136 protein-coding genes and 2 pseudogenes (1 of these 138 running past the window's edge) are annotated in these 230,686 nt (G+C 69.6%); 70 read left to right on the forward strand and 68 right to left on the reverse strand.

Going from position 1 to position 230,686, the window contains the following annotated elements; translation table 11 throughout:
• Nucleotides 1-155: 155 nt before the first annotated feature.
• Nucleotides 156-776 (reverse strand): DUF6801 domain-containing protein, encoded by a 621-nt coding sequence (locus ACZ6YV_RS00600; RefSeq protein WP_465507637.1) that lies wholly within the window; start codon nucleotides 774-776, stop codon nucleotides 156-158.
• A 185-nt stretch (nucleotides 777-961) separates the two neighbouring features.
• Nucleotides 962-1,270, reverse strand: a complete 309-nt coding sequence (locus ACZ6YV_RS00605) for a hypothetical protein (RefSeq protein WP_465507638.1) — start codon at nucleotides 1,268-1,270, stop codon at nucleotides 962-964.
• Nucleotides 1,271-1,577: 307 nt separating this feature from the next.
• Between ACZ6YV_RS00605 and ACZ6YV_RS00610 the strand changes: the two genes are divergently transcribed.
• A complete protein-coding gene (locus ACZ6YV_RS00610; protein ID WP_465507639.1) occupies nucleotides 1,578-2,702 on the forward strand; it encodes a S1 family peptidase in 1,125 nt (374 codons plus the stop codon).
• Between the two features lie 97 nt (nucleotides 2,703-2,799).
• On the opposite strand, the gene ACZ6YV_RS00615 is transcribed toward ACZ6YV_RS00610, so the two are convergent.
• On the reverse strand, nucleotides 2,800-3,915 hold the full coding sequence (locus tag ACZ6YV_RS00615; protein ID WP_465507640.1) for an FAD-dependent oxidoreductase: 1,116 nt from the start codon (nucleotides 3,913-3,915) through the stop codon (nucleotides 2,800-2,802).
• An 89-nt stretch (nucleotides 3,916-4,004) separates the two neighbouring features.
• On the opposite strand from ACZ6YV_RS00615, the gene ACZ6YV_RS00620 reads away from it, so the two are divergent.
• Both ACZ6YV_RS00620 and ACZ6YV_RS00625 read left to right on the forward strand, forming a co-directional pair.
• The gene (locus tag ACZ6YV_RS00620) at nucleotides 4,005-4,772 is read left to right on the forward strand and encodes a TetR/AcrR family transcriptional regulator (RefSeq protein ID WP_465507641.1); all 768 of its coding nucleotides are present in this window, start codon (nucleotides 4,005-4,007) and stop codon (nucleotides 4,770-4,772) included.
• Nucleotides 4,773-4,854: 82 nt separating this feature from the next.
• Entirely contained in the window at nucleotides 4,855-6,024 is a 1,170-nt protein-coding gene (locus tag ACZ6YV_RS00625; protein ID WP_465507642.1) for a site-2 protease family protein, read from the forward strand.
• Between the two features lie 6 nt (nucleotides 6,025-6,030).
• Here the strand turns inward: ACZ6YV_RS00625 and ACZ6YV_RS00630 are convergent, their stop codons facing one another.
• From ACZ6YV_RS00630 to ACZ6YV_RS00645, 4 genes are all read right to left on the reverse strand, one after another.
• Nucleotides 6,031-6,786, reverse strand: coding sequence for a hypothetical protein (locus ACZ6YV_RS00630; RefSeq protein ID WP_465507643.1), 756 nt, complete (start codon nucleotides 6,784-6,786; stop codon nucleotides 6,031-6,033).
• 46 nt (nucleotides 6,787-6,832) lie between these two features.
• A complete protein-coding gene (locus ACZ6YV_RS00635; RefSeq protein WP_465507644.1) occupies nucleotides 6,833-7,204 on the reverse strand; it encodes a hypothetical protein in 372 nt (123 codons plus the stop codon).
• Nucleotides 7,205-7,234: 30 nt separating this feature from the next.
• Nucleotides 7,235-7,603 carry a roadblock/LC7 domain-containing protein gene (locus tag ACZ6YV_RS00640; protein WP_378241619.1) on the reverse strand — a complete coding sequence of 123 codons (369 nt, stop codon included), beginning with the start codon at nucleotides 7,601-7,603 and terminating at the stop codon, nucleotides 7,235-7,237.
• A 363-nt stretch (nucleotides 7,604-7,966) separates the two neighbouring features.
• Complete coding sequence (locus ACZ6YV_RS00645) at nucleotides 7,967-9,352, reverse strand: carbon-nitrogen hydrolase family protein (protein WP_465507645.1); 1,386 nt, start codon at nucleotides 9,350-9,352, stop codon at nucleotides 7,967-7,969.
• Nucleotides 9,353-9,397: 45 nt separating this feature from the next.
• Between ACZ6YV_RS00645 and ACZ6YV_RS00650 the strand changes: the two genes are divergently transcribed.
• Nucleotides 9,398-10,015, forward strand: coding sequence for a MarR family transcriptional regulator (locus ACZ6YV_RS00650; protein WP_465507646.1), 618 nt, complete (start codon nucleotides 9,398-9,400; stop codon nucleotides 10,013-10,015).
• Between the two features lie 159 nt (nucleotides 10,016-10,174).
• On the opposite strand, the gene ACZ6YV_RS00655 is transcribed toward ACZ6YV_RS00650, so the two are convergent.
• On the reverse strand, nucleotides 10,175-10,450 hold the full coding sequence (locus ACZ6YV_RS00655) for a hypothetical protein (RefSeq protein ID WP_465507647.1): 276 nt from the start codon (nucleotides 10,448-10,450) through the stop codon (nucleotides 10,175-10,177).
• 436 nt (nucleotides 10,451-10,886) lie between these two features.
• On the opposite strand from ACZ6YV_RS00655, the gene ACZ6YV_RS00660 reads away from it, so the two are divergent.
• Genes ACZ6YV_RS00660 through ACZ6YV_RS00675 form a run of 4 tightly spaced genes read left to right on the forward strand, consistent with a single transcriptional unit; the run spans nucleotide 10,887 to nucleotide 15,961 of the window.
• Complete coding sequence (locus tag ACZ6YV_RS00660) at nucleotides 10,887-12,146, forward strand: MFS transporter (RefSeq protein WP_465507648.1); 1,260 nt, start codon at nucleotides 10,887-10,889, stop codon at nucleotides 12,144-12,146.
• Nucleotides 12,143-13,459 (forward strand): ATP-grasp domain-containing protein, encoded by a 1,317-nt coding sequence (locus tag ACZ6YV_RS00665; protein ID WP_465507649.1) that lies wholly within the window; start codon nucleotides 12,143-12,145, stop codon nucleotides 13,457-13,459. Before ACZ6YV_RS00660 ends, ACZ6YV_RS00665 begins: the two co-directional genes overlap by 4 nt.
• Entirely contained in the window at nucleotides 13,456-14,715 is a 1,260-nt protein-coding gene (locus ACZ6YV_RS00670) for an acyl-CoA dehydrogenase family protein (protein WP_465507650.1), read from the forward strand. Before ACZ6YV_RS00665 ends, ACZ6YV_RS00670 begins: the two co-directional genes overlap by 4 nt.
• The gene (locus ACZ6YV_RS00675; protein ID WP_465507651.1) at nucleotides 14,708-15,961 is read left to right on the forward strand and encodes an ATP-grasp domain-containing protein; all 1,254 of its coding nucleotides are present in this window, start codon (nucleotides 14,708-14,710) and stop codon (nucleotides 15,959-15,961) included. Before ACZ6YV_RS00670 ends, ACZ6YV_RS00675 begins: the two co-directional genes overlap by 8 nt.
• 62 nt (nucleotides 15,962-16,023) lie before the next feature.
• Here the strand turns inward: ACZ6YV_RS00675 and ACZ6YV_RS00680 are convergent, their stop codons facing one another.
• From ACZ6YV_RS00680 to ACZ6YV_RS00695, 4 genes are read right to left on the reverse strand one after another with little or no spacing between them, the layout of a single operon-like run.
• Nucleotides 16,024-17,334: an FAD-dependent oxidoreductase gene (locus ACZ6YV_RS00680; protein WP_465507652.1), complete on the reverse strand. Its 1,311-nt coding sequence runs from the start codon at nucleotides 17,332-17,334 to the stop codon at nucleotides 16,024-16,026.
• 16 nt (nucleotides 17,335-17,350) lie between these two features.
• Nucleotides 17,351-18,385 carry an NAD(P)/FAD-dependent oxidoreductase gene (locus ACZ6YV_RS00685; protein WP_465507653.1) on the reverse strand — a complete coding sequence of 345 codons (1,035 nt, stop codon included), beginning with the start codon at nucleotides 18,383-18,385 and terminating at the stop codon, nucleotides 17,351-17,353.
• On the reverse strand, nucleotides 18,385-19,911 hold the full coding sequence (locus ACZ6YV_RS00690; protein WP_465507654.1) for a class I tRNA ligase family protein: 1,527 nt from the start codon (nucleotides 19,909-19,911) through the stop codon (nucleotides 18,385-18,387). The genes ACZ6YV_RS00685 and ACZ6YV_RS00690 overlap by 1 nt, the downstream gene beginning before the upstream one ends.
• Nucleotides 19,911-21,191: a SidA/IucD/PvdA family monooxygenase gene (locus ACZ6YV_RS00695; RefSeq protein WP_465507655.1), complete on the reverse strand. Its 1,281-nt coding sequence runs from the start codon at nucleotides 21,189-21,191 to the stop codon at nucleotides 19,911-19,913. Before ACZ6YV_RS00695 ends, ACZ6YV_RS00690 begins: the two co-directional genes overlap by 1 nt.
• 536 nt (nucleotides 21,192-21,727) lie before the next feature.
• Between ACZ6YV_RS00695 and ACZ6YV_RS00700 the strand changes: the two genes are divergently transcribed.
• The 6 genes from ACZ6YV_RS00700 to ddaH all read left to right on the forward strand — a co-directional run bounded on the left by ACZ6YV_RS00700 (nucleotide 21,728) and on the right by ddaH (nucleotide 26,170).
• Nucleotides 21,728-22,492, forward strand: a complete 765-nt coding sequence (locus ACZ6YV_RS00700) for a LuxR C-terminal-related transcriptional regulator (RefSeq protein WP_465507656.1) — start codon at nucleotides 21,728-21,730, stop codon at nucleotides 22,490-22,492.
• Between the two features lie 106 nt (nucleotides 22,493-22,598).
• The gene (locus ACZ6YV_RS00705) at nucleotides 22,599-23,000 is read left to right on the forward strand and encodes a cupin domain-containing protein (protein ID WP_465507657.1); all 402 of its coding nucleotides are present in this window, start codon (nucleotides 22,599-22,601) and stop codon (nucleotides 22,998-23,000) included.
• Complete coding sequence (locus ACZ6YV_RS00710; RefSeq protein WP_465507658.1) at nucleotides 22,993-23,316, forward strand: avidin-fold protein; 324 nt, start codon at nucleotides 22,993-22,995, stop codon at nucleotides 23,314-23,316. Before ACZ6YV_RS00705 ends, ACZ6YV_RS00710 begins: the two co-directional genes overlap by 8 nt.
• Nucleotides 23,316-24,695, forward strand: a complete 1,380-nt coding sequence (locus tag ACZ6YV_RS00715; protein WP_465507659.1) for an FAD-binding oxidoreductase — start codon at nucleotides 23,316-23,318, stop codon at nucleotides 24,693-24,695. Before ACZ6YV_RS00710 ends, ACZ6YV_RS00715 begins: the two co-directional genes overlap by 1 nt.
• Nucleotides 24,692-25,354 (forward strand): DUF6875 domain-containing protein, encoded by a 663-nt coding sequence (locus ACZ6YV_RS00720; protein ID WP_465507660.1) that lies wholly within the window; start codon nucleotides 24,692-24,694, stop codon nucleotides 25,352-25,354. The genes ACZ6YV_RS00715 and ACZ6YV_RS00720 overlap by 4 nt, the downstream gene beginning before the upstream one ends.
• Nucleotides 25,355-25,372: 18 nt before the next feature.
• Nucleotides 25,373-26,170, forward strand: a complete 798-nt coding sequence (ddaH, locus tag ACZ6YV_RS00725; protein WP_465507661.1) for a dimethylargininase — start codon at nucleotides 25,373-25,375, stop codon at nucleotides 26,168-26,170.
• Between the two features lie 21 nt (nucleotides 26,171-26,191).
• Here ddaH and ACZ6YV_RS00730 read toward each other — a convergent pair whose 3' ends face one another.
• Nucleotides 26,192-27,067 (reverse strand): alpha/beta fold hydrolase, encoded by an 876-nt coding sequence (locus ACZ6YV_RS00730; protein WP_465507662.1) that lies wholly within the window; start codon nucleotides 27,065-27,067, stop codon nucleotides 26,192-26,194.
• Nucleotides 27,068-27,317: 250 nt separating this feature from the next.
• Between ACZ6YV_RS00730 and ACZ6YV_RS00735 the strand changes: the two genes are divergently transcribed.
• Nucleotides 27,318-28,151: an SAM-dependent methyltransferase gene (locus tag ACZ6YV_RS00735; RefSeq protein WP_465507663.1), complete on the forward strand. Its 834-nt coding sequence runs from the start codon at nucleotides 27,318-27,320 to the stop codon at nucleotides 28,149-28,151.
• A 15-nt stretch (nucleotides 28,152-28,166) separates the two neighbouring features.
• Here the strand turns inward: ACZ6YV_RS00735 and ACZ6YV_RS00740 are convergent, their stop codons facing one another.
• Both ACZ6YV_RS00740 and ACZ6YV_RS00745 read right to left on the reverse strand, forming a co-directional pair.
• Nucleotides 28,167-28,793 carry a response regulator gene (locus ACZ6YV_RS00740; RefSeq protein WP_465507664.1) on the reverse strand — a complete coding sequence of 209 codons (627 nt, stop codon included), beginning with the start codon at nucleotides 28,791-28,793 and terminating at the stop codon, nucleotides 28,167-28,169.
• Nucleotides 28,790-29,959: a sensor histidine kinase gene (locus tag ACZ6YV_RS00745; RefSeq protein WP_465507665.1), complete on the reverse strand. Its 1,170-nt coding sequence runs from the start codon at nucleotides 29,957-29,959 to the stop codon at nucleotides 28,790-28,792. Before ACZ6YV_RS00745 ends, ACZ6YV_RS00740 begins: the two co-directional genes overlap by 4 nt.
• Before the next feature lie 186 nt (nucleotides 29,960-30,145).
• Between ACZ6YV_RS00745 and ACZ6YV_RS00750 the strand changes: the two genes are divergently transcribed.
• The 4 genes from ACZ6YV_RS00750 to sigJ all read left to right on the forward strand — a co-directional run bounded on the left by ACZ6YV_RS00750 (nucleotide 30,146) and on the right by sigJ (nucleotide 33,331).
• On the forward strand, nucleotides 30,146-30,691 hold the full coding sequence (locus ACZ6YV_RS00750) for a GlcG/HbpS family heme-binding protein (RefSeq protein WP_378241628.1): 546 nt from the start codon (nucleotides 30,146-30,148) through the stop codon (nucleotides 30,689-30,691).
• Between the two features lie 146 nt (nucleotides 30,692-30,837).
• Nucleotides 30,838-31,413 carry an ankyrin repeat domain-containing protein gene (locus ACZ6YV_RS00755; RefSeq protein ID WP_465507666.1) on the forward strand — a complete coding sequence of 192 codons (576 nt, stop codon included), beginning with the start codon at nucleotides 30,838-30,840 and terminating at the stop codon, nucleotides 31,411-31,413.
• A gap of 60 nt (nucleotides 31,414-31,473) precedes the next feature.
• Nucleotides 31,474-32,292 (forward strand): DNA ligase-like domain-containing protein, encoded by an 819-nt coding sequence (locus tag ACZ6YV_RS00760; protein WP_465507667.1) that lies wholly within the window; start codon nucleotides 31,474-31,476, stop codon nucleotides 32,290-32,292.
• 109 nt (nucleotides 32,293-32,401) lie between these two features.
• The gene (gene sigJ / locus ACZ6YV_RS00765) at nucleotides 32,402-33,331 is read left to right on the forward strand and encodes an RNA polymerase sigma factor SigJ (protein ID WP_465507668.1); all 930 of its coding nucleotides are present in this window, start codon (nucleotides 32,402-32,404) and stop codon (nucleotides 33,329-33,331) included.
• 3 nt (nucleotides 33,332-33,334) lie between these two features.
• Here sigJ and ACZ6YV_RS00770 read toward each other — a convergent pair whose 3' ends face one another.
• The 5 genes from ACZ6YV_RS00770 to ACZ6YV_RS00790 all read right to left on the reverse strand — a co-directional run bounded on the left by ACZ6YV_RS00770 (nucleotide 33,335) and on the right by ACZ6YV_RS00790 (nucleotide 38,105).
• Nucleotides 33,335-33,769: an ester cyclase gene (locus tag ACZ6YV_RS00770; RefSeq protein ID WP_465507669.1), complete on the reverse strand. Its 435-nt coding sequence runs from the start codon at nucleotides 33,767-33,769 to the stop codon at nucleotides 33,335-33,337.
• Between the two features lie 122 nt (nucleotides 33,770-33,891).
• Nucleotides 33,892-34,362, reverse strand: a complete 471-nt coding sequence (locus tag ACZ6YV_RS00775) for a carboxymuconolactone decarboxylase family protein (protein WP_465507670.1) — start codon at nucleotides 34,360-34,362, stop codon at nucleotides 33,892-33,894.
• 82 nt (nucleotides 34,363-34,444) lie between these two features.
• Nucleotides 34,445-34,969: a hypothetical protein gene (locus tag ACZ6YV_RS00780; RefSeq protein ID WP_465507671.1), complete on the reverse strand. Its 525-nt coding sequence runs from the start codon at nucleotides 34,967-34,969 to the stop codon at nucleotides 34,445-34,447.
• Nucleotides 34,970-35,168: 199 nt separating this feature from the next.
• Nucleotides 35,169-35,408 (reverse strand): hypothetical protein, encoded by a 240-nt coding sequence (locus ACZ6YV_RS00785; RefSeq protein WP_465507672.1) that lies wholly within the window; start codon nucleotides 35,406-35,408, stop codon nucleotides 35,169-35,171.
• A 267-nt stretch (nucleotides 35,409-35,675) separates the two neighbouring features.
• Nucleotides 35,676-38,105 (reverse strand): NHL domain-containing protein, encoded by a 2,430-nt coding sequence (locus ACZ6YV_RS00790; protein ID WP_465507673.1) that lies wholly within the window; start codon nucleotides 38,103-38,105, stop codon nucleotides 35,676-35,678.
• 383 nt (nucleotides 38,106-38,488) lie between these two features.
• Here ACZ6YV_RS00790 and ACZ6YV_RS00795 point away from each other — a divergent pair, with 383 nt between their 5' ends.
• Both ACZ6YV_RS00795 and ACZ6YV_RS00800 read left to right on the forward strand, forming a co-directional pair.
• The gene (locus ACZ6YV_RS00795; protein ID WP_465507674.1) at nucleotides 38,489-39,046 is read left to right on the forward strand and encodes a hypothetical protein; all 558 of its coding nucleotides are present in this window, start codon (nucleotides 38,489-38,491) and stop codon (nucleotides 39,044-39,046) included.
• A gap of 115 nt (nucleotides 39,047-39,161) precedes the next feature.
• Nucleotides 39,162-40,013, forward strand: a complete 852-nt coding sequence (locus tag ACZ6YV_RS00800; protein ID WP_465507675.1) for a class I SAM-dependent methyltransferase — start codon at nucleotides 39,162-39,164, stop codon at nucleotides 40,011-40,013.
• A 145-nt stretch (nucleotides 40,014-40,158) separates the two neighbouring features.
• On the opposite strand, the gene ACZ6YV_RS00805 is transcribed toward ACZ6YV_RS00800, so the two are convergent.
• Genes ACZ6YV_RS00805 through ACZ6YV_RS00820 form a run of 4 tightly spaced genes read right to left on the reverse strand, consistent with a single transcriptional unit; the run spans nucleotide 40,159 to nucleotide 44,195 of the window.
• Nucleotides 40,159-41,478, reverse strand: a complete 1,320-nt coding sequence (locus ACZ6YV_RS00805) for an MFS transporter (protein ID WP_465507676.1) — start codon at nucleotides 41,476-41,478, stop codon at nucleotides 40,159-40,161.
• Between the two features lie 5 nt (nucleotides 41,479-41,483).
• Nucleotides 41,484-42,632, reverse strand: coding sequence for a galactonate dehydratase (dgoD, locus tag ACZ6YV_RS00810; protein ID WP_465507677.1), 1,149 nt, complete (start codon nucleotides 42,630-42,632; stop codon nucleotides 41,484-41,486).
• A gap of 10 nt (nucleotides 42,633-42,642) precedes the next feature.
• Nucleotides 42,643-43,239, reverse strand: a complete 597-nt coding sequence (locus tag ACZ6YV_RS00815) for a 2-dehydro-3-deoxy-6-phosphogalactonate aldolase (RefSeq protein WP_465507678.1) — start codon at nucleotides 43,237-43,239, stop codon at nucleotides 42,643-42,645.
• Nucleotides 43,236-44,195, reverse strand: coding sequence for a 2-dehydro-3-deoxygalactonokinase (locus ACZ6YV_RS00820; protein WP_465507679.1), 960 nt, complete (start codon nucleotides 44,193-44,195; stop codon nucleotides 43,236-43,238). Before ACZ6YV_RS00820 ends, ACZ6YV_RS00815 begins: the two co-directional genes overlap by 4 nt.
• A 55-nt stretch (nucleotides 44,196-44,250) precedes the next feature.
• On the opposite strand from ACZ6YV_RS00820, the gene ACZ6YV_RS00825 reads away from it, so the two are divergent.
• Together ACZ6YV_RS00825 and ACZ6YV_RS00830 are read left to right on the forward strand one after the other, a co-directional pair.
• The gene (locus tag ACZ6YV_RS00825; protein ID WP_465507680.1) at nucleotides 44,251-45,012 is read left to right on the forward strand and encodes an IclR family transcriptional regulator; all 762 of its coding nucleotides are present in this window, start codon (nucleotides 44,251-44,253) and stop codon (nucleotides 45,010-45,012) included.
• A 16-nt stretch (nucleotides 45,013-45,028) separates the two neighbouring features.
• Nucleotides 45,029-45,940, forward strand: a complete 912-nt coding sequence (locus ACZ6YV_RS00830) for a LysR substrate-binding domain-containing protein (RefSeq protein WP_465507681.1) — start codon at nucleotides 45,029-45,031, stop codon at nucleotides 45,938-45,940.
• A 3-nt stretch (nucleotides 45,941-45,943) separates the two neighbouring features.
• On the opposite strand, the gene ACZ6YV_RS00835 is transcribed toward ACZ6YV_RS00830, so the two are convergent.
• Nucleotides 45,944-47,188, reverse strand: coding sequence for a flavin-containing monooxygenase (locus ACZ6YV_RS00835; protein ID WP_465507682.1), 1,245 nt, complete (start codon nucleotides 47,186-47,188; stop codon nucleotides 45,944-45,946).
• 266 nt (nucleotides 47,189-47,454) lie between these two features.
• Between ACZ6YV_RS00835 and ACZ6YV_RS00840 the strand changes: the two genes are divergently transcribed.
• From ACZ6YV_RS00840 to ACZ6YV_RS00855, 4 genes are read left to right on the forward strand one after another with little or no spacing between them, the layout of a single operon-like run.
• Nucleotides 47,455-47,877 carry a RidA family protein gene (locus tag ACZ6YV_RS00840; RefSeq protein WP_378241647.1) on the forward strand — a complete coding sequence of 141 codons (423 nt, stop codon included), beginning with the start codon at nucleotides 47,455-47,457 and terminating at the stop codon, nucleotides 47,875-47,877.
• Complete coding sequence (locus ACZ6YV_RS00845) at nucleotides 47,874-48,554, forward strand: DUF1028 domain-containing protein (protein WP_465507683.1); 681 nt, start codon at nucleotides 47,874-47,876, stop codon at nucleotides 48,552-48,554. Before ACZ6YV_RS00840 ends, ACZ6YV_RS00845 begins: the two co-directional genes overlap by 4 nt.
• Nucleotides 48,551-49,675 carry a M20 family metallopeptidase gene (locus tag ACZ6YV_RS00850; protein ID WP_465507684.1) on the forward strand — a complete coding sequence of 375 codons (1,125 nt, stop codon included), beginning with the start codon at nucleotides 48,551-48,553 and terminating at the stop codon, nucleotides 49,673-49,675. Before ACZ6YV_RS00845 ends, ACZ6YV_RS00850 begins: the two co-directional genes overlap by 4 nt.
• Nucleotides 49,676-49,708: 33 nt before the next feature.
• A complete protein-coding gene (locus tag ACZ6YV_RS00855; RefSeq protein ID WP_465507685.1) occupies nucleotides 49,709-51,037 on the forward strand; it encodes an MFS transporter in 1,329 nt (442 codons plus the stop codon).
• A gap of 12 nt (nucleotides 51,038-51,049) precedes the next feature.
• On the opposite strand, the gene ACZ6YV_RS00860 is transcribed toward ACZ6YV_RS00855, so the two are convergent.
• Together ACZ6YV_RS00860 and bioB are read right to left on the reverse strand one after the other, a co-directional pair.
• Nucleotides 51,050-52,195, reverse strand: a complete 1,146-nt coding sequence (locus tag ACZ6YV_RS00860) for an 8-amino-7-oxononanoate synthase (RefSeq protein ID WP_465507686.1) — start codon at nucleotides 52,193-52,195, stop codon at nucleotides 51,050-51,052.
• On the reverse strand, nucleotides 52,192-53,244 hold the full coding sequence (bioB, locus tag ACZ6YV_RS00865; RefSeq protein WP_465507687.1) for a biotin synthase BioB: 1,053 nt from the start codon (nucleotides 53,242-53,244) through the stop codon (nucleotides 52,192-52,194). Before bioB ends, ACZ6YV_RS00860 begins: the two co-directional genes overlap by 4 nt.
• Nucleotides 53,245-53,313: 69 nt before the next feature.
• On the opposite strand from bioB, the gene ACZ6YV_RS00870 reads away from it, so the two are divergent.
• Both ACZ6YV_RS00870 and ACZ6YV_RS00875 read left to right on the forward strand, forming a co-directional pair.
• Entirely contained in the window at nucleotides 53,314-53,856 is a 543-nt protein-coding gene (locus ACZ6YV_RS00870) for a TetR family transcriptional regulator (RefSeq protein ID WP_465507688.1), read from the forward strand.
• Between the two features lie 98 nt (nucleotides 53,857-53,954).
• Nucleotides 53,955-54,713 carry a hypothetical protein gene (locus ACZ6YV_RS00875; RefSeq protein ID WP_465507689.1) on the forward strand — a complete coding sequence of 253 codons (759 nt, stop codon included), beginning with the start codon at nucleotides 53,955-53,957 and terminating at the stop codon, nucleotides 54,711-54,713.
• Nucleotides 54,714-54,724: 11 nt separating this feature from the next.
• Here the strand turns inward: ACZ6YV_RS00875 and ACZ6YV_RS00880 are convergent, their stop codons facing one another.
• Nucleotides 54,725-55,357 carry an MBL fold metallo-hydrolase gene (locus ACZ6YV_RS00880; protein WP_465507690.1) on the reverse strand — a complete coding sequence of 211 codons (633 nt, stop codon included), beginning with the start codon at nucleotides 55,355-55,357 and terminating at the stop codon, nucleotides 54,725-54,727.
• On the reverse strand, nucleotides 55,354-56,439 hold the full coding sequence (locus ACZ6YV_RS00885) for an S-(hydroxymethyl)mycothiol dehydrogenase (RefSeq protein WP_465507691.1): 1,086 nt from the start codon (nucleotides 56,437-56,439) through the stop codon (nucleotides 55,354-55,356). Before ACZ6YV_RS00885 ends, ACZ6YV_RS00880 begins: the two co-directional genes overlap by 4 nt.
• Nucleotides 56,440-56,589: 150 nt before the next feature.
• On the opposite strand from ACZ6YV_RS00885, the gene ACZ6YV_RS00890 reads away from it, so the two are divergent.
• The 3 genes from ACZ6YV_RS00890 (at nucleotide 56,590) to ACZ6YV_RS00900 (ending at nucleotide 59,660) form a co-directional block, all read left to right on the forward strand.
• Nucleotides 56,590-57,846, forward strand: a complete 1,257-nt coding sequence (locus ACZ6YV_RS00890) for a helix-turn-helix transcriptional regulator (protein WP_465507692.1) — start codon at nucleotides 56,590-56,592, stop codon at nucleotides 57,844-57,846.
• Between the two features lie 276 nt (nucleotides 57,847-58,122).
• A complete protein-coding gene (locus tag ACZ6YV_RS00895) occupies nucleotides 58,123-58,947 on the forward strand; it encodes a L,D-transpeptidase family protein (protein WP_465507693.1) in 825 nt (274 codons plus the stop codon).
• 26 nt (nucleotides 58,948-58,973) lie between these two features.
• Entirely contained in the window at nucleotides 58,974-59,660 is a 687-nt protein-coding gene (locus tag ACZ6YV_RS00900; RefSeq protein ID WP_465507694.1) for a choice-of-anchor P family protein, read from the forward strand.
• Between the two features lie 263 nt (nucleotides 59,661-59,923).
• Here the strand turns inward: ACZ6YV_RS00900 and ACZ6YV_RS00905 are convergent, their stop codons facing one another.
• The 3 genes from ACZ6YV_RS00905 to ACZ6YV_RS00915 form a co-directional block, all read right to left on the reverse strand.
• A complete protein-coding gene (locus tag ACZ6YV_RS00905; protein ID WP_465507695.1) occupies nucleotides 59,924-61,957 on the reverse strand; it encodes a hypothetical protein in 2,034 nt (677 codons plus the stop codon).
• A gap of 37 nt (nucleotides 61,958-61,994) precedes the next feature.
• Nucleotides 61,995-63,236 (reverse strand): ATP-grasp domain-containing protein, encoded by a 1,242-nt coding sequence (locus ACZ6YV_RS00910; protein WP_465507696.1) that lies wholly within the window; start codon nucleotides 63,234-63,236, stop codon nucleotides 61,995-61,997.
• Between the two features lie 223 nt (nucleotides 63,237-63,459).
• On the reverse strand, nucleotides 63,460-64,386 hold the full coding sequence (locus tag ACZ6YV_RS00915) for an EamA family transporter (protein WP_465507697.1): 927 nt from the start codon (nucleotides 64,384-64,386) through the stop codon (nucleotides 63,460-63,462).
• 58 nt (nucleotides 64,387-64,444) lie between these two features.
• Here ACZ6YV_RS00915 and ACZ6YV_RS00920 point away from each other — a divergent pair, with 58 nt between their 5' ends.
• Nucleotides 64,445-64,915: a MarR family winged helix-turn-helix transcriptional regulator gene (locus tag ACZ6YV_RS00920; protein ID WP_465507698.1), complete on the forward strand. Its 471-nt coding sequence runs from the start codon at nucleotides 64,445-64,447 to the stop codon at nucleotides 64,913-64,915.
• 19 nt (nucleotides 64,916-64,934) lie between these two features.
• On the opposite strand, the gene ACZ6YV_RS00925 is transcribed toward ACZ6YV_RS00920, so the two are convergent.
• From ACZ6YV_RS00925 to ACZ6YV_RS00935, 3 genes are all read right to left on the reverse strand, one after another.
• Nucleotides 64,935-65,759: an SAM-dependent methyltransferase gene (locus tag ACZ6YV_RS00925; protein WP_465508496.1), complete on the reverse strand. Its 825-nt coding sequence runs from the start codon at nucleotides 65,757-65,759 to the stop codon at nucleotides 64,935-64,937.
• A 140-nt stretch (nucleotides 65,760-65,899) separates the two neighbouring features.
• Nucleotides 65,900-66,358 (reverse strand): GbsR/MarR family transcriptional regulator, encoded by a 459-nt coding sequence (locus ACZ6YV_RS00930; protein ID WP_465507699.1) that lies wholly within the window; start codon nucleotides 66,356-66,358, stop codon nucleotides 65,900-65,902.
• Nucleotides 66,355-67,179, reverse strand: coding sequence for an alpha/beta fold hydrolase (locus tag ACZ6YV_RS00935; protein ID WP_465507700.1), 825 nt, complete (start codon nucleotides 67,177-67,179; stop codon nucleotides 66,355-66,357). Before ACZ6YV_RS00935 ends, ACZ6YV_RS00930 begins: the two co-directional genes overlap by 4 nt.
• A gap of 107 nt (nucleotides 67,180-67,286) precedes the next feature.
• On the opposite strand from ACZ6YV_RS00935, the gene ACZ6YV_RS00940 reads away from it, so the two are divergent.
• The 6 genes from ACZ6YV_RS00940 to ACZ6YV_RS00965 all read left to right on the forward strand — a co-directional run bounded on the left by ACZ6YV_RS00940 (nucleotide 67,287) and on the right by ACZ6YV_RS00965 (nucleotide 72,202).
• Nucleotides 67,287-67,748: an STAS domain-containing protein gene (locus ACZ6YV_RS00940; RefSeq protein WP_465507701.1), complete on the forward strand. Its 462-nt coding sequence runs from the start codon at nucleotides 67,287-67,289 to the stop codon at nucleotides 67,746-67,748.
• Nucleotides 67,749-67,760: 12 nt separating this feature from the next.
• Entirely contained in the window at nucleotides 67,761-67,925 is a 165-nt protein-coding gene (locus ACZ6YV_RS00945) for a hypothetical protein (RefSeq protein ID WP_465507702.1), read from the forward strand.
• A 10-nt stretch (nucleotides 67,926-67,935) separates the two neighbouring features.
• Nucleotides 67,936-68,664, forward strand: coding sequence for a nucleotidyltransferase domain-containing protein (locus ACZ6YV_RS00950; RefSeq protein ID WP_465507703.1), 729 nt, complete (start codon nucleotides 67,936-67,938; stop codon nucleotides 68,662-68,664).
• Between the two features lie 713 nt (nucleotides 68,665-69,377).
• The gene (locus ACZ6YV_RS00955) at nucleotides 69,378-70,556 is read left to right on the forward strand and encodes a DUF418 domain-containing protein (protein WP_465507704.1); all 1,179 of its coding nucleotides are present in this window, start codon (nucleotides 69,378-69,380) and stop codon (nucleotides 70,554-70,556) included.
• Between the two features lie 255 nt (nucleotides 70,557-70,811).
• The gene (locus tag ACZ6YV_RS00960; protein WP_465507705.1) at nucleotides 70,812-71,759 is read left to right on the forward strand and encodes a hypothetical protein; all 948 of its coding nucleotides are present in this window, start codon (nucleotides 70,812-70,814) and stop codon (nucleotides 71,757-71,759) included.
• Nucleotides 71,760-71,860: 101 nt separating this feature from the next.
• Complete coding sequence (locus ACZ6YV_RS00965; RefSeq protein ID WP_465507706.1) at nucleotides 71,861-72,202, forward strand: hypothetical protein; 342 nt, start codon at nucleotides 71,861-71,863, stop codon at nucleotides 72,200-72,202.
• Between the two features lie 47 nt (nucleotides 72,203-72,249).
• On the opposite strand, the gene ACZ6YV_RS00970 is transcribed toward ACZ6YV_RS00965, so the two are convergent.
• The gene (locus tag ACZ6YV_RS00970) at nucleotides 72,250-72,381 is read right to left on the reverse strand and encodes a hypothetical protein (protein WP_465507707.1); all 132 of its coding nucleotides are present in this window, start codon (nucleotides 72,379-72,381) and stop codon (nucleotides 72,250-72,252) included.
• Nucleotides 72,382-72,784: 403 nt separating this feature from the next.
• On the opposite strand from ACZ6YV_RS00970, the gene ACZ6YV_RS00975 reads away from it, so the two are divergent.
• Nucleotides 72,785-74,386, forward strand: coding sequence for a flavin monoamine oxidase family protein (locus ACZ6YV_RS00975; RefSeq protein ID WP_465507708.1), 1,602 nt, complete (start codon nucleotides 72,785-72,787; stop codon nucleotides 74,384-74,386).
• Here ACZ6YV_RS00975 and ACZ6YV_RS00980 read toward each other — a convergent pair.
• Entirely contained in the window at nucleotides 74,356-74,784 is a 429-nt protein-coding gene (locus ACZ6YV_RS00980; RefSeq protein ID WP_465507709.1) for a hypothetical protein, read from the reverse strand. The genes ACZ6YV_RS00975 and ACZ6YV_RS00980 overlap by 31 nt on opposite strands.
• Before the next feature lie 249 nt (nucleotides 74,785-75,033).
• On the opposite strand from ACZ6YV_RS00980, the gene ACZ6YV_RS00985 reads away from it, so the two are divergent.
• On the forward strand, nucleotides 75,034-76,023 hold the full coding sequence (locus ACZ6YV_RS00985) for a tetratricopeptide repeat protein (RefSeq protein WP_465507710.1): 990 nt from the start codon (nucleotides 75,034-75,036) through the stop codon (nucleotides 76,021-76,023).
• A gap of 15 nt (nucleotides 76,024-76,038) precedes the next feature.
• Here ACZ6YV_RS00985 and ACZ6YV_RS00990 read toward each other — a convergent pair whose 3' ends face one another.
• The 3 genes from ACZ6YV_RS00990 to ACZ6YV_RS01000 all read right to left on the reverse strand — a co-directional run bounded on the left by ACZ6YV_RS00990 (nucleotide 76,039) and on the right by ACZ6YV_RS01000 (nucleotide 77,511).
• Nucleotides 76,039-76,449 (reverse strand): hypothetical protein, encoded by a 411-nt coding sequence (locus tag ACZ6YV_RS00990; RefSeq protein ID WP_465507711.1) that lies wholly within the window; start codon nucleotides 76,447-76,449, stop codon nucleotides 76,039-76,041.
• Nucleotides 76,450-76,472: 23 nt separating this feature from the next.
• A complete protein-coding gene (locus ACZ6YV_RS00995) occupies nucleotides 76,473-77,030 on the reverse strand; it encodes an RDD family protein (protein WP_465507712.1) in 558 nt (185 codons plus the stop codon).
• 61 nt (nucleotides 77,031-77,091) lie between these two features.
• A complete protein-coding gene (locus tag ACZ6YV_RS01000) occupies nucleotides 77,092-77,511 on the reverse strand; it encodes a MarR family winged helix-turn-helix transcriptional regulator (protein ID WP_465507713.1) in 420 nt (139 codons plus the stop codon).
• 57 nt (nucleotides 77,512-77,568) lie between these two features.
• Here ACZ6YV_RS01000 and ACZ6YV_RS01005 point away from each other — a divergent pair, with 57 nt between their 5' ends.
• From ACZ6YV_RS01005 to ACZ6YV_RS01020, 4 genes are all read left to right on the forward strand, one after another.
• Nucleotides 77,569-78,093: a DUF6790 family protein gene (locus ACZ6YV_RS01005; RefSeq protein ID WP_465507714.1), complete on the forward strand. Its 525-nt coding sequence runs from the start codon at nucleotides 77,569-77,571 to the stop codon at nucleotides 78,091-78,093.
• A gap of 23 nt (nucleotides 78,094-78,116) precedes the next feature.
• Nucleotides 78,117-78,761: a TMEM175 family protein gene (locus ACZ6YV_RS01010; RefSeq protein WP_465507715.1), complete on the forward strand. Its 645-nt coding sequence runs from the start codon at nucleotides 78,117-78,119 to the stop codon at nucleotides 78,759-78,761.
• 229 nt (nucleotides 78,762-78,990) lie between these two features.
• Entirely contained in the window at nucleotides 78,991-79,563 is a 573-nt protein-coding gene (locus tag ACZ6YV_RS01015; RefSeq protein ID WP_465507716.1) for a hypothetical protein, read from the forward strand.
• Nucleotides 79,564-79,865: 302 nt separating this feature from the next.
• The gene (locus ACZ6YV_RS01020) at nucleotides 79,866-81,449 is read left to right on the forward strand and encodes an MFS transporter (RefSeq protein WP_465507717.1); all 1,584 of its coding nucleotides are present in this window, start codon (nucleotides 79,866-79,868) and stop codon (nucleotides 81,447-81,449) included.
• A gap of 169 nt (nucleotides 81,450-81,618) precedes the next feature.
• Here ACZ6YV_RS01020 and ACZ6YV_RS01025 read toward each other — a convergent pair whose 3' ends face one another.
• Nucleotides 81,619-82,014, reverse strand: coding sequence for an HPF/RaiA family ribosome-associated protein (locus ACZ6YV_RS01025; RefSeq protein WP_465507718.1), 396 nt, complete (start codon nucleotides 82,012-82,014; stop codon nucleotides 81,619-81,621).
• Between the two features lie 255 nt (nucleotides 82,015-82,269).
• Between ACZ6YV_RS01025 and ACZ6YV_RS01030 the strand changes: the two genes are divergently transcribed.
• A complete protein-coding gene (locus ACZ6YV_RS01030; protein WP_465507719.1) occupies nucleotides 82,270-82,689 on the forward strand; it encodes a histone-like nucleoid-structuring protein Lsr2 in 420 nt (139 codons plus the stop codon).
• Between the two features lie 279 nt (nucleotides 82,690-82,968).
• Here the strand turns inward: ACZ6YV_RS01030 and ACZ6YV_RS01035 are convergent, their stop codons facing one another.
• Entirely contained in the window at nucleotides 82,969-83,433 is a 465-nt protein-coding gene (locus ACZ6YV_RS01035) for a MarR family winged helix-turn-helix transcriptional regulator (RefSeq protein ID WP_465507720.1), read from the reverse strand.
• 281 nt (nucleotides 83,434-83,714) lie between these two features.
• On the opposite strand from ACZ6YV_RS01035, the gene ACZ6YV_RS01040 reads away from it, so the two are divergent.
• The 6 genes and pseudogenes from ACZ6YV_RS01040 (at nucleotide 83,715) to ACZ6YV_RS01065 (ending at nucleotide 88,307) form a co-directional block, all read left to right on the forward strand.
• The gene (locus ACZ6YV_RS01040) at nucleotides 83,715-84,368 is read left to right on the forward strand and encodes a hydrolase (RefSeq protein WP_465507721.1); all 654 of its coding nucleotides are present in this window, start codon (nucleotides 83,715-83,717) and stop codon (nucleotides 84,366-84,368) included.
• Nucleotides 84,369-84,421: 53 nt separating this feature from the next.
• Nucleotides 84,422-84,817: pseudogene (locus ACZ6YV_RS01045) on the forward strand (LLM class flavin-dependent oxidoreductase); the annotation flags it as partial.
• Between the two features lie 3 nt (nucleotides 84,818-84,820).
• Nucleotides 84,821-85,237: a YkvA family protein gene (locus ACZ6YV_RS01050; RefSeq protein WP_465508497.1), complete on the forward strand. Its 417-nt coding sequence runs from the start codon at nucleotides 84,821-84,823 to the stop codon at nucleotides 85,235-85,237.
• A 250-nt stretch (nucleotides 85,238-85,487) separates the two neighbouring features.
• Nucleotides 85,488-86,912, forward strand: coding sequence for an AbfB domain-containing protein (locus ACZ6YV_RS01055; RefSeq protein ID WP_465507722.1), 1,425 nt, complete (start codon nucleotides 85,488-85,490; stop codon nucleotides 86,910-86,912).
• A gap of 82 nt (nucleotides 86,913-86,994) precedes the next feature.
• On the forward strand, nucleotides 86,995-87,783 hold the full coding sequence (locus tag ACZ6YV_RS01060; RefSeq protein ID WP_465507723.1) for a hypothetical protein: 789 nt from the start codon (nucleotides 86,995-86,997) through the stop codon (nucleotides 87,781-87,783).
• Nucleotides 87,780-88,307 (forward strand): hypothetical protein, encoded by a 528-nt coding sequence (locus ACZ6YV_RS01065; RefSeq protein WP_465507724.1) that lies wholly within the window; start codon nucleotides 87,780-87,782, stop codon nucleotides 88,305-88,307. The genes ACZ6YV_RS01060 and ACZ6YV_RS01065 overlap by 4 nt, the downstream gene beginning before the upstream one ends.
• A 290-nt stretch (nucleotides 88,308-88,597) precedes the next feature.
• On the opposite strand, the gene ACZ6YV_RS01070 is transcribed toward ACZ6YV_RS01065, so the two are convergent.
• From ACZ6YV_RS01070 to ACZ6YV_RS01100, 7 genes are all read right to left on the reverse strand, one after another.
• Nucleotides 88,598-89,347, reverse strand: a complete 750-nt coding sequence (locus ACZ6YV_RS01070) for a thioesterase II family protein (protein WP_465507725.1) — start codon at nucleotides 89,345-89,347, stop codon at nucleotides 88,598-88,600.
• 240 nt (nucleotides 89,348-89,587) lie between these two features.
• A complete protein-coding gene (locus tag ACZ6YV_RS01075; protein ID WP_465507726.1) occupies nucleotides 89,588-92,548 on the reverse strand; it encodes an ATP-binding protein in 2,961 nt (986 codons plus the stop codon).
• 4 nt (nucleotides 92,549-92,552) lie between these two features.
• Entirely contained in the window at nucleotides 92,553-93,191 is a 639-nt protein-coding gene (locus ACZ6YV_RS01080; protein WP_378245962.1) for a response regulator, read from the reverse strand.
• A gap of 134 nt (nucleotides 93,192-93,325) precedes the next feature.
• Nucleotides 93,326-94,492 (reverse strand): sensor histidine kinase, encoded by a 1,167-nt coding sequence (locus tag ACZ6YV_RS01085; protein ID WP_465508498.1) that lies wholly within the window; start codon nucleotides 94,490-94,492, stop codon nucleotides 93,326-93,328.
• 91 nt (nucleotides 94,493-94,583) lie between these two features.
• Nucleotides 94,584-96,242, reverse strand: a complete 1,659-nt coding sequence (locus ACZ6YV_RS01090) for a flavin monoamine oxidase family protein (protein ID WP_465507727.1) — start codon at nucleotides 96,240-96,242, stop codon at nucleotides 94,584-94,586.
• A gap of 304 nt (nucleotides 96,243-96,546) precedes the next feature.
• The gene (locus tag ACZ6YV_RS01095; RefSeq protein ID WP_378245958.1) at nucleotides 96,547-97,353 is read right to left on the reverse strand and encodes an ABC transporter permease; all 807 of its coding nucleotides are present in this window, start codon (nucleotides 97,351-97,353) and stop codon (nucleotides 96,547-96,549) included.
• Complete coding sequence (locus ACZ6YV_RS01100; protein ID WP_465507728.1) at nucleotides 97,350-98,360, reverse strand: ATP-binding cassette domain-containing protein; 1,011 nt, start codon at nucleotides 98,358-98,360, stop codon at nucleotides 97,350-97,352. Before ACZ6YV_RS01100 ends, ACZ6YV_RS01095 begins: the two co-directional genes overlap by 4 nt.
• A gap of 183 nt (nucleotides 98,361-98,543) precedes the next feature.
• Between ACZ6YV_RS01100 and ACZ6YV_RS01105 the strand changes: the two genes are divergently transcribed.
• Entirely contained in the window at nucleotides 98,544-98,774 is a 231-nt protein-coding gene (locus tag ACZ6YV_RS01105) for a hypothetical protein (protein ID WP_378245954.1), read from the forward strand.
• A gap of 43 nt (nucleotides 98,775-98,817) precedes the next feature.
• A complete protein-coding gene (locus ACZ6YV_RS01110; protein WP_465507729.1) occupies nucleotides 98,818-99,942 on the forward strand; it encodes an agmatinase family protein in 1,125 nt (374 codons plus the stop codon).
• Nucleotides 99,943-100,163: 221 nt separating this feature from the next.
• On the opposite strand, the gene ACZ6YV_RS01115 is transcribed toward ACZ6YV_RS01110, so the two are convergent.
• The 10 genes from ACZ6YV_RS01115 to ACZ6YV_RS01160 all read right to left on the reverse strand — a co-directional run bounded on the left by ACZ6YV_RS01115 (nucleotide 100,164) and on the right by ACZ6YV_RS01160 (nucleotide 199,462).
• Nucleotides 100,164-105,566 carry a type I polyketide synthase gene (locus ACZ6YV_RS01115; RefSeq protein WP_465507730.1) on the reverse strand — a complete coding sequence of 1,801 codons (5,403 nt, stop codon included), beginning with the start codon at nucleotides 105,564-105,566 and terminating at the stop codon, nucleotides 100,164-100,166.
• A 28-nt stretch (nucleotides 105,567-105,594) separates the two neighbouring features.
• The gene (locus ACZ6YV_RS01120; RefSeq protein WP_465507731.1) at nucleotides 105,595-126,516 is read right to left on the reverse strand and encodes a type I polyketide synthase; all 20,922 of its coding nucleotides are present in this window, start codon (nucleotides 126,514-126,516) and stop codon (nucleotides 105,595-105,597) included.
• A gap of 47 nt (nucleotides 126,517-126,563) precedes the next feature.
• Entirely contained in the window at nucleotides 126,564-142,244 is a 15,681-nt protein-coding gene (locus ACZ6YV_RS01125; RefSeq protein WP_465507732.1) for a type I polyketide synthase, read from the reverse strand.
• Between the two features lie 270 nt (nucleotides 142,245-142,514).
• Complete coding sequence (locus ACZ6YV_RS01130; RefSeq protein WP_465507733.1) at nucleotides 142,515-160,493, reverse strand: type I polyketide synthase; 17,979 nt, start codon at nucleotides 160,491-160,493, stop codon at nucleotides 142,515-142,517.
• A gap of 25 nt (nucleotides 160,494-160,518) precedes the next feature.
• Nucleotides 160,519-177,309 (reverse strand): type I polyketide synthase, encoded by a 16,791-nt coding sequence (locus ACZ6YV_RS01135; RefSeq protein ID WP_465507734.1) that lies wholly within the window; start codon nucleotides 177,307-177,309, stop codon nucleotides 160,519-160,521.
• A 378-nt stretch (nucleotides 177,310-177,687) separates the two neighbouring features.
• The gene (locus ACZ6YV_RS01140; RefSeq protein ID WP_465507735.1) at nucleotides 177,688-180,036 is read right to left on the reverse strand and encodes a PQQ-dependent sugar dehydrogenase; all 2,349 of its coding nucleotides are present in this window, start codon (nucleotides 180,034-180,036) and stop codon (nucleotides 177,688-177,690) included.
• A gap of 33 nt (nucleotides 180,037-180,069) precedes the next feature.
• The gene (locus ACZ6YV_RS01145) at nucleotides 180,070-195,384 is read right to left on the reverse strand and encodes a type I polyketide synthase (RefSeq protein ID WP_465507736.1); all 15,315 of its coding nucleotides are present in this window, start codon (nucleotides 195,382-195,384) and stop codon (nucleotides 180,070-180,072) included.
• Between the two features lie 56 nt (nucleotides 195,385-195,440).
• The gene (locus ACZ6YV_RS01150) at nucleotides 195,441-196,367 is read right to left on the reverse strand and encodes an ACP S-malonyltransferase (RefSeq protein ID WP_465507737.1); all 927 of its coding nucleotides are present in this window, start codon (nucleotides 196,365-196,367) and stop codon (nucleotides 195,441-195,443) included.
• Complete coding sequence (locus ACZ6YV_RS01155) at nucleotides 196,364-197,776, reverse strand: class I adenylate-forming enzyme family protein (protein WP_465507738.1); 1,413 nt, start codon at nucleotides 197,774-197,776, stop codon at nucleotides 196,364-196,366. Before ACZ6YV_RS01155 ends, ACZ6YV_RS01150 begins: the two co-directional genes overlap by 4 nt.
• Nucleotides 197,777-197,950: 174 nt before the next feature.
• Complete coding sequence (locus ACZ6YV_RS01160) at nucleotides 197,951-199,462, reverse strand: ArnT family glycosyltransferase (protein WP_465507739.1); 1,512 nt, start codon at nucleotides 199,460-199,462, stop codon at nucleotides 197,951-197,953.
• Between the two features lie 239 nt (nucleotides 199,463-199,701).
• Between ACZ6YV_RS01160 and ACZ6YV_RS01165 the strand changes: the two genes are divergently transcribed.
• Complete coding sequence (locus tag ACZ6YV_RS01165) at nucleotides 199,702-200,967, forward strand: cytochrome P450 (RefSeq protein ID WP_465507740.1); 1,266 nt, start codon at nucleotides 199,702-199,704, stop codon at nucleotides 200,965-200,967.
• Between the two features lie 17 nt (nucleotides 200,968-200,984).
• Here the strand turns inward: ACZ6YV_RS01165 and ACZ6YV_RS01170 are convergent, their stop codons facing one another.
• Entirely contained in the window at nucleotides 200,985-202,541 is a 1,557-nt protein-coding gene (locus ACZ6YV_RS01170) for a hypothetical protein (protein WP_465507741.1), read from the reverse strand.
• Nucleotides 202,526-203,299, reverse strand: coding sequence for an ABC transporter ATP-binding protein (locus tag ACZ6YV_RS01175; protein ID WP_378245928.1), 774 nt, complete (start codon nucleotides 203,297-203,299; stop codon nucleotides 202,526-202,528). Before ACZ6YV_RS01175 ends, ACZ6YV_RS01170 begins: the two co-directional genes overlap by 16 nt.
• 211 nt (nucleotides 203,300-203,510) lie before the next feature.
• Between ACZ6YV_RS01175 and ACZ6YV_RS01180 the strand changes: the two genes are divergently transcribed.
• The 3 genes from ACZ6YV_RS01180 (at nucleotide 203,511) to ACZ6YV_RS01190 (ending at nucleotide 208,212) form a co-directional block, all read left to right on the forward strand.
• Nucleotides 203,511-203,891 carry a hypothetical protein gene (locus ACZ6YV_RS01180; protein WP_465507742.1) on the forward strand — a complete coding sequence of 127 codons (381 nt, stop codon included), beginning with the start codon at nucleotides 203,511-203,513 and terminating at the stop codon, nucleotides 203,889-203,891.
• Nucleotides 203,888-205,078 carry a DUF418 domain-containing protein gene (locus tag ACZ6YV_RS01185; RefSeq protein ID WP_465507743.1) on the forward strand — a complete coding sequence of 397 codons (1,191 nt, stop codon included), beginning with the start codon at nucleotides 203,888-203,890 and terminating at the stop codon, nucleotides 205,076-205,078. The genes ACZ6YV_RS01180 and ACZ6YV_RS01185 overlap by 4 nt, the downstream gene beginning before the upstream one ends.
• 386 nt (nucleotides 205,079-205,464) lie before the next feature.
• Nucleotides 205,465-208,212: a helix-turn-helix transcriptional regulator gene (locus ACZ6YV_RS01190; protein ID WP_465507744.1), complete on the forward strand. Its 2,748-nt coding sequence runs from the start codon at nucleotides 205,465-205,467 to the stop codon at nucleotides 208,210-208,212.
• Nucleotides 208,213-208,287: 75 nt separating this feature from the next.
• Here ACZ6YV_RS01190 and ACZ6YV_RS01195 read toward each other — a convergent pair whose 3' ends face one another.
• Nucleotides 208,288-210,654, reverse strand: coding sequence for a penicillin acylase family protein (locus ACZ6YV_RS01195; protein WP_465507745.1), 2,367 nt, complete (start codon nucleotides 210,652-210,654; stop codon nucleotides 208,288-208,290).
• 401 nt (nucleotides 210,655-211,055) lie between these two features.
• On the opposite strand from ACZ6YV_RS01195, the gene ccrA reads away from it, so the two are divergent.
• Genes ccrA through ACZ6YV_RS01210 form a run of 3 tightly spaced genes read left to right on the forward strand, consistent with a single transcriptional unit; the run spans nucleotide 211,056 to nucleotide 215,689 of the window.
• Nucleotides 211,056-212,279, forward strand: coding sequence for a crotonyl-CoA carboxylase/reductase (ccrA, locus tag ACZ6YV_RS01200; RefSeq protein WP_465507746.1), 1,224 nt, complete (start codon nucleotides 211,056-211,058; stop codon nucleotides 212,277-212,279).
• A gap of 33 nt (nucleotides 212,280-212,312) precedes the next feature.
• A complete protein-coding gene (locus ACZ6YV_RS01205; RefSeq protein WP_465507747.1) occupies nucleotides 212,313-213,905 on the forward strand; it encodes an HAL/PAL/TAL family ammonia-lyase in 1,593 nt (530 codons plus the stop codon).
• Complete coding sequence (locus tag ACZ6YV_RS01210) at nucleotides 213,902-215,689, forward strand: feruloyl-CoA synthase (RefSeq protein ID WP_465507748.1); 1,788 nt, start codon at nucleotides 213,902-213,904, stop codon at nucleotides 215,687-215,689. Before ACZ6YV_RS01205 ends, ACZ6YV_RS01210 begins: the two co-directional genes overlap by 4 nt.
• Before the next feature lie 884 nt (nucleotides 215,690-216,573).
• Here ACZ6YV_RS01210 and ACZ6YV_RS01215 read toward each other — a convergent pair.
• The 4 genes from ACZ6YV_RS01215 to ACZ6YV_RS01230 form a co-directional block, all read right to left on the reverse strand.
• On the reverse strand, nucleotides 216,574-216,837 hold the full coding sequence (locus tag ACZ6YV_RS01215; RefSeq protein WP_465508499.1) for a response regulator transcription factor: 264 nt from the start codon (nucleotides 216,835-216,837) through the stop codon (nucleotides 216,574-216,576).
• A gap of 325 nt (nucleotides 216,838-217,162) precedes the next feature.
• Nucleotides 217,163-217,504, reverse strand: a complete 342-nt coding sequence (locus ACZ6YV_RS01220; protein ID WP_465507749.1) for a hypothetical protein — start codon at nucleotides 217,502-217,504, stop codon at nucleotides 217,163-217,165.
• Nucleotides 217,505-217,678: 174 nt separating this feature from the next.
• Nucleotides 217,679-218,626, reverse strand: a complete 948-nt coding sequence (locus ACZ6YV_RS01225) for a cold-shock protein (RefSeq protein WP_465507750.1) — start codon at nucleotides 218,624-218,626, stop codon at nucleotides 217,679-217,681.
• A gap of 181 nt (nucleotides 218,627-218,807) precedes the next feature.
• Nucleotides 218,808-221,714: a BTAD domain-containing putative transcriptional regulator gene (locus ACZ6YV_RS01230; protein ID WP_465507751.1), complete on the reverse strand. Its 2,907-nt coding sequence runs from the start codon at nucleotides 221,712-221,714 to the stop codon at nucleotides 218,808-218,810.
• Between the two features lie 147 nt (nucleotides 221,715-221,861).
• Here ACZ6YV_RS01230 and ACZ6YV_RS01235 point away from each other — a divergent pair, with 147 nt between their 5' ends.
• The 3 genes and pseudogenes from ACZ6YV_RS01235 to ACZ6YV_RS01245 all read left to right on the forward strand — a co-directional run.
• Entirely contained in the window at nucleotides 221,862-223,487 is a 1,626-nt protein-coding gene (locus ACZ6YV_RS01235) for an FAD-binding oxidoreductase (protein ID WP_465507752.1), read from the forward strand.
• A gap of 749 nt (nucleotides 223,488-224,236) precedes the next feature.
• Entirely contained in the window at nucleotides 224,237-224,680 is a 444-nt protein-coding gene (locus ACZ6YV_RS01240) for a hypothetical protein (RefSeq protein WP_465507753.1), read from the forward strand.
• Between the two features lie 262 nt (nucleotides 224,681-224,942).
• A pseudogene (locus ACZ6YV_RS01245) lies at nucleotides 224,943-225,307 on the forward strand (hypothetical protein); the annotation flags it as partial.
• A 24-nt stretch (nucleotides 225,308-225,331) separates the two neighbouring features.
• Here ACZ6YV_RS01245 and ACZ6YV_RS01250 read toward each other — a convergent pair.
• Nucleotides 225,332-225,844, reverse strand: a complete 513-nt coding sequence (locus ACZ6YV_RS01250; RefSeq protein WP_465507754.1) for a MarR family winged helix-turn-helix transcriptional regulator — start codon at nucleotides 225,842-225,844, stop codon at nucleotides 225,332-225,334.
• Between the two features lie 68 nt (nucleotides 225,845-225,912).
• Between ACZ6YV_RS01250 and ACZ6YV_RS01255 the strand changes: the two genes are divergently transcribed.
• Entirely contained in the window at nucleotides 225,913-227,115 is a 1,203-nt protein-coding gene (locus ACZ6YV_RS01255; RefSeq protein ID WP_465507755.1) for an FAD-dependent oxidoreductase, read from the forward strand.
• A 266-nt stretch (nucleotides 227,116-227,381) separates the two neighbouring features.
• On the opposite strand, the gene ACZ6YV_RS01260 is transcribed toward ACZ6YV_RS01255, so the two are convergent.
• Complete coding sequence (locus ACZ6YV_RS01260) at nucleotides 227,382-227,993, reverse strand: HSP18 transcriptional regulator (RefSeq protein WP_465507756.1); 612 nt, start codon at nucleotides 227,991-227,993, stop codon at nucleotides 227,382-227,384.
• A 100-nt stretch (nucleotides 227,994-228,093) separates the two neighbouring features.
• On the opposite strand from ACZ6YV_RS01260, the gene ACZ6YV_RS01265 reads away from it, so the two are divergent.
• The 5 genes from ACZ6YV_RS01265 to ACZ6YV_RS01285 all read left to right on the forward strand — a co-directional run.
• Nucleotides 228,094-228,534, forward strand: a complete 441-nt coding sequence (locus ACZ6YV_RS01265; protein ID WP_465507757.1) for an Hsp20/alpha crystallin family protein — start codon at nucleotides 228,094-228,096, stop codon at nucleotides 228,532-228,534.
• Nucleotides 228,535-228,606: 72 nt separating this feature from the next.
• A complete protein-coding gene (locus ACZ6YV_RS01270; RefSeq protein ID WP_465507758.1) occupies nucleotides 228,607-229,107 on the forward strand; it encodes a DUF6292 family protein in 501 nt (166 codons plus the stop codon).
• Between the two features lie 28 nt (nucleotides 229,108-229,135).
• Nucleotides 229,136-229,603, forward strand: coding sequence for an SRPBCC family protein (locus tag ACZ6YV_RS01275; RefSeq protein WP_465507759.1), 468 nt, complete (start codon nucleotides 229,136-229,138; stop codon nucleotides 229,601-229,603).
• Between the two features lie 215 nt (nucleotides 229,604-229,818).
• On the forward strand, nucleotides 229,819-230,214 hold the full coding sequence (locus ACZ6YV_RS01280) for a DUF4383 domain-containing protein (protein WP_465507760.1): 396 nt from the start codon (nucleotides 229,819-229,821) through the stop codon (nucleotides 230,212-230,214).
• Nucleotides 230,215-230,379: 165 nt separating this feature from the next.
• Nucleotides 230,380-230,686 carry the 5' portion of a hypothetical protein gene (locus ACZ6YV_RS01285; RefSeq protein WP_465507761.1) on the forward strand. The gene runs 167 nt beyond the window's last position, so 307 of the gene's 474 nt are visible here — the first part of the coding sequence; it begins with the start codon at nucleotides 230,380-230,382; its stop codon lies off the right edge, out of view.

Consider the following 230,686-nt stretch of genomic DNA (forward strand, 5'->3'; position numbering starts at 1 on the left):
CACCACCTGCAACCCCCGCAGGCGCGCCGGCCCGGCCCCCCGCCGGGACACCTTGTCCTTGCTTTTTTTTGGATTTTACAACCAAAAAAAAAACACACGACCACCTCGACCCACGCTTTGCGGAACCTCGCCCTTCTAAGCCGCGTGAGGCGAGGTCAGTTCACGGTCACGGTCGCGAGTGAGGCGTCCTGGCCGGGGTCCATGGCGCACGGCAGGTCGAAGGTGCCGAGATCCGTCGGCGTCCCGTCCGCCCGCTTCGGCGTGACCTTCCCGGTGAAGGTGCCGCCCACGGTGAAGGCGATCGAACCGGGCTTCTTCACGGTGAGGCCGGGGATCGGACCGGTGATGACGATTCCCAGCGGGCCGTCCTGCGGCACGGCGGCGACCGGGAAACCCAGGCCGTTGAGCGTGACACCGAGTTCGGTGCCGTTGTAGTCGACGCCGACGTTCGCCGACGCGGTTCCCTCGATCGTCGCCGCGCCGATCAGGTTCAGCGCGGAGACGATGTCCCCGTCGAGGGAGACGGCCACCGAGAAGCCGGTGACGTCGATCGGAGAGCCGACGGCGACCGCGTCAGGGAAGGACGCCGTCACCGTGGCGGCGACTTGACGCGCTCCGATGAGCGGCATTTCGCAGGTGAAGGTCAGGTTCTTGGTCACCGGTCCGGGCAGCGGAGCGGCGGAGGCGGCGCCGGCGGGCAAGGTGACCGCGGCTCCGGCGAAGACGAGTGCGGTGGCGATCCGGGCGAGGGGTCTCAGGGACGAAAAGCGCGTCATGGAAATCCTCCGGTCGGGAATTCGGGAGAAAGAGCGGCGAAAGCCGGAAAGCGTGTGCAGGAAACGTTACGACGCGGTGAACCCGTCAACAACACACCACCGTGCTCGTATCGATTCAGGCGGACCGGCCGCGATTGTTCTTGTCATTCGGCGACGATTTCCCCGCCTGATTATTGCCAGGTCGGTCACCCATTCTCAGGGGATCGCCGCCGCAACGCGTCCAGTCCCTCTTGCCAGCGTCGCCGCCGTTCGGCGGAATCCTGTTCCCACCAGGGAGTGCCACGTTCGCCCAAGGCGACCTTGGCGAGGTGCACGCGCGACCGGGCGTCTCGTTCCGCCTCGCTGTCCTGAGCGCGGAGCGACGCGCCGACGTCCCGCCTGGCACGCATCAACAGCCTGCGCAGGTGCGCCGCCGCCTCCTCCGGAATCTCCGGATCGGTCGCCCGCCAGCGCCGTCCGTCGATCACGACGAAGTGCCCGTCCGACTCGGCCATCTCATCAGGGTCGCACCGTTCGCATCGTCCTGCCGGTCACGAGACCAGCGTGGCGGTGAACAGCCCCTCGACCCGCAGGTGTCGCGCACATCGCCACGCGGCGGCCAGGGCTTATACCTCTGACCACGTAGTCGCCGCGAGGGCCGAACAGACCTACCGGGCGCCGCCGACCCACCCGAAATCCGTTCGAAGTCGTTTACTCTTGTTAATTTCGGACAGAAGACCGGACAATTATCGCCATTTCCCGAACTCGGCCGCACACTCGGCGAGCAGTGTGTTTCTTTCCCCCGCCCTTGGAGGAGTCACCATGCGTCGAAGAATCGCCCTGGCACTCGGCGGCGCCGCCGTCCTGACCGCGAGTCTCGCTTCCGCCGCCCTCGCCCCCGTCGCGCAGGCCTCCCCCGGACTGATCGCCGCCATGCAGCGAGACCTCGGGCTCACCGCCGCGCAGGCCTCGACCCGGCTCACGCAGGAAATGATCGCCTCGCGCGTGATGCCCGCCGCGCAGCAGGCCGCCGGTGCCGCGTTCGGCGGTGCCTGGTTCGACCCGGCGCGCGGCGAACTCGTCGTCGGGGTGACCGATCCCGCGGCGGCGTCCGCCGTCCGGCAGGCCGGCGCCGAACCCGTCGCCGTCGCGACCAGCGCCGCCAAGCTCGACGCCGCGAAGGCCGAAATCGACCAGTCGGTCAAGAGCCTCCCCGCTCCCGCCGCCGTCAGCGGCTGGCGCACCGACCCGCGCGGTGGCAGCGTCGTGATCACCGTCCAGCCCGGCACGCACGGCTCCGACGTCGAAGACTTCCTTGCCAGGGCGAGGAAATCCGGTCCGGTCACCGTGGTCACCGCCCCCAAGGCCGAACCGTTCGCGGCGGGCACCGTCGGCGGCGACCCGTACTACATCAACGGGAACACCCGCTGCTCGATCGGGTTCTCCGTCCAAGGCGGGTTCGTCAGCGCCGGTCATTGCGGCGGTTCGGGGAGTTCCGTCGTCGGCTGGGACAACTCGGCGATGGGCAACTTCGCCGGTTCTTCCTTCCCCGGCAACGACTACGCGTTCATCCGGATCGGCAACGGCTGGTGGACAGCGCCGGTCGTCCTCGGCTGGGGCACGGTGAGCGACGCGCTCGTCCGGGGCTCGTGGGTCGCGCCCGTCGGCACGTCGGTGTGCCGGTCCGGTTCGACGACGCACTGGCACTGCGGCACCGTGCTGGGGCACAACGAGACGGTCAACTACTCACAGGGCGCCGTCCACCAGATGACCCGCACCAACGTCTGCGCGGAACCCGGTGACTCCGGTGGCTCCTTCATCACCGGCGACCAGGCGCAGGGAGTCACCTCCGGCGGCTGGGGGAACTGCGGTTCCGGTGGTGAGACCTGGTTCCAGCCGGTGAACGAGATCCTGCAGACCTACGGCCTGGCACTCGTCACCGCGTAAGAACCACGCGTCGCGAAAGCCACTTTCGGGACATCTGACGTCCCGAAAGTGGCTTTCGCGACACAACCCTCCACAGTGGACTCCGGCACCAGGACGGCTACGGTTTCGGCACGTAGGAGGGCAACGCGTCGAGACTGTGCCGCACGGCCTCGGCACCGTATTCGAGCATCTGACGCTCGTACTCGCCGACGGCACCGACGAGGTCCCGGCGTCCCTCGGCGGCCTCGATCAGGCAGCGGCGCAGCAGATCCGCGTCGCGCAGGGCGGTGTTCGCGCCGTTGCCACCGGTCGGAGAGGTGGCGTGGATCGCGTCGCCGAGCAGCGTGACCGGCCCGGGAGCCCAGCGCTCGCGGGGCTCGACCACGCGGATGGAGAGCAGAGTGCTGTTGTCCGGATCGGACTGCTCGATGAGCGCCCGCAGTTCCGGATGCCATCCGTCCATTCTGGACAGGGCGGCTTCCTGCGGTGTCGAATCACCGAGCGAGCCGTTCGGCGGCAGGATCATCGCCCATCGCACGTAGTCACGGACGTCGGGAAGGGTCACCTCGGGCGCCAACCGCTCGGCCGCCTCCTTCGGCGGGGTGCGGAACCGCATCGCCCCGAGCAGCAGGCTCACCCCGTCCCCGGCGATCTTCGAACCGAAAGCCTTCGACAGTCCGGAAAAGCGCTCGGTCAACGTCGTGCGGCCGATGACGAACCGGACGCCCGTGTCGGTCGGAGTGGTCCGCGGCGAAAGCGTGGCTCGAACGGCGGAGTTGACCCCGTCCGCCCCGACGAGCAGGTCGGAGGTGACCGGGTCACCGTGGGCGAAGCGGGCGTCGACCTTGCCCTCGGCCAGGGTTTCGTAACCGGTCAGCGCGGCACCGGTGTGCACGGTGAGACCGGTCAGCAGCAGGTGCCGGAGCACGTGCCTGTCGACCACCGTCCCGGTCCGGCCGGGGCCGAGTTCGCCGATCGTGTTCAGCCGCGGGTCGAGGATCAGGCGCTCACCGTAGGCGTCACCGACGATCGCGTCCAGCAGTGGATGCCAGCGTGACGGCAGGCAGCCGCGCACCGCTTCGAAACCCGCCGGGTTCAGCACGAGCCGGTAGCCCTGGAACCGCGCGGTGATCGCCGGATCCCGCTCGTACACGGCGGCTTCGACCCCGGCGCCACGCAGGCCCTGCGCCAAGGCGAGGCCTCCCAGCCCGGCTCCGGCAATCGAAACTCGCATCACAAACCTCCCGAACACGACGTAACGAACTTAGTTCGCTCTGTACGAACTAAGTACTACTCGGCGAACTAAGTTCGTGTCAAGCTAGAGTGACCGGCATGCCCTCCGATCCCCGGCAACGCCGAGCAGCCCGTCACGCCCAGCCCGCCGGAGAACCCGGGACACCACCACGCAAGAAACCCATCACGGTCGACCGGATCACCGACGCCGCCCTGCAGGTCGTGGCCACCGAGGGCTACGACGCGCTGACCATCCGCCGGGTCGCCGCGGTGCTGGGCGCCGGGCCGTCGTCCCTGTACGCGCATATCGTCAACAAGGACGACATCGACGATCTGCTGGTCGGGCGGCTCTACGCCGAGGTCGTGCTCCCCGAACCCGACCCGGCCGAATGGCGGCGACAACTCCGCGACGTCTACACCCAGATCCGCGACCAGTACCTGAAATACCCCGGGGTCTCCCGCGCCGTACTGGGCACGGTCCCCACCAACCTGCACACCCTGAAGGTGCGCGAAGGACTTCTGACGATCCTGCTCGCCGCCGGGATCGAACCGCGGACAGCCGCCTGGGCGCTGGACGCCTTGTCCCTCTACGTCAGCGCCTACGCCCTGGAACAGTCGCTGGTCCAGCAGCGGCGGAAGGACCCGGAGCAGGAATGGGTCGTCAGCCGCGAGGAGCTGCTGAGCCGTTTCGCCGCCCTGCCGGCCGACGCGTTCCCGCAGACCCGGCGCCACGCCGCCGAGCTGACGTCGGGCAGCGGCCACGACCGGTTCGCCTTCACCCTCGGCCTGATCATGGACAACCTCGCCCCAGGCGCGGTTCCATCGGACGGTCCCGCGATCGAGGCTGTTCGGCCCTAGCCACTCGTCCGCTCCCCGAGAACCGTGGAACCGGTCCATTCCCGCGAAACACCGGTCAACGGCGCCCGGGGAAAGGGATCCGATGTTCCGCACCGCCATCCCGGTCGGCCGGTGGGCCGGAATCGCCGTACGAGTCCACTGGTCGGTTCTCCTCGTGCTCTTCCTGATCACCGATCTCCTCGCCTCGGCGGTCCTCCCCCGGGCCGCGCCCGGAGCGAGCGCCGGGTGGTACTGGGGGACCGGCGGGCTCACCGCCGTGGGTTTCCTCGCCTCGCTGCTGCTTCACGAGCTGTCCCACGCCGCGGTGGCGCGGCGGCACGGTGTCGGGGTCAAGAAGATCACGCTGTGGATGCTCGGTGGCGCCGCGGAACTCAAAGACGAACCCTCGACGCCGAAGGCCGACTTCCAGATCGCGGTGGCGGGCCCGATCGCCAGCGTGCTGATCGGCGCCGCCGGGCTCGGCTCCGCCGTCCTGGTGGCGGACGTCGTGCATCCGCTGCCGGTCAGCGGCCTGGCGTGGCTCGGTGCCGGCAATCTCCTGCTCGCGGTGTTCAATCTGCTGCCCGGTGCGCCGCTGGACGGCGGCCGGATCCTGCGCGCGGCGGTCTGGTCACGGCGCGGCGACCGGGCCCGCGCCGGAGCCGTCGCCGGCCGGTTCGGTCAGGCCCTCGGCGCGACCATCGGGATCACGGGACTCGCGCAGCTGCTCCTGTTCGGCCGGTTCGCCGGACTGTGGCTCGTCCTGCTCGGCTGGTTCCTGATCTTCGCCGCGCAGGCCGACTTCGCCGCGGGCCCGCTGCGTGAACGGCTCGGCGGGATCCGGGTCGGCGAGATCATGAACTCCTCCCCGACCGTCGCGCCCGGCTGGTGGACGGTGGACGCCTTCGCCGAACACGCGGCGGGCGCCGGCCATGATCGGGTTTTCCCGGTGCTGTCGTTCGACGGTGTTCCCGTCGGCGTCGTCAGTCTCGGGGACCTGACCCGGGTTCCGGCCGGCGCCCGCCGCGCGACGAGGGTCGCGGACGTGGCGCGCGAGGTCCAGGCGGTCACCGTCGTCGGCGTCGACACCAAGGTGACCGAACTGATGAATCGCGTCTTCCTCCGGCACGGCCGGGATCTCGTCCTGGTCACCGAGTCCAGCACGCTCGCCGGCGTGGTGGGCGCCGGCGACCTGGCCAGGGCCGTCGAGCTCGCCACGCTGGGCCACCGTCCACGGGCCTCGGCCCCGCACTCGCCAGGGGACCCGCGGTGAGCCCTCTCATTTCGCCGCGCCAGGGCCTGTGCGCGGCCGCAGCAAGAGCCCAGGTGGCAATTCCACCTCGAGCCCCATGATCGTCGCGGTCGGCCGGCGGCGGGGCCACCACCCCGTCGTCGTGACGTCGATCAGGTCGTCGGTGAACGCCTTGCGTTGCGCCGGTGTCACCGCGTGCCAGCGCATCTTGAACGCGGGCCTCACCGGCGCGATGAACGGCCGCACCGGCTCGTGGGCACGGGCGAACACGGCTTCGAAGTTCCGGTCCGGCACGTAGCCCAGCTCCAGGTCGATCAACGGCTCCGGTCCTCCTGCCCGGTGATGACACCGTGCGAGGATCCGGGCGATCTCGTCGACCGCCAGCCGCACGGAACCGGGGATCTGGTCCTGCCACCAGCCGAGGAAGGGCGCGTTCAGCGACTGCGCGGTGAGTTCGTCCGGCAGCACGATCACCGCCCGGACCGCGGTACCGGTGAGCTCCACGTGGAGCCGCGTCCATCGGCTGTCGGTGTCGAGGAAGAACCGCGGCAGCGGCACCGAGGTGTCGGCGCCGAGCCGGATCCGCTCCTTCACCGCGACGAACGGGTGGTCCGACGGTTCGGGATCCGTCGCGTGACGGCCGCTCCGGCCGTCCGGCAGGACGAACACGAATTCGAGGCGATCTCCGGCAAGCTTCAACCCGGCAGGGAACAGCGAACCGAGACCACCCATGAGCGCCGAGCCGGTGACGAGTGCGTTATGGCTGGACGCGCCTGCGGTCATCGTCGGCTCCCTCCGATCCGGGTGGTCGCCGCCGTACCCGCTGCCTTCAGACCTGCAGTTCCGTCTCGATGCGCTTGAGATAGTGCCGGGCCAGCGCGAGATTCGACTGGTCCCGGTCCAGCACCAGGTACAGGAACAGGGAACTCCTGGCGCTCACCGAATCCAGCAGGCGGATCAGGTGGTACTGGCGGTGCAAAGTGATGAGGATGTCCTCGATGCTGTCGTTGAGCGCGAGCGCGGACATGACGCGGAGCTTCGACCTGACGACATCGGTGTTACCCGCCGCCGCGACCTCCAGGTTGAGCCAGTCACCGCCCCCGCTGGTGCCGAGCGACATCCCGCTCTCGTAGTCGACCAAGGCGACGCCGACGGCCCCGGCGATCGACATGGATTCCTTCATGGCGTTTTCGATGTTCATCAAACTCCACTTCTTCGTTTCGATCGACGCCTAAGCGGCCAGGATCGAGCTGATCCGGTCGATGACCGGACGGCATTCGAAAAGAAGGCGGCCGACATTCAGCTGCCGGTCTCCCATGATGACCATGAGTGCCATCCGGTCGATGGCGTACACGGCCATGTATCCCTCACTGCTGAACACCACTGTCTGCCTGAGCGTGCCCTTGCCGGTCACCTCGGCCGCCTGGCGCGCGATCCCGAGATTCGCGGCGGCGAGCGCGGAGACCTCCGCGGGATCGATACTCTTCGCCGCGTCAGCGACGATGGGTATTCCGTCGACCGCGGCTATCACCGTGTCGGTCACTCCGGCGACGTTGTCCCGCAGGGTCCGCAGTTCGGCGATCAGTGCATCGAAATCCACTACTCATACTTCCTGTTTCAGAGGGCCCATCAGGAGATTCCACGACGAACAGCACTCTGACGACCGATCCGAAAGAATCTTCGGAACGGCACGGCATTCACATCTCAGGGCCACTCCGCGTGAACTCGATTCATTGAAGCCGGTACGGGGCAATGATCACTCGATGGGGTTTCTCGACCGCGAAGGACCGTACCACCGGCGTTAGCCCCTATCTATGCGTTTCCCGCACTCGGCATGGGTATCACGCGATCGGGTCAAACACTTTCCGTGTACGCACCAGGTCGCCAGATCATCCGCCACGGCACCACCCGAAACCGGGGCGGTACGCGAATTCCCGACGATCCGGGAAAGACAGCGGAACGTCTACCAAACGGCCACTCGCGGAGTCAGGGCGTCGTCGAGCGCGTTCTGCCGGCCGGCTTCCGGATTCTGGTACTCCTTGACCATGCCGTCGGTCGTCAGATACTCCTCGGGCCGGTCCGGCGGGCCGGCCGCGGTCAGCAAAGTGGTCGCCGGATTCTCGATCTCGTAAGGGCCGTTCTCGCCGTCTTTCTTCTCCCGGTAGAAGCGGGTGATCGCCAGTCCGTTGCTCACCGCCGCTTTCGCCCCGAGATGCACGATCAGCCTCTGGCCCGCGTCCGCCTGCCATCCTTTCTTCCACATCGGGGCCGCGAGAACCGGGACGAGAAGATGAGTGGCCCCCACCGCGATGAGATGGTGCTGACGCTCCGGGCGGGTGAAGTCCTCGCACACCTGGACGGCGAATCGCCCGGCCCGGGACTCGAGCACGGTTATCAGGGAATCGTGGGAGATGCGTTCGTCGCGTTTGACCCCGCCGAGCTCGATCTCGTACTCCTTCTGCTTCTCCACCGTGAAGCAGAATCCCGACATCTTGTCCTGGGTGAGCATCGGCTCGACCCAGCCGTTGCGGTGCACGAGGACGGCGCGGTTCGGCGGCCGGTTACCGGCCGGGGGCGGCCCCGCCTTCGTCACCGGGCCGGTTCCCAGGAGAAGCCACGTGAGCGAGCTTTCCTCGGGCCGCGGCGTGGCCCTGAGCCGCTCGCGCCATCGCTCGAGAACGCTGTCGTCCAAACAACCCTCGGGGAGGATGGCCAAGACCGCCCCGCTTTTGTCGAGAGCGTTCAGCGCCTTCGCAATCCGGTCGCCGAGCCGCTCGCTGTCGGGTCCGACGGTGTAGAACCCGCCTTCGGGATGATCCGGTTCCCAGCGCAGGTCGGCCGGTTCGGCCAGCAGCGGCAGTTGCGCGATCTTGAGCGGCGACCTCGGGAGGTCACGGACGGCGGCGACCCGGGAAAGCTGCAGGTTGACGCTGACGTACGACGGAATCCGCAGCAGATGGACGAAGTCGTCGAGACCTTCCGGGTCCACGTTCGGCCGGAGCGGGAAGGTGCGGCGAGGCAGGAGGATGCCCCCGGTCTCGTCGTTGAGCCTGCCGTTCATCTCCAGCCGCACCTGAAGGTAGTCAAGCGCCCTGAAGGCCAGATGCGACGTGTCGGCGTTGGCGTCGAGGAGCGCGAGATCCAGGCCGAGCAGGACGCCGAAACCCTTCTGGTCGTCCGGGAAGCCGGAGATCCACTCTTCGGAGAGAAAGCCGGTCGTTCGCACCTCGACCCGAACAGCTTCCTCGATGTCCAGCACTCTCTCGAGCACCGACCAGTCGCTGAGGGTGTCCCCGGGAACGTTCCTGAGCCCGTCGTACAGGTTGACGAACGCGTCGGCAGGATCCATACTTAACACTTCCTTGATTCTGGAGGTGGGGAGCCCATGCCCTCGATGACGACAGCCGCACTGGACACGACGTCGGCGGGCGTGGCGCCCGCACCCGGCAAGACGGCCGAGGACGCGGACGGGCTTTCCCGGGGCTTCGAAACCTGGGCGACCAAGCTGAAAGAGGAGACCGGCGAGGGAAAGGTGCTCGGCGACCACGCGGCTGTCGACCGCTGGGCCGCGGCTGTCGGCAGATGGCTGGTCGATGCCACCCTGCTGGCGGACATCCCGTCGCTGCGGTCCGCGTTGCAAGCCTTCCAGGACTCGGGGATGCGGTTGCAACCCGGCGGCCACACGATGCGCCTCGAAGCCGTCGTGATGGGGTTGGCCGAGGTGGCACAAGCCGCGCTGGACAGGGCGGAGCAGGCGGCACTCGCCGACGACCTGGACCCGAAGTCGTGGGCGGCCACGATGCTGCTGCTGGTGCACCGCGAACCGCACATCACCAGCTCCGACGTCTGTACCCGGCTCGGCGTCCACGAGGCGCAGATCAGCCGCAGCGGGAAGACGCTGATGGAGCGCGGGCTGGTCGTCAAGACCCGGCTCGGCCGGTCGAAAGGCTGGTACGCCACCCCTCGAGGCGAAGCCGTGGCCACCCAGCTCGCAGAACGTGAGAACGGATAACCACGATTCGAGAATCGCGGGGAATGTTCCTTGACGGTGTCGAGAATCGCGCTTTCACCACCCTCCGGGCCGCCGTACCTGCACTAGTCGTCGGCGCCCGGTGGATGGTTACGCGCAGCAACGCCTACGAGACACTTTTTGCTTCAGGTTGTGACCACTTCATGACACTCGCCGCGTGGACAACCGGTTCAGCGCAGACTGGCTTTCGTCGTCCTGAAGTGGCGTGAGCGCTTCGAAAGGCAGTTCGAGCACTCCGGCCTCGGGATGTTTGAGGCATAACCACATCGAATTGCGCCGCGACGGCGGCAAAGTGTCGAAATCCACCAGCGGCCTCGCCATTTCGTCGTTCCGGGCCAGGATGTCGATGCTCGCCCCGGCCAGTTCGGCGACCTCTTCACGGCGCAGCCCGGGAGTCCGCCGGGACCTGCGGGACACCACCGCAGCCCCAGGAGCACCAGTAGTCACAGCAGGGGCGCGTGAAGGACTCCTTCACGTATTTCAAGCGACCAAGGCGGCGGTGACACGTCGGTCAGGGTGGTCGTGAGTGTGTGGATTTTGGTGCGTTGGATGACCAAAATCCACAGTCACGACGTCCTGAGTGACACCTCAAGCTCTCACCCGCGCCCGCTTCCGCCCGGCGCGAGATTCCCGAGCCGACGGGAACAGTTCCCCTACCTACCGGGAAAGATCCGAACCTAGCCTTGGCGGCACCGGTCGGCCATGTCGGCAACATTCCTTGTCTCCCAACGGACTGGACCCGCGCCGGTATGTCTCGTGAACCACCGCGGGTATCCGACCATGGAGGATGTGTGACTGAACGAGAAATCGACGGCACGGGACTGATCGGCCGGGCGATGACGAGCGTGGCGGCATGACCGGCGCCACGAAGACAGGCGTTTTCGCCGTACTGCGATCGACCCCCGCTCCCGTCCGGTATCTGCTCGGCGGCGTGCTGGTCAACCAGCTGGGCGCTTTCGTCCAGACGTTCCTGATCCTGTACCTGACTTTTCGGGGCACCTCGGTCGGCTTCGCCGGGATCTGCCTCGCCGCGTACAGCGTCGGGGCGATCTTCGGTGCCATGCTCGGTGGCGAGCTGACCCACCGGTTCGGCGGCCGGGCGACGATCGTGGCGGCGATGACGTGCGCGGCGCCGCTCGTCGCGTCGATCCCGCTGGTCCGGGGAACACCTTTGGTGCTGCTCGCGGTGGTCGCGCTGTGCGGGCTGGCGATCCAGGCGTACCGGCCGGCGGCGGCGGTGCTGCTCGCCGAGTTCATGCCGGACGAGCACAAGGTCATGGGCTTCTCGATGATGCGCATCGCGCTGAACATCGGGGCCGCTGTGGCGCCGCTGATCGCCGCCTTGGTCATCCAGGTGAACTGGGACCTGTTGTTCTGGCTGGACGGTACGACGGCGGCGCTGTGGGCGTTGCTGGCGTTCGTGTTGCTGCCCAAGCAAAGCACGGCCCCGCACGAAGACGGGTCCGGTGGCGGGCCCGTGCCCGTCCTGAGCGCCCGCGCGGTGTACGGGACGCTGGTCCGGGACACCCGTTTCCTCTGTTACCTGGCGGCGGGCATGTTCGGCGTGATGATCTACGCCGGCTGGGTCGCGGTGCTGCCGTTGAACATCGTCGACGCCGGCTATCCGGTGGGCCTGTACAGCACGGTGCTGGTGATCTCCTCGGTCGTGCTGATCACTTGCGAACTGAAGATCACCACGTACATCGTCCGGATCCCCAAGTATCTCGCCGGGTTGTTCGGAAATCTGGTCAGCGCGCTGGGATTCACGCTCTACGGGCTGATGGCGCACCATCCGTTCTTCGTGATCGCCGGCGCGGTGCTGGCGGTGTCCGGCTTGATGATCCACGGACCGAGCACAGCTTCCCATCCGGCCACTTTCCCTGTCGAGCTGAGAAGCCGCTACATCGCGACGAAGGAAACGTTGTCCGGGGTGGCCGCGACGATCGGCCCGGTTTTGGGGCTGTACCTCTGGAGCACCTTCGGCGGCCCGGGGTTCTGGGGCTTCTGCGCGTTGTTGTCCGTCATCGCCGGGTCGATGCACATCTACGGCCTCAAACAGCCACCCGTGGCGAAAGAAGTACCCGAGCCGGAAGTCGTGGGAGAGCGACCATGAACGAATCCAACGGGGTCCTGCTGGTCATCGGCAGCGGACTGAAACTGTATCGCGAATACCTGGTCTCGTCGATCCACCGGTGCGCCCGCGCGGCCGGAATCGGCCTGGTGTTGCTGAACAATCTCAAACCCACCTGGCAGCGCGCCTACTTCGACGAGATCGTCCACACCGACGTGTTCGACGCCGACGAGATGCTCGCCTCCGCCCGCGAAGTCGCCCGGCGGCACCGGATCGTCGGGCTGATGTGCTGGGACGAACCGGTCGTGCTCGCCGCGGGCGAACTCGCCGCCGAACTCGGGGTCCCCGGACTCAGCGTGGACGGTGTCCGCGGTTGCCGCGACAAGAACCGCACGCGCACCGTGCTGACCGCCGAAGGGTTGCCGCAACCGGGCTACGCCTTGACCACCGGTCTCGACGAGGCACGGGCCGAGGCCGCTCGGATCGGGTATCCGGTGGTGCTCAAGCCGAGGGCCATGGGCGCGAGCATCGGCGTGGTGTACGCCGCCGACGAGTCCGAAGTGGACGCCGCGTTCGGTGTCGCGATGGGCGCGGCCACCGTCGACCAGAGCCGCTACGGCGGCGGCGCGATCGTGGAGGGCTACGTTTCCGGGCCCGAGATCAGCATCGACGCCGCCGTGTACAAGGGCGAGTACCTGCCGATGTTCGTGGCCCGCAAGGAAACCGGCGATCAGCCGTACTTCGAGGAGGTCGGGCACGTCGTCGACGCAGCCGATCCGCTGCTGCACGACGCCGGGCTGATGGACGTCCTGGCGCGGGCGCACCGCGCGCTCGGCGTGGAGGACGGCATCACCCACTCCGAGGTCCGGCTGACCGACCGCGGCCCGCTGATCATCGAGATCAACGGGCGACTCGGCGGCGACCTGATCCCGTTCCTCGGCAGGACGGCCACCGGTCTCGACCCCGGCGAGATCCTGTTCTCCGTCGCGACCGGGCAGCGGCCGGTCATCGCCCCGTCGCGGCACGCCGTCGCCGGGATCCGGTTCGGCTACCCGAAACACGACTGTCTTGTCCACGAGGTCAAGGTCCCGGCCGACGCGCCGGGACTGGTCGTCGCGTCACCGATGATCGACCCGGGGACCACCCTGCGGCTGCCGCCCGGCGGCTACATCGCCCGCCATTCGTTCGTGGTGTGCGAGGCCGATGACCGTGAGACCTGCGGCCGACGGCTGGACGCCGCCGCCGCCCTGGTGCGGATCGACGCCGATCCGGTGGACACGCCAGAACCCGGTACCGCGTTCGAGATGCCTGCCGGGCTGCTCGACGTCGACGAACACGAGGGAGTTTCCGCATGACCATGACCGAACCCGTCCGCACCGATGCGCCGCTGACCGGCGCTCAGATCCTCGCGAACGCGAAGGCGCTCGCGCCGATCCTGCGCGAGCGGGCGGCGGAGATCGAGAAGAACCGGAGCCTGCCCGCGGACGTGGTCGAGTTGCTGCGCGACGCCGGCGTCTTCCGGATCGGCTTCAGCCGCGACTGGGGCGGCCCCGAGATGACCTCGATGGAACAGACCGAGGTGATCGAAGCGCTTTCCCACGGTGACGCCTCCGTCGGCTGGTGCGCCAAACTCGGCTCGGACATCGGGTTGCACGCCAACTTCCTCGACCAGGACGAGGCTCGCCGGATGTTCACCAGCATCGACATGCACTCCGCGGGGGTGCTTCCGGTGACGGGGCACGCGGAGCGGGTTCCTGGCGGCTACCGGCTCACCGGCCGGTGGGGTTTCGGCAGCGGCTCGACCCACGCCGACTGGGTGGCCTCCGGGGCCATGGTGTTCGAGAACGGCGAACCTTACGCCAGCCCGGACGGTAGCAACCCGCACGAGTCGCGCCTGTTCATGGTGCCCGGTGAGGAAATCGAGTCGGTCGACAACTGGTACACCCTCGGCCTGTGCGGCTCCGGCAGCAGCGACTACACGATCACGGACGTGTTCGTCCCGGAGAACCACACCTTGACCTTCGACAACCCGAGGGTCCCCAATGGACCGCTGGTGCAGCCGGACGTGATCCAGCGCAGCATGTGCGGCGTCCCGCTCGGCACGGCGAGGGCCGCGCTGGACTACGTTCGCGGCCTCACCATGGAACGGGTCGACATGCTGAAGGGCTCGCCCTGGCGGATGAGCGGCGTCGCCTGGAAGGACAACGAGCACATCCAGATCACGCTGGCCGAATGCGAAGCCGACTACAGCACCACCCGGGCCGGGGTGTACCGGGCGCTGGAGCGCCAGTGGGAGGTCACCGCCGACGGCACCGGCACGCTGGACGATCTCACGCCGGACGAGCGGGTGGCGCCAGCCTTGACCGGCTGGCAGGCGTTCCAGATGTCCAAGCGGGTCGTGCAGCGGCTCTGCGACCTGCTCGGTACCGCGGCCATCAGGTCGGGCGACCCGATGAACCGGTGGCTCCGGGACTCGATGACCATGGCCATGCACCCGACCGCGAGGGACCGGGTCACCCAGACGGTCGGCGCGCATCTGGTCGGTGCCAAGCCGTCCATGCGGTTCATGCTCGGCATCGTGGACAAGCCCAAGACCGAGTCCGATGCGTGAGCGGCCCCTCCTGATCGTCGGGTTCGTGACGCCGGTGCTGATGGCCCTCACCGGCGCCGAACCCGACGGTTCGGTCGTCCTCGTCGAAGAGCCGGACGTGATCCGCAAGCGCGACCTGCTCACGAAGCTGGCCGGGTCTCCCCTGGTCCGCGAACTGATCGGGTGGGAGCACGCACGGCCCGGCTCGGCCGACGAGTTCCACGCCGCGCACCCCGACCTCGACCCGGTCGCGGTGATCCCGCTGATCGAGTACGCCACCCCGTTCGCCGCCCGGCTCGCCGAACGCTACGGCCTGCCGGGCGCGAGCCTGGGCGCCGCGCAGATCTTGCGGGACAAGGCTTTGCTGCGGAAGGTCAGCGCGGCCGCCGGGCTGGCCAACCCGGAGAGCGCCACGGTGACCAGTCCGGCGGACGTGCTGGCATTCATGCGTGACCGTCCTGGTCCGGTGGTGCTCAAACCGGCGAACCGGCAGGCCGCCGTCGGCACGCAGATCATCCAGGACCCCGCCGAGGTCGAGAGGGCTTGGGCGAGCTGCGTCGAGCAGGACGAGGGCATCTTCGTCCCCGACCGGCCGATGGAGCTGTCCATGCTGGTCGAGCGCTATGTGCCAGGTCCCGAGTACAGCGTCGAGATGCTCGTCCGCGGCGGGCGGCAGCTGTTCGCCAACGTCACCGGCAAACAGCTCTACCCCGGGCCGCGGCCGGTGGAACTGGCGCATATCGTGCCCGCCGACATCCCCGGCGACCTCACCGCGGAGCTGGCCGGACTGACCCGTCAGGTCGTCGCGGCCGTCGGGTTCGCCGACGGCATCCTGCACTGCGAATGGATCGTCTCCGACGGAGTGCCGTACCTGGTGGAATGCGCCGGCCGGATCGCCGGTGACGGCATCATGGAGATCATCGACCGCGCTTACTCGATGAAGCTGCTGCGCTCCTACGTCGCGATGATGCGCGGTGAATCGCTTCCCGAGCTGCCTCGCCGCGCCACGGGCGGCGCCGCCGTCCGGTTCGTCCCGATGGAGCCGGGGGTGATCGACGCCGTCCTGGGGCTCGATCAGGCCAGGCAGGTGGAAGGCGTGTTCCTGGTGGACATCCAGGTCGCACCCGGCCACCGGTTCACCGGGCTGCGCAGTTCGTGGGACCGGACGGGCCTGGTGATGGCCGTCGCGGACAGCCCGGCCGAAGCCTTGCAGCGCGCCGAAAAGGCCGCGGGCCTGGTGCGGATCGAGGTCACCCCGGAGCCCTGAATCCGTTGTACGTGAAGGCCCCCTTCATTGCGTCTAGCGCAATGAAGGGGGCCTTCACGTACTTACCCCCGGCGCCGCAGCCGACGGAACAGGGCGGCGGCACCCACCACGACAGCCGCGGCGCCCGAGTACTTCAGGATCCGGTGCTGCCGCGTCGCCCGCTCAAGAGCCTGGGCATAGGGCACGGTCGTGTTGGTGACCAGGGCGTGCAGCGGCATCCAGCGGTGCCGCAGAAGCTTCTCCAGCACGGAATCGCAAGCCCGTTCCAGCCGGACGGCCGGCGAGCGCACGGTGTCGCGGAGTTCGGCGAAGTTGCGATGGGACATGGTGGCCAGCGCGTCGGTGTTCGGTTTGCGGCGCGTGTAGTACCTCGTCAGCGCCGCCGAAGTACTGGCCGGATGGTGGGCGAGGCTGTCCGTCAGCTCCAGCGCGTCCTCGAAGGCCGAGTTCATGCCTTGGGCCAGGAAGGGATAGACGGCGTGGCAGGCGTCCCCGATCAGCGCCACCTTGCCCTCGTAGGTCCACGGGGCGGTGCTGACGGTGACGAGGTTGAACGTGGGTCGCTGCAGGAACGCCTCGCCGAGGTCGGGGACCAGCGAAAGGACGTCGGGGAAATGGGTGCGGAACAAGGACTCCACGTCCGCCGCCGTCCTCAGCGAGTCGAAACCGTGGGTTCCGTGGAACGGGAGGACGCAGGAGCAGGTGAAGGAGCCGTCGCGGTTGGGGTGGGCGAACATCATGATGTCGCCGCGGGGCCAGAGGTGGAAGACGTCGTCGGCCATGCGGTACGAACCGTCGGCGGCCGCCGGGATGTGGAGTTCGCGCCAGCCCCACTCGAGATAGCTCTGCGAGAACTCCGCGCGCTGTTCGTGGTGCATGGACCGGCGGACGGCCGAGAACGCGCCGTCCGCGCCCACCACGACGTCCGGCTTCACCACGAGTGCCCGCCCATCTGAGTCCACAAAGGACACCGAAGGCAGGTCGCGGTCCACGCCCGTGCACCGCATGTCGAACACGAACCGCACGCCGAGTTCCCGGCTCGCCGCGTCCACCAGCAGGGCGCTCAGGTCCTGGCGCTGGATCGCCAGGATGCCGCCCTCGCCGTACGCCGAGAACCGCAGTCCGCCCTCGGTGTTGTGCAGCATCCGCCCGCGCATCGGCACGACGAGGCGCCGCACCTCCTCGGACAGTCCCAGCCGGTCCAGCGCCGCCAGACCACGCCGGGACAGCCCGAGGTTCATGGACGTCACCGCGCTGGCGGTCTCACGGGGGTCCGGCCTGCGGTCGTACACCGTCACCGCATGCCCTTGCCTGCCCAGCGAAAGCGCCAGGAACGCGCCCGCCATACCGGCGCCCACGATCGTGAACTCCACTATGCACTCCCCTTGTTCACGCCTTGACCTCCATGACAGCGCCGAGGATCTCCTCGGCGACGAGCGGTGCGGCGGCGAATCCGGAGCCTCCGCAGGCGGGGCGGGACCACACCGACGGGCGGATCCGGGTGAGCATCGGGCCACCGCCGACGGGATCGGCCGCGTAGTGGCAATCCCGCACGGCGACGACGGCGTAGTCCGTGGCGCCGGTGAGGATCGCCTCGGCGAGCAGCCGATCGGTCCACGGTTCGAGGTCCGGGTCCGCCGTGGTCGCGACCTCCCGGCAGACCGCGTCCGAGCTGATCTTGAGCAGGGTGCCCGCGCCCGGTGGCAGCAGCCAGGCTGTCCGGCAGGCGCCGATCCGGCCGACACCGGGCGCCGACGCCCACCAGCGGGCCAGATTCCGTGGCGGGCGAAGGTAGATCATGGTCTGGCGGTACAGCGTGACAGGCTGCTCGACCAGCTCGGTGTTCCCCGGCCCCGCCGCGACCAGCACGAGATCCGCGTCCACCGCGGTCCCGTCGGCCAGGGTCACCCGCTGGTCGCCGACTTCGCCGACAGTGTGGTGTGGCCGTAATCCCACCGCGGGATGCGCGGCGAGCCATTCGGCGGCCGCGCGCAGGAACCGTTCGGCCAGCAGCACTCCGGCACCGGAGTCGAGCAAGCCGTCGGTCCCGGCGGGGAACGCCACCGGGGGCAGGGATTCCGGCGAGACGGCGATCGCCGGGATCCCTGCCCTGTCCGCGGTGTCGAGCGCCAGTGCGAGCTCGTCCGGGGTGCCCGCGGCGACCACGCCGACCCGGCGGAAGATTTCCGTCCGCAGCAACGATTCCAGCTCCAGCCACCGGCGGCGGGCCTCGGCCGCCCGCAGGGTGCCGTCGACGTCGTCCGGGCGCAGCACCCGCAGGGCCCGGTGCTGGTCGGACGACGTCGACGCGGGATTCGGGATGGGACCGCGATCGAACACGGTGACACGGTGCCCCGCCCGCGCACAGCCGATCGCGGTCACCAAGCCGGTCACGCCGGCACCGACGACGGCGACCGACGCCATCAGCCGGCCAGCCGGGGCAGCTTCTTGGGGATGACCGCGTCCGCGTCCACCTGCCCGGGCAGGGTCGTGTCGGACAGCGCCGCCGCGGCGAGGTCGATCAGGATCGGGGCGGCACAACGCAGGAAGACGTCCACCTGGTGGCAGAGGTCGCCCGCGGTCCCGGCGGTGGTCGAGGCCGCCAGCCTGTCGAGCCGTCCCAGTTGCTCGGCGAGCGTGGACGCCACCGACGTCAGGCTGAACCGCCGGAGCCCGTACCCGTCGGCGAACCGTTCGGCCATCCGCAGCGCCGTCCGCCTCGCGTCGTCGGAAACCGGCAACGGACCGCGGTCCACCCACTCGTCGACAGCCGCCGCGACCCGGTTCCACGGTCCGGTCAGCCGCGTCTCGCTGACCCGCGTCAAGGCCTCATGGGTGAAGTCGGTGCGCTGATATTCGGGGCTGGTGGCGCAGAGGTGGAACCGGATGAGGTCGCGCGGCACCTCGGCGGCCAGCTCGCGGCCGGACACGACGTGCCCGCGGCTGGTGGAGAACTTCTCGTTGGCCAGCTCGTAGAACTCGTTGGTGACGTACTGCGCCGGGAGCACGTGCCCGCCGAGCGCGGTGAGCATCGCCGTGCCCACGATCGCGAACGGGTAAGTCGCGTCCAGGCCGAGGAAGTACACCACCGTCGACCCGGAGTCCGTCCGCCACAACTCGTCGTCGGCGGTCAGGACCGCGCCCCTCTTCTCCGCGGCCAGGGCGGTGGTGAACATGCTCCACGGCATGCCCTCCATATGCGGGTAGATCACCTGCCCCGGCACCTCCGGGAACGGCGCGGGGATACCCCACGACGTCGGCTGGGTGATCGGGAAGTCCGGCAGCGGCCCCGCCAGCGCGGACTCGACGAGCTGGGCCATGCCCGGCCGCATCGGGATCCGGGCGAAGTACGCCTCCAGTTCGGCGCGATAGCGCTCCACCGGGAAGACGAGGATGTCCGCCTCGCGGTACTCCAGCGGCTCGTCCGGGCGCAGCGTCGAGCGCGGCCGGATCAGCTCGCCGGGAGCGACCGGCAGCCCGCAGCTCTCGCAGATCCCGGCGTACCCGTCGGCCAGGCAGAACGGGCATCCGCCGGAGACATAGGCGTCCATCAGGTACTCGCCGGTGCTCGGCAGATAGGGAAAACGTACGGTCTTCAGCTCCAGCCTGCCCATGCTGTGCAGACGGTCGTAGAAAGCCAGGACCAGCTTGGTGAACCGGTCGCCGATACAGCCGAACCCGTCGACCTCGATGCCCATCACGGCCAAGGTCTGCCGCACCTGCTCGGCGGAACGTTCCCGCAGTTCCTCCGGGGCCACGCCGAGCCGCGCGGCCGCCGTGACGATGTAGTTCTGGGTGAAGTGCATGCCGGTGCCGTAGAGGGCTTCCCTGCCTGTCGCGCGGGCGTACCGGGCACAGACGTCGGCGGCGAGGAACGGGCCGGCGAGATGGCCGAGGTGCAGGTCGCCGTTCGCCGTCGGTGCCGGCGAGATCACCACCAGCCGATTCATCAGGCTGTCCTCGACTCGGCGGCGCCGCGGCGGGCGAGCAGATCGCCGACGATGTCACGGGAACGGTGGGCGAGCACGCTGATCAGCGAGTCGGCGATACCGTGCGTGGCCTCGTTGACCCCCTGCAGATACACCGCGCCCCAAGCGGAATCGCCGAGATCGACCCGGTAGCAGCGGCTGACAGCGATCTCCGACAGACCAACGCGGTCGGCCAGATCCCGCACCATCGCAGGCATCCGCTGGTCGAAGCCGGTGCCGAGGAGCACCAGATCGCAGTGCAACGGCTCCACCTTGCCGCTGGTCCGGTCACGCAGATCGAGCACGACCTCGTCCTCTTCGACCCTGGCGCCGACCACCTCGGTCAAGGTCCGCACCTGCGAACGCTGCCCGCCGAGGCCGCGCTGCTGGTAGAGCGTGGTGTACAGGTGGTCGAGGAACGGCGGGGCCGCCCCGGCGTAGTTGGTCAGGCGCATCTCGTCCAGCATCTGTTCCCGGACCTCGGCCGGGCTGTCGTAGAAGCGGTCGACGAACGACGGGAAGAACAGCTCGTTGACGAACTTGCTGGTCTGGTAGTTCTGCGGGCCCACCGACCGCACGATCATCGTGCGGGTGCTGTTGGGCAGATTGTCGTGCAGTGCCATGAACATCTCGGCCGCGCTCTGCGCACCGCCCACCACGACGGCGCGCAGCGGCGCGTCCGACGGCAGCTGCGAGATCCGGCGCCGGTACTGGGCGCTGTGGATGATCCGGTCCGCCGGGAGACCGGCGAAGACGTCCGGCACGTTCACGTCCCGGCCGCCACCCACGACGAGGTCGCGGCAGCGGATCGTGTCCCCGCCGTCGAGGGTGGCGATCCAGCCGGTGATCGATCCGTCGGCGTCGCGCGCGGGCTCGATGCGCTGAACCCTGGCGTCGTAACGGATGCGGACCTTGTCCAGCGATCGCGCGACCCACTGCAGGTAGTCGGAGAACTCCCAGCGGAACGGGTGGAACGTGCCCAGGTTGACGAACTCGTCGAGCCGGTTCTCCTCGTACAGGAAGTTGAGGAACGAGAACTTGCTGCGCGGGTTGCGCAAGGTCACCAGATCCTTGAGGAAGGACACCTGGCTGCGCGCCCACGGCATCAGCAGATCCCGCTGCCACTTGATGTCCGGACTCTGCTCCAGCAGCAGCGTCTGCTCGGCCAGCTCCGGATTCCCGGACTCCTCGATGGCCACCGCGAGCGCCAGGTTCGCCGGTCCGGCGCCGATCGCCAGCAAACCCACCTGTATTTCAGTCACAGATACACCCCGTTCGTCCAGAATAGAGTGCCGACACTAAGGACCGGCTTTGCCCCGGCGATAGGGACGCTTTTCCCGCCCTCCGGGGAATCTCGCCATGGTCATCCGGCAGGCAGCCGAGATCTCCCCGGGAAGGGGAAGATCTCCCCTATTCCGGGGAAATCCCGGTGACTAGTCTCCGCGGCGGCCGAACGGGCTTGTCCGGCTGCCCCTTGGCGCCTAACTCCTGAGTACTAACCCGAATGCCAGGTACACTGCTCCCGGCCGCGATACAGTGCGGTCCGACGATGTCACCACCCCTCCGCCACGATGCAGGACCTGACCTTCCCCATTGATCGGACACTTCCCCCTGCGCGAAAAATTGATTGCGATCAATTGTGCATAACGGTCGTATGGATCCGTTCGACACCTTCTACATAGACTGTTATCGCGGCCGGCCAGTCCCATCCCCGCCACGGTCGAGCGCGCACCTTCAGCACACTTCACCGAACGGAGCCGATCAGGCAGGCTCAGTAGCGGCAGGCATAAGGGGAAGAATGAATCATCACGCAAGTATCGGTAACACCGCCCGTATTTGGCCGGCCGAACGTCGTGATCAGCGGCGGACCGCGAGCCTGCTACCCGACCACCACAGAGGCGACGAGAACGCCGACCCCGCCTGGGTCACCGTTCTGCTCGCCGACAGCCAGCCCTCGGTCCGCTACCGGGTCCGGTCGGCACTCGAAAACGTCACCGGCATCGCCGTCATCGGCGAAGCGGCAACGGCGAACGCGACGATCGCGGAAACTTTCCGGCACCGGCCCGACGTACTGGTCATCGACCCGCAACTCGGCGAGTCCGTGACCGTCGACGTGATCGGCCGGGTGTCCCGTGTCGCACCGGAAACCAGGGTCCTGGTCCTGAGCGCGGTCGACGACGACACCGCCATCAGATCGGCGATCCAGGCCGGCGCGCGCGGTTATCTGATCAAAGGCGCCGATCTGGAGCAGGTGATCCGCGGCGTCCAGGTCGTGGCCGCGGGTGAAGCGATCGTCGGCAAGGCGATCGCCGGCCGGTTCAGCGCTTTGCTGCGTTCGGCACTCGGCCCGGAGCCCTATCCCTTTCCCCAGCTGACCACCAGGGAACGGGAAGTGCTCGACCGCATCGCCGCCGGCAAGTCGAACGGGGCGATCGCGCGTGATCTCGGACTCGCGCAGAAGACCATCAGCAACCGCGTTTCCGCCGTCTTCGGAAAACTCGGGGTGGCCGATCGCGCACAGGCGATCGTGCTGGCACGGGACGCGGGTCTCGGCCGCGGCTGATTGACCGGCAATCGGGAATAGTTCCCCTATCGCCGGGAAGTCGGCCGAACATAGCCTCGATCAGCACCGGACGCCGGACGGAAAAGCACGCTGATCGGAGTGGGATGTGACTGACCAAGACCTTGCTGTCGTGGACATCCGCAGGCTGGAGCACGAGAACCTGACGCGGGCCTACGGATTGGACATGAAGCTGCTCTATCCGTGGAACGGTTTGACAGCACCGTTTCGAGGGGCCTGGTGTGTACTGCGCCCCGGCGACGTATCGGTGGCCCATGCCCATCACGAACACGAGATCTTCATCGGAATGGCCGGAAGCGCGGCGGTGGTCACCGGTGAAAAGCGGCACGATTTCGTGGCCGGGGATCTCGTATTCCTGAAACCGGGGATCGAACACCACCTCGTCAATGACCGGGACGAGGACTTCTCCTACTACGCGATCTGGTGGGACCGGGCGATGTCGGACGAGTTCGTCGCCCACGAGATCGGCCGGGCCGAGTCCCATGATTGATTACGACGGGCGGAAATTCCGCAAGGCGGGCGGCGACGCCACCGCGATAGCCGTGTACCGGCAAGAAGGTGACGTCGTCTGGGCCGAGTTCGCCGGGGGCGAGGTGCGGCGAGGGTCGATCACCGGTGCTCAGCGGGAGAACGGGGCCCTGCATCTGGGGTACACGATGGTGCTCGCCACCGGTGAGGTGATCTGCGGGCACACGGTGAACACCCCGGAGGTGGCCGAAGACGGTCACCTCCGGTTGCGCGAGGTGTGGGAACGCTACGGCCCGCACGCCGCGACCGGCGTCTCCTACCTCGACGAGGTGAGCTAGTGTCCCGCAGCCTCTCCGACGCGGACTGGCGACGCCTCGACCGAGCCGTGGACGGCCGCGTGCGGCGCCCCGGGGAAGTCGGTTTCGGCGAGGCCAGCAGGCCGTTCAACAAACGGTTCGCCGGAATCACCCCCCGCGGCGTCGTTTCCGTGGCGAACACCGAAGACGTGCGGCGCGCCATCGAATGGGCGCGTGACGCCGGCGTCGATGTCGTCGCGCGCTGTGGCGGGCACAGCTACGCGGGCCATTCGGTCAACACCGGCCTGGTGATCGACCTCGGCGCGATGAACACCGTGTCCGCCGACGGTGCGAACGGGCTCGTGACGGTCGCGGGCGGCGCGCGCATGGCGGAGGTCTACGCCGCCATCCAGCCCCACGAAATGGCGTTCGCGCTGGGCAACGGCGCCTCGGTCGGCATCGCGGGCCTCACCCTCGGCGGCGGCTGCGGGGCCACCTCACGCGTGCTCGGGCTCACCGCGGACGCGCTGGTGGAGACCACGCTGGTGACCGCGGACGGCCAGGTGCTGCACTGCGACGCGGACACCAACGCCGACCTGTTCTGGGCGTGCCGCGGTGGTGGCGGCGGAAACTTCGGCGTCAACGTGTCCTTCACCTTCCAGGCGAGGCCGGTCACCGACTGCGCCAGCTACCTGCTGCTGTGGGATCGCGCGGACGCGCCGAAGGTCTTCTCGTCGCTGCAGGAGATCGCGCGGGAGGCACCGGACGAGTTCGCGGTCAGGATCGGCGTCAGCAAGGCGGGCGATTCGGAAGGCGTCGTCTCGGCGATCGGGCAGCATCTCGGCCCCGCCAAGGAGTTGCGCGAGATCCTCGACCCCGTCCTGTCCCTCGCCCAGCCGATCCGCATGGACCTCGCGGACCGGACCTTCTGGGAGGCCAAGGACGATCTGCTGCACGAGACCGCGGAGGGCGCGTTCGCGGCGCGGACCCGCATCGTCACCGAACCGCTGCCCGAAGAGGCGATCGCCTCGATGCTCTCGTTCGTCGACCGCCTTCCCGGCAGCGGAAACCCGGACGGTGGTGGTGCGGCCCTGTTCTCGTGGGGTGGCGCGATCAACCGGGTGGGCGCGACCGAGACCGCGTTCGCCCACCGGAACGCGCTTTTCCTGCTGTCCATGGACACTTCGTGGGCCGAGAGCGACGAGCCCTCCGTGGCCGAAGCCAACCTCCGCTGGCTGGCGGACTTGGGGGAAGCGATGTCGCCGTATGTGTCCGACGGCGCTTTCCAGAATTTCATCGACCCGGATCTCGTGGACTGGCGCGAGGCGTACTACGGCGTCAACTACCCACGACTGAAGGAGATCAAGGAACGGCACGACCCCGACGGCGTCTTCACCTTCGCGCAAAGCATCGGATCATGATCGGCGACGACAAGGTTCTCATCTGGACGGCGGCCGAGGTCGAGAACGGCTCCGTACCATCGGAACATCTACCGTATACCAGGGAAATCCTGGCCTGGGCGGGACGCTATCTGGTGTCCCCGCATCCGGAACTCGGCCGGAACGGCCCGGTGTGCCCCTACACCCAACCATCGCTCCACAAAGGACTCTTTCACCTGGCGGCCTTGACGGCCACGAACGCCGGGACGGACGTCCGCGACGCGATCGAGAGCCTGCGCTCGTGGTACGAACGGCTGTCGGCCCGGATCTCGCCCGCGGACCGGGAACTGCTGACGATCCTTCTCGTGCTGCCGCAGCTGGACTATCAGGACTCGACCGGACTGGACGGCCTGCAGCGCGAGGCGAAGGACAAGTTCGTCGACGACGGCCTGATGATCGGGCAGTTCCACCCGACCTGCGACCAGCCGGGCCTGTGGAACGAGAAGTTCAAGGCGCTGCGCGCGCCGGTACCGTTGCTGGCCATCCGCAAACTGGTCGTCTTCGACCTGCCGTTCCTGATGGACGACGCCGTGCACGCCGAAAGCTATCTCCGGCGGTTTGCCCCGGACATCCCGCCCCGCATCCGCGACCAGCTGGTCAAACGGTTGGTGGGCAACGAAAAATCCTTGCAGACCGCCTGAACACCCGGGGGAGGACAGATGCGGCACTATCTCATGGTCCGGCCGGCGTACTTCGACGTCGAGTACTCGATCAATCCGTGGATGGATCCCGGCAAACCCACCGACACCCAGCTCGCGATCACCCAGTGGGAGTGGCTGCGTGACCTTTACGTCGAACTGGGGCACCGAGTGGACCTGCTCGATCCGGTGCCTGGCCTGCCGGACATGGTGTACGCGGCCAACGGCGCCACCGTGGTGAACGGGCGGGCGCTGGTCGCGCGCTTCCACCACCGGTACCGCCGCCGGGAGTCGGCGGCGTACCTGAAATGGTTCGCCGAGCACGGTTTCCCCGACGTCCGGCAGGCCCGGTGGGACAACGAGGGCGAAGGCGACTTCCTGGTCGCGGGCTCCCGGATCCTGGCGGGTTCGGGCTTCCGCACCGATCCCCTGGCCCACGACGAGGCCGCGGAGTTCTTCGGTCTGCCGGTGGTGGGACTGACCTTGACCGACCCGCGCTACTACCACCTGGACACCGCACTCACCGTCCTGGACGACGACCTGATCATGTACCTCCCGGAAGCCTTCGCCGAAGACGGCCGTCGGCTGCTCAAGGAGCTGTACCCGGACGCCGTCATCGCCTCGGCCGCCGACGCCGCGGCGTTCGGACTGAACGCGGTCTCCGACGGGCGGCACGTCGTCCTGCCGCAGGCCGCGACCGGACTGATCGCACAACTACGGGAGCGCGGCTTCGAGCCGATCGGCGCCGACCTGTCGGAACTGCTCAAGGGCGGCGGGAGCGTCAAATGCTGCACGCTGGAACTCCGTCCCGCCGCCTGAGGACGCCACCGGCAGGTTCGGCTAGGCGCGGTCGTCGTGCCGCGCGAACCAGGTTTCGAGCAACTCGGTGACCCGCTGAGGCTCTTCGCGATGCGGCCAGTGCCGCGTGTCGAGCCAATGCAGTTCGGCCTCCTCGCACCGGGCGGCGCTGGGTTCGGCGAGCTGCCTGCCCAGCGCGCCGTCCCGGCGTCCCCAGATGACCTGGGTCGGTACGCGGACCGGCCGGTCCAGTTCGGCACGCGCGGCGCGGTCGAACGGCGACATCGTCCGGAACATCGCTCGGTACCAGAACAGCGGCCGGGCGATCGCGCCCGAATTGCGCCAGGCGGCGCGGTGCCGGTCCACGTCGGCCTCGCTCAGCCCGGCACCGTGTTTGAGCATCTTCGCGAGGACAGCGCCACCACGGGCACCGAGGATCGTCTCGGCGAGGCCGGGGATCTGGAACGCCACCATGTACCAGCTCCTCAGCAGCTGGACGGGGTTGCGGGCGAGTGCGTCGGCGAACACCCGCGGATGCGGGCAGTTGACGATGGTCAGCGACCGGACCAGATCGGGCCGCTCGATCGCCACCATCCAGGCCACCGCGCCGCCCCAGTCGTGCCCGACCAAGTGCACCGGCGCCGCCTCCTGACGTTCGATGAGGAGCACGATGTCCTTGACCAGCTCGGGCATCCGGTAGTCGGCGACCGTGGCGGGTTTGGACGACAGGCCGTAACCCCGCTGATCCGGCGCGAGCACCCGATACCCGCGCTCGGCGAGCGCGGTCATCTGCGGCTCGAACGTGAACCAGAGATCAGGCCAGCCATGGAGGAACAGCGCGGCCGGACCGGCTCCGGGACCGTCGGTCTGGACGTGGAGCAGGACGTCGTCGACATCCACGAACTGCGGCTGGAACATGGGGCTCCTCGCTCGGGCAGGTTCAGGTGACTCCGGCGAACACGCCCTGCGCCTGGGAGCGGCGGAGCGCTTTGCCTTCCGGCTGAAGGACAGCGTTCCACGCGCGACGGCGAACAGCACCACAACACCCGGGAGCACAACAGCCGGGACCACGACATTCGCGCCCAAAGTCCTCGCCATGGGGTGGACCCGACTCGCTGGTAGCATCCTTTCGACGTTGAGTGACCGCCTGATTACCTGTGGGGTTTGCGTGGGCCAGGACCGTGGGAACGTCGATCTTCCTTCGAACCGGATCGACACGACCGTGCCCAGCGTGGCGCGCGCCTACGACGCGGCCCTCGGCGGCAAGGACAACTACGAGGTCGACAGGCAGCTGCTCGCACAGCTGAACCAGGCCGTGCCCGAGGTCAACGTCATCGCCGTCAGCAACCGCGCGTTCCTGACCCGCGCTGTCCGCTTCCTCGCCGGCAAGGCCGGGATCGACCAGTTCCTCGACTGCGGCTCCGGCCTGCCCACGGCGGAGAACACCCACCAGGTCGCGCAACGGATCAACCCCGACGCGCAGGTCGTGTACGTCGACAACGATCCCGTGGTGCTCGCGCACGGCCGCGCGCTGCTCGAAGAGAACGACCGGACACGCCTCATCGGCGCCAACATCTTCGAGCCCGACGAGGTCCTGAAGAACGACGTCGTCACCACCACTCTCGACTTCAACCGCCCGCTGGCCCTGATGCACGTCGCCACGCTTCACCACCACAGCGCGACCGAAGGGATGCCACCGGCGCAGGTCCTGCAGACCTACATCGACGCGATCCCCTCCGGGTCCTACGTGGTGTTCTCGCATTTCTTCGACCCGGAGAACGAGCACAGCCCCATCGCCCACCGTGTGCAGGCGATCCTGAACCAGAGCATCAGCCGGGGCTTCTTCCGCACCCGGAGCGAGCTCGAAGAAATGCTCGACGGCCTCGAACTCATGGAGCCCGGCATCGTGGTCAACGATCAGTGGTGGCCCACCGGCCCCCGCTCGGAACCGATGCCGGCGGCGGGCAATTGCATCGTGGCCGCCGTGGGCCGCAAACCCTGACCCGGACACGCCTTTTCAGTTACGGATGATCCTCCGTTCCGTGGCGACGGCCACCGCACCGGCACGGCTGTCGACGCTGAGTTTGTCGTAGATGTGGACCAGGTGTGTCTTCACGGTCGCTTCGGAAATGAACAGGCGTGTGGCGATCTGACGGTTGATCAGGCCTTCCGCCAGTAGCTGCACGATCTCGGTCTCACGAGGGCTCAGCGCGGGTGCCGGTGCGCGCATGTGCCCGAAAAGCCGGGCCGCGACCTGGGGTGCCATGGCTGTCTCGCCACGCGCGGCCGCGCGGATGCCGCGGAAGAGGTCCTCGGGCGGTCCCGCCTTGAGCAGATAGCCGGTAGCACCGGCGGCGACCGATCTGGTGATGTCCAGTTCGGCGTCGTAGGTGGTGAGCACCAGCACCTTCGGGGCGTCCGGCAGGGCGGTCAGGCGCTCGGTGGCGTTCACGCCGTCGGGGCCGTCGCCGAGCTGCAGGTCCATCAGCACGACGTCCGGTTTCCGGGCCTCGGCGAACAGCACGGCTTCGTCGGCGCCGGTGCATTCGCCGATCACCTCGAAGTCGGGCTCCCCGGCGAGCAGCGCGGCGATTCCCGCTCGCACCACCGGATGGTCGTCGACGATCAGCACGCGGACGGTCATCGCACCTCCCTGGTGGGCACGGTGACGGCGAGCGCGGTGCCCTCTCCCGGTGCGCTCTCGACGACCATCTCACCACCGAGCTCGGCGAGCCGCTCGCTGATCATCCGCAGCCCGTTCCCCCTGTCGCCGCTCGTGCGCGCCGAAGCCGGATCGAAGCCGACACCGTCGTCGCGGATGTCGAGGACGATCTTGTCGGCCAGGTAAGTCAGCGTGATAGCGGCTTTTTCCGCCCCGGCGTGTTCACTCACGTTCGCCAGCGCGCCCTGCGCGACCCGGAGCAGGCCTGCCTCCAGCCGGGGCGCCAGTGGATACGGATCTCCGCTGGTCTGGAAGCGCACCTCGTGCATGGCGGCGAAACCGATCTGCTCGGCGAGGTCCTTCAAGGATTCGGCGAGATCGGTGGCGTCGAGCCTCGGCGAACCCAGGTCTTGGACGAACCGGCGCGCTTCGGCAAGCGTGTCGCCTGCCGCGTCGACCGCGCGGGACACGTGCCCCTTGGCCAGTTCCGGGTCCGTGTCCCACGACCTCTGCGCCGCCTGCAGCAGCATCCGCATACTCGAGAGCCCCTGCGCGAGGGCATCGTGGATCTCCCGTGCCAGGCGCTCCCGTTCGTTCATCATCCCGGCCAGGCGCTGGCTCTGCGCGAGATCGACCCTCGCCCCGAGCAGATCCTTGACGAGGTTGCCCAGCTTCTTCCTGTCCCGGTCGAGTTGCAGGAACGTCATCGTGGCCATCAGCGCGACGGCGATCGGCGCGAGCACGATGCTCGGATCGAACTCGTTCGCGATCCTCAACTGGGCGAGGATGGTCGCGACGGTCAGCAGGACGACCACCACGATCACGGTCCGCGGGCGCAGCACCTGCAGGCAGACGAAGAACAACGGTACGGCGCACCAGGCGAAACTCGGCGCGGCCACGACGAGCGCGAGCCAGACCCCGATCACCGCGGCCAGCCACACCTGATGCCACCGGCCGAGCACGGCCCAGCTCAGCACCCCCGCCACGTAGACCAGCGCGAGCGCGCCGGTGAGCGAGAGGATCAGCGGGGTGGCGCCGCTCGATCCGTGTGCCGCGACGAACCGGGCCACCGACGCGGCCAGCAGGAGGAAGAACCCGGCGTGCATGGCGGCGTTCAGCCGGGTGACCACCCCGGTGTACGGCTTCATCTCGGTCCTCCCTTCGTCGCAGATGATCGTAAGCGGGCAGGAGGGCTGTCCCACATCAATCGTTCGGTTGATGCCCGCACCGATCGCACGGCGTCCGATCAAGGTCCACACGCCCGATTCGCCGAGCCCGGCCAGGCAGGAGAGTCGTAGGAGAACGAACACCCCCTCCACGGCAAAGGAAATCCGATGAACGCCAAGCTCCCCCGCACTCGCCTCGTCCTGGGTATGACCGCCGGTCTCGCGACCGTCGCACTCGCCACCGGGCTGGGTGCGGCGCAGGCGCAGGACCGCAAGCCGCAGCCGCCCGCCCAGCCGGCGATCGTGCAGACCAGTGTTCTCGGCGTCGACGCCGCCACCCGTGCCGCGCAGGCCGCGCTGGACGCCGCCGAGAAGGAGGGCCAGCGGGTCACCGTGGCCGTGCTGGACCGGTCGGGCGACGTGCGGGTCCTGCTCAAGGGTGATGGCGCCGGGCCGCAGACGGAGGAGTCCGCCAAGCGCAAGGCCTTCACCGCCGTCTCCTTCGGGCAGGCGACGTCCGCGCTGAACAAGAACGCCCAGGGCACCGGCCCGACCGTCCGCGACATCCCCGGCACGCTCTTCCTCGCCGGTGGTGTTCCGGTCGCCGCGAACGGCGGCCCGATCGCCGGGATCGGGGTCGGCGGCGCGCCCAGCGGCGACCTCGACGAGAAGTTCGCCGCGGCGGGCCTGCGCGCCATCGGGGAACTTCGCTGATGATCGGGGAAAGGGCGATCGTGGCGCTGCTCGCCGCCCTCGTGCTCGGTGCCTGCTCCCCGCAGGCACCGGGCGCTCCACCCCCATCCGCGCCGAGCGCTCCGACCTCGCCGGTCGAGTCGCGGCCGCACCGCCAAGGAGTCCCCGTGAATCAACTCTTCGAAGCCGACGTGAATCTCGTCAGGCAGGCCGTCGACGCCGGCGCCGACCTGGAGACGCGGGACGATCACGGCCGGACCCCGCTACTCGTCGCCGTCACCGAAGACCGTGTCGAAATCGCCGAAATCCTCGTCAAAGCGGGCGCCGACCCGAACGCGCTCGACGGACGGCACGACACGCCGTGGCTGGTCACCGGTGTCACCGGCAGTGTGCCGATGGCGAAGCTACTGCTCGAGGCGAAGCCGGATCTGACCATCACCAACCGGTTCGGCGGCGTCTCACTGATCCCCGCCTCCGAACGCGGGCACGTCGAGCACGTGCGACTGGTGGCAGGCAGCGGGATCGACGTCGACCACGTGAACGACCTGGGCTGGACCGCCCTGCTGGAGGCGGTCATCCTCGGCGACGGCGGGCCACGCCATCAGGAGGTGGTCCGAGCGCTCACCGCCGCCGGCGCGGACGTCGGCCTCGCCGACAAGAAGGGCGTCTCCCCGCTCGCCCATGCCCGGGCCAAGGGCCAGACGACCGTCGCCCGGATCCTCGGAGAGGCGGGCGCCCGCTGACTCGACTATTTTCTGTTATGCCAATTGACACAAGTCATCGAGGATGGCTACCGTTCAGCCGTGGATCAAGCACGAGGACGGGGCAGGCCGCGGAAGGACCCCGCGACGCTGGCCCGATGGACACCTCCCGAGGGCTGGTCACGGCTGGTCGCCTGGATCTCCCCGGAGGAGAAGAAGGCCCTGAAGCACGTGGCTGTCGAAGCCGACGTCCCCGTGGCGGAGTTGATACGGGCGCTCGCCGGCGGGCTGGCACGCGGCGTCATCACCCCTGAGGAACTCGTCGGGCATGTTGTGAAAGGGAAGACCGTCATGGAGAAGATCCCCACGCTTTTCGAGCGCGACGAGCGCTTCCACGTCATCGACAGACCTCGCGCCGAATGCGCGTGGGTCTTCGACGGCGCCGGGGTGGGGACCGAGAAACTAGACGGCACCAACATCCGGTTGACCGTCCGGGCAGGTCAGCTGGTCCGGGTCGAGAAGCGACGTAACCCGAGCAAGGAACAGAAAGCCCAGGGCATCGTGGACGGTTGGTACGTCGACACCGACAGCGGATCCGCCGACGACAAGTGGATCCTCGCGGCGGCCGGGAACACCGACCTGTCCGGGTGGCCGGACGGTGAGCACCCGAGCGAGGCGCTCGGCCCTCGCATCCAAGGCAACCCGCTCGGGCTGGACGACCACCGGTGCATCCCCTTCAACTTCCAGGCACCGGCCTTGCCCGAGGCTCCGCGCAGCTACAGCGAACTCCGTGACTTCCTCGCCACACTGGACAGCCAGTTCTCCCCCGGGCACCCCGCCGAGGGCATCGTCTTCCACCACCCGGACGGGCGCCGGGCCAAGATCAAGCGCAAGGACTTTCCCCGCGCGGTGACCGCCTAGGGCGTGTCCTTGACGGCCTTCACCGGATGTGAGGGGTGGGGTGACCTCACATCCGGCGGCGCTCTCTCGTCGTATCCGGGACAGCGCACGCGACCGGGGGGCGAATCCCATGAACGATCCATCCGAGCAGACACCTGGCCCGCTCGACCCGGGCTTGAAGGCGATCGTGAGCGAACGGCGTCAGCTGATCGGGCTCGCGTACCGCCTGATCGGTTCCCTGTCCGAGGCCGAGGACGTGGTACAGGAGACCTACACCCGCTGGTACGCCTTGTCCTCCGCCCAGCGGGAAGCGATCGCCTCCCCCGGTGCCTGGCTGACGACGGTCGCCGGCCGTATCTGCCTGGACCTCCTCGGTTCGGCACGCGCACGACGGGAACGCTATGTCGGCGAATGGATCCCCGAACCGCTGCCGGGACAGTTCGAATGGACGACCGGCCGTCCGCCCGCCGTCGACCCGGCCGACCGGGTCACCCTCGACGAGTCGATCAACATGGCGTTTCTCGTCGTGCTCGAATCACTGACCCCGGCCGAGCGAGTCGCGTTCGTCCTGCACGACGTCTTCCGCTTCGCCTTCGCCGAGGTGGCGGAGATCGTCGGACGCAGCCCGGCGGCCTGCCGCCAGCTGGCCTCCTCCGCACGCCGCCGCATCCGTGCGACGAGCCTCACCCCGGCCCCGATCGCCCGGCAAGCCGACCTCGTCAAGGAATTCAAGAAAGCGTGGGAAGCCAAGGACATCGGAGCGCTCATCGGTCTCCTCGACCCCGATGTCAAAGCCGTCGGCGACGGCGGAGGACTCGTCAGCGCCGCGCTTCACCCCTTCGAAGGCCGCGAACAGGTCGCGTCCTATCTCATGGCGTTGGCGCACAAGGCGACCGGTTTCGAGCTTCTGGAACGGACCGTCAACGGCCGGCCCGGCCTTGTCCTCCAGCAAGCCGGGCTGACCGTCGCGGTGTTCGCGTTCCACGTCGCCGACGACCACATCCGGCACATCTGGGGAGTCCGGAACCCCGAGAAACTTCGGCCGTGGACAGAGGCGTGACCGCTACGCCGCGAGGGCGCCCAATTGCCGCAGCTGGGTGAGGACGTCGACGACACCCCAAATCTCGGTGATCCGCCCTCCGGCGAACCGGAGAATGAAGATCTCGCTGTAGTGGACGGCCTTTCCGGTGGCCGGGAGCCCCCTGAACTCGCCCCGATGGGTACCGGTGACGGTGTTCCGGCAGACGACCTTGTCCCCGTCGGCGAGCACGTCCTCGGCCGTGACCTTCAGGTCGGGGAACGCGCGGAGCAGCACCGTCCACACTTGTTTCAGCGCCTGTGCCCCCGTCGTTTCCATCGGCACCGGCGCGTGGAACACCACGTCCGGCTCGACGATCTCGTCGATCGTCGTCTCGATGATCTGGAAGCTGCCGGTGTTGGTCGCGTCGTGGAAGCGGGTGAACGTCGCCAGATTGTGCGCTGTACCGGTGGTGGTCATGGTCTCTCCAAACTTGTCGGTCGGTGGATCGCACGGTGCGGGAGCCGGGCTCCGCGCCCTGGGGACACGGAGCCCGGCCCGTCGAACAGCTGCCCGTCGAACAGTGATCAGCCGAACAGTGGTCAGCCGAACTGCCCGGCCCGGTAGTCACCGGCAGGGTTCTGGACGATGGCGTTCACGCGGTTGAAGGCGTTGATCAGCGAGATCACCGCCACCAGCGCGGCGAGCTGGTCATCGTCGAAGTGTTCGGCGAGATTCGCCCAAGCCTCGTCGGTGACGCCGCCGCCGTCGGCCATCCGGCAGGCCTGCTCGGTCACCTCCAGCGCGGCGCGCTCGGCGGCGGTGAAGACCGTCGCCTCCCGCCACGCCGCGACCAGATTGATCCGCACGTCCGATTCGCCCGCGGCGGCGGCCTCCTTGGTGTGGATGTCGAGGCATACCGCGCAGCCGTTGATCTGGCTCGCACGCATCCGCACCAGCTCCTGGATCGTCAGCGGCAGAGATGAGCCGGCCAGCGCCTTTCCCGCCGAAATGATGGTCTTCAGGAACTTTCCCCCGACCGGGTTGCCGAAGTAGTCGAGCCGGGCTTCCATCGCGATCTCCTTTGTCGTTGGGGTGTTCTGCCCAATCGACGACGCAGCCCCGCGAGATGTGAGCCCGGTCTGAAACACGCGACTAGCACCGGAAGGTGTAAGCACCACTGCCGGAACGCCCCTTGGCGGGCACGTAACCGGCCTTCGCCGCCGTGTGGTTGCCGATCGCCAGGTAGGTCCGCACCGCTCCGGCCGGGCAGTCCGCCACCGCCTGGGAACTCTGCTGGAAACCCGGTCCGTTGCCGAAGTTGCCGATCCCGGCGATGGCGAGCGAGCCGTTGCGCACTTCGTAGAGCTCCACCTGCGCGGTGAGATTGTCCATCGGTACCGGGCAGGTCGTCGCCGACTTGGCGGTGACGACCGAAGGCAGCTGCATCCCGGGAACCGAAACCAGAACCAGATCGATCGTGGTCTGGACGGTGCAGACGATATCCGGGAGGACCGCCGCGGTGCGCGCCGTCTTCGCCGCGACCGACAGGTGACTCACACCGTCCGGCCCCTGCGGCACAGCGGCCGAAGCGCTGGAAGGCGCGGCCGAAACCGCCATGAAAGCCATCGCGACCGCACCGACGGACAACCCCTGGAAAATACGTTTCAACCGAACCATCGGAATCTCCTGTCTTACCCGCCGCTCACGGCAGGAACAATCGAAACGGAATCAGCGTCGCCCATGCCTGCGACCGCCGTATTGAGCATTCCAAGCCGATGACAGGAATTACCAGGTGATTCCGCGTGAATACCCAGGCGAAACCCAAGATCGAATCACCACATCGGTGATTCACGCCGGAGCCCCGGCGTGCCAGGCTTCAGTCCGGTGGCCGAAGACGTCGTTCCGCGTCCTTCACACGCACCGTGACCAGGAAGTACACGGCCGTCGCGCAATTCGTGTTCTTGCCCCCGGTGAGCTCGACGTCGAGCACGTCACCCCGCACCACCGGTTCGGCACCGGTCTCGGCGCAACCGGCCTCGACGAAGGCGAACGTCCTGATGCCGTCCTCGCCGCGCGGGGCTGTGAGCGCCGCCCTCGCCTGTTCGTCGTCTTTCACGGTCCTCTCTCGCACCTGGCGGTACAGCACCTCACCCGCGTCGCCGGACAGCTCGACCGGCGCGGGCGGCCACCTCCGGTGCGGGGCCTGATGTGCCGCACGCGGCAACCCCGACCACGAACAGCAAGGACACCACCACGGCACGGGCCGAGCACAAAACGCGAAACGCTCGGCGGCCGCCGTTCGAATTCGGTCCCTTCACGATGACTCCTTCCCCCAGGGATATTCCCGCATTTGCTCTCGCCCGGTTCGCGATTTCGTCTTTTCCTATGCGATCACGGTGGTGTCCTCGCGGCGGGTGGACCGGCGGCGTCGCCACCGCCCGCCGATCACCAGGCCGCCCGACGCGAGCAGGCCGAGACCACCGAAGAAGTACGTCGTCGGCCGCAGCACAAGGCCAGTGGGGATCGACACGGTGCCGATCGCGCGGATCCGGTTGTTGCCGGAGTCCGCGACGTAGATCGCCCCGCCCGGACTGACCGTGAGCCCGCGTGGCGCGTTGAGGGTCGCTTGACCGGCGACGCCGTCGTCGCCGGTGTACGAACCGCCCGCGTAGACGGCTTTCTCCGGGATCAACTCGCCCGCGAAGGAGGTGGTTCCGGCGACCGCGTGGATCTTTCCGGTGGCCGGGTCGATCGCGCGGATCCGGTGATTCGCGAAGTCCGCGAAATAGAGCGTGCCGTCGGCGCCGACCGCGAGCCCGGCCGGTTGGCCGATCTCCGCGGAGGTGGCCGTCAGCCCGTCACCGGTGGCGCCCTGGTACCCCGTGACCCCCGCGACGGTCCAGACCCGCCGGGTCTTCGGATCGATCGCGACGATTCGGGCGTTCAGGCTCGCCGCGGCGTACACGGTCCCGTCCCGGCCGACCGCCACCGCGTCGGCGGGGACACCCCCTTTTCGCCCGGGTACCGCCTCCGCGATCGTTTCGCACTCCCCCTTGCCGGGCCGGATCGCGCAAACGCCGGTGTCATCCCCGTTGGCGACGTACAGCGTGCCGTCCGGCGCGGCGGCGATGTCCTGCGGGCCGGTCCCGTTCCGGAGCGGCGAAAGCACCGTGTGCAGCTGATTGGTGGACCGGTTCACGGCGAGAATCCGGGCGGTGGACCCGACTCCGTCGATGACGTAAAGGAGTCCGTCGCGGCCGAGGGCGAGCGCGGCCGGACCCCGCAGTGGGGTTTCGTCGGCAGGCGCACCGTCGGGCGGGACTTCGCCGGAGCCACGCTGCCTGGTCGTACCCGCGATGGTGCGAACCGTCCCGTCGTCCGGGTCCACCGAGCGGATCCGGTGGTTACCGGTGTCCGCGATGAAGATCGTGCCGTCCGTGTCCACGGCGATGTCCCGGGGCACGTCCAGGTCGACCTCGTCCCGTTCGTGCACGTCCCGGTAGAACGAGCCGTCCTCGGTTTCGGTGAGTTCGCTGTCCGCCTCAGGGGTCAGGTCCTTTCCACTGCCCGCGACCGTGACGATCCGCTCGGTCGTCATGGGGTGCCCTAGCCGCCGGTCAGGCGATTCCCTCCTGATCGAGCGCACCCGGTTGTGCCGCAGGTCGGTGACGTACACGGTGCCGTCCGGCCCGGAGGCGACCCCGGCGATGGCCGAAAGACTCGCCTCCATCGGGTCGCCACCATCGCCGAAGGGCCCTTTCCGCTGGTCCGGCGAGTACGGCCCACCGGACTTCCCGCCGGTGAGTGGTGTCAGCCGAGCGGTCACCGGGTCCAGGCTGTACACCACCTTGCTCATCCCGCCTGCCGCGACGACAAGCAGCCTCCCTTCCGGGGTGACCGAAAGGTCCACCGGATCCCGGACCTCGGCGCTGCCGACCGGGGTGAAGGTGTTCTTGGCGACGTCGACCGCGACCACGCGGTCGTTGCCGCCCTCCGCCACATAAAGGATCCCGTCCTTGCCGACGGCGATCGCGTCCGGCTCGACGAAGGTTCCTGTCGCCGGTTTACCGTGGTCGTCCGGTTTCGGGAAGAAATCCGACCCCGAATCGCCCGCGTGAGGGCGGCCCGCCACGGTGCGCATCGTCTTGGTCTTCGGGTCGACCGCACGGACGCGGTAGTTCAGCAGGTCGGCGATGTAGAGCGTGCCATCCGGGCCGACCGCGACGTCTTTCGGGCGATACAGGCTCGCGGCGGTCGCCGGGCCGCCGTCGCCGGTGAACCGCCGTCCGGGTCCGCCGCCGGCGACGGTACGAACCACGCGGGTCGCCGGGTCGACCGCGCGAACGCGATCGTTGCCGGAGTCGGCGATGTACAGCGTGCCGTCCGGGCCGACGGCGATGCCGAACCCTCCGAATCCGCCCTCGGAGAACGTGGCCTTCGCCGCCTCCCCACCGTCACCGCCGAAACCCGTCTCCCCGGTGCCCGCGAAGGTGCGAATCGTTCCCGCGCGCTGATCGATCGCCAGAATTCGCGTCCCGGTGGCGACATAGACAGTGCCGTCCGGTGCGGTGGCCACGGCTCCGGGACGGGTGAGCCCGGCCGCGCGCGGCGAGCCGCCCTCCTCCCACGTCGACATGTCGCCACCGCCTGCCACCGTGTCGACGGTCGCCCGATCCGGCTCCCGGACCGGAGGCGGCCGGTCGCTCATCGGCTCCACATACCCTGGTGATGCCGACAGCAGCGTCGCCAGGACCACCACGAACATCGCGAGGTGCGGCCGGGCCCAAGGTCGTGCCGGACAGTCCTTGCTCATTCGTCTCCCCCTCGCTCCGGAACAACGGAATACTGAGCCACGGCGCTTTCAACTCGCTTGCACTGCTCACGCACGCGTCCGGACAGGGCCCGCCGCGGAGTCTGCGGCAGTGGTTCCGGCCAGGCCGGGAAACCGGCTTTCACGCCGCTTTCGTCACGTATTCCGCGGTCCGTCCGGGTCTCGGCGCCGGAGACGACGTCGCGAAACCCCGTTCCGGTCCGGGGCGTGTTCCCCCTTCCTCGTTTCTCCGGTCCGCGAACAAGGCCGGGGAAATGCGACGTCGGCCATGGACGGCGTGCCCGCGCGATTCCGCCCAACTCCGCCCGTTCCATGGCAACCATTTGCATGTCCACCCGCGCCCGAGAAACACGTAAGCTGGCTTTGTGGCACGGGATTCCGAGAGCCTTCCGACGGTGGTCCAGACCGCCCGCACTGTTGTGCCCGCCATCGCGGCGGCGGCGCTCGGGATCACGGCTCACGTTCTCGGCGGAGGGGTGATTCCCCACCTCGGCATGGCCCTGGCCATCGTCGGCCTGGTCGGCTGGGCGGGCACCATTGTCGTCGGCCGTTTCCGAGGACTGATCGCCGCGATCGGCGCTGTCGCGGCGGCACAGACGATCCTGCACGACGTGCTGCTTCTTCCCACGCATCTGACCCGCCATCGGATCGCCCCGGTTCCGGACGGAGCCGATCCGTGGTTCGCGCTCGGCGTGAACGCGCTCGCCATAGTGCTTCTGGGTCTTCTGCTCACGCACGCGGATTCCGCGCTGCTCACCCTCCATGGCTTTGTCCGACAGGCTCTCGGCAGGGTCCCGGCGACGGCCGACTCGGCCCATTCGCCGCTGCGGTCACCGCTTTCCCGTTGGGACGGAACGAATAGCGCGACAGAGGTCCTGTTGCGGCGCGCCCGGCCACGACGCGGGCCTCCTCTCTTTCACTGAGGTTTCTTAATCACCCGTTGCACCGCAGAACTGTGACGAACCACAGCACCGCACAGATCGCCTTCATCCAGTCGACGGCGATCCGTGTCCGCGACCTTCAGCGAAGGGTTTTCCCATGCCAGAAAGACCCGACTCGACCGTCACGATCAAAAAGCCTTGGGAAATCGCCATCACCCATGGCAAACGCCTCGCCGTCACCATGGAAGACCTCCTGCAACGCGCCTTGGCGACCGCGGGTCTCCGGCAGCCCGACTCGACGATCGCCGCCGACGCGCAGGACTACTGGCGACGGCCGAGCGGATCGCATTGGGCCGCAGACTCCCATTGGCGGGACGCCCCGGCCTTCCAGGACAACGACCTGTGGGACCGGATCGGCGCGGACCACCTCGCCCTGTTCGAAGCCGGAACACGCCTGACGTCGTTCACCCGGCCTTGGGACCGGGTGATCGAGTGGGGCTGCGGCGGGGGTGCCAACGCGGTGCATTTCGCACCCCGTGCCAAGGAGTTCATCGGAGTCGACATCTCCCGTGACTCGCTCGAGGAGTGCGGCACGCAGATCGCGAAGGTCTGCGACACGGCCTTCCAGCCGGTGGCCGTCGAGGTCGCCACCCCGGAATCCGTACTCGGGGACGTCGATGGCGTCTGCGACGTTTTCCTGTCCTTCTACGTATTCGAGCTGATCCCGTCGCCGGAATACGGCGAACGACTGCTGCGCATCGCCCACGACCTCCTCGCCCCCGGCGGTCTCGCCCTGATCCAGATCAAATACGACACCGGCGACTGGCTCACCAAACCACGGCGACGCTCGTACCGGCGCGGCCTGGCGAACATGACGACCTACCCGATCCACGGGTTCTGGGAACTCTCCGAACGCTGCGGCCTCACTCCGCGAGCGGTCCGGCTGGTGCCGCGGAACGAACTCGACGAACGCTACGCGTACTTCTTCCTCACCAAGGAATCCGCGTGACGGTGTGGCGGGTGGGGCAGCGGCCGGGCTGCGTCGACGGCGCCTGAACCGCCACACTCGGTTTGGTCGTGAGTGGCAAGTGGTGTTCTAACGACATTTGCCACTCACGACCACCCCGACCGGCGACCGGCAGCCCAGGCGGGTGCTACGCCGTGGTGACGCCGGTCCGTTCGGCGACGCGTTCGACCTTGCCGACCAGGAAGACGTAGGAAAGGATCCCGGCGATCGTGATCACGGTCATGTAGGCGAAGCCGGGCGCGAAGCTGTCGTCGGTGACGATCAGGCCGATGACGATCGGGGTGGCGATCGACGACAGGTTCCCGATGAAGTTGAACATCCCCCCGGTCAGCCCGAGCAGCCGTCGCGGCGCCAGTGCGGAGACCAGTGACCAGGTGATCGACGCGAGACCGTTCCCGAAGAAGGCGACCGAAAGGATCACGATGACGAGCGTGGTCGAGTCGGTGAACCCGGCTCCGACCATCACGGTGCTCAGCACCAGCCCGGCGATGATCGGGCCTTTGCGTGCCACGCTGAGCGACGCGCCACGCCGGACCAGGAAGTCCGACAGCACACCGGAAGTCAGCACTCCGACGAGTGCCGCGATGAACGGCAGCGAAGCCAGGAAGCCGGATTTGATGTAGTCCATGTCCCGGTACTCGACGAGGTACGTCGGGAACCAGGTGAGGAAGAACCAGAGCGTCGAGGTCAGACAGAACTGGCCGAAGTAGATGCCCCACAGCTTTCGGCTGCCCAGCACGGTCGCCAGGTCCGCCCGCGTGATCCGCGCCCGCTCGGGCCGCTCACGCGCCAGCTCCACCAGGCCGCCGCCGGAGCGGATCAGTTCCACCTCGGCCTCGTTGGCCGGCGAGTCGCGCGGCTCCCGGTATTTCGCGTACCAGAGCACCGCCCAGAGAATGCCGACCAGGCCGGTGGCGATGAACACCCAGTGCCACGAAAGCATCGCCTGCAGCCAGGAAAGCACGGGCGTCAGCAGAGCCAGGCCGATGAACTGGCCCGAGGTGTAGAAACCGATCGCCGTGGCGCGTTCGCGTTCCGGGAACCAGACGGTCGCGATCTTGCTGTTGATCGGGTAGGCGGGCGCCTCGAAGGCACCGACCATCAGCCGCAGCGCGATCAGCGCGACGAATCCGCCGATCACGCCCATGAACAGCGTCGCGAGTGACCACAGGATCAGGCAGGCCGGATAGAGCAGCCGCGGCGGGATCTTGTCGACCAGCCAGCCGCCGGGAAGCTGCAACGCGGCATAGGTCCAGCCGAAAGCGGACAGGAGCAGGCCCTGTTCCGCTTTGGACAGCTCGAGTTCGCCGGCGATGGCGGGCATCGCGATCGACAGGTTCGAGCGGTCCAGGTAGTTGATGACGACGGTGACGAACAGCATCACCGCGATCAGCACGCGGTACCGGGACGGGCGCGCGGCGAGTCCTGTGTGGACTGACATCGTCATCGCGCTCACCATTCCGCGAACGAGCCGTCGGCGTGCCGCCACACCGGGTTCCGCCAGCGATGTCCTTCGGCCGCGCGTTCGGCGACGTACTCCTCGTTGATCTCGATCCCGAGCCCCGGCCCGTCGGGGATGACGACCTGCCCGTCGTCGTAGGCGAACACCGACGGATCCGTGACGTAGTCGAGCAGATCGTTGCTCGTGTTGTAGTGGATGCCGAGGCTCTGTTCCTGGATCGTCGCGTTGTAGCAGCCCGCGTCGATCTGCAGGCACGCCGCCAGCGCGATCGGCCCGAGCGGGCAGTGCAGGGCCAGGCCGACGTCGTAGGCCTCGGCCATGTGCGCGATCTTGCGCGCTTCGGTGATGCCGCCGCAGTGCGACGGATCCGGCTGGATGATGTCGACAGCGCCCGAGGCCAGCACCGCCTTGAAGTCCCACCTCGAAAACAGCCGTTCGCCGAGCGCGATCGGGATAGGCGAGTTGCGCAGGACGTCCGCGAAGCCGTCGATGTGTTCGGACAGCACCGGTTCCTCGACGAACATCAGCCGGTACGGCTCCAGTTCGCGCAGCAGGACCTTGGCCATCGGCTTGTGCACGCGACCGTGGAAGTCCACCCCGATGCCGACGTTCGGGCCCACCGCCTGGCGGACGGCGTCCACGTTGGCCACACAGCGGTCCACCTTGTCCCAGGTGTCCAGATAGGACAGTTCCTCGGTCCCGTTCATCTTCACCGCGCTGAACCCGCGGTCCACCACCTCACGCGCGGCGCGGGCGGTCTCGGCGGGACGGTCACCGCCGATCCACGAGTACACCTTGATCCGGTCGCGGACCCGCCCGCCGAGCAGTTCGTGGACCGGCACGCCGAGCGCCTTGCCCTTGATGTCCCACAGGGCCTGGTCGATCCCGGCCAGCGCGCTCATGTGGATACCGCCGCCGCGATAGAACCCGCCGCGGTAGAGGACCGTCCACAGATCCTCGATGCGAGAAGGGTCTTTGCCGATCAGGTAGTCGGAAAGCTCCTCGACGGTCGCGGCCACCGAGGCGGCGCGGCCCTCCAGGACCGGCTCACCCCAGCCGGTGATGCCCGCGTCGGTTTCGATCTTCAGGAACGACCAGCGCGGTGGCACCTGATATGTCGTCATTGACGTGATCTTCAAGGCTTCTTCCTTAATCCCGGTGCCAGACCCGGCACAGTTCGCGAGCCCGGACGGCGACCGCGTCCGCGCTGTCACCCGGCCGGTAGAGGCAGGAACCCAGTCCCGCTCCGGCCGCCCCCGCGGCGGCCCAGGCCGCCAGATTCGTTTCGTCGACTCCGCCGACAGGCAGCAGTTCGACCTCGCGTGGCAGCACAGCACGCCACGCCTTCATCCCTCCGATCCCGACCGCGTCGGCGGGAAACAGCTTGAGGTGCCGGGCACCCGCGGCCAAGGCGGCGAAGGCCTCGGTCGGCGTGGCCACGCCCGGATACGGCGTCATGCCCTCGGCCAAAGCGGCGGAGATGACGGCGGGATCGCAGTTGGGCGCCACGATCATCCGCGCCCCCGCCGCCCGCGCCCGCGCGATGTCTTCGGTGGAGAGCACGGTCCCCGCGCCGATCTCGCACCACTCGCCGAACGCGTCGGCGAGCAGACGGACGCTCTCGAACGGCTCCGGCGAGTTCAGCGGCACTTCGATGGCGGGGAATCCCGCGTCGACGAGCGCCCGGCCGACGCCGACGACCTCGGCCGGGGTCACTCCGCGCAGGATCGCGATCAAACCGGTCACGGCTTCAGTGTCCTTTCGAGACGGTCTTCGAGCAGTCCGGCGGCGGTCGCGATACGCCACAGCCCCCGGGCGGTGACCTCTTCCGGCAGCACAGTCGCCGCCACTCCCCGCTCGGCAAGGGCGAGGGCGTAGCGGCGGCAGAGTTCGACGGCGCCGCACAGCACCAGCGGGGAATCCGGGTCACGCAGCAGGTGCGCGACCTCGTCGGCGATGAGCACGCCCGAGAGGTAGTCGGGAAGTGCTTCGGGAGCCAGCACGCCGTCGAGCACGAGCGGGCGAGCACCGAACGCCTCGGTGGCGAGCCCTCGCGAGCGCCGTCCCGCCGCCAAACCTCGCGAGAAGGCCACGTCGTCGGACACCGGGCCGGCGGCCGTGCGGGCGAGGATGCCGCGCGCGATCAGCAATCCGTACAGTTCGCCGGTCATCGCCGTGGCGAAGTCCGTCACGAGCCCGTTCTCGACACGGACCCATTTGCTGTGCGTGCCGGGGAGTACCACCGTGACCGGCCCGTCGACGTCGCCGAGCGCGTCGAGGACACCGACCAGCTGCGTTTCCTCACCGCGGATGACGTCGCCGGGGCTCTCGCCGGACGGGATCCGCAGTCCGGGCACGATGTGGAGCGCGCCGTCGCGGTGGGACACGGGCACGAGCGAGGTGGAGTCCGGCCTCGCCGGGACGGTGCGATAGCCCGCGTCGGCCCAGCCCTGCGCGCTGCCCACCATTCCGCACGCGATGGCCGGGAGCGCGGGCCAAGCACCGCGGATCTCCCGGAAGGCCGACTCGTAGACGGCCGCCCTGTCACTCGGATCGACATCTTCGGTGATCGCGAGCAGTCCACGCGAGGTCCGGCGGGCGTCGAGGATCTCCCCCTCGGTGTCGAGCAGCCAGGCGCGCTGACCGGAGGTTCCCCAGTCGAGCGCGATCAGGCCGGGTTCGGTGTCCGTCACGAGCGACATCGTGCGGTCGCGTTCCCGATAATGCGATCAGCGTCCCTATATGTAGGATTTCGGCATGTCCGACACAGCGCCGCCCGGCACCCAGACCCTCGCGCGCGGCCTCGCGGTGATCCGCGCGGTCGCGGGCGGCGCGACCGACCTCCGCACCCTGGTCGAGCGCACCGGGCTGGGCCGCAGCACCGCACATCGGCTGGTCCAGCTGCTGGTGAGCGAGGGCTACCTGCGCAGCGGACGGGACGGCTACACGCTCGGACCCACCCTCATCGAGCTGGGTTTCCAGGCCTTGCACGGCAGTCCGCTGCCGGTGGTCGCCCGGCCGGTGCTGGAGGAGCTGGCCGCCCAGTTGCGCGACACGGTGCACCTGGCCGTCCGCGACGGCGATTCGGTGCTGTACCTGGACAAGCTGCCGGGTTCACGGGGCGCGGAGATGCGCTCCCGGATCGGGCACCGGATGCCCTTGACCCGCACCGGCGTCGGGATGGCGCTCCTGCTGGATTCCGGGCCGGAATGGCGGGATCTGTATCTGGCCGAAACGCCGGTGGAGCCGGGCCGGGTGCACCCGGAAGACGTCGACGCTTTCCTGGCCCGCATGCACGAGTACGCGGAATCCGGGGTGGCGATGGACCTGGAGGACAACGAACCGGGCATCCGCTGTGTCGCGGCGCCGATCCGGGACGCCACCGGTGCGATCGCCGGGGCCATCAGCGTTTCGGCGACGCGGCCGTACATGCCCGCCGCCCGGATGCGCGGCCTGAACCGCGTCATCGGCGGTGCGGCGCGGCAGGTGTCCGCCGGCCTCGGCCACCGCGAACGATGAAGGGCAGGATGTCTCCATGAACGAACCGTCCTTCACCCTCGTGCAACTGCGCTATTTCGAGGCGGCGGCCCGGCATCTGAGCATGACGGCCGCGTCGAAGGAGCTGGTGGTCTCGCAGTCGGCCGTGTCGACCGCGATCGCGCAGCTGGAGAAGGAGATGGGCGTGCAGTTCCTGCTGCGCCACCACGCCCGCGGGCTCAGCCTGACCACGGCGGGCGAAGCGTTCTACAAGCGGGTGCTGAATTTCCTCGCCCACGGGGCCGAGCTGGTCGAGACGGCACGGCAGTCCGGCACCGAGCTGGTGGGAACGCTGACGATCGGCTGTTTCGCCACCCTCGCGCCGTTCCGGTTGCCCAGTCTGCTGGCGAAGTTCGAGGCCCGGCATCCCCAAGTCCACGTGTCCCTGCGCGAAGGGGAACACCAAGCGCTGAAGACGGCCCTTCGTTCGGGCGGTACCGAACTCGCCCTGCTCTACGGCTACGACCTCGACGACGACATCGACCGCGAGGTCGTGGGCAGCGCGGCCCCGTACGCGCTGGTGCCCGAGGGCCACCGGCTCGCGCGGCGGAAGAGCCGCAAGGTGTCGCTGCTGGAGCTGGCCGAGGAGCCCATGGTGCTCCTCGACCTGCCCCACAGCCGCGAATACCTGCAGTCCGTCCTGCGCGACGTCGGGGTGGAACCGCGGATCCGGCACCGCAGCACCGGTTACGAGACCGTCCGCTCGCTCGTCGCGTCCGGCCACGGCTTCGCCCTGCTCAACCAGCGCCCGCCGGACGACACCACGTACTCGGGCGCGAAGGCCGTGCCGCTCACGCTCACCGACGCCGTCCCGGCGCTGGAGATCGTCGTCGCCTCGATGCGCGGGGCCCGGCTCACCCGGCGGGCGCAGGAGTTCCGGGAGCTGTGCCGCACCCAGTACACCCGCTGAAGATCACCGGTACCGCAGATAGGCGCGATGGGTCGCGATGTGGTCCGCCACGAGTTTGGCGTCGTGCCACACCCCCCAGATGAAACTCGAGCCGCGGCGCGCCTGCCAGGGCAGGCCCAGGAAGTACACGCCGGGTTCGGCGGACACCCCTCGCCGGTGGTCCGGCTTGCCGTTCTCGTCGAACGCGTCCACCCGCAGCCAGCCGTAGTCGACGGCGAAGCCGGTCGCCCAGACGATCGAGCGGACTCCGGCGGCGTCGAGGTCGAGCTCCAGGATCGGGTCGGCGGCGCGGTCCGGATCCGGTCCCAGCACCCGGGCTTCCGGTTCCTCGGGCAGGTCCAGGCCGTTGCGGGTGGCGTAGGCGTCGGCTTCGTCGAGCACCGCGAGGTAGCCCGCGTCGCCCCGGGCGAGGTTGGCCGCGAGGTCCGGCGCGAAGCGGAGAACGCCGTCGTCGTAGGAAGAGGTCAGGCCGACGAGTTCGATCCCCATCGCGGCGAGGGCCCGGAAGTCCACCGTGTGCCCGCCGCGCGCGCCGCTGACCGCGATGGTGACGTGCTCCGCCCCCCTCGGCGGGGTGTCGGCGTCCCACTTGCCGAGAACGCCGAGCCACCAGCAGAAGTCACGTCCGCGGTACCTGCGTGGCGGTCGCTCGTGCGGGCCGACGGAGAGGTACACGCGCCGCCCCGACCGGCGGAGTTCTTCGGCGATCTGCACGCCTGAGGACCCGGCTCCGACCACCAGAACCGCGCCTTCCGGCAACTGCCCCGGATTGCGGTAGCCGCTGGAATGGACCTGGGAGATCCCGGCGTCCTCCGGCACGATCGGCGGGATCACGGGCCGCTGGAACGGCCCCGTCGCCGCGATGACGTACCGCGTCTCGATGGTCCCGTCCGAAGTCTCCACATGGAACCCCGGGCGCCCCTCGTTCTTCCGGACGGAGGTCACCTCGACCCCGGTCCGGATCGGCGCCGCGATCTTTTCCGCGTAGGCCTCGAAATACTCGGCGACCCGCTCCTTCGTGGGGAAGTCCTCGGGGCCTAGGCCATCGAACTCCAGGCCGGGAAAGCGGTCGTGCCACGCGGGACCGTTCGCGACCAGCGAGTCCCACCGCTCCGAACGCCAGCGCTCCGCGATCCTGTTCCGCTCGACGACGAGGTGCGCGACCCCGTGACCGCTCAGGTGTTCGCTCATCGCCAGACCGGCCTGGCCCCCGCCCACGACGAGAGCCTCCACCTCTTGGCTCGGCATCCAGACCTCCACTCCGGGACTTCCCGGTTCGTCTTCGCGGCTCGTATGTCTTCTTGGATCGTGGCGGTGAAGCATTGCCTGTGTCCAACAGATGTTTTCGTCCTTCAAGATCTGATTCACAGATCCAAGGGCGACGAGACCTGCATCTGAATTATCGATGCATTGCTCCTGAAACATCTTCTGTACAGAACACCGGCCCGCCGTCACGCTGTGGCGACGGGGCCCGTGACCGGCGGGCCGCACCCCCCTCCAGGGAAGGCTGAGTAGTGACCGTCCACCGGCGCATCCGCCCGTTCAACACGCGCGACACCTATCCCGAGCAGAACCTCGACAACGACCTCTGCCAGGCCGTCGTCGCCAACGGCACGGTCTACGTCCGCGGCCAGATCGGCCAGGACCTCGACACCAGCGAGTCCGTCGGGATCGGCGACGCGGCCGCGCAGGCCGAGCGGGCGATGGCCAACATCGCGCTGTTGCTCGAAGAAGCGGGCAGCCGGATGGAGCACCTGGTCAAGCTCACGATCTACTTGATCGACCCGCGCTACCGCGAAGACGTCTATCGCGTCGTCGGCCGCTGGACCAAGGGCGTGTACCCGATCTCGACCGGTGTCGTGGTGTCCGCGCTCGCCCGCCCGGAATGGCTGTGCGAGATCGACGCCGTCGCGGTGATTCCGGAGGAGGGGAAATGACCTTCTCGATCGTGGCCCGCGAGCACTCCGGCGGCATCGTGCGCTTCGGGATCGCGGCCAGTTCGTCCAGTCCCGCCGTCGCCGCCCGCGTCGCGCATCTGGTCCCTGGCGTCGGCGCGGCCGCTTCCCAGAACGTGACGGACCCCCGGCTCGGCGGGCGCCTGCTCGACCGGCTGGCCGAGCACGGGGACGCCGAGCGGGCGTTGTCCGAGGTGACCGCGGCGGCGTCCGGCGTCGAGTACCGGCAGCTGACCGTGCTCGGCCCGGCCGGACCCGGTTTCGCCTACAGTGGCGACCGGACGCTCGGCACCCACGCGACAGCGACCGCCGACGGTGTCGTGGCGGCGGGGAACATGCTGGCGGGCGACCACATCCCGCAGTCCATTGTGGACGCGTTCCTGTCCTCGGCCGGCGAGCTGGAGCAACGGCTCGTTTCGGCGCTACAGGCAGGTCTCGACGCGGGCGGGGAAGAAGGCCCCGTCCGCTCGGCTGGTTTGGCCGTGGTGTCCGATGTGGACTGGCGGATCACCGACCTCCGCGTGGACTGGGCCGACGACCCGGTCGACAAGCTGGCGGAGCTGCTCGACGTGTGGCTCCCCCAGCGCGACGACTACGTGACCCGCGCGCTCGACCCCGGCACGGCGCCGTCCTACGGCGTTCCGGGGGACGAAGGATGACGACGCCGAAGGCCGCGGCCCGCGCCGAGGTCGATCGCCACGCCGACGCGCTGATCCGGCTTTCGGAACGGCTGCACGCCGACCCCGAGACCGCTTGGGAGGAGCATCGCGCCGCCGCGATGGTGCCGGAACTGCTCGACCAGGCCGGTTTCGCCGTCACCTCGGGCTATCAGGGCCTCGCAACGGCGTTCCACGCGAGCTTCGGTGACGGCCCGACCCGGATCGCGCTGTGCGCCGAGTACGACGCGCTGCCCGGTCTCGGCCACGCCTGCGGCCACAACCTCATCGCGGCGAGCTCGGTCGGCGCCGCCCTCGGCCTGGCCGCTGTCGCCGACGACGCCGGGCTGACCGTCGAGGTCTACGGGACGCCCGCCGAGGAGGGCGGCGGCGGGAAGATCGAGCTGCTCGACCGGGGCGCGTTCGCCGACGTCGACCTGGCGATGATGGTCCACCCCGCGCCCGTGGACGTCGCCGAGGCACGCCCGTTCGCCGTCAGTCACTCGAAGGTCTCCTATCGCGGCCGATCGGCGCACGCCGCCGCGTATCCCGAAGCGGGGATCAACGCGGCCGACGCGTTCACCGTCGCGCAGGTCGCGATCGGGTTGCTCCGGCAGCATCTTCCGGCGTCGGCACGCGTGCACGGAGTCGTCACCCACGCCGGCGACGCGCCGAACGCGATCCCCGAGCACGCGACCGGCCGCTGGTACGTACGCGCCGGGACGCTCGCGGAGCTCGCCGAGCTGGAGCCGCGCGTGACGCGCGCCTTCGAAGCCGGCGCGCTGGCGACAGGCTGCGAACTGACCATCGAGCCGGAAAGCAAGCCGTACGCGGAATTCCGCGCCGACGAGACCGCGCTGGCGGCCTATCGCGCCAACGCGCTCGACCTCGGCCGCGTGTTCGCGCCGGACGGGACGGCGTCCCGGATGAACCGGGCGTCGACCGACATGGGCAACGTCTCCCAGGTCGTGCCCGCCATCCATCCCTACATCGGCATCGGCTCGCTGCCCGCGCTCAACCACCAGCGCGAGTTCGCCGCGCACTGCGTCGGCGGCGAGGCCGAACGCGCCCTGCTCGACGGCGCGATCGCCCTGGCCTGGACCGGAGTTGACCGGACGGCCTGATCGTCATCGCGTGACATGGTTCAAGGAGGCATCATGACCACACAGGACTCTCCCCCGGGCGAAGTCGTCGCCACCACCGAAGACCCCGCGGCGCTTCGCCGCAGCATCGCCGCCGGAGCCGTCGGAGTGTTCGTGCACTGGTTCGACTGGGCCGCCTACGCCTATCTCGCGAGCACCATCGCGGCGGTGTTCTTCCCCGCAGGCGACGCCACCGCCGGTCTGCTCGCCGTTTTCGGCGTCTTCGCGGTCTCCTTCGGGATCCGGCCGATCGGGGCGCTGGTGTTCGGGCCGCTCGGCGATCGGATCGGGCGCAAGCGAACCCTCTCCATCGTCATCTTCGTGATGTCGGGCGCCACCCTGGTGATCGGCCTGCTGCCCGGGTACTCGACGATCGGGATCGCCGCTCCCGTCCTTCTGGTCTTCCTGCGCCTCCTGCAGGGTTTCGCCGCGGGCGGCGAATTCGGCAGCGCGGCGAGCTTCCTCGCCGAATACGCGCCGCGCCGCCGCCGCGGTTTCGGCGTCAGCTGGCTCGAAGTCGGTTCCCTGCTGGGATTCCTCGCCGGTTCGCTGGTGTTCCTGCTGCTGTCGATCGGTCTCTCGGAAGCCCAGCTGGCGTCCTGGGGCTGGCGGATCCCGTTCCTGCTCGCGGCGCCGCTCGGGGTCATCGGCTTCGTCATCCGCACCAAGATCGAGGACACCCCGGAGTACCGCGCGCTGGAGGCGACCGGCGAGGTGCCCCGCAGCCCGGTGCGGGAACTGTTCCGCACCAACAAGAAGCAGCTGCTCCAGGCGGCGGGCCTGATGACCATGATGCATGTGCCGTTCTACGCGGTGCTCACCTATCTGGTCACCTACCAGACCGACTACCTCGGCCATTCCTCCGGCAGCGCCGCCTTACTGTCCACCGTGATCTCGCTCTTCGCGCTGGTCCTCGTGCCCACCTTCGGCCGTCTCTCCGACCGGATCGGGCGACGGCCCGTACTGCTCGGAGCGGGCGTCGCGCTCTTCGTCCTCGCGACCCCGGCGTACCTCCTGATGCGCACCGGGCTCACCGGGACGTGGATCGGCGGGCTCACGCTCGGCGTCGTGCTCGCCGCGATCCTCGGCACCTACGCGGTGTGGTCCGCGGAGATCTTCCCGACCCGCACCCGCCAGGGCGGGCTGTCGATCGCCTACAACCTCACCGCCGCCCTCTTCGCCGGCACCGTGCCCTACCTGATGACCGTCCTGATCTCCACGACCGGCAGTACCCTCGTGCCCGGCCCGTATCTCATGGTCGCCGCCGCGATCGGGCTCGTCGCGGCCTTCTCGATGCAGGAGACAGCCGGGAAGCCGTTGCCGCAGACGGAAACCCTCGGCTGAAACGCCGGTCGCTCAGGCGCTGACGGATTCCGCGTGTGACAAGCGAGCCGCGAGCCGCGCCGCCCGCTCGGCCTGCTCGGGATCGACGCCCGCCCTGGCGACGAGCCGCAGCCGGGAGACACCGTCGGGGACGCTCGGCGGGCGGAAGCAACCGACCACGACGCCTTCGTGGAACAAGGCGTCGGCGGCGGCCACCGCACGGTCGGCGGAGTCCGCGGGAATCGACTGGACCGCGCCGGGCGCGTGCGGAACCCCGGCGGCGTCGGCGATCACCGACGCGATCCGGTGCAGTTCGCCTGCCCGTTCCGGTTCCGCCGCGATGATCCGGCAGGCCTCCGCGGCTCCGACGGCCGCCGCGGGGGCGAGCCCGGTGTCGAAGATGAACGTCCGGGCGGTGTTGACCAGATGCTCACGCACCAGCGGCGGGCCGAGCACGGCGCCGCCCTGGGTGCCGAGCGCCTTGGACAGGGTCGCCGTCACGACGACGTGCGGCGCGCCGGACAGTCCGGCGGCGTGGACAGCGCCTCTCCCCTGGCCCGCCACCCCGATCCCGTGTGCCTCGTCCACGACCAGGAGTGCGTCGTAGGTGGCACACAGCGCCGCGACGCGCGCCAGATCGGTCGCGTCCCCGAGTACGGAGTAGATCGACTCGACGACGACCACCGCCCGGGTCTGCTCGCGATCCCGGAGCAGCGTCTCGAGCGCGGCGAGATCGTTGTGCGGGCAGATCCGCACGGGTGACCGGGACAGCCGGGCACCGTCGATCAGCGAGGCGTGCACGTGCTCGTCGGAAACGATCACCGTGTCCGGGGAACCCAAGGCGGCGAGCAGACCGACGTTGGCCGCGTAGCCACTGGAGAACGCCAGACACGACGGCTGCCCGGTGAGGCCGGCCAGTTCCCGTTCCAGTTCCACATGGCCCGCCGTCGTTCCGGTCACGACCCTCGACGCGCCCGCACCGGCGCCGTACGTCTCGATGGCCCGTATCGCGGCCGCGCGGACCCGAGGGTCGGCGCCGAGTCCGAGGTAGTCGTTCGACGCCAGATCCAGCAGGCCGCCCCGGGATCCCGGGTTGCGCCGGACGTCGGTCCTGCGCACCAGGCCTGCCCGCCGCCTGTCCTCATCGGCGCGGACGAGCCACTCCAGCAGAGCGCTCATGCGTTGGGGGCGACAGCGGTGCCGGCACCGCGTGACCGGACCAGGACGTCTGTCCGATGTGGACTTTCGTCGGCACCGAGGATCTTGAATCCGGCGTCGGCGATCATGTCGAGGTCGGCCTTCGCGGCCTGCCCCTCGCTGGTGAGATAGTCCCCGAGGAACAGGGAATTGGCCACCTGCAACGCGAGCGGCTGCAGCGAGCGCAGATGCATCTCGCGGCCGCCCGCCATGCGGATCTCCTTCGCAGGACAGGCCAAGCGCGCCAGCGCGAGGATCCGCAGCGAGCGCAACGGCGTCAGCTCCCAAGTGCCCGCCAGCGGTGTGCCTTCGAAGGGCATCAGGAAGTTGACGGGAATCGAGTCGCTGTCGAGGTCACGCAGGGCGAAGATCGCGTCGATCAGTTCGTCGTCGCTCTCCCCCATGCCCACGATCAGCCCGGAACACGGGGAAAGTCCCGCTTCCTTGGCCTTCTCGACGGTGGCCACGCGGTCTTCGTAGTCGTGCGTCGAGCAGATCTCCGAGTACCGGGACTCGCTCGTGTTGAGATTGTGGTTGTAGGCGTCGACACCGGCGTCCCGAAGCCGCTCTGCCTGGCCGTCCTTCAGAATTCCCAGGCAGGCACAGACTTCCACGCCGGAGTGGGCGGATTTGACGGCCTCGACGACGCCGGCGACCCGGTCCACGTCGCGATCGCTCGGCCCGCGCCCGCTCGCGACCAGGCAGACCCGGGACGCGCCGCCCTCGATACCCGCCGTCGCCTGCTTGACCGTCTCGTCGGCCGAAAGCCACGAGTACTTGAGGATCTGCGCCGACGAACCGAGCCGCTGCGAGCAGTACGTGCAGTCCTCCGGGCACAGTCCGGACTTGAGGTTCACCAGGTAGTTGACCTTGACCCGATCCCCGAAGTACGCGCGCCGGAGCCGTCCGGCCGCGACGACCAGGCCGAACACCTCGTCGTCGGGGGTATTCAGGACCGCGCGGGCGTCGTCGCGATCGAGGGCACCACCTGCCAGCTGACGCGAGGCCAGGTCATCCACTGTTTTGAACACCTTTCAAATCGTAGATGGACGCCGAGGGTCGCGCAAGGTGGCCCCGACGGCGGCGGGCACAATGGCCCGGTGAAGGTGACGCGAACGCAGATCGTCGACGGCGCGTACGAGCTGCTCCGCGAGCGTGGGCTGAGCAGCCTGTCCATGCGGCGGCTGGCCCTCGATCTGGGTGTGCAGCCCGGCGCGCTGTACTACCACGTCGCCAACAAACAGGAACTGCTCGCCGTGGTCGCCGCCCGGGTCCTCGCCGACTTCCCGGCGTCACCCGCCGATCCCCGCAAGGCCGCGCAAGACCTGCGCGCGGCACTGCTCCGGGTCCGCGACGGCGCCGAGGTCGTGTCCTTCGTGCAGGCGTACCGACCCGACGTCCTGGCACCGACACAAGCGCTGAACCGGTTGTTCGCCGAACAGTTCGCCGCCCGCCAAGCCGAATGGGCCGCCCGCACGATCGTCCACTATGTACTCGGCTTCGTCGCGGAAGAACAGAACCGGGCCGAACTCGTGCGCGCCCGCATCGTCGACGACGAACCCGCCCACGAACGGGAATCCGCGGAGGCCTTCTTGTTCGGCGTCGACGCGATCCTCACCGGCCTCACCGCTCGCGCCCGATGAAAAGCGTCGTGAGTGGTAAAGACGGTTAGAACCGTCCGTACCACTCACGAGGATAATCCGTCGCGGGCGCTTCCCGTCCTGTGGAACCATCCACGGCCATGGCGAAGCCTCTCGAGGATCTGTGCGCGGTGCTGCGCGAAGTCGAAGACCCGGACCGGTTCATCCGGCCGCAGGACTTCGACGAGCACGTCGCGCGCGAACGATTCGACGCGCTGGCCCGGCGGCTGGGCGACGACTTCGGGCCGGTGGCCGAGGCACGGGCACCGGACGGGGAGGTCCAAGGGCGGCTGTCGCTCGCCGACCCCGCCGTCGAAATCGTGATCGGCAAGTTCGGCGACATACTCTGGACGTCCGACACCATCCCCCGAGCGGTCCGGGACGTACTCATCTGGGACTTCGGCTTCGGCGTCATCGCACCGTTGAGCGCTCTCGACAAACCGGCGCCGGGCGCCGAGGCCCACCGGCCACTCGACGCCCGGACACCGGCCGCGCTCCAGGAGCAGATCCTGGACCTGCCTTCTTCTCCTCCGGAACTCACCGCTCTGAGGGATTGGCTCTGCCGCGAGCTCGAACTCCCGCGGCGGGAGGGTCCTGGGACCTCCGAGACCCACCCTGAGCACCAGCTCCTCACGGAAGCCGAACGCCTCCGGGCGGTCGTGCTCGCCGGACGCGAAGGGCACGAAGCGAAGCGCTGGCTGATGATCGACGACGCCATCCTCGCGGCGCCGAACATCATCGGCCCGCTTCCCGCGATCATCCGCCTGTTCGGCGTGCGCTTGACCGCGGCTCAGGACCTGCTCTTCGAACGGCGTGCGCTGCTCCCCGAACTCCGGCCGTACGCAGGCGCCTTTCTCTGAGCCGGCGAGACTCAGTGGCCCCGGGCGATCCATTCGGCCAGGTGCGGCGCCTCGATCCCGATGGTGGTCCCGTCGCCGTGGCCGGTGTGGACGCGGGTGTCGTCCGGCAACGCGAACAGCCGCTCCTTGATCGACGAAATGATCGTCGGGAAGCTGGAGAACGAACGCCCGGTCGCCCCCGGCCCGCCCGAGAACAGCGTGTCGCCGGAGAACAGGGCTTTCGCTTCGGGCAGGTGCAGACAGACCGAACCGGGAGAGTGCCCCGGGGTGTGGAGCACTTCGAGATCCGTGCCCGCGACGGCGATCCGTTCGCCGTCCTCCACGCTCCGGAACGCACGCCCGGGGTGGGTCATCTCCCACAGTTCCCGGTCGGCGGGGTGCAGCAGGACCGGCGCGTCGAGACGCTCGCCGAGCTGCGGAGCGACGGTGACATGGTCGTTGTGCCCGTGCGTGCACACGACGGCGACCACGCGACGGCCGCCGACGGCCTCGGTGATCGCGTGCTCGTCGTGCGCGGCGTCCACGATCACGACCTCGGCGTCGTTCCCGATGAGCCAGATGTTGTTGTCGACCTCCCACGAGCCGCCGTCGAGTTCGAAGACGCCGCTCGTGACGACACGTTCGATCCGCAGGTCCCCGCTCACAGGATCACCACCGAGCGCAGCACTTCACCCGCGTGCATGGTGTGGAACGCCTTCTCGACGTCGCCGAGGGCGATCCGCTCGGTCACGAACCGGTCGAGCGGCAGCCTGCCCTGCAGATGCAGGTCGATCAGCATCGGGAAGTCCCGCTCCGGCAGGCAATCGCCGTACCAGGACGACTTCAGCGCGCCGCCCCGCGAGAAGAAGTCCAGCAGCGGCATCTCCAGCCGCATGTCCGGCGTCGGCACGCCGACCAGCACCACGGTGCCCGCCAGGTCGCGCGCGTAGAAGGCCTGCTTCCAGGTCTCGGGACGGCCGACCGCGTCGATGACGACGTCGGCGCCGAAACCGCCGGTCAGCTCCTGGACAGCGGCGACGACGTCGGTCTCCGTGGCGTTGACCGTATGCGTCGCGCCCAGACCTCGCGCCCACTCCAGTTTCCGCTCGTCGCGGTCGACGGCGATGATCGTCGCCGCGCCGGCCAGGCGAGCCCCGGCGATCGCGGCGTCACCCACTCCCCCGCAGCCGATGACGGCCACCGAATCGCCCCGGCCGACACCGCCGGTGTTGACCGCGGCGCCGAGACCGGCCATCACCCCGCAGCCGAGCAGGCCCGCGACCGCGGGATCCACGGCCGGGTCGACCTTCGTGCACTGTCCGGCGTGGACGAGCGTCTTGTCCGCGAACGCGCCGATGCCGAGCGCGGGCGTCAGCTCCGTGCCGTCGGTCAGCGTCATCTTCTGTGCCGCGTTGAAAGTGTCGAAGCAGTACTGCGGCCGTCCCCGCTTGCAAGCGCGGCACTGCCCGCACACCGCGCGCCAGTTGAGGACGACGAAGTCCCCGGGCCGCACGGAATCGACGCCGTCACCGACGCTTTCCACGGTGCCCGCCGCTTCGTGCCCGAGCAGGAAGGGGAATTCGTCGTTGATGCCACCGTCGCGATAGGTCAGATCGGTGTGGCAGACCCCGCAGGACGCGATCGACACGACGACCTCGCCGGGTCCCGGGTCGGGGATCACGATGTCCGTCAGCTCGACCGGCGCCCCCTTCGACCGGGCGATCACCCCGCGCACCTGTTGTGGCATTCCCTGATTCCTCCGCTCGGCGACGAAGACATGCGCGGCAGCGCATGCCTGACGCGAGGCTAAACCGGGACGGAAGCGGCCGCGACCTGACCGTCGGTCGAGGAAACCTGGTCTTTCGGCCAGGTCAGGGGAAGAGCTAGGCTGACCACGATGCCCGAATCCGTCGACCTGCCCGCGCTGCGCGACGTCGTCGAGGGCCCGCTGGCCGAGATCGCCGGCCGGTTCTCCCGGCTGCTCGCCGAGGACTGGCCGCACCAGGCCCTCGTCATCTTCACCTTGGAATGTACCGGCAGGCCGCGCAAGGTCACCGGCGCGAAAGAGATCACCGACAAGGTGGCCATCCGCGAACTCGAGGCGCTCAAGTCGCTCGTCGAACCCGGCGGGCACCTGACCACGACGGCCACTCTCGGCGGCGCCCCGCGCCCGGTCTGGGCCGTGCGCGATCCGGGCGGGACGCTGCTCGTACTCGTTCCGCGCCCCAGCCGCAAACGCTTTCCCCAGCCCGCGCGGCTGGCGGAGATCTTCGGCATCGTCGCGACGTCGATCCGCCAGCAGGTCACCCAGGCCAGCCCCGACTACCTCGCCGAGTCGCGCGCTGCGTCCAGCGAACGCGCGCGCACGATCGTGGAGATGGCCGCCGCACACGAAACCGCGCTCGTGACGATCCTGACCGCGTTGCGCTCCACCCGGCTGGACGACCATCGTGCCCGCCTCGTCGCGACCGACTCCGCCTCCGCCGCGCTGGTGGCGCTGAGGTCGGCGCACCAGGCCGACCTCGCGCTGTCCGAGGAACCGGCGCACATCGCGTTCGGCAGGCTCCGCCGGGAAGTCCGGCAGGTGATGCGGCATCACGACGCCGAAGTCGAGTTCGTCGCGCCGTCGAAGGACGGGCGGCCGCTGCCCGGCGAGGTCGCCCACGCCGCCCGCGCGATGACGTGCACCGCGGTGCTCGCGTTCACCACCCAGCCGGATCTGAGCCGCCTCCGCATCGCGTGGACGAGCGACGAAACGGCTCTCCACCTCGACGTTCGTGACCAGGAATCCGGCAGCCTCGACGTCGCGGGCCTGCGCCTGCAGCTCGACGGGCGCGCGAAGGCCCTCGGCGCCACCGCCGAGGTGGACGCCGTTCCCGGCTGGGGCAGCCGCGTCACCGTCGTCCTCCCTTTCGAGCCGAAGTCGGACAGGACCGGCGAGGCCGTGCTCGCCGACCTCAACCGCCGCGAACTCGAAGTGCTGCGGCTCGTGGCGCGGGGGCAGCGCAACAAGACCATCGCCGCGGCGCTCGGCATCACCGAGAGCACGGTGAAGTTCCACGTCGCGGGCGTGCTGAGGAAATTGGACGTCGGCTCCCGGGGCGAAGCCGCCGCCTTGGCTCTGACAGCGGGGATCGCCGGACACTCCGCGTGATCACCACGCCGGGCCACACTGTCGTTTCCCACCGAATGGCCGCAGGCACAAATACGCAGAGTGTGTTTACTTCCGGCGTTACAAAAATCGTCATTTCGCCTCGATCGAGTGAACTCAGGCAAACGCCTGTGAACTGCGGAAACTCCGGAAAACCGCAGGCAGATTCGCTCTGAATAGGCACCGCGCACATTGATCAGCGCACGACCTTGCTGTTAGAGATAGCCGTCCCGGATTCGCATCCCGTTGCGAATGACCCTGCGCATGGACAGGTATTGAATGACCCGACTGCAGACCTCTTGCGGTGGCGCGCGCCCTCATGCGGCTACCGCGCTCCTCGCACTGGCGCTGGTGATACTGCCGCTGGCCGGCTGCGGCGCCACCCAGGCCGAAGGCGGCGGGGCGGCGGCCCCCGTGGCCCCGCACTCTTCGTCGCCCGAAGCGCTGGCCGCCTTACCCGAGGCGAACACCTTCGGCGAACTGAAATCCGCGCCTGCCGACCCTGCCCACGAGCTCCCCGCGGGCGGCGAAGTCCTGCACCCGAAGGCGGACATCGCCGTCTACAGCGCCCCTGGTGCAGAGCCGATCGCCCGGCTCCCGGAAACCCAGATCGGCTCGCCGACCTGGGTCCCGGTGATCGCCCGGCAAGGCGACTGGGCGCAGGTGCTGCTTCCCACGCGTCCCAACGGCGCGACAGGCTGGCTGCACGCCACCCCGGAAACCGTGGAATCGGCGCACAACGACTTCGAGGTGCGCGTGGACCTCGCCGGATTCCGCCTGGAAATCCTCGAAGCGGGCAAACAAACCGGCTCGTGGACCATCGGCACCGGCAAGCCCGAGCACCCCACCCCCGCCGGCCGCGCGTTCATCCTCGCCTCGATCAAGGAGAGCGTGAACACCTACAGCCCGATCGTGCTGCCGCTGAGCAACCATTCCGATTCGCACGAGACGTTCGGCGGCGGGCCCGGCACGGTCGGCCTGCATACCTGGCCGGACAACAGCTTCGTCGGCAAAGCCACCAGCGACGGTTGCATCCGGGTCACCCGCGAGGCGCTGAACCGCCTCGTCGAGTTGCCGCTCGGCACCGTCGTGCACATCACCTGAATATTCGAACCACGGAGGTAATTTCCTTGTCCCCACGTACAACCGGCGTGCTCGCCTGCACGGCGGCGGCCTGTCTGGTCCTCGCCGCCACCCCCGCCATCGCCGCCCCGGCCGAATCCGCGTACGCCATCGCCGCGTCCGGTCTGGTCAAGATCCCTCGCACGCCTTCGGTTTCCGGGCAGGGCAAGGAATCTCTCGCCTCGGTGGCACTGCCGACCGAAGGCCCGTCGCTGGTCGGCGCGAAGGCGCTGAACGCCGCGGTGAAGCCGGGACACGCCGAATCCAGCGTCGCCGGGCTCGCCCTGAACCTCGGCCTGCTGCCCACCGGTGCCGCTCTGCCCGGCCTGAGCGCCGAGGTGATCGAGTCCGAGTGCCAGAACGGCAAGGGTTCGGTGTCGATCGCGAACCTGAAGGTCGGCGGCAAGACGATCAAACTCGACCAGGTCGCGCCGAACACCACCGTCCCGGTGGCCTCGCTGCTCGAACTGACGGTGAACAAGCAGACCAAGAACGCCGACGGCACGCTCACCGTGACCGCGATTTCGGCCAAGCTGCTCGGCAAGACACAGACCTTGGACATCGCTTCGGCCACCTGTGCCAAGTCCGCGGACGACACTCCGGTGCCGCCGACCAAGCCGGGCGACAAGCCCCAGCCCGGCGGCAAGGCGCCCAAGCCCACCCCGGTCCCCGCGCACCTGGACGTCACCGGCTGACGTTCCGGTCCGGAGGGTCTCTTAGGTACCTGAGTGGATTTCGGCTGCGGTTAGGCCCCGGGTCAAGTACGTGAAGGCCCCCTTCATTGCGCCTAGCGCAATGAAGGGGGCCTTCACGTATCTCAGGTGCCCAAAGCGGCGGCCCCGTGGGTCGTGAGCGGCGATTCAGGTCATCGAGGGGTAGGGCAAAGGCGGCGCTGAGAGACCGCGTGAAGTGTTACCCAGAGTGAGAGGTGGGTGGAAGGGGACCCTCACGACCCAGGCTAGGTTTGCGGGGTTTTCGAAGCCTGCAGCGCGCCCCCCGGCAGCCGGTTGGCGCCCCAGCTGCGTTCGATGTACTCGACGATCCGCGTGATGTCCTCCGCCGGCACCTTCTCCGGTTCCCCGTGTTCGAGCGGGTCCGTGTGGAAGATGTAGAGCCGCGAGGCGAACTGGTCGAACGGCAGCGAGGCCTCGCCGAACCGCTCGCCGTTGCCCGCCGTCGAGACCACGACGCCGTCGCCCCAGTCCTGTCCGCTGTCGTTGTTCGGGTTGTAGAAGTACACCCGGGTGACGTCCTGCGGATCGGCGGCGACCCGCAGGATGGTGATCGCGTGCCAGCCGACGTAGCGGGCCGCGCTGTCGGTGACGGCGACCCCGGCGGGCTGCGGATGGATCAGCGGCTGCCCGCCGTTGTAGGCCGGGTGGTAGCTCACGTGGAACTGCCGGAAGAAGGTGTCGAGCTCGATCAGGTTCCCGGTCTCGACGTCGACGTTGATCCGGAACCCGCGCGCGGCCCACCAGCCGTGGAATTCGGGGTTGACCCAGCGGTGCGGATCGCCGGGCCTGCCGATGCAGCGGCGCCCCATCTCGGCGTAGATCCGGTCCAGGTGCGGCACCACGAGCAACGACACCGGGTCCAGATCCGTCTGAGGGGTGGTCGCGACTCCGCCGGCGCTGTCGTTCGACGAGATCGGCTGGCCTTCGAAATGCATGACGATCTCGTCGTCGCGGGCCGCCCAGACCACGATCTGCAGCAGGTAGTCCGGGTCGTTGTAGGCCCACATCGAAAGCGCGCGGGCCGACTGGCAGGTCGGGTTGTCGCCCTGTCCGACGCCCAGCGGGAGGCCCAGCATCGACAGCACGCCCGCGATCAGCCTCGCCTCGGGTCCCGGCTCGTCGCCGAACACCGTCGTCAGCCGCTCGCGCGCGCTCTCGGACAGTTCCAGCCCCAGCTGACGCCACAGTGCGGGCACCATCGGCGGCGCGTGCAGGATGCCGCGGTCGAGGAGCAGCGCCAGCCCGTAGATGCATTGGGCGGTCTGCGTGTGCACCGCCACCTCGATCAGCCGGTGGATCAGGTCGCGGTGGCGCAGCAGGCAGTTGCGGCCGATGTCGGACAGGCCGAGTGCCTCCCCGAGCAGGTAATCGCTCTTGTGCCGCAGGAGCCGCAGCAACTCGGCGTGATACGGCGAGACCAGCCCGGTGTCGTGCATCGCCCTGGCGAACCCGGTGGCCTCGTACTGCAGGGCTCCGTCGTCCATCGCCTCCAGCCGGGACCGGAAGACCTCGGTGCCCGGGTCCTCCCGGCAGGCCTCGGTGGTGCCGAACAGGGCGCTGATCAGCCTGTCGATGCCCTGCCCTGGGGCGTTGCCGAGATCGACCTCCGGATCCCCGCGGTAGACCGCGATCCGCGTGATCAGCGACTGCACCTGGTCGACCTGGATCGGGCGCTGGCGCAGGATCCGCCAGATCTCCTCGACCAGCTTGTCCAGCACGCTCTCGTAGCCGATCTCTTCGGCGACGTGCCGGAACAGATCCCTGATCAGCTGCGCTGTCCGGCCTTGCCGGGTCCGCTCCGCCTCGGTGGGCGGGGTGAACAGCAGTTCCAGGTTCAACGCGAGCACCTGGGACAGGAACTCTCGGGCGTCCTCGGCGGACAGCGTCGGGTGCGCGTAGTCACCGCGGGCGACGGCGAGTGTGCGCAGCTCGCTGCACGCCTCCATCACCACGGTGTCCGCGTCCCCGGCGTGCAGTCCCGGCCCGACCAGCGCCGGGATCAGGATCTCCGGGGTGGCCCAGTCCGTCCCTTGGAAAAGGCCCGCCTCCTCCAGCGCCCGCGCCCTGGCCTGGACCGCCGCGGCACCGCCCGGCTGCACCAGCACTCGCCGCAACGCCTCCAGGATCCGCCGCAGCTTGGTGTGCTTGCCGAAGTCGCGGGTCTCGGCCATCACCTTGACGGCGTCGTCGAGCGAGGCCACGCGCTTGTCCAGCGTGGCGGAGGCGCCATGAACATCGACGGTCGGTTTCAAAGGCATCCCTCGGGTCGGTCTCCTGCGCGCGCGGGGCTGCCCGTCAGACGTAGAAGTCGAACTCTTCCTGTTGCTTCAGCAGATCACGCATCTCGTAGGAATCATCGCCGAAGAAGTACAGCAGACCCCAGTGGGTACCGAACGCGGTCCGTTTGGTGACCGTCTCCTCCAACGGCGCCGTCAGGTCGTGTGACTCGTAGTAGTCGTGGTCCTCGGTTTCCGGCGGAATCCGCAGCTCACTGACCACGCGGCGGCGCGGATAGACCCCGAAGCAGCCCGCGACCCCGCTGGCGTCGTCGACCGCCTGGGGGAAGAACGCGTCGATCTCCTCCTCGGTCGTCTTCGGGTCGAAGGCCAGCGCCAGTCCCTGGTAGGCGTTGAACCCATAGGCTCGTTCGAGCAGCTCGAACACCTTGAAACCCGGCGGCCGGTAGGCGACCTCGCCGAAGTACATCTCACCGTCGTTGGTGACGAAGTACTCGGGGTGCACGAAGCCGAACTCGATGTCGAATGTCTTGATCAGCTTCTCGATCTGCGCGGTGATCTGCGGCCGGTACCGCTCCAGTTCCGGAGTGGCGGGCACGAACACCGAGTAGCCCAGCGTGACGTACTCGGAGATGTTGAGGAACTTGATCTTCCCCTGGTGGATCCACGCTTCGACGGCGAACTCCCAGCCGTCGAGATGCGACTCCATCAGGACCGGGAACTCCTCCTCCGGGATGGCGTCGACGTCGTCGGGCGTGCGGACGACGCGGTGCCCGAGGCAGCCGGCCTTGTCGAAGGCCTTGAGGTGGATCGGGTCGTTCGGATCACCGTCGAGTTTGAGCAGCGTTTGGTTGACCCGCTTAAGAAAGCGGATCACGTCGTCCCGGTCGTGCGCCTCCTCGAAGATCCCGACCCGGATCCCGCCGAGCTGCGCCCGCCGCTTCATCAGCGACTTGTCCCGCAGCAGCATGGCCTGGCCGAACAGGCGTGGATTGTCCATCAGGACGGCGTTGATCGCTCCCGCCCACTCCACGGTTTCCTCGAACAGCGGGATCGCGACGTCGACACCTTCGCGTTGCAGCGTCTCGGCGATCTCCAGCGAGCGGTCGTTGAGCCGCTCGAAATTCCAGGGCAGATAAGGAATATCGTGTTCCACACAGTACTTCTCGGCCCAGTCCGGCGCGACGACGACATAGCGCCTGTCGAACCGGTCAAGTGCCTCCACAGCGTTGAGGCTCCACCCTAAAAGAGCTACGTACCCTTTGTTCGGGTCCTTCGTGGCCGCTTCGAGTCGCGTCATAGACCGTTCCTCCGTGTCGGCGTCGTCAGCTCCTCGCCGGCATGGCTGCTCAGACCCGTACCTGGAGAGTGACACCACCCGCCGACCGGAAGCTGCAAGTAACGCTAGGCGACATCCGGCCGGTCCGCAGAACGCACGATCGTTCACGAACGAGTCATATGTCACGTGACGCCGTAAGTCCACAGTAGACAGACGCACCGAGAAGAAGGCCCCTGACGCGGATTCAGCGGGCGCGCAGTTCGAGCGCGACCGCGCCGAGTACCAAAGCGCCGCCGGCGAAAGCGCCCACCCACAGCGGCTCGTCGAGCAAGGTCGCGCCGATCGCGGCACCGACCAGTGGTGTGACGTAGGCGTACGTACTGACCAGCGAAGCAGGCGCGCTCTCCAACAGGCGGATGTAGAGCATGAACCCGACGAGCGAATCGAAAACGAGCAGGAAGACGGCGGCTCCGGCCGAAGTCCAGCTGACCTCCGCCCACCGACTCGGATCGAGCTGGCCGAGAGACAGCGCGACCACCAGCAGCACCGTCCCACCGGCGAGCAACTGGACCGCGCTGGCGACCACCCGGTCGAGCGGGCGGTCGACGTTCGCCGTCAGAAGACTTCCCGCGGCCCAGAGGATCGGCGCGACACAGAACGCCACGACCGCCCAGGGCGCCCCGCCGATGGCCCTGCCCGGCGCGGTCAGCACGACGATCACGATGCCGCCGAACCCCGCCACGAGGCGGATCCACGACGCGACCGCTGCCCGGGCCCCGGTCAGACCGCTGAGAAGCACCACCCACAGCGGAATCGCCGCGGCGAGGATCGCCCCGAGACTGGCCGTCACCGCGGTCAACGCCACCGTGGCGAGCCCTTGCCCGCCCACCAGCAACAACACCCCGGCGGCCGTCAGGGTCCACACCTGCCGTCGTGTGGGCCGCGGACGCCCGCGCGCCACACCGGCGAGCACGACCCCGGCGAGCAAAAAGACCAGCGCCGCTCCCCCGACCGGCGGGATCGTATCGACCATCAGCTTCATCGCCGGGATCGCCGAACCCCAGCACACGTAAAGCGCGAGCAGCGGGAGCACGGTGCGATCGGCGGGCACGACCGTCTTCCCCACGCCGTCCGGGCGCCGCGCCGTGGCCGCGCACCGCCAGATCCCCATGACAGTATGCTGCCATCGACGACAACATGCTGTCAACGCGGAGACAAGGAGCGTGACGGTGAGCGGTGCAGTGGACGCATACCGGCTGCTGATCGCCGACGTGTACGAACTGGCGGGCCTGAGCCGCCGGATCGGCGAGCGCGAGGCCGTCGGCGAAGGAACCACGGTCGCGCGCTGGCACGTCTTGAGCGCGGTGTCGGAGGAACCGGCGGCCGTACCGGAAATCGCGCGCCGGCTCGGGCAGGTGCGCCAAGGCGTGCAGCGCGTCGTCGACGATCTCGTCGAGTCGGGTGACCTGTTCCGGCAGCCGAATCCGGGCAACCTCCGGTCGCCCAAGGTCGGCGTCACCCCGACGGGCCGCGCCTTGCTCGACCGGCTCTGGGAAGTCAGTGAGCACTCGCGTCAAAGGGTCACGTCGACCGCCGGCCTCGACGAGGACACGCTGCAGGAGGCCCGCGGCACCCTGCGACGGCTGACGCTTTCCTTGCGGGAGCTGGAAAGCCGCCAGAACGACGACCGGGCCACCTGACGCGGGAGCGGCAGGCGACTCAGCGAGTGCGGGCCACGCCGGCCAGACCGCGCGAACGAGCGGCTTCGGCGTCGGATTCGGCGATGCCGGGCCGCCATTGAGGCAGCCACACCAGACCGGGCTCGACCAGTTCCAGATCCCCGAAGAACTCGGCGACCTGCTCACGCGACCGCATGATCGCGGTGTGATTGGTCCGCCGTCCGTACTCCTCGGCCACCCGCTTGCCCGCGTTCCGGGTCTCGACGTCCTCGGGCGCGACATGGATGTGCGACACCGCCAGGAAGCTCCCCGGCGGCAGCATCGCGCGATGGAAGCCGAGCACCGCGTGCGGGTTCTGCTCGTCGGGCATGAAGTGCAGCAGGGCCACCAGCAGGAGCCCGACGGGCTGGGTCCGGTCGATCAGGCCGGTGTCCAGCACGCGTTCCCACAGCTCGGACTGGTCGAAGAAGTCGGCGTCCAGCGCGGCGTGCCGGGCCGGGTCCGCGGTCTGTTCGAGCAGGATCTGCGCGTGCGCGCGAGCGATCGGCTCGTTGTCGATGTAGACGACGCGGCATTCGCCCGGGGCCACCTCGTCGGCGACTTCGTGCACGTTGCCCTGCGTCGGCAGCCCGGAGCCGATGTCCACGAACTGCCGGATCCCCTGCCCGACCATGAAGCGGACCGCGCGACCGAGAAACGCCCGGTTCGCCCGGGCGAAGTCGCGGATCTCCGGCAGCACGGCGAGCTGTTTCTCGGCGAAAGCCTGGTCGACAGCGTAGTTATGCGTCCCGCCGAGCAGATAATCGTACACCCGCCCCACCGAGACCTTGTCCACCGCCGCACTCAACCGTGCGGCCTCATCCATGCTCATCTCGATCTCCAAGATCTTCGCAAGCGGCGCGTCAAGTCCCAGCACAGTACCGGATCCGGGGTCGGCCGGGCGCGGTTTGCCGCAGGCGCAGGCGACGCCGATGTCGGGGTCGCGGGCGGAACCCCGACGACGCCTTACGGCTGAGCCCGGCGGGCGGGACCAGGGCGTCCCCGCAGCATCTGCTCACCAGCGTCCACATAGGACTCGAAGAACGCCGCGATCCCCGAGAGGCGGGACCTGGCGTGGTCGTCCTCGGCGCTGTCCGTGCCGTCCCGGAGAACCCGGATGAAGGCCCGGGTCCGTTCGTGGCTGGCCGCCAGGAGTTGTTCGAACCCGCCCACCGCCTCGATGAGGAGGCGGCGGCTGCCCGGCTGCGGGATGGTCCGGGCGAGCCCCCAGGAAACCAGCTCCCGGACGGCCGTGCTCACCGCGCCTTTGCTCAGTTCGAGTGCCGCGCCGAGTTCGTCGAGCGACGCCGGGGCGGCGTTGAGCAGGAGCCTCCCGTAGACGCGGCCAGTAGCACGGGGCAGGTTCCACGACGCGAGGAAGTCGCCCATGGCCGCGACGAACCGCGCGCGCTCGCCGTCCGTCACGACGGGCTCCCGTCGAGTCGCGTGCCCCAGCCGTCGATGATGTCCCGGACGGCCCGCGTGGCCGCGTCCGGCGCGTCCAGGGTGACGACGTGGCCCGCGCCGGGGACGACGTGCTCGGCCACGCCTTCGGCCTTCGCCCAGCGCGGCATCGCGGTCGCGATGTTGCCGGTACCGTCGCCGCCGCCACGGATGAGGCCCAGCGGCACCGGTGTGCGGTAGCCCGGATCAGGGTCCACGAACGACACGGTGGCCCGCCAGACATCGAGGAACACGCGCTTGGGCATGCGCGCGAAGACGGCTTCCGACCCGGCGATCCCCTGAGGCGTGACGGCCGACGCCTTGGCCATCAGGCCCGGAAGCCGCGACGCGGGGACGATCGCCAGTGAAGGCGCGGCGAGTTTCAAGAAGAACCGCTCGGCCGCGGTGAGCGGCCCGGTGTTCCAGGTGGAGTCCACGACGATGAGGCCGGACGCGCGTTCGGGGAGTTCGCGGACGAGCGCCTGCGAGAGGTTCCCGCCGAGCGAATGCCCGACGAGGATCGGCCTGTCGAGACCGAGATGATCGAGGAGGGCGATCAGATCGCCGAGTGCGGTCGCCGCGGTGAACCGGGCACCCGGCGCGAGTTCCGACCCGCCGTGGCCGCGCTGATCCCAGCTGACGACCCGGTGGCCGGCCTGGTGCAGGGCGACCGCCTGCGCGTCGAACATCCGGTGGTCCATCCCGGCGCCGTGGGTGAAGACCACGGGCCGCCCCTCCCCCGCGAGATCGCCGTACCGCAGTACGGCGCCTTCCCTGGCGAGCTCGCGATCCAAATTCACCATTTACTAAATCTAGCGTATCCGAGTCGCGGGCCGACGCCGGGATCGGCCGGGTTATGATCTTCTTTCGCGCAGCGGCAACGAACGCTCAAATCCGAGGAGACGACGTCATGTCCCCCAACGGGTCACTTCGCTCTCCCGCGCGCGCCTCGGCACGCGAGCTCGACTATTCCCGGATCCCCATGCCACGCGAGGGTTTCGAAGAGACGACCTGGCACGGTGACGCGATGATCGTGGCACTGCGCGGAGACTTCGACGCCACGCGGAAGGACTCGCTGCGCGCCTGCCTCGCCGACGCGATCGCCGCCAGACCGCGAGCACTCCTGATCGACGCGACCACGATGACCTTCGGCTCGGCCAGCACCTTCTGGGAACTGCTGACAGCGCACTCGGACGCGCAACGCGACAGGGTGCCCTTCGCGGTCCACACCGCCGCGTACGCCATCCTGCGTCCCTTGCGCACTCTGCGCCTCAACACCAGCCTGGTGGTGCACCGGCGGCCGGCCGACGCCCGCAAGTGGCTGAAGACCGCCGGCGACGGAATCCGGTGGACCGGGATCGAGCAGGTGTGACCCCGTAGGCACATGCGCCTGACAGCGCACGTGTTCGTCCTCGAAGAAGGAACCCGGTTCTTCCCGGTCCTGGACGGCGGCGACCTCACGGTCTTGCCCGATTTCGTCGTGGAGAGCAAGATCCTCCGGGCCGACCTCGACACACGGCCCATCGCGGTCGAGTTCCAACGCACCTGAGGGGAACAGGATGTTCGAAGTCGCCGAACGCGCCCGAGTCCGTGAAGAACTGATCGCCGCGGCCCGCCGTGACGCGGACATCGTCGGTGCCGCTCTCGTCGGCTCGGCCGCTCGCGACGCCGAGGACCGCTGGTCGGACATCGATCTCGTCCTCCAGCTCGCCGACGACGCGGACGAGCCCTCGGTCGTCGCGCGGTGGACTCGATCGCTCGACGACGAGTTCGGGGTCGCCGACACCCTCGACGTGATTTCGCGCGAGGGAGTTCGCTACCGGGTGTTCCTGCTCGACTCGTCACTCCAGATCGACCTGTCGTTCTGGCCACGCGAACTGTTCCGCGCCACCGAAAACGGCTTCCGGCTCGTCTTCGGTCAGGCCAACGAGCCGACGAGGTCGCCGGAACCCGCCGGCGAGCAGACGATCGGCATGGCCTGGCTCTACGCGCTGCACGCCCGCACGGCGATCGCCCGCGAGCGGACATGGCAAGCCGTCACGATGCTCGACGAGTTCCGCGACCAGATCATCACGTTGCTGTGCCTGCGGAACGGTTTGAACCCTTGGCACGGTCGCGAGGTCGACCGTCTGCCCGCGCCCGCCCTGGAGGCGTTGAGAGCCGCCCGGGCGACCTCGGTCGACTTGACGGAGCTCGAACGGTCTCGGCAGGCTCTGCTACGGCAGTATCTGACCGCCGTCGAACACCACGACGCCAAGCGAGCGGCTGCTCTCCGTCGCGCGCTCTGAGCGCAGCCGGTCGATTCCCGCATCCTCGCGATCAGCGACTTTCGCCGCGGATTCGTCACGAGCTGCGCACAGCTCGAGAACTATTGCCGCACGTACCGCGGCGGAACCGTGCGCCTGTACGTCAAGGTCGAAAGCTGGCCGCTTCCGCCACCTGGTGCGTGACAAGGCGGCGGTGAGGCCTGGGTCGGTACCTGCACCCTGGTCGCCTGAGTTCCGTGAAGGAGGCCTTCACGGACCGGCCCGCGAAACAAACCCCAGCCGGAGCCCAGTAGGCACCCTCGGCTCTGAACCGAATCGCCACTCACGACCACCTGGCCCCGCCACTACGGCCGACGTTGCGAAAGCCACTTTCGCAACACCCCGGCGATCCGCGCGGAGCCCCACCCGGCCAACCGGGGCCGGGATGGTCGTGCGTCTCCCTAGTCCCTCCGAAGGATACGGCGACCCCCGGAAGTGTGACAGCCGATCAGCCCAGTCGACAGCGCCGGAACCACGGTTCGTGACCGGATCATTTCGAACGCCCCTGGCAGGGAGGCTGGCGAGCAAACGACGGAATCGTTTGTCCCTCCTTGGTTCCCGCCCCGCCGTCGAAGAATCACTCAACGGAATCGCGGGCGCGAGCGAGCCGCGGGCCGGAATACTACGAAGTGACCACGGCAAGATCATTCCAACGGCCGAGGGTGCCGGACGCGGACGATGGCACGCTCGACGGTATGACTCACCGGACTTCGGCCGTCGCCGCCGCCAAGCACTCCGGCGGTCGGCGAATCCCTTCTCTCGACCTGCTCCGAGGGGTGGCGATTCTCGGCACGTTCGGGACGAACGTGTTCCTTTTCGCGCATCCCGGCGGGCCCATGGGATTCTTCCAGGACTTCACCGGCGCCGCGACGACCTTCGCCGAGCGCGCCGAAATCGGTCTTCGCTTGCTGAGCAACGGAAAATTCCTCGCCCTGCTCACGATCCTGTTCGGCGTGGGCCTGGAGTTGCAGTACCAGTCCGCCCGGCGGCGCGGTGTTCCCTGGCCGGGCAGGTATCCGCTCCGGGCGGGCATTCTCTTCCTGGAAGGATTCGCGCACTATCTGCTCGTGTTCGAAGCCGACGTGCTCATGGCCTACGGGCTCACCTCGCTGCTCGTCGCGTACCTCGTCGGCCGGAGCGATCGAGTCGTACGCAACGTCGTCGCCGTGGTGGGTGGCGTGTACGCCACGCTGCTGCTCGCCGTGACCGCGCTGCTCGTGGCCACACCGGACATCTCCGGCGAGCCGCCCCCGGTGGACCCCTCCGCAACGGCCAGCTGGCCCGCTCAGGTCGCCGTCCGGCTGAACGACTTCCTGCTGTTACGGGTCGAGATGATCCTGATCGTGCCCTCCGCCGTCGTCCTGTTCCTGCTCGGTTCACGCTTGCGCAGGGCCGGTGTCTTCGAAGACACGGTCGAAGGCGGGCGGCTCCGTTCCCGGCTGCTCGTACTCGGCTTCGCCGTCGCTCTGCCGCTGAACGTGTTGACAGCCTTCAGCGGGCCGGACTGGCTGCTCGTCGACAGGTACCTGTTGCCACCGCTCGTCGCACTGGGCCTGCTCGCCCTGGTCACCCATCTCACCCTCCGGATGCGCGACACGCCAGGGATCGTCCGAAGTGGACTGATGTCGGTCGGGCGCACCGCCCTCTCCTGCTACGTGCTCCAGAACCTGCTGGCCGGCATCCTTTGCTACGGCTGGGGTCTCGGACTCGCCGAGCGTTTCGCGGACGCCCGCCCCTGGTGGATCGTCGGGCTCTGGGGATTCGTCGGACTGGTGAACGTCGCCTTCGCCGTCGTGTGGCTTCGCTACTTCGACCGCGGCCCGCTCGAACTACTCATGCATCGCCTTTACACACCACGGCGGCGGGCCGACTGAGAATTTCCGCCGTGTCAAAAGTTTTCCAGTAGTAGACCGAAAGCGACCGGGCCCGATTGCCCGATTGGGCATATTTTGGGGAAACAGCCGGCCGCGAACCACACGAGGAGCACTAAGTCCCTATTCGATTCCCCCTCGCCGGAGTACAAAGGATCCGGGGAGGGGAAGGTAAGCGCCACCCCTCTTTCGTGGACGAGCCCATGTCAAAGGTGAGGTGCAGCCGTGCTCGAAGTCGAACTCGACATCTTCTCAGGTATGCCTAATCCAACCTGGACCCTCTCGGGGAGAGAGGAGCAGGAACTCATCGAAAGAATCTCGGCCGACCCGGCCCAGGTCTCGCCGTCGGCCACACTCGACGAACAGTTCAGTCTCGGCTATCGAGGCCTGCTCGTCCGGCTGACCAAGACGGACGACGGCCCTTGGAACAAACTCACTTCCGCCTGGGGAACACCGCTCCCCGGCGAATTCCGGATCGGCAGCAAACCCGCGACGGAGCCTGTCGCCGAGTGGCTCTTGCAGACCTCCGGGAGTTACCCGGACGCCGGAGTCGACGACGAATTGCGCGAAGTCGCGGCGAATGGCATCGACTTGGTGCAGTCGTCCTTCGACGCCGTGGATCCCGCCGGATTCGTCAGCAGCCACGCGGGCGGCACCGCTATTTCCGGCTTGGAAGGCGAAGGAGCGCACTCCCCCAACGAACCGGGTGACGTGCACGCCGAAGGCGCGACTTGGTGGGATTGCAACTCGAACTACTTCAACGCGAACGCGTCCCTGTTCAACCAGCCCGAAAACGTCGGCCGGAACAACTGTTACTGCTTCGCCAGCAACCACCTGGCGGGGGTGCGGTACGCGCTGCCGGGCAAGCGCGGCGGACGGCCCGCGACCTCGATCACCTGTGGCGGCGTGACCAATGGTCTTTACGCGGACGGCTGGAAGGACGGCTGCCAGACCAACGGCCTGACCATCGTGCTGGTGATCTGGCCGAACCGCGACTACCATTTCTACCGGCTCGTCACCGACGCGCCGTACTGGTGGTGGGGCCACAAACCCGGCGGGACACCCGCCAAGTACACCGACGACTGCGGCCACAGCATCTACCAGTACAACGGCCAGGGATACGCTCCCAACAACTGCTGCCGGGGGAACTACACCGACTTCTGCGGGTACTTCTACCAGAACAACAGCACAGCCCTCGTCGCCTAGGAGCAGCCATCACCGCATTTTCCGGTCTCCGGTGGATCCTCCTGGCGCTCGTCCTGTGCGCTTGCAGCACGGCGCCGACGACGCCAGGAGGGAACACCACCGTGGCCGAAAACGTATCCGTCGAGCTCGACCTCTTCTCGGGGATGCCGAACCCGGCTTGGACCTTGCGGAACGCGGAAGCAGCCGAGTTCCAGCGCAAACTCGAGTCCCTCCCAAAGGCGTCCGAGGGCCGGATCGCCAACAACCTCGGCTACCGCGGCTTCATCGTGCGCACCGGCGCCGCCACCGCGCTGGTCCAGCGCGGAATAGTGCAAATCACCCAGAACGACGGCACCCTTTTCCGCACCGACTCCGGACGGGCGCTGGAGCGATGGCTGCTGCAGTCGGGGAAGCCCCACGTCGATCCCAGGACCTTCGCGGACGCAGAACGCGAATTCGGCTGAGGAGCCGAATTCAGGGGCGACCCGATTCGCACCCGGTGAGAGAGCGGTCACCGATGACGTGGTGACCCAGCCGGATGCACGACTTCGCCCGCGCCCTTCGCGACGGCCTCGGCGAGCACGGCCGCAAGGCCCCGGGCGTCGGAAACCAGCATCGTCGACTGCGCATGCAGCCTTGTCATCCACGGCGTACTGCCTCCTGAGCAGAAAGCGGCGGCGCGACACCGCACGGAGCGCCGACACAGCCACGCCAGAGTGTCCATGATGGACAGTTCTCTCCGCACGCCGAAATGGCGGGCCGAATCACGGCATCCATTCTTCGCCCATGGCGTTTCTACTCGATACTCATTCAGGGCCGCGGCAGTACTGCGATATCCACCATCGAGATTACGGAGCGGATCGATCGCACAGGATACCGCATTGAGGACAAGCGACAATCTGACGTACAGTCGCAGGAGCACTCGGCCGCGCGAATAGGTCTCCGGATTCAGTGACGTGCGACGGACTGGGGTACACCGTTTCGCGCATCGCGGGGCCGACTGCCTTCCGATATCCGAAGAACCCGGAGGAGAGGGCGGTTTTTCGATGACTGATTCAGACTGGAGACCCGGATTACGAAGACGGGATTTCCTTGCCGCGGTAGGGGCTGCCGGTGGCGCGGGGACGCTGTTCGCGACCATGGGGGCGCTGGGGCTCGCGCCGACGGCGCAGGCGGCTCCGCCGTTCCGCGCGCCCCAGCGTTCGGATTTCGCCCTTTCGGGACGCGGTAAGGCGAAAGTGGTGATTCTGGGTGGCGGAATAGCAGGTTTGACCAGCGCCTACGAATTGGGCAAGGCGGGTTATGACTGCACCATCCTGGAGGCCAGGGACCGCACGGGCGGGCGGAACTTCACCGCCCGCGGCGGCACGGTGCAGACCGATGTCCGCGGGAACAAGCAGACGGCTCGCTTCAGTGACGATGTCTACATGAATACCGGTCCTGGCCGGATCCCGCAGTGGATGGTCACCCTCGACTACTGTCGCGAACTGGGTGTTCCGATCGAGGTGTTCACGAATAGCAACGCCAACGCTTTCCTGTACAACGAGGCGGCCGGAATGCGGGAACCGGTCCGGTACCGCACGGCGAAGGCGGATGTATACGGATACGTCAGCGAACTGCTCTCCAAAGCCACCGACAGGCACGCGCTGGACGGTGAACTCACCGAGGCGGACAAGGAACGACTGCTGGTTTTCCTGCGGGACTGGGGCGCGATCGGTGGCAAGGCGGCGAACCGGCGCTACCGTGGCACCCCGCGACGCGGCTACTCGGTCGATCCGGGCGCCGGTGATCAGGCAGGCACGCCGCTCGGCCCGGTCCCCTCGCTCGGCCGGACGTTCGCCGACGGCACCGGCCGGTACTTCTCTTTCGAATTCGACTACGACCAGGCGATGCTGATGTTCCAACCGGTCGGCGGCATGGACCGGATCCCGATGGCCCTGGCCCGTGAGATCGGCAAGCATCGTATTCGGCTGCGCACCGTGGTCACCAGGATCACCGGCGGACCGGACGAAGTCACCGTCACCTACCTCGACTCGAACGGCGAGCAGCGCCAGATCACCGCCGACTACTGCGTCGCGACCCTTCCGCCGCATGTCCTGGCCAGGATTCCGCACAACCTCGGCGCGGAAGTACAGAAAGCGCTCGGCACCTGGTCGATCGACACGGCCGCGAAGATCGGCCTGGAGTACCGCAGCCGGTGGTGGGAAACCGACCACCGGATCTACGGCGGGATCACCGAGACCGACCTCGACATCGAGCACCTCTGGTATCCGTCACAGGGTTTCCATGGCCCGCGCGGGCTTCTCGTGAATTACTGTTACGACGAGCATGCCAGGAGATACGGGGATCTCCAGCCCAGCGAGCGGGTGCGGCGGGCGGTGGCGCAAGGGGTCAAGATCCACGGCGCGAAACACCGCACCGAGCTGACGAACTCGTTCTCGGTTGCCTGGCACCTGATACCGCATATCGAAGGCGCCTGGGCGATTCCCCCGGTGGGCACCCCGGCTTACCGCTTGCTCGGCAAACCCGCCGGTCGGCTGTACTTCGCGGGCGACTGGCTCAGTCACCTGTCCAGCTGGCAGGCCGGCGCGTTCGAGTCCGCCCGACTGGCGGTCAGTCAGCTGCACGAGCGCGTCCTGTCCCGCTGATCGACCGGTGCGGCGGCCACCCGGGGGATACGCCGGGCGCGCAGCAGCAGCGCGATCTCCCGGGTGACGCTCATGCCGTGCAGCACGGACAGCCAGATGGCCAGGTAGGCGACGCCGTCCCTGGTGTACAGGCGACCGTTCCGCGCCGGGTCTCGTCGCAGGGTCATGGTGCGGTTGAGGCACAGCCCGAAGAAAGCCCCGATCGCCGTTCCGACCACCGCGATGCCGAGGTCACCGGAGGCGTAGCGATGCGGCCCGAGACCGAGGACGAGGTAGCCCATCACGGCGGCGGTCACGAACGGCATCACCGCCAGGAAGAGGTTGTGCGGGCGAACGCCGACCTGGGTGATCAGCACGATGACCAGGAAGATCGCGCCGACGATGAGTGCGTCGCTCATGGGAGTCTCCAGTCCGTCAGGTTTGTGGCGCGGCCATGCTACATCAGAAATAGCATGGCCGTGCTACAAAAATCTGCTCGTCGGCGTCCCGAGGCAGCTGCACCTTCCTGCGGGGATGATCGGGCCGATGCCGACAGGATTGGTCTGTTTTCACTGGTCGGAGGGGACTTTCGACTCTCGAAGCAGTCCGCGGAGTACGCCATGGTGGAGCAAACCCCAGGGGGCCGCTCGAATACCGAGGTGAGCGTCATGCAGGACGAGCCCGCCACGTGTATCTCCGCCCCTGCGAGGAGCGGTTGGCCGGCGGATGCCCGTGGCCGCCTCGGGCTCGACGACGTGCGGAAGGTCGAAGCGGAGACGAGGAGGCTCCGTGCGCTGGACTACCGCTACGGCGGCGGCCGGTGCTCGGACGCCGTGGCGGACCATCGACTCCGGGCGTCGCGTCTTCTCGGTCGGGACTGCGACGATCCGGTGCGGCGGCGGCTGTGCACCGCGTTGGCGGATCTGACGAATCTGTTGGGGTGGACGGCTTTCGACGACGGCCGGGCCGATCTCGCGCACGCCGCGTTCGACAGGGCGCTGCGGCTGGCAGACGCGGGTGAAGACGCCGTACTGGTCTCGAACATCTGCTACCGCAAGGGGCGGGTGTTCCTGCACTACGGCCGGTCTCGGCAGGCACTCGGCGCGTTCCGGCGCGGCGAGCGGGCGGCCGTGTCCGGCGGTTCGCCGCTGATGCTGAGCGTGCTGCGCGCGAACATGGCCTGGGCGTACGCGCAACTCGGTGACAGCCGGCAGGCGATCAGGTGGCTGGACTGGGCACGCGCGGCCTTCGACGAGTCCGACCTGACCGACGTTCCGCCGTATGCGGCGTTCTTCGGCGAGACCGACCTCGCGGCGATGGCCGGGACGGTGCACAACGAGCTCGCCACCACCGCGGATCCCGCCTACGCCGGCCCGGCGATCATCGAATTGACCGGCGTGGTCGATTCCTACACGTGCGCGATGGCGCGCAGCAAGGCGTTCTGCCTGACAATGCTGGCCACGAGCCACCTCGTCCACGGAGACGCCGATCATTCGATGAGGGTGGCCGACGCGGTGCTGACCAGCGCGGCGAGCTTGAACTCCACCCGCCTCGCGGACCGGTTGCGCCCGTTGTGGACGCAAGCGCATCTGCGCCGGGCCAACTCCGACGCACGCGACCTCGCCGACCGGATCGCGGATCTCCGAACCGCGGCGTAGGCAGAGTTTCGGCGCTCACCCGGGCGTGATGCCGAAGTGCTCGCGCACCTCACGGACCCGGGGCGGTCCGTTGAACCCCAGCGCACCCGCACCGACCACGATCGACCGGTCGTGCGTCCTGTACTCCTGCGGAGTCGACCAACGATCCTCGATGTCCGGCGACGCGGCGAAAGCCCGCATGACCGCCTCCATCACCGCAGTCGCCTCGGCCTTGTCCGCCGCCTCGATCACCACGTCACCGCGCTGCCAGCCGCCACCGAACTGCTCGCTGCAGTCCCACACCGCGGAAGTCACGCCGTAGACCGACATCGCCGCCGCGGCGAACGCCTTCTCACATCTGACGGCGCCCGTCGAACACCCTGAGACCGGCAGCAGGAAGCCCGCCAGCAGTGCCGGCAACCACCACAGTCGCTTGCTTCGTGTCATCGAAGCCGGCCCTTTCCCGGTGGTCACCGGGTGATGCCTGCCGCGCGGAGCCTGCCGGTGGCGTCGACGTCCACGCTGACTCTGACCAGCGAGCCACCCGGCGCCGCACCGCCTCCGGCGAGCGCGCCCACGACCACCGTGGCGAGCAGCAGCGGCATCAGTACCGTCCTGACCACCATCGCCCAGGGCGCCTTGCCGCCGATCCGGCCACCGTCGGCCATCCGCACGAGCCTGGTACCGGCGACGACCGCGCCGAGCGCACGGCCGTTCCGGTAGCACACGCCGTACAGCGACGGCACCGCGAACAGGATCGCCACGATGGACAGGGCGATCAGCCCACCGTCGAGGTTCGCCGAGCGATCCACGACGACCAAGACGATGACGCCGACTCCCACACCGAGAACGAACACGACGAAATCGATCAGCCAGGCCAAAAACTGCCTCCAGGCACCGGCCTCCACATAGGACACGCCGTCACGAAAGGACGCCACCCGCTTGGCGGCTCGCGGACCGAGCACCTGTTCCTGGATCTTGACCCTGTCCTGCCGGGAAAGCAGCCTGTCTGGCCTCTGGACAGTCATGATCCAGAGCGTATCCGACGCACCCCGCGGACGATGTGGTCCGTTCGACCCCTGCCGCCCCTCAGTCAGGCGTGAGGATTTCGGCCAGCCGAAGGGTGTCTTCGAGGTAGCGCTCGTAAGGAAACCCAGCCGCGACGAGCGCCTGGCGGAACTCGTCGTAAAGCGGCTTCCCGGCGACATGGAAGGCTTTCCGGCCGGACTCGGTGAGCCGGACCAGCCGCCGCCGCGCGTGCTCGGGGTCGACGACGATCTGCACCAGGCCGTCCGCCTCGAGCGGTCGCAGCGCCCGGCTGATCGCCGGGTCGGACACCGACATCGCCTGCGCGAGCCGATGCTGCGTCGCCGGCTCGATGTCCTCCAATGTGCCCAGAAGCCGTATCTGACTGTAGGTCAAGCCGTCGAGGTCGTCAGTGCGCCGCCGGGTCGCCTCGCCCAGCAGCATGACCACGCGGTGCAACAAGTCTGCGAGTCCGTCATCCACGACACTTACTGTACCAGAGTGTTGACAAGTTAATATTAACCAGGCAAGACTGGGGCCATGGACAACTTCTCTTTCCTCGCCCAATCCGCCTTCCCGCTGGTCTGGGTCGTGGTGCCCGCCGTCGGAGCAGCCATCCGCGCCCGCCACGCCACGTCACCCCGGGAACGGCTCGAGATCTGGCAGCGCTGGTGGGCCATCGGCGCCTTCGGCTGCGGCAGCCTGTGGATGACGGTCGCTTTCCTCGCCTTCCCGGACGTCATGGCCACGGCGATCGGCTTCGACCGGACCCCCTTCATGTTCGAAATCGCCTTCGCCAACCTCGGCATGGCCATCCTGGGCTTCCGAGCGGCCTCGGCATCCGCACGCGAACGCCTCACCATCGGCCTCGGCGGCGGGATGTTCCTCTGGGGAGCCGTCGTCGGTCACGTCTACCAGTGGTTCGCCAACGGTGACCACGCCCCCGGAAACACCGGCGGAGTCATCGTCACCGACATCCTGATCCCGGCGGTCATGATCATCCTTGCCGTCCGGTCCCGGCGATTCGAGACCACGCCACGACCGGCCGCGGAAATCGCCGCCTGAGACCGCTGGAGTTGTTTCCGACCATGAACACACAGACCAGTCACAACCCCGGCGAAGCGATCGGGAGGGCCTCCACCGAGCGGCTCACCATGTTCGTCGACGCGGCGATCGCCATCGCGCTCACGTTGCTGGCCCTGGATCTCCCGATCCCCCACGGCGACACCACCGGCGCCATGCTGAACTCGGTGGCGGCCCACGGCAAGGAATACCTCGCCTTCGCGCTCAGCTTCGTGGTGATCGCCGCCCACTGGCGCGCCCACCACGAGATCTTCCCCTACGTCCGCTCACTGAGCGGCCGCCTGATCAGCCTCACTTTCGCATGGCTGTTCATGCAGGTCCTGATGCCGTTCGCGACGCGGGTGATCACCGCCGAGGGCGCCTTCCCACTCCGGTTCAGCCTGTACGCGCTGGTGCAGGTTCTGGCGTCCGCGTCGTTCGCGCTCATCATCCGGGAGATCCGGCGCGAACACCTCTACCGGACGGACGGCCCACCCCGGGTGTTCGCCCAGAGCCTGACGCGCAGCGTCTGCTTGGTCGCGGTGTTCGGGGTGTCCATTCCCGTCGCGTTCCTGACCGAGGACGCCGGCGCGTACCTGTGCTGGCTCGCGGCGCCGATCGCGCTCGCCATCGCCCGCCGCGTCCAGGACCGGAGGCCGTCCGATGCCTGATCCGGTTCACACGGGCGGTATCTGAACGCAGGCCCCTGTGCAGTCCGATACGTGTAAGTGATAGCCGAAGGGGTCGGCGGGTCGACATCCCGTCAGCCGCTTCCCCGCGTTCACGAAATGCAAGGGAAAGCGGAACGCGGAGACCCATTCGTGTTCGTCGACTGCACTGTCAGAGTGATGACACCTCGGTTCCACCCAGTCGATCATCGGCGATTCCTAAGCTCAGACCATGTCAAAAGGCGTTGTGATCAAGGCAATCGGTCTGGTCTCCGGCATCCTGGGCATCTTGGCATTCTTCGGCCTGAAAGGCGCCAGCGACCTCGGCAAACCGCTCCCGCCCAGCAGGAGCGCCACGCCGGTGGCCACGCCAGGCTCGAACCCGCCCTCGGTGGATCCCGACGCGGGCAAGTGGGACTACATCCACGCGGCCGACAAAGCCTGCTACGCCGCGACAAGGAAAGTCGGCACCGCCGGGACGTATTCGACAGCGCGCCCCGCCGTATGGCCCGCCGCGATCGGCGTGCTGCGGACCGACATGATTTCGCGATGGAAGAAGACCGGTAAGCCGAATGATCCTTTCAGTACTTCTTTCGGCGACGAAACCGAGAAGGTGTGGGCGGACTACTCGGACGCGAACTGGTGGTGGTCGGACATGACCGGGAAGCTCAAGCTCGGAAAGTGGGACGACGCCCGCGCGTCCTACGAGAAGTTCAAGATCTACGACGACAGCGCGATCCGGCGTGCGACCGAACTGGGCTACGTCACCTGCAACCACGCATGGCCGAGGTTCACCGGCTGGTGACGTGGTCAGCCGTTGCGCCGGCGTGCCACGAGGTCGATCGCTGCCCGTCGTCGGGGCAGCGATCGTGCCCATCCGTCTTGGCCGAGGGCATGAAATCCGCTCCGTCGCAACCCTCCGGAAGCCATGAAATCGCAAAGCGAAAATCGTCAGAGGGCATAAAACTATTCAGTATGCAAATCTGACAGAGGGCATATAATTCGCGCGGTCGCAACAGTATCGAAAATAAACCTTAATGCTTGACAGTGCCGCGGACTCTTCTTATGGTCATTCGAGTTCCCGCCGACCGCTATCCAAAGGTGTTCATGGCCACGCCTCCGACGCTGCCGAAGTTCAGGCAGCAGTTGATTCTCGCCGTTCTCATGTTGTGTTCGCTGCTGATCTGGTTGGACAACACCGTCCTGAGTGCCACGCTGGAAACCCTCGCGGACCCGGTCCGCGGCCTGGGGGCCGATCCCGGCGAGCTGCAGTGGGCGACCGGTTCGTACACCCTGACCTTCGCCACATTGATGTTCACCGCGGGCGCGTTGGGCGATCGGTTCGGTCACCGGACTGTGTTTTCCAGCGGGTTGGTGATCTTCGCCGGGTCCTCGCTATGGGCTGCATACGCGAGCGATGCGGGCCAGCTGATCGCGGCCCGAGCCGTGATGGGGGTGGGCAGCGCGCTGATCACGCCCGCCATGTTGGCCATCCTCATGTGGACCTTCACCGGCCCCGCGCGGGCTGCCGCGATCGGCATATTCTCGACGTCGGCCGGTGTCGGAATGGCCGCCGGCCCGGTGCTGGCGGGATTCCTGCTCGACCATTTCCAGTGGGGCTCGGTCTTTCTGATCAATGTCCCGGTCTCGGTATCGGCACTGATCGGGCTCGCCATCCTGGTCCCGAATTTCCGCAGCCCCACCCGGCGGCCGCTGGACCCTGCTGGAATGCTGCTGTCGATCAGCGGGCTCGCGGCGTTGGCCTACGGGCTGATCCGGGCGGGCCAGGTGGCCACGTGGAGCCGGACCGACGTCTGGGCGCCGATCGTTGTCGGCCTGGTCTTGCTGGCCGTCTTCGTACTCGTCGAACTGCGCGTCAAGGTGCCCAGCTTTGATCCGCGACTGCTCGCGCAACGGACCTTCGGTGGCGGCAATGTGGCGCTCGGATTGCTACTCTTCTCCGTGGCCGCCATCACCTTCTACAACGCGTTCTACCTGCAAGGCGCGCTCGGGTTTTCGCCGATGAAGGCGGGTTTGGCCAATATCCCGACAGCGCTCGGCGCGCTCGCCGGGGCACCCCTTGCCTCGCGCTTGGTTCGGCGCCTGTCGCTCAGGCTCGTCACCGTGCCGGCACTGACCGTGGCCGCGCTGACCATGGGCGGGTACGGGTTCCTCGGACTGCAGACCCCACTCGTCTGGATCGAGATCCTGTTGCTGATACAGGGTCTTTCGATCGGGATGGTGATCGGCCCCGTCACGGCCGCGTTGATCGGCAACCTGCCGCTGGAGCAGGCAGGCGCGGGATCGGCCGTCACCAACACCGTGCGGCAAACCGGCAGCGTGATCGGAATCGCGGTGGGCGGCACGATCATGTCGATCATGTACCGGCGCGCGATCGAACCTTCACTGGAGGGTGTGCCCGGTCCGGTGCAGGATCAGGCACGACTCTCCGCCGAACAGGCCCGCCACGTCGCCGCCGCTGTCCACCGGCCCGCTCTCGCTCAGGCTGCCGACAATGCGTTTGTCCATGCCATGCACGTCGGCGCGGGCTGGATCGCGGTCATCGCACTCCTCGGAGCAGCTGTACTGCTGTTCACTTTGCCTGCTGCCGGAAAGAAGAAGGGTTCGACACCGGAGCCGGACCACGAAGAGGCCCGTGACTCCGAGACCAGGGCCGTCCAGGTGTCATAAAGGCAGTCGGGGCCCCAGCCGCTGCGGCTACCGGCCGGGCGGTGCGCCGGGAAACGGACGCACCGCCCGGCAATCAGCCGTTTACGCCTCCAGCGACGGCGGAAGACCAACCGGGATCGGCCGAAGTTCTCGACATCGAGAACTTCGGCCGTTCCGGGTACAGCCTTGATCAGCCCTGCGATTCGCTCTCGATCACGCCGACCTGATCCGGGGTATCCGGACCTGGCATGTGGCGGATGCTTTCGCTGCCCTTGTGATCGTGGGCGCGGGAGTACTGGGAATCCAGTACTCCCCGCAACTTGTGCGCCGCCCCGGCATATGCCTCGTCCACGGTCGCGGCGTGGTGGGTGACCGCGACCGGCTGCTTACCCCCGGGACGCGCTTCGATCACGCACTTCCTGTCTTCCGACTTGGCACCCCCGTTGTCGCTGAGGTGCACCTCCACCCGGGTCAACCATCCGCCGAACCTGGACAGGGTGTTCTCCAGGTCTGTCGTCACAAAGGCGACCAGTCGTTCGCCACCGTGAATGTTGTGGTCGGTGTTGACTTGGATCTGCACGAGCACCCTCCGCAGGAAGACAGCAATGATGTCCCTCAATACCACGAGAGGGACCAACTCAAACTCGAGGATTCAGCGCGCGCAACGTTTCCGCAAGCGGAGCTCGCCAGGGCACGGATCCACTCAAGAGGACCGTCCACATCCCGGCGTGAACCCGCACCACATCGAGGCCACGATCATCACCGGCGACCCGCACGCCTAGACTCATTGACACTGCGCCAACCCGACGCGGTGAGCATGACCTAGCGAAAGGCACCATCGATGGCACAAAAGGTATCCGTCCAGATCGTCGACGACATCGACGGTGGCGAAGCCACCCAGACCGTGCCCTTCGCACTCGACGGCGTCACCTACGAGATCGACCTCTCCGACGACAACGCCGGCGCCCTGCGCGACGAGCTCGAGCGCTTCATCGACGCGAGCAGGCGGACCGGCGGACGCAAGGTGAAGGTCGCAACCGGACAGTCCACAGTGACCGGTACCGCGGCGAAGCCCACCGACCGCGAGCGCAACCAGCAGGTCCGTGCCTGGGCGTCCGCGAACGGCTATGCCATCGCCGAACGCGGCCGCATCCCGAACGACATCTACGAAGCGTTCGACAACGCCGACTCGGCCGCCGCCGAACCTGCCGCCGAAGAGGCGCCCGCCAAACGCAAGCGCGCGCCCCGGAAGAAGTCCTAGCCCTCAGATCGCGCTTCCGGCCCGAATTCGGCTGGACGCCTGCACGAAGTAGTGAAAGCCACCGTTGACGGCTTCGCGCGACATGCGCCGACGCGGGCGGCCTCCCGACGTCGGGAGGCCGCCCGCGTCGCGTTTTTGACCTGCTGATCCCCGAGAGGGTTGCGGCCCGACACCGACGCGGCCATATCGATAGCGCCGAAGCACCTTCCTGCTGGACGACCACTTCGGGACTCGGCTCGCTGCCTGCCCAGGTGAGAGTTTGTCGGCGAGGAGGCGACGTCATCCGTCGTCGTCGGGGAGCCTGTCGAGGACCCTTTCGAGCGCGGGGCCGATGACGTCGAGCTCGGCCTCGGTGAGCGCGCCGATGAAGTACTGCCGGACGGCGGCGACGTGTGCGGGCGCGGCGGCGACGATGGCCGTCCGGCCCGCGTCGGTGAGCCGGACCATCGACCCGCGCGCGTCCTCGCTGCACTCCTCGCGGACGACGAGGCCGCGCTTCTCCATCCGGATGACCTGGTGAGAGATCCGGCTGCGCTCCCAGCAGACCATCCGGCCGAGGTCACGCGCCCGCAGCACTCCGTCCGGGGCCTCCGACAGCGGCACCATAAGGGTGTACTCCGCCGCGGACAGCCCCGCGTCCTGGAGCAGTTGTCGGTCCAGCACCGCGGTCAGCTGCGGCATCACGTTGATCATCCCGCGCCACGCGCGCGCCTCCCGCTCGTCGAGCCAGCGCGTCTCACCCATTGCTGATCAGGGGCGTCGGGTACCGCTACGCGGCCCGCTTTCCCCTCCCCCTTCCTCGCAGACGGCTTGCCGATGAACCTCCGGCCATGCGGAGCCTATCAGCGATGTTGACGCGTCATCGAAATTCCAGTAGATGTAGACACGTCAACAAAAACCGGTGCTGCCCCGCATCACCCGGTCCTGCCACAGGGAAGCCACCGTCGCGATGAACGTCGTGCCGGTCGGTGCCGTGGCCCGCTGTCGATTCGGTCGACACCCACACGCGATACAAGGGATTTGCCATGAGCGCCAAGAAGATCGGGCTCGATGCGTTGCTGACTCCGGAGGAAAGTGTCCTCCTGCTGATCGACCACCAGCCGTTCCAGTTCGCCAACCTCAACAGCCACGAACCGACGATGGTCGTCAACAACGCCGTCGGGCTCGCGAAGACCGCCAAGGCGTTCGGCATCCCCACGATCCTGACCACGGTCATGGAAGAACGCGGCGGCAACCTGATCCAGGGACTGCAGGACGTCTTCCCCGACCAGAAGCCGATCAACCGGACGCTCATCAACACCTGGCAGGACAGCCGCGTGGTGGACGCCGTCAGGGCGACCGGGCGCAAGAAACTGATCATCGCGGGTCTCTGGACGGAGATCTGCGTGGCCATGCCGGCGATTCAGGCCCTCGACGACGACTACGCCGTCTACGTCGTGACAGACGCCTCCGGCGGAGTGTCGGCCGAAGCGCATGACATGGCCGTACGACGCATGATCCAGGCGGGCGTCGTGCCGATGACCTGGGTCGCCGTCCAGGGTGAGCTGCAGCGTGACTGGGCTCGCGAAGCGACCATCCCGGCGCTCGTCGAGGTCGCCGCACAGCACCAAGGCGGCACCGGGATCGCCTTCGCCTGGGAGACGCAGCTGCTCGACACGCCCGTCGGCACTCACGCATAGCGGCACGTCTTGCTGACCTGTCTCGAGTGCGATGAACATCCAGGAGCAACCCGATGAGTGACCTCGTGCTCGGCCTCGAAACCTTCGGTGACATCCGCCTCGGCTCCGGCGTCACCGTGCTCAGCTCCGACGACCCCGTGCGCGTCTTCCAGCGCTTCGCCACCCTCGACGCGATCTCGTCGGGCCGCGCCGAGGTGATCCTCGGGCGCGGCTCGTTCACCGAGTCGTTCCCCCTGTTCGGCTACGACCTCGCCGACTACGAGGTGCTCTTCGAGGAGAAGCTCGAACTGTTCGTCCGGCTCCTCGACGAGAAGCCGCTCACGTGGACCGGCACCGTGCGCGCTCCGCTCGAACACGCCGACGTGTACCCCAAGACCGACTTCGGACGCCTGACCACCTGGGTCGGCGTCGGCGGTTCACCGCAGTCGATCATCCGCACCGCCCGCCACGGCCTGCCGCTCTGGTGGGACCTGCTCATCAGCGTGGCCGGTGCGCTCGTGCTGACCTGGCTCGCGCTCATCGTCACGCTGGTCCTCGTCCGGCCGCGCGGTGGCCTGCTGCGAGAAGCGTTGCGACTCCTGCCCGACGTACTGCGGCTCATCCGGCGCCTCGCTCAAGACAAGACCCTCGGCAAGGGTGTGCGGATCCGGCTCGCGCTCCAGCTGGTTTACCTGGCGCTGCCGATCGACCTCATCCCCGACGTCATCCCGGTGCTCGGCTACGCCGACGACGCCATCATCGTCACCGCCGTCCTGCGCGGCGTCGTCCGCCACGTCGGGATCGACACCGTCCGTGCGCACTGGCCAGGCACGGACGATGGTTTCGGCACTTTGGCCCGGCTGACCGGGATCCGCGCCTCGACGAGTTGAGCGAGCATGGTGCGACGCTCTCTCGCCGGAATTGTCGGTGCTGGATGCCATGATCTCCACGCCCGAGATTCCCTTGGGCTGGGTGGGTACCCGGCTGGGCAGCGTCGTTCCCGACTACGCTGCCCAGCGCCCATGCTCAGCCGCAGAGGGAACCGGTCTCCCTCCGTCTGCGAAAGGGAATCATGGAAACCAGCGGCTTCCGCTTCCGTGCGGTGTCAGTAGTACCTCGGCACGCTGGGCCAGGTCCGTCGTGAGGCCGCTGGCCGACTCCGACGCGCGCGAGGTCGGGCGGTACCGGCTGCTGGCGGAACTGGGCCGGGGTGCCATGGGGCGGGTGCTGTTGGCGAGCGGCCCCGACGGGCGGTTGGTCGCGCTCAAACAGGTACTCACGCCCCTGACCCACGACGAAGGATTCCGTGCTCGGTTCCGCCTAGAGGTCACGGCTTCCCGGAAGGTCTCAGGCGCCTACACCGCCGCCGTGGTCGACGCCGACCCGGAAGCGACCACCCCGTGGCTGGCCTCGGTGTTCACCCCCGGCCCGACACTCCAGGACGCTGTCGACACCGCCGGGCTCCTGCCACCGGAAGCAGCACTGCGCCTGGCCGCCGGGCTGGCCACCGCGCTGACGGAGATCCACGGCGCCGGCCTGATACACCGGGATCTGAAGCCCTCCAACGTATTGCTGGCCGCCGACGGCCCCCGCGTGATCGACTTCGGCATCGTCCGCACGCTCGAACCCGCGGGCGGTGGTCTCACTCGCACCGGCTGGCTCATCGGCACGCCTGAGTACATGTCCCCCGAACAAGCCGACGGCCGTGAACTGACACCAGCCAGCGACGTGTTCTCCCTCGGCGCCGTGATCGCCGCGGCGTGCAGCGGCCGGAGCCCCTTCGCCGGTACTTCATCCCAGCAAGCGCTGGCCAACGTGATCAACGGCGAGGCCGACCTCAGCGCGATCCCGTCGCCAGTACTCCGGATCGTCCAGCCGTGTTTCGCCACCGATCCCGCGGAACGGCCGACGCCGGACGATCTGCTGAAGCTGATCGGCCATACAGCCCCAGCTCTGCAGCCCTGGCCCGTATCCGTGCTCAACCTGATCAAGGCACAACGCGCCGAGGTCACCCGGCTGCTGGACGGGGCACCGAAAAGGCACCTCGCCCCGACCCGGATCGGCTCACCGTTCGACCCCGATGACGTCGACCTCCCGATCGGGCAGGCACGGTCGTTCCAGGTGGTCACGCCCGGCTTCGAAAACCGCTACCTCCGGCACCGGAACAGCCTCGCCTGCACCGAGGTTGTCGAGCCGGACAGCGAAAGGCTCCTCAAGGAGGACGCCACCTTCATCATCCGGCGCGGCCTGGCAGACGACAGCGGCTACTCCTTCGAGTCCCGCAACTATCCCGGGGCATACCTGCGCCACGCCCACTTTCGCCTTCGCCTCGACTTTCGCGACGGCACCGCCCTGTTCGACGCCGACGCCACATTCCGCGCCCAACCCGGCAGGCATGAAACCGGGAACGTGTCGCTGGCGGCGTGCAACATCCCGGACCACCTCATCCGCCACTACTACGCCGAAGTATGGATCGCGAGCTCCGGCCCTCCCGACACGATTCACACGCCGGAGAACTACGACGCGGACGTCACCTGGCACCTCGCTCCCGCCTGGGCGCCCTGACCGCTCTGCCACGTAAACCCGGATGACCTTGTATCGGCCGACAAGTAATCTCCGGTGGACAAATGGAGCAGGAGGATTGATCGTGTCCAGCCACTTCGAGCCGATCGGAATCGGCGTCACCAGCGAGGACGAGTTCGGGCAACTCGTGGTCTCCCTGATCAGCGAGGGCACCGCCCGGCAGATCACTCCGAAGGTCAGCGAGCATGTCTGGACTGATCCTTCCGGCGCACGGCTGGTCGCGCAGGTCCGCAAGGGCAAGATCGAGTTTCTCCTGCCGTGTCTAGCCGGCACGGCGCCCGCGATACCGGTAGGCGACGTTCGCCTCGTCGACGACGAGACCGCGAGGCTCGACCTCCTCGACAGCGTCGAGCGGGAGCTGGTCTGTCCCATCGCGGTGGAGCTGGAAGACCGAGCTGTCCTCGCCCACTCCGGTGGGCACCTCGAGACCGGATCCCTGGAGCTGGCCGCTCTGGCCGAAGACGTCACCGTGCACGCCGACGCCGACACTTACTATGCCTCCCAGGACGACGACGGCCCGAAATTCGCCGCCGACCACTTCATCCCCTCCGGACTTTTCCAGCCCGCGGACCCCACGCCCGGCTGGACCCCTTCCGCCCGCGCGCTGTTCGCAGGCGAAGTCATCAAGGTCGAGAACCCCGTGAACACCGTTACCGGCATGGCATTCCATCGGATCCGCGTCCGCACCATCGCCGCGATCGAACTCGACGTCGCCATCGCGACCGCCGACCTCGACAAGTCACCCGAGCTCGGCAACATCGTGACCGGGACCTTCTTCCTGACCGGAAGGTTGGGACTGGAGCCGGCCGACCCCGCGGAAAACCCGTCGAAGCGGCGGCGCTGGTTCCGGTGACGGCCCTGTTGGCGGTGCTTCCAGAAGGTGAGCCTGAGGGGTCATTCGGGGGGCGTTGGGAGGAGCGGTTGTGGCTGAACGTTCCTGGCCCCTTCTACACCGGCATTGCCGACAACTGCTGGACCGGCCGGCTGCACGCACCGCGTCATGTGCTTTACGGCGGCGAGTACTTCGGCGAGTACGTCTATCGCCAGCCTGCGACCCCGGCCGAGGTCCTGAACCTGCTGGCGGCGGCACAGCAAGATCCGTATCGCGGTTATGCCTGCGACGGTGACAGCCGATGGACAGTCGAGTCCGTGCGGGAGTGGTGGCGAGACCGTGGCCGGGTTGTCGAGTATCTGGATTCTCTTCTGCCCGAGTGGGCGACCAGTGAGAGATCTGACGAGCGGGAAGCTGCCCAGGGGTTGAGGGACTTCGCCGGTTACATCGCGGCGGGGCTTGACGAAGATCTCCGGAAGTACCTTTTCCTGCTTGAAGAAGGCTGCTACCCGAAGGGCTCCGGACTGCTACCTGATCTTCGGTGACTGATGGACCGGTGCTGGTCTTGGCCGTCCACAAGGGACACTTTCTGGCGACTGAAGGTTCGGTTCGCATCTGTGCGTTTGCCGAAAGGGGTCGGTTCCGGGCCCTTGCTCCGCTTGAAGTACGTGAAAGACCCCTTCATTGCGCCGAGCGCAGTGAAGGGGTCCTTCACGTACACCGCAGCCAGAATCCGGCAGGTGCCGAAGACACCCTCCACAAAGCCGTGCGAAAGTTGCGAAACAGCCCCGACCTTACAGAGAAAGAACGCTAAGTCCACAAAGGACCAAGAAGGCTACACCGGAAGGACGTCCGCGATCGCCTGAATGACCTTCGCCGCGTGCTGGTCGAGGTAGAAGTGCCCGCCGGAGTGCACGGTGAGCGAAAACCCGCCCGTGGTGTGCTTTTCCCAGTCGCGGGCCTCGTCCACGGTGACCTTCGGGTCACGGTCGCCGACGTGCGCGTGCACTGGCGTCGCCAGCGGCGGTCCCGGTTCCCAGCGATACGTTTCGGCGGCGGTGTAGTCGCTGCGCAGGGCAGGAAGGACCATTCGCAGCAGCTCTTCGTCGTCGAAGATCTGCGAATCGGTGCCGTTGAGCTCCTTCACCGCGCGGATCAGCGCGTCGTCGCCCTGCAGGTGGACGCGCTCGTCCCGGGCCCGGCTCGGGGCCACCCGGCCGGACGGGAACAACGCCACCGGAACGGTGCCCGCGGCCTCCAGACGACGGGCCACCTCGAAACCCACGCTGGCCCCCATCGAGTGTCCGAAAAGGACGAACGGGCGGTCGAGCCAGGGGCCGAGTGCGGCGACGACCGCGTCGGCGAGGACGGGAACGCTGGTGAGGCCCTTTTCCTGACGGCGGTCCTGCCGTCCGGGGTACTGGATCGCGAGCACTTCCGCTTTGCCCGCCAGCGCTTTCGACACCGGCATGAAGTAGCTCGCCGAGCCGCCCGCGTGCGGGAGGCAAATGACGCGCGCGGGTGCGGAGTCCCACGGGTGGAACCGGCGGACCCACAAGCCGGTGTCGTTTTCCTTGACAGACATAGGTGGCCCACTCCACGGCAGACGGGCAGCGCGCCGCGCTGCCACGATTATCGGTTACTTCCCCAGTTTCCCCAGTGGCTCGGCATCGAGCTCCTTTCGCACCGTACCACAGGAATCCTTTGTTCCAGCCGGATCTCGTCCAAGGCTCTGAATGAGTTCGAACAAACAGACGAAGAATGCACCTTGACGAAAAGGCTTCGCGCGATTCTGTGATTCCTGCGGCCGGCTCGCGAATTCACGTCACCGGAGCCAGCGGACAGCGGGGTCGGCCTGGTAGGTGCAGGTCGAGCCGGTGGTGACGGTTTCACGCAGGTGCGTGGCCAGCGCGGGATGGCGGTCGTCGAGTTTGCGGAGTGTGTCGCGGATACGGGCGGTGACGGTCTTGCGGGCGCGTTCGGCTTCGTCACCCAGCCGCCGGGATCGGCCGGAGAGTCCGGCGGCCGCGCGCAATTGGCTCAGCAACGCGTCGCGTTCCCTGTCGGCTTCGGCCGCGCGGAGGACATCCCCCAGTTCGGTCGCCTGGTCGATGAGCGCGTCGAGTTCGGCCAGGCGGGCTTTGTACCTCGACTTGGCTGTCTCGTCGAGGATCTCGTCCGCGCCGAGCAGCAGCCCCGGCACCGCGCCACCGGAAAGCAGAACCGTGGCAGGCACAGCAGTCCCGGGTGCGCCGAGCAGGGTGTGCAGGTCTCGTAACCCCTTGGTGGCGGGCATATGAATGGTGCGACCCGCGTAACCCAGCTGCCAGACCTCGCCGGTGTGGCGGAACTCCGCGTCCGGCCGGTGGCCTGCCGCGCGGATCCGCCGGGGGCGCTCGGCGAGGCCGCGCATCCCGATCCGGTCCGCTTCTTCTTCGACCTCGTCCAGCAGGGTCAGACCGGCGTCGAGATCGCCTTCCGCCCTCCTCGCCATCAGGGCGTTCGCCAACCCTGCCCTGGCTTCGAGGGACCAGGGCACCGCGGAGAGCAGGTCCGCCTGTCGGCGAGCCACCCCGAACCCGGCGATCGCGGCGTCCCAGTCGCCACCCGCGGCGTCCAGCGCGGCCAGCCACAGTGCCACGGGCCCGCTGACATCGCCGCCGTGCAACGAAACCAGCCACAGCTCGTGGAACGGCCGGAGCCCGGCTCGCGCCCTTGCGCACAGCTCGGGGTCCCTCGTCGCGGCCGCGACCTGCGCCAGGAATCGCAGCCACAACGGCATCACCATGCGCGGGAACGGCTCGGGTCCCGCGGGCACTTCGTCGAGGAAACGCAGCGCGGAGTCGTGGTCCCCGGCCTCGACCGCCGTGATGGCTTCGATCAGCTGAGGGAACGGGTAGTCCCGCCTGCCGAGGGATCCGTGCAGCCGCGCGAGCTCGCCGAACCGGCCCTGCTGCAGCAACAGTGCCCAGCGCAGGTGGTGAACCATGAACGCGGTGTGCCGGCCGCTCACCTCGTCGAGCAGTTCCTCGGCCTCGGCGAAGTGGCCGGCGAGGGCGGCGGCGATGCTGCGGTCGGCCAGTGCCACCGCGCCTGCCTCCGGCCCGCCGACGCTCGCGGCCAGTGCCACGAACCTGTCGAGATAGTCCGCGTAGCGAGGGTCTCCGAGCTCCAGCAGCGCCACCCAGCGCAGGTCGGTCGCGTACTGCTCCATTTCGGCGTCGGCGGTCCGGCGGGCGGTCACCGTCAGCTCTTCGGCCAGCCGTTCCCGTTCGAGCGCCGTGCCCGGCCCCCACAGGAGGTCGTGCTGCGCCGAAAGCCCGAACCCGAGTGCCTCGTCGTCACCCTCCCGCCGGGCCAGACCGGTGATCCGTTCGGCGATCCCGTTCGCCAGCACCGCGGCCGCCGGCTGCCCGGGAAGATCACCGAACAACCTGCCGTGCGCCTCCGCGAGCAGTGCCTCGTCCGCGCCGGGGCCGCGGTACAACGTGAGCGCGGCCCTGGCCATCAGCTCGGGATCGTCCAGCTTCCTGGCCAGCGTGGCGGCCTCCTGGAACACCGGCCACGCCGGGCCCTGCTCGCCTGCCAGCTGGAGTTCGTGCGCGAGGTCCAGCGTGATCTTCACCCGCACGCGCTGATCGTCGACCAGTTCGAGTGCCCGCCGGTAGTGCCGCACCCGTTCCTCCGACGCGAGCTTGCGGCCGGGATCACGGGCGGCGGAGAGCAGGTACCGCAGTGCGCGCGCCCGGTCCAGCCGCGCTCCCGCGTGGTAGACGTGGTGCGCCAGTTCGCCGGAAAACCTGCCGCCCGCCCAGCCGGGCACCCGCGTGTAGGCCTCGACCGCCGCCAGGTGCAGCCTGCCGATCTCGTCTTCACCGAGCTGTTCGCACAGCGTCTCCCGGACGACCCCGTGCACGAAGGAGAACTGGCCCTCCTGGCCGCTCACCAGCAGCCGTGCCCCGACCGCCGTGTCCAGCAGCCTCCCGATCCGAAGCGCTGGGTCACCGGTCATCGCTGGCAGCAGGTCGGCCTGGAACTCCAGGCCGAGCACCGCCGCCACGGACAGCGTCCGGACCACTGGCGGCGGCAGGCTCGCCAGGCGGGCGCGCACGGTCTCCGTGATCCCCGGGGCGACCGCCGTGGCGGACCCGGTGCTCTGCCGGAACCGGATCGCCTGCTCGACGAAGGCCGGATTGCCGCCAGTCCGCCGGTGCAGGGCGGCGACCTGGCAGTCTTCCGGCGGCTCGCCGGTGAGCCGGGTCATCAGCTCGCCCACGTCCGCCCTGCTCAGGCCGCTCAGCGGGACGAGCGTGGCCCTGGCGGACAACGGTGCCAGCGCGGAGCCCGGCTCGGGGTCGCGGCAGGCGGCCAGCAGGACCACCCTGTCGAAGGCCACGTGCCGGGCGACGAACTCCAGGACACGCAGAGCGTCGGGGCCGGCGTGCTCAAGATCGTCCAGCACGAGCAGCAGCGGCCTGTCCTGGGCGAACGCGGCGATCCGGCTCACCAGCACACCGGGATCGTCTCCGACAGCGGCCGGGGGGCCTGGCAGTGCCTGAAGTACGCGCTCCCACGGCCAGTGTCCGGCGGCCGGGCCCGGCCGCCAGCAGGAGACGGCGGCCACCAGGGCACCGGACTCCGCCGCTTCGGCGACCGCAGCCGCGAGCAGCGCTGTCTTGCCGATCCCCGCCTCGCCGGTGACCAGGACCAGGGCGCCACGGTCGCTCGCGATCGCGGCGCGCAGCAGCCCGGCGGGCCCGGCACGCCCGATCAGGTTCGAGCTCATGACTTCAGGTGGGCTCTTGGGCGACGATCGCCGCCTGCACGCGCGACCGGAGCCCCAGCTTGCCGAGCACCTTCGAAACGTGCGTCTTCACCGTGGTCTCGGCGATGAACAGGCGGCCGGCGATCTGCGCGTTGGACAGGCCCTCGCCGAGGCAGTCGAACACCTCACGCTCACGCTCGGTGAGCTCGTCCAGGTTCACGGCGGGCGCCGGGACCGGCGGCGCGATGGACGCGAAGGTCGAGATCAGCTTGCGGGCGATCGTCGGCGACAGCACGCCCTCGCCGGTGGCCACCACCCGCACGGCATCCACCAGCTTGGGTGCGTCGACCGACTTCAGCAGGTACCCGCCGGCACCGGCGCGCAGCGCGTTGTAGACGTCCTCGTCGAGGTCGAAGGTGGTGAGGACGAGGACCTGGGCCAGCCCGTCCTCGACGATGCGCCGGGTAGCTGTGATGCCGTCGATCCCCGGCATGCGCAGGTCCATCAGCACCACGTCAGGGTTCAGCGCCTTGGCCTGGGCGATCGCCGCGGCGCCGTCCGCCGCTTCGCCGACCACCTCGATGCCGTCGGCGTCGTTGAGGATCATCGCGAGCCCGGCCCGGATGGCGCCGTAGTCGTCTGCGACGAGCACACGAATGGTCACCGGTGCACCTTTTCTGCGAACAACGCCTGTGAATCGGGAAAATTTACCAGCCGGCGACCCACTGTCACCAGCCCATGGCCGATGAATCCGCTCGACCGTGGACTCGCTTCGCCGGACACGGCCCGGGACGTGGCCTAGTCCAGGCCGCCCACCGGCAGCACGGCCCTGACCAGCCAGCCGCGCGGCACGGGGCCGGCACTGAACGAGCCGCCGATCGCGATCGCGCGCTCGCGCATGCTCAACAGCCCGACGCCGCTGCCGCGGTGGGCCGCCCCGGCCAGTTCGTTGCTCACCTCCAGAGTGAGCGTGCCCTCGCTGTGCTGGATGGCCACCGAGGCCCGCGCCCCCGGCGCGTGCTTGATGGCGTTGGTCAGCGCCTCCTGCGCGATGCGGTACGCGGCCAGATCCACCGCGGCGGGCAGGGGCACGGCGGAGTGGCTCAGCGTGTTGTGGACGTCCACCCGCATACCCGCCGCCCTGGCCGATTCGACCAGTTTCGACAGTTCCTTGAGCCGGGGCGGTGAGGTGCTCTCGTCGACGCCGCTGCCGTCCGCGCGCAGCAGCGTGATGATGGAGCGCATCTCCGTCAGCGCGCTGACGCTGTTCTCCCGGACCAGGGTGAGTACTTTGCGGGCACTGTCCGGGTCCTTGATGGACAGTGCGGCCTCGGACTGGATGGCGATGGCGGACAGGTGCCCGGCCACCACGTCGTGCAGATCCCTGGCCATCCGCGCCCGCTCGGCCACCACGTCCGCCTTGCGGTCCAGATCGGCGATCCTGGCCAGCTGCGCCGAAACCGCCCGTTCGGACTCGGCCATGACCCGGTGCTGACGGATGTTCGCCGCCCACCACACCGGAATCACGATGAACGGCGCGCAGGCGACCACCACGAAGATGGCCAGCCGCCAGTTCGGGACCAGTGTCAGCGCCACGACCGTGCCCACCAAGGTGCCCAGTACCGCGAGGGTGGTCACCACCCTCCCGACCCGCGGCGAGCTGTAGAGCACCGCGCAGTAAAGGTGATCGCCCAGCGCGATCAGGATCGGCGCGGACATGCCCATCGCGACGTCCCCGCTCAACGGGATCAGGGCCAGGCCCAGGCCGATCACCGGAGCGCGGCGGCGGAGCAGCTGGAATCCGCACATCAGCGCCAGCACCGCGATGCGCAGCCAGATCGGGGCGGAACCCTGGTCGAGCACCGGGTAGATACCGGTGCAGTACAACACCGTGCCACCACAGAAGTACCCCAGGACGATCAGTCGATCCTGGTGTTTTCTGGGGAGACGGTGGAAAGCCGCCATGACGACCGAAGACACAAGACCATGAGAGCACACGCTCATACGCCACACATCCTCCTAAGTGATGAGCGGTGGCACCGGCCCGGGATTTGGGTCACGGGCCCAGATCCACGGGCGAGATCCGGTCGAAGACGTCGCCGGGGCCGGGGTTGCCGGGCGGGGTCCGGCCGCCGAGGTGGTTCAGCACTCCCCACACCGCGTTGAGCGCCGTGGTGACCGCGCCCTCGGCGAATCCCGCCGTCCAGGAGATGTCGTCGCCGCACAGGAACAACCCGCGGTGCTCCGGCGCGAGATCCCGTTGCCGGAAGTGGGTGAACAGCCGTCGTTGATACCGGTAATGGCCGGGCAGGTTGGATTTGAACGCGCCCATGAACCGCGGTTCGGTCTCCCAGGTGATCGCCAGCGGCGGGCCGACGATGTGCGAGCGGATGTCCACTCCGGGGTAGATCGCCGCGAGTTTGCCCAGCAACAGGTCCAACCGCTCTTCGGCGGACAGCGTCGCGAACTTCAGCGAGTCGTCGTTCCAGGTGTAGGACAGGCACATCACCCCGGGCTCGTCCGGCCCCCGGTCGAACAGGTAGACCCCGCGGGGCATCCGGTCGGTCAGCGTCATGCCCATGGTCTCCCGGCCGGTCGCCGGGTCGAGGTCACGCCAGAACGGCCGGTCGGTCAGCACGAACAGTTTGGACGCGCCCATGTAGTGCGTGCGCTCCACGGCGACCCAGTGCTCGTCGGGCAGCAGGCCGGGATCGGTGTCGATCCGGTTGAGCAGCGTCCACACGTGCGGGCTGAAGACCACCGCCGGGTACTTCCGTACGGCACCCGTCGCGTCTTCGACCCGGAAGCCGTCGCCGTCGCGGGCGAGGCGGGTCACCGCGGGATAGGGGGTGCCGCCGTCGTGCAGCCCCGCCAGCGAGGTGCCTTCCGGCCAGTGCGCGAGCCGCTCGGCGGGATGCGCCCACAGTCCGCGCGGCACCTGCTGGGCGCCGTCGAGAATGCTCACCTGGTCCTCGTCGGCCTTGGTGTAGACCACCCGGAGGATCTCGATGACGGAGTTGGGGAAGTCCGTGTCCCAGCCGCCGGTCCCGAAACCGACCTGGCCGAACAGCTCCCGGTGCCGGAACGACTGGAAAGCCGGGGTGCTGGCCAGGAATCCGTAGAACGACAGGTCGTCGAACTCCCGCACCAACCGGTCCCACAGCGCCTTGATCACCGGCACGTCGCGCCGGGCGATCGCGTCCTGCATGGTCGCCAGCGCGGCACGTTCCTGCAGTGCCTTCGCCCAGGCGTCACTGACCTCCTGGTACTCGGCGGGCAGGTCGTCGGCGGTGCCCGCCCACTGGCGCCCGCCGTGCAGGTTGATCAAGGTGGCGGGGGTCGTCGGTGCGAGCGGGTTCGGGAACGGCGCGGTGCACAGCCCGAGCTTGTCGATGTAGTGGAACAGCGACGCGGCCGAAACCGGGAACCGCATCGCGCCCATTTCCGCGAAATACCCGGGGTGGCCGGGAAAGGGCACCGAACGCATCCGGCCGCCGAGTTGCTCGGCCTCGTAGACGTGCGGACGCAGGCCGAGGCGCATCAGTTCGTACGCGGCGGTGATGCCGGACATGCCACCGCCGATCACCGCGACCGGGGTGCCGTGGCGATGCGACGGCAGCGAACCCAGCCCGGCGGGGTGGCGCAGCCATTCGTCGTAGCCGAACGGGAAGTCCGGGACCAGCATGGTCGGCACGTCAGGGGTGGCCAGAGACATCGGTCGGCAACCTCTCGACGGAGTTCACTGGGAATTCGCGGGACGGTTCGTTCCTGCCCCTTCGGCCCGCGAACGCCGACAGTATTTCCGGGCCTTCCGGGCGAACAACCCCTGCCACCCCCGCACCGGACGATCAGGGGTGGATAGGGGCCCGCCCCGCGTCACGCCTCCCCTAAGTACGTGAAGGCCCCCTTCCTTGCGCTAGGCGCAGTGAAGGGGGCCTTCACGTACTTATAGAACCCGAATCGCCACTCACGACCACCTGAACCGACGCCTCACGCACGGCGCCGGGCCCGCCCCCGCGTCATTCGCGGCGGTTGTACAACCGCATGCTGATCGTGCCGAAAACCAGGGTGATGGCGGCGGAAAAGGCCACTGTGGACAGAATCCAGCCGCCGGGGAACTGACCGGCCATCAGGCCGCGCACGGCGGAGACCACGTGGGTGATCGGGTTCGCGTTCACCACGGCCCGTACCGCGCCCGGCATGGTCGCCGGGTCCACGTAAACGTTGCTCAGGAACGTGCCGGGCATGACCACCACCATGCTCACGCTCATCACCGACTTCTCCGAGCGCAGCAGGAGCCCGAACATGGTCCAGATCCAGGAAAACGCGAAGGAGAACAGCAGCAGCAGGGCGATCGCGGCGAGCACCCCGAGCACGCCCGCCGGGCGGAACCCCATCACCAGGCCCAGCAGCAGGATGGTCACCGAAGCCGCCGAATACCGCACGGCGTCGCCGAGGAGGGCGCCGACCAGCGCCGCGGGCCGCCACACCGGCAGGGTCCTGATCCGGTCGAACACCCCGTCCTTGATGTCGCCGTTCACCCCGGTGCCGGTGTACATGGTGATCATCACGACGCTGGTGACCAGCACCCCCGGCAGCAGGAACTGCAGGTAGTCCGCGGTGGACCCGGCCAGCGCGCCGCCGAACAGGTAGGTGAACATCAGCGTCATCAGCACCGGGAACGCGGTCACGTCGAAGATCTGCTCGGGGATGTGCTTGAGCTTGAGCATCGACCGCCAGCCGAAGGTGAGCGAAGCCGACCAGGCGCTGGGCCGGGACGGTGCGTCGCCTTCGTCGAGCACGGATACCAGCGTGGACTCGGTCATACGCCCGTCTCCTGTCCCGCGGTGCGCTCGGTGAGCGCGAGGAAGACCTGGTCGAGGCTGGGCCTGCCCAGGGTGAAACTGTCCACCCGGACCCCGGCGCCGTCGAGTTCGGCGAGGACAGCGGAGGCCTGTTTCTCCGCTCCCGCGACACCCACCAGCGCGCTGAGGACCAGCGGATCGGGGTCGTGCTCGACGCGGGCGGACAGCACCCGCGCGAGCACCCTCTCCGCGGTGTCGCGATCGGCGGGATCGCACAGTCGCAGGTGGACGGTGCCGGCCCCGGCGGAGGCCTTGAGCTCCCCCGGCGTGCCTTCGGCCACCACGCGCCCGTGGTCGATCACAGCGATGCGCGAGGCCAGCCTGTCGGCCTCCTCCAGGTACTGCGTGGTCAGCAGCACCGTCGTGCCCTGTCCGACGATCGTGCGGACGATGTCCCAGACCTGGACCCGGCTGCGCGGGTCGAGCCCGGTGGTGGGCTCGTCGAGCACCAAGAGGTCGGGGGTGCGGATGATGCTGGCCGCGATGTCGAGCCGTCGGCGCATCCCGCCGGAATAGGTCTTGACCTGCCTGCCCGCGGCTTCGTCGAGCCCGAAGGCCGCCAGCAGACGCCCGGCGCGCCGCCGTGCCGCCGCTTTGCCGTGGCCGAGCAACCTGGCCAGCATCACCAGGTTCTCCTCCCCGGTGAGCACGTCGTCCACCGACGCGTACTGGCCGGTGAGGCTGATCCTGGCGCGTACGGCGTCCGGTTCGGCGCTCACGTCGTGCCCGAAGACACGGGCCGTGCCGCCGCCCGGACGCGACAGGGTGGCCAGCACCTTCACCGCGGTCGTCTTGCCGGCGCCGTTGGGCCCGAGCACCCCGTAGACGATGCCGGGTGGCACCGTCAGGTCCAGCCCGTCCAGCGCCCGGTGGGCGCCGAAGGTCTTCGTCAGCCCGATGGTTTCGATCGCCGGGCAGTCCCGGCCTCCGCCTGGGGTTCTGTTCTTCTCCGCGGTACTCGCCGTCATACCCTGAAGGCGCGAGATCGGGCGGTCCCGGCCGCCAGATCCGATCTAGCGGCGAAACTCCTCCGAAGTGATGAGCCTGTCGGTACTCTCGAAGGATTTGCCCGAGGCCGTGCCGTTCTATGGTTCCTACAAGGAATTCACCGTCGCCGGCCGAGCGCCGACGGCAGCACCGAGGAGCACACGATGATCGAATTGATCGGAATCCTGTTCGTCGTCCAGGGAATCGGCGGCCTGATCAACAACCTGCAGACCGACAGCGGCAAGAGCTGGTTCTTGGTCAACCACATCGAGGCGCTGAACGGGTTCGAGATCCCGATCAGCATCGTGCTGATCGTGGTCGGCGGCATCATGGCCGGTGGTAAGTACCTGCTCAAGGAGAAGGACAAGTACCTGCGCCGCAACAAGGACCGGTAGCCCGCACGGACAGCGCGCTCGAATACCCGGGGAGGGGTAAGAAGTGGACTCGCCGTCGACAACGGGCAGTGGCTGGCCGTACCCGGTCGATCCGGATTCGGCACCGCCGCGCAAATCCGGTCCGATCAGCCTGCACCGCAACGACAATCAGCCCGCGTACGTGGGCATACCGACGTTCATGAGCCTGCCGGTCTGTCTGACGCCGGAGGATCTGGTGGCCGGGCAGGTGGACGTGGCGGTGCTCGGCGCCCCGGTGGACACCTCCACCGGACACCGCGGTGCCGCGTTCGGCCCGCGAGCGCTGCGGGCGGACGAGCGGTACCTGTTCAACAACACCGCCGAGCTGGTCAACTCCAGTACGCGGGTGAAACCGTTCACCGAGCTGACGGTGGTGGACTACGGGGATGCCGCGGTGGACCTGTGGAGCATCGAGAACACCGAACGCACGGTGGGCCAGGTCGTCGGCGAGGTGGTCGCGGCGGGCGCGGTGCCGGTGATCATGGGCGGTGACCACTCGGTCATGGTGCCCAGTGTCCGCGCGCTGGCCGAAAAGTACGGCAACGGAAACCTGGCCGTAGTGCACTTCGACGCGCATCCCGACTGCCACGAAGAGATCTACGGGCACACGAAGACCCACGCCACCACCATCTGGCGGCTGGTCCACGAGCTGGGCATCCCCGGGCGGAACATCGTGCAAGCCGGTATCCGCACACCGGGGTCACCGGACAACCAGCTGTTCAACTGGATGCGCAAACAGGGCATCCACACCCACTTCATGGCCGAGATCGAGCGGATCGGCCTGTCGGCCGTGGTGGACAAGGTGATCGACGAGGCCACCGAACACGCCGACGTCGTCTACGTCTCGCTCGACATCGACGTGGTGGACCCGGCGTACGCCCCGGGCACCGGAACCCCGGAGCCCGGCGGCCTGACCAGCCGCGAAATCCTCACCACCTTCCGCAGGCTGTGCCACGAGATGCCGGTGGCCGGGCTGGACGTGGTGGAGGTGGCCCCGCATCTCGACCCGGGCTACCTCACCGCGACGCTCGCCCGCCGGGTGATCCTGGAGTCGATCAGCGGGCTGGCCATGCGCAAGACGGGCATCAGCTCCCGCAACTATCTGCACCCGGTCGCCTCGGGTGAGATCCCCTTCGCCCGCAAGGGCTGACGAGCGGGTCCCCGGGGACGCGCAGGCCGTGTCGGACGTCCGGCACGGCCTGCGCGACGCCCGCGTCCGGTGGGTTCCCGGATACCCCCCAGCCCGGTTACCCCACCGGACGCGGGTCTGTACTCCGGCGCGGATTCTCCCCCGGTCCGCTCCGGTTCTCCTGATGACAACAGGAGGGCAGCCTGTCCGCAGGTCGCCCTCCTGTTGCCATTTCAGCGGAATCAGCTCTCTAGTTCCGCGACGACCCAGTCGCTGATGGCGCGTGCGGTGTCCGCCGCGCCGTTCTCCATGATCCCGAAGTGGTTTCCCGGGATGTCCATTGTGGAATGCGGCAGCGGCCAGGTCGCCTGTCCGCCGTCGCCCAGCGGCTCGGTGGCCCGCACGAGCAGGGTGGGCGCCGAGATCGGCTCCGGGGTCCACGCCAGGTTGAAGTAGCGGCCCATCGCGGTCAGCCAGGCCTCGCCCCAGGCGTCGTCGGCGGTGCGGTCCCGGTCGATCAGGCCCTGCCAGGTGTCGGCGATCGAGTCCCCGATCGTCGCGAGGTCCAGCTGGGAGTAGGTGTCCAGCAGGATCACCGCCGCCGGGCGGACACCCTCGTTCTCCAGCCGCCGCGCCAGCGCGTGGGCGATGACCCCGCCGGACGAGTAGCCGACCAGGACGAACGGCTCCTCGCCGACCCGCTCCTCGATGGCCGCGTAGTGCACGTCGAGCAGCGCTTCGGCGTCGGCGGGCAGTGGTTCTCCGGTGAGGAAACCCAGTAGTGGCAACACGAACAGGTCTCGCTCGGCGCGGAGCTCGGCGGCGAACCGGGAGTACTGCTGGGGGCCGGTCTTGCCGACGAACGGCGGCACGCATACGAGCCGCGTCGGGGCCGGCCCTTCCGCGAGCCGCACCGCCTCCGGGAGCGACGGCAGGTCCTTCGCGCAGCCGAACGTCGGCAGGAAGGTGCCCGCGGTGTTCAACAGCGCGATGAACTCGTCGATCCGGCCCAGTTCGCCTGCCCGCTCGTAAAGTGCGCTGAGCGTGCCGGTGGGCTGCGCCGGGGTCGCCTCGGCCTGCTCTCCCACCAGGGTGAGCAGGTGCCGGGCCAGTTCGACCGGGGTGCCGAACTCGAACACCGCGGTCGAGCGCACCGGGCGCCCGATCCCCGCGGTGAGCCGCTTGGCCAGGTCGACCGCCGTGAGCGAGTCGAATCCGGCCTCCAGCAGGCGGGCGCCGGGTTCGACCGCGGTCGCGTCCGGGTGGCCCAGCACCGCGGCCACGACGGCCCGCACCTGGTCGACCACAAAGGACAGCCGCTCACCGGCAGGCAGCGCCGCGAGCCCGGCGGCGATGCCCGCATCGGACTCAGTGGGCTCCTCGGCCACGGCAACGGCTTCGGTCAGTTCGGCCAGCAGCCGGCTCGGCCTGGTGGCGGTGAACACCGGGGAGAACACCGACCAGTCCATGTCGGTCACCGTCAGCGTGGTTTCGCCGCGGTCGAGTGCCTGTGCCAGTGCGCGGACGGCGAGTTCGGGCGCCATCGGGCGGACCCCGCGCCGCAGCATCGCGGCCCTGTACGGCCCGACGGCGAGCCCGTCGCCGTCCCAGCCGCCCCAGGCGACCGAAGTCGCGGCCAGGCCGCGGGCGCGGCGGCGCTCGGCCAGTGCGTCGAGCGCGGCGTTGCTCGCGGCGTAGGCGCCCTGCCGGATCCCGCCCCATACGCCCGCGCCCGAGGAGAACAGCACGAAGGCGTCGAGCGGGCTGCCCGCGGTGAGTTCGTCGAGCAGTTCGGCGCCGGTCACCTTGCCTTCGAACACCTCGGCGAGCAGCTCCGGGGTCGTCTCGTCGAGCGGGACGGAGGGAGCGATCCCGGCGGTGTGGACGACGGCGGACAACGGCGGCAGCACGTCGAGCAGGTCGGCCAGCGAGCCGCGGTCGGCCGCTTCGCAGGCCACGATGGTGACCTTGGCGCCCAACGCGCTCAGCTCGGCTTCGAGCTCGGCGGCTCCCGGTGCCTGCGGGCCCCGCCTGCTGGTGAGCACCAGGTGATCGGCGCCGCCTGCCGCGAGCCAGCGCGCGACGTGCCCGCCGAGCGCGCCGGTGCCACCGGTGATCAGGACGGTCCCCCGCGGCTGCCACTGCGACTCGGGTTCGTCCCCGGCGGGCGCGCGGACCAGACGGCGGCCGAAGACCCCGTTGGCCCGCACGGCGAGCTGGTCCTCGTCACCGGCACCGGCGAGCACGTCCACGAGCAGGCCGGGCACCCGGTCGCCGAGCACCGGGGGAAGGTCGGCGATCCCGCCCCACCGTCCCGGGTATTCGAGCGCCGCGCTCAGCGCGAGCCCCCACACCGTGGCCTGGCCGGGGTCCGGGGCCGTGTCCGCGGCGCCGGTCGCGACCGCGGCCTTCGTGCAGAGCCAAAGCGGGGCCGTGTGCCCGGCGTCGCCGAGTGCCTGTACGACGACCAGCCCGGCGAGCGCCCGGCGTCCTGGCAGGCGTTCCGGTCCGAAGGCCAGCAGCGACAGCACGCCGTCGAACCTCGGCAGCTCCGAAAGGCGCGCGGCCAGTGTCTCGCGCCGCAGGTCCCCGGCGGGCACCGACAGCTCGTGCACCCGGGCTCCCCGGTCGCCGAGTGTCCGCACCACGGCGGCCACGTCGTCATCGGGCGCCTCCGGTACGAGCACCAGCCAGTCGCCGGTGAGCGGGGTGTTCGTGCCGAGCCCGACCGGCCGCCACTCCACCCGGTAGCGCCATGAGTCCACAACGGACAGTTCGGCCCGTTGCCGGTACCAGCCGGACAACGCGGGCAGTACCGCGCCCAGCGCCTCCTGGTCGGGGGCGTCGATCAGCTGGGCCAGCTCGGTCAGGTCCTGGTCGCCGACCAGTTCCCAGAAGCGGCCGCCGACCGGATCCGCCGCGGCGGGTGCCGGGTCCGCCTGACGGATGTTCCAGTAGCGGCGGCGCTGGAAGGCGTAGGTGGGCAACGGAATCCGCCGGGGTTCTGTCCCCGCGAAGGCCACCGGCCAGTCGATCTCGGTGCCGGCGGCGAAAGCCTCGCCGAGCGAGACGAGGAACTGCCGCATCCCGCCGTGCTCACGGCGCAGGGAGCCCACGACGGCGATCTGCTCCGCGCCCTCGTGCTCGGCGATCGCGTGCACGGCGTTGCGCAGCACCGGATGCGGGGCGGCTTCGACCACCAGGTCGTACCCGTCGGAGATCAGCCCGCGCAGCGCCGGTTCGAACAGCACCGGCTGCCGCATGTTCCGGTACCAGTAGTCGGCGGTCAGCTCCGCCGGGTCGAGCCGGGCGCCGGTGACCGTGGAGTGGAAGGCCACCTCGGCCTGCCGGGGGCGGACCGGGGCCAGCTCCCGCAGGATCCGCTCCCGCAGGACCTCGACCTGGGGCGAGTGCCCGGCGCCCGGCGTGCCGGGGATGCGCCGGGACCGCACCCGGCGCTGTTCGCACAGGGCCAGCAGTTCCTCCAGCTGAGCCACGTTCCCGGCGACCGTGCACAACGCCGGGCCGTTCACCGCGGCGACGGTGAGCCCTTCCCAGCGTTCGATCAGGGCGGAGACCTCGGCGTGCGGGAGCGAAACCGACGCCATCCCGCCCTGCCCGCTGATTTCCAGCAAGGCGCGCGATCGCAAGGCGACGATGCGGGCGGCGTCGTCGAGGGTGAGCGCGCCGGCGACGTACGCGGCGGCGATCTCGCCCTGCGAGTGCCCGGTCACGGCGTCCGGCCGGACGCCGTGGGAGCGCCACAGTTCAGCCAGCGACACCATCATCGTGAACAGCACCGGCTGCACCACGTCCAGCCGGTCCGTCGAGGCGGCGCCCTCGTCGCCCCGGATCACCGCTGTCACGGAGAAGTCCACATAGGACGCGAAGGCGGCGTCACAGGTCCGCACGCTTTCGGCGAAGGCAGCGGAATCCTCGTACAGCTTCGCGCCCATGCCCGGCCACTGCGAGCCCTGGCCGGGGAAGACGAACACCGTCCGGCCCCCGGCGCGCACCGGGTTCCCCTGCGCGGCGCCGTCCGGTCGCCCGCCCTCGGCGAGTACGCCGAGCTGGACCGAGAACTCCTTCAGCGTGTCCGCGGCCAGCACCGCGCGATGGGTGAACCGGCTGCGCGTGGTCAGCAGGGAATGCCCGACGTCGGCCGGGTCCAGCTCGGGTTCGGCGTCGACGTGCGCGCGCAGCCGGGCGGCCTGCGCGCGCAGCCCGGCCGAAGACTTGGCCGACAGCACCCATGGCACCGTCGCCACCGGGCGGGATTCGGCCACGGGTGACGGCGTACCGGCGGGCGCCTGCTCGATGATCAGGTGCGCGTTCGTACCGCTGAGCCCGAACGAGGACACCCCCGCTCGGCGCGGGCGGCCGGTCTCGGGCCAGGGCATGGCCTCGGTGAGCACCTCAACGGCGCCGGTGGACCAGTCCACATGCGGGGTCGGCTCGGTCACGTGCAGGCTCCGCGGCACCAGGCCGTGCCGCATCGCCTGCACCATCTTGATCACCCCGGCCACCCCGGCGGCGGCCTGGCTGTGGCCGATGTTGGACTTGATGGAGCCCAGGCGCAGCGGCCGGTCGGCGGGACGGCCCTGGCCCAGCGTGGCCAGCAGGGCGGTGGCCTCGATCGGGTCGCCCAGCGCGGTGCCGGTGCCGTGCGCCTCCACCGCGTCCACGTCCGAGGCCGTCAGCCTGGCGGAGGTGAGCGCGTCGCGGATGACCCGCTGCTGGGCGGCGACGCTCGGCGCGGTCAGCCCGTTGCTGGCGCCGTCCTGGTTGAGCGCGCTGCCGCGCAGCACCGCCAGCACCTCGTGGCCGTTGCGCTCGGCGTCGGACAGCAGTTCCAGCGTCAGCAGCCCCGCCCCCTCCGCGAAGGCGGTGCCGTCGGCTCCCGCGCCGAACGCCTTGCAGCGTGACTCCGCGGCGGCCGCGTCGAGACCCTTGGCGTCGACGAACACGGCGAGCGAGGCGAGCACGGTGACCCCGCCGGCGAGCGCGAGCTCGCACTCGCCGCGCCTCAGCGCCTGCATCGCCAGGTGCAGTGCGACCAGGGACGACGAACAGGCGGTGTCGATGGTCAACGCGGGGCCCTCGAGGCCCAGCGTGTAGGCGACCCGGCCGGACAGGACGCTCGGCGCCGTCCCGGTGAGCACGTAGCCCTCGGCCTCCGGCGCGACACCCTCGCCGTCGAGGCCGTAACCGGAGGTGGTGCCGCCGACGAACACGCCGGTGCGGCTGCCCCGCAGCGCCGCCGGGTCGAACCCGCCGAGCTCCAGCGCCTCCCAGGCCAGTTCCAGCAAGACCCGCTGCTGCGGGTCCATGGTCAGCGCCTCACGCGGGCTGATCCCGAAGAACGCGGCGTCGAAGTGCCCCGCGTCGTCGATGAACCCGCCTTCGCCGTCGACGGCGTCCCAGCCGCGGTCGGCGGGCAGCGGGGTGATCGCGTCGACCTCGTCCGCCACCAGCCGCCACAGTTCCTCCGGCGAATTCGCCCCGCCCGGGTACCGGCACGCCATGGACACCACGGCGACCGGTTCCCCGGCGGCCGCCTCGGCCGTCCGCAGCCGCTCGCGCGTGTCGTGCAAGTCCGCGGTGACCCGCTTCAGGTAGTCGAGAAGTTTCTGCTCAGTGCTCATGGCTGTGCTCGTTTCTCCGCCGGTGCGATCAAGAGATCTGCAAGTCGTTGTCGATGAGGTCGAAGATCTGGTCCGCCGTGGCGTCCTGGATCCGCCGGGAAACGCCGTTCTCCGCCTCGTCCCCGGTCAGGCGGGCCAGCAGGGACCGCAGCCGGGCGGCCACTTCCGCCGTGGTTTCGCCGTCGTCGGCGAGTCCGGTCACCGCCAGTTCCAGCCGCCCGAGCTCGCCGAGGACGTCCGAAGCCGCTTCCTCGGCGCCGCTCGGCGCCAGCTCGCCCCGCAGGAACGCGGCGAGCGCCGCCGGGGTGGCATGGTCGAACACCAGCGTCGGCGCCAGCTTGGCGCCGGTGACCTTGCCGAGCCGGTTGCGCAGCTCGACCCCGGTCAGCGAGTCGAAACCGAGCTCGCGGAACGCCCGCGCGGGTTCCACGGCCGCCGTCGACGGGAAGCCCAGTACGGCCGCCGCCTCGGTCCGCACCAGTTCGAGCAGGAGGGCTTCCTGTTCCGGCGCGGGGAGACCGGCCAGCCGTTTGAGCAGCTTGGACCCACTGTCTTCCTTCGCTTCGCCCGCGACCCTGCGGGACGTCGTGGCGACGGTGAAGCCGCGCAGCAGATGCGCGACGTCGTCCGGCCGCTGACGCCGGAGGCCCGCCACGTCCAGCCGCATCGGCAGCAGCAGCGGCTCGTCCATGGCCAGCGCGGTGTCGAACAGGGCCAGTCCCTCTTCGGTGTCCAGCCCGCCGACACCGTCCCGGCTCAACCGCGCGAGCTCGGCCTCGCCCAGATGCGCGGTCATCCCGCCGAGCCGGGCCCAGAGCCCCCAGGCCAGGGACGTCGCCGGCAGTCCCGCCGCCCGACGCCGGTGCGCCAGCGCGTCCAGCCAGACGTTCGCCGCCGCGTAGTTGCCCTGCCCCGGCCCGCCGAACACCCCGGCGGCCCCGGAGTAGAGCACGAACAACGACAGGTCCAGCCCCCGCGTCAGCTCGTCCAGATGCGCCGCACCGTCCACTTTGGACCGGAGCACGGCGCTGAGCCGCTCGGGGGTGAGATCGCCGATCAACCCGTCGTCGAGGGTGCCCGCGGTGTGCACCACACCGGCCAGCGCGGTGCCGATCCCGGAGACCACCTCGGCGATCTCCGCCCGGTCGGCCACGTCGCAGCGGACGATCCGGACCCGCGCGCCGAGTTCGGTCAGCTCGCGCACCAGTTCCGCCGCACCCGGCGCGTCCGGTCCGCTCCTGCTGGTCAGCACCAGGTCACGGACACCGTGACCGGTCACCAGCCGCCGGGCGGCCAACGCGCCCAGGTTGCCGGTGCCGCCGGTGACCAGCACGGTCGCCGTCCCGTCGAGACGGCGAGGCTGTGTGAGCACGACCTTGCCGACGTGCTTGGCCTGTGACAGGAACCGGAACGCCTCGTGGGCGCGGCGGACGTCCCAGGTCCGGGTGGGCAACGGCCTCAGCACGCCTTCGGCGAACAGCGCCATGACCTCGCGGAGGATCTCTCCCATCCGCTCGGCGCCCGCCTCGATCACGTCGAAGGCGCGGTAGCGCACCCCCGGGTGCTCGGCGGCGACCAGCTCCGGATCGCGGACGTCGCTCTTGCCCATCTCGACGAACCGCCCGCCCCTGGGCAGCAGCCGCAGCGACGCGTCGACGAACTCGCGGGCGAGCGAGTCCAGCACCACGTCCATCCCCCGGCCGCCGGTGGCGTCGGCGAACCGCGCCTCGAACCCGAGATCCCGCGAGGACGCGAGATGCCCGTCGTCGAGACCGAGTTCCCGGACCGCCTGCCACTTCGCCGGGCTCGCGGTGCCGTACACCTCGGCGCCCCAGTGGCGGGCGAGTTGCACGGCGGCCATGCCGACCCCGCCCGCGGCGGCGTGTACCAGCACGGACTCGCCGCGCCGGAGGTCTGCCAAGTCCCGCAGCGCGTAGTAGGCGGTGAGGAACACCACCGGCACCGACGCACCCTCCACAAAGGACCATTCAGGGGGCAGCTTCGCCAGCAGCCTGCCGTCGGCGACGGCGACCGGGCCGACACCCCCGGCGAACACCCCCAGCACCCTGTCGCCGGGAGCGAGCCCGGTGACCCCGGGCCCGACTTCGAGGACGACGCCCGCGCCCTCGTTGCCCAGCGGCACCTCGTCGGGGTACATGCCGAGCGCGATCAGCACGTCGCGGAAGTTGACCCCGGACGCCCGGACCTCCAGCCGCACCTCTCCTTCGCCGAGCTCGGCCGCCGCGATCGGAGAGGGCAGCAGGGCCAGGTTCTCCAGCGTGCCCCGGCCCGTGAGGTCGAGGTGCCAGTGCGGCTCCCCGGCGGGCGGTGTCAACGCGGTGGATCGGTCCGCGGAAACCAGCCTCGGCACCCGAAGCCGCCCGTCGCGCAACGCGAACTGCGGTTCACCGCTGCCGAGCGCGGACGGCAGCTTGTCGAGGTCTTCGGGACCGCCGAGGTCGGCGAGCACGAACCGGCCGGGGTTCTCCGACTGCGCGGAGCGCACCAGCCCCCACACCACGGCCGCGTCGGCGTTCGGCACGTCTTCGCCTGGCGCGGTGGCGATCGCCCCGCGGGTGACGATGACCAGCCGGGAGTCCGTGAATCGGTCGTCTCCCAGCCAGTCCTGCACCACGGCCAGCACGCGGTGCGCGGCGGAGTGCGGGCCGTCGGTGCCGGGAAGCCAGTGCAGCACCACCGTTTCCGGGCGCTGGTCCGGCTTGACGTCCCGCAGTTCCGGTAGGTCCAGCAGTTCGGCGGACGGCAGCGCGACGTCGTCCCAGCCGACCAGGAAGAGGTTCTTCGCCCGCACGGTGCCCGCCGCGCCGGCGGGCCGCAGGGCCAGGGACTCGACCGCCGCCACCGGGTCGCCCGCGCCGTCCGCGGCGAAGATCGACACGCTGTCGCCGTCGTGGCGAGTCAGCCGGACGCGCAGCGACCGCGCACCGGTCGCGTGCAGGGTCACGCCGGTCCAGGAGAACGGCAGGTACGCCCCGCCACCGCCGAACTTCACCGCGCCCAGTGCGTGGAGACCGGCGTCGAGCAGTGCCGGGTGCAGCCCGAACCGCGCGGCCTCGGCGGACTCGTCACGGGGCAGTTCCACCTCGGCGAACACCTCGGCGTCGCGTTCCCAGACCGCCGTGAGCCCGCGGAACACCGGACCGTAAGCCAGCCCTGCCGAGGCGAGGCCTTCGTAGAGGCCCTCGATGTCCACGGCGACTGCCTTCGCGGGTGGCCACTCGCGGAGGTCGCCGGGCTCGTCCGGCTCGCCGGATTCGGGCGATACGGCGCCCGAAGCGTGCCGTGTCCACGGCTCGCCGTCCGCTTCACGGGAGTAGAAGACCAGCTCGCGGGTGCCCCCTTCGTCCGGTGTACCGACGACCAGCTGCAGCTGGATCCCGCCGGTCGCGGGCAGCACCAGCGGCGCCTCGATCGTCACCTCGTCGACCCTGGCACAACCCACCCTGTCGCCCGCTTGTACCGCCAGTTCGACGAAAGCGGTGCCCGGCAGGAACACCTGCCCCGAGACCACGTGCTCGGCCAGCCACGGTGACGCCGAGACCGACAGCCTGGCGGTGAGCACCACTTCGTCGCCGCCCGCGAAGTCCAAAGTGGCGCCGAGCATCGGGTGGTCGGTGGCGCCGAGTCCGGCGGTGGTGACGTCTCCGCCGGAGGACGCGTCCGCCCGAGGCCAGTAGCGTTCGTGCTGGAACGCGTAGGTGGGCAGGTCTTCGGGGGCCGTCCCGGCCTTGCCCAGGAGTGCGTGCCAGTCGATGTGGGCGCCGTGGCAGAACACTTCGCCTGCCGACAGCAGGAACCTTCGCAGCCCGCCCTCATCGCGGCGGAGCGTGCCCACCACGGGGAGGTCGACCGTGTCCTCGATCGCCATCGTCAACACCGGATGGGCACTGACCTCGACGAACATCTGCAAGCCTTCTTCGGCCAGTTCTTCCACCGCGTCCGCGAACCGGACAGTCTGCCGCAGATTCCGGTACCAGTAGCCACCCGTCAGCTCAGAGGTGTCCAGCCATTGGGAGTCCACAGTGGAATAGAACGGGATCTCACCCTTGCGCGGGGTCACCGGCGCCAGCAGCTCAGCGAGCTCCGCCTCGATCCGCTCGACATGAGCTGAATGCGACGCGTAGTCCACCGCCACGAGCCGAGCCCTGACACCTTCGGCCTCGTACCGGGCCTTCGCTTTCGCCAGCGCTTCAGGGTCACCGGACAGCACGACCGCGTTCGGGCCGTTCACCGCGGCGATCGACACACCCTCATCGACCTCGGTCACCGGAGCTGCCACCGACAGCATTCCACCCAAACCAGCAAGCTCGGCGGCGATGGCCTGACTCCGCAACGCCACCACCCGAGCCCCGTCTTCCAGGCTCAAGCCACCTGACACCACGGCTGCGGCGATCTCACCTTGGGAGTGACCGACCACCGCTGACGGAACCACACCGAGCGACTGCCACACCGCGGCCAGCGACACCATCACCGACCACAGCACCGGCTGCACAACATCAACCCGGCTCAAAGCGGCCTCGTCGTCCAATACATCGGACAACGACCAGTCCACAAAGGACCTCAAGGCACTGTTGCACTCCGCCATCCGCGAAGCAAAGACCTGGCTCTCCTGCAACAGAGCCGAGGCCATGCCAAGCCACTGCGAACCCTGTCCAGGGAACACAAACACCACACGATCGACACCGGAGCCAGAACCCCGAACGACACCAGCGGGCTCGTCACCCGCCGCCAGCGCGGCAGCCAAACCGGCCTGATCCTCACCCACCAGGACCGCGCGATGTCCGAACGTCGAACGACGCACCAATCCCGCCGCCACACCCGCGGTATCAGCGGCATATCCGGCGAGCCGACCGGCGAACGCTTCCACCGCCTCCGGCGACTTGCCCGAAAGCACCCACGGCGTGACCGACACCGGGACGACATCGGCAGGCACGGACGCGGGCGCCTGCTCCAGGATGAGGTGGGCGTTGGTGCCGCTCATGCCGAACGCGGAGATACCCGCTCGCCGCGCCGACTCGCGCTCCGGCCACTCACGGGCTTCGGTCAGCAGTTCGACGGCCCCGGCGGTCCAGTCCACATGGGACGATGGCGTGTCGATGTGAAGGGTTCGCGGCAGCAGACCGTGCCGCAGCGCCAGCACCATCTTCATCACTCCGGCGACGCCTGCCGCCGCCTGGGTGTGTCCGAGGTTCGACTTCACCGAACCCAGCCACAACGGGCGATCGCGATCCTTCCCGTAGGTCGCGTTGAGTGCCTGGGCTTCGATCGGGTCGCCGAGTGTGGTGCCTGTGCCGTGTGCCTCGACGACGTCCACATCGGACGTCCCGAGCCCGGCGTTGGCCAGCGCGGCCCGGATCACCCGTTGCTGGGAGAGACCGTTCGGCGCGGTGAGCCCGTTGGACGCGCCGTCGGAGTTGACCGCGCTGCCCCGCACCACGGCCAGCACCTGATGGCCCTGGCGGGTGGCCTCGGACAGCCGTTCCACCAGCAGGATTCCGGCGCCTTCGCCCCAGCCGGTGCCGTCGGCGCCCTCGGCGAACGCCTTGCACCGGCCGTCCGCCGACAGTCCGCGCTGGGCACTGAAGTCCAGGAACGCCCCGGGCGTGGACATCACGGTCACGCCGCCGGCCAGCGCCATGTCGCACTCGCCGTTGCGCAGTGCCTGCACGGCGAGATGGATCGCGACCAGCGAAGAGGAACAGGCGGTGTCCACGGTGACGGCCGGGCCTTCGAGCCCGAACGTGTAAGCCAGCCTGCCCGAGACCACACTCGCCGAGACCCCGGTACCCAACTGTCCTTCGCCGAGGTCCGACGAGGCGAGCAGCACCGAAAGGTAGTCCTGACCGTTCGAGCCGACGAACACCCCGGTCCGGCTGCCCCGGAACTCGGCCGGGTCGAGACCGGCTCGTTCGAAGGCCTCCCACGAGGTCTCCAGCAGGAGCCGCTGCTGCGGGTCCATCGCCAGCGCCTCACGCGGGGAGATCCCGAAGAACTGGGGATCGAATTCCCCGACGTCGTAGAGGAACGCGCCGTCGCGGGTGTAACTCGTGCCGGGTTTGCCCGGCTCGGGGTGGTACAGCTCGGCCAGGTCCCAGCCGCGGTCGCCGGGGAACGGCCCGACCGCGTCGCGGCTTTCCGACAGCAGTTCCCACAGCTGTTCCGGTGAGTGCGCGCCGCCGGGGAACCGGCAGGCCATGCCGACGATCGCGATCGGCTCGTCGGCGGCGGCCACCACGGTGGCCGTGGTGATCGCGGTGTGGACACCGGTCAGCTCGGCGAGCAGGTGCTCGGCCAGTGCGAGGGGGTTGGGGTAGTCGAAGACCAGCGTGGTCGGCAGGTCGAGCCCGACCAGCGGGACCATCCGGTTGCGCAGTTCCACCGCGGTCAGGGAGTCGAAACCCAGCTCACGGAAGGCGCGGTCCTGCTCCACGGCCTCCGGCCCGGAGTAGCCCAGCACGGTCGCCGCCTCGGCACGGACCAGGTTCAGGACCGTTTGCCGCCGGACGGCCGGGGCGAGCCCGGCCAGTTTCTCGCGCAGCTCGGCCGAACCCGCCCCGGCGGGCTCGTCGGCGGTGTCCTCGACCTCGAACAGTTCGGTGAGCAGGGGGCTGGGCCGCCTGGAGGTGAACACCGGCGCGAACCGGGCCCAGTCCACGTCAGCCACGGTGACCGTGGTGTCGTGCTGCGCGCCTTCCAACGCCGCCAACGCCCGTTGCGGCGCTAACGCGGTCAAACCACGTTTGGCCAGCTGCTCGCCCGCTTCACCCGCGGCCATCCCCGCTTCGGCCCACGGACCCCACGCCACCGACAGACCAGGGAGGCCATCGGCACGACGCTGCTCGACGAGCGCATCCAAGAACGCATTGCCAGCCGCGTAGCCAGACTGACCACCGCTACCCCACGTCGCCGCGATCGATGAGAACACGATGAACGCGTCAAGACCGTCGGTCAGTTCGTGCAGGTTGATCGCACCGGCGACCTTGCTCTCGACCACCGCGCGGAACTCTTCCTCGCCGCAGTCCGCCAGGGGGGTCGACTGCGCGACGCCAGCCGCGTGCACCACCACCGACAGATCCGTGAGACCGTCGATCAGCTCGGCCACGGCCGCGCGATCAGCCACGTCACAGGCCGCCACCGTCACCGCGACGCCCGACTCCCGCAACTCCGCGGCAAGGTCCTCCGCACCCGGCGACGCCGCCCCACGACGACTCGCCAGGACCAGATGCTCGACACCCCGCTCAACCAGCCACCGCGCCACCTGTGCACCCAGCGCACCCGTGCCACCGGTCACCAGCGCCGTACCGTTCAAGGCCCACGGTTCCTGACCGGCCGCATCCGCCCGCACCAAACGTCGCGCGAACACACCCGACGGCCGCACCGCGACCTGATCCTCGGAACCGGTCAACAGGCCCAGCACCCGGTCGTCACCGGCAGCGGGCAGGTCGATCAGCCCGCCCCACACCTCGGGATGCTCCAGCGCCGCGACCCGGCCCAGACCCCACATCTGCGCCTGTTCCGGCGCCCACAAGCGATCCGACCCGCCGACCGAGACCGCGCCCCGGGTCACCGCCCACACCTTCGAGCCCGTACCCACCGCCGCCTGGATCACCAGCAACGTCGACGCAGCGTCCAAACAGGACACCACACCAGCGAAACGGCCAGGCACCAGCAACTCCGAGAGGTCCGGCTTCTCGGCGACGACAACCTCACCAAGACCAGCGAGAACATCACCTTCAGCCAGGGGCTCCGGCGAAAGCACCAACCACTCGCCCTCCGGCCGGGCATCAGGCACCCGCACCGGAACCCACTCCGCCCGATAGCGCCAGCCATCGACCACAGAGGACTCACGGCGCTTCCGCCGCCACGCCGACAACGAAGACACCACGGTGTCCAGGGCCGGTTCGTGGTCGATCGCCAGTTCGGCGGCTACCGACTCCAGGTCTTCACGTTCCACCGCGTCCCAGAACGCCGCATCGACTTCGTCCGAGCGGGTGGCACCGGCGGTCCGCGCGGGCGTGACCCAGTACCGCTCCCGCTGGAAGGCATACGTGGGCAGGTCGACGCGGTTCCCGCTCAGCAACGCGGACCAGTCCACCGCGACACCCCGCGTGTGCAACGCGCCCAGCGCGGTGATGACTGTCCGGACCTCGGGCCGGTCGGCACGGAGCATCGGCACGAACAGGGCGTCCGTCCCGGGCAGGCAGCCCTGCGCCATCGCCGTCAGGACCCCGTCGGGGCCCAGTTCGACGAACGACGTCACTCCCTGCTCTGCCAGCGTCCGCACGCCGTCGGCGAAACGCACCGCTTGACGCACGTGGTCCAGCCAGTACCGCGGTGAAGCGAGGTCCCCGGTGAGCTCACCGGACACAGTGGACACCACCGGGATCTGCGGGTCCTGGAAGGTCAACCCCGTCAGCACTTCGGCGAACTCCGCGAGCATCGGCACCATCAGCGGCGAGTGGAAAGCGTGACTCGCTTCGACTCGTTTGGTCCGGCGCCCCTTGGCCGCGAACTCGGCGGCCACCCCGGCGACGACCGTCTCGTCCCCGGAAACCACGACCGACGACGGACCGTTGACAGCCGCGATCCCGAACCCGGCGGCCGGCTCGAACTCGTCCTCCGCCGCCTCGATCGCGAACATCGCCCCGCCCGAGGGCAGCGCCTGCATCAACCGGCCACGGGCCGAGACGAGTTTGCCCGCGTCCTCCAGGGAGAACACCCCGGCGATGTGGGCGGCTGCGATCTCACCGATCGAGTGCCCCAGCAGGAAGTCGGGGCACACCCCCCACGACTCGACCAGGCGGTACAGGGCCACTTCGACCGCGAACAACGCGGCCTGGGCGAACTCCGTGCGGTTCAGCAGCTCCGGCTCGCTCAGTACCACCTCGCGAAGACGCGGCGGCAGGAACTCACAGGCGTCGTCGAAGGCTTCGGCGAAAGCGGGGAACTCGGCATGGAGTTCGCGCCCCATCCCGACCCGCTGCGCACCCTGACCGGTGAACAGGAACGCGGTCTTGCCGCGGCCGGTGGCGCCTTCGGTCACGTCGGCGGACGACCGCCCCTCGGCGAGCGCGCCCAGCGCGCGTGCCAGCTCGGCGAAGTCGGCGCCTGTCACCACAGCCCGCCGTTCGAGCGCGGACCGGTTCGTCGCCAGCGAGAACGCCAGATCCTTCAGCGCCACCGCCGGGTTTTCCGCGAGAGGAAGCAGCCGGGCGGCCTGCGCGCGCAACGCGGCCGCTGTCTTGCCCGACACCAGGAACGGCAGTACGGCGGGGCCGTGCGCGGGTACCAGGGGCGCCTCGGCGGGCGCCTGCTCGATGATGGTGTGCGCGTTGGTGCCGCTGATCCCGAACGAGGAAACCGCCGCCCGCCGAGGTCGGCCGGTCTCCGGCCACGCACGGGACTCGTCGAGCAGCTCGACGGCACCCCCGCTCCAGTCCACATGGGACGAAGGCGTGCCGGCATGCAGGGTCTTCGGCAGCACCTGGTGGCGCAGGGCCATGACCATCTTGATGATGCCCGCGACCCCGGCGGCCGCCTGAGTGTGCCCCAGGTTCGACTTCACCGAACCCAGCCACAACGGTTGTTCACGGTCCCGGCCGTAAGTCGCCAGCAACGCCTGCGCCTCGATCGGGTCACCCAGAGGGGTTCCGGTGCCGTGCGCCTCCACTGCGTCCACATCGGACGATCGCAACCCGGCATTGGCCAGCGCCGCGCGGATCACCCGCTGCTGCGAAGGACCATTCGGCGCCGTCAAACCGTTCGACGCACCATCCTGATTCACCGCGCTGCCCCGCACCACGGCCAAGATCCGATGGCCCTTGCGCCGCGCGTCGGACAGCCGCTCCACCAGCAGCATCCCGGCACCCTCACCCCAGCCGGTACCGTCCGCGCCTTCGGCGAACGCCTTGCACCGGCCGTCCGCGGACAAACCGCCCTGGGCGTCGAATTCGACGAACGCGCCCGGCGCGGACATCACCGTGACCCCACCGGCCAGTGCGAGGTCGCATTCGCCGTTCCGCAGCGCCTGCGCCGCCCAATGCAGGGCCACCAGCGAAGAGGAGCACGCGGTGTCGACCGTGACAGCCGGGCCTTCGAGCCCGAAGGTGTAGGCCACCCGGCCTGACGCCACGCTCGGGGTGGTGCCGGTCATCAGGTGTCCCCGGACCCCGTCCGGCAGCGGTGAGACACCGACGGCGTAGCCCTGGGTGGCGGTGCCGACGAAAACGCCGGTCGGGCTGCCTTGCAGGTTCGCCGCGTCGAGACCGGCGTGTTCGAAGGCCTCCCACGTGGTCTCCAGCAGCAACCGCTGCTGCGGATCCATCGCCAGTGCCTCACGCGGCGAAATCCCGAAGAACCCCGGATCGAACTCGGCCGCGTCGTAGAGGAACCCGCCTTCCCTGACGGAATCGAGGTCGAGGTCCCAGCCGCGGTCGAGCGGGAGGGCGCCGATGGCGTCGCGTCCGGACGTCACCAGGTCCCACAGGTCCTCGGGCGAGCTGACTCCGCCGGGATACCGGCAGCCGATGCCGATGATCGCGATCGGCTCGTCGGCGGCGGGACGGCTCTGGACCGCCGGAGCGAGGGTCACGGCGTCCTCGTCGACCAGTTCGGCACGGAGGAAGGCCGCGAGCACCAGCGGTGTCGGGTAGTCGAAGACCAGGGTGGCCGGCAGTTTCAGCCCGGTGGCCTGGTTGAGACGGTTGCGCAGCTCGATGGCGGTCAGCGAGTCGAACCCCAGCTCGCGGAAGGTCGACTCCGGTACGACGTGCTCGGCGTCCGCGTAACCGAGCACGAGGGCGGCCTGGTCACGAACGATACGGGTGAGTTCCTCGGTCCGAGCGGCCACGGGCAGGAGCGCGAGCCGTTGCCCGAGCGAGTCGGCCGATTCCGTCCCGGCGGACGCGGCTGTGCGGCGCGTCATCACCCTGACGAGACCGCGCAGCAGCGGGGGTACGTCGGCGGCGGTCGCCTGGCCAGAACCGAGGTCCAGGTTCAGGGGCACCAAAAGCGCATCGGCGCGGGTGCGGGCGGCGTCGAACAGGGCGAGGCCTTGTTCGGGGCTGAGTGCGCCACTGCCCGATCGGGAAACCCTGGCGCGGTCGGCGGTGCTGAGGGTCCCGCCCATGCCGCCGTTTTCCTGGTCCCACAGGCCCCACGCCAGCGACAGTCCGGGCAGGCCGTTCGCCCGGCGATGAGCCGCGAGAGCGTCCAGGAAGACATTCGCCGCCGAGTAGTTCGCCTGACCGGGATTGCCGAACACTCCCGACGCGGACGAGAACACCACGAACTCGGCCAGATCGCGGTTCTTGGTCAACTCGTGGAGATTCCATGCCGCGTCCGCCTTCGGACTCAGCACCCCGGCGACCCGATCGGCAGTCAAGGACTCGACCACACCGTCGTCCAGCACGCCTGCGGTGTGCACCACCGCCGTCAAGTCCACAGTGGACAACAGCCCGGCCAGCGCGTCACGATCGGCCACGTCACACGCGACCACCGAGACCTCGGCACCCAGACCGGTCAGTTCCTCGACCAACTCGTCCGCGCCCGGAGCCGACACACCACGACGGCTCACCAATAGCAGCTTCTGCGCACCTTGACCGACCAGGTGCCGGGCCACCAGTGCGCCCAGATTCCCGGTACCGCCGGTGATCAACACCGTTCCAGCGGCATCGAGGGGCTTCGGCACACTGAGCACGACCTTGCCCACGTGCTTGGCCTGCGACATGAACCGGAACGCCTCCGGCGCCTTCCGCACGTCCCACACCCGAGACGGCAACGGCGACAACGCACCGGCCTCGAACAACGTCACCAGCTCGGCGAGCATCTCACCGATCCGCGCTGGACCGGCCTCGATCAGATCAAACGCACGATAGGCAACACCGGGGAACTCGGCCGCGACCTGTGCCGGCTCACGAACGTCGGTCTTGCCCATCTCCGCGAACCGGCCACCCCGCGGCAGCAACCTCAACGAGGCATCGACGAACTCACCCGCCAACGCGTCCAGGACCGCATCCACGCCACGACCTTCGGACGCGGCAAGGAACTTCGCCTCGAAACCGGTGTCCCGCGACGACGCCAAATGGTCGTCCGCCACGCCCAGTGCGCGAACCGCGTCCCACTTGGCAGGACTGGCCGTCGCGAAAACCTCCAACCCCCAGTGCCGGGCCAGCTGCACCGCGGCCATGCCCACCCCGCCAGCCGCCGCGTGAATCAGCGTTGCCTCACCGGAACGGACATCCATCAAGTCACGCAGGGCGTAGAACGCCGTGAGAAAGACGACCGGTACCGAAGCCGCGTCCACAAAGGACCAGTCGGCGGGAATCCGCGCCACCGTGCGGGAGTCGGTGACCGCGATCGGGCCGAACGCGCCCGCCAGCAGTCCCATCACGCGGTCGCCGGGCACCAGGTCGGTGACCTTCGCACCGACCTCCAGCACCACCCCGGCGCCCTCGATACCCATCAGACCCGCATCGCCGGGATACATGCCCAGCGCGTTCAGCACATCACGGAAGTTCACACCCGCCGCCCGCACCTCGACCCGGACGTCCAACTCCCCCAACGGGTCCCCGGCCTGCGGCCAAGATACCAACGACAGGTTCGACAACGTGCCCTTACCGACGCTGTCGAGGCGCCAGGTGCGCTCGTCCGGCAGCACCAGGTCGGCGGAGCGCGAAACCCGGCCCAATCGCGCGGCGAACGCTTCGCCGCCACGAATCACGACCTGAGGTTCGTCACCGTTCGGGACGGAGGCCAGTGCCTCCGCCGAGCGCGGGTCTTCGTCGACGTCGACGAGGAGCAGCCGTCCCGGGTGTTCCGCCTGCACCGTGCGAAGCAGCCCCCAGACGGCCGCCGCGGGCAGGTCACGGACCTCTTCCCCGGCCTCGGCCGCGACCGCGCCACGGGTGACGACCATCAGCCGCGTTCCCTCGGCGGTGCGGTCCACCAGCCAGTCCTGGACGTCCGCGAGCATCGACGAAACCAGCTCGGCCGTCGTCCGGCCCCGGGAAACGCACTCCACCGTCACGACCGGTGCCGTCTCGCCCGCTGGCAGGGAGATCGGTTCCCAGGTCAGGCGGTACAGCGCGTCCGAGTCGGCGTTCCGGTTGCCCGACAGCGCCCGCATGACCAGGGAGTCGACCGCCGCCACCGGACGGCCTTCGGTGTCGGTGACCTCGATCGACACCGTGTCCGCGCCGGACGGCGTCAGCCGGACCCGGACCGCGGCGGCACCGACGGCGAACAGGGAGAACCCGGTCCAGGAGAACGGGACGCGGCCGCCGCCGTCACCGTCGCCCGCGCGGAGGGCCAGCGCGTGCAGGCCCGCGTCGAGCAGGGCGGGGTGCAGCCCGAAGCGGGTGGCCTCGTCGCGGACGGACCGCGGCAGCTCGACCTCGGCGAAGATCTCGTCGCCGCGGACCCAGGCCGCTCGCAGGCCCTGGAAGCTGTCGCCGTAGCCGAAGCCCGCTTCCGCCATTCCGGCGTACAGACCGGAAACGTCCACCTGGCGCGCGTCGGACGGCGGCCACTCCGCGAGCCCGGCATCGGGTCGCACGGCACGGCGGGCGAGGACACCGATCGCGTGGGTCGTCCAGTCGCCCTCGGTGCGCGAGTGGACCGACAGCTCACGCCGTCCGGTCTCGTCGGCCACGCCGACGGCGACCTGCACCTGGACGCTGCCGGAATCGGGCAGTGCGAGTGGCGCGGACAACGTCAGTTCCTCGACGAAGTCGCAGCCCGTCCGGTCACCGGCGGCGACCGCGAGTTCCAGCAGGGCGGTGCCGGGTACGAGCACCCGGCCCTGGACCCGGTGGTCCGCCAGCCAGGGGTGTGTCCTGGCCGAGAGCCTGCCGGTCAGGACCAGGCCGTCGCCGCCTGCCAGCTCCACGGCGGCGCCGAGCAGCGGGTGATCGGCCGCGCCGAGCCCGGCACCGGTCACGTCGCCGGCCACCAGGCCGGAGATCTTCGGCCAGTAGTGCTCGCGCTGGAAGGCGTAGGTGGGCAGGTCTGCCGATTCGCCGGGGCCGAAGTACGCGGCCCAGTCGACCTGGACGCCGCGGGTGTGGAGCGTGCTCAGGGCGGTGATCGCGGTGCTGACCTCGGGCCGGTCGGCACGCAGGATCGGCGAGAACAGGGCTTCGGTGTCGGGCAGGCAACCTTGCGCCAGACCGCTCAGCACCCCATCGGGACCCAGTTCGAGGAAGGACGTCACACCCTCGGCGGCCAACGTCTTCACGCCGTCGGCGAAACGCACCGCCTGACGAACGTGGTCCAGCCAGTACCGCGGTGACGCCAGATCTGCGGCAGAGCCACCGGACACAGTGGACACCACCGGAATCACCGGTGCGTTGAACGTGATCTCGTTGAGTACTTCGGCGAACTCCGCGAGCATCGGCTCCATCAACGGTGAATGGAACGCATGACTCACCTCAAGACGCTTCGTCTTACGACCCTTGGCCGCGAACTCCTCGGCAAGACCGACAACCACGGACTCGACCCCGGAGATCACCACCGAGTTCGGACCGTTCACCGCAGCGATCCCGAACTCCGCCGTCGGCACGAACTCGTCCTCAGTCGCCTCGATCGCAACCATCACGCCACCAGCGGGCAACGCCTGCATCAAACGACCACGAGCCGACACCAACCTGCCCGCATCCTCCAGAGAGAACACCCCAGCAACGTGAGCAGCAGCGATCTCACCGATCGAATGACCCAGCAAAAAGTCGGGACGCACACCCCACGACTCAACAAGTCGATAAAGCGCAACCTCCAAAGCAAACAACGCGGGCTGAGCGAACTCCGTACAACCAAGATCACCTAACGGCGGCAGAAACTCTGACGCAGCGTCAAAAGCCGCCGCGAAAACAGGGAACTCCGCATACAGCTCCGCCCCCATACCGGCACGCTGCGAACCCTGGCCAGCGAACAAGAACGCGGTCTTGCCGGAGTCTGCCGTGCCTTCGACCAAGCCCGGAGCCTGTCCCCCGGCCGCGAGTGCGGCGATGCCCGCGAGCAGGCTGTCGTGGTCCGTTCCGACGACCGCCGCGCGGCGGTCCCAGGTGGACCTGGTGGTGGCCAGCGAGCGGGCGACCGCGGCGGTGTCGCCGCCTTCCGTCACCAGCAGCCGCAGGCGTTCGGCCTGCGCTCGAAGGGCCTCGGCGGATTTCGCCGAAAGCACCATCGGCACGACCGACGGCGACACGGCGGACTCCACGGCGGGCGTTTCCGGTGCCTCTTCGAGGATGGTGTGCGCGTTGGTCCCGCTGATACCGAACGACGAGACACCCGCACGGCGCGGCGCCTCCCCCGCCGGCCACGACCGCGACTCGGTGAGCAGTTCGACCGCCCCGGCCGACCAGTCCACCTGGGACGACGGCGAGTCCACGTGCAGGGTCTTCGGCAGGACACCGTGCTGGAGGGCCAGCACCATCTTGATCACCCCGGCCATCCCGGCCGCGGCCTGCGTGTGCCCGAGGTTCGACTTCACCGCGCCCAGCCACAGCGGCTGTTCACGGTCTTGGCCATAGGTCGCCAGCAACGCCTGCGCCTCGATGGGATCACCCAGCGCGGTACCAGTGCCGTGTGCTTCCACGGCGTCCACTTCGGACGGACGCAATCCGGCACTGGCCAGCGCAGCACGAATCACCCGCTGCTGCGAAGGACCATTCGGCGCCGTCAAACCATTCGAGGCACCATCCTGATTCACCGCGGAACCACGCACCACCGCCAGCACTCGGTGTCCCTTGCGCTGCGCGTCCGACAGCCGCTCGACCAGCAGCATTCCGGCGCCTTCACCCCAGCCGGTGCCGTCCGCACCCTCGGCGAAGGGCTTGCACCGGCCGTCCGCCGCGAGGCCTCGTTGTGCGCTGAAGTCCACAAAGGCCCCTGGCGTGGCCATCACCGTCACGCCGCCGGCCAGCGCCAGTTCGCATTCGCCGTTGCGCAGAGCTTGCGCGGCCAGATGCAGGGCGACGAGCGAAGACGAGCACGCCGTGTCGACGGTCAGTGCCGGGCCCTCGAGCCCGAACGTGTAAGCCAGCCTGCCGGAAACCACGCTCGCGGACACTCCGGTGCCGAGGTGTCCGTCCCCGAGATCCGAGGAGGCGAGCAGCACCGAGAGGTAGTCCTGGCCGTTCGAGCCGACGAAGACACCAGTCTGGCTTCCCCGGACGGACGCCGGGTCGATCCCCGCGCGTTCGAAGGCCTCCCACGAGGTCTCCAGCAGCAGCCGCTGCTGCGGGTCCATCGTCACGGCTTCACGCGGTGAGATCCCGAAGAAACGTGCGTCGAACTCCCCGACGTCGTACAGGAACGCGCCGTCGCGGGTGTAGCTCGTACCGGGGTTGCCCGGCTCGGGGTGGTACAGCTCTTCCAGGTCCCAGCCGCGGTTCTCCGGGAAGCCGCCGACAGCGTCCTCGCCGGAGGCGAGCAGGCTCCACAGCTGTTCCGGTGAGTGCACGCCGCCGGGGAACCGGCAGGCCATGCCGACGATCGCGATCGGCTCGTCGCTGGCCGCCACGCCGGTGGCCACGACGTTCTCCCGCGCACCGAGCAGTTCACCCAGGAGGTGCTCGGCCAAAGCGAGGGGGTTGGGGTAGTCGAAGACCAGCGTGGTCGGCAGATCGAGACCGACCAGCGGGACCATCCGGTTACGCAGTTCCACCGCGGTCAGCGAATCGAAACCCAGCTCACGGAACGCACGGTCCTGCTCCACAGCCTCCGGCCCGGAGTAGCCCAGAACGGCAGCCGCCTCGGCGCGAACCAGCTCCAGCAGCAGTCGCCGCTGGTCAGCGAGGGGACGGCCGATCAGCCTGGTCCGCAGTTCGTTGGTGTCCCGCGGTTCATCGACAGCGGGAGTCACCTCGATCAGATCGGTGAGCAGGGGGCTGGGCCGCCGGGAAGTGAACACCGGCGCGAACCGGGCCCAGTCGACATCGGCCACGGTCACCGTCGTGTCGTGCCGCGCGCCCTCCAACGCCGCCAACGCCCGCCCCGGCGCCAACGCGGTCAGACCACGCCTCGCCAGCTGCTCACCGGCCTCGCCCGCGGCCATGCCCGCTTCGGCCCACGGACCCCACGCCACCGACAGACCAGGGAGGCCATCGGCACGACGCTGCTCCACGAGCGCGTCCAAGAACGCATTGCCAGCCGCGTAGCCAGACTGACCACCGCTACCCCACGTCGCCGCGATCGACGAAAACACGATAAACGCGTCAAGACCCTCAGTCAGCTCATGCAGATTGACCGCACCCGCGACCTTGCCCGCGACCACCGCACGGAACTCCTCCACCGAGCAGTCCGCCAGCGGCGTCGACTGAGCGACACCAGCCGCATGCACCACCACCGACAAGTCTTCGAGCCCGTCGATCAGCTCGGCAACCGCCGCACGATCAGCCACATCACAGGCCGCCAAAGTGACCGTGACGCCCAGTTCCCGCAACTCCGCCGCCAGGTCCTCGGCCCCCGGTGACGCCGCCCCGCGACGGCTGACCAGCACCAGATGCCCGGCACCCCGCTGGGCCAGCCACCGCGCGACCTGACCACCCAAGGCCCCGGTGCCACCGGTCACCAACGCCGTGCCACCAAAAGCCCACGGTTCCACGCCAACGACACCAGCGCGCACCAGACGACGCGCGAACACCCCGGACGGCCGCACCGCGACCTGATCCTCGACGCCCGCCAGCACCCCGAACAGCCGAGGATCTCCAGAGGTGGGCAGATCGATCAGCCCACCCCACACCTCGGGATGCTCCAGCGCCGCGACCCGGCCCAGACCCCATACCTGCGCCTGCTCCGGTGCGGTCAGCCGGTCGTCACGGCCGACCGACACCGCACCCCGGGTCACCGCCCACACCGTGACACCGGTACCCACGGCGGCTTGCACCACCGCGAGCGTGGCCTCGGCGTCCAAACAGGACACCACCCCGGCGAAACGCCCAGCAACCAACAACTCCGAGAGGTCCGGCTTCTCGGCGACGACAACCTCACCGAGCTCGGCGAGAGCGTCACCTTCAGCCAAAGGCGCCGGCGAAAGCACCAGCCACTCGCCGTCCGGCCGAGCTTCGGGCACCCTCACAGGCACCCACTCCGCCCGGTACCGCCAGCCCTCGACGACCGAGGACTCGCGGCGCCGCTGACGCCAGGCCGACAAGGAGGGCAGCAACGCGCCTAGGAACTGTTCGTCCTCGCCCGCGACCCGCAGTTCGGCGGCGAGCGTGCGGACGTCGGCACGCTCGACGGCGTCCCAGAACTCGCTGTCCTGCACTTCGGCCGTGGAACCGCCGCCGAACTCCAGCCAGAAACGCTCGTGCTGGAAGGCGTAGGTGGGCAGGTCGACCCGCTCACCCGCCAGGAGGGCCGTCCAGTCGATGCGGGTTCCCCGGGTGTGCAGCGCGCCGAGCGCCGTCATGGCGGTGCGGACCTCGGGCCGGTCACCGCGAAGCAGCGGCACGAACTGGGCCTCCGCGTCGGGGAGACAGCTCTGCGCCAGCCCGCTCAACACACCATCGGGGCCCAACTCGACAAACGACGTCACACCTTCAGCGGCCAACGCCTTCACACCGTCAGCGAAACGCACCGCCTGACGCACGTGCTCCAGCCAATACCCAGGCGACGCCAGATCCGCGGCCAACCCACCGGACACAGTGGACACCACCGGAATCACGGCCCCATTGAACGTGATGCCCTCAAGGACTTCTGCGAACTCGGCGAGCATCGGCTCCATCAACGGCGAGTGGAACGCATGACTCACCTCAAGACGCTTCGTCTTACGACCCTTGGCCGCGAACTCGCCCGCAATCCGGGAAACCGCAGACTCGGCACCCGAAATCACCACCGAGTTGGGGCCGTTCACCGCCGCGATCCCGAACTCACCGTCAGGCTCGAACTCGTCTTCCGTCGCCTCGATCGCGACCATCACGCCACCCTCGGGCAACGCCTGCATCAAACGACCACGAGCCGACACCAACCTGCCCGCGTCTTCCAGAGAGAACACCCCGGCGACATATGCAGCAGCGATCTCACCGATCGAGTGCCCCAGCAGGAAATCAGGGCGCACGCCCCACGACTCGACAAGTCGATAAAGCGCAACCTCAAGAGCGAACAACGCAGGCTGCGCGAACTCCGTACAACCAAGATCACCTAAAGGCGGCAGAAACTCGCATGCCGCATCAAAAGCCTCAGCGAAAACAGGGAACTCCGCATACAGCTCCGCCCCCATACCAACCCGCTGCGAACCCTGACCAGCGAACAGGAATGCCAACCGGCCCCGACCGGCGGAACCCTCGACCAGGTCCGCGGACGAACGGCCCTCGGCCAGCGCCCGCAGTGCCCGCACCAGTTCGTCACGGTCGGCTCCGGCCACCGCGGCACGCCGTTCCAGCGCCGACCGCGTCGTCGCCAGCGAGTACGCGACATCCGTCAGCGCCGCCTCGCCGTCCTCCACAAAGGACGCCAGCTTGGCCGCTTGGTCGCGCAACGCCGCCGTCGTCTTACCGGACAGCACGAACGGCACCACCGCGGGTGCCCGGCGCTCGGGGGTCTGCTCCTGGACGGGCGCCTGCTCGAGAATCGTGTGCGCGTTGGTGCCGCTGATCCCGAAGGAGGACACCGCCGCGCGGCGGGGACGTCCGGCGTCGGGCCATGCCCGCGCCTCGGTGAGCAACTCGACGGTTCCGGCGGACCAGTCGATATGCGACGACGGCGCGTCCACGTGCAGTGTCTTGGGGAGCACCCCGTGCCGCATCGCCATGACCATCTTGATCACCCCGGCCACGCCGGCGGCGGCCTGGGTGTGCCCGAGGTTCGACTTCACCGACCCCAGCAGCAGGGGCACTTCACGTTCCTGCCCGTACGCCGCGAGCAGCGCCTGCGCCTCGATCGGGTCGCCCAGCGCGGTGCCGGTGCCGTGCGCCTCGACAGCGTCCACTTCGGACGGTCCCAGCCCGGCGCTCGCCAGCGCCGCCTTGATCACCCGGCGCTGAGACGGTCCGTTCGGCGCGGTCAGCCCGTTCGACGCGCCGTCGGAGTTCACCGCGGAGCCACGGACCACCGCCAGCACGGTGTGGCCGTTGCGCACGGCGTCCGACAGCCGCTCGACCAGCAGGATCCCGACGCCCTCACCCCAGCCGGTACCGTCGGCGCCCTCGGCGAACGCCTTGCAGCGGCCGTCGCCCGCGAGCCCGCCCTGCGCGGAGAACTCCACGAAGGTGCCCGGCCCGGCCATCACGGTGACCCCGCCGGTCACGGCCAGGTCGCATTCACCCCGCCGGAGCGAATGCGCCGCCAGGTGCAGGGCCACCAGCGAGGACGAGCACGCGGTGTCCACGGTGATCGCGGGGCCTTCCAGCCCCAGCGAGTACGCGATCCGGCCGGACGCCACGCTCGGCGTGGTGCCGGTCATCAGATGTCCTTGCGTGCCCTCGGGCGCGGCGTCCACGCCGACCCCGTAACCGTGTGCCGCCGCGCCGACGAACACACCGGTCTGGCTGCCGCGCATGGTCGTGGCGTCGATCCCCGCGCGCTCGAAGGCCTCCCACGTGGTCTCCAGCAGCAACCGCTGCTGCGGATCCATCGCCAGCGCCTCACGCGGCGAAATCCCGAAGAACCCCGGATCGAACTCGGCCGCGTCGTAGAGAAACCCGCCGCCACGGGCGTGGAACGTGCCCGTGGCACCCGGGTCGGGGTCGTACAGGTTGTCCAGGTCCCAGCCCCGGTCGGCGGGGAAGCCGCCGATCGCGTCCTGCCCGGTTTCCAGTAGGCGCCACAGATCCTCCGGCGAGCGCACCCCGCCGGGGAAGCGGCACCCGATGCCGACGATCGCGATCGGCTCCTGCTGCTGTTCTTCGACCTCCCGCAGCCGCCGATGCGCGTCACGCAGGTCAGCGGTCGCACGCTTGAGGTAGTTGAGAAGCTTCTGCTCGTTTTCCATCGAAATTCTTCCGCCCTCGAAGCGATCGGGATCTGGGGTCGAGCAGGTCAGGAGTTGCCGAAACCCTTGTCCAGCAAGTCGAACAGTTCATCGGCGGTGGCTTCCTCGAGGTCGCCGTCGTCGTCGGGAGCGCGCCTGCCGTCGTTCCAGTCGGCGAGGATCGCGGCGAGCCGGGCGCCGATCCGCTCTCGTTCGCGCCTGTCCGCGGAGAAGACGGCGAGCGCGCCGGAGAGCCTGTCGAGCTCGGCGTCCACGCCGGGAGCGACCTCTTCGCCGACCAGTTCGCCACGCAGGTACTCGGCGAGCGCCGACGGCGTCGGATAGTCGAAGACCAGGGTGGCGCTGAGCTTCAGCCCGGTGGCCGTGTTGAGCCGGTTCCTCAGCTCGACCGAGGTCAGTGAGTCGAAACCGAGTTCCCGGAAGGATCGGTCGGGCTCCACGTGCGCCGGGTCGTGGTACCCGAGGACCAGCGCGGCCTGTTCCCGCACCACCTCCACGAGCGCCTCGTCCTGCTCGGCCACCCTCAGCCCGGCGAGACGCGCCCCGAGGGTCGCCGTGGTTTCGCCGGCGGACGAGACCGTCGCCCGGCGAGTCACCACCTTGACGAGACCGCGCAGCAGCGGCGGCACCTCGGCCGCGGTCGCCTGGCCCGAACCGAGGTCCAGGTTCAGGGGCACCAAAAGCGCGTCAGCGCGGGCACGGGCCGCGTCGAACAGCGCGAGCCCCTGCTCGGGACTCAGCGCGCCACTACCCGACCGGGAAACCCTGGCCCGGTCCGTGGTGCTGAGCGTCCCGCCCATGCCGCCGTTTTCCTGATCCCACAATCCCCACGCCAACGACAACCCCGGCAGTCCGGTCGCCCGGCGATGAGCCGCGAGAGCATCCAGGAAAACGTTCGCCGCCGAGTAATTCGCCTGCCCCGGGTTACCGAACACCCCCGACGCCGACGAGAACATCACGAACTCGGACAGGTCGCTGTCCTTCGTCAACTCGTGCAGATTCCATGCCGCGTCCGCCTTCGGACCCAGCACCCCAGCTACCCTGTCGGGAGTCAACGACTCCACCACACCGTCGTCCAGCACGCCGGCGGTGTGCACCACCGCCGCCAACGGACGCTCCACAGTGGACAACGCTTCGGCCAGAGCGGCTCGATCCGCCGCGTCGCAAGCGAGCACCGACACTTCGGCACCCAGACCGGTCAGCTCACTCACCAGCTCGGCCGCACCCGGCGCCTGCTCGCCACGCCTGCTGAGCAACACCAGATGCCGCACACCCTGGCCGACCAGATGCCGGGCCACCAACCCGCCCAGACTGCCCGTGCCACCGGTGATCAGCACCGATTCCTCGACGTCAAGGGACCTCGGCACGCTCAGCACGACCTTGCCCACATGCTTCGCCTGCGACATGAACCTGAACGCCTCCGGAGCCTGCTTCACATCCCACACCCGAGACGGCAACGGCGACAACGCGCCAGCCTCGAACAGACCCACCAGCTCGGCCAGCATCTCACCGATCCGCACCGGACCGGCCTCCACCAGATCGAACGCCTGGTACCGGACCCCGGGGTAGTCGGCCGCGACCTCGCCCGGCTCACGAACGTCGGTCTTACCCATCTCCGCGAACCGGCCACCCCGCGGCAACAACCTCAACGAGGCGTCGACGAACTCACCGGCCAACGCATCGAGCACCACATCCACGCCACGACCTTCAGACACTGCAAGGAACTTCGCCTCGAAGTCAGTGTCACGCGACGACGCCAGATGGTCATCCGCCACGCCCAGCGCGCGAACCGCGTCCCACTTGGCAGCACTCGCGGTCGCGAAAACCTCGACGCCCCAATGCCGGGCCAGTTGCACCGCGGCCATCCCGACCCCACCGGCGGCCGCATGAATCAACGCCGCCTCACCAGTACGGACATCCATCAAGTCACGCAGGGCATAGAACGCCGTGAGGAACACGATCGGCACCGAAGCCGCGTCCACAAAGGACCATTCGGCCGGAATCCTGGCCAGCATCCTGGAGTCCGTCACCGCCACCGGGCCGAACGCCCCCGACAGCAGCCCCAGCACCCGGTCTCCAGGGACCAGCCCCGTGACACCGGGACCGACCTCCAGCACCACACCGGCACCCTCGATACCCATCAGACCCGCATCACCGGGATACATGCCCAGCGCGTTCAGGACATCACGGAAGTTCACACCCGCCGCACGCACCTCGACCCGGACGTCCAACTCCCCCAACGGATCCCCGGCCTGCGGCCAAGACACCAACGACAGGTTCGACAACGTGCCCTTACCGACGCTGTCGAGGCGCCACAGCGTCTCGTCGATCGGCGGCACCAGGTCGGCCGACCGCGAAGCCCGGTCCAGCCGCGCGGCGAAGACGTCGCCACCACGCGCGACCAGCCGGGGTTCGCCGGTGACAGCCAACGCGCGTTCCAGGGACCTCGGGTCCTCGTCCACGTCGACCACGGTCACCCGGTCCGGATGCTCGCTCTGCACGCTCAGCAGCAGGCCCCACACCCCGGAGGCCGCGAGGTCCAACACGTCCTCGCCGGTACTCGCCGCGACAGCCCGGCGGGTCACCACGACCAGCTGCGAATCGTCAAAAGCGCTGTCCGACAGCCATTCCTGGACGAGTTCCAGTACGGAAGACGTCATTTCGGTCGTGTCCCGGCCGTCGGCCGCGCAGTCCACGACCACGATCGGCGGCACGTCCACGCTCACCGGCTTCAGGTCGAAGCCCGGCAACGTGCGCCACTCGGGCGCCGCGTCCGCCGGGGTGACCGGCTCCCACGTCAGGCGGAACAGGCTGTTGTCGGCGTAGTCGCCGGCGCTGGGCAACGACTCCTCGGACACTTCACGCAGCACCAGCGAGTCCACCGAGGCGATCGGCTGTCCCGTGCTGTCCGCCACCTCGATCGACAGCGAGTCCGCGCCGGTCCTGGTCAGCTTCACCCTGGCCGCGGCCGCGCCGGCCGCGAACAGGGACACGCCCGACCAGGCGAACGGGATGCGCCCGCCCTCGGTCGCGTCCGTACGCAGGACCCACGCGTGGAGACCGGCGTCGAACAACGCCGGGTGCAGCCCGAAGCGGCCCGCCTCACCGACCGCTTCGGCGGGCAATGCCACGTTCGCGAACACCTCGTCGCCCCGCACCCATACGTCGTGCAGGCCCTGGAAGCTCGGCCCGTAGGCGAAACCTGCCTCGGCCAGTCCTTCGTAGAGACCGGTGACGTCCACCCGTCGCGCTCCGGCAGGCGGCCACTCCGTAAGCCCGGCACCGGGTTCTCCGGCCCGCGGCGACAGCGATCCCGTGGCGTGCCTGGTCCACACCCCGTCGGTGGCCGCGCCGTCGAACCGCGAGTGGATCGAGACCGCGCGCCTGCCTTCGTCGTCCGGTTCCCCGACCACGACCTGCAGTCGCACCCCGTCCGACTCCGGCAGCACCAGCGGCGCTTGCAGGGTCAGCTCCTCGATGCGGCCACAGCCTGTCCGGTCACCGGCGGCGACGGCGAGGTCCACCAGCGCGGTTCCCGGCACCAGCGCCCGGCCCAGGATGACGTGGTCGGCGATCCAGCCGTGCGTCCGCGTGGACAGGCGACCGGTCAGCACCACCCCGTCGCCGTCGGCCAGCTCGACGGCGGCCCCCAGCAACGGGTGGTCCTCGGCGGTGAGCCCGAGCAACGCGGGTTCCGCCGTGCCGCTGAAGGAACTGGTCTCCAGCCAGTACGGCGCGCGCTGGAAGGCGTAGGTCGGCAGGTCGACGCGCCTGGCATCGGTGCCGTCGAACACCGTCTCCCAGTCCACAGTGGAGCCGTCCACGGACAACCCGGCCAGCGCCGTGATCGCGCTCCGCGCCTCCGGCCGGTCGCCCCGCAGCACGGACCGGAACACCGCGTCCGCATCGGCCAGGCAATCCTGTGCCATGGCTGTCAGCACACCGTCCGGCCCCAGCTCGACGAACTTCGTCACGCCGTGCGCGGCGAGCGTCTCGACCCCGCTGAGGAAGCGGACGGCTTCCCGCACGTGACTGACCCAGTACGCGGGCGTGTCCTGTTCCCCGGTGACGGCACCGGACACGTTGGACACGATCGGGATACGCGGCTCGTGGAAGGTCAGTCCACTGAGGACCTTCTCCCATTCGGCGAGCATCGGTTCCATCAGCGGCGAGTGGAAGGCGTGGCCGACCGACAGCCGCTTGGTCTTGCGGCCCTGCGCGGCGAACTCGTCCGCGATCCGCAGCACCGCGGCCACTTCACCCGAGACCACCACGGACCGCGGGCCGTTGACGGCGGCGATGTCCACCGCGCCCGCGGCGTTCTTCACCTGCACCAGCACCTCGTCCTCGGTGGCCTCCACGGCGACCATGGCACCGATGCCGACCGGCAGTGCCTGCATCAGGCTGCCGCGAGCCGCGACCAGCGCGCACGCGTCGGCAAGGGAGAACACGCCGGCCACGTGCGCGGCGACGAGCTCGCCGAGCGAGTGGCCCAGCAGGAAGTCCGGCCGGATTCCCCAGGACTCCAGCAGCCGGAACAGCGCGGTCTCGACGGCGAACAAGGCCGCCTGCGTGTAAACGGTCTGGGCCAGCAGCTCGGGCTCGCCGAACACCACCTCCCGCAACGGCTTGTCCAGGTACCGGTCGAAATGCGCACAAGCCTCGTCGAAGGCCTCGGCGAACACGGGGAACTCGGTGTGCAGCTCGCGTCCCATGCCGAGCCGTTGCGCGCCTTGACCGGTGAACAGGTAGGCCAGCTTCCCGGCGACCGAGGTGCCCTCCACCACCGAAGGATCGGCACCGCGCTCGGCCAAGCCGTGCAGCGCACGCAAGGCGGCGGACCGGTCCTCGGCGACGACGACGGCCCGGTGTTCCCAGGACGCCCGCGAAGAGACGAGCGAATACGCGAGGTCGAGCAGCGAATCCGTGCCCTGTTCCATGGCCGCGGCCAGCCTGCCCGCCTGTCCCCGCACGGCCACGGCCGACCTGCCCGTCACCACCAGCGGGAGGACAGAAGGAACCCTCGTGCCCGACGGCGGGACGGCCGCCTCGGCGGGTGCCTGCTCAAGGATGGTGTGCGCGTTCGTCCCGCTGAAACCGAACGAGGACACCGCGACCCGGCGGGGATGCCCGTTTTCCGCCCATTCGCGGGCTTCGGAGAGCAGTTCGACGGAGCCCGCGGACCAGTCCACCTGTGCCGACGGCGCGTCCACGTGCAAGGTCTTGGGCAGCACGCCGTGCCGCATGGCCATGACCATCTTGATGATGCCCGCCACCCCGGCGGCGGCCTGGGTGTGCCCGACGTTGGATTTGACCGACCCGAGCCACAACGGCTCCTCGCGGTCCTGCCCGTAGGTCGCCAGCAACGCCTGCGCCTCGATGGGATCCCCCAGCGAGGTCCCCGTGCCGTGTGCCTCCACAGCGTCCACTTCGGACGCTCGAAGCCCGGCGTCGGCCAGCGCCGCGCGGATCACCCGCTGCTGCGAAGGACCGTTCGGCGCGGTCAAGCCATTCGAAGCGCCATCCTGGTTCACCGCGCTGCCCCGCACCACGGCCAGCACGGGATGTCCCTTGCGCCGGGCATCCGACAGCCGCTCGACCAGGAGCATGCCGATACCTTCGCCCCAGCCCGTACCGTCGGCGCCGTCGGCGAACGCCTTGCACCGGCCGTCGGCCGCCAGCCCGCGCTGGGCGCTGAACTCGACGAACGCGCCCGGGGTGGACATCACCGTGACCCCGCCGGCGAGCGCCATCTCGCATTCGCCGTTACGCAGGGACTGCACGGCCCAGTGCAGGGCCACCAGCGAAGACGAACAGGCGGTGTCGACCGTGACCGCCGGGCCTTCCAGCCCGAAGGTGTAGGCGACGCGGCCGGACATCACGCTGGCCGAGTTGCCCGTGCCGAGGTGACCGTCGTGGCTGTCCTCGGCGCCGGCCAGCACTACCAGGTAATCCTGCCCGTTGGAGCCGACGAACACGCCGGTCCGGCTCCCCCGCACGGACGCCGGGTCGATTCCTGCGCGTTCGAAGGCCTCCCACGACGTCTCCAGCAGCAGCCGCTGCTGCGGGTCCATCGCCAGCGCTTCCCGCGGCGAGATGTCGAAGAACGTCGGATCGAAATGCGCTGCCGTGTCGAGGAAAGCGCCGTCACGGGTGTAGGTGGTGCCAGGGTTCTCGGGATCGGGGTCGTAGAGCGTCTCCAGATCCCAGCCCCGGTCCGCCGGGAAGTCGCCGACGGCGTCCACCTCGTCCGCGACCAGCTGCCACAGCTGCTCCGGGTTCTCCACCGCGCCGGGGAACCGGCACGCCATGCCGACGATCGCGATCGGCTCGCTGTCCACCAGGACGGACCGTTCGGCGGCGACCTCGGCCACTCCGCCGACCAGCTCGTCGAGCAGGTGCCCGGCCAGGACGTGGGGGTTGGGGTAGTCGAAGACCAGCGTGGTCGGCAGGTCGAGTCCGACCGCCGGGACCATCCGGTTGCGCAGTTCCACCGCGGTCAGGGAGTCGAAACCCAGCTCGCGGAAGGCGCGGTTCGGCTCGACGGCGTCCGGACCGGCGTACCCGAGCACGACGGCGGCCTCGGTGCGCACCAGGTCCAGCAGGGTCGCCAGCTGCCCGGCGCGGTCCGAACGGGAGAGCTCTTCCCGCAGTCCAGTGGTGTGGGGTTCGACCTGGATGCTCGCCGCTTCCGGCAGTTCGGTGAGCAGGGGGCTGGGCCGCCGGGAGGTGAACACCGGCGCGAACCGGGCCCAGTCCACGTCAGCCACGGTCACCGTCGTGTCGCGCCGCGCACCTTCCAACGCCGCCAATGCGCGCTCCGGCGCCAACGCGGTCAGACCACGCCTCGCCAGCTGCTCACCCGCTTCTCCGACGGCCATACCCGCCTCGGCCCACGGACCCCACGCCACCGAAAGACCGGAGAGTCCATCGGCACGACGCTGCTCCACGAGCGCATCCAAGAACGCATTACCTGCCGCGTAGCCAGATTGGCCACCACTGCCCCAGGTCGCCGCGATCGACGAAAACACGATGAACGCGTCAAGACCCTCAGTCAGCTCATGCAGATTGACCGCACCCGCGACCTTGCCCGCGACCACCGCACGGAACTCCTCCACCGAGCAGTCCGCCAGCGGCGTCGACTGCGCGACACCAGCCGCGTGCACCACCACCGACAAGTCTTCGAGCCCGTCGATCAGCTCGGCAACCGCCGCGCGATCAGCCACATCACACGCCGCCACCGTCACCGCGACGCCCAGCTCCCGCAGCTCTGCGGCAAGATCCTCCGCACCCGGCGAAGCGAGCCCGCGACGGCTGACCAGCACCAGATGTCCGACACCTCGCTCGGCCAGCCAGCGCGCGACCTGACCACCCAAGGCCCCGGTGCCACCGGTCACCAACGCCGTGCCACCGAAAGCCCACGGTTCCTGACCGGCCGCATCGGCACGCACCAGACGACGCGCGAACACCCCGGACGCTCGCACCGCGACCTGATCCTCGACACCTGCGAGCACACCCAGCACCCGGTCGTCACCCGAAGCGGGCAGGTCGATCAGCCCGCCCCACACCTCGGAATGCTCCAGCGCCGCGACCCGGCCCAAGCCCCACACCTGCGCTTGCTCCGGCGCCGACAGCCGATCCGACCGACCGACGGAAACAGCGCCCCGGGTCACCGCCCACACCTTCGAGCCCGTACCCACCGCCGCCTGGATCACCGGCAACGTCGACGCAGCATCCAAACAGGACACCACACCAGCGAAACGGCCAGGCACCAACAACGCTGATAGATCCGGCTGCTCGGCTACGACAACCTCGCCAAGACCGGCGAGCGCGTCACCTTCGGCCAGGGGCTCCGGCGAAAGCACCAACCACTCGCCCTCCGGCAGGGCTTCGGACGCCCGTACCGGCACCCACTCCGCCCGATACCGCCAGCCATCGACCACGGAGGACTCGCGGCGCTTCCGCCGCCACGACGAAAGCGACGACACGAAGCTGCCCAAGGGCTGACCGGCTTCGAGCGCCAGGGATTTCGACAGCGAATCCAGGTCTTCACGCTCGACCGCGTCCCAGAACGCCGCGTCGACGTCGTCCATCGGGGACGCGGTAGCGCTGCCCAGCTCCAGCCAGAAGCGGTCGCGCTGGAAGGCGTAGGTGGGCAGGTCCACCGGGTTCCCGTTGACCAGCGCGGTCCAGTCCACCGCGATACCCCGGGTGTGGAGAGCGCTCAGCGCGGCCATCGCCGTGCGGACCTCAGGCCGGTCACCGCGGAGCAGCGGCACGAACTGGGCCTCAGCGTCGGGGAGACAGCTCTGCGCCAGTCCGCTCAACACACCGTCCGGGCCCAACTCGACAAACGACGTCACACCCTCGGCAGCCAGCGCCTTCACACCGTCGGCGAAACGCACCGCCTGACGCACGTGATCCAGCCAGTACTGCGGTGACGCCAAATTCACGGCAGAACCACCGGACACCACCGGAATCACCGGTGCGTTGAACGTGATGCCTTCAAGCACTTCGGCGAACTCCGCGAGCATCGGCTCCATCAACGGCGAATGGAACGCATGACTCACCTCAAGACGCTTCGTCTTACGCCCCCTCGCCGCAAAATCCTCAGCAATCCGGGAAACCACTGCCTCAGCGCCCGAAATCACCACGGAGTTCGGACCGTTCACCGCCGCGATCCCGAACTCAGCGTCAGGCTCGAACTCGTCTTCCGTCGCCTCGATCGCGACCATCACGCCGCCCTCGGGCAACGCCTGCATCAAACGTCCACGAGCCGACACCAGCTTGCCCGCGTCCTCCAGGGAGAACACCCCAGCGACATGCGCGGCCGCGATCTCACCGATCGAATGACCCAGCAAGAAATCGGGACGCACGCCCCACGACTCAACAAGTCGATACAACGCAACCTCAAGAGCAAACAGAGCAGGCTGCGCGAACTCCGTACGGCCAAGATCACCCAACGGCGGCAGGAACTCACACGCCGCATCAAAAGCCTCAGCGAAAACAGGGAACTCCGCGTACAGCTCTGCCCCCATACCGGCACGCTGAGAACCCTGACCAGCGAACAGGAACGCCGACCGGCCACGGGAAACCGCCCCGGTGACCACGTCGGCCGAGGAGGTGCCTGCGGCCAGCGCGGTGAGCGCGGCCAGCAGTTCGTCCCGGTTCGTACCGAGGGCCACGGCGCGGTGTTCCAGCGCTGACCGCGTCGTGGCCAGCGAGAAAGCCACGTCCGCGAGTTCTCCGTCCTCAAGGGACGATAACCGCGAGGCCTGCGCCCGCAAGGCCGCTGCGGTCTTGCCGGACAGCACGAACGGCACCACCGAGGGCAGCCGCGGGTCGGCGGCAGGCTCGACGGCCGGGGCCTGTTCGAGGATCGTGTGCGCGTTCGTCCCGCTGATCCCGAAGGAGGAGACGCCTGCCCGCCGGGGGCGGCCGGTGTCCGGCCACGCGCGGGCACCGGTGAGCAGTTCCACCGCGCCGGCGGACCAGTCCACCTGCGTGGAAGGTGCGTCCACGTGCAGTGTCTTGGGCAGGATGCCGTGCTGCAGGGCCATGACCATCTTGATCACCCCGGCCATGCCCGCCGCGGCTTGGGTGTGTCCGACGTTGGACTTGACCGACCCGAGCCACAAGGACTCTTCGCGGTCCTGCCCGTAAGTCGCCAGCAACGCCTGTGCCTCGATCGGGTCACCCAGTGCGGTCCCGGTTCCGTGCGCTTCGACAGCGTCCACTTCGGACGGTTCCAGCCCGGCACTCGCGAGTGCCGCGCGGATCACCCTCTGCTGTGACGGGCCGTTGGGCGCGGTCAGCCCGTTCGAGGCGCCGTCGGAGTTGATCGCGCTGCCGCGGATCACGGCCAGCACCCGGTGGCCGTGGCGCTGAGCGTCCGACAGCCGCTCGACGAGCAGCATGCCCGCGCCTTCGCCCCATCCGGTGCCGTCGGCGGCGTCGGCGAACGGTTTGCAGCGGCCGTCCGCGGACAGCCCGCCCTGTGCGCCGAACTCCTCGAAAGCGTTCGGGGTGGACATGATGGTGACCCCGCCCGCCAGCGCGAGTTCGCACTCGCCCCTGCGGAGTGCCTGTGCGGCCAGATGCAGTGCCACCAGTGAAGAGGAACAAGCGGTGTCGACGGTGATCGCCGGTCCACCCAGCCCGAAGCTGTAGGCGATCCGCCCGGACGCGACGCTGGGCGTGGTGCCGGTCAGCACATGGCCCTGTACCCCGTCGGGCGCCTCGGCGCCCACCGCGTAGCCCTGTGCCGCGGCGCCCACGAACACACCGGCCTGGCTGCCCCGGACCTGGGCCGGGGTGATCCCGGCGCGCTCGAAGGCCTCCCACGCGGTCTCCAGCAGCACTCGTTGCTGCGGGTCCATCGCCAACGCTTCTCGCGGCGAAATGCCGAACAAGCCGGGGTCGAACTCGGCGGCGTGGTGGAGGAAACCGCCTTGGGGCGCGTAGGACTCGTCCGCGGTGGTGGTCCAGCCACGATCGGTGGGAAACCCGCCGACCGCGTCGGTCTCGGCGGTCAGCAGCTCCCAAAGGTCTTCCGGCGAGGCCACCCCGCCGGGGAAGCGGCAGCCGATGCCGATGATGGCGATCGGCTCGTCGTCCGCCTTCGCCCTGGTGGCCGCCGACCGTTCGGCCGGGGTCGAACCGGCCAGCTCGCCGAGCAGGAACCGCGCCAGCACGGCGGGCGCGGGGTGGTCGAAGACCGTCGTGGCAGGCAGCCGCACTCCGGTGACGGCGTTGAGCCGGTTGCGGAGGTCGACGCCGGTGAGCGAATCGAAGCCCAGCTCGCGGAACGCGCGATCGGGTTCGATCGCCTCGGCCGAGCGGTAGCCGAGAACCGCGGCGGCTTCGGTGCGGACGAGGTGGAGCAGCACGCGTTCGGCGTCGGCCGCGGACAGCGCGGCGAGCCGTTGCCGCAGGGTCGCGTCGCCGAGGCCGGTGACGGCCGCCGCCTTGCCGCGGCCTGGCCGGATGCCTGCCAGGCCGTGCAGCAGGCGCGGGACCTCGGTCTTCGCGCCGCGCAGGCCGTCGGTCTGGAGCCGGATCGGGACCAGCAGCGGTTCGTCCGCGGCCAGTGCGGCGTCGAACAGTTCGAGCCCTTCGGCTTCGCCCAGTCCCTCGACTCCGTCACGGCTGAGCCGCGCGACGTCGGCTTCTCCGAGATGCCCGGTGATGCCACCGAGCCGCGACCAGAGACCCCACGCCAGTGAAGTACCCGGGAGCCCGGCGGCGCGGCGGCGATGGGCCAGCGCGTCCAGGAAGACGTTTGCGGCGGCGTAGCCCGCTTGCCCAGCGGCGCCGAAGATCCCTGCGGCTCCCGAAAACACCACGAACAGGTCCAGGTCGAGATCACGGGTCAGCTCGTCGAGGTGCACCGCCGAGTCCACTTTGGACCGCAAGGTGGCGCTGACGCGCTCCGGGGTCAGCGTGTCGACGAGACCGTCGTCCAGCGCGCCCGCGGTATGCACGACACCGGTCAGCGGCCGGTCCAGCCCGCGCAGGACCGCGGCGAGCTGCTCGCGGTCGGCGACGTCGCAAGCGGCCACCTCGACCTCGGCGCCCAGTCCGGTCAGTTCGCCTGCCAGCTCGTTCGCTCCGTCGGCGGCGGGCCCGCGACGGCTGAGCAGGAGAAGGTGACGCACGCCGTGTTCGGCGACGAGGTGCCGGGCCACCAGCCCGCCGAGGTTGCCGGTACCGCCGGTGATCAGCACGGTCCCGTCCCCGCCGAGCCCCTCCGGCGCTTCGCCCTGGACGACGCGCGCCAGCCGCGGCACGAGCACCACGCCGTCCCGCACGGCAAGTTCGGGCTCACCGGTGGTCAGCGCCGCGGCGAGCAGGCCGAGATCGGCAGGATCGGTGACGTCGGCCAGCGCGAAGCGGCCGGGGTTCTCCGAACGCGCGGAGCGCACCAAGCCCCAGACCGCCGCCGAAGCGGCGTCCGGCACGTCCTCACCGGGGTCCGCGGCGATCGCGCCCTGGGTCACGAAGACCAGCCGCGAGCTCGCCAACCGGTCTTGCGCCAGCCAGTCCTGCACCACTGTCAGTGCTTTGTGGACAGTCTGATGTGGATCACCTTCGACGTCCGTCCAGGGCAGCAGGACGGTGTCCGGCACGGGCTCGACGTCGGCCGGTACCGGGTACTCCGGCAGCGCGGCGAACTCGGCATCGGGCAGCGGGAGGGTTTCCCAGCCGACCCGGAACAGGTTCTTCGACCGCCCGGCTCCCGTCGCCGACGCGGGTCGCAGCGCCAGTGACTCCACCGACGCGACGGGATTTCCCGCGCCGTCGGCGGCCAGGAGTGACACGCTGTCGCCCGCGTGCCGGGTCAGCCGGAGCCGCAACGCCGACGCGCCGGTCGCGTGGAGGGACACGCCGGTCCAGGAGAACGGCAGGTATGCCCCGCCACCGCCGAACGACACCGCGCCCAGCGCGTGGAGACCGGCGTCGAGCAGCGCGGGATGCAGCCCGAAGTCACCCGCCCCGGCGTGCTGCTCACGCGGCAGCTCGACCTCGGCGAACACCTCGTCCCCGCGCTCCCACACCGCGCGCAGACCACGGAAGACCGGACCGTACTCGAGGCCGACACCGGCGAGTCCGGCGTACAGGCCGTCGATGTCGACCGGTTCGGCCTTCGCGGGCGGCCAGGTCTGCAGTCCTTCAGCCGTTCCCGGGTCCGGCGAGAGGGCGCCCGAGGCGTGCCGCGTCCACGGCATCCCCTCCTCTTCGCGGGAGTAGAAGACCAGGCCACGCAGCCCCGTCTCGTCGGCCGCGCCGACCACGAGTTGCACCTGGACCCCGCCGGTCGCGGGCAGCACCAGCGGCACCTCGACCGTCAGCTCCTCCACCCTGGCGCAGCCGACCCGGTCACCCGCCTGCCCGGCCAGTTCCACGAAAGCGGTGCCCGGCAGGAAAACCCGTCCGAGCACCCGGTGTTCGCCCAGCCACGGGTGGGTGCTCAGCGAAAGCCGTCCGGTGAGCAGGACCTCGTCGCCTCCGGCCACTTCGACCACGGCGCGGAGCAACGGGTGCTGTCCCATGGCGCCGAGCCCGGCGCCGACGACGTCACCGTGCAACGCGGGCGAACTCGTCGGCCAGTAGCGCTCGCGCTGGAACGGATACGTGGGCAGATCCTGCGGAACGGTTCCGACGTTGCCGAGCAACCCCGGCCAGTCCACGTCCGCGCCATGACAGAACGCCTCGCCCGCCGAGAGCAGGAACCGCTCCAACCCACCCTCGTCGCGGCGGAGCGTTCCCACCACGGGGACGTCGACCGTGTCCTCGATCGCCATCGTCAACACCGGATGCGCGCTGACCTCGACGAACATCTGCAGACCCTCAGCGGCCAGCTGCTCTACCGCGTCCGCGAACCGAACGGTCTGCCGCAGGTTCCGATACCAGTAGCCACCCGACAGCTCGGCCGTGTCCAGCCACCGGGAGTCCACAGTGGAATAGAACGGGACGTCACCCGAGACCGGGGTCACCGGGGCAAGCAGCTCGGCTAGCTGCGTCTCGATCCGCTCCACGTGAGCCGAATGCGAGGCATAGTCCACCGCCACCAACCGAGCCCGAACACCCTCAGCCTCGAACTTGGCCTTCGCCTTGGCCAACGCCTCAGGATCACCCGACAACACCACAGCGTTCGAGCCATTCACCGCCGCGATCGACACACCATCGCCGACCTCCGTCACCGGAGCGGCCACCGACAACATCCCGCCCAGACCGGCAAGCTCGGCAGCGATGGCCTGGCTCCGCAACGCCACTACCCGAGCCCCGTCTTCCAGGCTCAAACCACCCGACACCACCGCCGCCGCGATCTCGCCCTGAGAGTGCCCGACCACCGCAGCGGGAACCACACCCAGCGAACGCCACACCGCGGCCAGCGACACCATCACCGACCACAACACCGGCTGCACAACATCAACCCGGCTCAAAGCAGCTTCGTCGTCCAACACCTCGAACAGGGACCAGTCCACAAAGGACTTCAAGGCCTCGGCGCACTCCGCCATCCGCGAAGCAAAGACCGGACTCTCCCCCAGCAGAGCCGAAGCCATACCCAGCCACTGCGAACCCTGACCAGGGAACACAAACACGACACGCTCAACACCGGAACCCGAACCACGCGCCACACCAGCGGGATGGTCACCCGCCGCCAACGCGGCAGCCAAGCCGACCTGATCCTCACCCACCAGCACCGCACGGTGCTCGAACACCGAACGACCGGCCAGCCCCGCCGCCACACCCAGGGCGTCACGGTCGGCGGCGAAGTCGGCGAGCCGGGCGGCGGTCTCGGCCAGCGCACCCGCCGACTTCGCCGACAACACCCAGGGCGCCACCGGCGCGAGCACCGTGACGACGGGTTCAGCCGCCGGGGCCTCTTCGACCACCACATGCGCGTTGGTGCCGCTCATACCGAACGCGGACACCCCGGCCCGGCGGGGGTTGGCGCCCGCCGGCCAGTCCTGGACCTCGGTCAGCAGCTCCACCGCACCCGCCGTCCAGTCCACATGGGACGAAGGCCTGTCGGCGTGCAGTGTCTTCGGCAGCTTTCCGTGCCGCAGGGCCATGACCATCTTGATCACGCCCGCGACTCCCGCGGCCGCCTGCGTGTGCCCCAGGTTCGACTTCACCGAACCGAGCCACAACGGCCGATCGCGGTCCTGGCCATAGGTCGCAAGCAGCGCCTGAGCCTCGATCGGATCGCCCAGCGCGGTACCCGTGCCGTGCGCTTCCACGGCGTCCACATCGGACGGCGAAAGCCCCGCACTCGCCAACGCCGCACGGATCACCCGCTGCTGCGAAGGACCATTCGGCGCTGTCAAACCATTCGACGCACCGTCCTGATTCACCGCGGAACCGCGCACCACGGCCAACACCGGGTGACCGAGCCGCTGGGCGTCCGACAGTCGCTCCACCAGCAGGACGCCGACGCCTTCGCCCCAGCCCGTGCCGTCCGCGCCCTCGGCGAACGCCTTGCACCGGCCGTCGGCGGCCAGCCCGCCCTGCGCGGAGAATTCCAGGAACGCGCCCGGCGTGGACATGATCATCACGCCGCCGGCCAGCGCCATCGTGCACTCGCGGCGGCGCAGGGCCTGCACGGCGAGGTGGATCGCGACCAGCGAGGACGAGCAGGCGGTGTCGACCGTGACCGCGGGGCCCTCCAGGCCGAAGGTGTACGAGAGCCGCCCGGACACCACGGCGGCGGCGTTGCCGGTGAGCAGGTGGCCCTCGGTGTCCTCGGCGGAGGCGCGCAGGACCGCGGCGTAGTCCTGGCTGCTCGTGCCCATGAACACGCCGACCCGCGCGCCCGACATCGCGGCGGGGGCGATGCCCGCGCGCTCGAAGGCCTCCCACGAGGTCTCCAGCAGCAGCCGCTGCTGCGGGTCCATCGCGAGCGCTTCCCGCGGCGAAATGCCGAAGAACGCGGGATCGAACCCGGAGGCGTCGTCGACGAACCCGCCGAGCCGGGCGAACCCCGGCTGGTCGAGCTCCCAGGCGCGGTCGCCGGGGAAGTCGCCGACCGCGTCGGTGCCCGCCAGCACCAGGTCCCACAGTTCCTCGGGCGTGCGGACGCCGCCGGGGTACCGGCAGCCCATGCCGACGATGGCGATCGGCTCCTGCTCGGCCACTTCCCGTTCACGCAGGCGCCTGCGCGTTTGATGCAGGTCAGTGGTGGTCAACTTGAGATACTCGCGAAGTTTGTCTTCACTGGCCAATCTGAGCCACCTCGATCACCGCAGACCACGAATACACCCTTGACCGGCACGATCGATCTCGGTGCCGGGAACCAAAGAAAAAAGTATTCGACGGGCGACGGGGGCGACAACCCCTAGGTGACCCCTAGGCACCGCACATCAGCGGTCCTGGCCCCTGACTTGCGCATTGTTCCCGATTGCCATTTCCGGGAAAGCATAGCGCAAACACTTTGTTTTCACTCTTTTCCCGCGGGCGAATTCCCGAAAGGAATTCGCCCGCGGGAAAAGCGATTATCTGCCGAGCTCGTTGTTGATGAAAGCGAAGATCTCGTCGTCCGAGGCCTCGTCCAGCAGGTCGGCGACCGCCGTCTCCTCCTCGGTCTCCCCGGCTCCCGTCAACCTCGCCAGCGCGGCGTTCAGCCGGGCGGTGACCGAGCCGAGCACGTCCGGGTCGCCGGTCAGCCGCGCCAGGGTGGCGTCGAGCTGGTCCAGCTGCCCGAACAGGCTGTCCACGCCCGTGCTGTCCCCGGAGCGCAGTTGCGCCAGGAGGTAGTCGGCCAGCACGGCGGGCTTCGGGTAGTCGAAGACCAGCGTGGCGGGCAACGTGAGCCCGGTGGCGGCCCGCAGCTGGTTGCGCAGGTCCACCGCGGTCAGCGAGTCGAACCCCAGCTCGCGGAACGCCCGGCCCGGTTCGATGGCTTCGAGGCCGCCGTACCCGAGCACCGTCGCCGCTTCGGCACGCACCAGCTCCAGCACCGTCCTGACCTGCTCGGCCGGTTCCAGCGCGGCCAGCTTGTCGCGGAGGCCGGCCGAGCTGTCTTCGTCCGCCACGGGATTGTCCTCGACGAGCTCGCGGACCTCGGGCAATCCGGTGAGCAGCGGGCTAGGCCGCCGCGTGGTGAACACCGGGGCGAACCGGCGCCAGTCCACGTCGGCGACGGTCACCGTGACGTCCTCACGCGCCTGCTCCAACGCGGTCAGCGCGCGCTCCGGAGCCAGCGCCTGCAAGCCCCGCTTCGCCAAGCCCTCGCCTGCCTCGCCCTCGGCCATACCCCCGCCCGCCCAGGGACCCCAAGCGACCGCCAGGCCCGGAAGCCCATCCGCGCGCCGCTGCTCGATCAGGGCGTCGAGGAACGCGTTCGCGGCGGCGTAACCGCTCTGCCCGCCGCTGCCCCAGGTGGCCGCGATCGACGAGAACACGACGAAATCGGACAACGGCCGTTCCCTCGTGAGCTCGTGCAGGTTCACCGCGCCGTCGACCTTCGCGGAGATCACCGCCGCGAACTCCGCCTCGGTGCAGTCCGGCAACGCCGTCGACTGCGCCAGCCCCGCGGCGTGCACGACGACCGAAAGGTCCGGCAGACCGTCGAGGAGGGCGGCCGTCGCCGCCCGGTCCGCGACGTCACAGGCGGCCAGGGTGACTTCGGCTCCGAGGTCCCGCAGCTCGGCGGCCAGGTCCTCGGCACCAGGGGACTCCGCGCCACGGCGGCTCACCAGGACCAGGTGCCCGGCGCCGCGCCTGGCCAGCAAGCGGGCGACGTGCCCACCCAGCGCTCCCGTGCCACCAGTCACCAACGCCGTACCGGAAACCGGCCAGGGCCCGGGAACCGCCGGAGCGGCAGGCATCAGCCGCCGGGCGAACACGCCGTCGGACCGCACCGCCACCTGGTCCTCGGCACCGTCGGCCAGCAGCCCGGGCAACGCGGTCAGCGCGTCGTCGCCCAGGTCGGCAGGCAAGTCGGCGGGCAGGTCGACGACGCCGCCCCACACTTCGGGTCGCTCCAGTGCCACGACCCGGCCGAGACCCCACACCAGGGCCTGTTCCGGCGCGTCCGGCCGGTCCGCCGGGCCGGTGGACACCGCACCCCGGGTGACGGCCCACACCTTCCCGGTGCTCTCGGTGTCGACCATCGCCTGCACCAGGGTCAGGGTGGCGGTGGCGTCCAAAAAGGACAGTACGCCGTCCGGGCGGGCCTCGGTGAGCCACGCGGCCCAGCCGTCACGACCGGTCACCCCGGAGACCAGCTCGGCGTCCAGTTCAGCGGCGAGCGCGGCGGCCGCAGGGTCGGCGGCCGCGCAGGCCACCATCCATCGGCCCGCCGGCCTGCCACCGGGAACGGGTACCGGCGTCCAGCCGACGCGGTAGCGCCAGCGCTGCGCCACCGAGGAATCCCGCTGCCCGCGCCGCCAGGCGGAGAGCGCCGGCAGCACACTGCTCAGCGACTGGTCGCCGCCCGCGGCCGTCAAGCCGGTCAGCGATGCGAGGTCCCCGGTGTCCACCGCCGCCCAGAACTTCTCGTCCACCGCGTCCGCCGCGGTCTGACCGGGCTCGGCAGGGGAAACCCAGTACCGGTCCCGCCGGAACGGGTAGGTGGGCAGGTCGACCCGGTCGCCGTCGAGCAACGCGGGCCAGCTCACCGCCGCGCCGTGGGCGTAGAGCGCCGCGACGGCCGTCACCGCGGTCCGCGCTTCCGGGCGGTCGCCACGCAGCACCGGCACGAACAGCGCGTCCTCCTCGGGCAGGCATCCCTGTGCCATCGCGGTCAGCACGCCGTCCGGCCCGAGCTCCACGAACTTCGTCACCCCGGCGGCGGCCAGCGTCGCCACCCCGTCGGCGAAGCGCACGGCCTGGCGGACGTGCGAGAGCCAGTACGCGGGTGTGGTCAGCGCGCCATCGAGCGAGCCGGTCACGTTGGACACGACCGGGATCTCGGGCTCGTGGAAGGTGATCGTGCCGAGCACGCGGCCGAACTCCTCGAGCATCGGTTCCATCAGCGAGGAGTGGAACGCGTGACTCACCACCAGCCGCTTGGTCTTGCGGCCCTGCCCGGCGAACTCATCGGCCACCGCGGAGACAGCGGCGTCGGCGCCGGAGAGCACCACGGAACGCGGGCCGTTGACCGCGGCGATGTCGAACCCGCCCTCAGCCTTCTCCAGCAGGCCTCGCACCTCGTCCTCGGTCGCTTCGACGGCGACCATCGCTCCCCCGCCGTCGATCCCCGACGGGAGCGCCTGCATCAGCCTGCCGCGCGCGGCCACCAGCTTGCAGGCGTCCGTCAGCGAGAACACGCCCGCCACATGGGCCGCGACGAGCTCCCCGACGGAATGCCCCAGCAGGTAGTCGGGCCGCAGCCCCCAGGACTCCAGCAGGCGGAAGAGCGCGGTTTCGAGGGCGAACAGGGCGGCCTGGGTGTACTCCGTCCGGTTCAGTGACTCGGGATCGCTCAGCATCACTTCGAGCAGCGGCAGGTCCAGGTATCGATCGAACTCGGCGCAGACCTCGGCGAGCGCCTCGGCGAACACCGGGAACTCCGCGCTCAGCTCGCGGCCCATCCCCGGCCGCTGCGCGCCCTGCCCGGTGCACAGGAAGGCTGTCCGGCCGGTGGAGACCACACCGCGGACGATTCCCGGCGCCGAGCCGCCTTCGGCCACGACGTCGAGCGCCCGCAGCAGTTCGGCACGGTCCCGGCCGGTCACCACGGCGCGATGGTCCATCGCGGACCGGCTGACGGCCAGCGAGTAGGCGACGTCCGGGATCCCGGGCGCACCGGACTCCACAAAGGACTTGAGCTCGGCGGCCCTTGTCCGCAGCGCTTGCTCGTCACGGGCGGAGAGCACCCACGGCACGGTGGTCGTCGGCACGGACGCCACCGAAGCCGGGACAGGCGGCGCCTGTTCGAGAATGGTGTGCGCGTTGGTCCCGCTGATGCCGAACGACGAAACCGCCGCGCGCCGGGGACGCCCGTTGTCCGTCCACGGCCGGGGCTCGGTCAGCAGCGAGACCGCACCGGCCGACCAGTCCACCTGCGAGGTGGGCTCGTCCACGTGCAACGTCTTCGGCAGCAGACCGTGCCGCAGGGCCATGACGATCTTGATGATCCCGGCGACGCCCGCCGCGGCCTGGGTGTGGCCGAGGTTGGACTTCACCGAACCGAGCCACAGCGGCTCCTCACGGTCCTGGCCGTAGGTCGCGAGCAACGCCTGCGCCTCGATCGGATCACCCAGCGCGGTCCCCGTACCGTGTGCCTCCACAGCGTCCACATCGGACGGTCGCAACCCGGCACTCGCCAACGCGGCACGGATCACCCGCTGCTGCGACGGACCATTCGGCGCGGTCAAGCCGTTCGACGCGCCATCGGAGTTGATCGCACTTCCCCGTACCACCGCCAAAACCGGGTGACCGTGGCGTTCGGCGTCCGACAGCCGCTCCACGAGCAGCATCCCGGCGCCCTCACCCCAGCCCGTGCCGTCCGCGCCCTCGGCGAACGCCTTGCAGCGGCCGTCGCCCGCGAGCCCGCCCTGCGCGGAGAACTCCACGAACGCGCCCGGTGTCGACATCACCGTGACCCCGCCGGCCAGCGCCAGCTCGCACTCGCCGGCACGCAGGGCCTGCACGGCCCAGTGCAGCGCCACCAGCGACGACGAGCACGCCGTGTCGACGGTGACGGCCGGTCCCTCCAGCCCCAGCGCGTAGGCGACGCGGCCGGACATCACGCTGGCCGAGTTCCCGGTGCCGCGGTAGCCCTCGAGGTTCTCCTGGGCTTCGAGCACCAGCGTCAGGTAGTCCTGGCCGTTGGAGCCGACGAAAACGCCGGTCCGGCTGCCCCGCACGGACTCCGGGTCGACCCCGGCCCGCTCGAAGGCCTCCCACGAGGTCTCCAGCACCAGCCGCTGCTGCGGGTCCATCGCCAGCGCCTCACGCGGGGAAATCCCGAAGAACGCCGGATCGAACTCACTGGCACCGTGCAGGAAAGCGCCCTCCTTGGCGTCAGAGCCTCCGGATTCCCCGCCGCCCGGGTGGTGGAGCCGGTCCAGGTCCCAGCCGCGGTCGGCCGGGAAGCCGCCGACGGCGTCACGGCCGTCGGCGATCAGACTCCAGAATTCCTCCGGCGAGCGGACCCCGCCGGGGAACCGGCAGCCGATGCCGACGATCGCGATCGGCTCATCGGCGCGGCCGGTGAGCACGGCGGGTTCGGCCACGTCCGGGGTGTGGCCGACGAGTTCGGCGCACAGCCAGGCCGACAGCACCGACGGGGTCGGGTAGTCGAAGACGAGACTGCTGGGCAGCGGCAGCCCGGTGGTGGCCTCCAGGGAGTTCCGCAGCTCCACCGCGGTCAGGGAGTCGAACCCGAGGTCGCGGAAGGCCCTGTCGGCGGCCACCGCGTCGCGCCCGGGATACCCGAGCACGGCGGCGGCCTCGGCTCGTACGAGGTCCAGCAGCACGGCTTCCTGCCGCGGCCGGGACAGTCCGGCGAGCTTGCCGCCGAGCATCCCCGACGCCGCTTCGGCCGGTTCGTTGTTCTCGGCGACCGAGGCCTCCGGAAGCTCGGCCAGCAGCCGGGCGGCGCGGGTGCCGCTGAACAACGGCGCGAACCGGGTCCAGTCCACGTCGGCCACGATCACGGCGGGCCGCCCCGCGGCCACGCTGACCCCGAGTGCCTGCACGGCCAGCTCGGGTTCCATCCCGGGCAGGCCGAGCGCGCCGAGCCCGGCGGCGACCCCGGCGGCCATGCCGTCGCCCGCCCACGGGCCCCAAGCGATGGCGGTACCCGGCAGGCCGTCGGCGTGACGCTGTTCCATCAGCGCGTCGAGGTGTGCGTTCGCGGCGGCGTAGGCCGCTTGACCGGCACTGCCTACCGCACCGGCGAAGGCCGAGAAGACCACGAAGGCGTCCAGGTCGCCGGTCAGGTCGTGCAGGATCCGCGCACCCTCCACTTTGGACTTCAGGACGGCGTCGACCCGTTCGGCCGTCAAGCCGTCCAGCATGCCGTCGTCGAGGACACCGGCGGTGTGCACCACGGCGGACACCGGATGTTCGCGCAGCAGACCGGCCACGGCCTCGCGGTCGGTGACGTCGCAGGCGGCGATGGTCACCTCGGCACCGAGCGCGCGGAGGTCGGCTTCCAGCGCCTCGCTCCCCGGGGCGCCGGGGCCACGGCGGCTCGTCAGCACGAGGTGCCGGGCACCGCCCGCGGCGGCCCAGCGGGCGACCCGCGCGCCCAGCGCGCCGGTCCCGCCGGTGATCAGCACCGTCCCGCTCGGCCGCCAGGCGGTCTCCACCGGATCGGCGGCCCGCACCAGCCGCCGGGCGAAGACCCCGGACGGCCGGACGGCGACCTGGTCCTCGGCCCCGGCCAATGCGCCGAGCACCAGGGCGAAGGTCCGGTCGTCGGCCTTGGCGGGCAGGTCGAGGAGACCGCCCCAGCGCGCCGGTTGTTCGAGCCCGGCCACCCGGCCGAGACCCCAGATCTGCGCCTGCGCGGGATCCGCGACGCGGTCGGACGGGCCCGTCGACACCGCGCCACGGGTGATCGCCCAGCAGGGCGCGGTGAGCCCGGCGTCGTTCAGCGCCTGGAGAAACACCAAGGACGTGAGCATGCCTCCGCCCGCCAGGCCCAGCAGCGAGATCACGCCGGTCACCCCGTCGCCGGCCGCGCGAAGGCTTTCAGCGAGGGTTTCGCGATCGGCGTCGGCCAGGCCGAAGGGCACCGCATGCGCACCGAGCGCCGACAGCAGGCCGCTGACGGCCTCGTCGTCCTGAAGTCCTTCGGGGAACGCCACCAGCCACCGGCCGGACGGCGGTCCGCCGGGTTGCGACACCGGCCGCCAGTCCGCCCGATACCGCCAGGAGTCCACAGTGGACTTCTCGGTGCCACGCCGTCGCCACGCGGACAACGCGGGCAGCACCGTGGCGAGTTCCTCTTCGCCGACCTGCAACGACGCGGCCACCGCTTCGACGTCCTCGCGGTCCACCGCTTCCCAGAATCCAGGGTCGCCGTCTCCCCTGCCCGCCGGGGCGGGCGCGGCGACGGTCAGCCAATAGCGCTCCCGCTGGAACGCGTAGGTCGGCAGCTCCGGCCGGGCGCCGCCGACGACGCTGCTCCAGTGCACGCCCGCGCCCCGCACGTGGAGACGAGCGAGAGCGGTCACCGCGGTGCGCACCTCGGGCCGGTCCCGGTGCAGCAGCGGGACGAAGTCCACCCCGGCGGCATCGGGCAGGCAGTCACGCGCGGTCGCGCAGAGCGTGCTGTCCGGGCCGAGCTCCAGGAAGGTCGTGACCCCGAGGCCGTGCAGCATCCGGACGCCGTCGGCGAACCGGACGGCCTGGCGCACGTGCGCCAGCCAGTAGGCAGGCGAGGCGAGGTCGTCGGTGACCGCACCGGTCAGGTTCGACACCACAGGGATCTCCGCGGCACCGAACGTCAGGGTCTCCAGCACCGCGCGGAACTCCGGCAGCATCGGCTCCATCAGCGGGGAGTGGAACGCGTGGCTGACCCGGAGGCGCCTGGTCCGGTGGCCCCGCCCGGCGAGCTCGGCCGCCACGCGCAGCACCACCTCTTCCGTGCCGGACAGCACCGCGGCGCGGGGGCCGTTCAACGCGGCGATGCCGGCGTGCTCCTCGGCTCCGCTCAGCAGCGGCAGGATCTCCTCCTCGGCGGCCTCCACCGCCACCATCGCCCCGCCGGACGGCAGTGCCTGCATGAGCTTCCCGCGGGCGGCCACCAGCTTGCAGGCGTCCGCCAGCGACAGCACCCCGGACACGTGGGCGGCGGCGATCTCGCCGACGGAGTGCCCCATCAGGTAGTCCGGCCGCACGCCCCAGGACTCGGCGAGCCGGAACAGCGCGACCTCGACGGCGAACAGCGCCGCCTGGGCGTGCACGGTCTGGTCCAGCAGGTCGTCACCGGCGTACGTCACCTCGGCCACCGACCCGCCCAGCAGCTCGTCCAGCCGGGCGCAGACCAGCCCGAAGTGCTCGGCGAACACCGGGAACTCCGCGGCCAGTTCGCGGCCCATGCCCAGGCGCTGCGAACCCTGCCCGGTGAACAGGAAGGCGACCTTGCCCTTGCCCTGTTCCCCGCGCACCACCCCGGCGGCGGACTCGCCCGCGGCCAGGACGTCGAGGGCTCGCGCGAGCTCGGCACGGTCGGCGCCGAGCACCACCGACCGGTACGGCAGCGCCGACCGTCCGGTGGCCAGGACGTTGGCGACGTCCGCCGGTGCCGCCGTCCCGTCCACAATGGACCGGAGTCGCACCGCCTGCGCCCGCAGGGCGAGCTCACTCTTGGCGGAGAGAACCCACGGCACCACCGAGGGCGAGCGCGTGGGCTCCGGTGACGGCTCCGGCGGTGCCTGCTCCAGGATGATGTGCGCGTTCGTGCCGCTGATGCCGAACGAAGAAACCCCGGCGCGACGCGGTGCGGCGTCGTCCGGCCAGTCGCGGGCTTCGGTGAGCAGGGAGACCGCGCCCGCCGACCAGTCGACCCGGGAGGTCGGCTCCGCGGCGTGCAGTGTCCTCGGGAGCGAACCGTGCCGCATCGCCATCACCATCTTGATGACACCCGCCACGCCCGCCGCGGCCTGGGTGTGGCCGAGGTTCGACTTCACCGAACCCAGCCACAACGGCTGATCCCGATCCTGACCGTACGTCGCCAGCAACGCCTGCGCCTCGATCGGATCACCCAGCGCCGTACCCGTACCGTGCGCCTCCACAGCGTCCACATCGGACGGTTCCAGGCCGGCATTCGCCAGCGCCTCGCGAATCACCCGCTGCTGCGAAGGACCATTCGGCGCCGTCAAACCATTCGACGCTCCATCGGAGTTGATCGCGCTCCCGCGCACCACCGCCAGCACCCGGTGACCGAGCCGCTGCGCGTCCGACAGCCGCTCCACGAGCAGCATCCCGGCGCCTTCACCCCAGCCCGTGCCGTCCGCGCCCTCGGCGAACGCCTTGCACCGGCCGTCCGCGGCCAGCCCGCCCTGCGCACTGAACCCTTCGAACGCGGTGGACGTCGACATGATGGTGACCCCGCCGGCGAGCGCCAGCTCGCACTCCCCCTGCCTGAGCGCTTGCGCGGCCCAGTGCAGCGCGACCAGCGAAGACGAGCAGGCGGTGTCCACCGTGACCGCCGGGCCCTCCAGCCCGAAGGAGTAGGCGACCCGGCCCGACACCACGCTCGGCGTGGTGCCGATCATGAGGTGTCCCTCGACGGCTTCCGGCAGGCCCCCCGCCCCGGCGCCGTAACCCTGTGGTCCCGCGCCGACGAACACGCCGGTCCGGCTGCCCCTCAGCGTCGAGACGTCGATACCGGCGTGCTCGAACGCCTCCCAGGAGGTCTCCAGCAGGATCCGCTGCTGCGGGTCCATCGCCAGCGCCTCACGCGGGGAGATCCCGAAGAACTCGGCGTCGAACTCGGCCGCGTCGTGGATGAACCCGCCCTCGTGGGCGTAACCGGCGTCCGGCTGCCAGCCGCGATCGGCGGGGAAGGCGGAGATCGCGTCGCCGCCTTCGGCCAGCAGCGCCCACAGGTCCGACGGCGAGGTGACGCCGCCGGGGAACCGGCAGCCGATGCCCACGATGGCGATCGGCTCGTCGGTCACCGTGGCCGCCCTGCTCACCACGGCGGCGGCCGAGGTATCGCCGGACAGTTCGGTGCGCAGGTACCCGGCCAGCGCCTCGGGTGTCGGGTAGTCGAACACGAGGGTCGCGGTGAGCTTGAGGCCGGTCACCTCGGTCAGGCGGTTGCGCAGTTCGACGGCGGTGAGCGAGTCGAAACCCAGTTCGCGGAACGACGAACCGCTGGAAACGGCGTCAGGTCCGGCGTAACCGAGCACCGCGGCGGCCTCGGTGCGGACCAGGTCCAGCAGGAACTCCTGGCGAGCGGCTTCGGGCAGTGCCCGCAACCGGAGGGACAGCGCGGAGTCGGCCGGTTCGGCGACGGCGTCGACCTCGGTCACGGCGGCCAGCAGCGGGCTGGGCCGGTGTGCGGTGAACACCGGGACGAACCGCGGCCAGTCGACGTCCGCGACGGTGACGGTGACCTCGTCGTGGTCGAGCGCGTGCCCGAGCGCCGCGGTGGCCAGTTCCGGGGCCAGCCCGGTCAGGCCGAGCCGCTGCAGCTGCGCCCCGGCCTCACCCGCGGCCATGCCGTCGCCCGCCCACGGGCCCCACGCCACCGAAGTGCCGCTGAGCCCCTGGCCTCGACGCAGTTCCACCAGCGCGTCGAGGTAGGCGTTGGCCGCGGCGTAACCGCTCTGCCCCGCACTGCCCCAGGTGGCGGCGATCGAGGAGAAGACCACGAAGGCGTCCAGGTCTTCGGTGAGCTCGTGCAGGTGGCGGGCGCCTTCCACCTTGGCCGCCACCACCTCGGCGAACTCGGCGGGATCGGTGTCGGCCAGTGCGGTCAGCTGCGGCACACCCGCCGCGTGCACGACCGCCCGCACCGGGGCGCCGTCGTCGGAGAGCCGGCGAAGGAGCCCTTCCACCGCAGTGCGATCGGTGACGTCGCAGGCGGCCAGGGTGACCGCACTGCCGAGCGCGCGAAGTTCGTCGGCGAGCTCAGTCGCGCCTTCGGCCTGCGCACCGCGACGTCCGCAGAGCACCAGGTGCCCGGCGCCGCGGCCGGCGAGCCACCGGGCCACCTGGGCGCCGAGTGCGCCGGTGCCGCCCGTGAGCAGCACGGTGCCCGACGGCCGCCAAGCAGTCGTCTCCTCGCCGGACGGCGCCGCACGGACGAGCCTGCGGGTGAAGATTCCCGACGGCCGGACCGCGACCTGGTCTTCGGTCCCGCCGAGCAACGACATCGCCTCGGCGGCCAGCGGGCCCCCGTCGACGGGGAGGTCGATGATCCCGCCCCAGATCGCGGGCAGTTCGAGCGCGGCGACCCTGGCGATGCCCCACAGCTGCGCGGCGACCGGGTCGGGCGGACCGTCTGCCGCGGACACCGAGACCGCGCCCCGGGTGACCGCCCAGATCCGGGTGTCGAGCCCCGACAGTGCCTGGAACAGCACCAGGGAGCCGGCGACACCCCAGTCGGCGAGGCCGAGCAGGGACAGCACGCCGTCCGGGGCGTGTTCGCCCAGCACGCCCGCGAGGGTTTCGCGGTCGAGGTCGTCCGGGGTCAGGCAAAGCGTCCGGGCATCGGGCAGCGCGGCCACGACGGCCAGTGCCGTCTCCGCTTCCTCGTACCCGTTGGGCAGTACCACCAGCCAGGAGCCGGACCGGGTGTTTTCCTTGCGGGGAAACGGTTCCCAGGAGATCCGGTAGCGCCAGCCGGCGGTCTCGGCGAGCTCGGACCGGCGGCGGTGCCAAGCCGAAAGCGAAGGCAGCAGCGAACGCAGCGGCTCACGGTCCTCGCCGTGGACCTGGAGGGTCGCGGCCAGCGAATCGAGATCGGCCCGCTCCACCGCCGCCCAGAATCGGGCGTCGACAGGCTCACCCGTGTGGCCCTCCTGGGCCGGGGTGTCGAGCCAGAACCGCTCCCGCTGGAAGGCGTAGGTCGGGAGATCGGCGAGGCGCGCGCCGGGGTAGAGCGCGGCCCAGTCCGGTGCCCGCCCGCGAACGTGCAGCCCGGCGAGCGCGGCGAACAGCGAGTTCTCCTCGGGCCGGTCCTTGCGCAGCACCGGCAGGTACGTGACGTCCGGCAGGGTTTCCTGGGCCATCGCGGACAGCACGCCGTCCGGTCCCAGTTCGACCACGGTCGAGATGCCCCGGTCCCGCAGCACGGCGACCCCGTCGGCGAACCGCACGGCCCGGCGGACGTGGGCGAGCCAGTATTCGGCGTCCAGCGCGGTCGCCGGTTCGCCCGTCACGTTGGACACCAAGGGAATGACGGGCTCACCGAAGTGCAGCCCTCGAAGCACTTCGGCGAACCCGGCGAGCATCGGTTCCATCAACGGCGAGTGGAAGGCATGGCTCACCCGCAGGCGCCGGGTCTTGCGCCCGGTCGCCGCGAGCCGCGCGGCCACGGCGTCGACGGCGGCTTCGGCGCCGGAGACCACAGTGGACCGCGGGCCGTTGAGCGCGGCGATGCCCACCTCGTCGGTGAGCAGGGCGAGCACCTCGGCTTCGGTGGCCTCGAGCGCCGCCATCGCGCCCCCGGCGGGAAGTGCCTGCATCAGCCTGCCGCGCGCGGCGACCAGCTTGCAGGCGTCCGCGAGCGACAACACCCCGGACACGTGCGCGGCGGCGATCTCGCCGACCGAGTGGCCGAGCAGGACGTCCGGCCGGATGCCGAAGGACTCGGTGAGGCGGAACAGCGCGACCTCGACGGCGAACAGGGCGACCTGGGTGTAGGCGGTCCGGTCGAGCAGATCCGCTTCCGGCGTCCCGGCGGCGGCGAAAACCACTTCACGCAGGGGGCGATCGAGCAGGCCGTCGACGTTCTCGCACACCTCGTCGAACGCCTTCGCGAAAGCGGGAAAGCGCTGGTACAGCTCACGACCCATGCCCGGTCGCTGCGCGCCCTGGCCGGTGAAGAGGAAGGCCACCCCGCCCGGTGCGGCCGAGCCGCGGATCACCTGCGCCGACGACGTGGCCTCCGCGAGCGCGTTCAGACCGGCCAGCAGTTCGTCACGGTCGGCGCCGAGGACCACGGCCCGCTCGTCCAGCGCCGACCGGGTCACGGCCAGCGAATACGCGGTATCCACGAGGTTTTCCGCGTCGGCCACGGTCTCGCGGAGCCTGCTCGCCTGCGCCCGCAGGCCGTCCGGCGTCTTGCCGGACAGCGGCAGGGCGACGAGGCCCGGCTGCTCCGGCGCGGCCTCGGCCGGGGTTTCGGCGGACGCCTGTTCGAGCACGGTGTGCGCGTTGGTGCCGCTCAGCCCGAACGAGGAGACCCCGGCCCGGCGCGGACGGCCGGTTTCGGGCCAGTCCCGCGTCCGGTCCACCACGGAAACCCGGCCCGCCGACCAGTCGACGTGCGGACTGGGCCCGTCGAAATGCAGCGTGCCCGGCAAGGTGCCGTGCCGCAGGGCGAGCACCGTCTTGATCACGCCCGCCACCCCGGCGGCCGCCTGGGTGTGGCCGATGTTGGACTTCACCGCGCCGAGCCACAACGGCTCCTCGCGGTCCTGCCCATAGGTGGCGAGCAGTGCCTGCGCTTCGATCGGGTCGCCGAGTTCGGTGCCGGTGCCGTGGGTTTCGACAACGTCCACTTCGGACGGTCGCAGGCCGGAGTTCGCCAGCGCGGCACGGATCACGCGCTGCTGCGAGGGTCCGTTCGGCGCGGTGAACCCGTTCGAGGCGCCGTCGGAGTTGATCGCGCTGCCGCGGACCACGGCCAGGATCCGGCGGCCGTGGCGGCGCGCGTCGGACAGCCGCTCCACCAAGAGCATGCCTGCGCCTTCGCCCCAGCCGGTGCCGTCGGCGCCGGCCGCGAAAGGCTTGCAGCGGCCGTCCGCGGCGAGCCCGCCCTGCGCGGTGAACTCGGCGAAGGCGCTCGGAGTCGACATCACCGTCACGCCGCCGACCAGCGCCATCTCGCACTCGCCGCCACGCAAAGCCTGCGTCGCGAGGTGCAGCGCCACGAGCGAAGACGAGCAGGCGGTGTCGACGGTGACCGCCGGACCTTCCAGCCCGAAGGTGTAAGCCACCCGGCCGGACAGCACGCTGGCGGAGTTGCCGGTGCCCAGGTATCCCTCGGTCTCCGCGCCGCCCTGGTCCACCAGCGCGACGTAATCCTGGCCGTTGGTGCCCGCGAACACGCCGATCCGCTTGCCACGGACCGAATCCGGCGCGATGCGGGCGCGTTCGAAGGCCTCCCACGAGGTCTCCAGCAGCAACCGCTGCTGCGGGTCCATCGCCAGCGCCTCACGCGGCGAGATCCCGAAGAAGCGGGGCTCGAACCCGGCGACGTCGTCGAGGAACGCGCCGGTCCCTGTCGCGAGCCAGCCGCGGTCCGTGGGGAAGCCGGTCATCGCGTCGCGGCCGTCGACGAGCAGCTGCCAGAAGTCCTCCGGCGTCGCGACCCCGCCGGGGAACCGGCAGGCCATCGCGACGATCGCGATGGGCTCGTCGGTGGCGGTGGGAGCGACGGCCGCCGCCGGTGTCTCCGCCTCGGCGCCGAGAAGTCCCGCCAGCAGATGCGCGGCGAGCGCGGCCGGGGTCGGGTAGTCGAAAACCAGGCTGCTGGGCAGTTTCAAGCCGGTCGCGGCGACGATCCGGTTGCGCAGCTCGATCGCGGTCAGCGAGTCGAAACCGAGCTCCCGGAAGGCGCTGCCCGAGTCCACCAGCGCCGGGTCGGGATAGCCGAGTACCGCGGCGGCTTCGGTGCGGACGGTGGCGAGCAGGACGCGCTCCCGCTCGGCCGGGTCGAGACCGGCGACGCGGGCGGCCAGCCCGGTGAGCCGGGGCCCGGTCTCCGCGGGCACCGGCGCGATTTCGGCCAGCAGGGGGCTGGGCCTGCCGGAGCGGAACGCGGGCGCGAATCTGTCCCAGTCCACGTCGGCCACCACGGTGATCGCCCTGGCGCCGCCCACGGCCCGGCCGAGCGCTTCGAGCGCGACGGCCGGATCCATCGCGGGCAGGCCCAGCGCGTCGAGGCCGTCTGCCGCGCGGGCGGCCATGCCGTCCCCGGCCCATGGGCCCCAGGCGATCGCGGTGGCGGGCAGGCCATCGGCACGCCGCTGCTCGGCGAGGGCGTCGAGCACGGCGTTCGCGCCCGCGTAGTTGCCCTGGCCCGCGCTGCCGATCGTGCCCGCGAAGGCGGAGAACAGGACGAACGCGTCGAGGTCGAGATCGCGGGTGAGTTCGTGCAGGTGGACGGCAGCGTCGGCCTTGCCGGGCAGCACGGCGGCGAGGCGTTCGGCGGTAAGGCCGTCGAGCACGCCGTCGTCGAGGATCCCGGCGGTGTGGACGACCGCGGTCAGCGGCCCCGCGCCTGTGACGAGTTCCGCCAGCGCGGCCCTGTCGGCGACGTCGCAGGCCAGGATCGTGACCTCGGCGCCCAGCGCGCGAAGGTCCGCCGCCAGCTCGGCGGCGCCCGGAGCGTCCGGCCCCTGACGACCCGCGAGAACGAGCCTGTCGGCTCCGGCGGCCGCGGCCCAGCGGGCCACCTGCGAGCCGAGCGCGCCCGTGCCGCCGGTGATCAGGACCGTGCCACGGGGCTGCCACGACCGGTCGGTGCCCGTGGTCGCGGCGGCTCTGGTCAGCCTGCGGGCGAACACACCCGACGGCCGGATCGCGAGCTGGTCTTCGGTGCCGCCCAGCACGGCCAGTGTGTGTCGCAGCGTCTGTTCGTCGTCCTCGGCGGGCAGGTCGAGCAGCCCGCCCCAGCGGTCGGGGTGTTCCAACGCGGCCACGCGGCCGAGGCCCCAGAGCTGAGCCTCTTCCGGCCGGGCCACCCTGTCGGCCGGTGCGACGGACACCGCCTGCCGGGTGGCCGCCCAGAGCGGCGCTTCGAGTCCGGCGTCGCCGAGTGCCTGCAGGAGCACCAAGGTGCCCACACCGTCCATTCTGGACAGTACGCCGGTGAACCCGGCCAGATCCACGAGGCGGGCGGCCAGTTCCGCGCGGTCCGGCGTGCCGGTGAGGACCAGCGCCTCGGCGCGGTCGCCGAAAGCTTCCAGCAGCCGCGTGTCCTGGTGCGACTCGGGCAGCACCACCAGCCAGCGGCCGTCGGGATCGGCGGTGCCCGTGGGGGTCAGCGGCCGCCAGTCGACCTGGTAGGCCCAGGAGTCCGCCTCCGCTTCCTGCCGACGGCGGTGCCGCCACGCCGCCAGCGCGGGCAGCGCGGCTCGCAGTGGCTGGTCGGCGTCGACGGAGAACGTGGTGGCGATCGACTCGACGTCATCGCGTTCGACGGCCGCCCAGAACTCCGCGTCGAGCGGGTCGGCGACGACCTCGGTGATCGCCGGGTCGAACCAGTACCGCTCGTGCTGGAAGGCATAGGTGGGCAGTTCGACGCGGTTCCCGGTGACCAGTACGGTCCAGTCCACGTCGGCGCCCCGGGTGTGGAGCGCGCCCAGCGCGGTGATCGCGGTGCGGACCTCGGGCCGGTCGGCACGCAGGATCGGCGCGAACAGGGCTTCGGTGTCGGGCAGGCAACCTTGCGCCAGCCCGCTCAGCACCCCATCGGGACCCAGTTCCAGGAACGAAGTGACGCCCTGTGCGGCCAGCGTTCCCACTCCGTCGGCGAAACGCACCGCCTGACGCACGTGATCAAGCCAGTACCGCGGCGACGCCAAGTCCGCGGCGAGTCCACCGGACACAGTGGACACGATGGGAATCACCGGCTCATTGAACGTGATTCCGTTCAGTACCTCGGCGAACTCGGCGAGCATCGGCTCCATCAACGGCGAGTGGAACGCATGACTCACCTCAAGCCGCTTCGTCTTACGACCCCTCGCCGCAAACTCCCCCGCAATACGGGAAACCGCAGACTCGGCCCCCGAAATCACCACCGAATTCGGACCATTCACCGCCGCGATCCCGAACTCCGCCGTCGGCACGAACTCGTCCTCAGTCGCCTCAATCGCGACCATCACGCCACCAGCGGGCAACGCCTGCATCAACCGACCACGCGCCGACACCAACCTGCCCGCGTCTTCCAGAGAGAACACCCCAGCAACGTGAGCAGCAGCGATCTCACCAATGGAATGACCCAGCAAGAAGTCGGGACGCACGCCCCACGACTCAACAAGTCGATACAACGCAACCTCAAGAGCAAACAGAGCAGGCTGCGCGAACTCCGTACGGCCAAGATCACCCAACGGCGGCAGGAACTCACACGCCGCGTCAAAAGCCTCAGCGAAAACAGGGAACTCCGCATACAGCTCCGCCCCCATACCCAACCGCTGAGAACCCTGACCAGCGAACAGGAACGCCGACCGGCCACGGGAAACCGCCCCGGTGACCACGTCGGCCGAGGAGGTGCCTGCGGCCAGCGCGGTCAATCCGGCCGTCAGTTCGTCCCCGAGCACCACGGCGCGGTGCTCCAGCGCCGTGCGGGTCGTCACCAGCGAGAAGGCCACGTCGACGGGGTCCGCCCCACTGTCCACAACGGACAGCAGCCGGTCGGCCTGCGCCCGCAGGGCGGCCGGGGTCTTGCCGGACAGCACGAACGGCACCACCGGCGGCGCGACAGGCTCGACCCGCTCGGCGTCGTCCACCGGAGCCTGTTCCAGCACCGCGTGCGCGTTGGTCCCGCTGAAGCCGAAGGACGAGACCCCCGCCCGCCGCGGACGCCCGGTTTCCGGCCAGGACATGGCTTCGGTGAGCAGCTCCACCGAACCCGCCGTCCAGTCCACCCGCGACGACGGCGTGTCGGTGTGCAGCGACTTCGGCAGCACCCCGTGCCGCATCGCCATGACCATCTTGATCACCCCGGCCACCCCGGCGGCGGCCTGGGTGTGCCCGAGGTTCGACTTCACCGCACCCAGCCACAGCGGCCGCTCGCGGTCCTGGCCGTACGTCGCCAACAACGCCTGCGCCTCGATCGGGTCACCCAGCGCGGTCCCCGTGCCGTGCGCCTCCACGACGTCCACTTCGGACGGTGTGAGCGCGGCGTTGGCCAGCGCGGCCCGGATCACGCGGCGCTGCGAAGGTCCGTTCGGCGCGGTCAGCCCGTTGGAAGCGCCGTCCTGGTTCACCGCCGATCCCCGCACCACGGCCAGGACCCGGTGTCCGGCGCGGCGGGCGTCCGACAAGCGCTCCACCAGGAGTACACCGGCGCCCTCGCCCCAGCCAGTGCCGTCGGCGGCGTCGGCGAAGGGTTTGCAGCGGCCGTCCACCGCGAGGCCACGCTGACGACTGAAGTCCAGGAACGCCGCCGGGGTGGACATGATGGTGACTCCGGCGGCCAGCGCCAGGTCGCATTCGCCGTTGCGCAGCGCCTGCACCGCGAGGTGCAGGGCCACCAGCGAGGAGGAGCAGGCGGTGTCGACGGTGACCGCCGGACCTTCCAGCCCGAAGGTGTAGGCCACCCGGCCGGACAGCACCGCGGCCGCGTTCCCGGTGCCGAGGAAGCCTTCCAGCTCGTCCGGACCGTTCTCCAGCAACGAGACGTAGTCCTGGTTGTTGGTGCCGGCGAACACGCCGGTCCGGGTGCCCTTCACCGCGGGCAGGGCGATGCCCGCCCGTTCGAACGCCTCCCACGAGGTCTCCAGCAGCAGTCGCTGCTGCGGGTCCATCGCGAGCGCCTCACGCGGGGAAATTCCGAACAGTCCGGGGTCGAACTGTCCGGCGTCGTGGACGAACGCGCCTTCGCGGGCGTAGCTGGTGCCCGCGTGGTCGGGGTCCGGGTGGTACAGCTCGTCCAGCTTCCAGCCGCGGTCGGTGGGGAAGCCGCCGACCGCGTCGGTCCCGTCGGCGAGCAGCCGCCAGAGGTCCTCCGGCGAAGCGACCCCGCCGGGGTACCGGCAGGCCATGCCCACGATGGCGATCGGCTCCCGCGCGGCGTCCAGCAGGCGTTGGTTCTGTTCGCGCAGCCTGCCGGTCTCCTTGAGCGACGCCCTCAGCGCATCGACGACTTTTTCGGAAGGCGTACCCATCATCATCCCCATCTGGCTGTGTCAATCAGGAATTGCCGTCGAGCGCGATCTTCACCAGGTTGTCGAGATCCATCGAGTCGAGGAGATCCCCGTCCCCGGACTGGTCCGGCGAATCCGGGTCCGTCAGCCCGGCCAGTCGCAGCAACGTGCCGCTGAGCCCGGCCTCCCGCAGCGCGGCCGGCGAGATCAGGGCCAGCGCGCGGCGGAGCTGCCCGTCCTCGTCGGACTCGCCGGACTCGTCGCCGTCCCCGGCTATCTCCGCGGCCAGGTGCACGACGAGCGCGTCCGGGCTCGGGTGGTCGAACACGGTGCTGGCGGGCAACGGGACCCCGGCCGCCGCGGCGAGCCTGTCCCGCAGTTCCACCGCGGTGACCGAGTCCAGCCCGAGGTCGCGGAACGGGCGCGCGGGACCGATGTCGCCGCCGCCCGGCAGCTGGAGCACCGCCGCGGTCTCGGCGCAGACCAGGTCGAGCAGGGTGCGCCGGAGTTCGGCCGGGCTCATCCCGGCCAGCTCGTCCCGGCGCCCTGGCTCAGCGGCCGCGGCCGGTCCGGTGGCGGCCTCCGGCAGCGTGTCGAACAGCCGGGCAGGCCGGGCCGAGGTGAACACCGGCAGAAATCGTGACCAGTCGACGTCGGCGATGGTCACCGTGGCGTCCCCGGCGCCGACAGCCCCGGCCAGCGCGAGGAGCGCCCGCTCGGGCGCCAGCCCCGCCAGCCCGAGCCGCCGCAGCTGCTCGCCGCCCTCGCCGTCGGCCATGCCGCCTTCGGCCCAGGGGCCCCAGGCGATCGCGGTCCCCGGCAGCCCGTCGGCGCGTCGCTGCTCGATCACCGCGTCGAGCGCCGCGTTGGCGGCCGAGTAGCCGCTTTGCCCGGCGCTGCCCCAGATCCCGGCGATGGAGGAGAACACGACGAACGCGTCGAGGTCCCGATCGCGGGTGAGTTCGTGCAGGTGGACCGCACCGGCGACCTTGCCGTCGAGCACCTCGGCGAAGTCGGCCGCCGAGGTCTCGCCCAGCGGTGCCGAACGGGACACCCCTGCCGCGTGCACCACCGAGTCCGGCCCGGCGGGCAGGCTCTGGAGCAGGGCGGCGACGGCGTCGCGGTCGGCCACGTCGCAGGCGGCGACCGTGACCTCGGCGCCGAGTCCGCGCAGTTCCTCGGCGAGGTCCCCGGCACCGGGCGCGTCGGCGCCCCGCCTGCTGGTCAGCACCAGGTGACCGGCACCGTTGCGCGCCGCCCATCGAGCCACCCGCGCGCCCAGCGCGCCGGTGCCACCGGTGATCAGGACCGTGCCCGACGGCCGCCAAGCCGTGGCTCCCGCCGGTTTCACGGACCGGACGAGCCGCCGGGCGAACGTCCCGGTGGACCGTACGGCCACCTGGTCCTCGTCCCCGGTGAGCGCGTCCAGCACCCGCTCGGCGGCACGGTCGTCACAGTCGGCGGGAAGGTCGACGAGACCGCCCCACCGGTCGGGGAGCTCCAGCCCGGCCACGCGGCCAAGGCCCCAGGCCTGTGCCTGCGCGGGGTCGGCGAGCCTGTCGCCGCCGCCGGTGGTCACCGCTCCCTGGGTGAGCAGCCACAGCGGCGCGTCGAGCCCGGCCGTCCCGAGCGCTTGGATCAGGGCGAGGGCTTCCGTCGCCGCGTGTGCGCCCGCGGGCAGCAAGGCGGCGACACCGGTGTACTCGCTTCCCCAGCGGCCGGAGTCCGACGGCAGCGGAAGGGTCCGGACCTCGGCGCCGAGTGCCCGGCTCACCGCTTCGGCGGCCGGGTGGCCGTCGGCGGGCACCAGCAGCAACCAGGAACCGGTGACTCCCCCGCCCCGCCGTTCGGGCAGCCGTTGCCAGCTCACGCGATACCGCAGTCCGTCCACAACGGACTCGTCGCGCTGCTGCCGCCGCCACTCCGCTATCGCCGGGAGCACCGCGCTGAGCGGCTGGTCCACGTCGAGGCCTTCCGCCAAGGAACCGAGGTCTTGGCGTTCCACCGCCGCCCAGAACCGGCTGTCCACTTCGGACGATTGCTCCAGTGGGGTGGTGGCCGGGGCGTCGAGCCAGTACCGCTGCCGCTGGAAGGCGTAGGTCGGCAAGTCGACCCGGTTGGCCGGGCCGAAGTACGCGGCCCAGTCGACCTCCCCGCCGCTCGCCCACACCTTTCCCAGCGCACCGAGCGCCGCACGCGACTCGTCACGCTCGCCGCGCAGCACCGAGGCGAAAGCGGCCTCGGTCCCCTGCTCCGGCAGGCACTCACGGGCCATCGCGGAAAGCACCCCGTCCGGCCCGAGTTCGAGCCACGTCGTCACCCCGGCATCGGTGAGGAGGCCGACCCCGTCGGCGAACCGGACGGCCTGACGGACGTGCGCGGTCCAGTACGCGGGCTCGGAAAGTCCCGTGGCGAGCTCACCGGTCACGTTCGAAATGATCGGGATCCGCGGCTCCGCGAAGGTGAGCCCGCCGAGGACCTCGGCGAACTCCGCGAGCATCGGCTCCATCAAGGCCGAGTGGAACGCGTGGCTGACGGTCAGCCGCTTGGTCCGGCGGCCCTGTGCGGTGAAGCCGTCCGCCACCGCGAGCACCGCGGCTTCGGCGCCGGAGATCACCACCGAACGCGGCCCGTTGACCGCGGCGACGTCCACCGCGTCCGGTACGGCTTTCAGCTGCACCAGTACTTCGTCCTCGGTGGCCTCGACGGCCAGCATCGCGCCGCCGGACGGCAGCGCCTGCATGAGCGACCCGCGAGCCGCCACGAGCGTGGCCGCGTCCGCGAGCGAGAACACACCGGCGACGTGCGCGGCGGCGATCTCCCCGATGGAGTGCCCCAGCAGGAAGTCCGGGCGGACGCCCCAGGACTCGACCAGCCGGAACAACGCGACCTCGAGAGCGAACAGCGCCGCCTGGGTGAAACGGGTCTGGTCGAGCAGATCCGGTTCGTCTTCGAGCACCGACCGCAGCGACCGGCCGAGCTTCGGGTCGAGTTCCGCGCAGACGGCGTCGAAGGCTTCGGTGAACACCGGGAACTCGCGGTACAGCTGCGAACCCATTCCCTGGCGCTGAGCGCCCTGGCCGGTGAAGAGGAAGGCCAGCTTGCCGGTGTTCGCGGTCCCTTCCGCCACGCTTGCCAGTGCTTCCCCCGCCGCCACCGCGCCGAGCCCGGCGGCCGCGCTCGCGGCGTCCTCGATGAGCACCACCGCGCGGTGTTCGTGAGCGGCGCGGGATGCGGCGAGCGACCAGCCGAGGTCGACCGGGTTCGGGGCCGTGCCGGTGAGGACACGGGCCCGGAGCCTGTCCGCCTGGGCTCGCAGCGCGGGTACCGACTTGGCGGAGAGCACCCACGGCACCAGCGGCCGGTCCGCCGTCACCGCGGCGGGCGGCGCTTCCGGTGCTTCTTCGAGGACGGTGTGCGCGTTGGTCCCGCTGATCCCGAACGAGGAGACCGCCGCCCGGCGCGGGGTCCCGTTCCGGGTCCACGGCTGGGCTTCGGTGAGCAGTTCCACCGCGCCCGCCGACCAGTCCACATGCGGTGACGCCTGGTCGGCGTGCAGTGTCTTCGGCAGCACCCCGTGCCGCATCGCCATGACCATCTTGATGATGCCCGCGACGCCCGCCGCGGCCTGGGTGTGCCCGAGGTTCGACTTGACCGACCCCAGCCACAGTGGCCGGTCGCGGTCCTGCCCGTAGGCGGCCAGTAGGGCCTGCGCCTCGATCGGGTCGCCCAGCGAGGTTCCGGTGCCGTGCGCCTCCACGACGTCCACATCGGACGGTGCGAGGCCGGCCCCGGCCAGCGCCGCCTTGATCACCCGCTGCTGCGAGGGACCGTTGGGCGCGGTCAGCCCGTTGGACGCGCCGTCGGAGTTGACCGCGCTGCCCCGCACGATCGCGAGTACGGAGTGTCCGTGCCGCCGGGCGTCGGAAAGCCTTTCTACGACCAGCATTCCGGCGCCTTCGCCCCAGCTCGTGCCGTCGGCGTCGGCCGAGAACGGCTTGCAGCGCCCGTTCGCGGCCAGCCCGCGCTGGCGGCTGAAGTCGATGAAGGCCGCAGGGGTGGCCATCACGGTCACGCCACCGGCCAGCGCCAGGTCGCATTCGCCGGTGCGGAGGGACTGCATGGCCAGGTGCAAGGCCACCAATGAAGACGAGCACGCGGTGTCCACGGTGACGGCGGGGCCTTCCAGCCCGAGGGTGTAGGCGATGCGACCGGACACGATGGACGCCGCGTTGCCGGTCAGCGCGTGTGCCTCGGTCTCCGCCGACGCGTTCTGCAGGACACTGGCGTAGTCCTGGCCCATCGTCCCGGCGAAGACGCCGGTGGCGGTGCCGCGCAGGGCGGTGGCGTCCAGTCCGGCGCGTTCGAAGGCCTCCCACGCGGTCTCCAGCAGCAGCCGCTGCTGGGGGTCCATCGCCAGCGCCTCGCGGGGCGAGATGCCGAAGAACCCGGGGTCGAACTCCGTGGCGTCGTGCAGGAACCCGCCCTCGACGGTGTAGGTCGTGCCCTCGTGGGCGGGGTCCGGGTGGTACAGCGCCTTGGCGTCCCAGCCGCGGTCGGCCGGGAACTCCGAAATCGCGTCGCGGCCCTGGAGCAGCAGATCCCAGAACTCCTCCGGCGAATTCGCTCCGCCGGGGAAACGGCAGGCCATGCCGACGATGACGATCGGGTCGTCCGTGACCGCCTGCCGCCGCACCGGTGCGGCGGCGAGGGCGGGCTGGGTGCCGAGCAGTTCGGTGCGCAGGTACGTCCCGAGCACCGCCGGGCTGGGGTAGTCGAAGATCAGCGTGGCCGGCAGTTTCGCGCCGATCGCGGAAGCCAGCCGGTTGCGCAGTTCGACCGAGGTCAGCGAGTCGAAACCGAGGTCCTTGAACGCCTGCAGCGGTTCGATGCGGTCCGCCGAGGCATACCCGAGCACGATCGCCGCGTTGGCCCGCACCAGGTCGGTGAGCCGCTTGTCCTGTTCCGCCGGGGAGAGCCCGGAAAGCTCGCCCACCAGGGAACTGCCGTCGCCCGCCTTACCGGAGGCGGCGCGCCGGGCAGACGGCCGGGCGAGTCCCCGGAGCAGCGCCGGTACGGCCGTGTCTCGCAGGGAGGCCGGGTCGAGCGGTGCGGGGACCAGCAGAGACGCGGCCCGCGCACGGGCGGCGTCGAACAGGGCAAGCCCCTGTTCCGGACGGATCGCGGCGCTGCCGGACCGGGCGGTGCGGGCGCGGTCGGCGACACCGAGGGTCGCCCCCATGCCGCCGTTTTCCTGATCCCACAGGCCCCACGCCAGCGACAACCCCGGCAAACCGTGTGCCCGGCGGTGAGCGGCCAGAGCATCCAGGAAGACATTCGCCGCCGAGTAGTTCGCCTGACCGGGATTGCCGAACACTCCCGATGCCGACGAGAACACCACGAACTCGGCCAGATCGCTGTCTTTCGTCAACTCGTGAAGATTCCATGCCGCGCCCGCCTTCGGACTCAGCACCCCGGCGACGCGGTCGGCAGTCAAGGACTCCACGACCCCGTCGTCCAGCACGCCCGCGGTGTGCACCACCGCCGTCAAGTCCACAGTGGACAACATTTCAGCCAACGCGTCACGATCCGCCACGTCACACGCGACCACCGAAACCTCGGCACCCAGACCGGTCAGCTCATCAACCAACGCATCCGCACCCGGAGCCGCCACACCACGACGGCTCACCAGCAACAGTTTCCGCGCACCCTGACCGACCAGGTGCCGGGCCACCAGTGCGCCCAGATTCCCGGTACCGCCGGTGATCAACACCGTTCCCGCCGGATCAAGCGGCCGCGGCACGCTCAGTACGACCTTGCCCACGTGCTTCGCCTGCGACATGAACCGGAAAGCCTCCGGCGCCTGCCGCACATCCCACACCCGAGAAGGCAAGGGAGACAACGCACCGGCCTCGAACAACCCGACCAGCTCGGTCAACATCTCACCGATCCGCACCGGACCGGCCTCGATCAGGTCAAAGGCCCGATAGACAACACCGGGGAACTCGGCCGCGACCTCGCCCGGCTCACGAACGTCGGTCTTGCCCATCTCCACGAACCGGCCGCCACGCGGCAACAACCGCAGCGACGCGTCGACGAACTCACCGGCCAGCGCGTCGAGGACCACATCCACACCACGACCTTCGGACGCAGCAAGGAACTTCGCCTCGAAGCCGGTGTCCCGTGACGACGCGACGTGGTCGTCGGCCACACCCAGCGCACGAACCGCGTCCCACTTACCCGCACTCGCCGTCGCGAAGACCTCGGCACCCCAGTGCCGGGCCAGCTGCACCGCGGCCATGCCCACCCCGCCAGCCGCCGCGTGCACCAGCACCGCGTCCCCCGACCTGACGTCGGCCAGATCACGCAAAGCGTAGAACGCGGTGAGGAAGACCAGCGGCACCGAAGCAGCGTCCACAAAGGACCATCCGGCCGGAATCCTGGCCAGCATCCGGGAGTCGGCCACCGCCACCGGGCCGAAGGACGCCGAGATCAGGCCGAGCACGCGATCGCCCGGAGTCAGCCCGGTGACCTTCGCACCGACCTCCAGAACCACCCCGGCGCCTTCCATGCCCATGAGACCGGCGTCGCCGGGATACATGCCCAGCGCGTTCAGCACGTCACGGAAGTTCACCCCCGCGGCCCGCATGGCGACGCGCACTTCGAGTTCGCCCAACGGTTCCCGCGCGGCAGGCCAAGGCAGCAGGCTGAGGTTCCCCAGCGTGCCCTTGCCGACGCTGTCGAGGCGCCAAGGTCCGTCCGCGGGCGCCGCCAGCTCGGCGGTCCGGGAAACGCGGGCAAGGCGTGGCACGAAAAGCTCGCCGCCCCGCACCGCGATCTCCGGCTCGCCGGAGATCGACAGCGCCAGCCCGAGGGACCGCGGGTCTTCGTCGACGTCCACCACCAGCACGCGGCCGGGGTGCTCGGACTGGACACTGCGCAGCAGGCCGTGGACCGCGGCGGCGGGGAGGTCGCGAACATCCTCGCTCGCACTTGTCGCGACCGCGCCGCGCGTCCGAACCACCAGCAGCGAGTCCTCGAAAGCCTTGTCGCGCAACCACTCTTGGACGAGTTCGAGCGTCGACGAAGTCAGTTCACCCGCGGCCGCGCCGTCGGCCGCACAGTCGACCACCACGATCGGGGGCACTTCGCCGTTCAGTTCCGCGAGGTCCGCGAGCACCGTCACCTCGGTGTCCACGGCAGGTCCGGCCGGGAGCGCGACCCAGTCGACCGTCCACAAAGTGTCCGCCGGGATCGCCGAGTCCCGTACCGAATCGGCGGTCACCGCGCGCAGGGCCAACGAGCCGACTTCGGCGACCGGTGCCCCTTCGGCATCGGCGACCAGCACCGACACCGCGTCCGGCCCGGCCGGGCTGAGCTTGACCCGTACGGCCGTGGCCGAGGTGGCGTGCAGCGCCACGTCGCTCCACACGAACGGCAGGAAACCCGCGCCCGCGTCGGAGACGAACCCGCCGAACCCGATTCCGTGCAACGCGGCGTCGAGCAGCGCGGGATGCAGACCACACCGGGCCGCCTCGGAATGCTCTTCCGACGGCAGCTCGACCTCGGTGTAGACGTCGTCCCCGAGCGTCCACACGGCACGCAGGCCGCGGAAAGCCGGGCCGTAGCGGAAGCCCTCGCCGAAACTTTCGTAGAACTCACCGAGCCCGGCCGGTACCGCGCCGGGCGGCGGCCACTCGGTCAGCGCGCCCGGCTGCTCTGTCGATAGCGCGGCGACCAGCGTGCCGAGGGCGTGCTGAGTCCACTCCTCCCCGTCGGCGTCGCGACGTGAGTAGATCGCGATTTCCCGGCCGGTCCCTTCGTCTGCCGGGCGCAGGACCACCTGGAGCCGCACCCCGCCGGTCTCCGGCAGGACGAGCGGCGCCGACAGCGTGAGCTCGGCGAGCCGGTCGTATCCGGTCCGTTTCCCGGCCTGCAGCGCCAGTTCGACGAACGCGGTCCCCGGCAGGAGCACCCTGTCACGGACCACGTGGTCGGCCAGCCAGCCGTGGGTGGCCAGCGCGAGACGTCCGGTGAGGACCAGTTCGCCGTCCGCGACCTCCACCGCCGCCCCGAGCAGCGGGTGGTCGGCGCTGCCGAGCCCGGCCGCCGTGAGGTCGCCGTGCCCGCCCATGCCCTTCGGCCAGAAGTGTTCGTGCTGGAAAGCGTAGGTGGGCAGTTCGACCCGGTTGCCGGTGAGCAGCGCTGTCCAGTCCACCGCGATCCCGCGGGTGTGCACCGCGCTCACCATGCCCAGCGCCGAACGCACTTCGGGCCGGTCCGCGCGCAGCACCGGCACGAACAGGCTTTCCGTGTCGGGCAGGGCCCGCTGGGCGAGTCCGCTCAACACCCCGTCGGGGCCCAGTTCGACGAAGGTGGTCACGCCCTGGGCGGCCAGTTCCCCTACACCGTCGGCGAACCGCACGGCGGCGCGGACGTGCTCCAGCCAGTACCCGGGTGAGGCGAGTTCGGTGGAGACGGCCCCCGTCACGGTGGACACCAGCGGAATCGCCGGTTCGTGGTAGGTCAGGGTGGCGAGCACTTCGGCGAACCCGGCGAGCATGGGCTCCATCAACGGCGAGTGGAACGCGTGGCTGACCGCGAGCCGCTTCGTCTTGCGGCCCTTGGCCGCGAACTCCGCCGCGATCCGGCACACCACGTCCTCGGCGCCCGAGAGGACCACCGAATCGGGACCGTTCACCGCGGCGACCCCGAACTCGCCGTCCGGTTCGAACTCGTCCTCGGTCGCTTCGACCGCCACCATCGCCCCGCCGTCGGGCAGCGCCTGCATCAGCCGTCCGCGGGCGGTGATCAGTTTGCCCGCGTCCGCCAGGGAGAACACGCCCGCGACGTGGGCCGCCGCGACCTCGCCGATCGAATGCCCCAGCAGGAAGTCGGCCCGGATCCCCCAGGATTCGGCCAGCCGGTACAGCGCGACCTCGATCGCGAACAGGGCGGGCTGGGAGAATTCCGTCCGGTTCAACGCTTCGGCGTCGCCTGCCACGACCTCACGCAGCCCCGAAGGCAAGTGGGCGCAGGCAGCGTCGTACGCCTCGGCGAACACCGGGAACTCCGCGTACAGCTCGCGTCCCATGGCCACCCGCTGGGCGCCCTGGCCGCTGAACAGGAACGCGAGCTTGCCCCGTACTGGCGTCCCGGCCACCACAGCGGCCGAGGACTCGCCGTCGGCCAGCGCGGTCAGCGACCGCAGCAGTTCGTCCTTGTCCTCGCCCAGCAAGACCGCGCGGTGCTCAAGCGAGGCCCGGGTCGTCGCCAGCGAGAACGCGACATCGGCCAAGTCCGTCGGAGAGTCCACAAAGGAGCGCAGCCGCGTCGCCTGTGCTCGCAGCCCGTCAGCGGTCTTCGCCGAGAGAACCCAGGGCAGTACCGACGGTGCGGCGGTCTGCCGGGCCGGAGCCTCGTCGGGCGCCTGCTCGATGATGGTGTGCGCGTTGGTCCCGCTGATGCCGAACGAGGAGATCCCCGCCCGTCGCGGACGCCCGGCCGACGGCCAGGCCTTGGCCTCGGTGAGCAGTTCCACCGACCCGGCCGACCAGTCGACCTGCGACGAGGGCGAGTCCACGTGCAACGACTTCGGCAGCACACCGTGCCGCATCGCCAGCACCATCTTGATCACGCCCGCGACCCCGGCCGCGGCCTGCGTGTGCCCCAGGTTCGACTTCACCGACCCCAGCCACAACGGTTCGTCCCGGTCCTGGCCGTAGGTCGCCAGCAGCGCCTGCGCCTCGATCGGGTCGCCCAGCGCGGTGCCCGTGCCGTGCGCCTCGACAACGTCCACATCGGACGGTGAAAGGCCGGCGCTCGCCAGCGCCGCCCGGATGACCCGCTGCTGCGAAGGACCGTTCGGCGCGGTCAAGCCGTTCGAGGCGCCGTCGGAGTTCACCGCGCTGCCTCGCACCACCGCGAGCACGGGGTGGCCGAGCCGCCGGGCGTCCGACAACCGTTCTACCAGCAGCACTCCGGCGCCCTCGCCCCAGCCTGTGCCGTCCGCGGCCTCGGCGAAGGGCTTGCACCGGCCGTCGGCGGCGAGACCGCGCTGACGGCTGAATTCGACGAACGTCGCCGGGGTGGCCATCACCGTGACGCCCCCGGCCAGCGCGAGATCGCATTCGCCCTGCCGGAGCGACTGGGCCGCCAGGTGCAACGCGACCAGCGAGGACGAACAAGCGGTGTCGACGGTGACCGCGGGGCCTTCCAGCCCCAGGACGTAGGCGATCCGGCCCGAGACCACCGCACCCGCCGTGCCGGTGAGGACGTGCATCTCCGTTTCCGCCGGCGCGTTCTTCAGCACGTTCGCGTAGTCGGACCCACCCGCACCCGCGAACACACCGGTGGCGGAGCCGCGCAAGGACAGGGGGTCGATACCCGCCCTCTCCAGCGCCTCCCACGAGGTCTCCAGCAACAGCCGCTGCTGCGGGTCCATCGCGAGCGCTTCACGCGGGGAAATCCCGAAGAACGCGGGGTCGAAGTCGGCGGCGCCGGCCACGAAGCCGCCGTCGACGGTGTACATCGTCCCGGCTTTGTCCGGGTCGGCGTCGTAGAGCCGGTCGATGTCCCAGCCGCGGTCGGCGGGCATGGGGCCGATCGCGTCGGCACCGTCTTCGAGCAGCCGCCACAGCCCGTCCGGGCCGTCGATGCCGCCCGGCAGACGGCAGGCCATGCCGACAATGGCGATCGGTTCGTCGGTCACCCCGGCGGTGGTGCGGACCGGTGCGGCGGTTCCCGCGGCGCCACCACGCAACTCTTCGTCGAGGAAGCGGCCGAGCACGATCGGCGCCGGGTAGTCGAAGACCAGGGTCGCCGGTAGCTTCAGGCCTGTCGCGGCACCGAGCCGGTTGCGCAGTTCGATCGCGGTCAGCGAGTCGAAGCCGAGTTCCTTGAACGCGCGGCCGGGATCGACGCTGTCGGCCGAACGGTGCGCGAGCACCACCGCGGCCTCGGCGCGGACCAGATCCACCAGCGCCTGCTCACGGTCCACATCGGACAGTCCGGCCAGCCTTCGGACGAGCTCACCGCCCTGTGCCGTCGCCGCGGCCGAAGCGGTCCGCCGGAAACCGGCGGACACCAGGCCGCGCAGCAACACCGGGAGAGTGCCCGCGCGGGCCTCGGCACGGAGTGCGGCCAGATCGAGTGGCGCGGGCACGAGCGTCGCGTGGGGACCGCCGCGGCCGACGTCGAACAACGCGAGCCCCTGCTCGCTCGACAAGGCCGTGCTGCCGCCGCGTTCCAGCCGGGCGCGGTCGGTCTCACCGAGTCCCGCGGTCATCCCGCTGGCTTCCGCCCACAGCCCCCACGCCAGTGCGGCGGCGGGCAGGCCGGTGGCGCGGCGCTGCTCGGCCAGCGCGTCGAGGCAGGCGTTGGCCGCCGCGTAGGCGCCCTGCCCCGGGCTGCCGAAAACCCCGGCACCGGAGGAAAAGAGCACGAATTCGGCGAGGTCGAGGTGTCGGGTCAGCCGGTGCAGCACGAGGGCCGCGTCCGCCTTGGGCCGCAGCACCGCGGTGAGCCTGTCGTCGTCGAGCGACGGGATGATCCCGTCGTCGAGGACCCCCGCCGCGTGGACCACGGCGGTGAGCGGGTGCCCGGCCGGGATCTCCGCCAGGAGCGTGCCCAGCTGGTCGGGGTCCGCGACGTCGCACGCCGCGATACGGACTTGTGCGCCGAGTTCGGTCAGCTCGGCTTCCAGCGCGGGGGCGCGGCCGGTGCGGCTCGCCAGCAGCAGATGTCGCACGCCGTGCTCGGTGACCAGATGCCGGGCGACCAGCCCGCCGAGCGTGCCGGTGCCGCCGGTGATCAGGACGGTGCCCTGCTCGTCGAGCGGGCGCGGCACCGTGAGCACCACCTTGCCGATGTGCTTGGCCTGGGAAACGAACCGGAACGCCTCCGCGCCCCGGCGGACGTCCCAGGTGCGGATCGGCAGGAAGTCGAGCGCGCCCGCGTCGAACAGGGCCAGCACCTCGCCAAGCATCTCGCCGATCCGCCGCGGACCGGCGTCGCCGAGGTCGAATGCCTGGTAGCGCACGCCTTCGTGGGCGGCGGCGACCGCTTCGGGTTCGCGGACGTCGGTTTTGCCCATCTCCAGGAACCGGCCACCGCGCGGCTGCAGGCGCAGCGACGCGTCGACGAACTCGTTCGCGAGCGCGTTCAGTACGACGTCCACCCCGCGGCCGCCGGTGGCCGCGAGGAACTTGTCCGCGAAGTCGAGGTCCCGGGAGGAGGCGAGGTGGTCGTCGTCGATGCCGAGACCCCGCAGAACCGGCTGCTTGGCGGCGCTCGCGGTGCCGAAGACCTCGATGCCCCAATGCCGCGCCAGCTGCACGGCGGCCATGCCGACACCGCCCGCCGCCGCGTGCACCAGCAGCGATTCCCCCGCGCGCAGACCGGCGAGGTCCCGCAGCGCGTAGAAGGCGGTGAGGAACACGACCGGGACCGAAGCCGCCTCGGTGAAGCTCCAGTGCTCGGGCATGCGCACGACCGTGCGGGCGTCGGTGACCGCGAGCGGGCCGAAACCGCCGGGCAGCAGCCCGAGCACCCTGTCGCCGACAGCGAGCCCGGTGACCGCCGAGCCGAGTTCGGTGACGACCCCGGCGCCTTCGACGCCGATGAGCCCGGCGTCACCGGGGTACATGCCGAGCGCGTTGAGCACGTCACGGAAGTTCAGGCCCGCCGCGCGGACCGAAACCCGGACCTCCCCCGGCGCCAGCGGCGCGGCGGCCTCGGGGCACGGCAGCAGGGCGAGCTCGGCCAGGGTGGTCTTCCGGCGGCTCTCCAGTCGCCACGGACCGGCTGGCGGCACGGCCGGCGGCTCGGCCCTGACCAGCCTCGCGCCGAACAACTTCCCGTCGCGGACAGCCACCTCGGGTTCGCCGGAGGACAACGCGGCCACGACGGACGCGTGGCCGTCGTCCGCGTCGATCTGCACGACCCGGCCGGGATTCTCCTCGCGGACCGAGCGCAGCAGTCCCCAGACGGCCGCGGCGGCGGGCTCCGGCGCGGCGTCCTCGCCGGTGGTCACCGCGTTGCCGGTGAGCAGGACGAACCGGGTGTCCGCCAGCGCTTCCTCGGCGAGCCAGTCCTGGACCAGCCGCAGCATCCGGCCGACCTGCCCGGCGAGGTCCGCCGTCGTCGCGGTGAACGGGACCACCGCGTAGCCGGGCAGCCCGTCCCGGGCCGCCAGTTCCGCGAAACCGGTGAAGTCGTCGCCGAACACGGCGACGGACGGCTGCGCATCCCCGGCGGGAATCGGGTGCCAGTCCAGCCGGAACAGACTGTCGCGATGCCGGTCGGTCGGCGCGTCGGCGGCCAGCGGGCGCAAGGTGAGAGAGCCGATCTCGGCGACCGGTTCGCCGGCTCCGTCCGCGACCAGCACGGCGACGGCGTCGGTCCCGGCCGGGCTCAGCCGGACCCGCAGCGAAGCGGCGGCCACCGCGTGGACCACGACGTCGGTCCAGGCGAAGGGGAGTTTGCCCGCGGTGCCACCGGGGATCAGGTCGCCGAACGCGAGCGCGTGCAGCGCGGCGTCCAGCAGGGCCGGATGGACCGCGAACCGGTCCGCGTCCGCCTTGGCTTCGGACGGCAGTTCGACCTCGGCGAACACGTCGTCGCCGAGCCGCCAGACGGCCCGCAACCCCTGGAACGGGGGCTCGTAGGCGAATCCCTGGCGCGCGGCATCCGCGTAGAAGTCGCCGAGGTCGACAGGCTCGGCTTCCGGCGGGGGCCAGGTGGCGAGGGTATCGGCCGTCCGACGGGGGCCTGAGCTGAGGGAACCCGCCGCGTGCCGGGTCCAGGCGGCGTCCGGATCGTCCTCGGGCTGGGAGAACAGGCCGAGTTCACGGCGTCCGTGCTCGTCCCGGCCGCCGATCGACACCTGCAGCCGGGTGCCGCCGGTTTCCGGCAGGTAGAGCGGTGCCTCGATGATCAGCTCGTCGACCTGGTCGCAGCCTGCCCGGTCGCCTGCCTGGACGGCGAGTTCCACGAACGCGGTGCCGGGCACCAGTACCCGCCCGTGCACCGCGTGCCCGGCGAGCCAGGGATGGGTGGCGAGGGACAGGCGTCCGGTGAGGACGGTCTCCTCACCGGCGGCGAGTTCGATCACGGCACCGAGCAGCGGATGCTCGGTCGCGGCGAGCCCGAGCCCGGTCGCGGCGGACCGCTGGTTTGACGCGGCCGGGGCGTCGAACCAGTACCGGTCGTGCTGGAAGGCATAGGTGGGCAGCCCGATCCGGCGACCGCTGACCAGCGCGGTCCAGTCCACCGGGACGCCGCGGGTGTGCAGTGCGGCCAGCGTGGTGATCGCGGTGCGCACCTCGGGTCGATCGGCCCGCAGGAACGGCACTAGAAGGGCTTCAGTGTCGGAGAGGCAGCCTTGGGCCATCGCCGTCAGCACGCCGTCGGGTCCGATTTCGGCGAACCGGGTCACGCCCTGTGCCGCCAACGTTCGGACGCCGTCGGCGAAACGCACCGCCTGACGCACATGATCAAGCCAGTACCGCGGTGACGCCAAGTCCGCGGCGAGCCCACCGGACACAGTGGACACCACCGGAATCACGGCCTCATTGAACGTGATCCCGGTGAGGACTTCGGCGAACTCGGCGAGCATCGGTTCCATCAACGGCGAGTGGAACGCATGACTCACCTCAAGCCGCTTCGTCTTACGACCCTTGGCCGCGAACTCTTCAGCAAGAGCGACAACCGCAGACTCGGCACCCGAAATCACCACCGAATTCGGACCATTCACCGCCGCGATCCCGAACTCCGCCGTCGGCACGAACTCGTCCTCAGTCGCCTCGATAGCAACCATCACGCCACCAGCGGGCAACGCCTGCATCAACCGGCCACGAGCGGACACCAGCTTGCCCGCGTCCTCCAGGGAGAACACCCCAGCGACATGCGCGGCCGCGATCTCACCAATGGAATGACCCAGCAGGAAATCAGGACGCACTCCCCACGACTCGACAAGTCGATACAACGCAACCTCAAGAGCGAACAACGCAGGCTGCGCGAACTCCGTACGGCCAAGATCACCTAACGGCGGCAGAAACTCGCATGCCGCATCAAAAGCTTCAGCGAAAACAGGGAACTCCGCATACAGCTCCGCCCCCATACCCAACCGCTGCGAACCCTGACCAGCGAACAAAAACGCGGTCTTGCCGCGCGTCGCGATACCGGTCACCACGTCCGGTGACGTCGTCCCCTCGGCCAGGGCCGTGATCGCGGCGAGGAGATCCTCGTGGCCTTCGCCCAGTACGACCGCTCGGTGTTCCAGCGACGACCGGGTGGTCGCCAGCGAGAACGCCACGTCGGCGACGTCCGCCGACGGGCCGACGGCCTGCCTCAGCAGTCCGGCCTGGTCCCTCAGCGCCTCCGGCGTTTTGGCCGAAAGCACCCACGGAACCACCGCCGGGCCGTTCGGCGAGAGATCCGCGGACTCGACCTCCGGCGCCTGTTCGAGTACGACGTGGGCGTTGGTCCCGCTCATGCCGAACGACGAGACACCGGCGCGGCGGGGCTGCCCGGTCTCCGGCCACGGCCTGGCTTCGGTCAGCACCGAGACCGCGCCCGCGGTCCAGTCCACTTGGGACGTCGGCGCGCTGACATGCAGCGTCTTCGGTAGTACACCGTGCCGCATGGCCATGATCATCTTGATCACGCCCGCGGCACCGGCGGCCGCCTGCGTGTGGCCGATATTGGACTTCACCGAGCCCAGCCACAGCGGTGCCGCCCGATCCTGCCCGTACGCCGCGATCAGCGCCTGCGCCTCGATCGGGTCGCCAAGAGAGGTACCCGTGCCGTGCGCCTCGACAGCGTCCACATCGGACGGTTTGAGACCGGCGCTGTCGAGCGCGGCGCGGATGACCCGCTGCTGGGAAGGGCCGTTGGGGGCGGTGAGCCCGCTGCTGGCGCCGTCGGAGTTGACAGCGGTGCCGCGGACCACGGCGAGTACGGTGTGCCCGTTGCGCCTGGCGTCGGAGAGCCGTTCCACCAGGAACATGCCGACGCCTTCGCTCATGCTGGTGCCGTCGGCGCCTTCACCGAACGCCTTGCAGCGCGCGTCGGTGGCGAGCCCGCGCTGACGGCTGAAATCCTGGAACGTGGCCGGACTGGGCATGACGGTGACCCCGCCCGCCAGTGCCAGATCGCATTCGCCCGCCCGCAGCGCACGGACAGCCAGGTGCAGCGTGACCAGCGACGAGGAGCACGCGGTGTCCACGGTCAGGGTGGGGCCTTCGAGGCCGAGGGTGTAGGCGATCCGGCCGGAGGCCATGCTGCCGACGTTGCCGTTGCCGACGTAACCCTCGAGATCGGCGGGGAGCTCGGCGCCGGAGAACCGGCTCAGGTAGTCGAAGTAGGCGACGCCGGAGAACACGCCTGTCCGGCTGCCGCGCAGTGACGCGGGCACGATCCCGGCGTGTTCGAGCACCTCCCAGGAAACCTCGAGCAGCAGCCGCTGCTGGGGGTCCATCGCCAGCGCCTCACGCGGCGAGATACCGAAGAACCCGGCATCGAAATCGGCGGCGTCGGGCAGGAACCCGCCTTCGCGGACGTAGCTGGTGCCCGGCCGGTCGGGGTCCTCGTCGTAGAGCGCCTCGAGATCCCAGCCGCGATCGGCGGGGAAGGGGCCGATCGCGTCACCACCGGCGCGGACCAGCTCCCAGAGGTCCTCGGCGGAGCGCACCTCGCCGGGGAACCGGCAGCCGATGCCCACGATCGCGATCGGCTCGTTCTCCGACTCTTCGGCCGACTGCAGCCGCTGGCGCGTTTGCGCCAGCTCCGCTGTCACACGTTTGAGGTAGTCCCGAAGCTTCTGCTCATTGCTCACTCAACACCACCTCTTCACGACGAACCACCCACGCGCGCGGCCCGCGCGAAAACCCCGCAGCCTGACCGCGTCCGCGGGAATCCGCGAAACAAAGAATTGCCCGTACACGCACGTTTCCCCAGAATTCCCGCTGAGAATATTTGCGCCGAAGAGGGACCGACAACCCCTAACCGCCCCCTAGCACCGCGAGGAACCGCGAACACGCGAGTTCCGCCTCCAATCACGCGAGTTCCGCTCCCAGTCACGCGAGTTCCGCCTCTGGACACGTGTGTCCCGCGCCCAGGCACCTCACGGTGGAGCCGGTGTCGTGAAGGCCTCCTTCCCTACGCTCAAGGTAGGGAAGGAGGCCTTCACGGATCTGCTACCCGCGGAATCCGGCTAGCAGGGGCAGACCCGGTAATAGACGGTGTAGGTCGCCGGTTGCTCGGGTGCCTTGATGATGCGGCTCGCCCCGGCGCCGTCGCCCCACTTGTCGAACACCAGCTCGTACGGTGGGATCTCGATCTTGCCGGCGGCGCTGACCGAGAGCGCGGTGCCGACGATGACCTTCACCGTCGAGTCCGTCACCACGCCGTAGTTGCCGACGGTGACCCCGATGCCCGGCGGGTCGGATTTGAACGTGACGTCCACGGTCTGCGGCTGCAGCTCGATGGTCTTGGTGCTGACGTTGCCGTCGGAGTCGGTGGCGGTGAGCGTCAGCTCGAGGTGCGACGGGTAGGGGTGGTCGGGCGCGGCGAACTCACCCGAGGCCGTGCCCGGGAACGTCTCGATGTCGTGGCTGTGGCAGTGGCCGTCCCCGGCGCAGTGCCGCATGGTCAGCTTCCAGTCCAGCGCCGAGGCGGGCAACGGGCCGTCCTGGGCGTCGGAAGCCCCACCGGAGAAGGAGATCCGCTGGCCGACCTGCCAGGTGAGCGTGGGAGCCGGCGTGGTGATCACCGGGACCGGCTCGGGCGGCGGAGCGTTGTCCACCACCACGTCGACCTTGGCCGTCGAGCTCTTGCCGCCAGGGTCGGTGACCTTGAGCGCCGGGCGCACGAACTGCTTCTTCAGGTAAAGCCAGCTCGCCACCGGCCCCGTCCGGTCGTCGAACTGGCCGTCGCCGTCCAGGTCCCATTCGTACCGGAGGCGCGCGCCTTCGGGGTCGGTGGAGCCGCGGCCGTCGAACCGCACGAACAGCGGGGACCGCCCGGCGGTCGGCTTGGCCTTGATCACGGCCTGCGGCGCGACGTTCGGGTCGTTGTCGTAGCTGATCCGGCGCAGCTCGCCGGTGTCGACCGAGACGTAGTACAGGCTGCCGCCTGGCCCGAACGCCAGCTGCACCGGCACCCCGAGACCGCTGGCGAAGGTGGTCACCTTGGCCGGATCCGGTGCGCCCTGCGCGTCCTTGCCCATCACCCAGATGCAGCCGCGGGTGCTGTCGCTGAAGAACAGCGAATTCCGGTACGGCTCAGGAAGGGTCTGGCCGTCGGCGAAAGCGAACCCGGACAACGACGCACCGCTGGTGTTGGGGCAGGTGTCGTCCGGCGAAACCTTGGCACCGCCGGCGTACTGCAGAACCGGCTTCTGATCGCCGCCCTCCGCGTAGAGGGAGTCGCACAGCTTCAGCCCGGCGGCCTTCCAGCCGGGATGCGGATCCTTGCCCTCGAAGCAGGGCCAGCCCATGTTGGGCGCCTTCGCCGGGTCCGGGGTGAACCGGTTGATCTCGTCCGCCAGCGTCTCGCCGACGTCGCCGAGCCAGACCTCACCCGTCTGCGGGCGCACGGTGAACCGGAACGGGTTGCGCATGCCGTAGGCCACGATCCGGCGCGCGTTCTCGTCGGCGCTCGACGCGTACGGGTTGCCGGGCACGCCCTGGCCGGTCAGCGGGTCGACGCGGATCACGGTGCCGTTGAGCACCATCGGCTCGCCGCCGGGGCGGCGCGGTGACTGCGAGCGCAGCGAACCGCCACGGGCGTCCGGAATGGTCAGGTTGGTGCCCGCGCCGCCCGGTGGGTCGGCACACGGGTTCTTCTGCTGGCCGTAGTCGACGAAGTTGAAGCTGGCGCCTTCACCGGCGCTGGCGTACAGCAGGCCGTCGGGACCGAAGGCGATCGTGTCCGCGGTGTGGCTGGGGTACTGCTGGCACCAGCCGCTGACGAGCGTCTCCGGCGCACCGGCGATCCCGTCTGCGCCCATCGTGAGCTTGACGATGCGGTTGGTCACCACGCAGCCGTCCTCGGTGTACCCGGGCGGCGACGGGCACTTGTCGTTCCACTTCGGCGCGGTCTCCCCCGGCGGCGCGTCGTAGGTGTAGAGCGCGTAGACGTAGGGCTGTTGCGGGAACTTCGGGTGCACGGCCAGGCCGATCAGGCCGCGGTCCCAGCCGTCGAACACCTCGGTCCGCAGATCGGCGAAGACCTTGCCTGTCGCGGCATCGACGGAATCCCGGACCCGGATGATCCCCGACTTCTCCGCGATGAAGGTCTTGCCGTCCGGCGCGAACGCCACCGCGGTCGGCTCGGTGAGGCCCGAAACCACGGTCTGCTGGGCGAATCCCGGCGGCAGCTTGCTCGGGGGGTCGTGCTGGGCCTCGGCCGGGCGCAGCACCGATTCGTCGGGCTGGCGCGCCGGGACCGGCGGCGCCGCCTGAGCGGTCTGGCCGCCGACGCCGGAGACCAGCGTGGTCCCGAGCAGCGCCGCGACCAGCAGCGCGGACGGCCGCAATCGCCGTCGTGTCATCTTTCGCATCACATTCAGCCTCGATCTGTTCGGTTGCCGAACTCACGCCTTGAGCTCGTTGTCGATGAAGTCGAAGATCTCGTCGTCGGAGGCGGCGTCGATCTTTTCGGTGAGTCCGCCGCCCGCCGTCGTGCCGCCGCCGTACCGGGCGGCCAGCGCGGTGAGCCGCTCGACCAGCTGGGCTCGCGACCGCTCGTCCAGCGTCAGCGCGGCCAGTTCCGCGTCCAGGCTGTCGAGCCTGCCCAGCAGCGGCGGAGCGTCCACAGTGGACTGTCCGGTGACAGTCAGGTTTTCCGCGAGCAGACCGGCCACCGCTTCCGGCGCCGGGTAGTCGAAGATCAGCGTGGCGGGCAGCCGCTGCCCGACCGCCGCGTTGAGCCGGTTGCGCAGCTCGATCCCGGTCAGCGAGTCGAAGCCGATCTCGAGGAATCCCCGCTGCGGATCCACCGCCGCCGCGCTCTGGTGCCCGAGCACGGTGGCGGCGTGCCCGCACACCAGGTCCAGCAGCAGCGCGACCCGGCCGTCGTGGTCCAGCCCGGCCAGCCTGCCGAGCAACGCGGCCTGTTCGCGGTCGTCCCCGCCCGTGGCGGAAGCGGTCCCCGCCGTGCCGCGACGGACGGGTGCCCGCACCAGTCCGCTCAGCAACGGGGGCAGGGTGCCCGCCTTGGCCTGGGCGCGCAACACCGAAGTGTCCATCGGCGACGGCATCAGCACCGGCGAGTTGTGCCGCAGCGCTTCGTCGAACAGCGCCAGGCCTTCCTCGTCGGAGATCGCGAGGCCGCCTTCCCTTGCGATGCGGCTCAAGTCCGCCTCGCCCAGCGTGCCGGTGAGCTTGCTGGTGCTCGCCCAAAGTCCCCAATCCAGCGAGATCGCGGGGAGCCCGGCTGCCCGGCGCTGCTGCGCCAAGGCGTCCAGCACCGAGTTCGCGGCCGCGTAGTTCGCCTGCCCGGGGCTGCCGTAGACGCCCGCGCCGGAGGAGAAGAGCACGAAGGCGGTGAGATCGAGGTCCTTCGTGAGCTCGTGCAGGTGGATCGCGGCGTAAGCCTTGGGGCGCAAGGTCTTGTCCACCCGCTGCGGGGTGAACGAGCCGAACACTCCGTCGTCCAGTACCGCGGCGGTATGCACCACCGCGGTCAGCGGCCGGTCGGCCGGGATCGTTCCCAGCAGGGCCCGGACCTCCTCCCGCTCGGACACGTCGCAGGCGGCGACGGTCACTTCGGCGCCGAGCTCGGCGAGATCCGCGACCAGTGCGCCCGCGCCTTCGGCCTCGGGTCCCTGCCTGCTGACGAGCAGCAGGTGACGGACGCCGTGCCGGGAGACGAGATGCCGGGCCAGGAGACGGCCGAGAGTTCCGGTGCCGCCGGTGACCAGGACCGTGCCGTCCGCGTCGAGCGTCACCGGCTCACCGGTGGGCTGCCCGGCTCGCGCCAGCCGTGGCACGAGCACCTGTCCCGCCCGCACGGCGAACTCCGGTTCACCGGTGGCCAGCGCGCCGGGCACGACCCGCAGGGAGGCCGGGTCGTCGTCGACATGCGCCAGCACCAGCCTGCCGGGGTTCTCCGCGGTCGCGGACCGGATCAGGCCGGTGATCGCGGACTGCGCGGGCGCGTCGCGGACCACCAGCACCAGTTTCGCGGCGGCGAACCGCTCGTCGGCCAGCCAGTCCTGCGCCAGCCCGAGCACCCGTTCGGTCGCCGTCCCGATCGCGGTGGTCAGCTTGTCCTCGGGTGCGGTGGGGCAGGTGGTGAGTACCACCGCCGGGATCTCGGCGAGTTCCTTCGCCAGCACGGAAAGATCCGAATACTCGACCGGTTCGAGACCCGCGGCGGCGAGGCCGAGGTGGTCCCCGCCCACCAGTACCGGCTGCTCACCGGCCTGCGGTTCTACTGGCAGGGGCGTCCAGTCAAGCCGGTAGAGCGCGTCCCGACCGGCGGACCTGGCGGCGGCGAGTTGCTGCGCCGACACGGGGCGCGCCACCAGCGAGGCGACCGACGCGACCGGAGCGCCGGCAAGGTCTGCCACGTCGACGGCCACGGCGTCGGGCCCGGCAGGCGAAACCCGGACGCGCAATGCGGCGGCGCCGGTGGCGTGCAGGGTGACGCCGGTCCACAGCAGCGGGAGGCGGGTCTGCCCGTCCTCGTCGAAGCCGCCGAGTTCGGTGGTCTGCATCGCCGCGTCCAGCAGGGCGGGGTGCAGGCCGTACCGGTCCGCGGTGAACCGGTGTGCCTCGGGCAGCGCGACCTCGCCGAACACCTCGTCGCCCCGGCGCCAAGCGGCCCGCAGGCCCTGGAACGCCGGTCCGTATTCGTAGCCCTGCTCGGCCAGCCCATCGTAGAACCCGGCGACGTCGACGGCTTCCGCGCCCGGCGGGGGCCAGGCCGTCAGGTCCGCGGTGGCCGCCGGTGCGGCCGGGCTGAGCACCCCGGCGGCGTGCCGGGTCCACTCGCCGTCGTCGAGCCTGGAGTAGAGCTCGATGCCGCGGCGCCCGCCCTCGCCGGGCTCGGCCACGACCAGCTGCAGTTGCACTCCGCCACTGCGGGGCAGCACAAGCGGGGTCTCCATGGCCAGTTCTTCGAGGTGACCGCAGCCGATCCGGTCACCGGCGTGGATGGCGAGTTCAAGATAAGCGGTGCCGGGGAACAGGATGGTGCCGGCGACGGCGTGCTCGGCCAGCCAGGGGTGGCTGTGCACGGACACCCGGCCGGTGAACAGGAGCCCCTCCCCGTCCGCGAGTTCGATCGCCGCGCCGAGCAGCGGATGTTCGGTGGCGCCGAGTCCGGCGGACACGACGTTTCCGTTGCCGTTCACGCCATCCGGCCAGTAGCGCTCGTGCTGGAACGGATACGTGGGCAGGTCTTCGGGGGCTGTCCCGGCTTTGCCGAGCAGGCCCGGCCAGTCGACGTCCGCGCCATGACAGAACGCCTCGCCTGCCGAGAGCAGGAACCGCTCCAACCCACCCTCGTCGCGGCGGAGCGTTCCCACCACCGGCACATCCACGGTGTCCTCGATCGCCATCGTCAACACCGGATGAGCACTGACCTCCACGAACATCTGCAGACCTTCGGCGGCCAGCTGTTCGACCGCGTCCGCGAACCGCACCGTCTGCCGCAAGTTCCGATACCAGTAACCACCCGACAACTCAAAGGTGTCCAGCCAACGGGAGTCCACAGTGGAATAGAACGGAACCTCACCCTTGCGCGGGGTCACCGGCGCCAGCAACTCAGCGAGCTCCGCCTCGATCCGCTCGACATGAGCCGAATGCGACGCGTAGTCCACCGCCACCAACCGAGCCCGAACACCTTCGGCCTCGAACTTGGCCTTCGCCTTCGACAGCGCCTCGGGATCGCCCGACAGCACCACCGCGTTCGGGCCATTCACCGCCGCGATCGACACACCCTCGCCGACCTCCGTCACCGGAGCGGCCACCGACAACATCCCACCCAGACCAGCAAGCTCGGCAGCGATGGCATGGCTCCGCAACGCCACCACCCGCGCGCCGTCTTCCAGGCTCAAGCCACCTGACACCACAGCGGCGGCGATCTCACCCTGAGAGTGGCCCACCACCGCTGACGGAACCACACCCAGCGACTGCCACACCGCGGCCAGCGACACCATCACCGACCACAACACCGGCTGCACAACATCAACCCGGCTCAAAGCGGCCTCGTCGTCCAACACCTCGAACAACGACCAGTCCACAAAGGACCTCAAAGCACTGTCGCACTCCTCCATCCGCGAAGCAAAGACCTGGCTCTCATTCAACAGCGACGAGGCCATCCCCAGCCACTGCGAACCCTGACCAGGGAACACAAACACCACACGATCAACACCAGAGCCAGAACCCCGCACCACACCAGCAGGCAACTCACCTGATGCCAAGGCCGACAGCAGTTCCGGCTGAGCCGAACCGACGGCGACCGCGCGATGCTCGAACATCGACCGGCCCGCGAGCCCGGCGGCGACGTCGGCCGGATTGTGGTCGAGGCCGTATTCGGCCACCCGGGCCGCCAGCGCGGTGAGCGCTTCCGGTGTCTTGCCCGTCACGACCCACGGCAGCACCGCCGGGGCCGGGGAAACCGGGGCTTCGGTGAGCGGTGCCTGTTCCAGGATGACGTGGGCGTTGGTGCCGCTGATACCGAACGCGGAAACCCCCGCCCGACGCGGCCTGCCGGTGTCCGGCCACTCGACGGAATCCGTCGCCAGCCGCACCGCGCCCGAAGACCAGTCCACGTGCGGAGACGGCTCGGTCACGTGCAGCGTCGCCGGGATCAGTCCGTGTTGCATGGCCATGACCATCTTCATCACGCCCGCGACACCCGCGGCCGCCTGCGTGTGCCCCAGGTTCGACTTCACCGAACCCAACCACAACGGCTCCTCACGATCCTGGCCATACGTCGCCAGCAACGCCTGCGCCTCGATCGGATCACCCAGCGTCGTCCCCGTGCCATGCGCCTCAACAGCATCCACATCAGACGAACGCAAACCAGCATCCGCCAACGCAGCACGAATCACACGCTGCTGCGAAGGACCATTCGGCGCCGTCAAACCATTCGACGTACCATCCTGATTCACCGCAGAACCACGAACAACCGCCAACACCCGATGACCATTACGCCGAGCATCCGACAACCGCTCCAAAACAACAACACCAACACCCTCAGCAGAACCAAAACCATCAGCACCCGCCGAAAACGCCTTACAACGACCATCCACCGCCAACCCACGCTGACGAGAAAACTCCACAAACATATCCGGCGACGCCATCACCACCACACCACCAGCCAACGCCAAACCACACTCACCCCGACGCAACGACTGCAACGCCAAATGCAACGCCACCAACGACGAAGAACACGCCGTATCAATCGTCACCGCCGGACCCTCCAACCCCAACGCATACGCCACCCGACCCGACGCCACACTCGCGGTGTTGCCGACTCCGACGTAAACACTGTCAGGTGCCTGATTCAGCTGATCGACATAGTCCTGATAGGACATTCCAAAGAAGACTCCCGAAGAACTTCCCGCGAGGGACAGCGGGTCGATGCCCGCTCGTTCGAAGGCCTCCCAAGAGGTTTCCAGCAGCAACCTCTGTTGCGGATCCATCGCCAGTGCCTCACGCGGTGAAATCCCGAAGAACCCCGGATCGAAATCGCCGGCCCGGTGCAGGAAACCGCCGCGGCGGCTGTAGGTCTTGCCTTCGGCCGCCGGGTCCGGGTCGTAGAGCGCCTCGACATCCCAGCCCCGGTCGACAGGGAAGTCCGTGATGCCTTCGCCGCCGGTGGCGAGCATTCGCCACAGGTCTTCCGGCGTCTCCACGTCGCCCGGATAACGGCAGCTCATCGCCACGATGGCCACGGGTTCGTCCGTCGCGGCCACCGGGACGGCCGTGACCGGGGCGGCGCTTTCAGCCTCGCCGAGCACCTCCTTGCGCAGATGCGCGACCAGCGCGGCCGGTGACGGGAAGTCGAAGATCAGCGTCGCGGGCAGCCGGAGTCCGGTGATGACGTTCAGCCGGTTTCGCAGTTCGACCGCGGTCACCGAGTCGAAACCCAGTTCGCGGAAGGCTTTCTTGGCCTCGATGCGTTCGGCGTCGGCGTGGCCGAGCACAGTGGCGATCTGGCCGCGGACGAGCCGCATCAGCTCGCGCTCCTGGTCTGCGGCCGGCTGGTTCGCCAGCCGCGCGCCGAGTTCGGAGGCCGACGCGGGGGCCGCGTTCTTCGCCGTGCCCGTGCCGACCATGTCCCCGCCCGCACCGGAGGCGAGCATCCGCCGCACGTCGTCCACCCCGTGCAGGAACGGCCGCGCCCGCGAGGAGGTGAAGGCGAGGAAGAACCGTTCCCAGTCGATGTCCGCGACGGTCAGGAAGGTTTCGTCGTGGTCGAGTGCCTGCTGGAGGATGGCCAGCGAAAGCTCGGGGCTGACGTCTTTGAGCCCATGCCGCCGTGACAGTTCCCCGCCGTCGCCCTCGGCCATACCGCCGCCCGCCCACGGTCCCCAGGCGACGGCGGTCGCGGTGCGGCCGCGCGCACGGCGTTGCTGCGCGAAAGCGTCCAGGAAGGCGTTGCCGGGCGCGTAGTTGCCCTGCCCCGGCCCGCCGGTGGTGCCGGCGAACGACGAGAACAGCACGAACGCGGACAGGTCGCGGTCTTCGGTCAGTTCGTGGAGGTTGCGGGTGCCGCCGACCTTGACCTGGGTGACCCGGTCGATCTGCGCGGTGGTGAGCGAGTCGATCAGGCTGTCGTCGAGCACCGCCGCCACGTGGAACACGGCGGTGACCGGATGCTCTGCGAGCACCTCGGCGAGCGAAGCGCGGTCGGCGATGTCGCAGGCCGCGATCGTCACGCGGCAGCCCAGCTCCGCGAGCTCGTCGCGGAGTTCCGCAGCTCCGGGGGCATCGGGGCCGCGACGGCTGGTGATGAGCACGTGCTCGGCGCCGTTGTGCGCGAGCCAGCGGACGACGTGCGTCCCGAGCGCGCCCGTGCCCCCGGTCACCAGGACGGTGCCTTCCGGGCGCCAGGTCCGAACCGGTACGTCCCCGGCCGGAGTACGCAGCAGGCGTCGGACGAGGACGCCGGTGGCACGGACGGCGAGCTGGTCTTCCTCCGCCGCGTTGCCGAGTGCGCTTGTCAGTCCGGCGAGGGCGCGGTCCGTCACCTCGGCGGGCAGGTCCACGAGTCCGCCCCAGCGTTCGGGGTGTTCCAGGCCGACGACCCGGCCGAACCCCCACACCTGGGCCTGCGCCGGATTCCGCGGCGCCTCGGCCGGGGTCACCGACACCGCGCCGTCACTGGCGCACCACAGCAGCGCCCGCACACCGGCGTCCCCGAGCGCTTGGACCAGCGCGACGGTGAGCGCCAGCCCGAGCGGTGCCGCGCGGTGGACGCTGTGGCCGTTTTCGTCGAACGCGAGCAGGGAAAGGACGCCGGCGGGCTCAACCCCGTCTTCGAGTGCCGTCCGGAGTTTCCCGGCGAGCACCGTGCGGTCGGTGTCCTGTTCGTCGAGTTCGAGGTACCGCACCGCCGCACCGGCCCGGGTGATCGCGTCGAGTGAGCCTTGGACCCACGGGTGCCCGCTGTCCGCGGCCGAAGACAGCACGACCCATGTGCCGTCGAGCTTCGGGACGCCGGGCGGATCGAGCGGCTGCCAGGAGACGCCGTACCGCTTGCTGTCCTTTTCGGCCTGTTCCTGGTTCCCGCGATACCAGGACGTGAGGGTTGGCAGCACGGCTCGCAGCGCGGCTTGCTGGTCTTCGGAGGTACCGAGGGTCTTCGCAAGACCGGCGAGATCCTCCTGGCCGACGGCGTCCCAGAACCGGGCGTCCATAGTGGACTCGGCTGGGCCCGCGGAGTCCGGCTGGGCGTCGGTCAGCCAGTAGCGCTCGTGCTGGAACGGATACGTCGGCAGATCCTCCGGAACCGTCCCGGCCTTGCCGAGCAACCCCCGCCAGTCCACGTCCGCACCCTTGCAGAACGCCTCGCCTGCCGAGAGGAGGAACCTTCGCAGCCCGCCCTCGTCGCGGCGGAGCGTGCCCACCACCGGCACATCCACGGTGTCCTCGATCGCCATCGTCAGCACCGGATGGGCACTGACCTCGACGAACATCTGCAGACCCTCAGCGGCCAACTGCTCCACCGCGTCCGCGAACCGCACCGTCTGCCGCAAGTTCCGATACCAGTAACCACCAGTCAATTCAGAGGTGTCCAGCCAACGGGAGTCCACAGTGGAATAGAACGGAACCTCACCCTTGCGCGGGGTCACCGGCGCCAGCAACTCGGCAAGCTCCGCCTCGATCCGCTCGACATGAGCCGAATGCGACGCGTAGTCCACCGCCACCAACCGAGCCCGAACACCTTCGGCCTCGAACTTGGCCTTCGCCTTCGACAGCGCCTCGGGATCGCCCGACAGCACCACCGCGTTCGGGCCATTCACCGCCGCGATCGACACACCCTCGCCGACCTCCGTCACCGGAGCGGCCACCGACAACATCCCACCCAGACCAGCAAGCTCGGCAGCGATCGCCTGACTCCGCAACGCCACCACCCGAGCCCCGTCTTCCAGGCTCAAACCACCCGACACCACCGCCGCCGCGATCTCGCCCTGAGAGTGCCCGACCACCGCAGCGGGAACCACACCCAGCGAACGCCACACCGCGGCCAGCGACACCATCACCGACCACAACACCGGCTGCACAACATCAACCCGACTCAAAGCAGCTTCGTCGTCCAACACCTCGAACAGGGACCAGTCCACAAAGGACTTCAAAGCCTCGGCGCACTCCGCCATCCGCGAAGCGAACACCGGGCTCTCCCCCAGCAAAGCCGAGGCCATACCCAGCCACTGCGACCCCTGACCAGGGAACACAAACACCACACGATCAACACCAGAGCCGGAACCCCGCACCACACCAGCAGGCAACTCACCCGACGCCAAGGCGGCAGCCAAGCCAGCTTGATCCTCACCCACCAGCACCGCGCGATGCTCGAAAACCGAACGACCGGTCAGTCCCGCCGCCACACCTGCGGCATCACCGGCATACCCGGCCAGCCGACCGGCGAACGCCTCCACTGTTTCCGGGGATTTACCCGAAAGCACCCACGGCTGCACGGAAACCGGCACGGTGGGCGCGGGAACGATCTCCGGCGCCTGCTCCAGGATGACGTGGGCGTTGGTGCCGCTGATACCGAACGCGGAAACCCCCGCCCGCCGCGGCCGTCCGGTGTCCGGCCAGTCCCTTGCCTCGGTCAGCAGTTCGACCGCTCCGGAGTTCCAGTCGATCCGCTCGTTCGGTTCAGTGATGTGCAAAGTCTTCGGCAGCACGCCGTGCTGCATGGCGAGCACCATCTTCATCACCCCGGCGACCCCGGCCGTGGCCTGCGTGTGCCCCAGATTCGACTTCACCGAACCCAACCACAACGGCTCCTCACGATCCTGACCATACGTCGCCAGCAACGCCTGCGCCTCGATCGGATCACCCAGCGTCGTCCCCGTGCCATGCGCCTCAACAGCATCCACATCAGACGAACGCAAACCAGCATCCGCCAACGCAGCACGAATCACACGCTGCTGCGAAGGACCATTCGGCGCCGTCAAACCATTCGACGCACCATCCTGATTCACCGCAGAACCACGAACAACCGCCAACACCCGATGACCATTACGCCGAGCATCCGACAACCGCTCCAAAACAACAACACCAACACCCTCAGCAGAACCAAAACCATCAGCACCCGCCGAAAACGCCTTACAACGACCATCCACCGCCAACCCACGCTGACGAGAAAACTCCACAAACATATCCGGCGACGCCATCACCACCACACCACCAGCCAACGCCAAACCACACTCACCCCGACGCAACGACTGCAACGCCAAATGCAACGCCACCAACGACGAAGAACACGCCGTATCAATCGTCACCGCCGGACCCTCCAACCCCAACGCATACGCCACCCGACCCGACGCCACACTCAGCGACGTTCCGTTGCCTGTATACGCCTCGACCTCTTCGGGGATGCGGTTCAGCCGGGAGGCATAGTCCTGATAGGACATTCCGACGAAGACGCCGGAAGCACTGCCGGACAGCGAAGTCGGGTCGATCCCGGCGCGCTCGAAGGCCTCCCAAGAGGTTTCCAGCAGCAACCGCTGCTGCGGATCCATCGCCAGCGCCTCACGCGGCGAAATCCCGAAGAACCCAGGATCGAACTCCGCCGCGTCGTAGAGGAACCCGCCACGGCTGGTGTAGCTGGTGCCGGACCGGTCCCGGTCCGGCGAGTACAACCCGGCCAGGTCCCAGCCGCGGTCCTGAGGGAAGTCGCCGATCCCTTCGCCGCCGGCGGCGAGCATGTCCCACAACTGTTCCGGCGTGCTGACGCCACCGGGGAATCGGCAGCTCATCGAGACGATGGCGATCGGCTCGTCCGTCGATACCGTGGTCGTCACCGTGGCCGGGGTCTCGGCCTCTCCGAGCAGCAACCGGCGGATGTGGGCGGCCAGGCTCAGCGGCGACGGGAAGTCGAAGACCAGGGTCGCGGGCAGCCGCAGCCCGGTCGCGGAGTTCAGGCGGTTCCGCAGTTCCACCGCGCTCACCGAGTCGAAACCCAGTTCACGGAAGGCTTTCCGGTCGCTCACCGCGTCCGTGCCGCTGTGCCCGAGCACCGCCGACGCCTGTGCCCGGACCAGCTCCAGCAGCACCCGGTCACGGTCCGCGGACGGCAACCCGGCCAGCCTGCCCACCAGCGAGCCGTCCGCCGAGGCGGCGGCAGCGGCCACGCGCCGTGGTCCGCGCACGAGTCCCCGCAGCAAGGCGGGCAGGGTGTCCGGCTGGGCGCGCAGGGTCGCGCGATCGAGAGACATGGGCAGCAGGACGGGGGTTTCACCACCGAGGGCCACGTCGAACAACGCGAGACCCTGCTCCGGGGTCAGCGGCGCCTGTCCCTCCGCGGCCAGCCGTCGAAGGTCCGGTTCGGACAGTCGTGACGTCATCCCGACGCCACCGCCCCAGACACCCCACGCCAGTGACACCGCGGGCGAGCCCCCGGCGACACGGGCCTGTGCGAGCGCGTCGAGGAAGGAGTTCGCGGCGGCGTAACCGGCCACCCCGGCTCCACCGAACGTCCCGGCCACGGACGAAAAGAGCACGAACGCCGCCAACCCAGTGTCCGCGGTCAGCTCATGCAGGATGCGCGCACCGTCCACTTTGGGCCGGAGCACCGCGGACAGGCGGTCCGGGGTGAGATCCTCGACGAGGCCGTCGTCGAGCACGGCCGCGGTGTGCACCACCGCCGTCAGATCCGAAATGCCGTCGAGCAGCGCGGCCGCCGCCTCCCGGTCTGCGACGTCGCAGGCGGTGACGGTGACCTCCGCACCGGTGGCCGTCAGCTCGGCCCGCAGGTCCTCGGCGCCCGGCGTCTCGATTCCGCGGCGGCTCGTCAGCACGAGCTTCCGGATCCCGTGCGCGGTCACCAGATGCCGGGCGACCAGCGCGCCCAGCCCGGCGGTTCCACCGGCGACGAGCACCGTGCCGCCGTCGTCGAGCCGGCGCGCGGCCGGCGCGGGGACCCTGGTCAGTTTGGGCACCAGCACCGTTCCCCGCCGGACGGCGGCCTCGGGCTCGCCGGACGCGATCACCGCGGGCAGTGCGGCGGCGGAGGCCGGTTCGCCGTCGAGGTCGACCAGCACGAACCGGCCGGGGTGCTCCACCTCCGCCGAGCGGACCAGGCCCCAGACGGCGGCCTGTGCGGGATTCGTGCCTTCGGTCGCACCTCGGGTGACCACCACGAGCTTCGCCGCACTACGGCTCTCGTCGGCCAGCCACCGCTGTACGACGGCGAGCACGGCGGCGGCGGTTTCGTGCACCTGCGCCGTGTCGTCGGACAGGTCGGCGATCTCGTGCTCCGGGGTTTCCCCGGCGGCGAGCGGCCTGGTGACCCAGTCCAGCCGGAACAACGAATCCGGCGGCAGGTGCCCTTCGCGCTCCAGCACCACCGGCCGGGTCACCAGCGAGTTCACCGAAGCAACCGGGGCGCCGGTGCCGTCCGTGACCTCGACCCGCACCGACTCCGCGCCGGCACGGGTGATCCGGGCGCGCACCCTCGTCGCGCCCACGGCGTGCAGGGTGACCCCGGACCAGGCGAACGGCAGCCTGGCCGGGCCGGTGACCGGCCAAGCCAGTTCGGTCGCCTGAAGCACCGCGTCGAGCAGCACCGGATGCAACCCGAACCCGGCGGACTCCTCCGCTTCGGGCAGCACGGCTTCGGCGAAGACCTCGTCCCCGGCGAGCCAAGCGCCGGACAGACCTTGGAAAGCCGGACCGTAGACGCAGTCCTGGGCGGCGAACCGGTCGTACAGGTCGTCGAGCGGAAGCGGTTCGGCTCCGGGCGGCGGCCAGGCGAACCGCTGCCCTTCGCCGTTCGAAGCCTGTCCCAGCACGCCCGCGGCGTGCCGCGTCCAGGGCGTGTCCAGCAGTTCTCCCCCGGCGGGCCGAGCGTGCACCAGCAGCGTCCGGCGGCCGTCGCCGTCGGGGCTCCCGACCGTCAGCTGGAGTTCCACCGCGTCCCGCTCCGGCACGATCAACGGCGCCTCTAGGGTGAGCTCCTCCAGCGCTTCCGCGCCGAGACGGCCGCCCGCGTGCAGCGCGAGTTCCACGAACGCCGTGCTCGGCACCAGGATGTTCCCGGCCACGACATGGTCGGCCAGCCAGGGCAGCGCGGCGACCGACAGGCTCGCGGTGAACAGTTGCGCGTCGTCACCGGCCACCCCGACCAGCGCGCCGAGCATGGGGTGCCCGGCCGGGCCGAGGCCGTAGGCGGCGAGGTCCGCAGGCCCGCGCTCCCCGGCGTCGAGCCAGAAACGCTCGCGCTGGAAGGCGTAGGTCGGCAACGGTGACGGGCTCGCGCCGGAGAAGTAGCCACTCCAGTCCACCGTGACGCCGCGGACGTGGGCCTCGGCGAGCGAGGCCAGCACGCGGTCCTGCCCGCCGTCGTCGCGACGCAGCGTGCCCAACGCGGCCGCGTCGGCACCGGCGGCTTCGATCGTTTCCCCGATCGCGGCGGTGAGTACCGGATGCGCGCTGATCTCGATGAACGCGCCGTGCCCGGCCTCCAGCACCGCACGCACGGATTCGGCGAACCGCACGGTCTGGCGCAGATTCCGGTACCAGTAACCGCCGTCGACCACCGGGGAATCCAGCCAGTACCGGTCCACTGTGGAATAGAACGGGATGCGCGGGGTACGCGGGTCGATCGGAGCGAGCACGTCGAGCAGATGCGTCTCGAGTTCGGTCACGTGCGAGGAATGCGAGGCGTAGTCCACCGGCACCAGCCGGGCGCGGATACCGTCCGCCGTGCAGGCGGCCTGCAGCTCCGCCAGCGCTTCGGGGTCACCGGAGACCACCGTGGCGCTCGGCCCGTTGACCGCGGCCACCGACAGCCGGTCGCCCCAGCCCACGAGGCGCCGCTCGGCCTCGGCCACCGGCGCGGCCAGTGACAGCATGCCGCCACGACCGGCGAGGCTCGCCGCGATCGCCTTGCTGCGCAGGGCCACCACCCAGGCGGCGTCGTCGAGGCTCAGCGCGCCCGCGACGCAGGCTGCGGCGATCTCGCCCTGCGAATGGCCGATGACCGCGGCCGGTTCCACCCCGGCGGACCGCCACAGTTCGGCCAGGGACACCATGACCGCCCACAGCATCGGCTGCACCACGTCGACCCGCGTCCAGCACGGGTCCTCCGCGTCCGCGCCCAGCGCGTCGAGCACCGGCCAGTCGACGAACTGCTCCAGCGCGGCCGCGCACTCGCGCAGCCGCTTGGCGAACACCGGCGAGCTCTCCAGCAGGTCCGTCGCCATGCCCGCCCACTGGGAGCCCTGGCCGGGGAAGACGAACACGACCTTGTCGGCGTTCTCCGCCACGGTCGCGCGCACGGTACCCGCGGGCACCGAACCCTCGGCCAGACCGGACACCCCGGCGAGCAGATCGTCGAGCACCGTGCCGGTCACCACCGCGCGGTGCTCGAACGCCGTCCTGGTGGTCGCCAGCGCGGTACCGATCTCGGCCACACCGGGCGATTCGAGTTCCGCAACGAAGTCCTTCAGCCGGGCGGCCTGCGCGAGCAGCCCGGCGTCCGACCGCGCCGAAAGCACCCAGGGCACCCGATGGTGAGTGTCCTTTTCGGACTCGGACTCGGGCATCGGCTCGGGCTCGGGCTCGGGCAGTTCGAGAATGGTGTGCGCGTTGGTCCCGCTCATCCCGAACGAAGACACCGCCGCCCGGCGCGGCCGGTCCAGTTCCGGCCACGGCGTGGTCTCGGTGACCAGCCGCACGGCGCCCGCGGCCCAGTTCACGAACGGGGTCGGCTCGTCGACGTGCAGGGTCGGCGGTACGACACCGCGGCTCATCGCCTGCACCATCTTGATCACGCCGGCGATGCCCGCGGCGGCCTGCGTGTGCCCGATGTTCGACTTGACCGAGCCGAGCAGCAGCGGGCGGTCGCCGGGCCGGTCCTGGCCGTAGGTGGCGAGCAGGGCTTGCGCCTCGATCGGATCGCCCAGCTTCGTCCCGGTGCCGTGTGCTTCGACGACGTCCACCTCGCCGGGTTCGAGCCCTGCCGATGCCAGAGCCTCGCGGATGACCCGCTGCTGGGAGGGCCCGTTCGGCGCGGTGAGGCCGTTGCTCGCGCCGTCGGAGTTCACCGCGGAACCGCGGACGAGCGCCAGTACGCGGTGCCCGTTGCGTTTCGCGTCGGACAGCCGCTCGACCAGGACCAGACCGGCTCCTTCACCCCAGCCGGTCCCGTCGGCGGCGGCCGCGAACGGCTTGCAGCGGCCGTCTGCGGCCAACCCCTGCTGGCGGCTGAAGGCGACGAACGAGGCCGGGCCGGACATGACCGCGACCCCGCCGGCGAGCGCCAGGTCGCACTCGCCGCGGCGCAGTGCGGCCACCGCGAGGTGCAGGGCTACCAGCGAGGACGAGCACGCGGTGTCCACGGTGATCGCCGGGCCTTCGAAGCCGAACGTGTAGGCGAGCCGTCCCGAGACCACACTCGCCGCGGTCCCGGTGACGAGGTAACCCTCAAGCCCGTCCTGCGCCTTGTCCGTGCGCGGGCCGTACTCGTGGTTCTCGGCGCCGACGAAGACACCGGTCCGGCTCCCGCGCAGCGAACCCGGGGTGAGACCGGCTTGTTCGAAGGTCTCCCAGGACGTTTCCAGCAGCAGGCGCTGCTGCGGATCCATGGCCAGCGCCTCACGCGGGCTGATGCCGAAGAACGCCGGATCGAACCGGTCGGCCCCGTCCAGGAACCCGCCCCGGCGAGTGGCGCTCACGGCGCTGTGACCGTCGTCCTGGCCGAACAGGGCGGCCAGGTCCCAGCCGCGGTCCTCGGGGAACCCGGCGGTGCCGTCCCCGCCGTCGGCGATCAGCTCCCAGAACCGGTCCGGAGTCTCGGCGCCGCCGGGGAAGCGGCACCCCATCGCGACGATGGCGATCGGCTCACCGTCGTCGGCCACCCGCGCGGGCGCGCCCGCCACGGACGTGGTGCGGCCCAGCAGTTCACCTTCGAGGAAGCCGACCAGCGCCGACACCGTCGGCTGGTCGAAGGCCATCGTCACCGGGAGGTCGAGCCCGGTCGCCGCGACCAGCCCGCGATGCAGGGCCACCGCCGCGAGGGAATCGAAGCCCAGGTCCGGCAGGACCGTCCGCGGGCCGACCGCCTCCGGCCGGACGTGCTCCAGCGCGTCCGCGACCTGTTCCCGGACCAGCCGGAGCAGCGCCCGCGCGCGCTCCGCGGCGGACGCGGCCGTCAAGCGGTCGCGCGGCGCGGCCGTCCGGACGGAGTTCTCAGTGACATCATCCGCACTGGCCATGGCCAACGACTCCCCATCTCAACCTGTTTTCCGAGCGACCCGGCATCGCGCCGCGGTCAGCCTCGGCGGTGTCGCAACACCGTGGCCTGGTTCACCGGCTCCACGATGAAGTTCTTCTTGGTGACCGCGAGCCGGAACCACATCCGGTCCAGCCCCACCACACACAGCCTGCGCACGCCGAGCCCGGCCAGCGCGACGGCCGTGGACCGCCACTCCAGCGGGCGCAGAAAGCCGCTGAGCACCAGTTCCCTTACCGCACGGCCGGTCCGCAGAACTGAACCGTCCACATCGGACACCACGGGCACGGCGGGGTCGGCGAACGCGGTGCCGCGCAGCACCTCCGTCTCGATCCGGTCGCGAAGTGGCCCGAAGGCACTGCAGTGCGCGGCCGGACGCATGGCGTACAACGAGTACCCGCCCGCCTTGCCGACCCCGGCGGTGAACTCCTCCAGATGCTTCTCCGCCATGGTGATCAGGTAGTGGCCGTCGTCCACGTGCCCGGACAGGTCGTACCAGATCCCGCGATCGGACAGGTCCGCCAGCAGTTCGTCCATCCGTTCGGCGGCCACCCTGGTCACCACCTGGGTGACGAGATCCTGGTGCGCGGTACGGAAGTAGTCGAGTTCGCACTCGCCCACCCCGGCGGCGATCCGGACGGCGTCGGCGAACGGCAGGCATTCCGCGTGCGCCGCGGCGATCAGCTCGCCAAAGCTCATGCCGACGCAGTAGCCGGGCTCGCCCAGGTTCTCCTTCGCCCAGTCCGCCAGGGAAAGCGCGTTCACCAGCGTGGCGGCGCGAGCCGCAGGGGACGCGTAGTCGCCGGAGTCGCGCAGCGCGCGGGTGACCGAGTAGCCGAGCGCCTCGTCGGCGACCGCGAGCCGTTCGCGCGCGAACGGGCTGAGCACGAGGAACTTGCCGATCTCGGCGAGCCGGAACCCGTCCAGGCCGGGAAAGAAGTAGGCCGTTTCCGCCGCCGCCGTCATTCCGCGGCCCCAGTGGCGAGTGCGGTGAGCTGACCGCGGTCCGGCTTTCCGTTGCGGTTCAACGGGAACCGCTCGATCACGCGGATCCGGTTCGGCCGTTCGGACTCTGCCAGCACGTCGTCGACCAGCGGGCGCCAGTGCGCGGGTTCCCGCAGCTGTTCGTCCTCGACGAAGAGCGTCAGGCGCGCGCCACGCTGCTCGTCCGGCAGCGCGATCAGCTTCGCCGAGCAGCCCGCAGCGCTCACCTTGCGCTCGATGATCTCCGGATACAGTGTGAAACCGTTGCGGTGCACGGCGAACTTGCGGCCGAGGACGAAGACGTTGCCGTCCGGGTCCAGGTAGCCGAAGTCGCCGCTGCGGTAGGTCTCCTGGTCGGCAGGATCGACAGTGCCGTCTTCGGCGAGGTAGCCGGTCAGGATGTCCGGGGTGTGGATGATCAGCTCGCCGATCTCGCCGGCGGCCACCGGCCGGTTCTCGTCGTCCACCGCCTCCACCGTCAGTCCCGGCATGGCGCGCCCGCAGCCGACCGCGTTCTCCGAGGTGGCGAAGGAGACGTTGCCCGCTTCCGTGCTGCCGTAGCTGTCCAACAGCGGCAGCCCGAACTCCTCGACGTAGGCGTCCACCAGCGGTCCGTCCAGTGGCGCCGCACCGCTGCAGAACATCCGCACCGTGCGCAGCTGGTCTTTGACCTGCGGGCGTTTGCGGAGGATGTTGAGCATGCTCCGGTAGGTGGCCGGGGCGGCGTCGACGACGGTGGCCCCGCACTGCGCCGCCATGAGCATCGCCCGGTCCGGACGGCGGTAGGGCGCGATCACCAGCGAGCACCGCGCCAGCCAGGCGATGCCCACCATGGAAATGCCGTACTGGTGCGAAAACGGCAGCAGCGGCAGCAGGACGTCCTGCTCGGTGTGGCCCACCTGATCGGCGTTGCGCCGCAGGTTGCGCAGGAACCGCCCACCGTTCTTGACGATGCCCTTGGGTTCGCCGGTGGAGCCCGAGGACCACATCAGCAGGCTGTCCGGCAGCTCACACCAGTCCTCAAAGGACACTCGGGGGTACGCCGGTGCGAAACCCGGCGCGTCGATCATCAGCTCGTAGATGAACGACGTTTCGTCGATGTCGGCCAGCGGCGCGTCCTCGTCGGCGATGACCAGTTTCACACTGGCACGCTGGGCGATCCGCCGAGTCTCTTCCGGACGTTCCTGTTGATCCACCAGCACGATCGAGGCGCCGACGTGCATCAACGCGAACAGCGTGCTCACGTACCCGGCGGAGTTCCCTGCCTTGAGCATGACGCGGACACCGGGGCCCGCACCCCGCTGCCGCAGTGCCTCGGCGACGCCGACCACTTCACGTTCGAGTTCGGAAAAGGTACGCACCGAGTCCGGGGCGAAAATTCTCGCAGTCATGGTATTCCTCCACACCGGGACGGAAAATCGCCGGAAATCCCCGGCGTCATGGGCGAACCAACGCAAGTACCGCCGGGGCGAGCCTAAAACCGTTGTTCGGGAACGGATACCCCTATCGCCCCCTTCGCGCCGCACCCCGCCCCAGCCCCGGCCCCGAGAGCGGGGCAGGCGGGCTCAGGCGATATGGCGCATGCGTTCCCAGAGCCGCGGCCAGCTGTCCAACGGCTGGTCGCAGATCCAAAGCGGAACGTCCAGCGCCAGGTTCTTCAGTCCGCCGTAAGCGTTTCCTGTCGTGCCCGCCGGTCGCACCGAGCCGAAGTACTTCCCCAGCTCGCCGGGATCGGATCCGGCGAACAACACCGACGTCGTGTTCTCCGGCGGGACACCGAAGTACGCGTAGCCACGATGCGCGCTGTAGACGGCGAGCCCCGGTGCGAACTTGTCCAGGGCACCGGCCTGGGCGTAGTCCGCGGTGAGCACGACCGTGCCGGACGGCATCGTCCGCCGTGTCCGCTCGACAGCGCCCGCGAACTCGGGCCAGCCCACGGTCTGCGCCGACTCGGCCAGTGCTTGGGGCGAGGTCGCCACCGAGGCGACCGGATAGATCGGGAGCATCAACGCGGCGGCCAGCGCGGCCGAAACCGGCAGCACCGGCCAGGCCACCCACGGCACCCACCGGGTACGCGGTGACGGCCCGAGCCCGGCGGCGCCCGCGGCCAGCAACAGCGGGAAGACACCGGCCAGGTAGTCGGCACGGCCGTTGATCGCGATGAACACCACCAGCAGGGCGACGACGGTGAACCCGAGGAACCTCCACTGCCGCAACCGGTCCGACCACAGCAGCCGTCCCGCGCCGAACAGGAGCAGAAGCGCGGGCAGCCCGGCCAGTGAAAGCAGGGTCGGCAGGTAGCCGGCCCGGCCACCGGTGGCCTCGGCGGACCGCGCGATCGCTTCGCTCATCTCGATCTGCGGCCAGCCGTTCGCGGCCTGCCAAAGCACCGTCGGCAGCGCGCAGACGAACGCGATCGCGGCACCTGCCCAGAGCAGCGGACGGCGCAGCAGTTCCCGTGGCCCGGCGAGCGCGGCCGCCGCCACCGCGAACACCAGGAAGAACACGATCAGGTACTTGGCCTGCAACGCCACCCCGGCGGCGATCCCGAGCACGAGCAGCAGCCGATCGTCCCTGGTGCGCACCCAGCGCACCAGCAGCAGGGTGGCGAGCGCCCAGAAGAACATGTCCACCGAGTTGGTCGCCAGCCAGTGCCCGGCCAGCAGCGTGATCGGCGCCGCGCCGTAGGCCGCCGCGGCGATCACCTGCGCCCGTCGCGCGCCGCCGAACTCGCGGGCGATCATCGCGGTGACGAGCACGCCCAGCACCGCCAGCAGGATCGCCGGCAGCCGCAGCACGACCAGCGAACCGCCCGAGACGTGGTCGAGCGCCCAGGCGAGCAGCGGCACCAGCGGCGGCTGGTCGACGTAGCCCCAGTCCGGATGCGCACCCGCGGCGAGGAAGTAGAGCTCGTCGCGGTGGTAGCCGTAGGACCCACTGGTGACCAGCAGCGCCAGCCCGACGGCGGCGGCCACGATCGCGACCGGTGTCCGGGCGAACACCGGTCGGCGGTCGACGTCGACGTCCTGGACTTCGGCCGCCGACGGGATCACCGTCGCCGAAACGCTCTGTTCCACTGAGCTCCCCCACCGCACTGGTCCCGGGTATGCCGGGCGACTTCGGACCGTGCGCGATGACCCCTGCCATCGGCGTCCGGATCGCCCGACCGTACTGTCGGTCGCGCTCCTTCCTCTACCGCGACAAGGTGTTCTGGGGCCGCGTAGGGGATGGCTAGGGGTTCGTCCCGGCACGACGGCGAAGACTTCCGTGGAACGATGCGGCCATTGGTTGTTCCCGTTTCCGGAGAGGACTTTCCATGGTGACCGCCACCCAGAGCCGCGCCGGTGATCTCCGGCTGGGCACGACCCTGCTCGCCGCCAAGGCGCTGGTCCGGCTCAGCGGGGTGCTCGGCGATCCGTTCGCGGATCTGTTGCGCGGCCAGGAGAATCCATACCCGGTGCACCAGCGGGTCCGGGACCTCGGGCCGCTGCACCGCAGCAAACTCGGGCCGTGGCTCACCGCCAGCCATCCGCTGATCGACTCGATCCTCCGCGACAAACGCTTCGGAATCCGTACCACCGAAGGAAAGCTGTTGAACGGCGGGCTCAAGGACGTGCCGAAGCTGGACGTGTCCTTTCTGGAACTGGACCCGCCGGACCATGGCCGACTGCGCCGCCTGGTCGCACCCTCGTTCGGCCCGCGCACGATCGAACGCTTCCGGCCCGCCGTCGAACGCGCCTGCGAAGAGCTGCTCGACGAGCTGGAGCGCGAAGACACTTTCGACCTGATGGCCGGGTTCGCCACCCGGCTGCCGCTGGTCGTGATCGGCCAGTTGCTCGGCATCGGCGAAGACCGCTGGACGGACTTCCTGCGCCACGGCGCGGTGATCGGCGCGACACTCGACGGCGTCAGCTCGGTGAAGTTCGCCAAGCAGCTGCGTATCTCGATCCAGGAGCTCACGGTTCTTTTCGGTGAGCTGATCGACCAGCGGCGGGCCGAGCCCCGTGACGATCTGACCACCAGTCTCGTTCAGGCGAGGGCCGAGGAGAAGCTGACCCCCGAGGAACTGGTCAACATCTTCGGCCTGCTGGCCATCGCGGGCTCCGAGACCACGGCGAACCTGATCGGCAACGGCACGCTGGCCCTGCTGCGCCATCCCGACCAGTGGGCCCTGCTGCGTGAGAACCCGGACCTGGCGGCGAAAGCCGTCGAAGAGACACTGCGCTACGAGTCACCGGTGCAGCAGTCACAGCGGTTGCCGCACGAGGACGTCGAGCTGCTCGGCACGGTCGTTCCCGCGGACACCCAGGTGGTGCTGCTGATCGGCGCGGCGAACCGCGATCCCGAGGTCTACACCGACCCGGACCGGTTCGACCTCAACCGCACGGACGGCCCGGACCACCTGTCCTTCTCCAGCGGCATCCACTACTGCATCGGCGCGCCGCTGGCCCGGCTGGAGGGCGAGGTGGCGTTCCAGGCCCTCGCCGCCCGGATGCCGAAGCTGAAGGTGGCGGCCGAGCCGAAGGTCCGCCGGTCACTGGTGATCCGCGGCCTGCGGACCCTCCCGCTGAGCAAGTCCTGACCGGTGCGCCAGGGGCTTCACACCCCCTGGCGCACCACCTTGAACAGTTCCGGGCCGCGACTCTCGAGCCGTCGGTACGCCTGACGGCCGCACTGCCACCACATCACCACGCCCACGCCCACCCCGACCGGCACAGCCAGCCAGCCGAGCACGGGGCTGTCATCGGCCAGGCCCAGGATCAGCAGGGCGGTCGACGGGCCGATCGCGGTGAGCAGCAGCGGTATGAGACCCAGCTGGAGGAAGTGCGGGTTGGTGCCCGAGGTGAACGGGTTGCTGTCGGAGTTCTGCGGCACCGGGTACGCGGCGACCACCGAGAGCAGCACCACCGCGCCCGCGCAGCCACCGATGCCCGCGGGCAGGAGCGCGAGCACCCACGGCCAAGCCCAGTCCAGTCCACTGAAGACGGTGAAGCCCACGGTGAGCGCGATACAGAACGGCGCCACCACGAGCGCCCACGCCAGCTGACGACCGCGGACGTCGGCCCGCGCGGAATCGGGCGCCACCAGCGTGTGCCACATACCGCCGCCGTCGAGTCCGTAGAGGTTCGAGGTCTCCGCGCAGGCGAGGCCGAGTACGAACAACCCGGCGAACGGCAGCAGCAGGTCGGCGCCGCTCAACGCCGGCACCACCGCACCCGGCAGCGCCGCCAGCGAAGTGACCAGCACCGCCCGGCGACGCGCGTCGCGGCCCCAGGTGAGCAGTTCCTTGTGGACGACGCCGCCCAGCGGGGTCGCCGGCAGCAGCCGGACCAGCAGTCCGTCGGATCCGGCCCGGCGGCTGCGGCCGGTCGCGGCCCTGGCCGTGATCCGGCGTTCGATCAGCGGCGCCCACGCGAGCAGCAGCAGCGCGACCAGCACCGCGAGCCCGAACAGCGCGCCGAACGCGATCAGCCAGTCGGCCCGTGCCGCCGCCTCGACCGCCGCGATCCCCCAGCCCGACGGCAGCAGGTGCAGCAGCGTCGAGAACCCCGGCGCGTTCCCGCGCACGATCTCCGGGCCGAGCGACTGGATCGGGTACCGCAGCAGGAAGCCGCAGACACAGAGCACCGCGACCAGCAGCAGCGCCAGATCCCGCCCGCGGCGTGACCTCAGCGCGGCGCCGAGCGCGGCGAGGACCACCCGCGAGACGAGGACGAAGAACACCGTCTGCAGCAGCAGTGCCGGAATGGCGACCAGCGTCGCACCGGTGCCGAGACCGGCGCCGAACACCACCAGCGCGACCCCGGCGAGGAGGGTGACCAGCGAGCCGCCGCCGACGAAGGCGACCCCGAGCAGTCCTGTCGCCAGCTGACGGGAGGTCATCGGGAACAGCACGAAATGCTCCGGGCGCAGGGTCTCGTCCCCGCCTCCGGTGAGCAGCGGCACGATGATCCAGCCGACGAACCAGGCCAGGAACACCATGCCGAGCAGGTCCGCGGTGATCTTGTCGGTGTCGAGGCCGACCGCCGCCAGCCCGATGGTGAGCGCGGCGCCGAGCAGGCCGAGCAGCAGCTTGCCGATGCTGGTGATCGCCTGCTCCGGCCGGAAGGAATGGGTCAGCACCCGCAGGCGCATCCGGATCAGGACGAGAGCCACGCGAGCCCCTCCGCCCCTTCGGTGTGCCCGCCGACCAGCGCGACGAAAGCCTGCTCGAGGCCTTGTTCGCCGCCCCGGACCTCGTCCACCGGCCCGACCGCGACCACCTTGCCGTCCGACATCACGCCGACGTGGTCGCACATGAGCTCCACCAGCGCCATCACGTGGCTGGACAGCACGACCGCGCCGCCCGCGGCGACGAACCGGTTGAGGATGATCCGGATGGTGGCCGCCGACACGGGGTCCACCGCTTCGAACGGCTCGTCGAGCACCAGCAGCTTCGGAGCGTGCAGCAACGCGTTGGCCAGGCCGATCTTCTTCCGCATGCCCGCGGAGTAGTCCACGATCAGCGTCCGCTCGGCTTCGGCCAGCCCCATCACCTGCAGCAACTCGGTGGCCCGCGAGCCGGCGGTCTCCCGGTCCAGGCCGCGCAGGAGGCCACTGTAGACCAGCAGCTCACGGCCGGTGAGTCGTTCGGGTACGGACAATCCGTCCGGCAGTACCCCGATCAACGCCTTGGCCTTGGCGGGCTCACGCCACACGTCCACGCCGAAGATCCGCACCGAGCCGGCGTCCGGCCGCAGCAGGCCGACGGCCATGGACAGGGTGGTGGTCTTCCCGGCGCCGTTCGGCCCGACCAGGCCGAAGAACGAGCCGCGGCGGACCGTGAGGTCGGCCGAGTCGACCGCGACCTTGTCACCGAACACTTTCCGCAGCCCGGAGATCTCCAGCGGGGCCGAGGCGTCGTCGGTCGTCACGGGGGCCGTCGTCGCTTCTCGCACCGCTCGATTGGAGCACAGCCCGCCTCCGCGCACCCTCGTCAATCGGTACCAAGACCCGCGGCCGCCTCCTCCCTTTTGATGAGGCGAATATCCGTCTCTACGCCGATCGTCAGGAGATGGGGAGATCAATAACATCGGTGCAATCAGATCTTTATGTCCGATTTCCCGGCTACGGCGAAGGGTGCAGATGACCGCGCGAATGGCTCGGAAGTGCTCGTTACTGCTGGTCACCGTGCTTGTCTTCGCAAGTGGATGCAAAGAAGTCGACAAGGCCCAGGCCACGACCAGCAGGGCGAAGGCGTGCGTGCAGGCTCTCGACCTGGCCGCCATGGTGCCGGACTACAAGAACCGCGAGCGGGACGCCGACGAGCTCCAGAACCGGGCGGGCAAGCTGCGCGAGCTGGCCGGATCGGTCTCCGACAAGGAGGTCGGCGGGGCCGTCGGCGGCCTGGCCGATCAGTACGCCAAGTCTCAGAGGAACAAGCGGGAGACGATCGAGACGTTCGGCCACTGGGTCCGTGACACCGTCCGGAACATCGACAAACTCAAAGAGGCGTGCATCTCATGACCGCCGACGGCGCGGCCGGCCCAGGCACCCGCCTGATGCACGTGGACGCGCTCCGAGGGTTCGCCCTGCTGGGTATTCTCGCCGTGAACATGGCGCTGTTCTCCTCCGGTTTCGCCTTCACCGGAATCGCCGATCCGGCATTCGATTCCTGGCTGGACAACGCGGTCGAATGGACCGTCTTCTTTTTGTTCACGATGAAGTTCTATCTGCTTTTCTCTTTCCTTTTCGGATACAGCTTCACGCTGCAGATGGATTCGGCCGAGCGTAGGGGCAACCCCTTCAAACCGGCCTTCCTCAGGCGGCTCGCGGCCCTGTTCGTCCTCGGCATCGCGCACGCCGTGCTGCTGTTCCCCGGTGACATTCTGGCGACATACGCCGTCCTCGGCCTGCTTCTGCTCGCTGTCCGCAACATCCGCCCACGGACAGCGATGATCGCCGCCTGCCTGCTGACCGTCGTCACCACGGTCGCGATGGTGCTGGTCAGCCTGTCCGGGGCGATCGCCACGGACCCGGCGTCGGCGCTCGTCGAAGGCGCCCGATCCACCGAAGCACTGCGCGGAAGCGCTGGCCAGGTGCTGTCCGAGCACCTCAAGACGCTGCCGTGGAGCCTCGGCACGCTCGCCGTGCAGGGCCCGCTCGCCTTCGCTTCCTTCCTGATCGGGCTGGCGCTGGGCAAGCATCGGGCACTGGCGGACCCGGCCGCGCACGGGCAGGTACTGCGGTTGCTCCAGTGGGTCGGCCTGCCGGTCGGTCTGTCCGGAGCGCTGATTTTCGCCAGCTTCGGCGGCACCCACGACACGCTGGCCACCGCGGTCGGCTATGCCACCGCACCCCTGCTGACCGCCGCTTATGTGGCCACAGCGCTGCGGATCTTCTCTTCGCCACGCCTCCGGATACCGACCGGGTTCCTGGCCGCGGGCGGCCGGATGGCGCTGACCAACTACCTCACCCAGTCGCTCGTGTGCGCGCTGATCTTCACCGGCCTCGGCGCCGGGCTGATCGGCGAGCTGCGACCGGGCACCGTGCTGCTGCTGACCCTCGGCCTGTTCGTCGCCCAGCTCCTGGCGAGCAGGCTGTGGCTGCGACTGTTCCGTTACGGTCCGGTCGAATGGCTGCTACGTGCGGTCACCTATGGCTCCTGGTCCCCGACGCCGGCCGCGGCGCAGACCTCGAAGGCGGCCGCCTGATCTCACCCTGACGAGGTAAAAGACTCGTTAATCCTCAGCCGCGGCGCGACCCGCGGGCCGGTTGGCCACTAACCAACCGGCCTCTGTCGGGACAAGTGGCGATCAAGCATGCCCACAAGCAGAAAGAACGACCCCACTCAACCCCTATTCTCCTAGGACCCCCTACGCGTCCTTCTGGATAAACACCGCCCCCGCAGCTCCATTCAGGTGAACTCGCCTGGAAAAGTGACACTCCGCTCACCGGCACCCCAGGATCCGTCTCCGTGGAACCCGCCACCGTTACACCCGATCAGGTGGTACGGTCACCTCACTCACTCGCGAATTCTGGGGAATTAGTGCTGAGTCAATGCAACGGTGATGTCACAAAAGCCCTGTGGGGGGACACCATGTCGATCGCAGAAAGAGATATCTTTTTTGATCAGCTGAACAAAGTGTATGAGAATGGCGGCCGGGGTCGGGCTTGTCTCGTCTCCGGTGGCGTCGCCAGCGGCAAGACCGAACTACTGGAACGGCTCAACGACCAGGCGATCGACTCCGGCGCGCTGGTCCTCAGCGCGACGGCCTCGCTGGCAGAGCAGACTCTCCGAATGGGTGTCATCGGACAGTTGTTCCGGAACACGGCATTGCCCGAAACCGTCGTGGCGAAAGCGGAATACCTGCTTTCCGCCGGCCTGTTCACCACCAGGCGGCCCGCCCACGACCCGCTGGCCTTCGATCAGACGGCCCTGCTGCTCGCACAGGCGATCTGCGCGCTCGTGCTCGAACTGGCCAAGGAGCGGCCGGTTGTGATCACAGTGGACGATGCGCACTTCGCGGATCAGTCATCCATCGACACCCTGCTTCATCTGCAGCGGCGGATCCGGTCCGCGAGGGTCCTGATGGTCCTCGCGGAACGAACCGGGGAAGGCTCGGCCCGGCTCCGGACCGAGGTCATGCGCCAGCCGCATTCCCGGCACGTCCGGCTCCAGTCCCTGTCCGAAGCGGGCGTCGGCGAACTGCTGGCCGAACGGCTCGACAGTATCCCCGCCGCGTCCTTCGTCACCGGCTGCGCGGAACTGACCGGTGGCAATCCGATGCTGGTGTGCGCACTGGCGGAGGACTGGCTGGCCGCCACCGCGGTGGCCGGAAGCGGCCGGACCCCTCCGCCGGTCCCGGTCACCGGGGAGAACTATCGGCAGGCGGTGCTGTCCTATTGTCACCGCGCCGATCCCGACGCCGCTCGCGTGCTGCGGGCGGTGGCCGTGCTCGACGACCTCGCCACGGCCGCCAACGTGGCCAAGGTGACGGAGATGTGCCCGTCCCACGTCGCCGACCTACTCTCCCTTGTGGACAGCGGCGGGCTGACCGTCGGCGGCCGGTTCCGTGACCCGGCGGCCAGGAACGCGGTGCTGGCCGACCTCGATCGCCAGGAGCACACGGCCCTGTGCCTGCGCACGGCCAAGCTGCTGCACGACGAGGGGGCCGAGGCGGCCGAGGTCGCGGCCTACATCGCCGCTTCGGGAGAATCCGGCGAGATGTGGGCGGTCAACTTCCTGCGGGACACCGCGGAACAGGCGGTCGCCCAGGCGGACCTCCGTGCCGCGGTGTCCTATCTGGACCTCGCGCGGCGCACCTGCTCCGACGAGCGGCAACGGGCGGAGCTGACCGTCCGGCTGACCGGCGTGCAGTGGCTGGTGGACCCGGCCGCGTCCGGACAGCACCTCAGCCTGCTCACCGCCGAACTGCAGCAAGGGAAGCTGGCGCAGGAGCACGCGCCCGCGTTGGCCCGCTGGCTGGCCTGGCACGGTTTCGCCAACGAAGCCAAGGAGGTACTGGCCGGTCTCCGGGACACGGTCGCCGACGCCGGCCCCGCGCTGGCCGCCGACTACCGGATGACCGTGCAGTGGCTGCGGTTCTTCCATCCTCGACTGTTGGAGGACACCGTCGATCCGGCCTTCGCGGATCGGGGCGAGGCCGCCGGCAGCACCCTGTTCACCGTGCTGAAGGACGGCGCGACCTCGGACAGCGTGCACGAGGCCGAGCAGGTGCTGCAGAGCTGGCGGATGAGCGACATGCCCATCGAGTGCGCGCTGTCGGCACTGCAGACGCTGTTGTACGCGCAGTGCCCGAACCGTGCCACGGAGTGGTGCAAGGAGCTGCTGGCCGAGGCGGAGAACCGCAACGCGACCACGTGGCGGGCGATCCTCACCGATCTGCGCGCGGCGATCGCGCTCCAGCTGGGCAACCCGTCCGAAGCGCGTGCCCACGCGCTCAAGGCGCTGGAGATCATGCCGCCGCAGGGCTGGGGGGTGGCGATCGGCTCGCCACGGGCGCACCTGGTGCTGGCCAACACCATGATGGGCAGGTTCGACGAAGCGGCCGAGCAGCTCACGCACATGATGCCGCGCACGACGCACCAGACCCGGTTCTGGCTGCAGTACCTGCAGGCACGCGGGCGCTACCACCTGGCGACCGACCGGCTGCACGCCGCGCTGGACGACTTCCAGATGGCGGGCGACCGGTCCCGCCGATGGGGGCTGGACTACCCCGCGCTCACCCAGTGGCGCAGCGACGCGGCCAGGGTGTACGTCCGCCTCGGCCGCGGCGATGTGGCTCAGCGCCTCGTCACCGAGGAGCTGGAGCTGCCCGGCAGCCGGGGGCCGCGGATCAGGGCGGTCGCGCTGCGGGTGCTGGCCTCCACCGACAACCTCCGCAAGCGGGTCCCGCTGCTGCAGGAGGCCGCGGATCTGCTGCAGCACTGTGGTGACCCGTACGAGCTGGCCTACACCCTGGCCGACCTGAGCCAGGCCGGTCAGGTGCTCGGCGAGACGAACCGGGCCAGGATGTTCGCCAGACGGGCGATCCAGCTCTCGAAGGTCGCGCACGCCAACGTGCTCCACAGCCGGCTGATCGTGCACAGCAAACCCCTGGCGGGCTCGGCCGAGGTCGCGGACGAGTTCAACCCGCTGGAGCCGCTGAGCACGGCGGAACGACGGGTGGCGGTGCTGGCCGCGCTCGGGCACAGCAACCAGGAGATCAGCCGGAAGCTGTGCGTCACCGTGAGCACGGTCGAGCAGCACCTGACCAAGACGTACCGCAAGCTCAAGGTCAGCCGCCGCACCGATCTGCCCACCGAGCTGGCGGGCATCGCCTGACAGCTCTTCTCACCACAGACTGCGGCCCCGCACTTTCCGGGAAGTGCGGGGCCGCTGTCTGTGTGGACGGGATCGTCAGGGTTTCGGCACCAGCCGGATGTGCAGGACGGTGTTCCGCTCGACCGCCTCGCGGCTGTAGACCAGCGGGACGTATTTGCCGGTGCGCCACTTCTCGGTCATCGCTTCGTAGCCCGGCGAATTCGGGTCACCGGACTGCCCTGGCGCGTTGATCATCTGCGCGGCGTCCCAGTTCCCCACGTCGAGCACCATCCGGAACGAGGGCCCGGCCAGGCCCTGGTAGTCGACCGGGCTGTAGACCGAGGAGTTCACCGTGTGCCACGACCCGCCGATCGGCGCCGGTCCCGCGTTCCAGCGGTCGGCCGTCGCCTGGTCGACCTTGGGGGCCAGTGGATGCGCGAACGTCACCCGGTGCAGCTCGCCCCATTTCCACTTCGACGGGTCCTCACCGCCGCGCCGTTTGGCATCCGCCATCGCGGTACCGAGAGTCTTCAGCAGCAGCTGGTCCCTGACGGCGGCGCCACCGGCACCGAAGTACCGGTCCGGGTTCTCCATGGCATCCATCAGCACCGCCTGGTCCGGCAGGAAGATCGCGCCGGCCACCGCCGGGGACAGCACCGAAAACAGGAAGTTCGGCCCGAGGTGCCACATGAACCACACCTCGAACAGCAACGCGGGTGCGCTCCCCGCGTCCAGCACCCCGTTCCAGCTCTTCAGCAACGACAACGCTTCGGCCACCGCCGGATCGGTGCCGCTCAACGGTTGCAACAGCGCGACGAGCCGCCGTGCCTGCAAGGAGAGCTGGTCGTTCTGCAGCGTCGCGGAGTCGGACGGCGTGCTTCGCGGCTTCGACCCCAGGACCTCGTTGATCCGCTGGTAGCGCGCGGGATTGCTCCATTCGTAGCCCACGCCCGGCGTCGTCCCGTTGTACTCGTTGGCGGTGACGACGAGCCCGTTCGCGGGATTGTGGACCCGGGGCAGTTCCGCGGCGGGCACGAAGCCGTTCCAGTCGTATCGCCCGTCCCCCGGCACCGGGAGGAGCCCGTCGTACCCGGTCCGCCGCGGCGCGAGTCCGCCCACGGCCATGCCGATCTCCCCGGACGAGTTCGCGTACACGTGGTTGAGCCCGGGTGCGCCCCAGGTGTCCACCGACTGCTTGAACTCACTGAAGTTCTTGGCCCGCAAGTGTTTCAGGCTGCCGTAGTACGGTGACATTCCCGGCTCCAGCCACGCGGCACGCACGGCGTAGGCACGGTTGCCCGCGGTGTCCGTCTTGATCACCGGGCCGTGCCGGGTGAACTGGAGCACGACCTCCTTGGTGCCCCCGTCGCGCAGCGGAATCCGCTCGGTGACGGTGGTGAACTTCTCCCAGCCACCGCCGTAGCGGTACCGGCTCGGATCGGCGGGATCGAGTTCGTAGACGTAGAGATCTTCCTGGTCCATCGCCGAGATCGTCAGGCCGAACCCGGAGACCTCGTTGTGCCCCAGCGAGATCCCGGGCGCGAACGGCTCACCGGCGCCGATCACGTCGAGCCCTGGCGCGTTCAGATGTGACACGTACCGGGTCGCGGGCGCCGGCAGGGCGCGGTGCGGATCCGAAGCGAGAACCGGCCGTCCGGTGCTGCTCCGGTTCGTGCCGACCACCCAGGCGTTGCTGCCCTCCGGTGCCTCGACGAGCGGTTCGGCCACACTCGCGCCCGCGCTGAAGTCCAGGCCGCCGGTGGCGAGGGAGAACACCCGCGTCACGTCGGCGGGCAGCGCGCACGGGTCGAGCCCGGCCGGAACCGGCGGGCTGTGCGCGGGTTCGAGCCGAACCCGGTACCGGTCGGCGTCGATCCCGCCGGCGCAGGCGATCTTCGCGCGCGCCACCTCGCTCTTGAGGTTCTGGCTGAGCCCGTGCGCGCGGATCCGAACCACGTCCTCGGCGCTCCAACGGGCCGGGGCGTACCCCATCTTCCGGAATTCCTCGGGCAGCGCGGCGGGATTGGCGGCCAGGAAGTCCACATAGGCGTTGACGCCGTCAGCGAACCGCGTCGCGGCGAGCTTGCCCTCCGGCCCGTACTTGGCCCACTCCTGCGTCATGCCCCCGCGGTAGAGGAACAACCGAGAAGCCCTGTCCTGCTCCGCGAACGAATCACCGAGCACTTCGGAAAGCAGGCCCAAACCCTTGCGCCGCCACAGGTCCATCTGGAAGATTCGATCGCGTGCGGCACCGAAACCCTGCGCCAGGAACACATCCGGGGTGTTCCGCGCGTAGATGTGCGGCACACCCCACTTGTCGACAAGCAGGTCCACCGGTTCGGTCAGGCCCCGCACCTGCTGCGTGAGCGACGGCCAGCGGGGCGTCGCGTCGGCCGTGACGGGCGGCATCCCCGCCACGCCGACGAAGAAAACGATCCCGAGAAGACACAGCCGCCAACGCATCGCAAACATCCGAGACCTCTTCACCCACGGCAGCACGTCACCCTTTTGTTCTCCGCACGCTACTGAGGGCCTCGGCGGGAAAGCAGCCCCTAGCCGCCACCAACTGACCCCTATCCGTCGCGGAACACGCGTTTTCCCGCTGACGACCGGTGTTCCCGCTGGTCGTCAGCGGCGGTACTGGGTGCCTTAGGGGCGCTGCTAGGGGTTGACGGTCTCGTCGCGTGGCCGACATCCTGGGAAACCCGGACGCACCGACGCGGGAATCTTCTTCCCGCGACACCCCGCGACTTTCTCGAGGATCAGCACGCGAATAGTGGATTTTGGGGGCTACTCGCACAGAGGACGCCGGCAGCGGGTATCACGGTTGAATTCTCCATTCACGATCGCAGGAAAGTGACTCAATGGGAAAAAATCTCTACGACCTCGGGGAACTGCCTCCCATGGGTCATGTCCCGGATCAGATGCACGCACAGGTACTACGCCGAGACCGCTACGGCCAACCGGAAGAGGCGTTTCAGCACGAGGTACTGCCCACTCCGCGGCCCGGATACGGTCAAGTCCTCGTCCTCGTGATGGCCGCGGGAATCAACTACAACAACGTGTGGGCCGCGCTCGGCAAACCGCTGGACGTCATCGGGATGCGGCAACGGCACGGCGAGCCGGAAGACTTCCATATCGGCGGCTCGGACGCCTCCGGCATCGTGTGGGCGGTCGGCGACGGTGTGCGCCAGGTCAAGGTCGGCGATGAGGTCGTCCTGTCGGGCTGCCAATGGGACGAGCGCGCGGCGGACATCCGGATGGGCGCCGATCCGATCACTTCGGTGACCCAGAAGGCTTGGGGCTACGAAGTGAACTACGGTTCGTTCGCGCAGTTCACCCTGGTCGACGAGTACCAGTGCCATCCCAAACCCGTTCAGCTTTCGTGGCCGGAGGCGGCGTGCTTCATGGTCTCCGGAGCGACGGCGTACCGGCAGCTCTGCGGCTGGCAGCCGCACACGGTCCAGCCCGGCGACGTGGTCCTCATCTGGGGTGGCGCGGGCGGACTCGGCTCGATGGCCATTCAAATCGTCCGCCTTTTCGGGGGCATCCCCGTCGCGGTGGTGTCCTCGGAAGCCAGGGCGGATCATTGCAAGGCACTCGGTGCCGCCGGCGTGATCAACCGCAAGGACTTCACTCATTGGGGCCCGATCCCGGACGCGTCGGACACCGCGGCGACAAAAGCGTGGATGAGCGAGGTCAAGAGGTTCCGCTCCACGCTGTGGGGTATCGTCGGCGAGAGCCGTAACCCCCGTATCGTCTTCGAACATTCCGGTCAGGACACACTGCCCACCTCGGTTTACGTCGGCGACAACGGCGGCATGATCGTGATCTGCGGCGCCACCACCGGCTATCAAGCGGACATCGACCTGCGGTTCCTGTGGATGCGCCAGAAACGGCTGCAGGGATCGCATTTCGCCAACTTCAAACAGTGTCGTGCGGTGACGGAACTGGTGGCGGCGAATCGCTTGGACCCGTGTTTGTCGACGACGGTGGAATTCCACGAGCTGGGGCAGGTGCATCAAAGGATGCTCGCCAACGAGCTGCCTCCCGGCAACGCGGCCACTCTCGTCAACGCGACCGAGTAATACTCGCAGGATTGCACTAGAAGGAGTCCGGTCATGTCTTTGACCACCTCGCACCAACTCGATGAGATCCGCATCGACGGTCGCGAACTGACGATCAACGAGCTCGTGCTTGCCGCTCGTTCTCCTGGTACGCAGGTGTTCACGCTCTCCGCGGATTCGCGGCGGCGCATCGAAGCATCCAACGACCTCAAGCACGAGCTTGTCACGTCCGGACTGCCGATCTACGGCGTGACCGCCGGATTCGGCGACAGCAACACCCGTCAGGTTTCGAAGCACAAGACCGCCCAGCTGCAGGACAACCTGATCCGCTTCCTGTCCACCGGCGTGGGCCCTTACGCCACACCGGAAGTCGCTCGGGCGACGATGGTCGTCCGAGCCAACTGCCTCGCCCGCGGCGCGTCCGGGGTCCGCCCGGAACTCATCCAGACCATCGTGGACTGTCTCAACGCGGAGATCCTGCCGCGCATCCCCGAGCGCGGCTCGGTGGGCGCCAGCGGCGATCTGGTCCCCCTGAGCTATCTGGCCGGCATGATCACCGGCCAGGGCACCGTGTCCCATCGAGGGATCCTCAAGCAGGCGGCGGACGCGCTGCGAGAATGCGGGATCCAGCCGCTCACCCTGGAGGCCAAGGAAGGCCTCGCGCTGGTGAACGGGACTTCCTTCTCTTCGGCGTACGCCGCGCTCGCCGTGCACGACGCCGAGCGGGTCGCCGAGGTCGCGGAGTGCTGCACCGCCATGGCGAGTCAGGTACTCGCCGGAAACCCGGCCCACTTCGCGGAGTTCCTGTTTCTGCAGAAGCCGCACAACGGGCTGATGACCAGCGCCCACGCCATCAGGCGGATGCTCTCGCCCGTCGCGCCGATCGGCGAAACCACCATCCATCCCGATGTGAACTTCCGCGAACTCGAACACCCGATTCAAGACCGGTATTCGATTCGCTGCGCCCCGCACGTCATCGGGGTGGTGCGGGACACGGTCAGCTGGGTGCGCGACTGGCTCACCGTGGAGGTCAACTCCTCCAACGACAATCCACTGTTCGACGCGGCGACCGGCACTGTCCACAATGGCGGGAACTTCTACGGTGGACACGTCAGCCAGTCGATGGACTCGGTGAAGACCGCCGTGGCCAGCGTCGGCGACCTCCTGGATCGCCAGCTCGAACTGATCGTCGACGAAAAGTTCAACAACGGGCTGACCCCGAACCTGATCCCGCGGCTCACCCACGACAATTTCGAGGCCGGCCTCTTCCACGGCTTCAAAGGAATGCAGATCACCGCGTCCGCGCTGGCGGCGGAGGCTCTCAAGTGGACGATGCCGGCGACGTCGTTCTCCCGGTCGACCGAAGCGCACAACCAGGACAAGGTCAGCATGAGCACGATCGCGGCCCGTGACGCGCGATCCGTCGTCGAACTCGTACAGCAGATCGCCGCTATCCAGCTGATCGCCCTGTGCCAGGCCGCCGACCTCCGCGGACTCGACTACCTCAGCCGCCCGACGCTGGCCGTCTACCACCAGATTCGCGCGGTATCCCCGTTCCTCGACCGCGACCGTGCGCTCGACGAGGACATCGAACGGGTCACCGCGCTCATCAAGTCCGGCGAACTGACCATCGACCCCATGCCATGAGACAGGTCTTCGCGGAGCCCGCGATCACGTGCGAGGACAGATCGGACGGCGTACGGATCCTTCGTTCCACCGAACCTGTCGGCGCCTATCCACGTTCGCTCGCCGAGCCGCTCCGCACTTGGGCCCGCGAGACGCCCCATCAAGTCTTCGCGGCCGAACGTACTTCGTCCGGAGGCTGGCTTCCCGTTTCGTATGGTGAGGCGCGAACTCGGGTCGACGCGCTGGCTCAGGCGTTGCTCGATCGGGGCCTCGGGCGGGAAAGCCCCTTGCTCGTGTTGTCCGGGAACACGATCGACCACCTCCTGCTCACGTTGGCGTGTTACACCATCGGGGCACCGATCGTCCCGGTGAGCGTGGCGTACTCGGTACGGTCGGACACTCACCTTCGGCTGCGGGCGATCACCGAACTCGTGCGGCCCGGCATGGTGTTCGCCGATGACGGTGCGCTGTTCGGCGCCGCGCTCGACGCCGTGGCCACTGTCGCCGGCCCGGCCTGTCGCGTGCTGGTGGCCCGCGACGCGCGAGGACCACGCCACGAGTCGCTCGACGGGCTGCTGCGGACGACCGTGACCGCCGATGTCGATCGAGCGTTCCATGCGGTGGACGGTGACGACGTCGCCAAGGTCCTTTTCACCTCGGGGTCCACCGATGTCCCCAAGGGCGTGCTCAACACACACGCCATGCTGGGCGCCAACCAGCAGATGCTCCGGCAGATCTGGCCGTTCGTGACAAGGACCCCGCCGGTGCTGACCGACTGGTTGCCGTGGAGCCACACCTTCGGCGGCAACCACAACCTGCATCTCGCGCTGTTCAACGGCGGAAGTCTCCACATCGACAACGGGAAGCCGACCCCGGACCTCTTCGAGCGCACCCTTGAAGCACTGCGATCCGCTCCGCCCACCATTTGTGTCAACGTCCCGGCCGGCTACGCCATGCTCGTCCATCGGCTCGAACAGGACCACGCACTCGCGTCGCAGGTTTTCAGTGCGGCCGATCTGATCCTCTATGCCGGAGCCGCTCTCGACAGCGGCCTTCGGAGCCGGCTTCGCGAGCTTGCGAGAAAAGCGACCGGACGCGAGATCCCGGTGGTCTCGTCATGGGGAGCGACCGAAACGGGACCGGCCGCGACCTCGACCTACGGCTCAGTCCAGGACGGCATGGGTGTGCCACTGCCCGGGGTCTCGGTCAAGCTCGTGCCTCACGGCGCCCGTCAGGAAGTCAGGGTGCTCAGCCCTTCGGTGACGCCGGGCTATGTCGGCAAGAAGAGCGACAATGTCTTCGACGACGAGGGCTACTACCGCACTGGCGACGCTGCCCGGCTCCTCGACGACAGCGACCCCCGCAAAGGCTTGGTGTTCGACGGCCGGATCGCCGAGGATTTCAAGCTGGCCAGCGGAACCTGGGTCGCGCCCGGACGTCTCCGAGAGACCTTGCTCGCCACGACCGGGATCCTGGCCGACGCGGTGGTGGTCGGAGCGGACCGGTCGTCCGTCTCGGCGTTGTGCTGGCTTCGAGCCGGCCAGCACGACGATCCGGACGTACGGCTACACCTGGCGCGCAAGCTGGCCGAACTGAATCAGGGCGCAGGTTCGGCCGCGCGGATCGAACGTCTGTTGCTGGTCACCGAGCCGCCCAGTCTCGATCACGGTGAAATCACCGACAAGGGGTACATCAACCAGCGCGCCGTTGTCACCCGTCGAGCGGCTCTGATTGCTTCGCTGTACCAGGAGCCGATCGATCCTGCTGTCGTCCGCCCGGCCTACGCGGCGAGTCCGCAGGTGTAGCCGATTTCCGGCGACGAGTCCGCAGGCGTCGCCGATCTCCGGCGACAACCCCCACTGCCGTCGCCGACTTCCGGCGACGACCCCACAGCCATCGCCGATTCCCGGCGACAACCCCACAGCCATCGCCGACTTCCGGCGACAACCCCACAGCCATCGCCGACTTCCGGCGACAACCCCACAGCCATCGCCGATTCCCGGCGACAACCCCACAGCCATCGCCGACTTCCGGCGACAACCCCACAGCCATCGCCGATCTCCGGCAACGACCCCACAGACGTCGCCGACTTCCGGCGACAACCCCACAGCCATCGCCGATCTCCGGCGACAACCCCACAGCCATCGCCGATCTCCGGCAACGACCCCACAGCCATCGCCGACTTCCGGCAACGACCCCACAGACGTCGCCGATTCCCGGCGACAACCCCACAGACGTCGCCGACTTCCGGCAACGACCCCACAGACGTCGCCGATCTCCGGCAACGACCCCACAGCCATCGCCGATCTCCGGCAACGACCCCACAGCCATCGCCGATTCCCGGCGACAACCCCACAGACGTCGCCGATTCCCGGCGACAACCCCACAGACGTCGCCGATCTCCGGCAACGACCCCACAGCCATCGCCGACTTCCGGCAACGACCCCACAGCCATCGCCGATCTCCGGCAACGACCCCACAGCCATCGCCGACTTCCGGCAACGACCCCACAGCCATCGCCGATCTCCGGCAACGACCCCACAGCCATCGCCGACTTCCGGCAACGACCCCACAGCCATCGCCGACTTCCGGCAACGACCCCACAGCCATCGCCGACTTCCCGGATCTCGACTGTCGACACGAGCGCTGGTTGATTCAGGCCTGGCCTGCCGAACGAGAACCCGGCATCTCACAGGAGACGGATGTCGTGGCGGGAGGAGACGTTCAGCTTGCGGCGAACCTTGACCACGTACTCCTCGACCGTGCGTCGGGAGAGGAACAGGGCTTGGGCGATGTCGCGGTTGGTGTGGCCGCCTGCCAGAAGGCGGGCGACATCCTGTTCACGCGGGGAGAGTTCGCTGCCGTAACCGCGCCTCCCGCGGGGTGACGGGGTGGCCGTGCCGGTGCTGCGGGCGCGGTGGCGGCAACGGGCGGCGTCGACCGTGGCCCCCAGGGAGTCTGAGGGGCTGGGTCAGCGCTTCGAGCACCGCGGCGTCGGTGAGGGTTTCGCCCTCGGCCTGCTCGGCGAGCTGGGTGGCCCGGTAGGACAGACCCAGGTCCCAGTGCAGGTCGATCGCTTCCCGGTAGAGCCTGCCTGCCTCGTCGCGGTCGTTCGTGGCCGCGGCCAGCCGCGCGCGGCAGGCGGTCAGCCCCGCTTGGGCCAGCGGGGCGTCGACCCCTCGCAGGCCAAGGGCTGTTTCCGCGACAAGCAGCCGTGCGGCGTCGACGTCGCCGACTGTCAGGTAGTAGTCGACGGCCTGGGGCAGGATGTCGCCGGATCACACCCAAGCGCCTTTGCTCCGCAGCATCACCACGCCGCGTTCCACGTGTTCCTCCGCCGCGTCGGCCTTGCCCCGGCTGAGGAGCATGCCCGCCATCCCTCCGGCCGCCGAGATCCCCACCGGGAAGACCTGCGCCGTCGGGAACGAACCCGTCGCCGCCTGGAAGGCTTCCTCCGCCCGGACCCACTCGCCGCGTGCCGCCGCCAGCCAGCCTCGCGTGAGGTACAGGTCCGTGGTCAGCAGCAGGTCCGCATAGGTCTCGATCAAGCTGTCGACGCGCTGTCCCATCACCGCGACGGACAGCACCGGCAAGGCCGGAACCACGGAGTACACCCTCACGGTCCGATGATCCCCGGACCGGCGGGTCCCTGATCCGGAGCACCGCCAGACCCTGGAGCCCGTGACCGCCCGAGCGGTCGCGGGCTCCGCGTCGGCGATTCACGACGGCACCATCGACGGGGATGAACGAGCACTCTCGTCGGGAAGTGATCAGCCATCGGTGGGGCTGCCTCTTCAGAGGCGTTCGATGTGGTCGGCCTGCGGGCCCCGGTCGCTCTGACGCACCGCGTACCGGACCCGATCACCCTTCTGCAGCGGCTCCGACCCCATGATCACGGACACGTGGGCGAAGAGATCGTCGCCGCCTGCGTCCGGGGTGATGAAGCCGAAGCCGCGTTCGCCGTCGTAGCGCGCGACGACGCCCTCGCCGCCTCGTACGGGCACGTCCCGCGCCGCCGGCCCTGCGGCCGCGGCAGGTGCCGACCGCTGCGGCGCCGTCTGGGGCTCGGTGCCCCGGACCAGGTGCACGTCGCGGGCCTGCGGGCCCTTGTCTCCACTGGCCACCTCGTAGGCGACGCGGTCGCCCTCCGCGAGCCACGTCAGCCCCTCGGCCAGGGCCCGGGCGTGAACGAAGACGTCCCCGGCGCCGGAGTCGGGGTTGATGAAGCCGAAGCCCTTGTCCTCGTCGTACCAGGCCACCGTGCCGTCGGCACCGTCCGCGATACCAGCCGCAGCGGGTGAGCCGGCCCCTGCTCCCAGCGGGATCACGTGCCCGGCCTGCGGGCCGCGCTCGCCTTCGACGATCAGGAAGGCCACCCGCTGCCCCTCGGTGACCACTCCGCCGGTCACGATGGCGGAGCTGTGCACGAAGATGTCGGCGCCGCCGCCGTCCGGCGACGCGAAGCCGTACCCCTTGCCCGGCTCGTACCAGTTGACGGTGCCGAGCAGGCCCACGGCGCTGCCGGTGGCCGCATCGGCGGTGACGCGAACGCGCAGCGCCTGGGGCCCGCGGTCGTTCTCGCCGACCTCGAACACGACGGCCTGACCCTCGCGGAGCACTCTCGCGCCGTCGTCGTCGACGATCTCGGAGGCGTGCACGAACACGTCCGGCGAGCCGTCCTCGGGCGCGAGGAAGCCGAAACCCCGTTCGGCGTCGAACCAACGGACGGTCCCTTGCGGCATAAAAGGCTCCAGGTCGAGAGGGCGGGCACTGGCCCCCAGTCTCTCTGATAGACCTCCGGTCCGTCGGGCCGGGCCCACAGTCGGGCGGTGCGGAGCCAGGGGCGGGCCGTTGGTTCACCTAGCGACACGCCGAGTTTTGAGACCAGGTCTTGTCACATGACCTGCCCCCCGATCGCTTGGATCATGGCGAGGCGGCCTGGTCATCGAGCGTGGCCAGCCCCTCCCGCGCCTCGGAGACCACAACCTGTTCCCAAGGAGCGGCGTCAGCGAGGGCACGCCGGAACCACTCCGCTGCTCGCGGATCGTGTCCGTCGCGGGCGATGAGGCCGAGGGTGACGCAGATCCGAGGCAGGACCTGCGACGTGCCGAGCCGGTCGTCCGAGCATTCGTCGAGCGCGGTGGTGGCGAGGCGCCGCGCCTCGGCCAAGTCACCGCGCCGCCGTGCGACCTCGCCGAGCCCGCGGTGTACCTCGGCGACGATCTCCGGCGTACCGGTATCCCCCGCGAGTTCGCCGGCTTGGTGGTAGTCGGCTTCGGCCATCGTGAATTCGTCCGCGCGGACGTGGCATCCGGCTCGCTGGCACAACAGGATCGCCTGATCCGCGGTGCAACCGAGCCGGGAGGTGAGCGTGATGGCCTCGGTCAAGAACGCCACCGCCGCCGAAGGTTCGGCGAGGGCCGCCTGCGCGGACAGGGTCAGCACGATCCCCCACCGCTCACCCAGCGCGCGAAAGCCACGCTGCGCGTCGGCCAGCGCGGTCTGCGCCGTGACGGCGTCTCCGCTCGCGAGCGGAACGAACGCCTCCCCGAAACGCAGCAACGCGCGGCCCCAGGGGGACGCGCCGAACAGCCGTTCGTGCGACACCGCGGGCCGGTGCCCGGGCTCGGCGAGCCTGCCCCAGAACAAGAAGAACAGAGGATGTTCCGCCGGACGGCCGAGTTCGCCGACGAGCGACTCGGCCATGACCAGCCGCGTACGCCGGTCCGAAGCGCTGGGACGCTGGGTGGCTTCGACGAGCAGGCACAGTGCGTACAGCTCACGCTCGTCGGCAGGTGGCGTCTCCCCGGTGGCCGCGAGAAGTTCACCGGCGAACCGCGCCGCGAACGCGCGACTCCCGCGCAGCCACCGATAGGCCGACAGCCCGCCGAACAGCCGGAGTGCCTGGGCTGGGGAGTCGCGCAGCGCCCAGCGTGACGCCGTGTTCAGGTTGTCGCGCTCGGCGTCGAGCAGCCGAAGCCACTGAAGTTGTTCCCTGCCAAGAAGATGCGGCTGAGCCTCTCGGGACAGCCGCAGGAAACAGGACAGGTGCGCGGCCTGGACAGCGTGCTGCTCACCGGACTCCGCGAGCTGCTCGGCACAGAACTCGCGAAGGGTGTTCGACATCCGGTACGCGGGTTCGGTGCCGTGCACGCGCTCGAGCAGGGACTTGTCCGCGAGGTCCGCGAGCGCTTCGGCATCCGCCGACGGTCCGCAGACCTGCCCGGCCGTCCCGGTGGTGATCCGGCCGGAGAACACCGCCAGCCGCGCCGCCAGTCGTCGCTCGCGGGGTTCGAGCAGCCGCCAGCTCCAAGCCACCGCCGCTCGCAGCGTGCGGTGGCGGGGTTCCGCGGCGCGGCCGCTTCGGGACAGGAGGGCGAATCGATCGTTCAGGCCGGCCGCGAGATCGGCCAAGGGCAGCGCGCGGACTCGGGCCGCGGCGAGTTCGAGCGCCAGCGGCAGGCCGTCGAGAGTCCGGCAGATCCGCAGCACGAGGTCGACGTTGGTCTCGTCCACGGTGAACCCGGGAAGCCTCGCGGCGGCCCGGTCGGCGAACAGCCGGACGCCGGAATGGTCCAGTGCGGCGGCTGCCGTGCTGCCCGTGGGTGGCAGCGGAAGGGGCGGCACCGGGCAGAGCAGTTCGCCGGTGACGTCGAGCGGTGCGCGGCTGGTGACGAGGATCCGCAGGCCTCCGCAGCTGGTGAGCAATCGCATCACCAAGGCCGCGACCTCGTCGGCGAGGTGCTCGCAGTTGTCCAGCACGAGCAGCAGCCGCCGCCAGGCCAGCGTCCCGACGAGGCGGTCGATGACCGGGAGGCTTCGTTCGGTCGCGGTCAACGACGTTTCATGCAGGCCTACGGCGTCGGCGACGGCTTGCACCACCTCGGTGCCGTCAGTCAAGGGCGCCAGTTCGACCCACCGGGCATCGCCCTCGCGGGCGGCTGCTTCGAGAGCGAGCCTGGTCTTGCCGATTCCCCCGGGGCCGGTCAGCGTGACAAGCCTGGCCCGAGCCAGCAGGTCGTGAACGTGGTCGAGTTCTTCGCCCCGCCCGATGAACGTCGTCAGCGGGGCGGGCAACGGCGGTGCCGGGATGACCTCCGGATCAGCGGTCAGAATCTGATTCTGCAGACGCCGCAACGGTTCTCCCGGGTCGACGCCGAGTTCCCCGGCCAGCCGGGACCGGACCTGCTCGTAGTGCGCCAGTGCCTCGGCCCGGCGGTTGCACCGGTGCAGTGCCAGCATCAGCTGCGCCGCACGGCGTTCGTCGCAGCCGGGATCCGCCACCACGCTCGTCAGGTCCTCGAGCACCTCGGCGTGACGCCCGTGCCGAAGCCGTAGGTCGTCGCGATCGAGCCAGGCCGCCGCCAGCTGACTGTCCACCTGGGCTTGAAACGCGGTGAGCCACGGCGTGTCCGGCAGATCGGCCGGACGCCGGAACGCCTGCCGCACTGCCTCGTCGTACAGGGCGAGCGCCCGGTCGCCGTCGGTCTCGCTGCGGGCTCGTGTGATCAGATGCCGAAATCTGTGCAGGTCCACGGCCATCGGGTCGGCTTCGAGCAGGTATCCGCCCGCTTGTTTGCGCAACTCCACGTCCGCCGCGCCCGCGAGGACCCCGCGTAACCGCGATACGTAGCCGTACAGCGCGGCGCGAGGACGTTGCGGCAACTGCTCGCCCCACACCCGATCGACCAGCTCGTCCGGCGGCACGGCGCGGTTGACGTCGGCGAGGAGCGCGATCAGCACGGCACGCTGACGCGCGTGCCCGATCGCCGCGCGCCTGCCGTCGATGAGCAGGCCCGGTTCGCCCAGCAGCCGGAACTCTGTCCTCATGGCCGAGACCCCCTGCTCCTTCCTAGCCGTTCCCGGAGGACGGTTCAAGGTTCCGCCGAAGGTTTCCCGAAGGTCGTCCGGGCACGGTGGCTCCAGTCGGCCGGCCACCGCGGCCGGCTGTCCTGACGACTCGGAGGTCGCCGAACAATGTCCGAACTGAGCCGCCGTTACTTCCTGGGCGGGACCGCCGCGCTGGGCCTCGCCTCGATCCGGAACGCCGACGCCACCCGGGCGAGGGAAGCGGGATGCCCGCCACCCACCGGACTCGTCACCGTCGTTCCCGGCGATCCACGCTACGAAGACCTGGTGCTGCGCCGGAACAACCTGAGGTTCGAGGCCAGGCCGGCCGCATTCCGGCTGGCGCATTCCACCGAGCAGGTGGTGCAGGCCGTGTCGGACGCGGTCCGCTCCGGGCAGCGGATCGGCCTGCGCAGCGGCGGGCACTGCTACGAGAACCTCACCGGCGAACCGGCGCCGGGAGTGGTGATCGACTTGAGCGGCATGGACGCGGTGTACTTCGATCCGGCACGCCGCGCGTTCGCCGTCGAGGCAGGTGCCCGCCTGGCAGAGGTCTACCGGCGGCTCTATCTTGGCTGGGGTGTCACCCTCCCCGGTGGCGAGTGCGGTTCGGTCGGCGCGGGCGGCCACATCCAAGGCGGTGGCTACGGCCCGTTGTCCCGGCTGCACGGCACGATCGTGGACCACCTCTACGCCGTCGAAGTCGTCGTCGCGAGGAAACCGGGACAAGTCACCGCGGTGGTCGCCACCCGCGATCCCGGCGATCCCCACCGTGAGCTCTGGTGGGCCCACACCGGCGGCGGTGGCGGCAACTTCGGGGTGGTCACCCGATACTGGTTCCGGACGCCGGGCGCGGACGGCGGCGACCCACGGACGCTGCTGCCGAAGCCACCTGCGACGGTGCTCAAAGGCTTCCAACGGTGGACCTGGCCAGAGCTGGATCGGAAGTCGTTCGGCAGGCTCATCCGCAACCACGGCGCCTGGCACGAACGCCACAGCGCCCCCGGCTCCGCCTACGCGAGCCTCGTCAGCTTGCTGTCGATCAGCAAAGGCACCGGGCCGCACGTGTTCCCCGGCGACCTGTTCCTCGCCGCGCAAATGGAGGGCACACGCCCCACAAGCGCGAAAATGCTGAACGACTACTTCGCCGCTGTCAGCGAAGGTGTCGGCGGAAGTCCGGACATCACTCCGGTCGCGATCCCCTGGCTCGCGTCGGCGACGGCGGACGGCCAGAGCATGGCCGGTTCCATCGGCCGTTGGAAAGGCAAATCGGCCTACCTGCGGCGAACGTTCACCGAACAGCAGATCGACACCGCCTACCGGAGGCTGCACACCACCGACCCCGGTGTCGGCCCGGCGATGCTGTGGCTCGGTGCCTACGGCGGCGCGGTCAACACGGTGGAACCGGGCGCGACAGCGCTCCCCCAACGGGACTCGATCTTCAAGGTGATCTACTCGGTCACTCTGCCGGAGCCACCGTCCGATCAGGACACGACGAGCCTCGACTGGATCCGGGCCTTCTACCGCGATATGTACTCCGACACCGGCGGAGTACCCGTACCGGGCGAAGTCAATGACGGCGCGTACATCAACTATCCCGACGTCGACCTCGCCGATCCGGCACAGAACACGTCGGGCGTGCCGTGGCACACGCTGTACTACAAGGACAACTACCCCCGGCTGCAACGCGTGAAATCAACCTGGGACCCCACGGACCTCTTCCATCACCCGCTGTCGATTCGCCCGGATCGGTAGCACGGTGTCCGCGCCGGCCGGCGCTATCGACGGCACCTTGTCGCCCATCGGCTGGTCTCAAGGCGTGCGGTGACCCGATATCGAAACGATCACCATTTGAACCTGGCAGCCGGCGGCGATCTCGGCGGCTTGCGACATGGCGACCAGGCGCGCTCCGCAGAAATCGGGGTGGTGGTCAGCACGGACTCGACGACCACCTCCCTCCGTAGTCCGCTTCCGGAAATGGTTGCCGGCACCGGATTGCCTTCGGCACGACGCCTGCCCGAAAGAACTCGTCCTCGACGATCACGGTCTGATGCGGGAAGACCGCCTCCAGGCTTTCGCGCCCCAGGGAACGGAAGGCGATTTGCGTCACCTCATACGATCAGTGTCGATATGCGGACCCAGTAGGCAATTGTCCGAATCGCGCAGAATCCCACTGGACGAAGTCGTTCCGCATGGAGCGAATGCCACCGAACCTTACACCCACAGGCCTATTGCGATCACCGGTCAATTCGCGCAAAACTACCTGCGCACTTCCTGCGAGACCACGTGCCATCGACCATACCGCGTGCACACGGGGCGAAATAGTTCGAAGACCGCGAGAATACCCGAGACCATTCGAGATCCCTGACGGAGATGAGCTGATTCCGATGCGGAAATCGCGATTCACATCGCTTCTGGCAACGCTGGCAGGCATCCTTATCGCATTCCCGCTTATTTCTCCCTTCGCGTCCGCCTCGCCTGCCACTACCGGCGACCTCGGCGGCATGATGATCCGCGAGGCCTGCCAGGCCGGAGGATTCAAAGACGCCGTGCGTCGCGCCGACGTCTGGTTCTGCACGGGGAACAAGCCCGACCAGGCCATACTGCTCACCAATGTCTGCCGGTGGCAATTCTCCGACCTGGTCGCGGCCGGATTCACCGTCACCGACAACGGCGGCCGGTGCTGGACCAACCCGGCCGCGTACACCGATGTCGGCGGAATCGCCGTCAACCAGTACTGCAACTCCCTCGGATACCCCGACGCCACGGTCGGCGACAACGTCGCGTCCTGGCGGTGCGCCGGGCACGGAACCTCGGTCCCGATCGACTTCCACGCCGCCTGTCGCTGGCAGTACCCGGTCTGGGTCGGCAGAGGGTTCAGCCTGGTCTCGTACTTCAACAGCTACGGCGACCGGTTCGGGATCAAGTGCCTCGCCTTGCTGCGCTGACGGTGACATCCAGGAGCGTGGTCCTGAGTTGAGGTGACGGTCTGTCGCGCTGACGGGCGAAGGCCTCCGGTTGCGAAGTGGAGCTGTCCAGGTACCGCTTCGCCGACCGGAGACCTTCGTGCCCCCACGCTCCGATGTACCGGTATCGGCGGAAGCGGCCGGCCCGTGGGTCCGCTGGCCACAATGCGCTTAAGGCCACGGTAACTATCCGGCTCGACGCCGAAGTCTCCGCGAGAGACTCAGAGGTCGCTCGACAGAGAACTTGAGCCGGGTCGATGTCGGACGTTCGCGGAAACCCTGCGTTCCTGGGGTGGAACCTGGTGGGCGGACTGGTTGTTCACGGCCGGACTGCTCGGAATCGGGCTCGCCGTCACCGCCGGGGTGGGGATGCGGGTCTCCGCCGTCACCGGCACCGTCATGATGGCGCCGATGTGGGTCGCGGAGTGGCCACCGGCTCGCGCCACGGCGGCCGGTACGCCGACCATGTCGACCAATCCGGTCATCGATTATCACCTGATCTACGCCCTCGTCCTGATCGCGCTCGCCGCCACCGCGGCAGGCAATACCTGGGGGCTGGGTCAGCGATGGTCTCAGCTGTCCTTCGTGGACCGGAATCCTTGGCTCCGCCGAGCCTGGCGCACACCGTCGGATTCAGGGTGCGCCGTCGGACGCCGAGCCGTGGTCCAAGCGCCGGTTGGCGTCACCCGTCGCCTCGGTGATCTTCGACAGGAATGCCGTGACGACGCGGAGTTCTTCGGGGTCGGCGGCTCGGAGCGTGGCCGCGATCTCGGCCCCGGCGAAGGCGAGGAACCCGCGAGCGTGCTCTCGCGCGGCGGGGGTCGGGCGCAGGGTGACCCGGCGACGGTCGCTGCTCTCACGGCTGCGCCGGACGTGACCGGCGTCCTCGAGCCGGTTCAGCAGGATCGTGGTGGCCCCGGTGGTCATGGCGATCTGCCGGGACAGCTCCGCCGGCGAGAGCGGCGTCCCCGCTTCGGCGGCCCAGGTGATCTGGCCCAGCGCGTTGGCGTCCGAAGCAGGCAGCCGCATCCAGGCGGCGAGATGCCGGTGCAGTTCGCCGAAACCGATCGCCCAATCCCGAAGCCGCTGCATCACCTCGACCTGGGCCGTCGTCCAGCTCTCGCTCAACGGGTCGACGTCGGCCATGCGATCCCCTTTGCTCCATAGTAGCTTTGCTGTAAAGGTACTATGGAAGCCACTGAGAGGGAACTCGGATGACCACTCGACACGCTGTGGTGTCCGGCGCGAGCATCGCCGGACTCTCGACCGCTTTCTGGCTGCGGCGCACCGGCTGGGAGGTGACAGTGCTGGAGCGGGCGACGGCGTTTCGCGACGGCGGGCAGAACGTCGACGTCCGCGGCGTCGGTCGCGAGGTACTCGCCAGGATGGGCCTGACAGAGGCTGTCAGAGCGCAGAACACCACCGAGACCGGCACCGTCTTCGTGGACGCCTCGGGCGAAGTGCTCGTGGAACTGCCCTCCGACGGCCCGGACGGCGCGACCGCCGAACTCGAAATCCTGCGCGGCGATCTCGCCCACACGATCCTGCGGCAGCTGCCTGAAGGGGTCGAGATCAGTTATGGCGACACCATCGCCGCCGTCGAAGAAGGAGCCGACAGTGTCACCGTGACCACGAAGGCCGGCCGGGTCCTGCGCGCCGACCTGCTGGTCGTCGCCGAAGGCGTTCGCTCCACCACCCGCGACCTGCTCTTCGAGGGCCAGGTCGACCGCCGCGCGCTGGGCATCACCATGGTCTTCGGGACCATCCCGCGCACCACCGACGATGACAGCCGATGGCGCTGGTACACCACTGTCGGCGGACGGCAGGTCCACTTGCGCCCGGACCAGCACGGCACCACACGCGCCATCCTCGCCTGCACCGAGGCCGAAGACCCGACCCGCCTCGACCAGGCCCAGGCACTGGGCCGCATCCGGGACCGCTTTTCCGACGTGGACTGGGAGGCGCCCCGGATCCTGGACGGGTTCGACGCCTCCGACGACGTCTACTTCGACCACCTCACCCAGATCCGCATGCCCGCCTGGCATCGCGGGCGGGTATGCCTGGCCGGTGACGCCGCTTGGTGCGTGACCCCGATGGGTGGCGGCGGCGCCTCGCTCGCGCTCGTCAGCGGCTACGTCCTCGCCGCCTGCCTTTCCGGCGCCGGATCCGGCTCACTCACGACCGGCCTCACGGCCTACGAGGCCTGGATGCGGCCACTCGTCGACGACGTCCAAGGACTCCCCCGCTGGATCAAACCGTTCGCCTTCCCCAAGACCCGGCTCGGCCTGTCGCTGCGCAGGGCAGCCGACAAAGCACTCATGTCACCGGTACTGGCGCCACTGACGGCGAGGTTCACCAGGGTCGCCCACACCGACCGCGCGTTGCCGCCCATCGCGGCAACGGGAACGGCGAAGTGAACCGCGCGGGGCATATCCGACACACCGAGCACCGGGAATCCGAGGCTGAGCATGTCAGCACGTTATTGAGGGGTAAGGCAAACGTGGCGTGCCGTTGAGGTGTGCGCCGAATGTGGCATTGGGGACGGTGAGTGTCCCCAATGCCACCTCTTCACCAGCCCGACACCTTGCCTTACCTCAGTAACCCTGCAGCGAGCGTCCGCGATCAGCTCCGAGCCACCGCTCGCAGTTCGGTCCTCAGTGGACAGTCGTCCGCCGGGAAGGCGTCAGGTGGCGGGCCGCCGGCGGTTGTCCAACGCGTCTCGCCGCACCTGCCCGGTGTGTTCGCTGATCGCGCCGAGGCGATCGGCCAGCTGGAGGTGATCGGCCGTCAGGTGATCTCGCAGGTCGGACAGGGGGGTCAAGAGATCGGCCGCGTCGTTCTCGCCGAGTGCCGTATTGAGCTTGTCAGCCCTTTTCCGGCCTTCCGCGCTCAATCCCTCCAGCGCGCCGGCCTGCCCGGCCAGCTGCCGCAATATCGTCGAATTGCGCCGCGCCCATTCCGAGACCGCCCGGTCGCCGGCGCGCCGATCACGTTCGGCGTCGACGCGCGCTTCGCCTGTCCGCTCGCCACCGTCCGACGGCCGCAGCCGCAGGAACCGGCGCTCCGCCGCTTGACGGCTGGCGACTCCCAACGCCGGAGCCAGCGAAGTCCAGCTGACCCCTTCCGCACGGGCCGCCGCGATCAGCTCCGGTTCCCAGGAGGCGAGCTCCTCACGAATCGCCCGCAAGGACTCCAAAGCGGCCAAGAGCGACTCCGGCTCGACCCTGCCGGAACGGGCAGCCAGCACCACGTCGCACAGGGCACGCACCTGGTCCGCGAGGTCAACCTCAGTCATGTCATCCTTTCAACGACTTGGGTGTTGTCATCGTTTCGATGACATGTTAGAACAGTGGGGCGTGTTGACACCAGACAACGAACCCAGGAGGTGGAACCCGATGTTGATGCGCACCGACCCGTTCCGTGAGCTGGACCGTCTCACCCAGCAGGTGTTCGGCGCCACGAATCCGGGAACCTGGTCCAAACCGGCCACGATGCCGATGGACGCCTACCGCGACGGCGACGAGTTCGTCGTCTGCTTCGACCTTCCCGGCGTCGACGCCGACGCGATCGAACTGGACGTCGAACGCAACGTCCTGACGGTCAAGGCGGAACGACGGCCGATCCCCGGGAAAGACGTCCAGATGCAGGTTTCCGAACGCCCGCTGGGCGTCTTCTCCCGTCAGCTGTTCCTAGGCGACGCCCTCGACACCGACCGCATCACCGCCGGCTACGAGGCCGGGGTGCTGACCCTGCGCATCCCTGTCGCGGAGAAGGCCAAACCGCGGCGCATCCGGATCAGCGGTTCCGAGACCGATCGCAAGGAAATCAAGGCCTGAGAGTCGCGCCCGTGGTGGGGCCGGCCGGTCACCGGTCCCACCACGGGCAGCCGCGGACGAAAGGACACCCCGTTGATCGCGACGCTCGCCTCTCCGGCCCGTTACCCTGTCCCCGCCGCGCTTTGGGACTATCTCGCCGAAGTCACCGACGCTCTCGGGATCGGGCTGGAATCCTGCGCTGTCGACCACGACAGTCCGATCTCGGCCTACGTCGCACTCGACGGCAGGCTCCCCGGCCACCCCGATCGGGACATCGCCCTGCTCTGGGACGAGGTCCACGGCTGGGCGATCGCGGTCGAGACCCACTCCGGCGAGGACCTCATCGTCGTCTGCTACCTCGGCGGAAAGACCATCACCCCGACAGCGACCCGAGTCGCGCGATTCGTCCAAGCCCTCCGGAAAGGCGATCGTTGCGTCGGACAGCTCACACCACCGCCGCTCCGAATCGCGCCTGACCGCGCCGACCTCGAACGCTTGCTCGATCGGCGTACTCGAGCGACAACGGATTCCCGATCCTGCCGCGTCCCGCTCGTTTCGGCGCCAGGCAAGGGGGTATCCGGGGATCGGACATGAAAGAGACCAGCTCCTGAGGAGGCGTTTGATGAGTACGATCACCAAATCCGTCGATGTCGAGGCGCCGGTCAGTGACGTTTACAACCAATGGACACAGTTCGCCGAGTTCCCGCGATTCATGGAAGGCGTGGAGCGAATCGAGCAGCGTGACAACACGCACACCCGCTGGACCATCAGCATCGCCGGGGTCACCCGTGAATTCGACGCCACCATCACCGAACAGCATCCGGACGAACGGGTCGCCTGGAAGTCCGACGACGGCCCGAACCACGCAGGTGTCGTCACGGTGCACCGCCTCGATGACCGGCACACCCGGGTGACCGTCCAAATGGACATCGATCCGGAAGGGTTCGTGGAGAACGTCGCCGACAAGGTCGGCATCCTCGACCGCCGCGTCCAAGGCGACCTCGACCGGTTCAAGACCTTCCTCGAAGACCGCGGCGGCGCCGAGACCGGCGCGTGGCGTGGCGATGTGGGCCGTCCCGGACAGTCCTGAATCTCGCCACCGGCCTGGGGCGTCGCCCACGACAGGGCGAGGCGGTCGGCCGGTTCTCCCGATCAGCCGCACACACCATGGGGCCGGGTCTCCGTATCAGGGGATCCGGCCCCAGCCCTGTGCCGGGCTTCCCGGAGACGGGGCGGACAAGGCGGTCCGCGGCAAACGGAGGTATTCCGATGAACGAACACAGGACTGGAAGGTCTTTACGACCGGTGGTGCTGGTCATCGCCCTGGTCCATCTCGTACTGGGTGTACTGGGCTTCTTCTTCCTGCCGGAAGCCAACCAGACGGGAGAGAACACCATCTGGATCTTCAGCGCCACCGGCATGCTGAACATCATCCGCACCGTGATCGGCGTACTGGGATTGGCGGCGCTGCTCAAACCGGGGGCACTATATGGCTACTGCTGGATGATTTTCGTGGCCTTCGCGGGTTTGACCGCGTTCGGCGTCCTTTCGGCCGCGACTTCCTCAGCCGGCGACGCGGTGAACTTCAACTGGGCCGACAACGTTCTTCACGCGCTGACGGCGCTTTCCGCGCTCGTGGCCGGCATCGTCATCGCTCGCGGTCCGGACCGGAAAGGCACCAAGAGCCGGGCGGACGTTTGACTCGACGCCGACAGGCCGCAGCGACTGGCCTGCCGACCAGATCTCTCAAGGCCGGAAGCGCCGTCACGGTTAGGGATTGACCTGGTGGACCAGGCGAGAAGTTCTTCCTTCGCATGACAGAAAAGGGCCTTGGCGCGGGTCATCGCCTCACTCGAGTGGTGGCATATGGCTATCGGTGTGACCAAGGCGCGCTACGAGCAGGCTGGAGCCGCCGCGGCAATGTGCGTAGTGGCCGACCCGTCGGCGGGTGCCGACCGTGCACCCCCGAGCGAGGACATGAACGAACCCCAGAAACCGGTGGCGTTCGCGGACGGGCTGAAAAAGGTGTGCACAGCCTGCCGCGACACGATAGACCACGTCGACGCGGTCGGATTGACTCTCGTCACCAACGCACACGCTCGGATCAGCCTGGCCGCCGCGGGACGCTTGGCCCGGCTGGACGAGCAGTGGGAATTCACCCTGGGTGAAGGGC

It is taken from the genome of Amycolatopsis sp. NPDC102522 (assembly GCF_055584485.1).

What these genes read in the sequence shown, in the direction of transcription:
- ACZ6YV_RS00600 (WP_465507637.1), bottom strand. Translation starts at nt 776, where the DNA reads ATGACGCGCTTTTCGTCCCTGAGACCCCTCGCCCGGATCGCCACCGCA.
- ACZ6YV_RS00605 (WP_465507638.1), bottom strand. Translation starts at nt 1,270, where the DNA reads ATGGCCGAGTCGGACGGGCACTTCGTCGTGATCGACGGACGGCGCTGG.
- ACZ6YV_RS00610 (WP_465507639.1), top strand. Translation starts at nt 1,578, where the DNA reads ATGCGTCGAAGAATCGCCCTGGCACTCGGCGGCGCCGCCGTCCTGACC.
- ACZ6YV_RS00615 (WP_465507640.1), bottom strand. Translation starts at nt 3,915, where the DNA reads ATGCGAGTTTCGATTGCCGGAGCCGGGCTGGGAGGCCTCGCCTTGGCG.
- ACZ6YV_RS00625 (WP_465507642.1), top strand. Translation starts at nt 4,855, where the DNA reads ATGTTCCGCACCGCCATCCCGGTCGGCCGGTGGGCCGGAATCGCCGTA.
- ACZ6YV_RS00630 (WP_465507643.1), bottom strand. Translation starts at nt 6,786, where the DNA reads ATGACCGCAGGCGCGTCCAGCCATAACGCACTCGTCACCGGCTCGGCG.
- ACZ6YV_RS00635 (WP_465507644.1), bottom strand. Translation starts at nt 7,204, where the DNA reads ATGAACATCGAAAACGCCATGAAGGAATCCATGTCGATCGCCGGGGCC.
- ACZ6YV_RS00645 (WP_465507645.1), bottom strand. Translation starts at nt 9,352, where the DNA reads ATGGATCCTGCCGACGCGTTCGTCAACCTGTACGACGGGCTCAGGAAC.
- ACZ6YV_RS00650 (WP_465507646.1), top strand. Translation starts at nt 9,398, where the DNA reads ATGACGACAGCCGCACTGGACACGACGTCGGCGGGCGTGGCGCCCGCA.
- ACZ6YV_RS00660 (WP_465507648.1), top strand. Translation starts at nt 10,887, where the DNA reads ATGACCGGCGCCACGAAGACAGGCGTTTTCGCCGTACTGCGATCGACC.
- ACZ6YV_RS00665 (WP_465507649.1), top strand. Translation starts at nt 12,143, where the DNA reads ATGAACGAATCCAACGGGGTCCTGCTGGTCATCGGCAGCGGACTGAAA.
- ACZ6YV_RS00670 (WP_465507650.1), top strand. Translation starts at nt 13,456, where the DNA reads ATGACCATGACCGAACCCGTCCGCACCGATGCGCCGCTGACCGGCGCT.
- ACZ6YV_RS00675 (WP_465507651.1), top strand. Translation starts at nt 14,708, where the DNA reads ATGCGTGAGCGGCCCCTCCTGATCGTCGGGTTCGTGACGCCGGTGCTG.
- ACZ6YV_RS00685 (WP_465507653.1), bottom strand. Translation starts at nt 18,385, where the DNA reads ATGGCGTCGGTCGCCGTCGTCGGTGCCGGCGTGACCGGCTTGGTGACC.
- ACZ6YV_RS00690 (WP_465507654.1), bottom strand. Translation starts at nt 19,911, where the DNA reads ATGAATCGGCTGGTGGTGATCTCGCCGGCACCGACGGCGAACGGCGAC.
- ACZ6YV_RS00700 (WP_465507656.1), top strand. Translation starts at nt 21,728, where the DNA reads ATGAATCATCACGCAAGTATCGGTAACACCGCCCGTATTTGGCCGGCC.
- ACZ6YV_RS00710 (WP_465507658.1), top strand. Translation starts at nt 22,993, where the DNA reads ATGATTGATTACGACGGGCGGAAATTCCGCAAGGCGGGCGGCGACGCC.
- ACZ6YV_RS00720 (WP_465507660.1), top strand. Translation starts at nt 24,692, where the DNA reads ATGATCGGCGACGACAAGGTTCTCATCTGGACGGCGGCCGAGGTCGAG.
- ddaH (WP_465507661.1), top strand. Translation starts at nt 25,373, where the DNA reads ATGCGGCACTATCTCATGGTCCGGCCGGCGTACTTCGACGTCGAGTAC.
- ACZ6YV_RS00730 (WP_465507662.1), bottom strand. Translation starts at nt 27,067, where the DNA reads ATGTTCCAGCCGCAGTTCGTGGATGTCGACGACGTCCTGCTCCACGTC.
- ACZ6YV_RS00740 (WP_465507664.1), bottom strand. Translation starts at nt 28,793, where the DNA reads ATGACCGTCCGCGTGCTGATCGTCGACGACCATCCGGTGGTGCGAGCG.
- ACZ6YV_RS00745 (WP_465507665.1), bottom strand. Translation starts at nt 29,959, where the DNA reads ATGAAGCCGTACACCGGGGTGGTCACCCGGCTGAACGCCGCCATGCAC.
- ACZ6YV_RS00750 (WP_378241628.1), top strand. Translation starts at nt 30,146, where the DNA reads ATGAACGCCAAGCTCCCCCGCACTCGCCTCGTCCTGGGTATGACCGCC.
- sigJ (WP_465507668.1), top strand. Translation starts at nt 32,402, where the DNA reads ATGAACGATCCATCCGAGCAGACACCTGGCCCGCTCGACCCGGGCTTG.
- ACZ6YV_RS00770 (WP_465507669.1), bottom strand. Translation starts at nt 33,769, where the DNA reads ATGACCACCACCGGTACAGCGCACAATCTGGCGACGTTCACCCGCTTC.
- ACZ6YV_RS00775 (WP_465507670.1), bottom strand. Translation starts at nt 34,362, where the DNA reads ATGGAAGCCCGGCTCGACTACTTCGGCAACCCGGTCGGGGGAAAGTTC.
- ACZ6YV_RS00780 (WP_465507671.1), bottom strand. Translation starts at nt 34,969, where the DNA reads ATGGTTCGGTTGAAACGTATTTTCCAGGGGTTGTCCGTCGGTGCGGTC.
- ACZ6YV_RS00790 (WP_465507673.1), bottom strand. Translation starts at nt 38,105, where the DNA reads ATGAGCAAGGACTGTCCGGCACGACCTTGGGCCCGGCCGCACCTCGCG.
- ACZ6YV_RS00800 (WP_465507675.1), top strand. Translation starts at nt 39,162, where the DNA reads ATGCCAGAAAGACCCGACTCGACCGTCACGATCAAAAAGCCTTGGGAA.
- ACZ6YV_RS00805 (WP_465507676.1), bottom strand. Translation starts at nt 41,478, where the DNA reads ATGACGATGTCAGTCCACACAGGACTCGCCGCGCGCCCGTCCCGGTAC.
- ACZ6YV_RS00820 (WP_465507679.1), bottom strand. Translation starts at nt 44,195, where the DNA reads ATGTCGCTCGTGACGGACACCGAACCCGGCCTGATCGCGCTCGACTGG.
- ACZ6YV_RS00825 (WP_465507680.1), top strand. Translation starts at nt 44,251, where the DNA reads ATGTCCGACACAGCGCCGCCCGGCACCCAGACCCTCGCGCGCGGCCTC.
- ACZ6YV_RS00830 (WP_465507681.1), top strand. Translation starts at nt 45,029, where the DNA reads ATGAACGAACCGTCCTTCACCCTCGTGCAACTGCGCTATTTCGAGGCG.
- ACZ6YV_RS00835 (WP_465507682.1), bottom strand. Translation starts at nt 47,188, where the DNA reads ATGCCGAGCCAAGAGGTGGAGGCTCTCGTCGTGGGCGGGGGCCAGGCC.
- ACZ6YV_RS00845 (WP_465507683.1), top strand. Translation starts at nt 47,874, where the DNA reads ATGACCTTCTCGATCGTGGCCCGCGAGCACTCCGGCGGCATCGTGCGC.
- ACZ6YV_RS00850 (WP_465507684.1), top strand. Translation starts at nt 48,551, where the DNA reads ATGACGACGCCGAAGGCCGCGGCCCGCGCCGAGGTCGATCGCCACGCC.
- ACZ6YV_RS00855 (WP_465507685.1), top strand. Translation starts at nt 49,709, where the DNA reads ATGACCACACAGGACTCTCCCCCGGGCGAAGTCGTCGCCACCACCGAA.
- ACZ6YV_RS00860 (WP_465507686.1), bottom strand. Translation starts at nt 52,195, where the DNA reads ATGAGCGCTCTGCTGGAGTGGCTCGTCCGCGCCGATGAGGACAGGCGG.
- ACZ6YV_RS00875 (WP_465507689.1), top strand. Translation starts at nt 53,955, where the DNA reads ATGGCGAAGCCTCTCGAGGATCTGTGCGCGGTGCTGCGCGAAGTCGAA.
- ACZ6YV_RS00885 (WP_465507691.1), bottom strand. Translation starts at nt 56,439, where the DNA reads ATGCCACAACAGGTGCGCGGGGTGATCGCCCGGTCGAAGGGGGCGCCG.
- ACZ6YV_RS00890 (WP_465507692.1), top strand. Translation starts at nt 56,590, where the DNA reads ATGCCCGAATCCGTCGACCTGCCCGCGCTGCGCGACGTCGTCGAGGGC.
- ACZ6YV_RS00895 (WP_465507693.1), top strand. Translation starts at nt 58,123, where the DNA reads ATGACCCGACTGCAGACCTCTTGCGGTGGCGCGCGCCCTCATGCGGCT.
- ACZ6YV_RS00905 (WP_465507695.1), bottom strand. Translation starts at nt 61,957, where the DNA reads ATGCCTTTGAAACCGACCGTCGATGTTCATGGCGCCTCCGCCACGCTG.
- ACZ6YV_RS00910 (WP_465507696.1), bottom strand. Translation starts at nt 63,236, where the DNA reads ATGACGCGACTCGAAGCGGCCACGAAGGACCCGAACAAAGGGTACGTA.
- ACZ6YV_RS00915 (WP_465507697.1), bottom strand. Translation starts at nt 64,386, where the DNA reads ATGGGGATCTGGCGGTGCGCGGCCACGGCGCGGCGCCCGGACGGCGTG.
- ACZ6YV_RS00925 (WP_465508496.1), bottom strand. Translation starts at nt 65,759, where the DNA reads ATGGATGAGGCCGCACGGTTGAGTGCGGCGGTGGACAAGGTCTCGGTG.
- ACZ6YV_RS00935 (WP_465507700.1), bottom strand. Translation starts at nt 67,179, where the DNA reads ATGGTGAATTTGGATCGCGAGCTCGCCAGGGAAGGCGCCGTACTGCGG.
- ACZ6YV_RS00940 (WP_465507701.1), top strand. Translation starts at nt 67,287, where the DNA reads ATGTCCCCCAACGGGTCACTTCGCTCTCCCGCGCGCGCCTCGGCACGC.
- ACZ6YV_RS00945 (WP_465507702.1), top strand. Translation starts at nt 67,761, where the DNA reads ATGCGCCTGACAGCGCACGTGTTCGTCCTCGAAGAAGGAACCCGGTTC.
- ACZ6YV_RS00950 (WP_465507703.1), top strand. Translation starts at nt 67,936, where the DNA reads ATGTTCGAAGTCGCCGAACGCGCCCGAGTCCGTGAAGAACTGATCGCC.
- ACZ6YV_RS00955 (WP_465507704.1), top strand. Translation starts at nt 69,378, where the DNA reads ATGACTCACCGGACTTCGGCCGTCGCCGCCGCCAAGCACTCCGGCGGT.
- ACZ6YV_RS00960 (WP_465507705.1), top strand. Translation starts at nt 70,812, where the DNA reads ATGCCTAATCCAACCTGGACCCTCTCGGGGAGAGAGGAGCAGGAACTC.
- ACZ6YV_RS00970 (WP_465507707.1), bottom strand. Translation starts at nt 72,381, where the DNA reads ATGACAAGGCTGCATGCGCAGTCGACGATGCTGGTTTCCGACGCCCGG.
- ACZ6YV_RS00975 (WP_465507708.1), top strand. Translation starts at nt 72,785, where the DNA reads ATGACTGATTCAGACTGGAGACCCGGATTACGAAGACGGGATTTCCTT.
- ACZ6YV_RS00980 (WP_465507709.1), bottom strand. Translation starts at nt 74,784, where the DNA reads ATGAGCGACGCACTCATCGTCGGCGCGATCTTCCTGGTCATCGTGCTG.
- ACZ6YV_RS00985 (WP_465507710.1), top strand. Translation starts at nt 75,034, where the DNA reads ATGCAGGACGAGCCCGCCACGTGTATCTCCGCCCCTGCGAGGAGCGGT.
- ACZ6YV_RS00990 (WP_465507711.1), bottom strand. Translation starts at nt 76,449, where the DNA reads ATGACACGAAGCAAGCGACTGTGGTGGTTGCCGGCACTGCTGGCGGGC.
- ACZ6YV_RS00995 (WP_465507712.1), bottom strand. Translation starts at nt 77,030, where the DNA reads ATGACTGTCCAGAGGCCAGACAGGCTGCTTTCCCGGCAGGACAGGGTC.
- ACZ6YV_RS01005 (WP_465507714.1), top strand. Translation starts at nt 77,569, where the DNA reads ATGGACAACTTCTCTTTCCTCGCCCAATCCGCCTTCCCGCTGGTCTGG.
- ACZ6YV_RS01010 (WP_465507715.1), top strand. Translation starts at nt 78,117, where the DNA reads ATGAACACACAGACCAGTCACAACCCCGGCGAAGCGATCGGGAGGGCC.
- ACZ6YV_RS01015 (WP_465507716.1), top strand. Translation starts at nt 78,991, where the DNA reads ATGTCAAAAGGCGTTGTGATCAAGGCAATCGGTCTGGTCTCCGGCATC.
- ACZ6YV_RS01020 (WP_465507717.1), top strand. Translation starts at nt 79,866, where the DNA reads ATGGCCACGCCTCCGACGCTGCCGAAGTTCAGGCAGCAGTTGATTCTC.
- ACZ6YV_RS01030 (WP_465507719.1), top strand. Translation starts at nt 82,270, where the DNA reads ATGGCACAAAAGGTATCCGTCCAGATCGTCGACGACATCGACGGTGGC.
- ACZ6YV_RS01035 (WP_465507720.1), bottom strand. Translation starts at nt 83,433, where the DNA reads ATGGGTGAGACGCGCTGGCTCGACGAGCGGGAGGCGCGCGCGTGGCGC.
- ACZ6YV_RS01040 (WP_465507721.1), top strand. Translation starts at nt 83,715, where the DNA reads ATGAGCGCCAAGAAGATCGGGCTCGATGCGTTGCTGACTCCGGAGGAA.
- ACZ6YV_RS01070 (WP_465507725.1), bottom strand. Translation starts at nt 89,347, where the DNA reads ATGTCTGTCAAGGAAAACGACACCGGCTTGTGGGTCCGCCGGTTCCAC.
- ACZ6YV_RS01075 (WP_465507726.1), bottom strand. Translation starts at nt 92,548, where the DNA reads ATGAGCTCGAACCTGATCGGGCGTGCCGGGCCCGCCGGGCTGCTGCGC.
- ACZ6YV_RS01085 (WP_465508498.1), bottom strand. Translation starts at nt 94,492, where the DNA reads ATGGCGGCTTTCCACCGTCTCCCCAGAAAACACCAGGATCGACTGATC.
- ACZ6YV_RS01090 (WP_465507727.1), bottom strand. Translation starts at nt 96,242, where the DNA reads ATGTCTCTGGCCACCCCTGACGTGCCGACCATGCTGGTCCCGGACTTC.
- ACZ6YV_RS01095 (WP_378245958.1), bottom strand. Translation starts at nt 97,353, where the DNA reads ATGACCGAGTCCACGCTGGTATCCGTGCTCGACGAAGGCGACGCACCG.
- ACZ6YV_RS01100 (WP_465507728.1), bottom strand. Translation starts at nt 98,360, where the DNA reads ATGACGGCGAGTACCGCGGAGAAGAACAGAACCCCAGGCGGAGGCCGG.
- ACZ6YV_RS01105 (WP_378245954.1), top strand. Translation starts at nt 98,544, where the DNA reads ATGATCGAATTGATCGGAATCCTGTTCGTCGTCCAGGGAATCGGCGGC.
- ACZ6YV_RS01115 (WP_465507730.1), bottom strand. Translation starts at nt 105,566, where the DNA reads ATGAGCACTGAGCAGAAACTTCTCGACTACCTGAAGCGGGTCACCGCG.
- ACZ6YV_RS01120 (WP_465507731.1), bottom strand. Translation starts at nt 126,516, where the DNA reads ATGGAAAACGAGCAGAAGCTTCTCAACTACCTCAAGCGTGCGACCGCT.
- ACZ6YV_RS01130 (WP_465507733.1), bottom strand. Translation starts at nt 160,493, where the DNA reads ATGGGTACGCCTTCCGAAAAAGTCGTCGATGCGCTGAGGGCGTCGCTC.
- ACZ6YV_RS01140 (WP_465507735.1), bottom strand. Translation starts at nt 180,036, where the DNA reads ATGCGAAAGATGACACGACGGCGATTGCGGCCGTCCGCGCTGCTGGTC.
- ACZ6YV_RS01145 (WP_465507736.1), bottom strand. Translation starts at nt 195,384, where the DNA reads ATGGCCAGTGCGGATGATGTCACTGAGAACTCCGTCCGGACGGCCGCG.
- ACZ6YV_RS01150 (WP_465507737.1), bottom strand. Translation starts at nt 196,367, where the DNA reads ATGACGGCGGCGGCGGAAACGGCCTACTTCTTTCCCGGCCTGGACGGG.
- ACZ6YV_RS01155 (WP_465507738.1), bottom strand. Translation starts at nt 197,776, where the DNA reads ATGACTGCGAGAATTTTCGCCCCGGACTCGGTGCGTACCTTTTCCGAA.
- ACZ6YV_RS01165 (WP_465507740.1), top strand. Translation starts at nt 199,702, where the DNA reads ATGGTGACCGCCACCCAGAGCCGCGCCGGTGATCTCCGGCTGGGCACG.
- ACZ6YV_RS01180 (WP_465507742.1), top strand. Translation starts at nt 203,511, where the DNA reads ATGACCGCGCGAATGGCTCGGAAGTGCTCGTTACTGCTGGTCACCGTG.
- ACZ6YV_RS01185 (WP_465507743.1), top strand. Translation starts at nt 203,888, where the DNA reads ATGACCGCCGACGGCGCGGCCGGCCCAGGCACCCGCCTGATGCACGTG.
- ACZ6YV_RS01190 (WP_465507744.1), top strand. Translation starts at nt 205,465, where the DNA reads ATGTCGATCGCAGAAAGAGATATCTTTTTTGATCAGCTGAACAAAGTG.
- ACZ6YV_RS01195 (WP_465507745.1), bottom strand. Translation starts at nt 210,654, where the DNA reads ATGCGTTGGCGGCTGTGTCTTCTCGGGATCGTTTTCTTCGTCGGCGTG.
- ccrA (WP_465507746.1), top strand. Translation starts at nt 211,056, where the DNA reads ATGGGAAAAAATCTCTACGACCTCGGGGAACTGCCTCCCATGGGTCAT.
- ACZ6YV_RS01205 (WP_465507747.1), top strand. Translation starts at nt 212,313, where the DNA reads ATGTCTTTGACCACCTCGCACCAACTCGATGAGATCCGCATCGACGGT.
- ACZ6YV_RS01210 (WP_465507748.1), top strand. Translation starts at nt 213,902, where the DNA reads ATGAGACAGGTCTTCGCGGAGCCCGCGATCACGTGCGAGGACAGATCG.
- ACZ6YV_RS01225 (WP_465507750.1), bottom strand. Translation starts at nt 218,626, where the DNA reads ATGCCGCAAGGGACCGTCCGTTGGTTCGACGCCGAACGGGGTTTCGGC.
- ACZ6YV_RS01230 (WP_465507751.1), bottom strand. Translation starts at nt 221,714, where the DNA reads ATGAGGACAGAGTTCCGGCTGCTGGGCGAACCGGGCCTGCTCATCGAC.
- ACZ6YV_RS01235 (WP_465507752.1), top strand. Translation starts at nt 221,862, where the DNA reads ATGTCCGAACTGAGCCGCCGTTACTTCCTGGGCGGGACCGCCGCGCTG.
- ACZ6YV_RS01240 (WP_465507753.1), top strand. Translation starts at nt 224,237, where the DNA reads ATGATGATCCGCGAGGCCTGCCAGGCCGGAGGATTCAAAGACGCCGTG.
- ACZ6YV_RS01250 (WP_465507754.1), bottom strand. Translation starts at nt 225,844, where the DNA reads ATGGCCGACGTCGACCCGTTGAGCGAGAGCTGGACGACGGCCCAGGTC.
- ACZ6YV_RS01255 (WP_465507755.1), top strand. Translation starts at nt 225,913, where the DNA reads ATGACCACTCGACACGCTGTGGTGTCCGGCGCGAGCATCGCCGGACTC.
- ACZ6YV_RS01260 (WP_465507756.1), bottom strand. Translation starts at nt 227,993, where the DNA reads ATGACTGAGGTTGACCTCGCGGACCAGGTGCGTGCCCTGTGCGACGTG.
- ACZ6YV_RS01265 (WP_465507757.1), top strand. Translation starts at nt 228,094, where the DNA reads ATGTTGATGCGCACCGACCCGTTCCGTGAGCTGGACCGTCTCACCCAG.
- ACZ6YV_RS01275 (WP_465507759.1), top strand. Translation starts at nt 229,136, where the DNA reads ATGAGTACGATCACCAAATCCGTCGATGTCGAGGCGCCGGTCAGTGAC.